This is a genomic window from Paenibacillus turpanensis, assembly GCF_011421635.1.
Classification (GTDB): domain Bacteria; phylum Bacillota; class Bacilli; order Paenibacillales; family YIM-B00363; genus Paenibacillus_AK; species Paenibacillus_AK turpanensis.
The window spans coordinates 1-170,673 of record NZ_WTLI01000012.1; the positions used below are offsets into that span (position 1 = coordinate 1).

Consider the following 170,673-nt stretch of genomic DNA (forward strand, 5'->3'; position numbering starts at 1 on the left):
AAGGCGCAGCCGCAGCGCTGGCAGGCGCGGGCGCGGAAGGCGCAGCCCCGGCGGTGGCAGGCACGAGCGCGGAAGGCGCAGCCGCGGCGCTGGCAGGCGCGGGCGCGGAGAGCGCAGCCCCGGCGGTGGCGCGCGCGGGCGCGGAAGGCGCAGCCGCAGCGGTGGCAGGCGCGAGCGCGGAGTGCGCAGCCGCAGAGGCGTCGCGACGAGCGCAATTCATCCAATCGCTCGACCCGCGGGCGCAGTGGATCTTTTACATGCTCTTCTCAGCAGGCATACTTATCCAAAATGACTGGCTGGGCCTTGCAGCCGGTGCGGTGGCTACGGCGTTACTCGGCTTCGCTGTTCATATTCCAGTTCACCCGCGGATTCCTTTTGTCATTCCGTTTAGTGTGCTCATCGTGATTTCCTGTCTCTTGTCTGGACTTCATATCGGAGCAAAGGGAAGTCTTAGCTTTGATGATGTGCCAGCGCTGGAAACCTTGTTTCGTCTGCTCCCGATTTTGCTAGTAATGGCAGTCGGGGGGTGGTACGCCGCAGCTTCCAGCTTTACCAAAGTAAATAAAGCGCTGCAGCAAACACTCGCTTTCTTTTCGCGGTTCAAGCTGCCTGTCGAAGCAATCTCCTTGTCCGCCTCACTCCTGCTTCGATTCTTACCGCTTATCATAAAAGAAACCAAACGCTTTGTACGGATAGCTAAAGCAAGAGGGAAGGACGCATTTACCGGCAAAAGAATCCGGCTCCGCCATCTCCCGGCGATGCTGATCCCGATGATAATTTCGCTCCTCCAGCTAGCTTCAGAAATATCACTTGCCCTTCAGGCGAGAGGCTACAATCAGGTCACGAGTGTTCCCCTCGTTCGCAGCAAGCTTCGAATGTCACGAAACGATTGGCTGGTCGCGGCTGCTGGGATCACAGTGTTCGCTGCATTTTACGCGATAAGGATGCTCTAGCAGCAACACTCTATCCAGTCATGCTCCAACGCTTAATCAATACAAAAGGTCTGTTTCAAGTACAGTTCGTACCGAAACAGACCTTTTTCCCATATCAATACGCTGGCTCTTACATTTACCGGATAAGATGCTGGAGCTCGGCCGACTGCTGCATGGTTAACTTTTTTAACAGGTGGGATTGCGAAATATAGAGCTCGGCAAAACCATTCGTAAACCAAACCTCGATCTCATTGTAAATGGATTGTTGCGCTCCGTTCGTTGGGTCGACGACAAGCCTGTAATCAGGAAATGTGCCCGTTTCTCGTTTTACCTTTTCCCAGCTGTCCATTATCATTAACCTTTGCAGCTCATCAAGAGCGGCTTTGTCGGTAATGATTCTTCGCTGCTCGTACTTATTCTCATTGCCTACACGTTGAAAAACGGTCAACTGAATCCAAGCTGGATCTGTTGTGATTTCCGCAGTGGAAAGAGCAGCAAACCCTTCTGGGGCTGGGTTCCCTTCCCTAGGCGGAGCCTGACAAGCAGTGTGCAGCATCAGTAAAAGAACTAGAAAAACGAGTACCATCCATCGGCAGCGCATAATATCCTCCCAACAAGAGATTGGCGTCAAAAAAGAAGACTGAACTGACTGTGACTCATAGAAAAATGCCACGAGATAAGTCCAACAGATAACACAAGATTGAAAACGCGCTATGGGGGAGAGCGATCTTTTTAAATACTGGATAAAAAAGTAAAATAACTATCTTAACTATACGACAACCTTTTGTTTTAAACAAATCAGACGATCTGCGTTCTCAGAAACAAAATCAAATGCAATCCCATATTCACAAACAACCGTTAACATCTGCCGAGGAACTCTCTATTAACCAGTGAAAAATACATATTAGCCGGACAGCACACTTCAAGCCCAGAAGTACAAATCAGCAAATAACAACCACCCAAGCAGAAACCTCTCCTCCTAAGCAGAAACCCAGTCACATACGCAGAATACCTAACCTCTTAAGTAGAAACCGAGTCACTTAAGCAGAATACCCGCCCTCCTAAGTAGAACACTCTCCACCTTAGCAGAATACCCGCCTCCTAAGTAGAACACTCTCCACCTTAGCAGGATACCTAGCCACCTAAGCAGAATAACCAGTATCCTAAGCAGAATACCCTTCTTCTTAAGTAGAACACCCAGTCTTTTAGCAGATCCACCCAGTCACCTAAGCAGAAAACCTGTCTCCTAAGCAGAACACTCATCCTCTTAAGCAGAATAACCTTCTTCTTAAGCAGAATAACCTTCTTCTTAAGCAGAATACCCTTCTTCTTAAGCAAGATACCCTAGTAATACAAATTATTTGTATTGTTTTCTCAATGCATCCATTTGGCAGCCGAAATAATCACAATTATTTGTATTGTTTTCGATAAAAAGCAAGTAGAGGGCCGAATCGTCCAAACTAATACAAATCATTTGTATTATTGTCGATAAAAATGGCGCCGCTCGACGATTAATCACAATTATTTGTATTAGTGGTGGTGGCATTGGTTGTTTGCCAGGCGGGCTGAGTGAGTTGCGAGAAGGTGGGCCGCTCCGCCCCTCAAGCGGGGTATCCGGTCCCTAGGCCTCCCCCACCGGTCCTTGCCTCGCCTCGAGCGCTGACAAAGAGCCGGCCCCGGGGCCTCCAGCCCCTGTCCCTGGTCTCGCCTAGAGTGCCGGCAAACAGCCAGCCCAGGGGCCTCGGCCCCCTAGGTGTGGCCACCGGCCCCGGCACGCCCCAAGCGCTGCCGCGCATGCGGGGTCACGCCCCTTCGGAAGGCGGCGGAGCCCCCAAAAAAGCGGGACCACTCCGCCCGAACGGGTGCTCCGCATCGAACAAACAAATAATTTGTCGTTGATTGTTGCGGGGGCATATGTTATCATTTTGAAAATTTATTTCGTAGAATAGATTACTAGGAGGGGATTGAAACGTGGCTTATTATTATATGGAACCGTCACGCACATTCAGCGAGTTTTTGCTGCTGCCGAACTTGACGACGAAGGAATGCACACCGTCAAACGTTTCGCTGAAGACGCCGATCGTCAAGTATAAACGGGGGGAAGAACCGGCAATTTCGCTCAATATTCCGTTTTCATCGGCGGTCATGCAGTCGGTTTCCGACGACAAAATGGCAGTCGCTTTGGCGCGCTGCGGCGGTATTTCGTTTATTTTCGGCTCGCAGTCGGTGGAAGATCAAGCGGAAATGGTTCGTAAAGCGAAGGGTTACAAGGCGGGCTTTGTCGTCAGCCGTTCCAACCTGACGCCGGAACATACGCTTAGCGACGTGCTGGACCTGAAGGAGAAAACCGGCCACTCGACGGTGGCGATTACGGATAACGGCACGCCGAACGGTAAGCTGCTCGGTATTGTAACCAGCAGGGATTATCGTCTTAGCCGCGACCCCCTTACAAAGAAGGTCAGCGAATTCATGACTCCGTTCGCGTCGCTGATTTACGGCAAATCCGGGATTAATCTTTCGGAAGCGAACGACTTGATTTGGGAGCACAAGCTGAACTGCCTGCCGATCGTGGACGAGCAGCAGTGCCTGGAATATCTCGTATTTCGTAAAGATTACGATGCGCATAAGGAAAACCCTCTCGAGCTGCTCGACGCAAACAAAAGCTACATCGTCGGCGCGGGCATCAATACGAAGGACTACATGGAACGGGTGCCTGCTTTGGTGGAAGCGGGAGTAGATGTCCTTGTTATTGACTCCTCGGACGGTTATACCGAGTACCAGCGTGAAACGATTGAGTACGTGAAGGCGAATTTTAATGTCAAAATCGGCGCCGGCAACGTAGTCGACCGTGAGGGCTTCATGTATCTCGTGGAATCGGGCGCAGACTTCGTAAAGGTGGGTATCGGCGGCGGCTCTATCTGCATTACACGCGAGCAGAAAGGGATTGGTCGCGGACAAGCCTCGGCGATCATGGAAGTCGCTGCGGAAAGAGACCGCTACTACCAGGAAACCGGTATTTACGTGCCGATCTGCTCTGACGGCGGTATCGTTCATGATTACCACATTACGCTTGCGCTGGCGATGGGCGCGGACTTCGTAATGATGGGCCGTTACTTTGCACGCTTCGACGAAAGCCCGACCCGCAAGCTGAAGGTGGGCAATAACTTCGTGAAGGAGTTCTGGGGCGAAGGCTCGAATCGCGCACGCAACTGGCAGCGGTATGACACCGGCGGTAAGCAGGGACTCGTATTCGAAGAAGGCGTAGACTCGTATGTTCCTTATGCGGGCAGCCTGCGTGAAAACCTGGATAAGACGCTGAGCAAAATCCGCTCGACGATGTGCAACTGCGGTGCGATCAGCATTCCGGAGCTGCAAAGTAAAGCGAGAATTACGCTTGTGTCGGCGACCAGCCTTGTTGAAGGCGGCGCACATGACGTGATTTTGAAGGAAAGCAGCCTGTCGGCGGAGTAATTGAAAAGATTAAGCTCATGCAAAAAAGCTTCCCAAGCGACGATTTCGCTTAAGGGAAGCTTTTTTAATTGATCATTTATTAACCGTTAACTTCTGATCTGCCTGTCATTTCTGCAAGGTCTAATTACTTCAGCTGACCTGCGCCGGCTTTCATTTTCACGAGGCCGATCAAGGAATGCGCACGGTCAAGCTTGCCGCGAAGGGTTGGCGTCCAGCCTACATTTTCGTTTAGCTGCAGCTCGTTGTTTGCATTGAACTCTTGAACGAGATCTACATAGCCTTTTCTCGAAGGCGTTACAACGTAGCTGTTATTTTCGTAAATGGAAGTACCTTTATAATCGTTAATGATACGGGATTTATCGGCTTCGAAATCGAAAACAAACATGTTGTTTTCCGCGTAAATTTTCGACTTGTAGCCTACGCCCAGCGCGTAGCTGAAGTCATACTCGGACGCATCGTTAAACTCGTACAGGTTGTTGTAAACATGCACTTCGCCGAAACGAACACGCGGCAGACGCTGGCTTACATTTTTATAGTAGTTGTGGTGCAGGGTAACCTTCAAATGGCCATCGTCCACCTTACTGCTGTCGCTGGAGCCAATGATGGATGTCTTGTCATGGTCTTGGAACACGTTGTAGGAAATCGTAACGTAGTCGGCCGCATTTTTCACATCCAACAATCCGTCATGCTGCTGGAACTCTTTACCGAAGTAGGAGCCCGTCGAGCTGTCCGGCGTATCGCCATCACCGAAGGTGTTGTGGTCTACCCAAACATGGGTGGAGTTCTCAATGGTCAAACCGTCATACTCGGAGTTCCAAGCGCCGGTGTCACCGTCAGTCGGATCCCATTGCGGGAAGTAATCGAGCGGTGCGACAAACTCAATGTTACGGATAATAACGTTATCTACATTCTTCACAAGGAACGCACCGCCAACGATTTTGGCATCGTCACCTTTGCCGATCAGCGTCGTGTTGGAGCCGATGTTGATGACGATATGCTTCTTCTGGTTGCCGGAAGAGCGTTTACGAGCATCCTCAAGCGGTCCCTCGACTTCTTTCTCGTAACCCCAAACCTCAGGAGAATATGCCGCTAAATACTGGTCAAAATCAAATTCCGGGTCCTTGTAATCGTCGCGTCCCAGCGTTTTTCCGCTGTCGTCGGTGTTAATATCGATCGTTCCCTCAACATAAATAATTTTATGGGAATCGTTTTCCCGGTTAGTCGAATTGTCCCCACCCAGTGCTTTAATAAGCTCCGCACGGTTCGTTACCGTGAAAACCTGATTCTCTTCTGCTGCCGAGCCTCCTGTCGTTCCAGTGGAGTAAGCCGCCCAGCCGTCATTTTCCGCAAGTACCTCGCGCCCGAGATCCGCTTTGCCATACACAGGTGTAACCGATAGACCTACAGCACAGCTAAGTAAAACAACAAGTGCTTTCCGTTTCAATTGAAAGACCCCTTTGCAGTAAGATGTAATACAGGACAATGCACACGTTTGCAAAGTCTTCTGTTGTCTTCCTATTAAACGACATTTTGAAAACGCTGTCAAGCACAAAACTTGGTAACTGGTCATTTTCGAAAGAGTATGTTGAAGAGGGAGCGGCATCTTGTAAAATGCACAGCAGCAAGGCGGGAAAAGGTTATGGCTATAAAAAAATGCACCCCATCAATAGAAGGAAATCTACCGATAGGGCGCACATTAGATTAATGGATAGACAGTGCTACAACGCTGCTGCCGCAGTGCCGATTATTTCAGTTCACCCGCGCCGGCCTTTGTCTTGACTTGGCCGATTAATGATTGCGCCGGATCGATTTTGCCGTGGAGCGTCGGCTCCCAGCCTACATTTTCATCCAGCTGCAATTCATTGTTTGCATTAAACTCCGCGATGAGATCGACAAAGCCTCTGGAAGATGGGGTGACAACGTAGTTATTCTCTTCGTAAATGGAAGTGCCTTTGTAATCATTGAGAATGCGGGATTTATCCGCTTCAAAGTCAAACATAAACATGTTGTTTTCCGCATAAATTTTGGATTTGTAGCCGACACCGAGCGCATAGCTGAAATCGTACTCGGAGGACTCATCGAATTCGTACAGGTTGTTGGACACGTGAACCTCGCCGTAACGAACGCGCGGCAGACGCTGGCTGACGTTCTTGTAGTAGTTATGGTGCAGCGTTACCTTCAGATGGCCCTCGTCAGCCTTCCTGCTGTCACTGGAGCCGATGATCGAAGTCTTGTCGTGATCCTGGAATACGTTGTAGGACACGGTCACGTAGTTGGCTTCATTTTTAATGTCGAGGAGCCCGTCATGCTGCTGGAACTCCTTCCCGAAATAGGAGCCAGTCGTGCTGTCTGTTGTGTCCCCGTCGCCAAAGGTGTTGTGGTCCACCCACACATGTGTGGAGTTTTCGATCGTCATGCCGTCGTATTCGGAGTTCCACGCACCGGTGCTGCCGTCTGTCGGATCCCACTGCGGGAAATAGTCGAGCGGAGCGACAAACTCAATGTTGCGGATAATGACGTTGTTCACGTTTTTCACGAGGAAAGCGCCGCCGATAATTTTGGCATCGTCGCCCTTACCGATCAGCGTCGTGTTTGAACCGATGTTAATCACGATATGCTTTTTCTGGTTGTCGGAGGAGCGGTCGCGGGCATCTTCTAGCGGACCTTCTACCTCTCTGTCATAACCCCATACTTCTGGAGAGTACGCCGCTAAATATTGGTCAAAATCGAATGCAGGATCCTTATAATCGTCCGGCCCTAACGGGTTGCCATTGTCATCCGTGTTGATATCGATCGTGCCTTCGATGTAAATAATTTTTGGAGTGTCGTTGTTCCGGTTCGTCGCATTGTCGCCGCCCAGTGCTTGAATAAGCTCCGCACGGTTTCTCGCTGTGAAGACTTGGCTTTCCTGCGCAGCCGATCCTCCTGTCGTTCCGGTGGAATAGGAAGCCCAGCCGTCGTTCTTGGCGAGCACCTCGCGGCCGAGATCTGCCTTACCGTAGGCTGGAGTGACGGAGAGACCAACAAGACAGCTAAGTAAAACAACAAATGCTTTCCGGTTCAAATGAATGTCCCCTTTGCAGTTGGTTTTCAGCAGCCGAAGTCCTGCACACGTTTGCAGGTTCTGGTGCCGTGGTTCCATTAAACATTAAATTTGAAAGCGCTGTCAATAGTGAAGGGTGTCGAAAAAGCATAAGTTTTTCCCCGAATTTCGCAGAGTTTCTGCGGATGGGTGATTCCCAATTGCAGGAAGAAACGTTATGATGGTAGGCAACAGATTAGATAGGAAGCGCTTTCAATGGTGGCGCAGTTTTTTGCTGAAACAGGGGGATTTTTGATGAAAAAAATTTTATTTGTTTATGTAACGCTAGCGGCCTGCTTTCTTTTGTATTTTTTTCAATATCACTTTCGAGATCACAGTGACGATGCGTGGAGCCAACAGGGGCTGCGCGGAGAAATTGAAGAAAAGTATGTTATGGTCACGTTCCAGTCCGGGATCGATTATTGGAAAAGCTGCCTGAAGGGCTTTGAGGATGCGGCCCAGGCGCTCAATGTGTCCATAGAATACCGGGGAGCGACGCAGTATGACGTGCATGAGCAGATTACGGTATTAGAGCAAATCATAGCGAAAAAACCGGCGGGCATTGCGATTTCAGCGATTAATCCCGGTGCCCTGACCGATACGATCGACAAGGCCGTTGAGGCAGGCATACCTGTCGTCCTGTTTGATTCCGGCGCACCCGAAAGCAATGCCTATTCTTTTCTGGCCACCGACAATTATAATGCGGGCGTGAAGGCCGCGCATGAAATGGCCTCTTTATTAGGAGGCAGCGGGAAGACGGCCGTCTTGACGCTTCCAAATCAGCAAAATCATCAGGAGCGGACACGAGGCTATCTCGACACCGTTCGGAAGCATTATCCCGAGCTTAAGGTAGTAGCCGTCAAGGATGGCAAAGGAGATTCGCTGCAGTCCAAGCTGACGGCTATCGAAATCGCATCCGAGCATCCGGATGTAGACGGGATTTTTGCGACAGAAGCAAACGGCGGGGTAGGCGTAGGGGAAGCGGTGCAGCTGCTGCCTGCCGATGAGCGCTATAAAATTATTAGCTTCGATACGGATAAGGGGACGCTTGATTTAGTGAAAAACGGGGTGATTTCCGCGACACTCGCGCAGGGGACATGGAATATGGGGTATTGGTCGCTGCAGTTTTTGTTTCATTTGCATCACGGAATTTCGCAATCCGGCGGAGGCGGCTTTTCCGGCGATACGCCGCTGCCGAGGTACGTGGACACGGGAATTACCGTGGTGACCAGAGCGAATGTCGAGCATTACTATGCCAAATAGTGCGGCAGCAGGCGGGTGGACAAGATGAATGAACGAAGAAGGCTTGAAATGAACAACCTGCCGATCCGGTTTAAGCTGATCATCCATTTTTTGCTGGTCAGCATTCTTCCGTCGATTGTGCTGGCGGTGTTTGTATCCTATACGGTGGATCGGATTATTGAAAAGCAGGTAAACGAACATACCCTTCAACTGATCGGGAAGGTAAATAAATCATTGGAGTTTTACGCAGGCAATATGCAAAACATTTCGTACTTTATTAGCTTTAACCCGGAGGTGGAGCGGTTTTTGGCGGAAGAAAGCCTGCCTGAAGCAGCCGACCCGCAAGCGGACATGCCGAACCGCTATGAGCTGCGCCGGTTTTTGCAGGGCTTTACGACCTTATACCCTGAGGTGGCAGGCATTCTTGTGCTCAATGCTAACGGTGATTATGTTAGCAACGAGCTGTACGCAAGATCGGCCAAAAAGCTGACCGATGAGGACTGGTATCGCGAAGCAGTAGAGAACAAGGGGATTTTCAAAATTTTAGGCCATCCGAACGGGAGAAATATTACCTCGCATGTGAACTACAAGGACGAGGAAGTCATTTCGGTCGTTCGGGCGATCGTAGAGCCGGAAACGCAGCGCGTGAAAGGGGTAGTGCTGATCGATCTGAAGCTTCGCGTCATCGCAGAAACCGCTAAGGATGTTCGGCTCGGCAAAACAGGCTTTTTGATGGTGCTGGATCAAGCGGGAGAGTTCATTTATACCCCGTCGCATTCGGTGGTAAGTAAAATATCGAGCGAGTGGTTTGCGGACGGAAGCTCAGGAACCTTTTCCAAACAGGTTGAAGGAAGAAAGCTGCAGTTCATTTACCGCAAATCTCCATTTACGAATTGGACGACGGTAGGGGTATTTTCTACGGTGGAGTCGGTGCCTGAAGTGCGGGAAATCCGCTTCTACGTCGTCAGCTTTGTGTTTTTCGTCTGCATGATCGGAATTGCGGTTTCCTTCTACTTGTCGTACTCGATCTCGCGGCCGATCGGCCAGTTAATGTCGTTTATGAAAAAGGCGGAATCCGGCGACCTGACCATCCGTTATATCGGCAAGCGCTTTGACGAAATCGGGCAGCTCGGGAGAAGTTTTAACAAAATGCTGGCGCAGATCAACAAGCTGCTGTTCCAGACCGAGCAGCAGGAACGGCAAAAGCGGGAGGCGGAGTTGAAGAGTCTGCAGGCGCATATTAAGCCGCATTTTTTATATAATACGCTGGATACGATTCATTGGATGGCTCGGAAAAAGGGCGCTGATGACGTTGCAGAGGTGGTGGAAGCATTGTCCCGCCTATTCCGTCTGGGGCTCAGCCGAGGGCAGGACCGCATTCCGATCATGGATGAAATCGAGCATATTCGCAGCTACCTGCAAATTCAAAAAACAAGATATAAAGATAAGCTGAATTATTCGCTCGCGGTTGATCCGAAGGTGCAGGATTCGTTTGTTTTGAAGCTGGTGCTGCAGCCGGTTGTGGAAAATGCTATTTATCACGGAATCAAGGAGCGGCGCGGTCCGGGACATATTGATATCGAGGCGTTTACCGAGGGGGACATATTGGTGCTTCGGGTGCAGGACGATGGAGCGGGGATGTCGGAGGAGAAGCTTGCAGGGCTGCGAGCATGCTTGGTCAAGGCCAGCGAGCCTCCGGAAAGGCTGAGGTATGGAGGAGGCTTTGCGGAAGGCTCGGGAGCTTTGGTTTCTTCGGGAGCTTCTGGAGATCCGCGATTGCCGGAAGCGGGGGGTGGCTACGGTCTCGGAAATGTACAGCAGCGGATTCAGCTTGTTCACGGGGAGGCGTATGGCTTGACCGTCGAAAGTGAGGCTGGAAAAGGCACCGTGGTCACCATCACACTTCCCTTATTAAAGGATATTCGGTATGCAAACGGAGAGCGTTGAGACACAGTTGAGCTTTTAAAAAGAGAACTTTGGGACTATGGGAGAGGATATGATGTCTATGCGATGGAAGGTGTTGATTGCCGATGATGAGCCAATCATTCGGGAAGGCATACGCGATGCAGTCGACTGGGATGCCCTTCAGATGGAGGTTGTCGCCGAAGCGGAGGATGGGGAAGAAGCGCTGGAGCTTGCGGTCCGGCATGGCGTCCATGTCCTGCTGGTCGATTTGAACATGCCGATCATGAACGGGATGACATTGATCAAGCATGTGCGCGAGCAAAATGACCAATGCCGCATTGTCATCATCACGGGGCATGATGAGTTTGCTTATGCGCAGGAGGCGATTCGGCTGCATGTGGACGATTATATTTTGAAGCCGGCGAACCCTGCCCAGCTGCAGCAGGTGCTTGGGCAAATCCGCAGGCAGCTGGAGGAGACGATAAGCCAGGAGCAGCACGCGGCGCTGGCCTCCAAGCAGCTGTCGAAGAATATTCCGCTGCTGCGGGAAAGGTTTTGCTTGGAGTGGCTGGAGGGGGCACTGCAAGCGGAGGAAATCGCTGAGCAGCAGCGGTTTTTGCAGCTCCCTTCCGGCGCTCCGTCCGGCATTGCGGTCATTCGCTGGCCGGAGGCAAGGGCGGTGCAGCCGCTATATAGCGAGAAGGACCGGGAGCTGCTGCTGTACGCGATTGAAAATATCGTATCGGAGCTGCTTGCGGGTCAGACGAGTATTATAGTGCGGGACGCCCATCAGCTGGTTGTAGTTATCCTTTGGTCGGAGGTGGCGGAGGAAGTATGGGAGAAGCTGGAGCAGGCGGTTCAAGCCTTCCTCAAGCTTACCGTATTTGTCGGGTTTGAGCGGCTCGCGGGAGAGCGGGATAAGCTTGCGGATGCGTACTGCTCTTGTAAGGCGTCGGTCTACAAGGAGACGCCCTTGTCACCTATGGTTCGCCGGGCCCGGCAGCTGCTGCAGGAAAAATACGCGGACCGCGGGCTAACGCTTGAGTCGCTCGCCGAGGCGCTTCAGGTATCGCCGGTCTATTTAAGCCGGACGATGAAGCAGGAGCTTGGCGTGAGCTTTGTCGCTTTGCTGACGCAGCTGCGCATCCGCAAAGCGATCCAGCTTTTGAACGCCACGGAGCTGCCGATCGTGGAGATTGCGGCGCGTGTCGGTTATGACACGCAGCATTATTTCAGCACCGCCTTCAAGAAGGCGGTGGGGGTTTCGCCAGCGCAATACCGCAAGGGCGCGGCCTTTGCTGGCGGAAGCGGGTTGGATCGAGAGGGCTGAGAGCGAGCCCTCACCCAAGCAGGCCGGCTGAGCCCATCACCCAAGCAGGCCGGCCGGGCCCGTCACGCATACAGGCCGGCTGTGACCGTCACGCATACAGGCCGGCCGAGCCGTCACGCATACAGGCCGGTCGAGCCGCCTCAACCGGAGGGTCGATCTTGTTATGGCGGGGCCCTCAAACAGGGGGGGCGGCCCGATTAATCACAATTATTTGTATTATTTTCTCAGGAGGGTGATTTTCTAGCCGAATAATCACAAAAATTTGTATTATTTACGCTGCGGAAGAGAGAATCGGGCTGATACAGACCTATTAATCACAATTATTTGTATTAATAACCGCGTCAAGGGGGCGGGTGATCAAAATAATACAAATAATTGTGATTATTTCTGTGTGGTAGCGAGGGTTGGCGACCGAGCGAGCAATCTATCGAGCAGGCGGCCGTGCTTCCGACCATAATTTGTCATATCTCTAGAGCACAGTAAGCCCATGGCCCCCCACTAACCCACCAACCGAAGCTAGCCCCTAGGTACCAGCACCGACCCAGCACTTGAACAAACTATGATATTTCCCGATTTTCCCCGTATACGCCACCCCTAAGTTACTTCAAACCATCTTCCAACCCCAGTACCCGCCTCCGAAACCGATGATAGGCACAGTAACCCCGTGGCCCCCCGCTAACCCACCAACCGAAGCTAGCCCCTAGGTACCAGCACCGACCCAGCACTTGAACAAATTATGATTTTGCTCGATTTCCCCATATACGAACACCCTAAGCTACTTCAAACCACCTTCCAACCCCAGCACCCGCCTCCGAAACGATGATTGGCAAAGAAATCCCGTGGCCCCGCTAAACCACCAAACGAATCCAGCCCCTAGGTGCCCCCCGCTAACCCTTCAACCGAAGCCGAGCACAGGTACCAGCACCGACCCAGCACTTGAACAAATTATGATATTGCTCGATTTTCCCCGTATACGCCCCCTCTAAGTTACTTCAACCCATCTTCTAACCCCAGCACCCGCTCCGAAACCAATGATAGGCTTCGTAAATCCCGCCCCCTGCTAACCCACCAATCGAATCCAGCCCCTCCGTACCAGTACCGACCCAGCACTTGAACAAATTATGATCTTTCTCGATTTCCCCGTATACGCCACCCCTTAGTTACTTCAAACCATCTTCCGAACCCTAGCATCCGCCCCCGAAACGAATGAGCACAATCATTCCCGCGGCCCCCACTCCCCGAATGCTTGCACCAATGCTTGCACCAATGCTCCAATCATCCTAGCCAAGAATCCCCCGATCGCGAGACCGCAATCCCAGTACGATCGCCCAGTACCACATCGCCCCCCAAGAGCCCCCTCACCAAGAAGGTTAAAAATTTATAAATTTTGTTCCCTTTTTTAAAAAGACGCCTCCTCAGCCCCTCCGCTATACTAAATCTGCACCAAGGAAATAAAACGCTTACAAATCTAAATGGTGAACAACTCAACGCCAAATGAAACGCCAAATGTAACACCCAAAGAAAAGCCAATACGAGAGGGGTAAAAAAATGAGAAAAACAGCAGCACTCACATTGATGCTCGCACTGTTGGTCGCGCTTGTCGCGGCTTGCGGCGGCGGGTCGGGCAGCGGCGGCAAAAATGGCAAGGTCGGCATCTCCATGCCGACGAAATCGTCGGAGCGCTGGGTGAACGACGGAGCAAACATGGTTAAAGAATTCGAAGCGCTCGGTTACGGAACAGATCTGCAGTATGCAGAGGACGTAGTGGAGAACCAAGTGTCTCAAATCGAGAACATGATTACCAAAGGCGTGAACGTGCTGGTCATTGCGCCGATTGACGGCGAAGCGCTGACCAACGTGCTCGACAAAGCGAAAAAAGCGAAAATCCCGGTCATTTCCTATGACCGTCTAATCAAGAAAAGCGATCATGTAAGCTATTACGCCACATTCGATAACTTTAAAGTCGGCGTACTGCAGGGCTCTTACATCGAAGAGAAGCTTGGCCTGAAGGAAGGCAAAGGCCCGTTCAACATCGAGCTGTTCGCTGGATCGCCTGACGACAACAACGCGTACTTCTTCTTTGACGGCGCCATGTCCGTGCTGAAGCCGTACATCGATTCCAAAAAGCTGGTGGTCCGCAGCGGACAAACGAACTTCGACCAAGCGGCAACGCTTCGTTGGGACGGCGCAGCAGCGCAGGCAAGGATGGATAACCTGCTGAGCGCAAAGTACACCGCTGAAAAGATTGATGCCGTCCTTTCCCCATACGATGGCATCAGCATCGGGATCCTTTCTTCCCTTAAAGGCGTAGGCTACGGCTCGGCCTCCAAGCCGATGCCGGTCGTAACGGGCCAGGACGCGGAGCTTGCCTCCATTAAGTCGATCATTGCCGGGGAGCAAACCCAGACCGTGTTTAAGGATACCCGCGAGCTTGCGAAAAAAGCGGTAGCCATGGCTGACAGCGTGCTGAAAGGCAAGGAAGTTGAAGTCAACGATACCAAAACCTACGACAACGGGGTGAAGGTGGTTCCTTCTTATCTGCTCGAGCCGGTATCTGTAGACGTCAAAAACTACGAGAAGGTGCTGGTCGAGAGCGGTTACTACACGAAGGATCAGCTGGCAAAATAAAACGAACATAGCAGGACGCAGCGGCGGCGCCGGCAGTGCGACGGCCGCCGCTGCGTCTTTGTATTCCATAAAGAGGCGGTGACCCTATGGCTGAAACTGAACCTTTGCTGGAGATGAGGGGAATTACAAAGACCTTTCCGGGCGTCAAGGCGCTGGAAAATGTCAATCTCAAAGTGACCCAAGGCGAAATCCATGCCTTAATGGGGGAGAACGGAGCGGGCAAATCGACCCTTATGAAGGTGCTTAGCGGCGTCTATCCGCACGGTACATATGAGGGCGAAATCCGCTTTGAGGGCCAAGTATGCGAATTCAAGGATATTAAACAGAGCGAAGAGCTCGGTATCGTAATTATTCACCAGGAGCTGGCGCTGATCCCGTATTTATCGATCGCCGAAAACATTTTCCTCGGCAACGAACGGGCACGCAGCGGCGTGATCAATTGGAATGAAACGATCAGCAGGACGAAGGAGCTGCTGCGTAAGGTCGGACTGACCGAGCAGCCCAACACGCTGATCACCAGTCTCGGTGTAGGCAAGCAGCAGCTGGTCGAAATTGCCAAGGCACTGTCCAAACGGGTGAAGCTGCTCATTCTCGATGAGCCGACGGCAGCCCTCAATGAAGAGGACAGCGAGAATTTATTAAGGCTGCTGGTGGAGTTCAAGAAGCAGGGCATCTCCTCGATCCTCATTTCCCATAAGCTGAACGAAATTTCCAAAGTAGCCGATTCGATCACGATTCTGCGCGATGGGAAAACAATCGAAACCCTGCATACAGATCAGGATCCCATCACCGAGGATCGGATTATTAAAGGGATGGTTGGCCGCGATTTAACGCAGCGGTACCCGCCAAGAACACCTAAGATTGGTCAGACGCTGCTTGAGGTGCGGAATTGGACCGTGCATCATCCCGAGCAGAAAGACCGCAAGGTGATCAACAATGTAAGCTTCCACATTCGCAAAGGAGAGGTTGTCGGCATTGCCGGACTGATGGGTTCGGGGCGCACGGAGCTTGCGATGAGCATTTTCGGTAAATCGTACGGTCAAAGCATCAGCGGCCAGCTCATGAAGGATGGCAAGGAGCTGCGCTTAAACAGCATATCCGACGCTATCGAAAACGGGATCGCCTACGTAACCGAGGACCGTAAACACTACGGGCTCATCCTGATGGACGATATTAAGCGCAATATTTCACTGGCCAGCTTAAGCAAGCTTTCAAGACGCGGCGTCGTCAATGACAACCAGGAAATCGTGGAGGCAGAAAGCTTCCGTAAAAAAATGAACATCAAGACCCCAAGCATTTTACAAAAGACGGGCAACCTCAGCGGAGGCAATCAGCAGAAGGTCGTGCTCAGCAAATGGATTTTGTCCGGGCCGGATGTGCTGATTTTGGATGAACCGACGCGCGGCATTGATGTCGGCGCAAAGTACGAGATTTACAGCATCATTAACCAGCTTGCGAACGAGGGAAAAGGAATTTTAATCATTTCCTCGGAGCTTCCGGAAATTCTCGGGATGTGCGACCGCATTTACATTATGAACGAGGGCGAGCTGACCGGGGAGCTGAGCCGGGAGGAAGCTTCACAGGAAAAAATCGCGAAATACATGACGGGAGCAAAGGGGGCCGCACATGGGCACGGTCGTTAATCTGTTTAAAAGCAACATCCGCCAGTACGGCATGATCGTTGCATTAGTACTCATCGTTCTTTTATTCCAGTTTTTAACCGAAGGCATCCTGCTGAAGCCGCTGAACTTAACCAATTTGATTTTGCAAAATAGCTATATTCTTATTCTGGCAATCGGCATGGTTTTAGTTATTATTACCGGGCATATCGACTTGTCGGTCGGTTCGGTTGCCGCGTTTGTCGGCGCCGTTGCCGCAATAATGATTGTGCAGTGGCAGCTGCCTTGGTTTGCAGCGGTCATTTTGGCCCTGCTTCTCGGTGCTTTGATCGGTGCATGGCAGGGGTACTGGGTTGCTTATGTAAAAATTCCTTCTTTCATCGTGACCTTGGCCGGGATGCTGCTGTTTCGGGGCTTGACCATGGTCGTGCTGGAAGGGCAGTCGATCGCTCCGTTTCCGGAAGGCTTCCAGAGCATGGCTTCGGGCTTCATTCCTAACATTGGCAGCTCCGAATTTCATGTGGCCTCACTGCTGATCGGAGCGGTGCTGTCGGCGTTGTTTATTTTTAACGAGCTGAGAACACGCCGGACACAGCTTTCTTACGGCTTCGAGGTGCTTCCTCAAGGCTTGCTGTGGATAAAAATGGTGGCTATTACCGTTGTCATTATGTTATTCACGTACGTGCTGGCTTCGTATGAAGGGATCCCAAACATTTTGGTCATGCTGTTTTTCCTTGTCCTACTGTACTCCTTTGTAACGAACCGTACCGTAGCGGGTCGCCACGTTTATGCGATTGGCGGCAATGAGAAAGCGGCACGATTGTCCGGGGTGAAAACGCCGCGCGTGACCTTTTGGGTGTTCGTGAACATGGGCGTGCTAGCGGCATTGTCCGGGCTTGTGTTTGCGGCTCGTCTGAATGCGGCGACACCGAAGGCCGGCGTGAACTTCGAGCTGGACGCAATTGCGGCCTGCTTTATTGGCGGAGCTTCCGCTTCCGGCGGGATCGGGACCGTCGTTGGGGCAATCATCGGCGGTCTGGTTATGGGCGTCATGAACAACGGGATGTCGCTCATTGGCCTTGGCATTGACTGGCAGCAGGGGATCAAGGGCTTAGTGCTCCTGCTTGCGGTCGGGTTTGACATTTATAATAAGAACAAGTCGTAAAGGCTGAAGTTAAATTCCAATTCATGAGGGTGTTTGGATTCCAGAAATACTGGAGGTTTATGGTATAACGATTCATTAAGGAAAGCTCTGAAGTGAAAAAAGGCGGTAGTCCGAGACTGGGAAAAGGTCATGGACTGCCGCTATTTTCATGGGTACACCAGAGGTTGTTTCATTACTGGATGGGGATCGTGTAGAAAGCCCACTGGTTTTTCCCGCCTTTTTTTGCTTCATACATCGCGATATCTGCGTTCTTTAGCAGCTCGTCGAGTGTGTTTCCATCCTGCGGGTACAGACTAATTCCTATACTAGCCGAAATGCGTACAGGCTGTGATGGAATGGTGTACATTTCGCCGAACTTCGCAATGATGGCGTTGGCTAACGCGATGATATCTGCATGTTGATGATAACGTACAAGAATGACGAATTCGTCGCCGCCGTATCTGGCAGCAAGTCCGTCCACCTTTGCTAGGACAGGTGCCAACCGATTGGCGACAGTTTGCAGCAGAACATCTCCAGCCTCGTGTCCGAGGGTATCGTTAATCCTCTTAAACCCGTCTAGATCGAAAAATAAGAGGGCCAGGGATGAGTGTGCTTCGATCCTTTTCCTAAACTCCTCCTCCAGCAAATACCGGTTGGGAAGCAGCGTTAAGTGATCGTAGTAGGCGAGCTTTGTTACTTCGTTATGCTTCTCCTCCAGAGATTGCAGCATCATGTTGATCGAGTTTTCTAAAGTAGTGAGTTCATCTCGATATTTCGTAGATGTTCGGATTCTTTCACTGACGTTCTTTTCGTTCTGAATCCGATTCAGCTGCAGGGACATCCTGTACACCCTCGAAAGAATGAACCGATCCAATAACAAGAGGATAAACAATATGAAAAAGAGGCCTATGAGCACCAATAAAAACCCGAGCTGCTTGATGCTCTCTTTTTTCTCAAGATAGAAATGTCTTTGTCCAATAAAACTCATTTCGTAGGTGTACTGATTCATATAATCCTTGAGTGTGAGAGATCCTTTTATTTCTGTCTCGCTAACAGGTTCGGCTGCGACAGCCCAAGCATCTGTTGTGGAGTTCGAATCCTTCTCCTGAAAATGGAGGGTAAGCGACAGCTCCTTGGCGGTTGTAGAAAGATATTTAGAATCAATAAACCTTCCCATGATGATCGTCCCTGCGGAAGGGCCTTCGCCAATGCTTGTATATACGGAATGAAGTGAGGCCATGCTCAGCCCGTTACTTGTTTGGACAAGAAGTGCTTCGTTTAATTCCACATAACTTTGAGCTATAGGCAGGAAAGTCTCGTAAAAAGCACGCTCCAGATGTAATTCCTTATGCTGGTGAAGATCATAACCTTGCTGATACACCAGCTCATTTTTTGCATTTAAATAGATGATAAAGCTGACTTGATTATTTTCAAAGGTTTCACTTAGAAGATTAACCTCCACATAATCCGGCTTCGCACCGAGTAAAAAATAATAAGTATCGTCCCAAACCGCCCAGTCCCTATTTGTTCTGCTGAGCCCTTGCAGATCGGACTCCATATTATTTTTGATAAGTTCTGCATCCTTAAGAGTATTGTTGTCGTCCAAAAGCTTGGATTCTCTCAGAAGAATTGGACCGGCAGTCCCAAAAAGTAGAAGTAAAAATAAAATCATAGTGATAGAGACAACTAGAAATGCTTTCATTCTCAGCTTCATGATCTATCTTGCCTCTCTTAAGAAGATATGTTGTTGATAGCTGTATTCTCCCCATCATAGCATGAATAGTATTTCAAATCTTTAGAGAATTGGACTCTTTGTATATATAAAATGTGTGTTTTGGAAGCGGGTGGAAAGGGAGGGGATTATCATTCGAGAGGGAATCTATTATATATATCGCTCGAAGTGAAAAGAATTCATGGAGGGTAAACTGCACGTGGAAATTAAATAGAATGGAGGAGGATGTACAATGAAGGTCTGGAAATGGGACTATGAATCCGATAAATATGATTCGTTCACTATTCCCGACACTGGTAAAGTTATGGATCAATATTTTGACCCTTATTTTAACGGAACATGGATTGGGGACAAATGGGGAGAAATACAATTTGAAACCTATCGCTCTCGCAAAGCTTGCGACTGTACGGGGATTGGTAGCAACATACCAATCTTTAGTGGCCGAGCAGTCCAAACGCTAGCACAATTATTGAATCCTAATGTTGAATTGCTGCCTTTGCAACATCCGACTAAACGTTATTTTGCCGTTAACGTTACTCGGATCGTTGATGGGTTGGATTACGAAAAATCAGTTGTGGAGTATGCCGAGGGACTTCCCGGTGTGATTAAGGAAGCTAGTCGGTTTGAGTTTAAAATAGACGCTATAAAGGAGTATCCCATTTTTAAAATTCCAGAATTCAAAAATCGGCGAGTATTTGTGACTGACATTTTTAAAGATGCGGTTGAAGCAAACGGACTAAAAGGATTCGCTTTTGAGCTATTGTGGGATTCCGAGGAAAGCCGGGCAACAGAAGCAGAGCTGGAACGGCAGTATCAAGAACAGTTAGCTGCAATAGAGCGTAACAAAGGAGAGGAATTCACCTTCGAGGTGGCTCGAAAAAAGATGGAAGCCGGGGAAGGGATCGCAAGTGGGGAATGGAGGCTGCAAAAGGCAGATGATGGAACAGTAAGGCTTGGCAGCTTACAGGCAAACGGCAGTTACAACTGGATTCAGCCGATCTATTATCCACCGGTTCTTCTAGATCTGAAGTGGCATGTAGTCAATAAACTGCCTATAGAGTAGAAAGAAGCCAGATGCCGAGGGATGTCGTACTAGTGTGCTGAAATTGCTGCGGGATCTATGATAAAGAAAAACCGACGATCCTTCGTTGAGCTGGAGCCTAAATCGTAGAGAGCATCTACATTGTAAAGGCGGAGCTCAACTGCTGGAAGTCGGTTTTTCCATCTTGAAAGGTATTTTGATTTTGAGGTGCTGGAATTTAGCGTGCTTTCTTTTAGCTCGATTTAAAGTCCATAATTGTTTACGCGTTTTTCAACCCGTCCACGATTTGGCGTAATGCTTCAACGATTGGCGTTGTCGGCCGGCCGAGCAGCTTTTCAAAGTCATTGCTTTCGATTTCCAGTGCGCCTTCGCGAATGCCGCTCTGGATCGCGACCAGAATCGGAACGACAAAGTCGGGTACCCCTGCGCCCTTCATGATTTCGGCATACGCCGCGTCATCGACCTGCTGCACGACAACTTCCTTGCCGAGCACTTGGCCAAGCGCTTGCGCCAGCTCTTCCTGCGTAAGAAGCGGGCCGGAAAGCTCGTAAACGGTGTTGTCGTGTCCTTCTCCCGCCAGTACAGCCGCTGCTGCTTCCGCATAATCCTGCTGCGCGGCCCAGCCCACCTTACCGGAGCCGGCTGATGTCACCCAAGGGGCCCCCGCCATCACACCTTGAATGCTGCCGGTTTCATTTTCCAAGTACCAGTTGTTCCGCAGGAAGGAGTAAGGTATGCCGGTTTTCACAATCGCTTCTTCCGTCGAGCGGTGCACCGGAGCAAGGAATAAGGGGCTCTCGCTTGCATGACCGATGCTCGTATAAGCAATGAATGCAACTCCGGCCTGCTGCGCCGCAGCTACGGCATTCGAGTGCTGGCGAATTCTCGTATCGTTGTCGCCATCCGCAGAGATGATCAGGATGCGGTCGATCCCGGCGAAAGCCGAGCTGAGCGTGTCCGGATGGTCAAAATCCCCCTGCCGAACCTCAATCCCCCGCGCCCGGAACGCTTCCGCTTTCTCCGGATTACGGACGCTGACGACCAGCTGATCCGCAGGCACCGTTGTCAGCAGCTTTTCTACAACCTTCGTGCCCAGCTTCCCTGTTGCTCCTGTAACTAGCATTTTCATCGTATCATCCTCCAATATGTAATGGTCAGTGTTGTAACATATGTGGTTACAACGGTGGTATAAAATAAAAGCTCCGGAAGAGCTCTCATTTATTGAAATTTATCAGTAAGCTCACTTAGCGCTGTTTGCGCGAGCCGCTGCTCCATGGCCGCCTGCGCTTCGTTCATCTCCGATTGAAGCACGGTCTCAATATTGCGCCCGACGAGACAGCGTTCATTAGGCTCCTCGTGCATGCGGAACAATTGATCACCCTCGATCACATTTACCGCCCGGTAAATATCGAGAAGTGTAATTTGCTCCGGGCTCCGCCGTAACGAAGCACCACCGACACCTGGCCGCACCTCGATGAGTCCGGCCTTCTTCAGCATCCCCATAATTCGCCGGATGACAACCGGGTTCGTATTGACGCTGCCCGCGATGTAATCACCGGTGCATTCGGCAGTAGGACTAACGGCAACTAGGGACAGGATGTGGACGGCCATGGAAAAGCGTGTGCTGATCTGCTTCAAGTGTATCACCACCGTTGTAACCATTGTAGTTACTTCCAAAGTGGATGTCAAATGGAATCCATGAGCGATGATTAGCCGTTCGGATGATTCAGCGAATTCATCAATGAAATAAACATCCACAAAAGAAAAAATGGAATAAGACAAGCAACGATTATGCCAATCACAACAGCCTTACTTGAGAATTTTTGTTTCATGGGATGCTCCCTCCACCTGCGGTTTTTTATTTTAGACGGAAATGCGGGGGAAAAGGTTCATAAATAAACCAAAGAAAATAATTCCAAAAGAGCTGTTGACATAGGGGTGGGGGGTATATTAAGATAAGACATGTAAGCGATATACCCCCATGGGGTATTAAGAAGACTGCCGAGAGCAACACCTTGACCCTAACGAAAAAGTGGTCAACGAAAAGCTCGAGCACGGTCAAGGTCAATAGGTTAAATCGCATCGTTGGATAACGAAATAAACCGAAGAAAAAAACGGCTGATTTAACCGGTTCCGATTAACGAAAAACCTGTGGTAAAAATTAGGTTGTATCATTTAGGGAAAAGAGGAATGACGATGGAAGCAGGAGCAAACACAATGACGGCCCCGGTGAAGGGGTTATCCAAACAAATGACGACGGTGACGTTTTTGATGGGGATTTTTATGGGGGCGCTGGATCACGGGATCGTCGGTCCGGCACTAAGCTCTATTATGGCGGCATATGGGATTGAAACCTCCTGGGGGGTATGGAGCTTTACGATTTACACGCTGTTGTTTGCGGTAAGTATTCCGGTAATGGGCAAGCTGTCCGACCGCTTCGGAAGGAAGCAGACGTTCACGACGGGCATTACCTTGTTTGCCGCAGGCTCGGTGCTGGCAGCGTTCGCGCCAAGCTTTCCGCTCTTCCTGCTGGGCAGAGCGATTCAGGCTATTGGTACGGGCGGAATCTTCCCGATCACGGCTGCGCAGATCGCGATGTCGTACCCTCCGGAGAAGAGAGGGCGCATGCTCGGATTGATCGGTGTAGTGTTCGGAGTGGGCACGATCATGGGGCCGATCTTTGGCGGACTCATCATTGCACAAGCCGCCTGGCGCTGGATTTTCCTTATCAATGTGCCAATTTCGATCATCATTCTTGCCTTAATCTCGACGCTTCGCCAAACGCAGCAGCTTATGAAAAAGCCGATTGACGTTGCAGGAATCCTGTTGCTGACGGTTACGATTCTAACGCTTATGCTAGGCATAACGATGAAAAATTCGATGCTGATCCTTGTCAGCCTCGTTCTAGTGCCGGTGCTCGTGCTGGTCGAAAAGAAAGCGAAGGACCCTGTCGTACAAGTCGCCTATTTTCAAAAAGCGAATACACTCGTCCTGCTTCTCACGTCTATGGTTTCCGGCTTTGTTATGGCTTCGGCGACGAATCTTCTGCCGTTTTTTGCAGAGTCGGTGCTGGGAATGGAAAAAGGCGCATCCGGCTTCAGTGTGACTCCACTGGCGATTGCTTCGATGGTCGCTTCTCTGGCGGGAGGCTTCATGGTGGATAAAATCGGAGCGAAGAAGGTGCTGCTTCTTGGGTTCGCAATCAGCGCAGCCGGTGCATTGTCTCTTGCGTTCATGGTTGATTCGCTTGCACTGTTCATGGCCTCTTTGCTGGTGCTTGGTTTTGGGGTCGGTATTATTATCGGTGCTCCGCTCAACGTGATGATGCTCGGTGCGGTTGATCCGAGTCAGACAGGCACGGCGGTCGGTTACCTCAGCCTACTGCGCTCGCTGGGCTCCACCATGGGCCCTGCCCTTGCCGGTTTGCTCATCGTCCTGCTGCCGAACGGCTTCACTGTTTTGTTCGCGATTAGCGCAGTCGCTTCTGCAATAAGCATTATGCTTGTTCTGCTCTTTAGTAAAGCTAAAGCGCAAAGGGCATAATAGGAAATGGCAGGAAAAGAAACTTTCGGTGTTTTCTTGACATACCCTATGGGGGTATAGTAAAGTTGGAGTATGAGGAGGCGATACGCATGAAAGATACGGAGCATGCATCCGCTGCAGCAGATTGCTGCCATACTGGGGACGAGAGAAAAAGTCATCATTCCGATAAGACGAAAGCGGCATTAACGACACGATTGAACCGAATTGAAGGGCAGATTCGCGGGGTCAAAGGCATGATCGAGAAGGACACGTACTGTGACGACGTGCTGAATCAAATTGCTGCGATCCAGTCGGCCTTAAATAGCGTTGGAAGGCTGCTGCTGGAAGGACATATGAAGAGCTGCGTAATTGAACGCATTCAGTCAGGCGAACACGAGGTCATCGACGAGCTGCTCGTTACAGTCAATAAATTAATGAAATAAAAAGGAGAGATTCTCATGCAAAATGTAACATTACAAGTTGAAGGCATGTCCTGCAACCACTGTGTAAATTCGATCGAAGGCGCTTTGAAAGAACTGGGCGCATCCGGCAAGGTTGATCTAGCAAGCAAATCCGTTTCGGTATCGTTCGATGAGAGCAAGGTATCGCTTGCGGCCATTAAAGAAGCGATTGAAGAGCAGGGCTACGACATCGCCTAAAAGGCATTGAACTAAGTGTTGACGAGATAGGTAGAGGGAGCTCGTACACGATGCGGCTCCCTTTCGAATGTAGTTGATTATACCCACTAGGGGTATGGGGTGATCGGAATGACAGAAGCACAAACACAAAACAAACAATCGCAAACGACAATGCAAATTACGGGAATGACCTGCGCTGCCTGCGCGAACCGGATTGAAAAGGGGCTTGGCAAGCTGGAAGGCGTGTCGCAAGCAACCGTGAACTTTGCGCTGGAGCAGGCAAGTGTCACGTTCGATCCGGCTCTCGTGGATCGCGCCAAGCTGGAGCAGAAGGTCGAAGCGCTCGGATACGGCACGGCCAAGGAAGCGGTGGATTTTACGCTGACCGGCATGACCTGCGCGGCTTGCGCGGCGAAGATCGAGAAGGGCCTCGGCAGGCTGCCGGGCGTCTCGAAGGCGACCGTAAACTTCGCTCTGGAAACCGCGCGTGTAGAGTATGATCCAGCCGCGGTTACCGTCCGCGATATGATCCAGAAGGTAGAGAAGCTGGGCTATAAAGCAGCTCTCAAGGAAGAGCAGGCTGACGCGGGCGACCGCCGCGGCAAGGAAATTTCCGCGCAGAAGCGCAAGGTGGCGATTTCCGCGCTGCTATCACTGCCGCTGTTGTGGGCGATGGTTGGGCACTTTTCGTTCACGTCGTTCATCTGGGTGCCGGATCTTTTCATGAACGCGTGGTTTCAGCTGGCGCTGGCGACTCCGGTGCAGTTTTGGATCGGCGCCCCGTTTTATACAGGCGCATTTAAGGCGCTTCGCAATAAGAGCGCGAACATGGATGTGCTTGTGGCTCTCGGAACCTCGGCCGCTTATTTTTACAGCCTGTATGTAACGGTGGAATGGAGCCAAGCCGGCGGACATCATATGCCGGAATTGTATTATGAAACAAGTGCAATCTTAATTACGCTTATTATTTTGGGTAAGCTGTTCGAAATGCTGGCTAAAGGAAGAACGTCCGAAGCGATCAAGACGCTCATGGGCCTTCAGGCGAAAACAGCGCTAGTCATTCGTGACGGAGAAGAGAAGCAGATTCCGGTGGACGAAGTGATCGCCGGCGATATCGTCATTGTAAAGCCGGGGGAAAAGGTTCCGGTCGACGGACAGGTGCTTGAGGGATCATCTTCCGTTGACGAGTCGATGCTGACGGGGGAGAGCATCCCGGTAGAGAAACGTGCGGGCGATCTGGTGATCGGCGCGACGATCAACAAAAACGGCGTGCTGCGCGTACAGGCGACGAAGGTCGGCAAGGAAACGGCGCTTGCGCAAATCATTAAGGTCGTGGAAGAGGCGCAGGGCTCGAAGGCGCCGATCCAGCGGGTGGCTGATGTGATTTCGGGTGTGTTTGTTCCGATTGTAGTCGGTATTGCGATGGTGACGTTCTTGGTGTGGTACTTTGCGGTGGAACCGGGGCAGTTCGCGAACGCGCTGGAAAAGGCGATTGCCGTACTGGTCATCGCGTGCCCTTGCGCACTCGGCTTGGCGACGCCGACCTCGATTATGGCTGGCTCGGGCCGAGCGGCGGAGCTGGGTGTGTTGTTTAAAGGCGGCGAGCACCTGGAGGCGACACACCGCATTGAGGCGATCGTGCTGGACAAAACCGGCACGGTGACCAAAGGCAAGCCGGAGCTGACCGATGTGCGGGTGCAGCCGGAGTTTGCGCAGGAGGACTTCCTGCGCTGGGTCGGCGGTGCGGAGCGCAGCTCGGAGCACCCGCTGGCAGAAGCGATTGTGGCGGGCATTAAGGAGCGCGGTGTTGCGCTGCCTGAGGCGGAGCAGTTTGAAGCGATCCCGGGCTATGGCATTCGCGCCGTGGTTGAGGGCAAGGAGCTGCTCATTGGTACGCGCAAGCTGATGGCGAAGTATAACGTCGACGCGTCGGGTGCGTTCGATGAGATGAGCCGTCTCGAGGAAGGCGGCAAGACAGCGATGCTGGCGGCCGTGGATGGACGTTATGCCGGTATGGTCGCGGTAGCGGACACGATTAAGGAAACGTCGAAGGACGCGGTGGCGCGGCTAAAGGCGCTCGGCCTTGAGGTGATTATGATCACCGGGGACAACGAGCGGACGGCGAAGGCGATTGCTGCGGAAACCGGCATCGACCGGGTGCTGGCCGAGGTACTGCCGGAAGGCAAAGCCGACGAGGTGAAGAAGCTGCAGGCGGCGGGCCGCAAGGTGGCGATGGTTGGCGACGGCATCAACGACGCCCCGGCGCTGGCGACAGCGGACATCGGCATGGCGATCGGCACGGGCACGGACGTTGCGATGGAAGCGGCCGATGTGACGCTGATGCGCGGCGACTTGAACAGCATCCCGGATGCGATCTTTATGAGCAAGAAGACGATGCAGAACATCCGGCAGAACCTGTTCTGGGCGCTTGCCTACAACGTCATCGGTATTCCGATTGCGGCAGCGGGCTTCCTGGCGCCGTGGCTCGCAGGAGCGGCGATGGCTCTCAGCTCGGTGAGCGTGGTGCTGAACGCGCTTCGTCTGCAGCGGGTGAAAATGTAACGCGCCAGTTTCATATAGGAAAACGAAAGGAGACAATCCCTAGATGCATGGGGATGGTCTCCTTTTTTGTGGGTTCCTTCGCTCTTTATTGCTCAATCGATGCGGTTCTGGTTTTCTGCTCCCAGGTGACCGTCGCTCCCAGCGCCTGGGAAACAAAGCGCATCCTATCTTCACGATTTTACGAATGAAAAAGGGTCTGAAGCCGAAGCTCAAACCCTTTTTGCATATGAATTTTCGTGAAATTAGAATTTATAAATAGCAATGTCTATTCGTTACTTAATTGTGACTGGGATGCTGTTGCCTGTCCAAAGTCGTATCATATACTCTCCCGGTGCAAGACCAGCTGTTGAAATATTGATATCGACATCGATTTGAGTTTCATCGGCAGTAACTTTCACGCCGCGTTTAGCAACAACTTCATTTTCCAAGTCGTAAAGAATGTTCGGGCTGAGGCTGGCAAGCACAAGATAGATCGTTTCCGCTTGATTTACCCGGACGGCAATTTCTTCACCTGCTGTGAAAGAAGAAGCGTAGGACATCTTTGTCACTAGGGCTCCTGCTTCAATGGGGTCAGAAACGACTTCTTGGGAGAACACATTGCCCTGCTCATCTTTGAGTGCATTTGCAGCAAGCTTTAATGTGTTCAGCTTACCGGTATAAGGTGTCGCGAAATCGACTTCAATGCTGTTCGAACGGATGGTTACCGTATCTCCCGCAGCAAGCGGCTGGAAGTTTACTCCGTCTGCTGCAAAGCTGATGGCTGCTTTCAAAGCAGCTGTGTCCGCAAGATTGTTTACAAGCTTTTTATTAAACTTAAAAGCAATCATTTGATTGTCTTGAGGCGTATACGCGCTGTGAATATACTGCATTGGGTCAGCGGCGCCTGCCAGGAGAATGAGATATTCCGGGTTTGAAGCCTGGTAACCATTGCTTACAGCAACGATAATGTATTCAAGTGCTGTTTTGCTTAAGCCTGTTGTGTTTACATTAGTACCGTAGACGTTGTCCACAACGGAAAGCTGCTGCTTCACCGCCTTGCCGCCTCTGACGGCTTCTTCGAGAACCGGATAAGTTCTTGTTGTTCCGCTTTCAGCGATATAGATCCATCCACCCATGTTAGAGGAAACATATACGCTGTCGCCAACCGTCGCCGTATGGTACGTGACATGGAGAATCGACGGCACTTCACCGGTTGGCAGCGGATAGACGTTCACCGGATCGCTGGAATCGTCGGAATCATCGGATCCGCCGGAGGAGCCACTGCTCGTGCCGCCGCTCGTTGTTCCGCCGCCGCCTGCTGCCGGAGTTGTCGTTACATTTGTTTCCTTGTCGCCGATCGTTACCGTCGTATCACTGGATACATCCGCTCCAAGCGTTGTTTTTTCAGGAGCTTTTTCCATTTTAATGCCTGCAGCGTTAACCGTCGCATTTCCGATTTTACCTTGACCAAGGATATCAGCCGCTGCATTGACAATTAACGAAATGATGGCCGCTTCGCTTCCGACGTTGATTTTGGAGCCGGCGGATTTTTTGTCGACCTTCATATCTTTAACAGAGCCCTTAGGAATTTCTACAACAACGCTTTGCGCAACGACATTTACCGTTTCGAATGAGCCGACCAGCTCAACCTTCGAATTTTCCGGCAGCGCTTCAGACATGGTCACGTTGTTAATCACGGAGCCTGTTTCGGCTTCAATCTTCGCGTTCGATTCCACTGTAACATCGGCGATTTGCGTTGCGCCATTCGCTACGATCCGCACTTTTCCGGTAGCTTTGTTGACGATGACGGTAACCATAATCGAATCCTCGAAATGGATACTGTTTTCGCCGCCGCCTTTTACCGTAGTCGTACCGTGTACCTTGACGTTTTTCAGCGTAACGTCGCCTTCGCCGATCCCTTCGCCAAGAAGCAGGTCTCCATGAATTTCCACGTTTTGCAAAGTGATGTCGGCAGCGTTAACTTCAACATTGCCATAAATCTGCTCAACGCCGGATTCCGGTCCGTATTGGCCTGCCGTATCATATGTAACAGTAGCTGCGTCCAGCGCGCGCTGTAAAATCGTTACAGCCTCCGCTCTAGTCACGTTTGCTTCCGGTCTAAAAACATTTCCTTCGTAGCCGGTAATGATGCTTGCATCGATCACGGCGCCAATCGCATCCGTGCTCCAAGCGGGGCTGTTGGCGGTGTCGTTATACGCAGCGGCTGTATTGGAAGCTGGAAGCGAAAGAAGCTTATCCATCAAAACAGCGGTTTCTTGGCGAGTGATGAGATGGTTGGCACGGAAGCTGCCGTCCTCATAGCCGGAAATGTATCCGATGCTGCTTGCCTTTCCAATCTCTTTATAAAACCAATCTGTAGGTTGAACGTCGCTAAAAGCAAATTCTGCAGCTTGATCATAGCCGAAAACGTTATTGATCGTAGTTACCAGCTCTGCCCTTGTCATTGCCTGATCCGGTTTGAAGGTTCCGTCGGAGTAGCCTTTGACTTTCTTGCCGGCGGCAAACTCCTGAATTGCTTTCTCCGCCCAATGCCCGTTTGTGTCTTGGAAGGATGATTGCTGCACACTGCCGGATGTGGAGTTGACTGCCCCGGCCTCCGCCGCTAGCCCTGTTCCGGGTACAATCGTACCAAAAGCAACCACGGCGGCGGTCAAGCGGGTGAACCACTTGTTCGTCATATTCTGTAACCTCCTGAGGTGTAATAGGGACTAATACCCTTTGTAGGAAAATAGTCGCAGGTATAAGGTTAGCACGAAGGACAATTCTCGACAAAGAGAAAAATTTAACAGTTTGAAATGAGAGAAACAGGACTGGACACATATGAATATGTATAACCAGGGAAATGCTGTATATAAAGGGAGGGGATAAGATGGACGGATTAATCCTTCTTTTTGGAGGCGTACTGCTGTCGCTGCTTGTTATTTCCTTTGCGATAAGGAAGTGGCTGCCGGGTAGGAAGGCGCTGCTTTATGCTCCGTCAACGCTGGTTCTGCTTGCCGGGGGTGGAATGCTCGGAATCAGCTTTTTTAAAGGCGGATTTGAGGGGCTGGGGATGGCGATTTTCGGCGCTGCGATAGGGGCGGCCGGCTTATTGGCTTTGCTGGTTTTTGCTATTTGGGAGTATTTCTCCGATTCGGATGATCAAAAGGTAAGGTAACATTTTTTTGGTGAGAAAACGAAAGGGTGCTGCGTGCAGGCTTGGCTGGTCCGGAAGCTGGTTTCCGGGTCGCCAAGCCTGTATTTATGAATGGGCGGGCTACAGCCAGCGCAGCGGGTAGCTCTTGCCCTGCCGTGAGAAGCGGTGGTAAGCTGCCGCGAGCAGGACAAGCGTGACGGAGCCGATCAGCACGGGCGTAAATACAAAGCTCCAGGTCACACCGGAAGCAATCACGACTAACGGATCAGCTCCGGCGGGCGGGTGCGTGGTCTTGGTCAGCTGCATAAGCAGAATAGCGAGACCTACGCCGAGGGCCAAGCTCCACGGATGGCTGCCGAATAAGCCCAGCACCGTAAGGCCTGCCAAGGTGCTGACCACGTGTCCGCCGATAACGCTGCGCGGCTGGGCAAGCGTGCTCTCCGGCAGCACATATAAAATTACGCAACTTGCGCCGAACGGCGCCATCAGCAGCAGCATTTCGCTCCACTGTCCGACGAAGCTGAGCGCAAAGATCGAGATAAAGCCTCCGAGTGCGGAGAATAATGCCGTTTTCCAATTCATAACGAATCCCTCCTCTTTGTGCCACTAATCGTATCACGCTGATGAGGGATCTGAGAAACGAATGATTACGATGAAATCCATCGGATTTTCCGATTTCTCGGCGAGTCCATCGGATGACGCTTGTTGTTTGGGTCTGCTGCTATCGATAGACTTCGGACGGAAAGAAGGCTATGATCACAGGAGAATACATGCTGCGGATGCGGAGTCCGCGAAAGGGGCCGGAGGATGAATCGATATTTTGCTGTGCTGCTGCCAATGCTGGACGAGGAGAAGAGCCGTGTGCACCGGCCGGAGCATTTAGCGTATTTGGACCGCATGCGGGAGGAAGGGCGCATTTTTGCTAATGGCCGTTTTGCCGATGGCTGGGGTGGAATGGTGATCTATATCGCGGAAAATGTAGACGAGGCAGAGGCCTTAGCGAAAAATGATCCGTTTGTCCTTCATGGCGCGCGCCGCTGCGAGATTCATGAGTGGGAGCTTGTAAAAGGACGGCTGGAATAAGAGCAGAAGAAAGCAAGGAGGAATTCCAATGGTTGAGGTGAGGACAGAGCTGGTGGTGCATGCTTCGATCGAGCGCTGCTTTGACTTGGCGAGAGACATCACCGTCCATACGCAAACGGTGTGGCCGCATACCAAGGAACGAGCCGTAGATGGGGTTACAGCAGGTGTGATTGGGGCGGGGGAGCTCGTTACCTTTGAGGCGGTACATTTTGGAGTGCGGCAGCGGCTGACCTCTAAAATCACGGAGTATGAGCGCCCGCACCTATTTGTTGACCAGATGCAGCGCGGCGCCTTCAAAAGTCTGCGCCATGTCCATGAGTTTGAAGCGCTGGATCATGGCCGTACCCTTATGAGGGATGTGCTGATCTTTGAAGCGCCTTTCGGTCCGATTGGCTGGCTGGTGGAGCGAATCGTGCTGAAATCGTATATGCGGCGATTTCTCGAATATCGCAACGAACGCTTGAAGCAGCTTGCGGAGCGGGAATCTTACATTAGTTAAAAAAAACACATATTCACTTTAGTTGGGAATGTATATAATTACCTAAGACTTTAGTGCTATTCATTATGCAAGTATGCCCGGAAATATCCGGTTGTTATATACATGCTATCATTGTTAATCATCTGGGAGGTTATTATGAACCGCAAACGAAAAATCATGATTCCTGCAGTTACGATCTTAGTCACTACTTTATTATTTGGCTGCGGACAGGAGAACAGCATTCCCAAACTAAGTGAGGAAAACAGCCGGAATTCCAATGGAACAGCAGTTATACCAGAGGATAAAAACCAAGATAAAATACAAGAAAAAACCGAAATACAAGCTGTTCAGGCCATGCCCTCTCTAGCAGAGCAAGGATATAAAATAGAGCTGATGCAGACTCTTAAAGACGGGACAACGATTCTAACTTTAAGAAAGCAGAGCGATTATGCCTTAGCGATGCTTGATGAAAATCTAAATTGGATCTTAAAGCCCACTCCGAATCTAAAGGTTCTACGTGAAGAATTAGGATCCAATGATGGTTTGTTAGAAGTAGCCCTTCTTAATACCGATCCTCTTACGAAAAGTGGTTATAAATGGGTATGGGGTTTCATGAATACAAAAGGGGAATGGGTTGCCGAACCTCAATATGGTAAAGTGTGGGGGTACAGTGACGGTAAGGCAGTTGTTCAGACGATTGAAACCGACCGAGATGATCGAAGTAATGCAAGAATTATTGCGATTGATGAATCCGGAAAAGAAGTCATTCAACTTATTGGAAAGACAGAGCGAAGTAAAGTTCTTGATGAGTTACATGAAGGTGGTCTTCAATACCAGTATGGATATCTTGGAATTATACAAGGCGAGTTTAAGGGAAATAGAAATAAAGAATTCGTGATCACTAAGTCAGGGGTATATGATACGAAAGGGACGTTCCATGATTTAACCCCTCTGTCTATCAGTTGGGTTTCACCGGATGGTTTGTTTGCAGTAGAAAATAGAAAACCTAACGGAGACCTCATTAATACGGAGTTTTACGATTTAACGGGGAAGGTCGTTAAAACAATTGAGGGTGAACTCACTATTCTTACTGATGAAAGGTATATACTGCACCCTCTCAATTCTAAACGATTCCAATTAACAGATCGTAACGGAACCGTGCTGCTAGAAGGTGACAAGTACTCTGTAGTAAGCGAAGATAATATGCTTGTTCAGGACGGAGAAGCGATCGCTCTATTTGATTTTAATGGAAGCAAGATAGCTGACTCGACATTAACTACACTGTGGGATGGATTAAAGGAATTTAGTAATGGAGTAGCCTTTAAAGAAGGGAATGAATACTTTACATTAATTAACGCAGAAGGAAAAGTCCTTATGGACGAGTCCTATAAGCTGACGGATAACAGTAAAGTTCTTAGTCAATCAGTCGGTCCTCTTAAGGCAATGCGTCAGAGAGTCATTACGGATACTAGCAACGAATTCATTGATGTTCTAGTAAACACCAAAACACAAAAAATTATTCCTTTTGAAGAAATTATGAATATGAAAATACAATAATAAGACAAAAATAACCTCCTCTACTTTTGTAAAGGAGGTTATTTTTTATGACCGTTAAACCGCACACCGCTCATTCCCTCGCATGCTGATGATACCATTCATTGGCTTCCTGCAGCACCTGGGCTCCGCCAGCCGCCATAAATTGCTCCACAAAATCGTTAAAATGCTCCAAGGGCTTTTCGCCGGTTATGATGGAAAAATACGCTGCGTTTTTTAGCTTGGTCAATTCGGTGCGATTTTTGATCAAGGATGGAGTGGCAATTTCCAGCGCGTTGTAGATGCCGTCCTGTTCTAATCCCAATGTCGAGGCCCACTGCTCTCTGCGAGCCGTAGGTTTCGAAGGCACAACCATGCCTATATTGGCCCCGATCTTATTTTGATAGCTGAACATATTTTCGTAGGGAGGCAGCACAATGAAATCCTTCTTCGTATCATCCGCCCACTTCCAATGCTTGCCTTGAACTCCTTGTATCATCGACGTACGTATATCCGGATCAGGGTTCGCGCTGACGTAGTCTAAGATACTCAGGATCATTTCCATTTTGCCCGGTTCTTTAACAGCATTAGCGCCGATCGCTGTAAAGCTCATTAGCATATCATAAGCTTTAGAGCCCCGCTTTCCGTCCGGTCCGCTAAAAGGCTGACCAAACTGAATCCGGGCCTGCGGATGCTTAGCGGTGAGCTCCTTTACATTAAATGTGGCCTCTACAGGGCTTTCTTCCCCGCTCGTATTCCACTGCATATAATCCCCGTTTTGAGTCCAGTGATAGTAATTGCCCATGGACGTCATCCCGATTCTGCCGTTGATAAAGGCATGAGACAGATGCTTGTAGCCGCCCTTATTCTCACCGGTAATAAACTCGGGATCGATGACGCCGTCCTGATACCATTTGCGAAGATATTGCAGAGCCTCCATCATCTCCGGCTGTAGAGCTCCGATGACCAGGTTCCCGTCCTTCACATTGAAGTAAAGCTGGTCCGCGAATACGATTTGACCGAACGCGCCAAACACAACATTCATTCCTTCGATGGATAAGCCGTACGTATCCTTTCGGCCGTTGCCGTCCGGATCTTCATTTGCGAAAGCATAGATCACCTTTTCAAATTCAGCAAGGGTCTGGGGGACCGGCAAGCCCAACCGATCCAGCCAATCCTTACGGTACACCACAGGGATCCGATAAATGTTCGTTGCATTAATGACAGGAATGCCGTAATACTTGCCGTCAATTTTTCCGTAATCCTGATAGGCAGGTGCGAATTCCCGAATAGCCTTCATAATGTTTGGAGCGTATTTTTCCAGCATCTCCTTGGGGATTTCGGCCAGCATCCCTTGCCGTTGATACTTCAGCAGGTCCTGTGTCTGCCGAATCCGGAACAGGTCGGGGATGGCGCCCTGCGCCAGCTTCATATCGATGAGCGCTTCGTATCGATTGTTTTCCAGATTCCACATATCCAAATCGACATGAAAACGGTCCTCCAAGTAACGAATCATATCTGCATTTTCCGGGACGGGAAGATTTTGATGCATGGTCCAAGAAATTTGGTACGGCGGAGGAACTGACGCTAAATGCTCTTGGTCAATGGGAGACATGAGCCTGGACTTCATTTCGCAGCCGCTGACAAAACCCATAACAAGCACCAGCGTAAGGGCTGTTACACGTCGTAATTCCTTCCTCTCCATCATGCAACCTTCCTTCATTATCATCATCGTGCTGTCGCAGGGACGGTCAAAGTGCTATACCTGGTTCACTGTATTGCGTAAGTAATCCCTCGGTGTACAGCCGTGCATTTCTTTGAATTTTTTAATAAAATACGCCGCAGTCCCATAACCGACTGAAATGGCGATTTGCTCGATCGTCAGCTTATTGTTCGAAATTAACGCTTTGGCCTTTGCCATCCGCTGATTCGTGACATATTCGGTATAGGTGATGCCGAGCTCTTCCTTAAAGAGCTTGCTCAAGTATTTGGGACTGATAAACACCTGTTCAGCCACGATATTAAGAGAAAGATCCTCCGACAAGTGGTCATCAATATATTGCTTGGCCGCCTCAATCGTGGTGGAGGCTCTGTCGCTTTGGCGTTTGTCCATTTGATCAATGAAAGTGGTGAGCGAATCAATCAGCCAATCGCGAAAACGGGAGATATGTGTAATCTTGATATATTGATTATAGAGATCCAAATGATCTTGAGTCGGATGCTTATAGCGGACGCTTTTCAAATAATCCGAATAGACGAATACCGTATTGGACAGTACAAAATGGCAGTAATCGGCAGGATACATGCCCTCCCGGATCTCCATGACCAACTGATCGACCGCCATTACAATTTCCTGCAGCTGGCGTGACGGCAGTTTTTCCCGAAACCTTGCAAGAACCGCTTGAGGGATTTCGTCAAGGCTGTTCTCCCGGTCCAAGAGACGCCGATCGTTCAAAATCGTCAGCTCCGGCAGGAAGTAACTATATTTCATTAAAATTTGAGCCTCGCTGTAGCTTCGATGGGCATGGAGCATGTCCTGTACCCAAGACCCCCAGGAAATTTGAAAATCGAGGTTAAATTGACGCCTGCCCTCCGACAGCACATAGCGGGAGAGCTCGTCCAAAATGGCATCACCCGCATGCTTTGCACAAACAATAATGACAATGTTCTTGTCCGGAAGCTCTTCAGCTAATAGATGGACGTCCGGCATGGATGCTGCCTCAAGATGGCTGATGACCCCATACACCGCGGCCTGCATATCCCAGGAGTTTAAGCGATCTAAAGCTTCGCTCGTATTTAGAAGCATGCAGCAGGAATGCTTGTATTCCCGAGGCACCCCTAATAAAGGAAGCTCTTCAGCCAGCTCCTCGCTGCTGTACTGGTTGCGAAGCATATTCAGCACGATATTTTGCCGAATGACCGTGCTGTTGGCCTGCAGGGTTTCTTCAAGATTGTTGACCTTATCGTTTAGCTTTACGAAGGCCGTGTCGATGAGCCGGTATTCATTCGTTACATGGCTAAGCGAAGGGTCGGACAAATCCTTAATTTTTCCGACCAGTCGTTTGACCGGACTATAGTTGGCTCTAGCCCATATCCGAGATAAAACAATGCCGATCAGGATGGCTAATAGACAGATGCCCAGAATCAGCTTTTGCACAAATATCGATTTTTCATAAAAGGATATGGAAGGCGTATAGCTGTAAATCTTCCATCCGGTCGAAGGCAGTGTTCGATAGGAAATAACATAGGATTCACGATCGATCGTATCGCTGATGCTGCCAAATGCAGTCTCCGACATGAGCGCTTGCGTAATACTGGAGCCGTAATTGCTGCGCTCTCCTAATGTATTTTTATCCGAATCGCTAACCTTGCTTCCGAATGAATCCAATATAAACGTGCTCGAATACTGCGAAGGCATCATGTTATGAATGATGCTGCTAATGGCACTTTCCTTTACGTCGATGGCGATAACCAAGTCATGGTTCACGCCTCCCACCTGGAAGGGGTAGCTGTGCGTATAGGTAATTAAGGCATTGCCGCTGCCGCTGTCTCCTGACAGGCCGGAGAAAATATCCTGCGGGACGGTACGTGTTGGTGTCCAATGGCTGCTGCTGTAGCTGCTGCTCCGCATTTGACTGACCCAGTTCGCAAGAAAGTCGGAGCCGCTGCCTTGATCGGCCTGCAGGATAAGTCCGTATAATGACGATAAAAGCATATTTTGTCCGGGATCATAAAGGTGTACTGCATGCACGATATCCGAGTTGCTGGTTACCTTGGATGTAAGCAATTCCTGCAAGTCGATAACCCTGCTAGGGTGACTGGGCAAGGAAGAATCGGCCATCCAACGGACATCTACGGTTTTATCAAGAGAGAGATCCAGATAGATTTGCTGCACTCTTTGCAGTACAGTAGCTTCAATTGTTTGGACGGTATGCTCGAGGATCAACTGATTTTCGCTGCGCAGATCTTCTTTATAGTTACTCGAAAAATAGATATAGAAGATAGAGCAAAGCATGAGTACGATGACGAGCACGATCGATACATAGGAAATCGCTAGGTTAGCAAAAACCGAATTCCACTTTTTTCCCAAGAGTGTCCTACCTCCTACTGTGGGACTCTATCCATCGCGGTAAGCTTCTATTTCATCAAACCATAATAATGTAATGTGAATATTAAAATTAGCAATTTGAAGCAGAATCATTCCAAACTTTAATAGAAAAGAGAAATTGTTATACTGCCTCGTTACATTCCTCGTGCGGTATCGACCCCGAAACTAGTTATATATTAACCGTAGGTAAAAAATGGATTGGCGACCGTTTGGACGTCTGCTACAATGGGAAAAGTCATTTTTTCTATTGTGGAGGTTCTGCTTATGGATTCCTTTCAGCAATCCTTTCGTAAAGGCGTCAAATCCGGGCTTGTCATCGCCCTTGGATATATACCGATTGCCATCGCCTTCGGTCTGCTGGCCAAATCATCCGGTGTTCCTTGGTGGACGGCCTGCTTCATGTCGTTTGCCGTATTCGCCGGGGCGAGCCAATTCGTCGGCGCGGGCATGCTTGCGGCCGGTGCAGCCGGCTGGGAAATCGTCATGACGACATTCGTGCTCAACGTTCGCCATTTTCTTATGTCTACCTCGCTTTCCCAACGCCTCGAGAAGTCGATCAGCCGGAAAATGCTCAGCTTCATCTCCTTCGGGGTGACAGACGAAACCTTTTCCGTCGCTTCGCTGAGGCAAGACCTGCCGCTCAAGGCAGGCTTTGTGCTGGGCCTCAACCTCGTCGCCTACGCCGCTTGGAATGGGGGCACCTGGCTCGGGCTTGCCGCAGGCTCATTGCTGCCGGAGGCGGTTCAGTCCAGCATGGGAATTTCGCTGTACGCGATGTTCATCGGGCTGCTGATTCCTGCCCTGACCAGCTCGAAGCCTGCGGTCGTCGTAACGCTGATTTCCGTTGCCGCAGCTGCCGCACTGCATTGGCTGCCGGCATTCGCCGCCTTGTCCGGCGGGTGGAAGGTCATGCTTTCCGCGCTGGTCGCAGCCGCAGCGGGAGCGTATTATTTTCCGGAAAAGGAGAGGGAACAACATGAGCGCACTTGAGCTTACGCTAGTCGTATTAGGGATGGCGATTGTCACCTATCTTCCGCGCATGCTGCCCCTTGTGCTGCTGACGGAGTTGAACATGCCGCCGTTTTTGCGCCGTTTTCTGCAGTTTATTCCTTACGCAGTGCTCGGTTCATTGATTTTTCCAGGGGTACTGTATTCTACGTCAAGCATAACTGCTTCTGCGATTGGAGCGGTGGCTGCCGTTGTGCTGGCGCTGCTTCGGACGCATTTGCTAGTGGTTGTTATGGGAAGCATTGCAGCAGTTTACGTTAGTGAGCTGCTGCTGTAGTCCCCATCGTTAAACGCCCGGAAGCCTTTCACGTATAAAAGCTGCCGACAAACCCTCCCAGTAAAATCCTTGAATACATTTACATTTATTGTAAATGATAAAGAGGTCGCGAAATCTGTGTCGAGGGGCGAATGTCGTGCATGTCGTTGTTGTAATCGTGCTGATTGGATTGTGCTACAAATTTAAAGCGTTTTCGAAATGGAGACAATTCCACGCAACGCTGCTTTATATTATTGCTTGCGATCTGCTTTACCATTATTTTTGCGGGGGTTATCCACTCTGGGTTTACCACCCGGATTCGCTGATGCCTATGCAATATGGTACGGATTTAATTTACACCTTCTTTTTCCTCCCGTTGACTGCTCTTCTGTTCTTGGTTCGTTTTCCGCCTCACGAAAATACGTTTACAAAAAAACTGCTTTACGTTTTGATTTGGATGGGGATCTACTACGCTTGGGAATGGACCTTTTTTACCTTCAAACGAATTACCTATGACAATGGGTGGGTTCTGCCGTGGTCGATCGCATTTTACGCCATGATGTTTCCGATGCTGATTATTCATCACAAGAAACCGCTGCTGGCCTATCCGCTCAGCGCGGCGGCCATCGTTTTTTGGATCGTGCTGTTTAAGGTCCCCGTCCAATAAGGCGTCAAGGGGTCAAGGCGTCAAGATCGTGAATCCGCCGTCGTTCCAAGCAAAAGAGACCATTTTTCGTTATAATAATAAGAAAAATGTGCTTGGAGACGATTCATGATTCGAACATTGGCTGTAACCCATGACCATACGATCCTTCAAAATATTCCTTTGGAAGCGCTAACCCAAGAAAATGTGCTGTGGTATTGGGTTGACTTTCATATGCCTGACGAGCGGGAAGGGCTGGAGCTGGACCGGCATTTCAAGTTTCACCCCTTGGCGATCGATGATTGCTTTCACCTGCTGCAGCGTCCGAAGCTTGACCACTACGACGGGTACCATTTTTTCGTCTTTCATTCCGTGAATCCGGCAACGCTTGCCGCGCGGGAGGTGGACCTATTTCTTGGATCGAACTATGTCGTTACGTTTCACCAAGAGGAGGTTGCCGAGCTGGATGAGGTCTGGAAGCGCTTCTCGGAAAATGATCGGATGCGCGGGGAAGGGGCGATCACGTGCATGTACATGATATTGGACAAGCTGGTCGACTACTACTTTCCCTGCGTTCAGCGGCTGGAGGATGAGCTGGCCGAGGTGGGGGAGCATGGCCGGCGGCATCCGGTGCATCTGATTATGGACCGACTCTATGAAATTCGTATCAATGTGCTGAAGCTGCGGAAAACGATTATCCCGATGCGGGACTTGCTGTACCGGATTGTGAACTCTCAGAAAATCGAAGGAATGGAGCATCATGTCGCGTATTTTAAGGACATTCACGATCATCTGCTCAAGCTTTCGGAAATGCTGGAGTCAAACCGGGAAATGTCTTCCGATATACGTGACAGCTACTTGTCGTTAAACTCGTATCGCATGAACTCGATTATGAAAACCTTGACGGTCATTACCACGATTTTTATGCCGTTGACGTTCATTGCCGGCGTGTACGGGATGAACTTTCAATATATGCCGGAGCTGGAGTGGGAAAATGGCTATTATATCGTTTTATCGGGGATGCTGGTGATCGGCATCGGCATGTATTGGTGGTTTAAGCGAAAGGGCTGGTTCTAGGCTTTCGCCACGACCACCTTACCGACCAGGTCCCGGAGCTTGTCCAGCATTTGCGGCGCGATGCCGTCATCCGTGACCAGCACGTCGATACGCTTCGTTTCGATGCCGAAGAAAAAGGCGCTGCGGTTCATTTTGGAGGAATCGGCGAGCAGCACGAGCTCTTCCGCTTGTTCGGCCAGCGCCTGTGCGGTGCGCAGCGGCTCCGATTTGGAGAAAAACAAGCCTTGTGGGGTGATGCCCATGCACGAAAACATCGCCTTGTCAAAACGGTATTGGCGCAGCTCCTGATACAGCTTGTGTCCGGTTGTCATGCCGTCCTCGGCGACTTCCCCGCCAACGAGGAACACTTTGGTGCGTCCGCCCCGCTGCACGATATTAAGAGCAATCATCGTGGAGTTGGTTACCACGAGCAGCTCCTTCTGCGTGGGCAGGTAGCGGGAAACGACGAGACCGGTGGTATTTCCGTCGAGAAACAGACTGTCGCCGTCTTCGAGGAGAAGCACGGCTTCTTTGGCGATCGCTTCCTTCTGCTCATAGTGGAAGTTCATGCGCTGGTGGTAGGGCATGTCCCATGTCGTCTGCTCTTTCTTCACAGCGCCGCCGTACGTTCGGCGCAGCAGACCTTTCTCGTCGAGCAGGCGCAGGTCGCGGCGGACCGTCTCGACCGATACGTTGTAGCGGGTTACCAGCTGCTCTACGGTAACGCTGCCTGTGTTTTTCACAATGGATACGATATCATTTCTCCGTTTTGCGGTGCTCATGCTATTCCCTCCATCGTTGGGGCTTGGGACGGGTCGTTTCTTTGATTATAGCGAGCCAATGTTAATGGAGCGTAAATGCGGATTTTGTTTCATGTAAAATGAATGCAAAAAGGCTCCGTTCGCCGCTTTTATGCGGGAACGGAGCTTTTTCATGCAGGGAGGCTTTACTGCGGGGGGGTCTTTTTGGTGAGGATGCGAGCTTGTTATTTATACTGCGCAAACGCTTTGGATGCGTCGGCTTGCGCCTTCTTGAAGGCGTCCTCCGGTGTCGCTTTGCCTGCAAAGACGGATTGCACGGCAACGTTGACGGCATCGTTCACCACGCGGGATGCCGCTGTCGGCACGCTGATTGTCGCGTGCGGGAATACTTCGGCAAACGCCTGCTGCTTTTGAACGTTCGTGGTGTAGTCCTTTTTCAGCAGCTCCGTTTCAATAGAAGACTTCGTAGCCGGGAAGTAGCCGGTTTTTTCGGCGTAAATCGCCTGCGCTTTCGGTCCTGCAAAGTATTTGAGGAACAGCCAGCCCGCGAGCTCCTTCTCCGGAGTGGTCTTGAACAGCACTTGGTTGCCGCCGTACAGCTCGGTTACCGGCTCCTTAGCGCCGCCCTGCGGGATCAGGGTAATTCCCCATTTGAATTTGTCTTTAATCAGGTCCAGCTTTGTGCTTGTGCGCGCAGTCGTGCCGAATTCCATCGCCGCGCGGCCGTTCGTGAATTCCTGCTCCGTGTCTTGGGCGAGCACGATCGCTTTTTTGTCGACAAGGTTTTTCAGGATCGTTGCAAGCTCAACCGCTTCCTTGTTATCCAGGTCTACGCCGGACAGGTCTTCTTTAATCGACTCGATGCCGTATGTGCGCAGCCAAGTGCGGAAGGAGCCGCCATAGGTGCCGTAGCCGGTGCCGTTGCCGAGAACAAGGGCCGGAACGCCGGTTTTTTCGTAAATGTCGATTGCCTGCTTTTCAAACTCTTTCCATGTTTTCGCCGGCTTGTCGTAGCCTGCTTTTTGCAGCAGCTCGGCATTATAATAAGCGCCCAGGGAGCTGTTGCCGTGCGGCCAGCTCATCGTTTTGCCGTTGTATGCCGCGATCCGCTGGCGGGCAAGTACGCCGGGCATAATGTCGTTCAGCTCCGCCTTGCTGAGGCCGTACTTCGGATCCTCGATAAACGAGTCCAAAGCGACGATTTTGTCGGCTTTCATATATTCGAGGGTATCGCTCTCGTAAGCCATCGCAACAGCGGGAAGGCCGCCGCCCTGCAGCGCAGCGCGGATTTTTTTATTCAAATCATCGTAGGAGCCTTGGAACACTTCTTTTACAACGACCTTGCCTTCGTATTCCTTGTTGAATTCCGCCACGATCTCTTTGATCGCATCGCCGTAAATCGTCGCTTGAATGTGCCAGAAGTCGATTTCGACCGGGCCGTTTGCACCCAGCTCAACGCCTGTTTCCTTCGCTGCAGGCTCGCTGCCCGTAGTGGGAGAGCTCGCTTCCTTCACGCCGCTGCAGCCAGTTACGGCCGCGATGACCAGAGTCAGCAGCATTAGACTCCAACGTTTCATTTTCATCGGTTCTCTTCTCCTCCAAAAATGGTTTGTTTATCGCAGGCGGGCGCAAGCGGCTTGGTTGGGGTTGCGTTGGTGCTTGCGCCTGCCGGGACGAATGAGTGAGCATGGAACATTTGGTACGTTGTGCGGTCGGACGATTATCGGATGCTGCCGGTGGCTGCGGACGGCCTTGCGCCGATCAGCTGGTCTAGGACGACCGTTTCGCCGTATACCGGGAAGTAGCGGGCGATGCCGGCGCTGTCGCACAGCGACGGGTGCACGCTGTGGAGCGGAATGACTTGGCGCGGAGCCGCAGCCTGAATGAGCGCGGTGATGTCCTGCGGCGCGGCATGTCCGCCCGTCGCGCAGTAGTGATACTGCACGCCGAACTCGGTGAGCCAGCGGTGCAGCGTTTCATCGGACGGCGTAAGCGGGCCGCCGTCGGCGTGAACGTAATGGGACCGTGTGCTCCGGTCCCCGAAGCATTCCAGCTCCGCCATGAGCGGGAGCTGGTAGTATGGGAGGTAAACGGTGTATGCCCGTTTATCCGAGGTGATTTGCTCCAGCGTGACCGTGGCGAACGGCAGCTCCACGGCCGGGTCCACCGGCAGCGTCGTAGCCGTCGGCAGCACGCGGACGACCTCGCGCGCCGCTTCGAGCGCCGGGTGGTCTTCGAGGGCGCGGATGCCCTCGGTGACGGCGACATGCCAGACGGCAGCCGTGCTCTCGTCCATGACGAGCGTACGGCCGCAGGCCATCGCCGCCATGATGATATCGGCGACGCGCTCGACGTTGCGGGCGAGGATGTTCAAGTAGACGAGGCCCGGCGCGTCGTTCATCACATTGGCGTAGACGGCGGCGACGTCGGTTTCCAGGCGCTGCGCCGGCCGGCGGAAGACGGTGTCCGCGCGGAGCGTCGTGCCTTCGGTGATCAGCAGATCGACCTGCTGATCCCGGCACATTTGCGCGAAGCGGTCCATGCGGTAGGCGTGGCGGCCGTGGCGGCGCCAGTCGGCGGTGAAGCCGATGCTGCGGCCGTCGGCGGTATGGAGCAGGAAGCCGGAGCAGCCCGGGCTGTCATGGTCGACCTCGACGATTTGGAAGCGGTCGCCTTCCGGGAAGCCGGGAAGCGCAATCGTTTCGAGGTCGTCCAGCGCGATGATGTCGGCCTTTGTGCCAGGCACCTCGCCCGCCGCGATAATAGCTTTATAGACAGAGTAAGCGTCGCGGCTCATGTATACCTTGATGCCCTCGCGAAGGTAGGGGAGCAGCGCCATATGGTCTTGGTGAATGTGGCTGACAAACACGGATACGGTCTCGTATTGCGGTAGCTCCGGCTGGTTCCACACCTGCTTTAGGGTGTCGAGCGTAATGCCTTCCATCGCTTCTTCCTCATACAGGTTAAGAAGAGGGGGGGCGGATCGGGTCAGCAGATGATGACGGATGCCGTGGGGCGGGTTGGTCTTTACCTGTTCGGTAAAAAATCCGCGCATCGCCAGACCGAAGTCGAATACGAAACCGGCGTCTCCGCTTCCGTACACGATGTGAACCCCGCCAATCGTGTTGAGACCGCTGTAAAACGACAGCATTTCCTGTGCTTGAGTGGACATTCCTCGATACACTCCTTTTACCGCCTTTCGGCAGTGCGATATTGTTTCAACAAAGTTAGAAACTGGGTAAGATCCTCCAAGCTTCGCAGACGGGCATCCCATGGCGTTTCGTCCGCGCTTTCGTAAGGCGAAACCCAGACGCAGCGTCCGCCGAGCTGTTTGATTGGATACAGATCATTCCAAGAATGATCGCCGATCGTCAATATTCGCTGCGGCGAAATGCCAGCCGCAGCGGACAGCGCAGCCGCATATTGGTCCGCGCCGTGAGGCTTGCCGCCGCCGTACACGACTTGGTCGAAAGCGTCCGCCAAGCCGAGCCGCTCGACAAAAGGAATGGCGGTGGGACCGGGAGAATTCGTCATCAGCGTCAAATGAACATGCCCTCGCAGGCTGCGGACCGCTTCCGCGGCATCCCGGCAGCGGGCGAATGTTTCCTGATCCGTCGCCATATCCTCGCGGATCCGGTAAAACGCATCGCGCCTGCGGGGCTCCGGCACGCCGATGTGGGAGGCGATGGCGCCGACCACACTCCACGCATCGCCGAGATACTGCACCTCGTCGAGCGAGTGCTCGGCCATGTGCCTGAGGCGGCTTTGCCCCGGATCGCCTTCCCAAGAGAAGGCGTCCTGCACCGCGCCTTGGCTGTGGCGAAGGCCGAGCCGCTCCGCTCTGCTGTAGAAATGCCCGATGCGCAGCGGATGCGCGCCGCTTAAGATTCGTTCGGCTTCGTCCTGCCAATGGGAGGCCTCGCCTGCCCACTCCGTGCCTTCCAGCAAATATTCAATATATTTGCGGTAAAACTGCTCGTCCTGATACAGCGTTCCGTCAAGGTCGAACAGCACCGCTTCGATCTCCTGCAGCCAATCCCATGTCTTGTCAGTTGTTTGCTTCACTTGCTCCGTCAAAACCTCACTCCGTTCCCTTATCCTTTAATCCCTGTTGCGGCGACTCCCGTATGGAACCAGCGCTGCGCTGCAAAGTACAGCCCGATAATCGGCAGCACCGTAAAGGTCGCAGCAGCCATCAGGTGATGGTAATTCGGGCCTTCCTCACTGACAAAATACAGCAGTCCGACCTGCAGCGGTCGCAGCGATTCGCTGGATGTGATCAGCAGCGGCCACAGCACGCCGTTCCACTTGCCGATAAACCCGAGCAGCGCCGCCGTAATAATACCAGGAGCCGATAGCGGCAGCAATACGCTCCACAGGTAACGGAAGTGACCCATGCCGTCAACTTGAGCAGCCTCCCAGTACTCTTTTGGCACCGAAAGGAACGATTGGCGCAGTAAAAAGATCGAGAAGGCGTCCGCCAGAAAAGGCAGCATCATGCCCATATAGCTGTCGTAAAAGCCTTGCCCGCCTTCGCCAAGCCAGTCGTTTCCGCCTGCGAACGGAATGTGGCGCAGCGTGACGAAATTCGGGACCAGCGTAATATCGTAAGGAATCATCATCGTCGACAGCACCAGCAGGAAAATGAGCTGACGCCCGCGATAGGCGAAATGCGAGATCGAGTATGCAATCGGAATGCAAATCGCAAGCTGAAGCAGCGTCCCGAGCCCGGCAATAATGATCGTATTGTAAAAATAGCGCCCGAACGTCGATTCCGGCTTCATCCAGGCATGCGCGTAATTTTCAAGCAGCCAGGATTCCGGAATAATGACCGGAGGGAGCCGGTTGATTTCCTCCGCCGACTTAAACGAGGTGAGCAGCATCCAAATAAAGGGGAACAGCGAGGCCGCCGCAAAAGCAAGCACGAGTAAGGTCGCGATGGTCCACCATACGCGGGAGCTTGCGGATGTTCTAGTCATGACTTCCCTCCTGCTAATTGGTTTCCGTTACCAAGGTGATGAATATCGAGCGAATCACAAGCCGTGCTATCGAACTGCAATTAATGCTGGTAGTGCACCTTTTTCTCGCCAAAACGGTACTGGATCCAGGTCAGCGTCAGCACAATCGTAAACAGCACCATCGAAACAGCGGCGGCGTAACCCACCTGACCGTATACATAGAAGCTGCGGAAAATGTACAGCGGCAGCGACATCGTCGTACCGAGCGGGCCGCCTTCGCCCCCGGAGAATACATAAAACGTGTTAAACGACTCGAACGCGCCGATCACCGACACGATCGTCAGCAAGAAAAGCATCGGCGACAGCAGCGGCAGCGTCACGTGGCGCATAAGGTGAACCGTGCGCGCACCGTCGATCTTCGCCGCTTCATACAGGTCGGCCGGCACATTGCCGAGCCCGGCCAAAAAGATCACGATGTTAAAGCCGATGCTGTTCCAAATCGTGAAAATCATAATGACAATGAGCGCATAGGTCGGCCCGCCAAGCTGCGCCGGAAGCCATTCCGGCCAAGTGCCGCCGAACGCCGTAACGAGCTTCATCCCCACCGGATCGGGATCGCCGAGCCATTCCTGCTTCGGCAGCCCGAAGCGTTCCAAGGCTCCGTTAGCCACGCCGACGCTCGGGTGGAAAATCCATTTAAACACCAGTGCCGCAGCCACCTGAGAGGTGATGTACGGGAGGAAGAAGATCGTGCGCAGCGCGCCCATGCCTTTTCGCTGTTGAAATAGGTAATAAGCGATGAAGAATGAAATCATGATCGCCGGAGGAATAGTGCCGATGGCATAATATAATGTAACGAGCAGGCTTTGCCCGATCGGGCCGAGCTGCCAGCCGAAGGTAGGGTCCTTATAGATCAGGTCCTCTGTAAAAATCCGGACATAATTGCCGAGGCCGATAAACTGCTCCGGCACGAAGCCCCATTTCCAAAGCGAGATCCATGTGCCGAATAAGAGCGGCCAATAGCGGAAGAGCACGAGCAGCAGCAGAGCGGGCAGGGCGTAAGCGATCCCGATTAACGCCTGCCTGCGTTTCAGCTTGGAGGTACGCAGCCGTTTTTTAGGCTCGGTCTTCCGTTTGGCGGGGTTCAGCTCCAGCGCGATGTTGCGGAAAAGCATGTCCGTTCTCCTCTCTATCTTGGGAATTACTTATAGAATAGAGTTGAAATGTTAATAGGAAATTAGGATAATATGTAGGTTTTGTAGAGAGAGTGTTGTGTTTTTTACGTCGTTTTACATTTGTTTCGATGAAACGGGCATGTTTTGCCCGGAAACGGTCAATTTAGTGAAGAAAATGTGGATGTCGATGGAAAAATAGAAACATTTGTTCTTAAAAGCGGTTTGTATTATAGTAAGTAGTAAGAGGAAAAAATGTATAGAACGATTGGACAGGACATTAGGAGGCGGAGGCAAGGTGGAAACTATCTATTGGTCGGACGCGGTTTTCGGGGAATGGGAGCTTCAGGCGGCCGCGACGGAGCACGGCTTATGCTGGATCGAATTTGACCGCTCCTCTCTGGATTCGCTTCAGCGTTGGGCGGCAAGCGCCGTGCCCGGTGCAGTGCTGGTTCGCGACGAAGAGAAGCTGGCGCCTTATCTTGCGGAGCTGCGGGAATATATCGCAGGGGAGCGCATCTCGTTTACCGCGCCGCTCGACCTTCGAGGCACCGCGTTTCAGCGGAAGGTATGGGAGCAGCTTCGCGAAATTCCGTACGGCGCAACCTGCAGCTATGCGGATATTGCGCTGGCCATCGGTTCGCCCAAGGCGGTTCGTGCCGTCGGTGGGGCCAATGGGAGGAATCCGGTGCCGATTATCGTTCCCTGCCACCGCGTCATCGGCAAGAACGGCACTCTCACCGGTTATTCCGGCGGGCTGCATTTTAAGGAAAGGCTGTTGAAGCTGGAGCGGGAAGGTGCAGGAGGTGCACGGGCGGGTCTATGATGAAGGTGCAGGGCTTTAACCATATTACTCTTACGGTGAGCAGCTTGGAGCGATCGTTATCTTTTTATGTAGATATTCTCGGAATGCAGCTCGTTCATCGGGGGGCAAAGGATGTGTATCTGGAATGGGGCAGCGCATGGGTATGCCTGCTGGAGAGGCCGGATTTGGGGCGGGCAGCTGAGCAGCAGCTTGGAGTGGACCATGCGGCGTTCACGATTGCAGAGGAGCATTTTGACGAGGCGGTTCAGGTGCTGCAGGACAAGGGAGTAACGATTGTTCGCGGGCCGATTAATCGCGGGACAGGGATGGCCGTTAATTTCCTTGATCCTGATGGGATCCAGCTGGAGCTGCATACGTCGACGCTGGCGGATCGGATGAAGGTTTGGTCTTGATAGGAAGTGTCTTTGAAGCACGCGGGCGATGACCTGCGTGTTTTTTCTTATTGCCAAAAAGGTGCCGGAGCATGGATACTGTATGGTAAGATTTTTTAAAAGAAGCTGAGATTGGATTTCGTGATTTGCTGTGTTGGACATTAATTGTGGATAACTTCGGTTCGCGAAAACGGGGAGAGCAGAAACGTGAATCAATGGACAAAACGGTTCTTTTGGATAGATCGAAAAGGTGTGCTTGCAATGGGAGTTATGGCAGCTGTGCTGCCTTCTCTATTGGCTATTGCAGGTGCGGTGACGTTGGCGTGCGGGGGGAAGCTGAACATACTGACTACGCTGCTCGCCATGGCGGGTACGGCTGCTGCGGGTTGGAGGTTTGCGGGAAAGGAGCAACGGAAACGAGCTTTGGCCTGCTTCGGTTTGCTGCTTTTGTTTGTGGGGCTCGCGTCCTGGTGCGTGTATGATTTGTCGTATGACGGACAGGCGTACCATCAAGAGGCGGTTATTCAGCTTGCGGGAGGCTGGAATCCCTATGGGGACGCCCCTCTGCAAGAGGATACGAAAAATCCGCCGTGGGTATGGATTAATCATTACGCCAAGGGGCCATGGCTGGCTGCCGCTGCTATTTACGCTGCAACGGGATTCATTGAGATGGGGAAAGCGATTAACCTTCTGGCGCTTGCGGCATCCGGGCTGCTTTCCTATATTGTGCTTCGCGAAAAGCTTTCCGCAAGAGTTTCTGGTATTGGCGCTGCGTTGATCGCCTTCAATCCGGTGAGCTTGAATCAAGTGTTCACGTATGGAAACGATGGGCTCATTTCTTCGCTTATGATTGTTTTGGCAGCTCTCTTGGCTCTTGCTTACTGGAAAAGCCGCGCGATGCTGATCCCTGCGACCTTGGTCGTCCTGTTGCTAGTAAACATCAAGTTTACGGCGGTTGGTTACGCGGGACTAATTTGCGCTCTTTATGTCATTACGCTGATGCTTGGCCGAAAAAAGCGGGTTGTCCCCGTTGTTGTGCTGGCATTGGCCGGAGGTGTGGGGCTTGGGGTGCTGGGGTATAACCCCTACGTGACGAATTGGCTGGATCACGGCCATCCGTTTCACCCGCTGGCGGGGAGCGAAAAGGTCGATATTATCCGCTCAAATATGCTGCCGGCCTATGTAGATTTACCGGTTTGGGAGAAAACGGCGCTGTCTTGGTTTGGGGAATCGAGCAACCGGTTTGGCGAGTATCCGAGGCTGAAGGTTCCGTTCGCGGTGCTTCCTTCGGAGCTTGCGGCCATGGCCGGCGGAGACACGCGGATCGGCGGTTTTGGTCCGTGGTTTGGCGGGACGTTATTGCTTTCTGCCGTGCTGCTGGCCGCCGGGTGGCGAGGGATGAACCGCAGCGCAAAAAGAGCGTTCCTTCTATTTATGGCGGGATTACTTGCCTTAATCTTTGTAAATCCGGAGCCGTGGTGGGCCCGTTATGTACCGCACGCTTGGCTGCTTCCGCTAGCTGTTTGGCTCTGGATGATGGCGGGAGAACGCTTGGGTTCGTTTGGGATGAGGCTTAGAAGCATGCTCATCCTTGCGATCACGGTTAATGCGCTGCTGGCGACGCTGCCGACCGTCGGCTACACGGCATATCAGAATACGGCGTTGCGCTCGGAGCTTGGAGCATTGCGGCAGCAGGTGCAGGTGTCAGGCGAACATGCTGCGATTGAAGTGATGTATCGAAATATGGCATCGAATCGGGTGAGGCTTGAGGAAGCGGGAATAAGAACAAAGGTAACGACGCTTGACGGCTGCGCGTCGCAGGTAGTGCTGACCTCATCGGATACGGTTTATTGTAAGCCGTAACCTTTCAAATAAATTACGTTTCGGAGGAAGGTGCAGGATGGCGGCCATCGGTCGAATGAAACAGTGGGCACGGACAGTAAAGAAACAGCTGTACGTGCTGTATTTTGCATATCGTGACGAACGGACAGGCTGGTTTGCCAAGCTTTTCACTGCATTGGTCGTTGCTTACGCGTTCAGCCCGATCGACTTGATTCCGGATTCTATCCCTATTTTAGGCTATCTAGACGACGTCATCCTTGTGCCGCTAGGGGTCATGCTTGCCCTTAAGCTTATTCCGAAAGGAATACTGATCGAGTGCAGAGTAAAAGCCGACGAGCTGATGCAGCAAGGCAAACCTAAAAATTGGCTTGCCGCCGGGGTCATTGTTTTGATTTGGGTGCTTTTGTTTGTTGGGGTTGTGATTTGGGGGTACCAATATGTTGGGATGTGATGATTGTATGATCGAACTATTTGAATTGAACGACAAGAAAAAAAGCTTAGATGAGCTGACAGCATACGTATGGAGTAAGTGGGGGACGACGAGTAATTTTTCATTTTATCAGGACTGTATGCTGCACTCCCTTACCAAGAGCTCCGATGTGCCAAAGTTTTATTTTGCCGCAGATGGGGAAAAGGTCGTAGGATGCTTTGCCTTATTAAGAAGTGAATTAGTTTCCCGCCAAGATTTAACCCCTTGGTTCGCTTGTTTATTTGTTGAAGAAGAGTATAGAGGCCATAGCCTTGGGGCGAAGTTTTTACAATATGCAGCAGAAGAAGCTAAGAAGTTCGGATACGAAAAGCTTTATTTAAGTACCTCGTTAGAAAACTATTATGAGAAATATAACTGGGAGTACATGGCGGATTGTAATTACTTCAACGGGGAGAAGACGAAGGTATATGGTAAGGAGCTGTAATAAGAGAGGTGGACACTCATGCACATTCTTTTTCTTTGCACCGACAATTTTACAAGAAGCATTATTGCGGAATACTGCCTTAAACATTATATCGAGAAGCATTCACTAGACCAGATTGCTGTTTCATCGGCCGGTATAAGAGCCACTAGCGATGTAAGTAAATACTCGAAAGTACATTTTGAAATCTTAAAGGACATGGGGATTGACGCATCAAGCTGGGGGCGGACTCCGTTTCAAGATTCATTTTTTGAAAAATATGATTTCATCATCGGGATGAGCGAATTACATAGGGAATATATTCGTGAACATTATCAGAAGGACATCTATTTGTTTAATGAGCTGTATAAGAGGCAGACAGCTCCTGTAAATATCGGCTCGCCGGACAGTGAGGATTTTGAGGAGCAGATGAAGCTGCTGGTGAATTACATCCATGATGCAATGCCGGAGCTTGTAAACAACATTTTGGAAAAGAAGCATCGTGGCTCATGATATGTAATTGACGATTCCTTCGGCTATCAGTATCCGTCCAACAGGTGCGGGGACATGCCCCCGCAGCCTATGGATGGTGGGACGGGTAGGCTATTTCCAGTTTTCTTGAATAAACTGATCGCGACCCGACTTGTCCCGGTCTTCCTTATAATGCTTCGGGTTCTTTTTATGATAGTCTTGATGATACTCTTCGGCAGCATAAAACGTCTCGGCCGGCATAATCTCCGTCACAATAGGCTTCGTGAATAGGCCGCTTGCCTCCACTTCCTTCTTGGATTGCAGTGCCAGCTCACGCTGCTGTTCGTTATGATAGAAAATTCCCGTTCGGTATTGCGTACCACGATCATGGAATTGTCCGAATGCATCCGTCGGATCGATTTGCTGCCAATAAAGCTCCAGCAATTTCTCGTAAGGAAAAAGAGCGGGATCAAACGTGATTTGTACTGCTTCCGCATGCCCTGTTGTCCCCGATTTTACCTCTTCGTAGGTAGGATTCTCCTTCGTTCCTCCGGTATACCCTGATACAATGCTGTGGATCCCCGGTAACTCTTCAAACGGCGTGACCATGCACCAAAAGCATCCGCCTGCAAAAGTAGCTTTTTCCATAACGTGTAATCCTCTTCCTTATATGTAGTTCACTAATGTCGTTACAAATTGCTCCAGGCCTTCCTGGTCGTTCTCGTCGAATCTGTTTTTGATGGGGCTGTCGATATCCAATACGCCAATGAGCTGGCCGTCTTTGAGAATCGGAACGACGATTTCCGACTGGGAGGCTGCGTCGCAGGCGATATGACCCGGAAAAAGATGGACATCGTCCACTCGAATGGTTTCCTTCTTTTGCGCAGCGGTACCGCATACGCCCTTACCGATCGGAATCCTTACACAAGCAGGCAATCCTTGAAAAGGACCAAGGACAAGCTCCTCCGACTTCAAGAGATAAAAGCCGACCCAATTCACATCGGCTAAAAATTGGTTCAGCAGCGCCGAAGCATTGGACAAATTCGCGACCGAGTCGCTTTCGCCTTCCAGCAGCGCTGAAAGCTGCTTGATTACCATTTGATAATTTTCCTGCTTACTTCCTGCATAGTCTTCTTTATGAAACATGCTCATTCCCGCCTTATTTTTAAGATAACCTTATTAGAATATCATAGAAATCGCTTAAATAATTGACCGTTGGAGTTTTTTATCTTAAAAGCTCGTTTAGTGTATCCCGTTTCGATTTATAGTAGGAATATCAAACTATGAAAACCAGTATATGGAATCATGTATATTCATATGCGTTCATGTAATATTTGCCTTGTACACAAACGAATCCCAATTTACTCACAGGAGGTTAACATGAAGAAATACAGTCTTGTTCTATTATCTGCGGGAATATTGACACTTTCAATCCCCTTTTCCGCATCCGGCAGTACCGCTGCTGCCATTCCATTAGGGAAACAAGTTCTAGCCCCGGGTGACGGCTGGGCTTCGGAAGGTCGTGGGACGACCGGCGGCTCTGCTGCATCGGTTGTTCAGACGGTGACAACCCGCAAACAGCTAGTCGATGCCTTGACTGCTGGCGGTTCAACGCCCAAAATCATCGAGGTGTCGGGTGCCATTGATTTTAATGTAGATGATCACAATCGTCCGTTAACCTTCGAGGATTATATCGAGGGAACTCCATATATAAGCTATGAAAAATATTTTGAAGACCTCAAGAATGCTTCAACCAAAGAAAAGGCGGAGGGAGACCGCACCGCTGCCCATAAAAAGCAGGAGGCCCGTGTGCAGGTAAATATTCCTTCGAATACGACGATTGTCGGTAAACCGGGTACGAATGCTGCGATTATCGGAGGTAATCTGATTATAGGAAAAGGCAGTGACAATGTGATTATCCGTAATATCGAGTTCAAGGATGCGTATGACTATTTCCCGAAATTCGAAGCTAATGATGGGAAAAACGGTGCGTGGAACGCATATTACGATAATATTTCCATACGTGGTGGCACGCATGTGTGGATTGATCACTGCACCTTCAGCGACGGTGACCGCATCGATTTGGAGAATCATACTATTGAAAACCGGAGATTGCAGCATCATGATGGGCTCGTCGATATAGGGGGCGGATCCGATTTTATCACGTTATCGTACAACCACTTTTACAACCATGATAAGACGATGATGATTGATGGCACCAAGCCAAAAGAAGACAAGCACATTACAACTCCCATTCGTGTAACACTACATCACAACTATTTCGAAAACTTTGGTCAACGAGCACCTAGGGTTAACGATGGTCAGGTAGATATTTATAATAATTTCTACAAGGCTTCTAAAAGCAGCTCCAATGGTTATAACTATAAGCATTCCTGGGGTTATGACGAAGGGGCCTTGATGTATGCAGAGAACAATGCATTTGAAATATCCGGAGAAACCAAGATCGCAAGTAATCAATCAGGTATTCGCCAGCCTATAGTTTTATTTGACAAAGGAACCTTACTCAATGGAAAAAGAGTGGAGGTCGATAAAAATGAGGATTGGGCTTCCAATGTAGGCTGGCAGCCGACGCTGCGCCTAAATGTACAGCCGACAGCAGAGGTGAAGTCTACTGTAACCGCAGAAGCGGGAGCGGGTAAGCTGTAGTTCGCCGAGCTTTTTTACCTTTTTACGAGAATCAATAATTCATCCAAATCAGCGTCAGTGGGACATTATTCACGTCCAGCCAGACGCTTTTTCTATTGCATAATCAGGCCAATGTAAAAACGTTGGGGAATTTAAACTTCCCCTAGATTTACAGTACCATTTCACCCGGAATTTGGTAGTATGGAATTATAAATCTTGTTAAGAAGGTGGTCCAATCGCAGCGGTCTACGGATCGATTTTGCCTGAGCATGAAGCATTTATTCAGGAACAGCAGTTATTCTAAGAATTAATATAAATCATGAAAAGTAAGGTGCCTTCGAATGAGCGAATTTAGCAGCAGCTTTCATTTAAGAACAGAACGTCCGCAAGACGCCATTGACCTATTACAAAATGCCGGTAGCACAGGCTTTGTGTTCCCAGAAACGAATGGATGGGTAACCTTTTTGGCGGATGGCCCGGCGTTTCATATGGAGGATTCGATCATCTCCTACAATCCTGGAATTCTCATTCATTATACGTATATGGAAGATCACGGTTGGAGTCTGCAGATTTATAGCAAGGATGACCTTGTTTTTGATTATAAATGCGACTGGACAGATGAGCTTGTGATTGAAAAAGGTGAGTTTGATCTTGATCTCTTGAGAGAGCTAATCATCCGGCAAGGAAATTCTGCTGAGGGCTTGGAAGCGATTTTCGAATTGGACGAAAGCAGCTATCATTTTGAGGCCCCACCCGCCTATGTAATTGCTCAGAAGCTTGGACTCGGTTACTACGAATGGTTGTCCTCAGATAATATCGGAAATGGGGAACATTACGATAATATTGTTGCGGTGAAATAGAACAGATAGTTATTTGTAATTGAAATTTCTAGTAAAGGCAAGTTCTTTAATGGAGCTTGTATTTTATATCCAATAAGAAAACTGGTGGCATAATCAGGCAAAATGTCACCGAATCGGGGGAGAACAAGTGAATTGTTTTCATCATCAAGAGCAGGCATCAGAATTTGAATGCTCGCAATGTAAACAACATTATTGTAATGAGTGCCGGGATCATTTTTTTTCCGAATACTGCACGGTTTGCAGCGAAGAAAAAACGAAATTGTATTTACGTTCGCATCATAAGGCAGAACAAAACAAGCAGTTATGGCGGAATGGGCTTGGATGGTATCAGATCATCAGCGGTTTAATCGGAGCTGCTATGATGATTATTGTGTTCTTGTTTTCAATAAAAATATCCAGTTTTTTGTCTGCCGTAATCTTGATTCTTCTGTTTGGAATCTTTTTTGGACTATATTTGTTGGTCGCCGCTGCCGGTTATTTTATTCTAAAGGATAAGAGACATGGTAGAAAATTAACGGTATGGGTACAAGCCCTGCAAATTCCTAGCTTCAGTATTCTTGGACTCTCTTATAAGTTTATAGCGGGTTTGTCAGTGTCACTTGGCTTGCAGCTCGTTCCTAATCTAAATATGGGGTTGAATTTTTATATTTTAAATCAATTTAATTTATCCTTTTCAAACGGCCATCATCAATTATTTTTATCCATTAATATCGTGCCGATTTTGATCTTATATTTTTTATATAAAAATAGAACCGAATACCGGTAAATCAATTTAGAAAAGAAAGGATGAGGAAGTAGGTGAAAGTAGAAAGCTTGGATCATTTGGTGCTGACCGTTGCTGATTTGGAGAAGACGATCCGTTTTTATACGACGATGCTCGGTATGGAGGAAATTACATTCGGCGAGAACCGGAAGGCGTTGGCATTCGGGAATCAGAAAGTCAATTTGCACGAACGAGGAAAAGAGTTTGAACCGAAAGCGAAAACGCCCTGCCCGGGATCGGCGGATTTATGCTTCCTTACGTCAATTCCTATTGAGGAAGTTCATGCGTTTCTGACCGAGTACGGTGTGTCTATCGAGGAAGGTCCGGTCATGCGGACGGGGGCGGTCGCCAAGCTTCGTTCCATTTATGTTCGGGATCCAGATGAGAATCTAATTGAAATTTCGAACCAGCTTTAGATGAAGGAATGATCTGAATAGGGGGAGCGATACATGTACACTCATCGGCCGGTGAATTGTAGTGACTTTGAAGAGATCGCTCTTTTTCCTCAAGATGCGAGAGAGTTATTTTTCATGTACCCGAAAGGGATCTATCCGTTAACCCCGGGCCAATTAGAGGAAGCGGCGAAAAGCCGAGTAAACGCTACGGTGATCCTGAGTGATAAATACATCGTAGGATACAGCAATCTGTATGATGTAACGGAGGAAGAGTGTTGGCTGGGGAATGTCATTATTCACCCTAACTATCGGAGTAAGGGAGCAGGTCGGTACTTAGTTGAGACGATGATTCATATCGCAAGAATGGAGCTGAAAATAAAGCATTTTCGGCTGGTTTGCCATAACATCAACACAAAAGCGCTGTTGTTTTACACGAAGCTGGGCTTCAAGCCGTTTGACTTGAAGATTATGCAGGATCAGTATGGCAATGAATTGGTGGGGATTAAGCTGGAAGCGGGGACATCGGTTGATGAGTGACTCATTTGATCAAAAGCTGGGACTAGACCAGACGAAACGGTATCTGGATCGGCTTGGTCTAGAGATCAGCGCGCCAACAAAGCATTTTTTATTTGCGCTTCATCGGGAGCATGTTTCGAGAATCCCATGGCAGACGGTCGATATTTTTGCAGGAAAGCCGACCTCGATCGATCCCAAGCACTCCGTTCCGCATATTGCGAGCGGTGGGAGCGGGTACTGCTTTCATTTGAACGGCGCTTTTAGCTCCCTTCTGCAGACACTGGGATATCGAGTTTTCCTGCATCGGGCGGGAGTACAAGCACGCGGGACGGAGCCGAGGGTAGACTCCTTTCATTTGGGGCTGTCGGTCATGCTGCCCGATAAGGAAGGCAAAGATCAGCGCTGGCTGGTCGATGTGGGCTTGGGCGATATGCCGTACGAGCCGCTTCCGATTGCCGCCGGGCATTACCATCAGTCTCCCCACACGTATAAAATCAGCGATTCTAAGGTTGTTGAGCAGGGGTGGAGGCTGGATCACGATCCATATGCCTCCTTTCCGGGTGTAGATGTTGAGGAGGCGGAAGTGCAGGGTATTGACTATTTTATACCCAAGCATGAGTATTTGAGCACTTCCCCGGATTCGGTGTGGGTAAACCTGCTTCTGGTACGAAATCGTCAAGAGCAAGGCAGTAGGGAGCTGCGGGGCTGTATTTTCAGTCAACGTGATCCTTTAGGAATTGAAAAAAGAGAGGTTACGAGCCGAACTGAATGGTTTGATTTGTTGGCTGAGGTTTTTGGGGTGAAGCTGGAGCAGTATGATCGGACTGAGAAGGATGAGCTGTGGTCGAAGGTGATCAAAAAGCATGCCGAATGGAAAAGGAGCGTGCGGGTGTGATGCAATCGCAGCGTTTTCCCATCGGTGAATTTAAAGCGGGTGATATGGTGTCGGAACAGGATCGTGCACGTTACGCCGTTGAGATCAGTCGTTTGGTTCCCAATCTTCGAGCACTTGTCCACAATTATACCGTGGAACAAATCGAGAGCTCTTATCGGCTGGGAGGCTGGACAGTAAAGCAAGTGATTCACCACATGGCAGATAACGATACGAATGCCTACATACGGATGAAGCGGGCTTTGACTGAGGAGGAGCCGCAAGCCCACTCATATCGGGAGGAGCTTTGGGCCGAGTTGAATGATTATCACGATACTCCGATCGAAACATCGCTTGTTCTGTTGGAGGCGCTCCACCAACGGCTCATTAACGTAATTCAAGGTATGGAACCGGCGGATTTTCAAAAAAGACTGCATACGAACGCATTAGGGTGGATTTCCATAGATACCGCAATACAACGGTTTATTTGGCATAATAGGCATCACACTGCACATATTCGTCTTGTTCAGGAAAGTCAGGAAGGGGATATGTAAAATAATGTATGAGTATATTTTCGTAGAAACCTCGTTGGGCGGATTTTTTACCGAAGCGACGTATCAGGAGACGATTACCGAATATGCAAAGCAAGGCTGGCGTTTAGTTCAGGTGCTACCGACAAATTACAACGGGCACGGGAAGCCGACGGGCTATGAAATAATTTTTGAAAAGCCTGTTCAAGCGTAATCGTCTCAACACAAATGATGAAACCAATTCTAGACGCCCATATTCATTTTGACCTCTACCCCTCAGACGAACGTGAACGGATGATCGCCTCCTTTGCAGACGAGGGCATTCAGGGGGTCATCACTGTTTCGAACCATCTGCCCTCCTGTAAAGAAAACTTGAGGCTGCAGCAGCACGCGCCGAGCATGATCTTTCCGGCTTACGGCTACCATCCGGAGCAGGAGCTCCCCAGTCCGCAGGATGAAAGGGAGCTGTTTCAGTGGATTCGTGAGCATCATACCGGTATGGCGGCCATTGGCGAGGTGGGGCTTCCCTATTACATGCGGAAGGAGCATGAAAGTGAGGGCCGTCCCTTTGAGCTGCAGCCTTATATCGATCTGCTTGAAAGGTTTGTGAGCCTGGCAGCAGAGCTCAATAAACCGATTGTGCTGCATGCGGTGTACGAGGATGCTGAGACGGTCTGCGATCTATTGGAAAAGCACCGCATCCAAAAGGCGCATTTTCACTGGTTCAAAGGGAGTTCGGATACGCTGAAGCGCCTTGAGGCGAACGGCTTTAGCATCTCAGTTACTCCGGAAGTGGTGTACCGGGACAAAATCCGCGAGATCGTGCGTCAATACCCGCTTGAGCTGCTCATGGTAGAAACTGACGGACCATGGCCGTTTGATGGTCCATACGCAGGCAAGCGGACGTATCCGTGCATGATTCGCGACGCCATTTCAGCCATCGCTGCGATTCAAGAGCGCTCGCTGGAGGAAACGACGACGATTCTTTATGATAATACCTGTAAATTTTATAACCTGTCGTTTTAACCGGTCCAGTCATTTTCAGTGGAAATTATTATTTTTTGAATTAGATATTCAAAAGCATTCACAAAATCCGACCCTTCATTGTCTTAAGTAGTGAAGCCACTACGAATGGGGGAAGGAACATGGAAATGAGAATGAATTACCGCAAGGTGCATCCCGAAGCGTTTGAAACGATGCTGAAGCTCGAGCACTATATGCACACGAGCGGCATTGAGAAGACCATGTACGAGCTGATCAAAATACGGGCATCGCAGATCAATGGCTGTGCGTTTTGCCTCGACATGCATACGAAAGAGCTTTTGGGAATGGGCGAAGCTCCTGAGCGGGTATATTTGCTCTCGGTTTGGAAGGAAGCGCCATGCTACAGTGAGAAGGAAAAAGCGGCTTTGGAGCTGACCGAATCGCTCACACTTGTGGCCAGCGGCGGATTGCCGCAGCAGGTATACGACCGGGTGAGGGAGCATTGGTCCGAGCAGGAATTCGTTGTGCTGATTATGGCGATCAATACCATTAACAGCTGGAACCGGATCGCGATATCGACGGGGATGTACCCGGGATGCTTTTCGTAGGGGGAATTGCTTTTGGCTGAGGCTGGATGGATGGATGAGAGGACAATTGCCGCCGCGTATGCTGAATACCGGCCGCTGCTGTTTTCAATCGCTTACCGGATGCTAGGAGTCGCTGCTGATGCTGAAGATATTGTCCAGGACGTCTTCAGCGCGATTCATTCGTATGGCGTCAGCAGTGTGCGAGAGATGAAGCCGTACCTATGTAAAATGACGATGAACCGCTGCCTTAATGAATTGAAGTCGGCTCGAAAACGCAGGGAAACGTACGTTGGCCCGTGGCTGCCGGAGCCATTGATCGGCTCAGCCAATGAGCCGCTGGAAGCTGTGGAACAGAAGGAAACGTTATCGTACGCGTTTCAAGTCATGCTTGACCGCCTAACTCCTTTGGAGCGGGCGGTTTTTGTGCTTCGGACCGCCTACGAGCTGGAGTATGCGGAGATCGCCGCAATCATGGAGCGGGCGGAAGCGTACTGCCGTAAGCTGGTGAGCAATGCGCGCCGCAAGCTTGAAGCCAAGCCGGAGGCACAAGTCAAAGCACAATTGATTGTACAAGCGAAGGGGGCAAACCCTGAGCCTGCCTCTGCCGGTTTTTATGCTGCAGGAAGTGGGGAATATATAGGAAGACAAGGCCTTGAGCGTTTCTTAGAAGCATTCTCGCAGCGGGATATTCCGCAGCTGGTCGCTCTTCTTTCGGAGGACGCAGTACTGCTGACCGATGGAGGCGGACGGGTGCGTGCTGCGTTAAAGCCGATTATAACCCGAGACAGAGTCATCGCTTTGCTGGATGTCATCGCCTCACGGTCATTATTCGGAGTTTCGGCGGATATACTGCAGGTTAATGGACAGGAGGCAGTCGTTTTTTACGAAGGGGCGCAGCGCGTGAAAGCCGTTATTTGCTTGGAATGGTCGCCTATGCTGAATACCGTTCAAACCATTTATCATATTTGCAATCCGGATAAGCTGCTGCGGGTAAAAATGTAAGGGTATGACATCGATTGAATCCTTTTGGAAGGAAACAGCGTATGAACCAGAGCGTGATTTTGGGCCTGGATGCCGGATGAATGGGGGAAAACGTATGGGTTATGGCTTCGGATTTGATTTTTTTGGTATCATGTCGGTTTTGTTTCCGATCGTTTTTATTGTTGTCCTTGGGATGATCGTATTGCGCGCATTCAGCGGGGTTAGGGAATGGCAGTCGAACAACAAGCAGCCCGTGCTTTCGGTGGATGCGGAGGTCGTTTCCAAGCGTACGCATGTTTCGAACCACGCCCACAACCATAATGGGCACGTGCATAACCAATCGAGTACGAGATATTTTGCAACGTTTCAGGTGAGGAGCGGCGACCGGATGGAGTTCACGGTTTCCGGGCAGGAATACGGTATGCTGGCGGAAGGCGATCAGGGTGAACTGACGTTCCAAGGCACCCGGTATCATTCGTTTTTGCGAAAATAAACACTGCACGGTTTTTGTGCACTACCTCCTCCTTACGAAATAATACAGGTGTGATGAATGTTACACTTGCCGCCCCTCTTTTCCGATATACTGAGAATAGTTTCTTTCTAGCTGATTCGGTGCAATTTGCGTAAAACATTTCGGAAGGAGGGCGGATAATGGACCCGGGGAATGATGTCATCGTGCTGCTCAGCGGCTTGAAAACGGCGACGAACAGCGATTTTGCCGGTATAGCATGGCGTAAGGATGAAGAAGGCGATATTGTTTGGAAATATGTCCTTGGCAACCGGAATGACCGTTACAAACGGATGGTGAAGCGGCATGGTCAGGGCGTTGTCGGACTTACGATGCGGCACGGACGGCCTATGGTCGTTACCGATCCCGGCACAAGCGAAGCCGAGCTGAAAAACTCCCCGATCCTGTTGGCCGAAGGCCTGTTGTCCGCCGTAACCGCACCTATCATGCGGGAAGGCAGAGTGGTTGGGGTTTTGCTGCTCGGGCGCCGAACCGCACTGCAGTATGAGCAGGAGCAAACACTTCTTATAGAAGAGGCGGCTGGGCACCTACATCCCTTGGCCGATCCCGCGGAAACACTTACAGATATAAGCTAGCCGCTTGGGGGAGCCTGAGCCGCTAGCTTCTGTTATTTTCCGGGAAGTCTTGTGCATCGGAGGTATGAAAGCTAAGATTACAAGTATAAACGCAAAGAAACGGAGGCTTTCAGGTGATTTCGATCCTTATCGTAGACGACCACGCTGTGGTACGCTCGGGCTTAAAGATGCTTCTTGGCGCGAGGCAGGATTTTCGTGTCGTGGGGGAAGCGGCGGAAGGGAATGAAGGCATACGGAAAGCTCAGGAGCTGGGTCCGGATGTCGTACTGATGGACTTAAGCATGCCTCAGGGGAAGGACGGATTAACCGCTACCTCAGAGCTCAAAAAGGTGATGCCCGGCGTTGCCGTGCTTATGCTGACGATGCATGACGATGAACAATATTTGTTTCAGGCGATCCATGCGGGAGCTTCCGGTTATGTGCTCAAGAGTGCGCCTCACGAGGAGCTTCAGGCGGCGATCGAGTCCGTAGCGAGAGGGGAAGCGTATTTGACACCAGGGGCGACAAAGCGGCTGATGGGAGAATATTTGGACAAGATGAAACAGGGAGAAAATTTGGATGTGTATGAAACATTAAGCGATCGGGAAAAAGAAATTTTAGCGCTTGTTGCCAAGGGCTATGCCAATAAAGAAATCGCCGAGCAGCTCGTCATTAGTGTAAAGACAGTTGAGACGCATAAAAGCAATGTGATGGAAAAGCTGAATTTACGGACGCGTCCCGAGCTTGTGAAATATGCGGTGAAGAAAGGACTGCTTCAGTTTGAATAACCACAACGAAAAAAATCCAAGTGAATGGTTAGATGGAGCAGATGGAATCGGGCAGGTCGGAGAAAATACCCTGAAGCTGTTCAGCCAATTAAATGAAGCGATGCAGACGATGCGCAACGATTTGGAAAAGTCGGTCAAGCAGCTGGTCGATCTTAAGCTGGCGCTCGATGAATCGTCCATTGTGGCGGTGACGGACCATCGGGGAGTAATTCAGTATGTGAACGATAAATTTTGCGAAATATCGAAGTATAGCCGGGAGGAATTGATTGGAAAGGACCACCGTCTGATCAATTCGGGCTACCACTCCAAGGATTTTATGCGCCAGCTGTGGGGGACGATTTCCCAAGGCAAGGTATGGAAAGGTGAAGTCAAGAACCGGGCCAAGGACGGCACGTTTTATTGGGTGAACACCACCATTGTCCCGATTCAGCAGGAGGACGGGTCTCCGTATCAGTACTTGGCGATCCGTAATGAAGTAACAAAGCTAAAGCACGTCGAAGAAGAGCTGCAGCTCATGATGACGCAGATGCTGCGCGTACAGGAAGAAGAGCGGAAGCGGATCTCCCGTGAGCTTCATGACGGCATCGGACAAACCTTATTTTCCTTATTAATTCAGGTTGATAAAATTAAGACGGAAGTGGAGCATGAAGGCCTGGGGCTGCTGCGTAAGGACATTACCCATTTAATAGAAGACATCCGCAGCATTTCATGGGAGCTCCGTCCATCGGTGCTGGACGATCTGGGTGTGGTTCCGGCGATCCGCACATATATTCAAAATTTTGAAAGGCACTACGGTATCTCTGTAGGGCTGGACTGCAATCTTGGCAAACGGCTTGAGGTTCATACAGAAACGACCATTTACCGGATTATACAAGAGGCGCTGACGAATATTGCAAAATACGCTGACGTCTCGGAAGCGAAGGTATCGATCAGTGAGTCCGTTGGTGCTGTAAATGTACAAATTGAGGACCGCGGGGTAGGGTTTCGGCCGGATACGGCGGCGAAGGGTGTAGGCTTGTTCAGTATGGAGGAGCGGGCACGCTCGGTCGGCGGCAGTTTAAGAGTACAGTCTGAAGTTGGACATGGAACGACAGTAACCCTGAGCATACCTAACTTACAATGAAAACAACATAGGAATGATGTACGTCTTCAATAAAGAAACATGCGATACCGCATTGCAGGCCGGGGGAGGCTATAGTGCAAGCGGGTACCGCATGTTTTTATTTTGTCTATAAAGCTTCTTGTTTCTTTTCAATTGGGCCGGCTGAATCAAAGGTTAGCTCCGGTCCGTTGAGGCCCGGCGGCTCCTGCTTCGTCCATTTAATCTTATCCAGGAAATGATCCCAGGTTGCCATATCCTTTGTAACCAAGTCATACAGCGTATCATGGCATCGTTTGCGGTAGATTGCGTGATGGAGCAGCGGTAAGCCGTGAATCACCGGAAAAGCGGCATGCTCGTTGCCCCGGACGATCTGCTCCAACAATTGATGCGCAAACGTTGGTGAAAGAAACGGAGAATCCACGTCAACAGCCCAGACAAAAGGGTTACGGCTAAGCGACAGAGCGGCGTACAGCCCTCCCAGCGGCCAATCCATTCCGTTATACCCCGAAAGGACGCGGGTAGAGGATGGGACATGCGCTAAAAGTGCACGAGGTTGGTTGGTTACAAGAATAACCTCATTGCAGGTGGCTTCCATTTGCGAAATGACAGATCCGAGGGAACGGGGAACATGTCCGCTCGGCTTAATATAAGTAAGCAGGGCGCCGGTTAGCATCGGCATGGCCTCCTTCGTTCGTTTGACCTTAGTCTAAAAGAACGGGAGGTTTCTCACTATGATTTTAGTCACGGATTTTTCACAATCCGCTGTTTAAATACGGCACACTTCCTTCGGGCAAGCTGGGAAGGAAGGGCATCCTGCAATGCACTTGAGCTGCGTAAGGTTGCAGATGACGATATGGTTTTTGTCGTAATCGATGACGCCTTCATCCTTTAATCCGCTTAGCAGCCGGTTGACACTTTCACGAGTTGTGCCGATAAATTGGGCAAGCTCTGTGTTTGTCAGCTTCACATTGATTTTTACGCCGTTTTTATGCGGCTGGCCGTACGAATTGCTCATCCGTACCAACGTGGAAGCAAGGGCGCCCGGTTTTCCGTACAGCAGCAAATCGCGGAACTTGGACTGGGTTGTGCGATGGGTAAGTCCCATCCACTTCATAAAATCTACGGCGAATTCGCCATTTTGATAAATGAGTACTTCAAGATCGGCGGTTTGCACGACCCCGATATCCGCATCTTTGGTTACCACTGCGTTGAAGCTGTAGTGCAGGTGGCTTAGACCGCCAAGCTCTCCGAACAAATCACCTTTTTGCAAGATGTACAAAATTAATTCTTTCCCATCTTCGGTTGTTTTATAGATTTTTACCTGACCGCTTTTTACATAGAACAGCTTGTCGGCAGGGTCGCCTTCCCAGAACAGCGTTGTGTTCGCTTGAAACTTCCTTGCATACATCACGGACTCAAGACGCTGAAACTGCTCGGCAGTTAGAAAATCGGAAATTTGATATTTCGAGCTGTTCGCTTCATTTGTATTCATTGTGTTTGTTGTTGTCATTGTTATAACCTCCCCCAATTCGTTACCTTAAGGATAGCGCAAAGTGATTTCGATCACTATCGGGGGATTCACTGAACTTTTCGGGGAAAAAACCCCTAGTTAATTTCAGGGGACAGTGATTTTTGTAGCTTCCGGCGGAAAAAGCGAGTAATTGTGACAGCTTTGCAACGGTTGTGTAACAAGGGCGAAAATAAGGGATAGTATGTGATTATTTTCACATTAAGAATGAGGAGCAGCAGGTACACTGAAAACATAAGAAATCAAATCAAACACGACCCGGGAGGTATCCAAAATGCAAGGATCATGCACTGCTTATGAACACAGCGCCCACCCGACCGAATTGGCATATGCTTTAGAACGTCTTAAAGAAGAACATCACGTCCTGCGCCAAGGCTTGCAGGCACTGAAAACTTTTGCTAAACAAACCGGCGCGGCGGTTACTCCTGTTGAAGGCTTCCGCAAGCTGATGGAGCTTATGCAGCAGACTGGAGCATTTATGCTTAAGCTGGAGCGTCATGCGGAATGGGAAGAGAATGAGCTGTTCCCGCTTATCTCTGAATATTATCATCGCCACAGCGGCCCAAGCATTGCGCCATCTATCTGGATGATGGAGAAGGATCATGAGCTTGCTTCCCAATTTGTTCGTTCCTTTACGGAAGAGGCCAACAAAATTACTTTGCCTGCCGATCAGAGAGCAGTGAAAAGAGCAACAGATCATCTCATTCAGGCTTGTTACATCTTTGGCGAGCATTTTGATTTGGAAGAAGAAGTGATCTTTGCGCCGGCGGAACAAATTTTAATGGATATTGATTATTTGTTTTCGTAAGCTGCCCTTGGGAATTATTTAAAGGCATATAATGAAGCGGTTTTTACCAAGCTTGGCCGGTCAAAAATGGGCGTTTGCCTAAATTTAATCAAAGTGAGGTTTATCACAATGATGAGGCTGGCCTGCAGATAAGATAGAGACCATATAAAACGTTTGGAGGCGGTTCGGATGGCCGTGAGAGAAAAGCGTATGGAAGATCGGATGTCGGCGCAGGATGAAGTGAATCAGCTGGCAGCTAGAGCCCGGCAGTCACTCGAGGAGTTCATGCAGTACGATCAAGAGCAGATTGACAAAATCGTTCAGGCGATGGCGCTTGCCGGTCTCGACAAGCACATGATGCTGGCGAAGATGGCGGTAGAGGAAACAGGGCGCGGGGTTTACGAGGACAAAATCACAAAGAACATCTTTGCGACGGAGTACATTTATCACAGCATTAAGAATGTGCGCACGGTCGGTGTGATCGAAGATAACCCGCATGAGAGCTATCGCGCAGTTGCGGAGCCTGTCGGCGTAATCGCCGGTGTTACTCCGGTAACGAACCCGACTTCTACGACCATGTTCAAAGCATTGATCGCCATTAAGGCCCGCAATCCAATCGTTTTCGCGTTCCATCCGTCCGCACAGCGCAGCAGCGTAGCGGCAGCACGTACTTTGCTCGAAGCAGCTGTTAAAGCAGGCGCTCCGGAGCACTGCATCCAGTGGATTGAGAATCCGTCCGTAGAAGCTACACAGCTGCTGATGAATCACCAGGATGTGGCTTTGATTTTAGCGACCGGAGGTTCCTCCATGGTAAAAGCGGCATACAGCACCGGTAAGCCGGCGCTTGGCGTAGGTCCGGGCAATGTTCCTTGTCTGATCGACAAAACTGCAGATTTGCAGCAATCGGTAACCGATTTAATCCTGTCGAAGTCGTTCGACAACGGCATGATCTGCGCATCCGAGCAAGCAGTCATTATTGAAAAGGCTATTTATGAACAGACCAAGAAGCTGATGACCGATTCCGGCTGCTACTTCCTTACGGCAGAAGAGACAGAAGCCGTCTCCAGACTGGTTATCAACCCGGAAAAATGCGCAGTAAACGCTGTAATCGTGGGCCAGCCGGCAGTGAAAATTGCTGAGATGGCAGGACTCAAGGTGCCGGAGGATACGAAAATCCTCGTTGCCGAGCTGAAGGGTGTAGGCGAGCAATACCCGCTATCCGCTGAAAAGCTGAGCCCTGTGCTTGCTTGCTATAAGGTGAATACGGCGGAAGAGGGCATCGAGCTTGCGGCCAAGGTTGTCGCTTTTGGCGGCATGGGCCACTCCTCGGTTATCCATTCCAAGGATCAAAAAACAATCGACGCATTCGCAGCGCGCCTGCAAACCGGCCGTGTTATTGTGAACGCACCGTCGACGCATGGCGCAATCGGCGATATTTATAATACGAACCTTCCGTCGCTCACACTCGGCTGCGGCTCCTACGGCCATAACTCAACGACGAGCAATGTGACGACGGTGAACTTGATCAATATTAAGCGTGTTGCTTACCGGACGGTGAATATGCAGTGGTTTAAAATCCCGCCGAAGGTTTACTTCGAGAAGGGCTCCACGCAGTACCTTGAAAAAATGCCGGATATTTCGCGGGTGCTGATCGTTACTGACCCGATGATGGTTCAGCTTGGCTATGTAGAGAAAGTGGAGTACTATCTCCGGAAGCGCAGAACGCCGGTTGCGATCGAAGTGTTCAGCGATGTAGAGCCGGATCCTTCGGTAGACACCGTGGACCGTGGTACTGCCATGATGGCTGCCTTTAAGCCGGACTGCATCATTGCTCTTGGCGGCGGTTCCCCAATGGACGCTGCGAAGGCAATGTGGCTGTTCTATGAATACCCGGATACGGACTTCCAATCCTTGAAGCAAAAGTTCATGGATATCCGTAAGCGTGTCTATAAATATCCGCGTCTCGGCAATAAAGCGAAGTTTGTTGCGATTCCAACAACTTCGGGCACTGGCTCGGAAGTTACGTCCTTTGCCGTTATTACCGACAAGCGCCAAGGCAACACGAAGTATCCGTTGGCTGACTATGAGCTGACGCCGGATGTGGCGATTATCGATCCGGAATACGTGTACACCCTGCCGAAAACAGCGGTTGCCGATACCGGTATGGACGTGTTGACGCACGCCATCGAAGCTTACGTTTCGGTTATGGCGAATGACTACACGGACGGCCTTGCGATTAAGGCTATCCAGCTCGTCTTTGAGAACCTGGAAAAATCGTACGCAACGGCTGACCCGGTTGCCCGCGAGAAAATGCACAATGCATCGACGATCGCAGGCATGGCCTTCGCCAACGCGTTCCTCGGCATCAACCACAGCTTGGCGCATAAGTGGGGCGGAGAATTCCACACCGCACACGGACGCACCAACGCGATCCTGATGCCGCATGTTATCCGTTATAATGCACAGAAACCGACGAAATTTGCGTCGTTCCCGAAATACGGCCACTTTGTTGCCGATAAGCGCTACGCGGAAATTGCCCGCATTCTAGGTCTTCCGGCGCGTACGACAGAGGAAGGCGTAAACAGCCTCATCGAAGCGGTACGCAAGCTGAACAAGGCGCTCGGCATTCAGGAAAAGTTCCAGGATCTTGGTTTTGAACCGGCTGTATTCGAAGCAAAAGTCGAAGAGCTGGCGGATCGCGCATTTGAGGATCAATGTACTACAGCGAACCCTCGCATGCCGTTGGTTAAGGAACTGGCTGAAGTGTACCGTAAAGCTTTCTATGGAAAATTCGAATAAATAACTGAAAAATATTTGGAGGTGCTTTCGCCATGGTGATGAAAGAAAAAGATGTTCAAGGAGCAGCAGGCGTACCTGCCCCTTGGCGGGGATTCCGTCCTGGCAAATGGCAGACTGCGACGAATGTAAAAGACTTTATCGATAAAAACATCACTCCGTACACTGGAGATGAAGCGTTCTTGGCTTCGCCGACAGACGCGACCCTGGCCCTTTGGGATCAGGTTCGCGAGCTGATGAAAAAGGAACGGGATAACGGAGGCGTGCTGGACGTCGATGTCAATACGGTATCGACGATCGTATCGCACGGTCCCGGCTACATTGACAAGACCAAAGAAACTGTTGTCGGTCTGCAGACTGATGAGCCGTTCAAGCGTTCCCTGCAGCCGTTCGGCGGAATTCGGATGGCGATCGACGCTTGTGAGGCTTACGGCTTCAAGGTTCCGGATGAGATCATCAAGCTGTTCACCGATATTCGCAAGACGCATAACCAGGGCGTGTTTGACGCTTATACGAATGATATGCGCGCAGCGCGCAAAGCCGGCATCATTACCGGTTTACCGGATGCATACGGCCGCGGCCGGATTATCGGCGACTATCGCAGAGTGGCGCTGTACGGTGTCGATCAGCTGGTGAAAGAGAAAAAGAATGATCTGCTCCAGCTGGAAGTCGGCTACATGTCTGAGGACGTCATTCGTGCTCGCGAGGAAATTTCCGAGCAAATTCGCGCTCTTGCCGAGCTGAAACAGATGGCGAAATCGTACGGCTTTGATATTTCCAAGCCGGCGAACAATGCCCGCGAAGCGGTGCAGTGGGTATACTTCGCGTACCTCGCAGCGATTAAAGAACAGAATGGGGCAGCGATGAGCCTTGGCCGCGTCTCCTCGTTCCTCGATATTTATATTGAACGCGATCTTATGGAAGGCACGCTGACAGAAGCACAGGCGCAAGAGCTGATGGACCACTTCGTCATGAAGCTCCGTATTGTGAAATTCCTGCGTACGCCGGAATATAACGAGCTGTTCAGCGGCGACCCGACATGGGTAACCGAGTGCGTAGGCGGTATGGGGCTTAACGGTGTAACGCGTGTAACGCGCAACTCGTTCCGCATCCTGCACACGCTGTATAACCTCGGCCCAGCGCCGGAACCGAACCTGACCGTGCTGTGGTCGGTTGACTTGCCGGAAGGCTTCAAGCAGTACTGCGCGAAGGTGTCGATCGAAACGAGCTCGATCCAGTATGAGAGCGATGATCTCATGCGTCCGTACTATGGCGACGATTACGGCATTGCCTGCTGCGTATCCGCAATGCGGATCGGTAAGCAAATGCAGTTTTTCGGGGCAAGAGCAAATCTTGCGAAGGCGCTGCTGTATGCGATTAACGGCGGTGTTGATGAGCAGCTGGGCGCGCAAATCGGGCCGGTGCTTCCGCCGATCACCTCGGAGGTTCTCGACTACAACGAAGTCATGGAGCGTTATGACCTAGTGATGGATTGGCTGGCTGGGCTGTATATGAACACCCTGAACGTCATCCACTACATGCACGATAAATACAGCTATGAGCGGATTGAAATGGCGCTTCACGATCGTGAAATTATCCGTACGATGGCATGCGGCATCGCCGGCCTGTCCGTCGTAGCCGATAGCTTGAGCGCGATCCGGTATGCAAAAGTACGCCCGATCCGCAATGAAAAGGGCATCGCCGTAGATTTCGAAATCGAAGGCGAATATCCGCAGTACGGCAACAATGACGAGCGCGTCGATTCCATGGCAACGGCCTTGGCGGAGACATTCATGAATAAGCTTCGCAAGCACAAAACGTATCGCGACGCGATCCCGACCTTGTCGGTTCTAACGATCACATCGAACGTCGTATACGGCAAGAAAACCGGCAGCACGCCGGACGGCCGCAAATCCGGCGAGCCGTTCGCACCGGGCGCCAACCCGATGCACGGCCGCGACCGCAACGGAGCGCTGGCATCGCTCGCATCGGTAGCGAAGCTGCCTTACGAGCACTGCCTTGACGGCATCTCGAACACGTTCTCGATCGTGCCGAAGGCGCTTGGCCGAGAGATCGATGTGCGTGTAAACAACCTCGTATCTCTGCTTGACGGTTATGCGGCAAGCGGCGGTCATCACTTGAACATTAACGTATTTGATCGGGCGCAGCTGCTCGATGCGATGGAACGGCCGGAAGAATATCCGCAACTTACGATCCGCGTATCGGGATACGCCGTAAACTTCATCAAGCTGACCCGTGAACAGCAGTTGGACGTTATCAATCGTACGTTCCACGGTGCCATCTAACACATCTTAGACTACTACACCAATGGAAAGGGGCGCGGTCACCATGAAAGGCCGGATTCACTCTATAGAAACGTTCGGGACGGTTGACGGGCCCGGAATCCGCTTCGTTCTCTTCATGCAGGGCTGCGCCCTTCAATGTGCGTACTGCCATAACCCGGATACCTGGGATACGACCATCGGAACCCAGGTGACGGTTGAAGAGGTACTGGCGAAGATCGAGCCGTATCTCGAATATTACCGCCGGTCTGGCGGTGGAATTACGGTTACAGGCGGAGAGCCGACCCTGCAGGCGCCGTTTGTAGCGGAGCTGTTCCGGGAATGCAAGAAACGCTGGAATTTGCATACGGCGCTCGATTCCTCGGGCTTTTGCGATCCTCAGCATGCGAAGGAGCTGCTCGAGGTGACGGATCTCGTGCTGCTCGATCTAAAAATGATGGACCGTGAAGGCCACATTAAGCTGACGAGCCAGCCGAATGACCGCATCCTACGCTTTACGGCGTATTTGGCCGAGCGGCAAAACCAAATCTGGGTGCGCCACGTTTTGATTCCGGGCATTACGGACAGTCCTACTGACCTGTATGAAATGGGCAGGCTGATCGGTACGATGCCGAATGTGCAAAAGGTCGAGCTGCTTCCCTACCACCGGATGGGTGTTTATAAGTGGCAGCAGCTTGGCAAAGAATATCCGCTAGAGGGTGTACGCGAACCTGAAAAGCAAGAGGTAGACCGAGCGAATGCCATGGTCCAAGCGGGGATCAAGGCGGGTAAAGAAGAGAAGAAGAACAAGGTGGGGAAGCCTGCTAGCTAGTAAAACCTAAAGGCGCGGTGCTTAGGCATCGCGCCCTTTTGTATTGGAAAAGAAGTCATGTTGGGACACTTCCTTGCCAAATGATTGATTTCGGGAACGAATGTATAGGCCGATGATTCCTTCATCTCAAGCGTTTTTTACATGAAAAATATGAATTTGTATGTATCCTTGGTATAGCTGCCAGGCTGCCCTGAATATGGATTAGAAAATGGTGTCGTTTGACGAATGTTTTTGGCAGTCTGTATAATTACAGGTAGAGCAATTTAATTCGAGGTGCTTTATTAAAGGAGGAAGATTTTTTTGGACAGTGACCCCTTATCATGGACGATTAATTTGGTTGCGGTTTTGCTGCTGGTACTTCTAAATGGCTTTTTCGTCGCTGCGGAATTTGCTTTGGTGAAGGTGAGAGGCAGTAGAATTGACACTCTGGCAGAGGAAGGAAACTTCAAGGCGAAGATCGCTCGACGTATTCTTTCCAATTTAAACGCATATTTGTCGGCCTGCCAGCTGGGGATTACGTTGGCGTCGCTTGCGTTAGGTTGGATTGGAGAGCCGGCTGTCGCCGATCTGCTCGAATTCGTTCTAGGGACATGGGTACCTGATTTTATTCTTCATACCCTATCTTTTATTATTGCATTTAGCATTATTACCGCGTTTCATATTACGATCGGCGAACAAGTACCGAAAACGTACGCCATCCGCAATGCGGAACCGGTTACGCTTTGGTGCGCTCCGCCGCTTCTGCTGTTTTATCGTATCATGTATCCCTTCATTTGGGCGCTGAACGGTTCCTCTAACTGGATGCTGCGCAGAGCCGGTGTTGAGCCGGAGGGCGAGCATGAATCCGTGCATACGGAGGAAGAAATCCGTGTACTTATGCAGCAAAGTCATCAAAGCGGGCTGATTGACAAAACGGAAATGACATTGATGGATAACATTTTCGAATTTGCGGAAACGAATGCACGGGAAATTATGATTCCTCGTACCGAAATGATCTGCTTGTATGCGGATGATTCGCTTGAAGAAAACAAGCGGATTGTGATGGGTGAAAAGCATACGCGTTATCCGGTTTGCGATCCGGATAAAGACAATGTGATTGGATATGTGCATATCCGTGACCTGATGGAGAACGACACGAAGAAATCGTTAAAGCAGCTCGTACGGCCGCTGTTAACAGTGCCCGATTCGATTCCGATTTCGACGCTGCTGAAGATGATGCAGAAGAAACGGACAGAGATGGCGCTGTTAATCGATGAATACGGCGGTACATCAGGGATCGTGACGACGGAGGATATTCTCGAGGAGATCGTCGGTGAAATTCACGACGAATTCGATGAAGGGCGTCCGCAAATCGAAGAGCGGGGCGAATCGGCCTATTCCTTCGACGGGCTTTTATTAATCGAAGAAGTTAACGATCTGTTAGGTTTGGAAATCGAAACAGACGATTACGATACGATCGGCGGCTGGATGTATTCGCAGGTAGAATTACCGCCGCGCAAGCAGCAGTGTGTTCGGCTGGAAGGCTTCGAGTTTATTGTTGATGAGGTAGACCATATGCGGGTTTCCCGTTTATCCGTGCGTAAGCTTGAAGACGTGAACGAGGATACGCTGAAGGGCGTCTCGTGATATTCATAGAGTGAACTGGCGGCCCTTGCAGGTGCAAGGGTCGTTTTGCGTGTTAAGGCATGGTTGGGAAGGGCTCGCTCTTATGGGGCGGGCTAGCAAGTAATGTGCGCAGCAGAATGGGGACTACTGAATATGAAAAAAACATATGCATTGTTGGCGCTGGCTACGATCTCATGGGGCGGCGCCTTTCTTGGCGGGAAAATTTCAACGCAAACATTAACCCCAGAGGCGGTGGCGTTTTTCCGGTTTTTGGTTGCGGCGCTGCTGCTGTTTCCAATGCTATGGCTGGACAGGCGCAGGCAGGGAAGAAAGCAGGCTACGGCTGGTGGGGATGCGGGGTCTACCATGTCCCTCGCTCGCAGCAAAACCTTTGGCGATTGGCTGCTCCTGTTTGCACTTGGCGCGACGGGGATGTGTCTTTATAACCTGTGCTTTTTCTTTGCGACGAAGCATGCGGCGATCGTGAAAAGCTCGCTTGTCATTGCAGTGAACGCTCCGATGATTACGGTGCTGTCAGCACTCTTCTTGAAGGAGCGCCTGAATGCGAGCTCGCTTGCTGGACTCATCGTAGCGCTGACGGGCTCCGTCTATGTTATCGTCGGCGGCGACCTTGGAAAGCTGTCGGCGCTGCGCTTCGAGCCGGTTGATCTTGTGCTGCTGGGCGCCTGTGTGTCGTGGGCCGTGTACTCCGTGTTGAGCAAGGTGGCCATGCGTAAGTTCAGCCCGCTGGAGGCCACTGCCTATGGCGCAGGCTTCGGCGCTTTGCTGCTGCTGCCGTTCGCGTGGACAACGACGACCTGGCAGCATATTGTCACGACCGGCTGGGATGGTTGGGCAGGAGTACTGTATGTCGGGGTGATCGTGTCGGTCGTTAGCTTCCTGTGGTGGAACAGCGGGATTAAAGAGGCCGGTGCGTCCAAGGCGGCAATCTTCGTCAATTTGATGCCGTTGTCGGCGATCGCGATGGCAGCCGTGTTTTTGGGCGAGACGTTCACATCGGCTCATTTGATCGGCGGTATGCTTATTTTTAGCGGGATTTATTTGAATATCCGGAAGAAACGTACACAGACCCGAACCAAGTCGTTGGCGGGATAGGTGGTAATCGAGAAGGTCGGCAGAAGGAGGGGGAGAGCCCGGATTTCTGCCCGACCTTTTTTATATATTCTGGAGGCGGAGTTATCCTTTTGGTGATATGTTTATGTATCCAGAAGCCTCAGCCAAATCGGCAACAGCCGTAAAGAGATTCGCCGGATGCTCCGCGAGGCGGTGGCATAAATATAAGAACCACTCCGTTCCGTAAGTGACATAAACTCGAGCGGAGATTCCTTGATCGCGGTATATTTTGATCAAATCCGGCCTGACGCCGTACAGCATTTCTACCTCGACAAAAGGCTGCTCCAAATATCCGCGCCGCTCCGCCTCATTCAAAATCACTTCATCATGCGTTGCAATCGAAAGCGGCTGCTGCCGCTGGACGCAGTGGTCCACCAGCGAAAGGTATCGTTCGTTCAAGGCTTCCGAACGAGGCAGCGCGATCTCCGGCGCTTCCAGAAAGGCGCCTTTCACGAGACGAATTTTACCGGGCAGCCGGACAAGCTCCTTAATGTCAGCCTCCGAGCGATGGAGATGGGCCTGGATGGTGATACCGATATTCGAAGCCTGCTGTACCGCATCTTTATAAAGGTGAACAATATTCTCGCATTTGGCATGCTCCTCCATGCTCACCATAAGCTCAAGGCCGTGCTTCCTGCCCTCATCGGCAAGCTCCAGCAGCTGGCTTAGGGCCAAATCGTAGTCAACAAAAAGCCCGATGTGTGATAAATCGAGACAAATGGAAGCGGGGACCTTCTCCTGTCGCAGACCGTTCATAAGTGCGAGAAACTCCTGCTTTGCAGCGATACATTCCTTTACGGTAGCCGTGTTCTCGCCCATAAATTCGGCAGATACGCGGTATCCCAGAGCATGAAGCTGCGCTGCGGCACGTATCCCGTCCTCGCGCCGGTCCCCGGCTATGAATCGTTTGGCTGCGCGCAGCAGGGTTTGATATAGCTCGGGCGAATGCAGCAGCGAGGCCTTCAAGGATGGATCCCGGGCTATACGCCGCAGTGCTTCCGCCGCCATTATTGCATGGTCCCTTACGGGTATTACCTCTCCCCCGAAGCTACCGTACGTCCCCTCAAGCGAGGTGTTGTTCAAGCAAAGGTTCATCGTATTGTCCATATTGGATACCGTCCTTTCCGCCAAAAAATATTCAACTTACGGTTGCTATTTTTAAATTCCATTGTTACCTTATCATGGTAAACTGGTTATGAAGAGAACCGCTTGATGGCATTTTGGATAGTACCGGTTTGAAAAGAGGGATCCGCTGTGGTTTGGTTTACGATTGATCGACAATCGTCGGTACCGTTAATTCATCAGATTTATATCGAACTGAGCGAACGGATTTTGCGAGGGGAGTTAAAGGCAGGAGCTGCTATCCCTTCCTCCCGGCAGCTGGCCGCCGAGCTGCACGTATCCCGCAATGTTGTCCTGCAGGCGTATGATCAGCTGCAGGCGGAAGGGTACATCGAGAGCCAATACGGCTCGGGTACGTTCGTATCGGAGGGAGCAAGCTTCCCGGAAAGCGGAGAACGGATGGTAGAGCCGTTCATCCCCGAGATGGAAGTCTTGGAAATGAAACAGCGTTCCGGCGACAGCAGTTATATCAGCTTCCGTTCCGGAACTCCTGCCTTGGATTTATTCCCCCGCAGCAAATGGGCTCGTCTCGCTCAGCGCATCATTCTCGAATCTCCGGAGTCGGCGTTCGGCTACGGCCAACCGGAAGGCCGCGAAGAGCTTCGAAAGGCTCTTACAGCCTATTTACTGCGCTCAAGAGGCGTTCGCTGCCATCCGTCGCAGCTGGTCATTACCTCAGGGGCCACGCAGGCGATTTCACTCATTGGAAGACTGCTTGGCGGTGAGGGTCGGACGGCCATCCTTGAGGATCCGATCACAAGGGATATCCAAACCATATTTGCCTCCTTGGGAGCACAATTGCACCCTATACCCGTTGATGAGCAGGGGATGCTGACGCAGCAGCTGCCTTCGGATTACAGACCCAGTTTTATTTATCTGACCCCCTCGCATCAATTCCCGACAGGCGGAACCCTGCCGATTCAGCGCAGAATCCAATTGATCGAGTACGCTCGCACAACAGGCTGCTACCTTGTCGAGGACGATTATGACAGCGAGTTTCGTTACGAAGGAGCGCCGGTGAGCGCCCTTCAGGGGCTCGAACCGGATAAGGTCATTTATATCGGTACGCTGAGCAAAATTTTATCTCCCGCCCTGCGCATGGGCTATATCATTTTTCCACATCCATTAATCGAGAAGGGACGCAGGCTAAAGTGGTTCAGTGATTTGCATACCCCGTCGCTTGAACAGCTGACGCTGGCTCATTTTATCGAAGAAGGGCATTTGGAGCGCCATGTGTTAAAAATGAAACGGGTATACCGAAAAAGGCGCGATATGTTGATTCGGCTGTTGAAGGAGACGTTTGGGGAGCAGGTGACGATTAGGGGCCAGGGGACGGGGCTTCATTTGATAGCCGATTTTCAAGGAATTCAGTTCACAGAGGAGCTGCTTGCAGAGCTGGATCATGAAGGTGTTGGGCTTCAGGCGGTAGAAAAACATGCGATGGAAAAGGGAAAGCGCGAGGGGCAAGTCATACTGGGGTTTGGACATTTAACCGAGCTGGAGATGGCCTTGGGATTGCGAATCTTAAAAAAAGTTATGCTACAATATGAATGAGGAGGGATAATCTACCATGGTTGAAGTTGTTTATCACGGACATTCTTGTGTACAGATTAACACTGGAGAGGTATCGATTGTGATCGACCCGTTTTTCACGGGGAATCCGCAAGCCGTATCCAAGCCGGAGGATATTAAAGCGGACTATGTGCTATTGACGCATGCGCATAAGGATCATACGGGCGATGCGCTTGCCGTTGCACAGGCAAATGATGCGACGATTGTCGCGATTCATGAGCTTGCTGTCTACATGGGCTGGAAGGGCGCGAAGGCCATCGGCATGAACGTAGGGGGCACCATTGACATCGGACCGGCCAAGGTACAGATGGTACCTGCCATTCACAGCTCGGCCTTCATAATTGAAGAGGAGCAGAAAATCATTTATGCCGGTACAGCGGCAGGGCTGATTGTTCGCGTGGACGGCTTTACGATTCTGCATGCCGGGGATACGTGCTTGTTCAGCGATATGAAGCTGATTGGTGAACGCAACGACATTGATTTGGCGTTTATCCCGATCGGTGATGTATTTACGATGGGGCCGGAGGATGCTCTTACTGCAGCAGAATGGTACAAGGCCCGCTGCGTTGTTCCGGTGCATCACAGCACTTGGGATCCAATTGCGCAGGATGCCGAGCGGTTCGTTCAAAGCTTGAAGGAGAAGTTCATCGACGGTCGTTCCATGAAGCCTGGCGAATCGATGACTTTGTCGGCGAAGTAGCAAGAGCTTTTATGAGCAGCTGACTTGAATACACGTACATAAGAAATCCTAGCATCTTAAAGGGTCCTGGTAAGCGGCACAAGCTGCGGCAGGATCTTTTTTAGCATAGATCGGGTACAGGTAAGAAAATATGGAGGTGCAAAAAGATGGAGTATACATTGACGAGTGTAACGTTCGTAGCAGTCATTTATTTGCTTCTTACCGTAATTAGGCTGGAAAGCCGAATCAAAAGAATGAGCTATAAGCTGGAACAGGTGGCGCAAAAGGTAGGGGTTCCCGAAGCTCCGATCGATGACGATTTGCGCACGCTTGTAAGAGAAGGAAAGAGGATTGAGGCGGTAAAGAAAGCAAGGGAGGTCCTGGGGCTTTCCTTAACGGAAGCCAAACAATATGTAGATTCGTTAGATCAGGACAAGTAATAGCCGGATTGTGAGAGGACTGCAGGAGGGAAAGCCTGCAGTCTTCCGTGTTTACTGACGAATAACTATGGTCCGTTTAGCGAACCCATTTTCTAGCGATCAAAAGTAGAAAATAGGCTGTAACCGGAATAGGAAAATAGGCGAAATAGGATAATCGATCATGCAGAATAGGCTGAGTAATGACGAGATACAATCCAGTGAAGAAAACCCCAACCACGATCGCATAGGGGATGCTGAGGGAAGCGCGTACAAAGCGCTTTTTAATCCAAGCCACTGTTATATAGAAAATAAGCAGTCCCAGAAAAATGAAAGGGGAATAGAGTAATAATAAAGTAAAAAACTCGGATGCCGACAATGTCATGGGTTCCATGGGAGGGCGAATCAAGCCGTACGTAACCGTTTCGACGATAATGATATACAAGGTTAGTGCTGCATGAAGTAATAAAAATGGCCCGATTTGAATTTCTCTACTGGCGTTATTGTTCAAAGTAGTGGCCTCCTTGCAATTCGGCGGTTGTGTGTTTGGCGGCACAAGAGCGATCATACTGGATGGTTCTGACCCAACCCTGAGTCGCTTAAATTAGGGCGAAGTAAAATACAAGCTATCACGGGGAGGACCGCTATCTATTCAACATTATACGCCTCATAATAGACATGTGAAATAGCCAAATCTAGTAACAATTGGGTCGTTATGAGACTCTATCTTCGCAGCTCTATTAACCAATGGTGAAACGTTTGTTTGATGTGGTAAGATAGTTGTTATCGCAAGTAAGGGATGTGTTCTTCATTGTCTAATCATACGATCAACCGTGATATAGAACGTTTTACCGCAGATTGTGAGCAGTGCTTCGGGTTATGCTGCGTTGCGCTGCCTTATGCAAAATCGGCGGATTTTGCTTTCGATAAAGAGGGAGGAATTCCTTGCCGAAACCTGGAAGGAGATTATCGATGCGGAATTCACAGTAAGCTGCGGAACAGCGGTCTGAAGGGTTGCACCGTTTACGAATGCTTCGGGGCAGGCCAGAAGGTATCGCAGCATACGTATGGGGGAAAAAGCTGGCGGGATCACCCGGAAACGGCCCAAGAAATGTTTCGAGTATTTCCCGTGATGCAGCAGCTTCATGAAATGCTCAGTTATTTGAATGAAGCAGTGCACAGAGAAGAAACGGCTCCTCTTCACGAAGAACTGCAGCAGGCCATTGAAGAGACAGAAAAGCTAGTCAGCCTTGATCCGAAATCGATTTTGAAGATTGACGTACCGATGCATCGTGCTGTTATAAACGGACTGCTTCTGCAAGCGAGCGAGAGGGTTCGGGCGAAATCGAAGAAGGCGGCCGAGAACAAGAAGCTGGATAAGCAGATCAAAGGAAGAGACTTATTTGGGGCGCAGCTTAAAGGTGTCGACCTGAGAGGCGCCAACTTAAGAGGGGTATATCTCATAGCCGCAAACCTCCGCGGAGCAGATCTGCGAGGTGCTGATTTGATTGGTGCGGACCTGCGGGATGCGGATTTGCGAGGCGCGGATTTGACCGGGACCCTATTCCTCACGCAGGCACAGGTAAACGCGGCAGTGGGCGATCGCACTACGAAGCTTCCGGATTCACTAAATAGACCTGCACACTGGAAATAATAGAAATCATTTGGTGAAACCACTCTAAATATTTGGAGTGGTTTTGTCTGTATTATGTACTTTTTTCGACATATGGGACCAATTATTGACACTCTATTATCTATCAAATATAATACAATTAAAGCGCTTACATAGAGTGAGTGAAAGGAGTGATAGAGCTTATATTTATGACTTTTAGCTTATAAGTCTTTAAAAAAACAAAGAGAGAAGGTTATTGTGATGAATCGAACGAAAACGAAAATGGTTTCTGTATGTTTGGCTGTAGCATTGGTGACGGGGGGTGCAGCTTCATTTACATTACTTCCTTCAACAGCTGTTTATGCAGCAGATGCCAGCGGTACGACGGCAAGCATCTCGGATATTGTGAAAAACCAGCGCTCGGATGGCGGCTGGAAAAAGGATTACTCGGTAACAAGCGGGGAATGGGCCAAGTCGACGATCGATAATAAAGCGACTTATACAGAGATCCGGAGACTCGCGGCAGAATATACGAAGACGAAAAACAGTACGTACTCGGCTGCTGCGGTTAAAGGAATCAACTTTTTAATTAATATGCAGTACAGCAACGGCGGCTGGCCTCAAATCTATCAAGCGTCCAGCTCCACATATCATAGACATATTACCTTCAATGACGATGCCATGGTCAATGTGATGATCCTGCTTGACGAAATTGCCAATAGAAAAGGTGATTTCTCCTTTGTCGACAGTGCGTTAGCTGACAAATGTAAAACTGCGGTTGCCAAAGGGGTGACCAACATGCTGCAAACTCAAGTTGTAGCCAACGGAAAGCTCACGGCCTGGGGGCAGCAGCATGACTCCGTTACCCTGAAGCCGGCGGGCGCAAGAGCGTACGAGGTTCCGTCTCTTTCCGCGAAAGAAAGCGTCGGCATTGTAAAATTCCTGAAAACTAGACCGGCTACCTCGCAAATCACGGCTGCGATCAATGCAGCGGAGCAGTGGTTACATGCAGTGAAAATAATTGGGATCAAGGTTGTAAAAACGAGCGACGATGTTGTGGTGGTGAATGATCCTAGCGTAACGACTCCGATCTGGGCGCGTTTTTACGAGATTGGAACAAATAAGCCGATCTTCGTAGGACGTGACGGTGTCGTTAAATATGCACTGAGTGAGATTGAGAAGGAAAGAAGAACGGGGTATTCCTGGTACGGAACTTGGCCATCTTCGATTATTAAGTAAACAAGAAAAAGCCGCTGAACTACCAAAAAAGGTAGCCTGCGGCTTTTTTGCTCTTCATTAATTGCGAATCAAGTAATCAAATGCGCCGAGAGCGGCATTTGCACCGGATCCCATGGAAATGATGATTTGCTTATAAGGACTGTTAGTGCAGTCGCCTGCAGCAAACACACCCGGTACGTTGGTAGCGCCGTGGCTGTTCACAACGATCTCTCCGAAGCGAGTGCGCTCCACGGTATCGCCTAACCAATCGGTATTCGGTACGAGACCGATTTGGACAAATACACCCTGTAATTCAACATGGTGCTCTGCACCGCTCTCACGATCGATGTAGGTAATGCCGTTTACTTTATCGGTACCGGTAATTTCTTTCGTTTGCGCATTTTTAACGACGGTTACGTTCGGCAGGCTGTACAGACGCTTCTGAAGAACTGCGTCGGCTTTCAGCTCCGGATTAAACTCGATCACAGTGACGTGTTTTACGATCCCGGCAAGATCAATCGCTGCCTCGACGCCGGAGTTTCCGCCGCCGATGACGGCAACGTCTTTCCCTGTAAACAGGGGACCGTCGCAGTGCGGGCAGTACGCAACGCCCTTGTTCTTGAATTCGGCTTCGCCTGGTACCCCGACATTGCGCCAACGCGCGCCGGTGGACAGGATCACGGACTTACTTTTCAGAACCGCGCCGCTTTCGAGCTCGATTTCGATGAAATCCTTCTTCTCCAAACGCTTTGCGCGCTGAAGCTTCATCACATCGATGCCGTACTCCTTCACGTGCTCCTCAAGGCTAGCTACGAGCTTCGGACCTTCGGTGTATTTCACGCTGATGAAGTTCTCGATGCCCACGGTATCCATGACTTGACCGCCGAACCGCTCTGCAACGATGCCGGTGCGGATCCCTTTACGCGCGGCATAAATAGCCGCACTAGCACCTGCAGGACCGCCGCCGACAACGAGTACATCATACGGCTCCTTGTTGGAAAGCTCCGATGCGTCAGGTCCGTTGCCCATTTTGGCAAGAATTTCCTCAATGGTCATACGGCCGCTGCTGAAAAACTCACCATTCAGGAATACGGATGGCACAGCCATAACGTCTTTGCTTTCAACCTCTGCTTTGAACACAGCGCCGTCAATCATGACATGGCTGATGCCCGGATTCAGAATGCTCATCAGGTTCAGAGCTTGAACAACATCCGGACAGTTGTGGCAGCTGAGGCTGACGTAAGATTCAAAATGGAATTCGCCGCGGATGCTCTTGATTTGATCGATTACGCTTTGATCAACCTTCGGGGCTCTTCCGCTAACCTGCAGAAGAGCAAGCACCAAGGAGGTAAATTCATGGCCGAGCGGAATACCGGCAAATGTTACTCCGGTATCTTCGCCTACACGATTTACACTAAAGCTTGGCGTTCTCTGCAATTCCGCTGTTTCTACACTGATTCTGGAGGACATGCTGGCAAGCTCATTCACAAGCTCCAGCATTTCGTTGGATACCTTATCGGATCCCAAGCTGACTTTAAGTATGATGTCGCCCTCCAAGAGCTGGAGGTACTGGCCTAGTTGAGCTTTTATGTCTGCTTCTAGCACGATGGATCGCCCCTTAAATCTTTCCTACAAGATCAAGGCTAGGCTTCAGAGTTGCTTCGCCTTCCTGCCATTTTGCAGGGCAAACTTCGCCTTCATGGCTGCGAACGTATTGTGCAGCTTTGATCTTGTTGATCAATGTGCTTGCGTCACGGCCGATGCCGCCAGCGTTGATTTCGATCGCTTGAATGACGCCGTCCGGATCGATGATGAATGTACCGCGGTCAGCAAGTCCGTCTTCTTCGATCAGTACGTCGAAGTTGCGGGAGATCGTGTGGGAAGGGTCGCCGATCATGATGTATGTAATTTTGCCGATAGCTTCGGAGCTGTCATGCCATGCTTTATGTGTAAAGTGAGTGTCGGTCGAAACGGAGTAAACCTCTACGCCAAGGTTTTTAAGCGTTTCGTACTGGTTTTGCAGGTCTTCGAGTTCTGTAGGGCAAACGAAAGTGAAGTCTGCCGGATAGAAGCAAACAATGCTCCATTTTCCTTTGAAGTCAGCCTCGCTAACTTCGATAAACTTTCCGTTGTGGTAAGCAGATGCTTTGAATGGTAATACTTCTTTTCCGATAAGAGACATTGATTTTTCTCTCCTTCACAGTATGGGTTTTTTCGGAATTATACAGCTTGTCCAGTATTTCCAACATATGAAAATGTTATGCTGTAATTATTCCAAAGTAGTTATAATTATCGTATAGTGATTTGTTCTTGTCAAGGAAAAACACTGAAAATGAGAAAAATTATCATTTGCATGCACTTTTATTATATACAAAATTTTCAAATAAATATCAAAATTCACGAGAATACCCCACTCAAACAATAGAGTGGGGTATTTCTGCTTCGAATAAGCGTTATTCGGCTGCTGCGGCAACCGGGGCTGGTTGTACCTCGGCCTGAACCGTCCGCTTAGGCGCGGTCTGAAGCCTTCGGATGAGCGTATATTGTGCGATTCCGGCAGCGACAAGGAATAGGGCGATAATGGCGAAAGCGGTTTGTCCGTTAGATATTTCGTAGATCGAGCCGAACAGCACCGGACCGAGTCCTCTTGACACCTGCCAATTCATGCTGTAAATCGAGAAGTACCGGCCGCGCATATCTGCGGGGGCGATCATGGAAACCGCTTTTTGCATATGCGGTCCGATCAGCATTTCGCCGATGGAAAACAACACCTCGCTGACAATTAGCAGCGCCAAGGTTGGGGCGAAGCCATAGCCGAGAGCAGTGCATACCATGAGGGAGAAGGAGAGCAGGACGATCCGGTAGGTTGCGTAATGCTCGGTTCGATTGGCGATAAACACTTGGAACAAGGTAACGACGGCGCCGTTAAGAGAAAGCATTGCAGCCAGCATCCACTTGTAGTCGTCGCTGAAACGGTCGCGCAAATGCAGCGGCAGCGTCGTTTCGACTTGGGCGTACAGCATACCGACCGGCACCATGAACAAGGTCATCCACAGCAGCGTCCGGTGCTCGCGCCAGTTCATCTGCAGGAGTGGCTGCTTTGCAGGCTTTCCGGAAGTCTGAGCACCGCGCGCCTCTTTCGGCAGCGTCTCAGGCAGCTTCAACAGCACCAGCAGCAGGAAGAGCGCGAAGCCGAGCGCAGATAACGCAAACACCAGCTGCGGCTCGCGGTTGAAGACATAGAGACCGAGCAGCGGGCCGACTGCGGCCCCGACGTTGAACGCCGTGTGCAGCGCGGCAAATACTTCCGCGCGCCGGTCTTCCGGCACCACGTCGGCGATTTGCGCATTGGCCGCCGGGCCGAACATGCTGTGCCCGATGCCGTTGAGGATCGCCATGGCGGCGAACATCCACACGGACTCGGCAAAAGCGAAGCCGGTCATGGCAAGCATATTCAACGCCAGCGAGGCGATCATAACCGGCTTGCGTCCGTATTTATCGGCGAGCTCTCCGCCCCACAGCCCCATCACGAGCCCTGTGAGAGGCTGTAGTCCTACGATCAGCATCGGCAGCAGGATCGAGCCGTCCATTTTATCGTATAAGTAAAACACAAGAAATGGCCGGATCATAAAGTTCGTTACCGTAACCATTAACGAACCGGCAATGCGAATCCAGATGGCGGTGTCATACCGCTGAAACAGCTGCATCATTCGTTGACTCATCGTTCTCACTCCGTACTCTTGGATTGGATGAAGTTAATTATAGATTGATAAGGGGAATTTAAAAGTGTATATTTATCCGCATAAATTTCCTCTTTTATTTTTGAGGAGAGCGGAGGCGGAGCCATTGCATTTATCAGATTATTACCTTGAGCTGCGCAGGCGATATGAACAGGTCGGAGAGGCGGAGCCGGCGGCGGTCACCTTGGAGGAGCTCTCCGGCTTGTTAAACTGCACGCCGAGGAACGTGAAGCTGCTCTTGAAGCGGATGAAAGAAAGCGGCTGGATTTCGTGGCTGCCGGGACGGGGACGTGGAAATACGTCGAAAATCATTTTTCATGTGCCGCTGGATCAGCTGCTGCTGGATCAAGCCAAGCAGCTCGTGGAAAAAGGCGATTTAACGAGAGGCTTGGAACTGATCGGAGGACTGGAGGACGCGCAGGCAAGGGTCGTCTTTTTTGATTGGCTGGGCGAGAGGTTTGGGTATCGGGAGGAGCGTAAGGCGGAGCGGCTTTGTGAAACGCTGCGCATCCCATTTTATAAGAAGGTCATGACACTGGATCCGGCCTATACGGTGTATGGGCTGGATTCGCATTTTTCCCGGCATATCTTTGATACGTTAGTAAAATACATTCCAGAGACAGGACAGTTTGTGCCGCATTTGGCCTACGCATGGGAAACGGATGAGGAGCGGCTGGAATGGACGTTTCATTTGCGCAAGCAGGTGTTGTTCCACCACGGCAGAGAGCTGAAGGCCTCCGATGTGGTGTATACGGTGGAGCGGATGCGCAGCCCGAGCTGGAATTCGCCGTTTAGCTGGATGGTGGAAGAGATTGAGGGTGTCCGGGCGGTTCGGGAGCACACCGTTGTGTTCCGCTTACATCGGCCAAACCGGATGTTTCTGAATTATATTAGCTCGGATCGCATGTCGATCGTACCCGAAGAGGTGTGCAGCAGGGAGAGGGAGGCTTTTGCGTCGGCTCCCGTCGGAACCGGGCCGTTTCGGGTCGTCCAAAATGACGACTCCAAGCTGGTGATGGACGCATTCCCGCTGTATTTCAAGGAAAGAGCCCTGCTCGACCGGATCGAGCTGTGGGTCATCCCGGATTTCAATCAAACAGAAGGCTGGACATCCGGAGTTGATGAAGCGATGACCTATTTGCCGTTTATCGACCGTGATGACGAAATGCCCTCCGGCTGGGGGCAGGTATATGATGCGGGAGTCCATACCAAATACGTTGTGTTCAATCTGCGCAAGGATGGGCCGCATAAGGATGAACGCTTCCGGCAATCGGTGCTTTCCTTTATCCGTGAAACGGGGTTTTGGCGCGGAGAGGGCGCGAGTCGTCTAACGCAAGCGGAAAGCTTCTATTATACGGAGGGCGAAGCAAGCGGATCGGTTATGCGTACGGGGGTGTCTGAAAGCAAAGGAGCGGTAGGCGATACGTCTGCAGCTCTTCCAAGGCCGGGCTCCTTCGGCATTCCATCGCTTAAGCTGGGGTATACGTCAATCCGACCGGAGGAGGAGGCGCGTCTGCGCGAAGCCTTTGCGTCTGAAGGGATTGAGCTCTCGATGGAACGGATGCCGCGAAGCCGTGTAGAAATCGGTGACGAGTTTGGAGACACCAAGGAAGGACTGCAGTTTGATGCAGTGATCTCGGGTGTCATTATAGACGGCGACGATCCGCAGCTTTCCCTCATTGAAACCTATGAAACGAGAGCCTCCTGCTTGGCGGGGTATATGGATGATGCGGCTTATCAAGAAATTAAGATGAAGCTCCATGCGATTCGTGCCGAATCGGACAGTCGAAAACGTGGTGAATTGTTCGCAAAATTAGATCGTTGGATGGAAAAATCGGGCTATTTGACGTTTTTGTATCATAAACATATGAAAACGACACATCATCCTTCCATGAAGGGCGTGCATGTGAACGGGCTAGGATGGGCGGATTTCCGTAATATATGGTTTGAGAAATCCGTATGACAAAAGAAAACGACCTGGAATAAAAATCCTTGCCAATAGGTTGGGACCTGTGTAAAATAACTTTTATGTTATATTTCTTAACGCAAACTGTTACATAAGTAGCGAGAAAGAGGGGTGAGTATTTTGATCCGGTTTCAAGAGGTCGATAAGTACTACGGCCAGTTCCATGTACTTAAAAAAATCGATTTAGAGATTCAACAAGGGGAAGTCGTTGTTGTTATTGGGCCATCCGGTTCCGGGAAAAGTACACTGCTCCGCTGCATCAACCGTTTGGAGACCATTTCAAGCGGTACGCTTGCGGTCGATGGAGTTGCTGTTAATGACAAAAAAACTGACATTAATAAGCTCCGTCGTGACATTGGCATGGTATTTCAGCATTTTAATTTGTACCCGCATATGAAAGTGATCGACAATATTACGCTCGCTCCCGTTAAGGTGCTCGGTGTGTCCAAGGAGGAAGCGAAAAAAACCGCAATGTACTACCTGGAAAAGGTAGGGATTCCGGATAAGGCGGATTCGTATCCGTCGCAGTTATCTGGAGGCCAGCAGCAGCGGGTTGCGATCGCGAGAGGACTTGCCATGAAGCCAAAGATCATGCTGTTCGATGAGCCGACCTCGGCGCTCGACCCGGAGATGATCGGCGAGGTGCTTGATGTAATGAAGACACTGGCCCGTGAAGGTATGACAATGGTGGTCGTCACGCATGAAATGGGATTTGCCCGAGAGGTGGCCGACCGTGTCGTCTTTATGGATCAGGGACAAATTGTGGAGGTAGCTCAGCCTGCCGACTTTTTTGCGAATCCGAAAGAAGAGCGGGCGAAAGCGTTTTTGGGGCGTTTGTTGAACCATTAATTATAGGGGAATGAGAAAGGGGTCTATTCAAATGAAAAAACCGTTGAAGTGGCTGAATGTGAGCTTGGTTGTTTTACTTTTTGCAATGGTGCTTGCGGCATGCGGCGGCAAGGAAGAGCCGGCGCCGGCTAACAATGCCGGAAGCGGCGGTTCTGCCGGAGGCGGTGCTGCAGCTGAGGTGGACAGCGAAACGCTTAAGGCCATTCAAAAACGCGGCAAGCTTGTTGCCGGCGTGAAGTACGACACGAAGCTGTTCGGTCTTAAGGATCCTGCTTCGGGGAATGTAGAAGGCTTCGATATCGATATCGCGAAGGCGCTGGCGAAGGAAATTCTCGGCGACGAAACGAAGGTGGAGCTGAAGGAAGTAACGTCCAAGACACGCATCCCGATGCTGCAGAACGGCGAAATCGATCTGATCATTGCGACGATGACGATTACGGAAGAGCGTAAACAGCAGGTGGACTTCTCCGATGTTTACTTTGCTGCAGGGCAATCGTTGCTGGTGAAGAAGGGCAGCCCGATCCAAGGCATCGACGACGTGAAGAAGGACACGAAGGTGCTTGGCGTGAAAGGCTCAACATCGGTGAAAAACATCCGTGAAAAAGCGCCGGAAGCAACAGTTCTTGAGTTTGAAAACTATCAGGACGCATTCACTGCGCTGAAAGCAGGCCAGGGCGATGCGCTGACAACAGACAACGCAATCCTGTACGGCATGATGAAGCAGGACCCGAACTTTATTGTCGTCGGCAAGCCGTTCACGGATGAGCCTTACGGCATTGCGATTAAGAAGGGTGACGCAGGCTTTGTGAAGACCGTCAACGAGTTCTTGGCCGAGCTGAAGAAGAGCGGCGAGTACGATAAAATTTATGAAAAGTGGATCGGCGAAACGCCGGCTAAATAAGACCGATCGTATTGACGGGATAGGCGGCTGCCGCCTGTCCCGTTATTCATTTGCTGGAGAGAGGAGGCCGATGGGAAGATGAAAGTATCCGATTTCTCGGTGCTGTTTGACTACTGGGACCGGTTTGCGGAAGGGTTTATGAATACGCTGCAGGCTAGCATCCTGGCACTGATTGGAAGCTTCCTGCTGGGGACTCTGATTGCTGTGATGCGAATTGCGCCGGTGAAGCCGCTCAATTGGCTCGGAACCGCTTATGTTGAATTTATTCGTAACATCCCTTTATTGCTGGTCGTGTTTTTCTTTTTCCTGGGGCTGCCGTCGCTTGGTGTACCGCTGGACGGGTTTTCTGCGGGAACGCTTGGTCTGACCGTATATACGGCATCCTTTATCGCGGAAGCGATTCGTGCGGGTATCCAGTCCGTGCCGAAAGGCCAAAGCGAGGCGGCACGTTCGACGGGCCTTACTTATGGGCAGACGATGCGATTCGTTATCCTGCCGCAGGCGGTAAAAATCGTCATTCCGCCGCTCGGGAATCAGTTTTTGAATTTGGTTAAAAACTCCTCGATTCTCGGAGTGGTCGCAGGTCTGGATCTCATGTATTACGCCGATTCCGTGAATTCCGATACGTTCAAGACGTTTGCCGTGTACCTCCTGGCGGCCGGATTTTATCTTATTATAACGATTCCGCTCAGCATTGCCGTTCATTATGCCGAACGGCGGCTGGCGAAAAGCTCGTAGAGGGGGGACCGACGATGGATTTTCTCGGTGCCTATTCGCCGGATAATTTAAGCTTTATTATGGAGGGCTTCGGCGTCACGCTGAGGGTGGCATTTTTATCGATATTATTCAGCTTTATTCTCGGGACAATTATTGGAGTTGTAAGGTATGCAAAACTGCCGGTGCTCTCCCCCGTGCTTGCCCTTTTTGTCGAGATCATCCGGAACCTGCCGTTGCTGCTTATTATCTTTTTTACTAAATTTGCGCTCCCGCAGGTTGGCATTAAGCTCAGTATCGAGTGGGCGGCGATCATGGCCTTGACGGTATTCGAAGGGGCAATGATTGCAGAGATTGTGCGCGGCGGGCTCAATTCGATCGAAAAAGGACAAATCGAAGCTTCGCGCTCGTCGGGTATGACCTATACACAAACGCTGTGGAATATCTTGCTGCCGCAGGCGCTTCGCCGCATGTCGCCGCCGATGGTCAGCCAGTTTATTTCGCTTCTGAAGGATACGTCGTTGGCGATCGTGATCTCACTGCCGGAACTAATGCACCATGTGCAAATTGTCGGAGGCCAGCAGTTCAGCTTCGTAGTGCCGCTCCTGCTGCTTGCAGCTTTGCTGTATTTTACAGTGAACTACATTCTCTCCATCATCGCTCGGCGCTTGGAAGCACGAAGAGTGTAGCAATCCGCTCCGTGTGAGCTCCCAGCGCGCGGTGTTTTGTTTAACAAGCGGTATAAGGATAGAGTGAATATTTAGGATCGGAATTGAAAAATCAGGAAAAAATACGAGAGAGTTGTCTTTCTAGACAGCTCTCTTTGTTTTTGTAAAAATGAAATAAAGACTGACCGAATTCAGAGTGGATTACTGGGTATTAGCGGAGAAACAGGGTGTTATCTAACCATTTTTGCTCAACTTTATTCCAAAATGAAAAAAACTAAGGTATACTAAGTGTAACCGAAAGTAATCGGGAGGAATTGCGAACCAAAGAAAGGGGGCGACAGCGATGGCAGCAGCAGGGGAAGGCAAAACCGTGTCCAAACCGGCAGCCTGGAGAACGCTGGTACAGCTGTTTTGGTCGTTTTTCAAGCTTGGTCCTGCGACCTTTGGCGGAGGTTATGCGATGATTCCGCTTATCGAGCGCGAGGTGGTGGAGCGGAGGCGCTGGGTAGAGCAAGAGGAAGTGACCGACATGTTTGCGGTGTCCGGTTCCATTCCGGGAGCGATTGCGATCAACTCGGCGACATTCGTCGGCTTTAAGATTGCCGGAGTTCGCGGAGCTGTCGCGGCGACCATCGGTGTGGTATTGCCCACCTTCCTTATCGTTCTTGGCCTATGCTTTGCGTATTTGCAGGTGCAGACGCACCCGATTGTTGAAGCGGCATTTAAAGGCATTCGCGCCGCTATTGTTGCTCTTATCGTTTATGCGGGAATCAAAATCGGCCGGACGGCCGTTATCGATAAAACAACGCTGGCTGCAGCGGCGGCGGCGGTACTGCTTCTTCTATATTTTAAGCTTCACCCGATCGTCATCATTGCATGCGGGGCGCTGACCGGAGTAGTTGCGGTGCTTTTAAAGGAAAAGATGGGATACCGGATCCGCCATATTTCCAAGGAAGAAGAGAAAGAACAGGATAAAGAAAAGGACAAATACGTCTATCAGGACTATTTCGTCGGGGATGGGATATAACCATGATCCTAATGGAGCTGTTTTGGACGTTTTTAAAAATCGGGTTTGTTTCCTTCGGCGGCGGTTATGCCATGATCCCCGTCATTGAGCGGGAGGTGACGGCGCACGGCTGGTTGACCATGGAGCAGTTCATGAATTCGATCGCGCTGGCCGGGATGTCGCCCGGACCGATCGCTACGAACAGCGCGGTGTTCGTCGGGTATCAGACGGCGGGGCTGCCTGGCGCGGCTGCGGCGCTGGCCGGGATTGTGCTGCCTTCGCTGGTGCTGGTTATCGGGGCGGCGGCATTTTTCTATAAGGTGCACCATAACAAATGGGTGAAATCGGCGTTTTACGGCCTGCGTCCGATTGTAACCGGCTTGATCTTGTACGGAGCGATCCGCTTCGGTTTGGGAAGCTGGAGCGGGGGCTTCGGCGCCATTGAGTTTGGCAAGCTGCTGCTGCCGGCGCTCATCTTTGCAGGAGCGTTGTATGCACTGGTAAAGGTCAAAATGCATCCGTTCTACGTGATTGTTCTAGCCGGTGCGGCCGGTATCGCAATTTTTTCATAAGCGCTTCTCTTGATCGAAGAGAGCGCTTTTTTTGTTGTTCTGCGGGGTGGGAAATTGTGATAGAATCGAACCGGGAGGGACCTCCAATGATGCCGATAGAGGAACGGATTACGAACCGCAAGATGAAGGATTTATATGAGCTGATCCGCAGGCAGGATACGGTGTCGAAGCAGGAGCTGCTGGAGCGCAGCGGCTTGAAAGGCGGTACGCTGACGCGGCTGCTGGAGGAAATGGCCGGGCAGGGCTTGATCGTGGAGGTAGGCTTCGGCGAGTCGACCGGCGGACGAAGGCCGATCTTGTATCGAACGAACCCCGGCTACGGTTATGTGTTCGGTTTAGAAATATCGCGGATTCATACCCGCTTGATTTTGTTTGATATGCAGCTGGAGAAGAAAGACCATAAAACATGGCTGATGGGCGAAAATATGACTCCCGGCGTGTTCGTGGAAGAAGTGTCGGCGGAAATGGAGCGGATGCTGCAGCGTCACGGCTTGCCGGTCACGCTTGTGCTCGGCATGGGGATCGGCGCGGTCGGGCCGCTTGATCGGGAGGCCGGCGTGATCGTTGATCCGCTGTATTTCCCGGCGAAGGGCTGGCGCGACGTGCCGATCTGCGCGATGTTCGAGCAGCGCTTCCGCTTCCCGGTGCAGCTTGATAACGGCGCCAACACAGCGATTCTTGGCGAGTATTGGGCGGACCGGCCGCATGAATACAAGCATCTGCTGTATGTGCATGGGGGCGTGGGCCTGCGGTCGGCGATGATGACCGGAGGCAAGGTGGTGTACGGCGCCGTTGATATGGAAGGCGCGGTCGGGCAAATGATCATTCAGGCGGACGGTGTAGCCCCCCGCCAGGAGGAAGGTAATTTCGGGGCGCTGGAATCATACGCCTCGATTTATGCCATTGAGCAGCACGTGCAGGCCATTCTGAAGACGGGCCGGCCGTCGCTGATTTTGGAGCTGGCGGGGCACCCGGAGCGGGCCGTATTCGGCCATGTGGTGGAAGCGGCGCGGCTGCAGGACCGCCTAGCGGTCGAGGTGCTGACGCAGGCGGCGGTGTTTTTTGGTATCGGGCTCGCCAATCTGCTCAACGTGCTGCATCCCGAGAAGGTCATTCTCGGGGGACCGTTGATCACGAGCCATGATCTCGTGTTTCAGACGGCGACGCAGGTTGCGATTCGCAAGACGTATTATTTCCCGCAGTACCAGGTCGTGTTCAGCCGCGGCAAGCTTGGCGACGACGCCCTCGCCGCGGGCGCCGGCGTCATGATGCTGAACAGGCTTACGGAATAGCGGCAGTAAGAAAACATAGAGCGTGAACACGTATTTACACGGACCGGCCCAGGAAGGCCGGCCGGTCGTGCGGTGTTACGCTCTTTTATCGTTTTGCGGGCGCAGCCACAGCTCCTTGAACGAGACCCATCCGGCTGTGCGGTCGTCGATACCGCCGATCGAGGGGTGGAACGCGACGTGCAACCGGCGCCGGTACAGTACGTGCAGGACGCCCGCTGTCGTGAGCTCCCGCTCGATCGCACGGAGCAGCTCGAGCCGTACTGCGGCGTCCTCTGCTCCGGCGAGTTCCGTCAGTAGGCTGTGCGCTGCCTCGGCGACTCCCGGCTCCATATGCCCGCGCATCGTGTGATACAAGTCGGCGAGCCGGAGCTCGGCATCGTTGTCGAGCATGATGCCGAACAGCAGCAGATCGGCCTCCAGACGCTGCGGGCCGCGGAACTGCTCCGGCGTCAGCAGCTCAACGGTAAGCGACAGGCCGGCTTGCTCGGCCGCCGCTTGGACAGCGGCTGCGTCATGGGCGTAGCTTGGAATGGTGATGAGGCGCAGCGGGCGCTCCTGCAGCTCCGGGGAGGGCGCTAGAGGCGGCTGCTTCTGCGCTTGGGACGAGACGTGGTTCGAATCCTCCAGCACACCGGATTCGATTTTTTCCGCCGCTGAGTCCTCGGTCAAGAAGCTGCCGCCGGCCAGCAGCTCCCCTGTTGCCGGGCCTTGGGCTGCGGCAAGGCCGCGTACGACGGCTTCTGGCGCTAGAAGACGAAGCAGGGCAAGCCGGGTATCGCCGCATTGCAGCGGACCCGGCTTTTTCGTATTTACGGTAATGAACTTGCAGGATGTGCCGACATGAACGGTATGCCGCTGTGAAGCTTTTCCGCCGGCGCCTGCATCGGTGGCTGCTAAATGATGGAGCACGGGGAATGATTCCAGCTCCGCGTCCTTTTCCTCGGGGGTAATCCCGTTGGCGAACCACCCTGAAACATTCCACAGCTCGATCCGGTCCAGATGTGCCCGGCCGGCATAATGCCGCGCGAATGCCTCAAGCACGTACACCTCGCTGTGATCCGCGTTGAAGCGATAGGCGCCAGTGCCGACAGGGTGGAGCCGGAGCCGTTCCGGGTCGGAGCTGACCAGATCCATGGGTACAATGGAGGCCCGGCTCGTCCCTAAGAACGGCAGAAAGAAGCCGTTTTTCTCCTTAAGGCGTATCTTGACGGTAAACGGATCGGCGGCCTCCACGTGAACCATCTGCCGGTATACCCACTGGTGCAGACCGGCCCCGCCGGAGGCAAGCAAGCGCTGCAGCGAAAAGACGACATCCTCGGCATCCATTTCTTTTCCGTGATGAAAAAGCACGCCTTTCCGCAAATAAAACGTCCACACCGTCCCGTCCGGACTGCATTCCCAGGCGTGGGCCAAAGCCGGCGCGTCCAAGCCGGTCATACGGTTATAGGTGACAAGCCCGTCGTACAGCTGACGGACAATATGCGATTCCACGGCAAAGGTCGTATGAATCGGATCCAGCGAATAGAGCGGCTGCCGCAGCGGAAAACGCATCGTATCGACGCGGCGCGTTTGCTCGTAGGCGATGCTTTCGCCAAAGAGGTTGTCTACGAGCGCCGGAAGAGCGTCGATGGCCCCGGGACGCTGGCGCTTCATCAGCTCGTCCCAGCCGCTGCCGCGCAGCACATCCTCGAGCCGCTGCCGTCTTTGCAGCGCGGCTCTGGCGGCTCTGGCAAACCACGCCTGCAGCGAGCATTTCAGCACGAGCCGGGAGCGTTTGCCGCGGCCGCGTTGGGCCTCCCACTGCACCCAGTCCTCTTCTTCAAGCCTTCGCAGGATGAGGGCGACGTTGCGTCGCGTGCAATCCAGCACTTCGGCAAGCTGATCGGTTGTGACGAGCACGCTGGGCTTTCCGCCCTGTGCTTCCTCCGTCCCGAAGGCGTGCAGCAGACGCAAATAATGCCGTTCGATGATCATGCGAATGAACCTCCCGTACGTTTCGAGAAAATAGGAACTTTTTCATGCGTAATGTTTCACTTTTATTTCTTATTTTAGCAGGTAAAATAAGAAAGGAAAGTAAAATGATGAAAGGAAGAGTGAACATGAGTTCCGAAAGCAACAGCCACTCTGTCCCTTACAGCCGCTATGACCTGACGCTTCTCGCCGTGACGGCGGGGTTCGGTATAGGTTTTGATGTCCTGTTCGTCCAGCAAGGCCTTGGAATTTCCGTTCCGCTTTTTGCGGCGGCCTTATACATAATGAGCATCCGCGTGCTGCGGCTGGAGCGAAAGGAATGGCTTCGCGACGCCTCGGACATCGTACTGCTCGCCTGTATTACACTGCTATGTCTTACCTACGCGCTCACCGATCAGCCGCTGTTCCAGGTGCTGAACGTGGTGGCGCTGCCGCTGTTGATTACTGCGCATTTGCAGCGTGCGGCAGGGGGCGTCGTGCTCCTGTGGCATGATTGGCGCCGCGGATTTAAAGCATTAGGAGGAGTGGCAGGTCCCAAAACGATCGTAAGAATGGCCATTCCGTTCCGCATGGCGGGGGCCATGTTCTCTCCCCGTTTCCGAAAAGAGCGTTCGCGCCAGCTGCTGCTTGTGCTGCTGGGGCTAATCATTTCGTATCCGCTGCTTATCGTTGTACTCACCCTGCTCTCTTCTGCAGACCGTTTATTCGGCAGTCTTCTGGAGGTGCTGCCGGAGTTTCTCGGACAATTGAACATACAGACATGGCTTCCCCATCTGATCTGGATTGTACTGGTAGCGATCTATTTGTTCGGCTACATGAGCCGATTGATCGAGGCGCGCAAGCAAAGCGTATTGAATGATTGGGCAGGAGGCCCGGCTTCGCCCTCCACTTATGTTTCGATCGGCCTAGACCCGATCATATCGGGCACCGTGCTGACCGTCGTCAATCTCGTATACGTCCTGTTTGCGGTGATCCAAATTATTTCGGCATTCGGCGGTCTGCGCGGGATGCTGCCCGAAGATACGACTTATGCGGAATATGCGCGGGAAGGCTTCTTCGAGCTGTTGGCCGTGTCGATCATCAACTATGTGCTGTTCCTAGGTATGCATCTCGTTTGTCAGCGGAAGGACAGCAAGCTGCCTCGCGGGATTAAAATTTTGCTTGGTATACTTACGCTTTGTACATTAGTTATCGTGGTCTCCGCCTATATTCGTTTATCGTTGTACGAAGAGGCGTACGGCTTCAGCTATTTGCGTATTCTTGTGCATGCGTTCTTGATTTACCTTGCGGTGATGTTCGGGCTTGCCATCTACAAGCTTTGGAAAAGCAAATTTAATCTGGTCGGCTGGACGCTGGCGGCAAGTGTCATTGCTTACACAATCGTCAATGCTATGGGGATTGATGCGATGATCGCACGCGGCAACATCGACCGGTACCGGGAAACCGGAAAAATTGACGTGGAATATTTGGGAGATCTATCGGCGGATGCCGTTCCTACGCTTGTAAGGTGGTATGAAGCGGATGGGCGGGAGGTTCCCGGATTGGAAGTGCAGCTGGCAGATAAGCTTCGACGCTTAAAGGAGGATGCTGCGGAAAGCTCTTGGACGGAGTGGAATCTACCGAAGCAGCGGGCGTTGAATTTGCTGGATGAAGCGCTGAATAAGAAGGATCGCGAATTGTAAAATACGAATTTCAGGCTGTCGGTTATCTATCGTGACCGGCGGCTTTTTTGCTATCAGGTACTAAAGAAAGATAGTCCTTACGAGAAGCAGCATCATTTTAATACACTAAGGTTACCAAACGAGAAGGGTGGTAGCTCAAAAATGGATCTACGTAAAATTTGCGCTTGGCTCTCTTTCATCTTGTTTCTGTCGGGTGTAATAAGTTTTTTGCGTGATTCTACGATAATTTTTCATTCCGAGTATTTTGTGTTCTATGGACTGGCTGTGGCTGGGTTTATTGTCAATCTAATTGGCCGTCGTTTGGAAGGAAACTCAAATTTCTTTTATAGATGGATAGACAAGATCGGGTTTTACGGGAATGTAGCTATTACGGCTGCATTTTTCCCTCCGTTTTTCTTTTTATGGGGAACGGTGATATTCGGTCCTTAAGGATTATTAAAAACCGCTAGGTAAAGAATCCCGCCCCGAAAAGGAAAGTGGAGAACGCAAATCGAATAGTTTCTAGAAGCCGTTTAGAGGGAAGTGCACTGTTAATTTTGTCTGGAATTTTGCTGAAAAAGGGATGAGGCGAATGAGCGATTCACTGCACATTTTGGGCACGGGAGATTCGATGGGTGTTCCGCGTGTGTACTGCGATTGCATCGTATGCGAGGAAGCGCGAACGACCGGCGTGAACCGCAGGCTGCGCTCTTCCGCGATGCTGCGCACGGGGCAGGGCGATGTGCTGATCGATTGCGGACCGGATTTTACGCTGCAGATGGAGACGGCGCGCTGGAGAATGGTGACGGATATGCTCATTACACATGCGCATTTTGACCATATTGGCGGTCTTCCCGCTTGGGCCGATGCATGCCGCTGGACGCAAACCAAGGGACGGCTGTATGCGCCCGCTGAAGTGCTGGCCACGCTGCGCGTGCAGTTTCCTTGGCTGGAGCGGCAGATCACCTTTTTCCCGAACGATCATGGGGTTCAGCTTGCGGGCTGGACGGTTCGTCCTTGGAAGGTGAACCATGGAAAAAACGGCTTCGCTTACGCATACCGTTTTGAAAAGCCAGGCTTTACCTGGGTGTACGCTTCTGACTGTATAAATTTATCGGATGAGCAGCGTGCTCCGATGTACGGCCTCGACCTGCTAATTATAGGCACGAGCTTTGTGAAAGAGCCGTTCCCGATGGAAACACGGTCGCTGTACGACATGACCGAAGCTCTGGAGCTGGTCCAGGTGCTGCAGCCGAAGCAAACAGTCCTAACACACATGTCGCATGGAGTAGATCTTAACCATCTTGGGCTGGAGCTGCCTGAACATGTCAAACCGGCCTCCGCAGGCGATATCCTCGGGCTTGAATAAGAGAACGAACGCTTTTTCGAGAGAATTGCGCCGATTTGCAAGATGGAACCGCTTTTTTGAGCAAGAATCCATCTTTACAGCCGAAGCTTATTCGCAGTATATTCTTGAGGTGATGCAAAACAACCAATTCGTACGATCGCTGAATTTCCGTATCCGGAGAACGGGGGACCCAACAGGCCGTGTGCCAGGGGTGAATCGCGGATGCCTGCCAAGGCAAACGCGTAGGGCGACTCTCACGCCCGAATCCGCCAGCTAACCTCGTAAGCGTCGAATAATGTGGAGGGAAGAACGGTTGGAATTTGTTCTCATCTTTGTGAACACGTTTATTTTGATTTTCGGATTGCTGCATGTATTCGGATATACAGGCGGAAAATCCGGTCCGTTTTGCAAAAAAGGGTTCCGTAGAAAACTAATGGTTTCCGCATCGCAGGCACTTGTCGTGTCTCTAGTTGTGAAGCTGATGATTTTTTAAAAAACGTTATTGGCAAAAAGAAAAAGCCTGCCGGGGTTCGTTATGACAACGAGCCTTCGGCAGGCTTTTGGCGTTGCTGCTGCGCTAAAAACATCCCTGACAAGGAAGCGAGCATTTGCTGAAACAGCATGCCGAGAATAACCGGCACGGCAACGGCCGCAGGGAAAAAGGTGGTCGCCAGCACGGCGCCTGCGCTAATGTTGCGCATCCCGCTGTTGAACGTCAGCGTCACGGTCGAGTCCCGATTCCATCGAAGGATGCGGGCGGCGAAGTAACCGAGGGCATAGCCGACGATAGCGATGACGAATACGACGGCGGCAAGAAAGACGAGGTCGCGGTCTGGCTGCTTCAAGTATGGTGCCACGACAGCGCCGTTCATCGCGACAACGACAGCCAGGAACATTTTCGTAAACGGGGCGAGCTTCGGTGCAAGCTCAGTTTTGGACCGGCCCTTGCTGAGATGGAACAGCAGCATTCCGACAAGGGAAGGCAGAACGACCATAAAGAAAAGCCCCTTCATTAGCGAAAAGGAATCGACATGAATGCTGGTACCCGAGAACAGTGCGATGCCCGCAGGCACCAAAAAAGGGGACAGCAAAGTATCGACCAAAATAATCGTAAGGGTAAGCGGCACATTGCCTTTGTGGATCGATACCCAAATTAAGCTGGTTACTCCGGTTGGAATCGTCATCCCGAGCACCAGGCCGGTAATCGTATTGGTATCGCCGGGATACAGCATGCTGCCGAGCGCCCAGGCGAAGAGCGGCATAATCGCGTGAAGCACAATAAGGACGGTAAGCAGCGGCTTCGGCTGCAGCACCGCCTGGCCCAACTGCCCGAGTCCAAAGCCAAGACTTCCGCTGAAGGTCATAAAAGCAAAAAGCCATGGAATCAGGAACGTTACCGGTGCAAGCTGATCCGCATAAATAACACCAAGCACAAGGCCGATTGGAGTCATAAACGGCATCGCTTTTTCCAGAATGCGATTTACAGAAGCTAACATATTAAGGCCCCTTTTGGTTAAACTAGTACAATCGAAAAAGCCGATGGGGGAGTTTGCAATGCTGCGCTTTATTCAGACGCTTTCCGTCCTATTGATTTTGCTGCTGTTAGCCGTATTTACAGGCTGTTCAGCTCATCAAGAGGACGATTCGCAGAAACTGGAACAAGCGCCGGCGCCGATCGTCAAAGACGCCGGAAAACGTCAAACGATCATTCAAGGAATACCTTCCGGTCCGCCGATCATCGTAGAAGCTCCGAAAGCGGAGCCGGTTCCGGAGCCAGCTCCAAAGCCGGCGGAGACCGCTAAGCAGACTGCGGCCGATCAAACGACCAAGGCCAAAACGAAAACGAAGGAGCAGGCCAAGAAAAAAGCGGCTTCCTCCGATTCCTCGGATCAAACGAAGCAAAAGGATCAGAGCAAAGCAGAACAAAGATCAACCAAAGCTTCCTCGAAAAAAATGAGTCCGAGCGCATTGTCGCGAAAGTTTCCGAACGGATTTTTTATGTCCGGTTCGAAAAAAGAAAAGCAGGTGGCGCTCACATTTGACGACGCTCCCGACGATAAATTTACGCCGCAGGTGCTCGACATTTTAAAGGAGAACGGTGTAAAAGCTACTTTCTTTGTCGTTGGCTGGCGGGCGGATAAATACCCCGACATCGTCAAACGGATGGTGAAGGAAGGCCACATTATCGGGAACCATTCCTATGGCCATGCGAATTTGAGCAAGCTGAACGATACGGAATATCAGAAGGAGCTAGACAAGACGCAGGCCAGTATCCGCAAAACTGCCGGGTACGAGCCGCGCCTGCTGCGCCCGCCATACGGCGAAATTACCGAGTCCGAGGCCGAATGGGCAATCAATCAGGGCTTTACCATCGTCCACTGGAACGTGGATTCCGAGGATTGGAGACAAATCGCATCGGACAAAGTGATTCATAACGTATTTAAAGACGTACGAGCAGGCTCGATTATTCTCCAGCATTCCGGCGGCGGAGTCGGTCAAGATTTGTCGGGCACGGTACAAGCACTACCGAAAATCATTGAACGGCTCAAGTCCGAAGGCTACAAGCTTGTAACGCTACCGGAGCTACTCGGCGTTACGAAGAGCAAATGACGGCTCGAACCATAACGTCGAAAAATCAAACCAGCCGAGTTCGTTCAGACGCACTCCCTGCAGGGAGGAATGAAACTGGGAGACCTGCTTCAGATGCGCCAAAAACAGCACCGAGTAATCCTTGTAAAGAAGCTCTTCGATTTGAAGCAGCTTCTTTACGCATTTTTCCGGATCGCTGCGCGATAGCGCATCGGACAGCGCCTCATCGACAAGCCGCTGCGCTTCCACATCCAGGTGGGTGCTGATGACGCTGTTGTCCGAAAGAAACAAATCCATCAGCTCCAGCTCCGCCGGTCCGGAAAATACGACACCGCTGAGCAGTACATCGGCTTCTGCGATCCGTTCCTTGCGAAACAACTCCTCGGCAGGAAGAGCGGTCACGATCGTGTTCACGCCAAGCTTCGCCCACTCTTCTTGAATCCAAGCGCAGTCTTCGTGATTCACTGCCATTTCATAAGTATACATATGAATCGCTTGTCCATCGTAGCCTGATTTTTCCAGATGTTTCTTGGCCTTGACCGGATCGTATTCCGGTTTGTAGCGTTTTTTGGTTGCATCGGGAAAAAAGCTGGCTGCTGGCGTAATGCGAAAGCCGCCGAGCTCTTCGACGAATCTCTCCCGGTCGATGGCGTGGTGCAGCGCCTTACGGAAGGAGCGATTCTGCATCGGTCCTTCCTTGGACCGGTTAAAGCAAATATAGGTGCTGCCGGTCTCAGGCTGCTCCAGCAGGGTGAAGGGCCCGCTTTCGGACAGCTGTTTGCCGAACGGGGAAAGATGCGCATCGTTCGCCGGAAGGCTGTCCGGAACGATCCACATTTCCACCGCGTCCAGCAGCGGCCGTTCTTTAAAATAGGCCTCATTCGCCTCGAAGACGACCATGGATGAATCATTGCGCGTCAGCTTGTAAGGTCCGGTGCCGATCGGGAGGCGGGCAAATTCCGGATCGTTCGGAGGCGCTTTATCGCTCGGAACGACCCCGAGGCGTGACGAGCTTAACAGAACCGGGAGCATCCGGTTCGGCCGGTGAAGCGTCAGCTTCAGGCAGGTTTCACTTAATACGGATACTTCCTTAATGTCACGGCACAACCAGCGGTAGGGCGCGGAGTTCGCCGGATCCATAACTCTTTCCAGCGTATAGGCGGCATCCTCTGCAGTCATCACCTTGCCATGATGAAACCGGACGCCTTTACGTAAGTATAAATGCCACTCGGTTAAATCCGGGCTGCATTCCCAATGATGAGCGAGGTGTGGAAGCACTTCCTTAGACGACGGATCGTAGCGCAGCAGCGTATCGAAAAGCTGTGCTGACATATGCGCCTCGGTCCTGCGGTGCAAATAGGCCGGATCCAGATTGCCGAGCGGGCGGTAAAATGGAAAACGCAGTACATCCTTTCGTTTTCCCGGCCGCGGCTCGGAAAAGAAGCCGAATTCTTCAAGGAACCGGGAGATGAAGGCATCCATCCCCGGGCCTTCTTTGGCAGGGCCGCCGAGCAGCGCCAATGCGCCTTCGACATCGCCGGTGCTCACGTAGCGGACGGCAGCTTCTTGAAGAAGCGCTCTCGCATCGGCAATAAAGGTAAGGGACGAGGAGTTGCCCCTCCCGCGTCCCGGGGTCCACCGCACCCAGTTTTGCGCCTCCATATTTTTGATAATAAAGTTGACGTTCCTTCGGGTACAGCAGAGCATACCGGCCAGCTCATCGAGGGTGACGCGCACCGTTTCCCCCGGTACGGCATCCTTGAAATGCTGCTGCAGCCTTATAAAATGCTCAAGCGCCTGCATCAGATCTCCTCCGTTCAGTTAAATTGTTCAATTGGCTAAATGGATGCAAAAAGACGAAGTTATTAGGTTCATTTTACAGCAACACTTCGCCTTATACTATATACTGGAAGTGAAAAAATGTTTATCCGACATAAAGCTTCTGTTTATCGGTTAAAATAGGGGTTGAAAAATGACGCTCGGCATAGGCCGGCAGGAGGTAGACGAGGTATGGCGGATCAAGAGGAACAATTTGAGGGGACGGAGCTGGAGCGGCGCATGTCCGAGGTGCTGACCGAGGGTGAGATGGAAAAAGCCGATCCTAGCGAAGCGGCTCGGAGAAAGCTCCCGCACCCGCCTGAAATTCGCATTCAGGCGAAGTTTGATCCGGTCGCGGAGGAGACGAAGCGGTTCCGTGAAATCGCAGAAGAAGTGGACGGGCGCTACGATAAATATGTAAATCGCCAGCCGCAGGGAGGCGGCGGGGAGCAATCCCGTTGAGCGGAACGTTCTGGCCGACGAAGCAGTGGCGAATCGGAGCGCCGGAGGAGCATGGAATTGACCGCGAGGCAATACGCGCTCTTTCGGCTCATATTGGAGAGAAGCTGCCGAAGCTTTATTCGGTGCTGGTGATTCGCCATGGGGTGCTTGTGCATGAGCAGTATTATAACGGCACGAATGAGAACTCGCTGATGAATGTGCGTTCCGTAACTAAAAGCTTTACCTCTACGCTGATCGGCGCCGCCATCGGCGACGGATATGTCGAGAGCGTCGATGTTCCGGCGGCGGCCTTTTTTGCGTCGGACGAGCTGCCCAAGGACTTGGGAGAGCAGAAGCTTGCGACGACGCTGCGCCATTTGCTCACGATGAGCAGCGGATTTTTTTGGCTGACGGGCAGCAAGCTGGGGGAGAAGCATTTGTCGCGCTTCCACGAAAGCAAGGATTGGCTGCGGTTTATATGGCGGCTTCCCGTGGTGGAAGACATGCGCGGAAGGTTTCAGTACCGCAGCACGGATTCGCATTTGTTGTCATGTGTGCTGACAAGAGCGACAGGGCGCTGTGCGGGAGACTATGCGGCGGAGCGGCTGTTTGCGCCGCTTGGCATCCGCGATGTGATCTGGCCGCCGGACCCGCAGGGAAATACGGCGGGGCATGTGTTTCTGCAGCTTCGCGCAAGAGACATGGCGAAGCTGGGGCTGTTGTATTTGCATCGCGGGGAATGGGACGGCAGGCAGCTGGTTCCCCGTGAATATATCGATGCCGCGGCTTCCGCGCAAATCGAAGGTCATCCGAGCTACGGCGAGTACGGCTTCAAATGGTGGGTGTCCCGGTTTGCGGGGCAGCCTTATTATTTTGCGCAGGGCCACGGAGGGCAGTATATTTTTGTTGTCCCGGGCTTAGAGCTGGTGTGTGTGTTTACCGCGGATCCGGCGGTAAGCCGATGGAAGAGTGTACGGCCCGCGTTTGAAAATATTCTTATTAAAGGGACTGTTCCCGACCGGTAGCAGCTGCGGCTGATGCGCCCGGGATGGGGGTGTGGTGATCATCATCACAGCAGTCTCTTTCTTTTCAAGTTATGATGTGAACAAATTCACATATATCGGAGGAGCCAACATGACCGATAAAAATAACTTGAATCAACCTGCTGACATGAACAATACGACAAACGTAAACCATACATTGAACCTCAACAATACAACGGACGCAATCCATACAACGGATACAGCAAACGGAAACGATGCTATGCAAGGGATAGGCAAATCCGCTGCAAAACGCAAGCTGGTCCTCGTCGGTAACGGCATGGCCGGCATGCAGACGATCGAGCATATTCTCAAGCTGGGCGGCGCGTTTGATATTACCGTCATCGGCAGCGAGCCGTATCCGAACTATAACCGGATTATGCTCTCCTATGTTCTTGAGGGCTCGCAAACCCCGGCGGACATTATTCTTAACGATCGCGAATGGTACGCGCAGAACGGTATTACCCTTCACACGGGTACAATGGTTACCAAAGTAGACACCGCCCGGCAGGTCGTGGAAACCGATCAAGGGCTGGAATTTGATTACGATGAGCTGATTGTTGCTACCGGCTCAAAGCCTTTCGTGCTTCCGGTACCCGGAGCTGATCTGGAGGGCGTAGTCGGCTTCCGTGATATCGCGGATTGTGAGGCGATGATCGATGCCGCATCGCGTTACCGCAAAGCGGCCGTCATCGGCGGCGGGCTGCTGGGCTTGGAGGCGGCTAAAGGGCTGAGCAGCCTCGGAATGGAGGTTACGGTCGTTCACTTGGTGGACCGGCTGATGGAGCGTCAGCTGGATGCTGCTGCGGCGGAAATGCTGCGGGATGAGCTGGAGCGGCACGGAATATCGTTCCTTATGGGCAAGAAGACAGAGCGCATCCTCGGCAGCGGCCGAGTGTCCGGTTTGCATTTCGCGGACGGAACGAGCCTCGATGCGGATCTGGTTGTAATGGCGGCGGGAATCGTTCCGAACATCAAGGCTGCCGCAGCCAGCGGTCTGGACGTTCATCGCGGAATCGTCGTCGACGACTATATGCGCACAAGTGCGCCTCATGTGTCGGCGGTCGGCGAGTGCAGCGAGCATCGCGGCATTTGCTACGGCTTGGTGGCGCCGCTTTTCGAGCAGGCGTTAGTGCTTGCGAAGCGGCTTTGCGGCGTAGAAACAAAGCCGTACGAAGGCACGGTAACGGCAACGAAGCTGAAAATTTCCGGCGTAGACGTATTCTCGGCCGGAACCTTCATCGAAACACCGCAGCATCAGGTGCTGCAAATGAAGGATGCGTGGAAGCGGACGTACAAGAAGCTGCTGCTTGAGGATGACCGTATTGTAGGAGCGGTGCTGTTCGGTGACACGAGCGAATCGGCCCGTCTTGCGAAATGGGTGGCGGCCCGTGAACCGATGACCGACGAAATTTACGCGGCGCTGTTCGGCGGCGGAGGCTGCTGCGGGGGCAGAGGCGAAGCTGGTGGCGACGCCGGTGTAGCGGCAATGAGCGACGAAGATATTGTGTGCGGCTGCAATGGGGTAACAAAAGGGGATATTCTCGTAGCGATCCGTGATGGCGGTCTGACGACCGTAGATGAGATCAAAGCTTGCACAGGGGCGACTCGGTCTTGCGGAGGCTGTAAGCCAATGGTAGAGCAGCTGCTGAAGGCTGCGCTGGGCGATTCGTTCCAGGCAAATGCCGCTCCTGCCGGCATTTGCGGCTGCACTCCGCTGGGCCGCGACGAGATTGTAGCTGCCATTAGAGAAAAAAAGCTGACCCATGTGCGCGAAGTGATGCATGTTCTCGGCTGGAAGGATCAAGAGGGCTGCTCGAAATGCCGCCCGGCACTGAATTACTATCTCGGGATGGTGTGGCCGGAAGAGCATGAGGATGAGCGCGACTCGCGCTTTGTCAACGAACGGCTGCATGCGAACATCCAAAAGGATGGCTCGTTCGGGGTGATTCCGCGGATGTACGGCGGTGTTACGACCCCTGCCGAGCTTCGTAAAATTGCCAACGTCGCCGAAAAATACGGCGTCGAAATGGTTAAGGTTACCGGCGGACAGCGGATCGACCTGCTCGGTGTGAGCAAGGAACAGCTGCCGGCCATTTGGGCGGATCTCGGAATGCCTTCGGGCTTTGGATACGCCAAGTCGCTGCGTACGGTCAAAACCTGTGTCGGCTCGCAATTTTGCCGCTTCGGTACCCAGGATTCGATTGCTATGGGGATCCTGCTGGAAAAGCGTTACGAGCAAATCAATATGCCGGCAAAGTTCAAAATGGCCGTCAACGGCTGTCCGCGCAACTGCGCCGAGTCGGGGACAAAGGACATCGGTATTGTTGGCAATGACGGCGGCTGGGAAATCTACGTCGGCGGCAACGGCGGGATTAAGCTGCGCGCGGCGGATCTGCTCTGCAAGGTGAAAACAGATGAAGAATTAATCGCAATATGCGACGCCTTTATGCAGTATTACCGGGAGCAGGCCAAGTACGGCGAGCGCACCTCGGACTTTGTGGAGCGCGTGGGACTGGAGACTGTTCGTGCGGCCATCCTCGACGATGCGACAGAGTTTGCCGCATTGGGCGAGCGGCTCGCGGAGGCATTGGCGGGACGTAAAGACCCGTGGGCTGAGGTGCTGGAGGATGCAAACCTTCGCACGATGTACTATGAACCGATTCGGATTCGATAAGAAGGGGGATGGATGGAATGCTGCAAATGACTCCATTCGAGCAGCTTCAATATATTGAGGTAGGAGCTTCCGAACAGTTTCCGCCGAGAGCCGGCCGGCAGGTCATCATTGGCGACTATAATTTAGCAATGTTCCGTACAACTGACGGAGCGCTGTACGCCTTGGAAAACCGCACGCCGCATAAAAAAGGCGGGCCATTAACCGAAGGCATTGTGAGCGGCGGTTATGTGTACTGTCCGTTAAGGGATTTGAAGATTGAACTCTCAACCGGTCTCGTGCAGGCCCCCGATACAGGGGAGGTTCGGACCTATCCGGTGATCGAGGAAGCGGGCATTGTGAAGGTCGGAATCCCATTCTAAAAGAAAAGAGAAAAAGCCGCCCCCAGTCTTGGCGGACCCTAAAGGGTTCGATCCATCCGACTTGGAAGGGCGGCTTTCTTGCTGTAAACGTTATTCCTTCTTTAATGGGTAGAAAATGAGATCCACTGGGAAAGCAGAGCCGGCCGGCGGAGAAAACTCGATATTCAGCGTCTTCTCGTTGCCTGTCGTTCTCCACATGAGATGTACGCCGTCCATCGGCGTCATAACGCCGCCATGATTCGGCACCATCAAATACTCTCCGTTAATTTTAAACGGCCCTTTGTAAACACCGCCGCGTGCCAGCAGCATGATCGCCATCGGCGGCGGGTTATCCATCTCTACATGGTACATGACGCCATAGTTGCCGAAGTTGGTCGCCGCGCGTTCTTCAATGGCGTCGTAGCCGGTCACATAACGGTCAATTTCTCCGTCGCCGATCGTAATGAGCGCTGGCTCCGATAATTGGGCAGGATCGATTTTCCATTTAATATCCGCCGCATCAAAGGTTCCCCTCACATTTTGATCATAAGGAAGCTTGCGCATGCTTTGGAAGTTTTCGATCTTATCCCCGCGTCCGAAGGCGATGAAGGAAATCGTTGTTTCCCCTGAGGTTTCCAGATCGTAGAACAGGTTAATGCCCTGCTCAGGCAAAATTTCCGGGAACAACGCATACACTTGCGACTCGCCGGGAGGAACGATAACGTCAGCTTTTTCCGAATAATTGGCCATAAAATCCACTGTAGCCTCGTGACCAATCAAGTTTGCGTAAATCGAAGGGTAAACTTCTCCCTGCTTGGTCGTCTTGATCGTGACCGGCTCCGTGCCATTGTTTGTTGCCATAATTGCGATGTAAAGGCGCTCATCGGTTCCGTTCATATGGTCCGCATACAGGCGGGTCTTCCCGTTTACTTTATCTTGATATAGAATTCCCTTTTCAACAACCGTTTCCGGGCTGTCGCTTACGAGCAGCTTCCGTTCTTTCAATTGGGTAACGGTTTTCGGCAGCTCTCGCATTTTGAAAAAGCGTCCCGCGACTTCACCGTAAGACAAATCGATATACGTAGAGGTCGGGTTGTAATGCATTTTGTAGCCGAATTCATCTAAATACACTTCATCGACGATTTCAATTTTCCGCTCGTACCAATCGCTTTTGTTGCCGCTCACATCCGTCACCTGAAGCGAAATGCTGTAGGTGCCCGGCTTAAAATAAACATCTTGGCGGCCTCTCCAATCCTTATGGCCGATGCCTTCCAAATCCACATCATAGCTTAAATCGATGATCTTCACCGGCTCTCCAATCCGATACGTCGGCTTCTCAAATAAGAATTTCGCGACCGGACGGGAGTTGTTCTGCGTGCTGGTCAGCAGGCTTTTCGGCTTCTTCGTGTAGACGATTTCCACTCGGTTTAATTCACTGTTATATTTGTATTTAGCACCCACGTAATCCATAATCCAAGTGAGGCGGAACAAGAGCCGATCCTCTGAGATGAGCACATGCTCGTCGTATTCCAGCGGTAAACCGTCGGCGAGAACGGTTTTTGCAGCGTTATCAATAATAAGAGAGGATTCTTCGGTAGGCTCCATATGTATGGTGTTCGTTTCCGCTTCCCAGCGGATCGGCAGTCCGAAGGTTTCGGCTAAAAACCGTGCGGGAACATACATTTTACCGTTATGGATTTTGGCGGCGGCATCAAGGGTAACCTGCTGGTTCCCGATGAACGCTTCCTTTTGACCGCTGTAAAGAATGACAAATACGGACGAGGTGGCGACGGTTTTGGCGGATGCCGTACCGGACAGTGCGGTAAGGGCGACAACCCCTGCAAGCAGGTAATGAAGTAAGGTTCTTGCTCGTGTCATGAAGCGAATCTCCTCTTTCTTTTGTAGTGTTAATATAGACGCAGGCGAAAGGTAAAAAGTTCCGTAAGTAGAAAAAATACATAATTTGTGTAGGAGTGTTTGGGCGTATGGATAAGGACCAGCTGCATCAAAAAATCGAACAAATGTCAGACCGGGAGCGTGCCGTCATTGCGCGTACCGCTGAGGCGTTGGAAACGATGAAGGAGAACGGCTATCCGTTTCTCGGCAATTTTATGAATATTGTTGAAGAAGCGTCCGATCAGGACGGTGTTTTCGTGTGCTCCATGCCTGTTGAGCGGCACTGGTGGAACCCGTACCGGATTGTCTACGGAGGGGTCACCGCGACCTTGGCGGATATGGCGATGGCTTGGATGCTGGAGCTGCGGGTGTCGCAGGACGACAAGTTTGTGACGCTCGATATGAATGTGAATTATCATAAGCCGGGGACAGGAAAAAAGCTGATTGCCAGGGCAGTCATTCAGCATCAAGCGGGTGATGTGTACCAGATGGGCTGTGAAATCCGCAACGATAAGGACGACCTGGTTGTGACGGCAACCGGATCGTTTTTACGCTTGCGGCGCGGGCGGCGCGAGGAATAGCGGATGCAAAGCAGGCTGGACGCTGCGGGAATGCAGGCCAGCCGACTGTTGGAGTTTACGGTCTGGAATAAGTCGGCGGGTATTCCTTACTTTGCCCGTCTGCGGCGGATGAGATACACGATGAGGAACACGGCGGCGCAAAATACGATGAAGGCAACGGCATACTCCGCGACAAGATGGAATAGTTTTTCCCAAGCAGGGCCAAACCAAAGGCCGATTCCGACAAAGGTTATTACCCAAAAAAGCGCGCCGGTATAGGCATAAAGAGCGAACGTTCGGAAGGGAAGGCGGATAACACCTGAGAAGTACCCGGTCACATGGCGGACGCCGGGGATAAAATAGGCGACGAAAATTAAGGCGTTGCCGTAGCGCTCGAACCACTTCTCGGTCTTTTTTACTTTGTCGGGTCCGAGCCCGAACCGTCGGCCGTAGCGTTCAAAAAAAGGCATTCCAAGGCGGTAGCCGATCCAATAGGTGATCGAAATGCTCGTAGTTGTGGCAATAAAGGAGAGCACCATGCAGAGAAACCAATTGAGGCGTCCTTCGTATGCAAGATAACCGGCGTAAGCCATGGAGGTTTCCCCTGGAAACGGTAAAGCGATATACTCTAGAAAAAGACCGATAAACAATACGGCATAACCGTACTGCTCAAACCACATTTGTATGGTTTCCCACATTAGTTAGTAACCTGCCTTACGTATAAGTTTGGTTTTTCATCCTACTAAAAATATCAAAAAATCCGGGACGTATTCAACAAGCCCGGGCAAGGGAGAGGGAACAGATGAAGAAGATTGCGATTGTAGCGGGAAGTAACCGGAGCGGCGCGACCAGCACGCTGCTTTCAAATTACATAGGCAGGCTGTTGAAGGAAAAGGGATTTGCGGCGGAGGTACATGATTTGTTCGAACGGCCGCTTCCGTTTTATTCGCCGGATCAAGGCGAAATGACGGATGACAACCTGCAGCGCTTTAAGCAGCTGCTTGGCGAGGCGGAGGGCATCGTGCTGGCGACGCCGGAGTATCACGGAAGCATTTCGGGCGTATTGAAAAATGCGTTGGATCATGTCAGCTCAGCGGAATTCAGCGACAAGCCGGTGCTCGCTGTCAGCTCGGCGGGCGGACCGGTTGGCGTAAGCTCCTTGAACCACATTCAGACGATTGTGCGCAACATGCACGGGATAAATTGCCCGGAATGGATTTCAGTCGGCGGGGATCAGCGCAGCTTCGACAGTGACGGCACGCCTTCGCATGAACCGACCCGGGAGCGCGTCGAACGGGTTGTGTACTATTTTGCTGGTATGACGGAGCTGCTTGCGAAACGGTAAGTTACGCGGGGAGTCTCTGGTAGCTCAGCCGGAGCCTCAAGCCTCGTGCTTCGAGCCTTGTGTTTCGAGCTTCACTAGGCTTGGAATTGGAAGTTTCTATTGAGGGAACGCTACCCGGGTACAACTTAACGGGAGGAATGTTTCCTTGAACACACAAATAGCGGATCGCAAAGTAGATGCTTATAAAATCGGTGTCGGCCACCTGAAGGCGATGGCTCCGAATCAGATCGAGGGCTATCATCGTTTTACCGGAGAGTGTTTCCGCGAGGGGGCGCTGTCTGCGAGAGAAAAGCAGCTCATTGCGTTAGGGATCGCGCTCTTTGCGAATAACGAGGTGTGCACCTTCTATCACGTGGATGAGGCACTTTCCGAAGGGGCGACCCCGGAGCAAGTGGCAGAAGCCGCGGCGGTCGCGGCTGCAGCCAGCAGCGGTCACATTATGTCGCAGAGTGTGACCAGAGTGCAGCAGGTGCTGGAGCAACGACATCCGCTGCAGTAAAACAGCAGCAAATGAGCCGCCTCCATCTGGAGAGCGGCTCTTCGCTTATCGGAAGGGATGGCTGCACAATATCCAATCCGCCAACAAACCTATTTCGAATGGTCTTTCTCTGTGGAGGGTTTTTCTTCCGGCTGAGCTGCCGATGCAGGTGCCGCCTCTTGGGCTGATTTGCCAGCCAAGTGCGAGGTAGCGGCTTGAATGCCTTCCTTTACGGAGCGAAGCTCGGTTTCCTTCTCGGCGAGCGACGCTTCGAGCGTGCGGATCTTCCGGGACATCCGGTACTGGCGGATGATTCCGAATAAACCGACTACGATTCCGCCGAACAGAGCAGAGCCAAGGATGACGAGAATAAGAGGAACCATCGATTCGCCGAAGACGAAGCGGACGGGCACCGGATCAACGTTAACAACGGCAAATATGCCGATGAGCAGGGCAAACACTAAAGCAAAAAGCATCGTCCATTGAATTTTCATGCGAATCACTCCATTTACGCAAGTAGTTCTTAGTATACCATAAGAAGCATTTTTCTTGCGGCGAAATGGCGCAGAAATGCTGAGCATAAGGAGAAGAGGGAGTGGGGCAATGTTCCGCGTTGTACATTTTGAGCTGCAGACAGACAAGCCGGAAGAGCTGGCGCAGTTTTATTCCAAGGTGTTTGGCTGGAAGGTAAGGCAGGTAGAAGGGGATATTCCGTATTGGCATCTGCAAACCGGAACGGGGGAGCAGCACACGAAAGGCATCAACGGCGGGGCCGCGCTTATTCGTGCAGAGGAGCGCCAGGGCAGGGCTGCTGCCGTGAATACGGTCGAGGTGCCGTCGGTGATAGAGATGATTACTTCCATTGAAGCAAACGGCGGGCGGCAGGCATCGCCGGTCATGGAGCTGCCAGGGGGAGAGAAATTCGTATACTGCGAGGACCCGCATGGCATCGTTTTTGGTCTTATTGAACGGCAGGCGTGAAGCGGCCTGCATAAAGAATGCCCCAAGGAATTGCAAGTTCCCTGGGGCATTGTTATTCACTCTACGTATCGCGGCGGGCCATCTGCTGCCACACCGTGCCGGCCGCGCTTTCGCCGCGCTCGATCCGCTCAACGGCCATGCGCGCCTGCAGGCTCACCTCGAACTCGGGGTCGCTAACCGCCTCGCGCAGCGCCTCCAAGGCGCTGTCTTCGCCGACCTCGTACAGGAAGCGCGCCGCGCGCCAGCGCACGATCTTGCTCGGGTCGCGCAGGGCGGCCGCCATCTCCGGCGTAGCCGCCGGGTCGCCGATGTCGGAAAGCGCGTCGCCGGCCGTCCGCCGCACGGCAGCGGACGAATCCCGCATCGCCTCGTACAGCAGCTTCAGCACCTCGCCGGAATCGGCGTCCTTCAGGCCGCCGATATAGACGACCGCCAGCCGCCGCACCGAATAATGCTCGTCGCGCAGCGCCTTCACGAGCAGCGGCAGGTCGTCCGCCTCCGGCTTCATGCGCTCCAGCGCGGCGTAGCGCACCTTCCAATCGGCATCGTCCAGCTTCGCGCGGAGCTCCTCCGGAGAAAGCGGCTTCGGCGGCTCCGGCGCCTGCACGCTTTTCTCGAGGATCTGCTGCACCATCGAACGCAGCCGATCCTCATCATACGACGCCTCGAGCTCCTTGCAGACGTCCTCGGCGATTTCCTTCAGTTCGCCGTAACGCACGCCGAACTCGACGAGCTGGCGCTCCTTGATCAGGTTCGGCGATGCCGCCCCTGCCTCCGTCGCAGCATTCACAAACCGCTCCGGCATTGCAATGCGCGCTTCCTCGCCGCCGGCCTTCACGCGGATTTGCATCGGTATGCCGCGGAACATCTGCACAAACACATTCGCCTCGCCGAACGCCCCGGCTTCGCCGGTCACCTTCAGCAGCTCGGCCGCGCCTTCCGCGTTCTCAAACAAGCGGCTCGCATCCGCCAAAATCGACTCCCACTTGCCGCTTCCCGCGCGCTCCAGCGCAATGAAATCGGCGGTGTGGAACACGCCCTTTACTCCTTCTATGTCCAGCATCCGGCGAATAAAGGCCGGAGCTTTGTCCGCCTCTTCGGACGTATAGTTACGCTGTACCCCCTGCGGCAGCGATTCGCTCACCGTCAGCTTCATTACATTTGGGCTCGGCGTCGGTTCAACTGAAAGTAATCTCATGATTTTTTACCTCCGCTTTCCATTCTCTGCATTATCATATCATAAGGAGGGCCGAAAGGCTTTTTCACAGCCAGTACTTAGGCTTTTTTCGTGAAATGTTTGAACCGAGGCGTTATATTCAGTATGATGGTAGAGATGGTTTCCGGCAGGAATAAGCGGAACACTTAATTTGGCATACTGCGCATTTGGCGTTTAGCGCCAGAATGTGTGCGTTTAGATGTACTATTTTTGAAAGTGAGGAATTATTCGATATGATCGCAACGAACGGAATTTCTTTGCGCTTCGGCAAAAGGGCGTTGTTCGAGGAAGTAAACGTCAAGTTTACGCCGGGCAACTGCTATGGCTTGATTGGAGCGAACGGAGCGGGGAAGTCGACGTTTCTGAAAATTTTGTCCGGCGAGGTGGAGCCTTCGACGGGTGAAGTCATTATCTCGCAGGGAGACCGGATGGCGGTGCTGAAGCAGAACCACTTCGAATTCGATGAGGTTCAGGTGCTGAAAACCGTTATTATGGGGCATAAGAAGCTATTCGATATTATGGAAGAAAAGGATGCGCTTTATGCGAAGCCGGACTTCAGCGACGAGGACGGTATGCGCGCGGCGGAGCTTGAGGGCGAGTTTCAAGAGCTCAACGGCTGGGATGCAGAGCCTCAGGGGGCTGAATTGCTGATCGGTCTTGGCATTCCGCGCGAGCTTCACGACAAGCTGATGAAGGAGCTGGACGGCAACCAGAAGGTACGCGTGCTATTGGCACAGGCCCTGTTCGGCAATCCACAAATCCTGCTTCTCGACGAGCCTACCAACCACTTGGATATGGATTCGGTGCGCTGGTTAGAAAACTTCTTGATGGATTATGAAGGCACCGTTATTGTTGTATCCCATGACCGTTACTTCTTAAATAAAGTATGTACACATATTGCTGACCTCGATTACGGAAAAATTCAGCTTTATGTCGGCAACTACGATTTCTGGTACCAATCCAGCCAGCTTGCCCTGCAGCTGACTAGAGATGCGAATAAGAAGAAGGAAGAAAAGATCAAGCAGCTTCAGGAGTTTATCGCCCGCTTTAGTGCGAATGCTTCCAAGTCGAAGCAGGCGACAAGCCGGAAGAAAATGCTCGATAAAATCCAGCTCGATGACATCCGTCCTTCTTCCCGCAAATATCCGTTTATTAACTTCAAGCCGGAGCGAGAGGCAGGCAAGCAGCTTCTGACGATCGAGAACCTAACGGTCCGCACGGAAGCGGGGCAGGATGTGAACGGCCTTAATCTTGTAGTGAACAAGGGTGATAAAATTGCTTTTGTCGGGCCTTGGGAGCATGTGAAGACGGCATTGTTCCAGGTGCTGATGGGCGAGAAGGAGCCGGCGGATGGAACCTACACCTGGGGGGTTACGACAAGCCAGGCCTACTTCCCGAAAGACAATTCGGAATACTTCGAAGGCGTTGAAATGAACCTTGTCGATTGGCTGCGCCAGTATTCCAAAAACCAAGAAGAGCAGTATATCCGCGGCTTCCTTGGCCGGATGCTCTTCGCTGGGGAAGAGGCGTTGAAGAAAGCAAGTGTGCTTTCCGGAGGCGAAAAGGTTCGCTGCATGCTCTCACGCATGATGATGACCGGCGCGAATGTGCTGATTCTCGATGAACCGACGAACCACCTTGACCTTGAATCGATTACGGCGTTGAACAATGGCCTGGTTGATTTCGACGGTACCGTGCTCTTCGTGTCACAGGACCATGAGTTCGTTAACACGATTGCCAACCGGATTATCGAAATTACGCCGAAGGGCATTATCGATAAGCAAATGACCTATGATGAATACTTGGAAAATGAAGACGTAAAACGCCAGCGTGAAGAATTGTGGGCTTAAAGCATCGCAATCCAATGTGGGCATAAGGCATGGCAATCAAATGTAAGGCTAAAAAGAAAGGCCGCTCTTGTAGGCGGCCTTCTTAATGGCGTTTTGCTGAAGGAGCATGGATCTGGCATGGAACTCGGGGATTGCGGGATCGCGCAGTCTCTTCAATTACAGTGGATTACTCCCGGCCGGCGAACACGCTTTTTACTAATCCGTTAAAGTCCTCGAGATGAGGCTGAAGGTCACGGCCAAGCCAAGTCTCTTGGGCGTAAGTATTCATTGTGTTCAAAAATGTGCGGTTGGCGGAAATATGAACCGTGCGGACATAAGGGTACAGCGTGCGAAGACGAACCGCGATTTTTTGCTTCAGCTTATCGTTCATGTCGTCTTCATTTAAAGTAGGAAACGTATAATAAGAATTGGTGTCCGTAACCACGTCTCGCCAGCTGGCTTGCGGATTATGTGTAAAGGGATCGTATTCGCCTTCGGATTGTCCGGTGTTGTTTGTATCGATGCGGCCGCCGTGTCCAACGGTACCGTGCGCAGTATCATCCAGGGCGACAGCTACATAAGCGTTTTTGTCGGTAAGTGCTACATAAGCTCCGAAAATACCGTCCATCTGCGCTACGGCATTGGCGGCATCCTGATTCATTTCAAAGCGAGTGTTGTTGTGATCGGTAGGCGTACCGATATCGCCATAAGCTTTGGTTTGGGGCGTCATATCATCGCGGCTGGAAAGGTCGGCGTCCGAGCCTTCGTAGTCTCCTTCATATGCACATCCGCCGGTAAGGAGTACGATTCCGAGGAAAGAAATGCGAATCCATGCAAGACCATTCCGTTTTTGGGTAATCATAGGAATATAAGCCTCCTTTTTGAGCGATCCTGATATGGTTAGGATAACTTTGCGGGGACGAAATATTCGCAGCGCTGAAAGCCGAAATATGCCAATGCGTCAAGGGTTTCAGCGTATTAAGAACAATTTGTGACGCTTTTGCCACCGGATTGACAAACTACAAGGGCGACTTTATAGTTATAGAAGTGATTTCGTTCATAGAAAAACGCTAAAAATTGTGTACCAGGAAAGCCTTTTTTGCGGGATTGCGCACTGCGCCCGGCGGGGGCTTTCTTGTTTCTGATTAGGTTATGTCGGAATATGTAGGTTTTAATAAAAAGACTGGGGTTGATAACTAGATGAAGCGGTGGAAACTAACTAAGCGTCTGCTGCCCCTATTTGCGGCGTTTGCCCTTCTGCTTGCGGGCTGCAGCACGGCTCTGAGCGAACCGAACCCGTTAAATCCGGACGGGCCGATCGCGAAGGAACAGCTAAGCTTGATGAAGTTGTCCTTGGGCATCATGATTTTAGTCGTTGTGGTAGTATTCGTACTTACTTTGTACGTCCTTATCCGGTTCCGTAAGCGTCCGGGTCAGAACGACATTCCGAAGCAAGTAGAGGGCAGCCATAAGCTGGAAATCATCTGGACGGTTGTTCCGCTGATTTTGCTCCTCGTACTGGCTGTACCGACAGTCCAGTCAACCTTTGGTTTGGCAAAAGATTACTCGCAGGATGACTCAAAGATTCAAGTTAAGGTCACTGCTCACCAATATTGGTGGGAGTTTGAATACCCGCAGCTCGGCATTATTACAGCACAAGATTTAGTGCTTCCGGCCAACGCGCGGATTTCATTTGAACTGACCTCTGCGGATGTAAAGCACTCGTTCTGGATTCCAGGTCTTGCAGGCAAGATGGATACCAACGCTGGACTGAAGAACAAGATGTTTATCGACACTCCGGAATTAACTGAAAATAAAGTGTATAAAGGAAAATGCGCGGAGCTTTGCGGAGCATCCCACGCATTGATGGACTTTAAAGCGGTTGTAATGCCTGAAGATCAATTTAATGCTTGGGCAGAAAACCTCAAGAAGACAGCTGCCGTTTCTGCAACAGCGCAGCAGGGTGAAGAAGTATTTAAAGCGAAGTGCTTGCAGTGTCACGCTGTGAATGCGGGCGACCGCGGCTTCGGACCAAACCTTGACGGCTTTGCAAACCGTGAAGTTCTTGCGGGCTTCGTTGAAATGAATGAAGAAAACTTAAAAGAATGGCTTGATAATCCTCAAGCGATTAAGCCGGGCAACAACATGCCGGAAGTAGAATTGAATGCGCAGGAGCTTGATGCGCTTGCTAAATACTTGCTCGAACTTAAATAAGAGACGGTGGTAAAGGAGGTAAAACGCTACAATGGCAACTACGGCACATGCGCATGCTGCGCACGCACCAAAGAGATACAGTGGTATCATGGATTGGCTGACCACCGTTGACCACAAAAAAATCGGTATTCTGTATTTGTTCTCGGGCTTTTTCTTCTTTGTTGTCGGAGGACTTGAAGCGATTCTGATCCGGATTCAGCTGATGAAGCCGATGAACGATTTCGTATCCGCGCAGACGTATAACGAGCTCTTGACCATGCACGGAACAACAATGATTTTCTTGGCGGCCATGCCGATCATATTCGGATTTATGAACGCGATTGTACCGCTCCAAATCGGAGCGCGCGACGTTGCGTTCCCGTTTGTAAACGCAATCGGCTTTTGGACGTTTTTCTTCGGAGCGCTCTTAACGAACCTCGGATGGTTCATGGGTGGAGCACCGGATGCAGGCTGGACCTCGTATCCGCCACTGGCCGGACCTGCTTATAGTAAAAGTATGGATTTTTATGCCATCGGCCTTCAGATTGCCGGTTTAGGTACGCTGGTCGGGGGTATTAACTTCCTCGTTACGATTATCAACATGCGTGCACCTGGAATGTCCTTTATGAGAATGCCGCTCTTTACTTGGGCATCCTTCATTACTTCCGGTTTGATTTTGTTCGCATTCCCTGCTCTTGCAGTAGGTCTTGTTATGTTGTCCTTTGACCGTATGTTTGAAGGGAACTTCTTTAATACGGCAGCGGGCGGTAACTCCGTACTTTGGGAGCATATTTTCTGGATCTTCGGTCACCCGGAAGTATACATTCTCGTGCTTCCAGGCTTCGGGATCATCTCTGAAATTGTTGCGACGTTCTCCCGTAAGCGTCTGTTCGGATACAGCACAATGGTATTCGCGACAGCGCTGATCGGTTTCCTTGGCTTCATGGTTTGGGTTCACCACATGTTTACGGTTGGTATGGGCCCAATTGCAAACGCATTGTTCTCGATCGCTACGATGCTTATTGCGGTTCCGACCGGGGTTAAGATCTTTAACTGGATCTTCACTATGTGGGGTGGACAAATTCGTTTCACTGCAGCAAACCTGTTCGCCATCGGCTTTATTCCGATGTTCGTAATGGGCGGCGTTACCGGGGTTATGCTTTCGGTTCCGCCGGCGGACTACCAGTACCATGATACGTATTTCGTAGTCGCTCACTTCCACTACGTTATCGTAGGCGGTTTGGTGCTAGCACTCTTTGCAGGCTTGTTCTACTGGTGGCCAAAAATGTTCGGCCGTACGCTGAACGAGGGTATGGGTAAGCTTACCTTCTGGCTCTGGTTTATCGGCTTCCATCTCACGTTCTTCATTCAGCATTTCCTCGGCTTGCTCGGCATGCCGCGCCGTGTATTTACGTACCTTGACGGCCAAGGCTGGAATGAAATGAACTATATTTCAACCGTTGGCGCAATGTTTATGGGCGTTTCCACGATCCTGCTTGTTGCCAACATGGTTGGTTCCTTCTTTAAGAAGGCGAACGCACCGGCTGACCCTTGGGATGGCCGTACGCTGGAGTGGTCGATTCCATCTCCTCCGCCCGAATATAACTTTAAGCAGACTCCGCTCGTTCGCGGGCTGGATGCACTTTGGGTAGAAAAAATGGCAGGCAACAAAGAAATGACGCCTGCTGAGCCAATCGGTCCAATTCATATGCCGTCTCCATCGATCCTGCCGTTCTTTATGTCGCTCGGCATGTTTATCGGCGGTCTGGGACTTATGTACGAAGATTTGGAAGGCAGCCCGCTTACACCGATTTTGTCCGATTATAAGTTGGCGATTATCGGTATTGCGATTACGTTCCTTTGCATGCTGCTCCGCTCCGTATACGATGACCACGGCTTCCATATTGAGCCGGAGGAACTGAACGACAAGGGGGTAAAAGCATGAGCCAAGTAGCTGATCATCATGGACACGGCGTAACCGGAGTACTTCCGGATGAGCCGGAACGCGCTACGTTAGAAGGACGCAATAAGGTCCTCGGGTTCTGGCTGTTCCTCGGCGGGGAAACCGTGTTGTTCGGTACCTTATTCGCAGCCTACATTTCGCTCCGCCAGCAAATTAACGGCGGTCCGTCAGGCGCGGAATTGTTCGACTTGCGGCTTGTTGCCATTGCAACACTGCTTCTCTTAACAAGCTCGTTAACGAGCGTATTCGCTATTCAAGCTATGCACATTCAGAAGAGTGCAGCTAAGATTCAACTTTGGCTGGGTGTTACGGTTCTTCTCGGTCTTGCATTCTTGGGTCTTGAAATTTACGAATTCATGCACTACGTGCATGAAGGACATAAATTTAATACAAGTGCTTTTAGTACTTCGTTTTACTCGCTTGTTGGTTTCCACGGAGCCCACGTTGCATTCGGTATCCTGTGGATTACGCTGATCATTTTGCAGCTCAGCAAAAAGGGTCTTACTGTCGTAACTGCACCGAAGGTGTATGTGGCATCCCTGTACTGGCACTTTATCGACGTTGTGTGGGTTTTCATCTTCACTGTCGTATACCTGATGGGAAAGGTAGGTTAAAGCCATGCAGCATTCTCATGAGCAAGCAGGGCAATCCGGCCGTAAGCACCGTCACGAAGGGCCTCGCAACCATATCTTGTCGTTCGTGCTGTCCATCGTATTAACTGCACTCGCCTTCCTGGCAGCTGCGAATACTGAGTTCAGCAAAGGGTTCATTTACTTGTTCATTATGATTTTGGCGATTGTTCAGGTCGTCATCCAGCTTTACTTCTGGATGCACATGAAGGATCGTGGTCACCAGTTTCCGCAGCTCTTTTTATGGGCAGGCGCATTTGTCGCACTTACTGTCGTTGCAGCAGGCGTATTCTGGTTATGGTGGTAATATCAGATAGGCCGGCGAAAGCCGGCCTTCTTTTTCCGCAAAGGAGGAGTTAACGATGCCGAATATGGACGCTTTCGGCTTTGCCGCGAAATGGAGTCCGTTCCTCATGCTGTTCACTGTCGCGCTTATCGCTCTTTACCTTATTGCGGTTGGTAATAAACGCGAGGCATGGTTTCCGGGGATGAAGCCGGTTACCGGTACTCAAAAAGGGTTTTTTATCAGCGCAATGCTGTTGATGTATATTGCCTTGGGCAGCCCGATCGACTTGGCGGGTCATTTGATGTTTACTTGGCATATGGCCAGCATGTCTATCGCTTTTATGATTGCACCGTCGCTGTTACTGATGGGTATTCCGAAGGAAATGTTCATCGCTTTCGGTAAAATCCCAGGAATGAGGAAGTTACGCTTCTTCATCAAGCCGATGGTAACGCTGCTGCTGTTTAACACATTGTTTTCTCTTTACCATATGCCTGTTGTTCACGATTTTGTCATGACTAACTACGTGATCCACACTATTGTATATACAGCGCTGTTTTTGACGGCAACGATCATGTGGTGGCCGGTATTGTGCCCGATTCCGGAGTTGAATAAGCTGACCGATGTGCGTAAAATGGGATATATATTCGCAAACGGTGTTTTATTAACGCCGGCCTGCGCGCTGATCATATTCGCGAGAGAGCCGATGTACGCTACGTACACCGATCCGCAAGTCTGGGCGATCGCCATGGGCTTTTGTATGCCGGGGGATCCGGCTATGATTTTAGAGGCGCTGAAAGGGCCGAATACATTCGCTATTATGCCGGCGATCGAGGACCAGCAGCTTGGCGGCGTAATTATGAAGCTCGTTCAAGAGGTCGTGTATGGAGCTACACTGGCTTATGTTTTCTACCATTGGTACCGCCGCGAAAATCCGGCTAACAATGAAATCGATCCTCTTCCGGCGAATGCAGCGCCTGCTGCGGAAGGCTTGAAATAATCTAGGACTGGCTGTAGGAAGGTGCGGTGCAACGATGCATACGTTTTATCCGTTTATGACGACGTCTTTAATCGTAATTAGCGCGATTTTCGTCGCGATTGGCTGGCGGCAAATTATCGCGGGAAAACGAGAAGCACATCAACGAACGATGCTGTGGGGAGCTTTTTTCGCCCTTGCATTTTTCATTCTGTATTTAATCCGTACCTTGTTCTTCGGAAGCAAGCCTTTTGGGGGACCGGACGAGCTGCGGATCGTATACTTTGTGTTTCTTGTTTTTCATATTTTGCTTGCCACGACTTCGGGGGTTTTCGGGCTGATTACGCTGAGTCACGCCTTTAACAAGCGTTGGGCGAAGCATAAGCGGATTGCCAGACCTACTTCTGTGATGTGGTTTGCAACGGCGATTACAGGCGTTACCGTTTATTTATTGCTGTATATCATTTACCCGAGCGATGAAGTGCAATCGTTGTTTGATGCCATTTTCCACTTCTAAAACTCACAACCTTGTCTCCGTGCGCTTTTCGTGCGGAGACTTTTTTCTGTGATCGGAGGTTTGTTACGATGAAGCCGAATACGATTAAATGGTTAATCCTGATCATTCCGACGGTGACGATCGGGGTTTGGGAATATGTACGGCATACCCCTGCGCTGCTGCCGTACATTTCGATGGAGACCGGTAATTTATTGGCTCCGGTTATCGTGCTGGCAGTTACACTAACGCTGGTGTTGAAGCTGTTTTCGTTGTGGGAGGATATTCAGGAGCAGCTGCAGGAAGAAAGATCATTAAAAGTGAGCCTGATGGAACGCGAGAGAATGGCAAGGGAGCTGCATGACGGGGTTGCTCAGTCGCTGTTTTTGCTTTCGGTAAAGACGAATAAGCTTGAGCGGCAGCTGCATGAAGGCGAACGGGAAAAGCAGGCTGAAACGATTGCGGAATTGAAAAAAACCGTTCATCAGACCAATGAATATGTACGCCAAGCCATCGCAAGCCTAAAGCAAAAGCCGCAGCCAGACACAAAACCATGGTTTGATTCCTTGATTCGTCTCATTTACGACTATCAAGAGGAGACAAGCGTAAAGGTACATTTTTCATGGGAAGTGGATCAGCAGCTGCTTTCGGATAAGGAAAAGGTGGAGCTGTATTCTTCCATTCGTGAAGCGCTTATCAATGTGCAAAAGCATTCGGATGCGAAGCAGGTATGGATTGAGATGAATCCGGATGGGAAAGGCTGGGTTTGCCGTATTTCGGATGATGGCTCCGGCGCGAAGCCTTGGGATGCTCAATTGGCGAAGCACCCGACCTATGGCTTGCAAATTATGAAGGAGCGCTCCGAGGAGCTGGGCTGGAGCTTTCAGTTTTACCGTTCGGAAGACCCGGTAAGAACCGTCGTAGAATTTGCAGCGAAAAGGGGATGAATGATGAGATCGGCTTGTAGAATGGTTGTGATTGATGACCACCAGCATGCGCGGGAAGCCGTAAGTGATATTATATCCGCAGAGCCGGCCTTTGAGCTTGTTGCTGAAGGACGAAGCGGCTACGATGCGCTGGAGCTGGCGGAGAAGCATCTGCCTGATTTGATGCTGATGGATATTCAGATGCCGGGCATGAGCGGCCTTGAAGCGACGAAGCACTTAAAAGAGCGCTACCCGGCGATGAAAATTGTAATTATGACGGTGTCGGATGATGTGGCCGACTTATTTGAAGCAATTAAGCGGGGTGCGCAGGGTTATTTAGTGAAAAGCGTCCATTCCGAATCATGGCTTGACTACCTTCGGGCCGTTGCGGTAGATGATACTCCGATGTCGACAGAGCTTGCGATGAAGCTGCTGGCGGAGTTTACAGGAAAAGCTCGCCGGAATTCCAGAGCTGTGCCGGAAACAGCTCTTACGGAAAGAGAGATGGAGATCCTGCAGCATGTAGCAGAAGGCTTATCCAACAAAGAAACGGCGCAGGCATTATACATTACGGAGAATACGGTTAAAAACCACTTGAAAAACATATTGCAAAAGCTGCATTTGGAAAACAGGGTGCAGCTTGCCCGGTATGCGTATGAGCAAGGGCTGTTAAAGTCAAACGAAAACTAAATACAAGATTGATTTTTATGGGGGAGAACTTGGAAAGCGGGTTCTTCCTTTTTTTATGTAAAAAATGCATTGACAGTGAATCAAACTGTTTATATACTGTGTATATATAATATACAGAGTAATCACAGAGATCATAGTAAGAAAATATGGGTTGTACAATTCATCAGGAGGATGATAGTTATGCATTGGGAATCGGTTTGGCGGTTAACAAAGAAGGATTTGAAAGCAGGAGGATTGCTTGCTTTAGGGGTTATGGTATTTCTACTGATCTATGGATTGTTTAGCACGCAGAATGCCCTTGAATTTTTATCCCTGGAAGATGGAAATAGCGGCTGGAGAAAGCATTCGTCCTCCGTGATTATGGATTTTACCTTTTTATGCTTTGTCTCGGTGCTTGGAGCAGCCTTTTACAAAGATCATTTCTCTTCTTATTGGAGAACCGACATCTTTACGAAGCAGCTGCAGTTTATAAGAAGGCTTCCGATTGATCCGAAGCACATCGTACAGAGCAGGGTGCTGCAAATCTTAATCTCTACGGTTTTATGCGCTGCCTGCTTTCTGCTGCCATTTGGAGTTATAGTGGCTTTCTTTTCCGAAACACCGGTTTATGCAACGGACTTCATATTGTTCACCATATTTTGGATGAGCTACAGTATTTTTTTTGGGATGATTTACTTAATGCTAGAGCTCAGCATGTCTGGAAAAAAGTACGCAATCTTCGGTAGTCTTCTCTATGTCCCGGTTTTTATTACTGATATTGTGATGATTTTCGGGTTTAAGAAATCATTTGTGATAGAAACCTTGTTCTTCGGGCGTTCGGTTCCGGGAACGATCATGGGTAGTGGACTAGTGATCCTTGCATTAGCTTGCGCTGCAGCTGCTTATAAAAAAACGATTACCATCGTGAAAAATAGAGATTTAAGCGCATGAACAGTGCCGATAGAAAGCAGGTGACGAAGAGATGAAGATTCCGATTCAGGTATCGGCAGACAGCTCGGCGCCCATGTATCTGCAAATCGAAGAACAGCTGAGGGCACTTATCTTAAGCGGCGAATTAAAAGAAGGGACGATGCTCCCCTCGATTCGAGAGTTTGCACAAGGGGCAGGCTGCAGCGTCATTACGATTCGCAGAGTCTATCAGGATTTAGAAAACGAAGGCATTCTGCTTACCCGTCAGGGAACCGGAACGTTCGTCGCTAAGGTTGGCGATACGAACCGGGAACGATACCGCCGTGATGCTGTGATCGCAGCTTTAGTCGAAGCGATTGAAACGGGTAGAAGCCTGCAAAGCGGCATTCAAGAAATGAGAGATTGGTTTGAGGAAGCATTGAAAAAAGTGTATACGCTGGATGATGGGGAATAAGGAGGCTGGAAATATGGAAGCAATAAGTATGAGCGGGTTGGTGAAAAAGACCGGGCGTTTTCAATGGGGGCCGAGTGATTGGCATGTGCCGGAAGGGTACATTGTTACCGTTGTCGGACCAAACGGAGCGGGGAAAAGTACATTATTTCGAATGCTGATGGGGCTAACGCGTCCGGATGGCGGTAATGTTCAGCTGCTGGGTAAACGCATGGATGCGGATGAAGTAGAGCTAAAGCAGCGTATTGGCTATGTTCCGGAGGAATTCGATTATCCGAACGAGCATGAAACGGGGGAGCAGTATGCTGCTATGGTTTCGCCGTGGTATCCCAATTGGGATCACGCTTATTTTCTTCATTTGTGTGAAGAGCTCGATGTAGATCTGCAGTTAAAAGTAAAGCAAATGTCCAAAGGGACCAAACGCAAGCTGGCTTTCGCTCATGCATTGGCTCAGCTGCCCGATTTGCTGCTGCTCGACGAGCCGTCTTCAGGACTGGATCCCTTTTCGTGGCGAAAAATGATGCGGGAAATTACGCGCTTTATGGAAGGCGGAATGAACCGGACGGTTGTCATGGCTACACATATTATGGAAGAAGTTAGAAACCATGGCGATTATGTCACGTTAATAAATAATGGAAAAATTATTGGGATGCTGGAAAAGGATGAGCTTCTGGACGGCTGGAAGTCAATCTGGGTCAGCGGACCGGTTGATTCCGCCGCATTGGCTAGGCTGCCGGGTGTGGTGAATGCGGAGGAGCAGGGGAGCGGTGCGTTTTGCCTAACGAGCAGCTTTACAGAGACGGAAGCGGCGCTTCACGGAGCCGGATATACGATTACTCGTACGCAGGCTGCGGAGCTGGATCAAATTTTATGGTATCTCATGGAACGAAAGAAGGGATGTGTAAACGATGAGCGTACTTGAGGTGAACAACGTCAGTAAACGCTTCGGAGAGAAAACAGCAGTGGATCAGGTACATTTTACAGTCGGTAAAGGGGAAATTTTCGGTTTGCTCGGCGCCAATGGGGCAGGCAAAACAACTACCATGCGGATGTCGCTCGGATTAATTGCACCTGACGAGGGAGAGATCCGTTGGATGGGGAAGCCGTATCGTGAGGAGCTGCGGCGTACCATGGGGTATTTGCCGGAGGAGCGGGGCTTATATCCAAAGATTACGGTCAAGGATCAGCTGTTATATTTGGCAAAGCTGAGAGGGATGTCCGTTAAAGCAGCGGATCAAGCCCTAAAGGAATGGCTCGAGCGCTTTCAGGTTCCCGATTATTATGGGAAGAAGGTAGAGGAGCTTTCCAAGGGGAATCAGCAGAAGATTCAATTTATTGCAGCTGTCATTCATAACCCCGACATTATTATTATGGACGAAACCTTCAGCGGCCTGGACCCGGTGAACGTAGAGCTGTTGAAAGAAACGGTCAAGGAGCTGCGGGAGCAGGGGAAAACGATGCTGTTTTCCAGCCATCGGATGGATCATGTTGAGGAGCTGTGCGAAAATATTTGCATCCTGCATCGGTCTCGCATGGTACTCAAGGGCAGCTTGAAAGAAATTAAGCGTTCCTATCCGAGGGAGCGGGTTAAGCTGGTGACAGAAACGGATGTAAACGGCTTGGAGCAGGTTCCGGGCGTGCTTGAGGTGAAAAAGCATCTAAACGGGTATGAGCTTCGTATTCAGAGTGAGCAGGCTGCACAAGAGGTGCTTGCGACGGCGATGAAGATGAGCTCGATAACGAAATTTGAATTGCTGGAGCCTACACTCAACGAAATCTTTATTAAAGCGGTGGGGGGGCAGAACCATGAATAGTATGGGTACGGTCATTTGGTTTACCTTTTATCAGCGGGTGAAGACAAAATCATTCTGGATTTCGTCGATTATATTTGCACTCCTTATCGTGCTATTTTCTCATTTGCCGACAATGATTCAAAAGTTTAGCGGCGATGTTCCTCACAGGGTCGGAATCGTAGCGACGGAGTCCGTTTCTCCCCAGACGCTGCAGCGGCTCGTCGAACAGGGCAAGCAGCTTCCCGGGAAAAAGCTGGAGCTGACCCTGCTGCCCTCTCAAGGGAGCTTGGAAGCCAATGAGAAGGCTGCCGCGGATCAGATGCTCGAAAAGAAAATTGACGGTTATGTCGTGTTCGAGAAGGCTGCGCCGGAGGAAGTACTGCCGGGTATCGTATACAAATCAAAGGATTCACAGGATAATGCAGTCCGGGAGGCGCTTGTACAAACCTTCCAATCCGTACAGCAGCAGCTTGTTGCGGAAAAGCTGGGTTTGTCGGAGGGGCAGCTTGGACAGCTGTTTGCCCCTTATCGAATCGATACGGTGCAAATCGCCGAAACCGGGGGTGAGGGTAAATCGGAGTCTCAGCTGGAGATGGCCTTTATCCTTGTGTATGTGCTGTTGTTCTTGCTTTACGTAGGCGTCATTGGTTATGGAAATATTGTTGCGACCGAAATTACCGCGGAGAAAAACTCGCGTGTAATGGAGGTTCTCATTTCTACGGTTTCGCCGGTGAAGCAAATGTTCGGAAAGATTATCGGCGTCTGTCTTGTCGGACTGCTGCAGGTGCTGCTCTTTGTCGGCTTTGCGATCGCTAATGTGTACGTGAGCGGCAACAGCGATTTACTGAGCATGCTGCGGTTTGGGGAAGGTGGCTTGGAGCCATTCTTGCTGGTGGCCTTCGTCGTTTTCTATGTGTTAGGCTACTTGATCTACGCGACGATTTTTGCCGCTGTAGGCTCCTTAGTAAGCAGAACCGAAGAGGTTGGCCAGGCTATTATGCCGGTGACAATGCTGATTGTAGCTGCCTTTGTCATTGCCATGATAGGGCTTAACAAGCCGACGGCACCGTTTGTGGTGATTTTATCCTTTGTGCCGTTTTTCTCTCCACTGCTTATGTTTGAAAGAATCGGGATGAGCAGCCCAGCTGCATGGGAAATTGCTTTGTCTATTGGGATCTTGATTGTTTCGATTATTTTGCTGGGCTGGCTGGCAGCGAAAATTTACCGCGCCGGCGTGTTGATGTACGGGAAGCGTCCGTCCTGGAAAGAGCTGTGGAAGGCAATGCGTTCGTATAGTTAGGATTCGGTAAGGTACCCTTGATGCTCGCCCTGAAAGGTTGGCGAATCAAGGGTTTTCTTTTTGCTGGGTAAATCAAGGCTTTTCTTATCCGAAACGCTTCATGTTTTACCAGCTTTTTAATACCTTATAAATAACATAAAGTAGTAAATAAATATTTTAATCTATTAATAATAGTGATACACTATGATAAGGTTAAATTGAAAACGTAAGGTATAAGGACGGTAAAAATGAGCATTAGACAAACGAAAACAGACGTTATCTTAATTGGTGCCGGAATCATGAGCGCAACTTTGGGGTCACTGCTGAAAGAATTAGTACCGGACTGGGAAATCAAAGTGTTTGAGAGACGCGCCACTGCTGGAGAAGAAAGCTCTAACGAATGGAATAACGCCGGGACGGGGCATGCTTCACTGTGCGAGCTTAACTACACTGTTGAGAAGTCGGACGGTTCTATAGATATTAGCAAAGCGATCAAAGTGAATGAAGAGTATCAGGTTTCGAAGCAGTTTTGGTCTTATCTTGTCAAAAGCAAACTGATCCGAAATCCGCAGGATTTTATCATGCCGGTGCCTCACATGAGTTTTGTGCAAGGGGAACAGGATGTAACATTTTTAAGAAAACGCTTTGAAGCGATGTCCAAAAATCCTCTGTTTCAAGGGATGGAATTTTCCGATAACCCCGAAACACTGAAGGAATGGATCCCGCTAATGATGAAGGACCGGACATTCGATAAACCGATCGCGGCGACAAGAATCGAATCGGGTACGGATGTCAATTTCGGGTCGTTAACCCGTTTATTGTTTAACCACTTAAAGACAAAGAATGTTGATATCCAGTTCAACCGTAACGTTGACGATATTAAACGTACGAGCGACGGTTTGTGGGATTTGAAGATTCGAAACGTCGATAGCGGAACCGTTGAACGCCATACCGCAAAATTTGTGTTTATCGGCGGCGGCGGCGGAAGCTTGCATCTCTTGCAAAAGTCCGGTATCTCCGAAGGCAAAGGAATCGGAGGATTTCCGGTAAGCGGGCTGTTCATGGTGTGTCAAAACCCGGAGGTTGTGGCGCAGCATCATGCCAAAGTATACGGCAAGGCATCAGTTGGCGCTCCGCCTATGTCCGTTCCGCATCTTGATACACGCTTCATCGATAACAAGCAATCGCTGCTGTTCGGACCGTTTGCCGGCTTCACACCGAAATTCTTGAAATTCGGCTCCATGTTTGATTTGATCACGTCCGTAAAGCCGCACAATCTAATTACGATGCTGGCGGCAGGCGTGAAGAACATGTCGTTGACAACGTACTTGATTAAGCAAGTGATGTTATCAAAAGAACAGCGCATGGAAGAACTGCGGCAATTTGTTCCGAACGCGAAAAGTGAGGACTGGGATCTTCTGGTCGCTGGCCAGCGTGTACAGATTATTAAAGATACTGCGGCCGGTAAAGGAACGCTGCAATTTGGTACGGAGGTTATTAGTGCAGCGGATGGCTCGATCGCTGCTTTGCTTGGTGCTTCTCCGGGTGCTTCGACGGCCGTATCCGTTATGCTTGAGGTAATCAACAGATGCTTCCCGCAGCACATTAAAGCGTGGGAGCCGAAAATTAAAGAAATGATTCCTTCGTATGGCATTTCCTTAATGAAAAACCCGGATTTGGTCCAAGATCTTCATACGTCGACTTCAGAGACGCTTGGGTTAATCGACTCGGACATTACGAACCGTAACAACCAAATTATTTGATTAGTTATTATCACCTATTTTCTAATTTGTACGCAATTGAAAGAAAGCGATGGAGCCGATCCATCGCTTTTTTTTATGAACAAGACCCTTGACTCCCCTGTGGCGAGTGAGGGTCATTTTTATTGTGTGGATTATCTTCGTTTAAGGCGCTTTCGCATACCCCTATACCGTATTTAAAGTTCCTTGTTTACAAACTTTTATAACTGGATAAAAAGGGATGTGGAGGTGAAAGGAGGAATTAATCTCGTTAATAAAGTATAATATGGATGATGCTGTAAAAATAGTAAGAGAAATAGATGTAGGTTTGGGAGGTTATGATGACGAGACTGAAACGAAACCAGATTGAACTCATTGCCGTTTGTTTGTTTGCGACCATCGTTCTCTATACTTTGTTTGTCCGTTCGCTTGGGATGGCGGACAATGGGGATTTCGGAAGGCTGATGGCTGAAATTCACCTTTCCTACCCGTCCCATGTGGCGGATCAGCATAAGTTTTTCGGATATTTTCTTCAATCGTACCCCTATGAGCACAACAAAGCGTATTGGGGAGAGGAAAAGGAAACCTACCTTTCTACGCAGCTTGTTTTTCTGAAAATAGCTTCCGTGTTAAATAAGCTATTCATTTCGGAAAGCTATTTCTATGTACCGGCGCTCGGTATGATTCATGCTGTGCTGTTAACCGCAGCGATCCTGCTGCTTCTGCTTGCTGCGAAAACGGAGAGCATTCCGCAGCGGATCGGCTATGCCTGTCTAATCATCCTGCTTTTCTCCGATACGGCGTATATTACATTTCTCAACTCCTTATATAGTGAAGCCTCGCTCTATATTAGTTACTTCTTTCTGCTGGCGGCGAGCCTGTACTGTCTGCGGCAAAACAATCCTAGCCCGATCAGCATGGTCTTATTTACGCTGGCGGCATTTCTGTTTATGTTTGCAAAGGTGCAGAACTGCTTTGCCGGCGTGCTGATCGGTTTGTTTTTCGCCACGTTTTTATTTCGCACAAGGCCATCCTGGAAAAAGGGTCTCGTTGTTTTCCTAAGTGTTTCACTGCTCGCCGGCTCGCTGCTGCTTTATATCAGTCACCCGAAGGGGCTGAACGATGTTACTACGTACGACAGCTTTTTTTACGGGATACTCAAGGATTCCCCGCATCCGGACAAGGATATGGCTTTTTTCGATATTGATCCTTCTTATCGCGCTCTAGCCGGAACAACTTACTATATGGATAAAAATGTCGATATCCGTTCGGACAAGTTCCGTGCAGACGTATACGACCGGATCAGCCATATGAAGATTGTTCACTATTACGTGCTGCATCCGCAGCGTCTGCTGCAAAAGCTGGATGCGGCGGCCGTTCAGGCGAATGTGGTACGCGAACCGGCTATCGGCAACTACACGAGAGCGAGTCTCATGCCCGAGCAGTCCAAAAGCGAGCTGTTTACGGCTTGGTCTCGATTAAAGCCGATGCTTCTACCGGACCGGTTTGCTGGTATAATGGTTTATTTTATTCTCTACAGTATTTTGCTGGCGCTGATATTCTTTACCTCGAAGGAACGGAGCACGAAATATGTAATGGGTTGGTTTTTTGTGCTTGGCTTAATTGCCTTGGCATCGTTCGGCATTACTGTCGTAGCAGAGGGAGAAAATGATTTAATTAAGCATTTGTTCGGCTTCCATATTGTTTGGGATAGCACTTTGCTTATTTTCATATACTGCTTGATCCGCATAACGGTTCATTGGACGCAGGTTTTACGACTGAAGAGAACGGCTGCAGCAGGCCAATGAGAATGATGAGGGCTTGAAGTGGAGTAAATGCCGATTAGGGGGAACGTTGATGGCCATTTATTTTGACGAGAACGCGCAGCGGTTTCATCTTCAATCCAAACAGACGAGCTACATGCTCCAGATCATAAAAGGGTTTGTCACTCATCTGTATTGGGGGCGGCGGCTTGCCGAAAATACGTGTCGCTTTCCGCGCCCGATTCGCTTCGGGGACCGGGCCTTCTCGCCGAACCCGGCTGGAGAGGGAAACGAATTTTCGCTGGACACGCTTCCGCAAGAATATCCGGCATACGGGACAACGGATTTCCGCGTGCCCGCGTATGAGCTCCAAGCGGAAAACGGATCGACGATCACGAAGTTTATCTATACTTCACATCGGATCGTCCAAGGAAAGCCGAAGCTCGATGAGCTGCCGGCGACTTATGTGGAAAGCGACGGGGAAGCGTCGACGCTGGAGCTTACGCTGGTGGATCAGCTGCTTCATGTGAAGCTGATCCTCACGTATACGGTGTTCGAGGAGCTCGATGCGATTACGCGCTCCGTACGCTTTATTAATGAGGGGCCGCAGCAGGTAAGGCTTCTGCGGGCGCTAAGTATGAGCGTCGACTTCGCCGACGCTCAGTTCGAGCTGCTGCAGCTGTCCGGCTCTTGGGCCAATGAACGGAATGTAATTCGCCGGCCACTCGTTCAAGGGCTGCAAGCAGTGGAAAGTCGCAGGGGAGCGAGCAGCCATCAGCATAATCCGTTTATCGCTCTGCTGCGTAAGGGTGCGGATGAGGACAACGGGGAGGTGTACGGGCTAAGTCTCGTATACAGCGGAAATTTTCTTGCACAGGTCGAGGTGGATCAATACTGCTCAGCACGGGTTTCGCTTGGAATTAATCCGTTTGACTTTTCATGGCTGCTTCTGCCCGGTGAAGCATTCCAAGCGCCGGAGAGCGTGATGGTGTTTAGCTCCCAAGGGCTGGGCGGGATGTCGAGGATTTATCACAGGCTGTATCGAACCCGGCTGTGCCGCGGCGTGTTTCGGGATCAGCCCCGGCCGGTGCTGATTAACAACTGGGAAGCGACGTATTTTCATTTTAACGCCGAGAAAATCGTGCAAATCGCCCGGAAGGGGGAGGAGCTCGGCATCGAGCTGTTTGTATTGGATGACGGTTGGTTTGGCCGGCGGGATCATGACCGCTCTTCGCTCGGCGATTGGTTCGTTGACCGGAAGAAGCTGCCGAACGGCTTAGCGGATGTAGTGAATCGGGTTACGGCGAGCGGAATGCAGTTCGGGCTGTGGTTTGAGCCGGAGATGGTATCGCCGGACAGCGAGCTGTACCGCAAGCATCCGGATTGGTGCCTGCATGTCCCGGGGAGGGAACGGTCAACGGGCCGCAACCAGCTTGTGCTCGATTTTTCGCGCCCGGAGGTAGGAGATGCAGTCGTGCAGATGGTATCCGATATTTTATCGAGTGCGCCGATTACCTATGTCAAATGGGATATGAACCGCCATATGACGGAAATCGGTTCGGCGGCGCTCCCTCCGGAGCGTCAGCGTGAAACCGCGCATCGTTATATGCTGGGACTGTACCGGGTGCTGGAGCAAATGACGAGCCGCTTTCCGCATATTTTGTTCGAAAGCTGCTCCGGCGGAGGAGGGCGGTTTGACCCCGGAATGCTGTATTACATGCCGCAAACGTGGACCAGCGATAACACCGATGCGGTCAGCCGTTTGAAAATCCAATACGGCACAAGCCTGGTATACCCGATCAGCACGATGGGCGCGCATGTGTCGGCGGTGCCGAACCACCAGGTGCACCGCAGCACCTCGTTAACGATGCGCGGCAGCGTAGCGCTGTCCGGCAATTTCGGCTTCGAGCTCGATCCTGCTGCGTTCACCGAGGAAGAGGAGAAGCTGGTGCGAGCCCAGGTTGCGTTTTATAAAGAAGTGAGGGGGCTGGTTCAGTTCGGCACCTTCTACAGGCTGCTGAGCCCGTTTGAAGGCAATGAGACCGCGTGGATGTTTGTTTCCGACGATCAAAGCGAAGCGATGGTCGCGTATTTTCGGGTGCTTGCGCAGCCGAATCCGCCGTTTACATCGCTGCGGCTGAAAGGCCTACATGCGGAATACGCGTATAGCGTCAAGGAGGCTGACGGGGCCGAAGAGGTATACAGCGGCGATGCGCTGCTGTATGCGGGGCTGAATGTACCCGTACTAAAAGGTGATTTTCAAAGCGTGGTCTGGAGGCTCAAGCTAGTCGAAAAGGGCTAAGAGTCGTGTCGATGCGATTAGGAGGATGTTCCTGTAATTTTAGGATGAACGTACCTTTTATTCCATGAGGTAATCATTAACAATAGAAAATGTTGCTTATTACTGACACGGGAGGTAGTTTACATGAAAAAGCGCATGATCTTATTGTTCGGTCTTATCGTTTGTTTATTGGTTCCAACAACGGTCTGGGCAGCGGCTAGCTCGCAAATTACAGCGCTGCTGGCACCGCATTTTAAGCTGGTCCTCAACGGAAGGGTCTTGGATACTTCTACGGATACGCCAATCGTATATAACGATAAATCTTATGTGCCGCTGCGGCTGGTGAGTGAGGCGCTGGGCTATGAGGTCAAGTGGGATGGCGAGAACAGCGCGATTCATTTCTCAGTGCCGGAGGAGGATTACCCTCTGATCAAGAATGATGCGGTGCAAGTTCATTCCATGGAGCCGAATTATGATCTGACTAGTTCGTTGACCAAAGACAGTTATTTGGGCGGCATTAATTTGGATATTGCCTACACCATTACTGAGGATCAAGAACGTCGTCCAGTTATAGTCATGGAGGTAGTGAATAAGGATCGTACAGTGTTAAGCTCCGAAACGGAGCTCCTCAATGCGAAGGCGGGGACGTATAGCGGCTTTATTCATGCAGATAAATTCCGGCTGCCATACGATGTAGAGACGGAGCGGGAAGAGATTATCAAGATGATGACGGAAGATTATTATTATCGGATTACCGTGAAGTAAATGGTTGGCCCCTAATCGTAAAAGATTGGGGGCATTTTTTTGTGCAAACGCTGGCTGAACGGGGGTAAATATGGTACTTTAAAATTATACGAAAAATGTCGAAATATGTCTGATAGAGGTTGATATAATGAAGAAAATCGTCCGTTGGTTCAGCATTGCTCCTGCTGCGGCTATGCTGCTGGTCGGCGCGGCTTCTGCGGGTCCGTCCGTTGGGGCAATGCTGCCCTCCGAGAGTCTATATTTCTACGCGATAGAAGGCAGTGCCGATGGCGGGCCGATTGCGGCCGAGCTGAAGGGGGCGGATCGGTTCGAGGCGGCATGGCAGCTGCATGTGGAAGACCCGACGCAGCTTTATTTTTCATCCGACAGTACGGCTTACTACCGTTCGGAGGGAATGTGGCATGCCGTGCTGCCTTCAGGGGACCGAATTTCTGCTGTGGATCGCTCCAATGGTACGGCCTACGAGGGAAGCTTAAAGCAGCGCCTGCTTGCGGAGGATTCAGCAGTGAGCTTAAGCAGCAGCGGCGGCAGCGAATTGTTGTGGACGTACCGGCTGCCTGAGCCCAAACGCATCGACAAGGCAACGCTGCAGTCGGACGAGCTGGGCAATACCTATTTTCAGGATGAACAGGGCTATTGGTATTCCCTGAATGCGGAGGGAAGAGAGCGTTACATCCTGGAGTGGCGGCAGAAAGGTGTTAAGGCGCTGTGTAAGGCAGCGCCGTCGGGTGACTCGGTGTGCGCTTCCAGTTCGTTCGGTATCCTTGGTATACGGGAACAAAATAACGCTCCCCGCATCATGGTTGATGGCAGAGAGCGCTTTTTTCCACAGAAGGCGCAGATTCAGGATGGCTCAACGTTTGTCCCTATGCGGGCGTTATTCGAGGCATTGGGGGCCAAGGTGGAATGGGATGCTGCAACCCGCACAGTAGAAGCGGAAAAGCAGGGAAGAAGCGTACGCTTGACGATCGACAGCCTGGAAGCGGAAATAGATGGCGAGAGCACAGCCTTACGGCAAGCGCCGTACTTGAGTGAAGGAGTAACCTACATACCGCTTCGTTTGGCCGGTGAGGCGCTCGGGGCCGCTGTCGTTTGGGAGCAGCATACCCGTACGATCCAGATTGCTTTACCGTAACACGCAGCGCTTGCCCTGAGGCCTCATCTCATCGATTCCCCGTTTACTGTGCATAATCCCCTGTGTAATTAATCAAGGAAACATCCTCGACGCCTTCGATTTGCGACAGCTCCGTTACAAAAGCGGTGTTGTCGTCTCGGAGGCGCATTTCCAAGGTGAGCTCGGTATAGTTTTTACGTACTGTTTTCGATTTCAACGTGTACTTGAGCTTATTTAAGCTCGTTTTTACCGGGATCAACGCTTCCTCCGTGTGGCGGATGATCAGCAAATACGGCTGCTCGCGCACCTTTTTTCGGGAAAGCCAAAGCAGGGTTAACCCGATGGCGAGGGAGCCGATGAGGGCTACGGGATACAGCTTGGCGCCGGTTGCAATGCCGGCTGCTACCGCCCAAAACATATGAATGATATCAAGAGGGTCCTTCACGGCAGTTCGGAAGCGCACAATACTTAACGCTCCAACCATGCCTAAGGAAAGTACGATGTTAGTACTGATTGTCATGATGATCATTGAAGTAATGATGGTCATTAGAACGAAGGTCACATTGTAATTGTAGCTGTATACGACACCGCGAAACGTATGGCGGTAAATATAAAAGATAAACATGCCGATCGCAAACGAAGCGATTAGAGCGAAAAACAAGTCCACATAAGAGACGCTGCGAAACGCTTCCAGATTGAGGATGCTTTTTTTGAACATGTCTTGAAATCTAAGCGTATCGCTCATATCCTTGATTCCTCCTCCAATAGTTTAAGCTTTAAAATGACGAATGCAGACTTCGCGGCAAATCACATATTTAGATATCGCGGAACGGTTAGCTGCGGTGGGAAGTGCTAACTTCCGGATTACATCCGGCAAAAATTCGTTGAATTTAATCTCTAGAATCATCCGGGGCTGATCCAAAGCTTCGATGAGCACTAAAGCCGGATCAAAGAGATCAAACGTATTAACACCCGCCGAAAGCTTTTTATCGAACGTAATTCGGACATCGCCAGGCTCGTACACGTAAGCCTCCCGTACGTAATCGACAATCGCTGCCGGGCGATAGCCGCGCTGCAGGGCGCGATAGAAGTCCTGAAGGAGCGGGATGCCCGCTTCCTTCAGGCAGCCGCTGTCGCCTTGCAGCAGGCGATCGTACGTTTCGCGGGTTAAGGAAGCGGCTTCTTTGCTTACGTAATCGCCGTATTTGCTTTTCCGCTCCAGCTTAATGACTCGGTCGCTCCCGTTGTAGATTCGAATCCGGTATTTTTCCCTTGAAAAAATACCGTTCGTTTTATCGTAAAGGGCATGATCATGCGGCCCGTCAAAATAGAGGCTGCGAATCCCGTATCCTTCCCGGTTCTGCGAATTTCCGTCCAGCCGGAGCAGCAGCGAAAGCTGCTGACGAAGCGTAATATACTCGTGCGGATGGATGTAGTATTTTTGCTCATGCCTTAATTTTCGGCCTAAGAATTTCATTCCACCCTCACTTCCCGAACCCCGTAATAAGGTGTTCCTTCCGTATCCTCAAACATATCAAACGAGATTTGCGTATTTTGCTTGGAATCCTTCGCGATGACCTTCCAATAATACGTTCCCTTTGGCAGATCGGAAATCGTCATCCGCGTTTCCTTCAACTCTGCTTGCTTAACGATTCTCGTAAAGGCTGGGTCGTAGGCCAGGACCCACTGGTACGTTAAGTCGTCTCCCTGCAGATCGAAGGAAGGATCCCATGTGAATTGAACCGCTCCTTGCTGCTCCAAATTAAGGTCATCCAAATAAAAAGGCTTTGGCTTCTCCAGGTCTTCGTTAAACCGCTGAATCGAGCGGAAGGGGACTCCCGCAATCTTTTCGTATTCCTGCTGAAGCTGATCCTTACGGATCGTTAGGAAATTCAAATCCGGCGTCTTATTCAGAAACGGCTCAACGACTGGCCGGTATAACGTGGTTAATCGGTTTTCGACAGCCTGGTTATTAATGACCGTGTACAGCTCGTCGATTTTGTTTTTGAGCAGCTCTACATGTTCCGTTTTACGGAAAAATCGGTTATGAAGCTTATTGCCCCAATAGTTGCTGATTCCGCTGGCATAATCGCTGATCGAACGAAGCCCCCGCTGCAGCTCCCATCCACCGTCATAATCCCATGGAAGGAAGTACCATTTATCGGAATTGAGCGGCGAATAGAGGATATAGTTTTGGGCGTCGGTGTCCATGTTGTCCATTAAGATATTAACAGCCAGCCAGGTTAAATAATTGTCCAAGTCAAAATGCTTTTCAAACACTTCTTCAATAGGCATGGCCATATTGTTGACATCGTTAAGCATCGCAATCAGCTTGCTGTGATCGTCACTGCCCTGGATTTCCAGGCGCTCCTCGAATTTCACTTTACTGTATTCCGGGTCGGAAGCAAGCTTGATCGATTCCGGATAAGTGAAAAATTCAAACATGATCGCTTTATACAGCTGTCCGTTCGGATCGAGCCAATGATTTTTCAAGAACATTTCATTCGGGTTTTCGATATGCGTGTACAAGCCGTAATCTTCATAAGGCGCATTGTTGCCTCCTCCGGAGGACAAATCCTTCACGTACAGGTGGACAAACTGTGTCCGCAGACTCGCCATATTCGGCAGAGTCTCCATAATATCGAAGCTCAGCTTGTTGCGAAGCCGGCTCGGGTCATACGGATGCTTGTTTAGGTTCAGCACACGCTGGTCCCTCCACAGACCTGCCTGATTGTTCAAGCGGATCTTATAGGAGCGCTGCGAAGCATAGCGTGCCGTGTTGCCGCGAAGGCTGATCTTCGCGTTGGCTTCCGTGGTTCCGTAGCCGAATGAACCCGAGGCAGGGCCGGAGCCGTCAGAGCCGCCTTCTTGCACCAGCGCCTTTAAATTGCCTTCTTCCATCCGGCTGGAGATCCGGTTAAGCTCATACCAAGTGAGCGGCTTGCCCTGTTCCGGCTGGTCAGGGAAGATAGTTATATATAAAGGAATAACCGAGCTATCATCATCCCGCTCGTATAGTCTTTTATCTTCAACTAGGCCGTTCGCCGGTGTTTGAACGACAATCGAGTCGGCCTTCACTGTATCTTGTCCGGCTGAAGGAGCTTCGCTGGCCGAATCAGCTGTGCAGCCGGTGAGCATAAGACTTGTGGAAATCAACAGGGTCAGCGTCAGTGTTGCGGTGCGCTTCCCATACTTCCAGATCTTCCAGCGTTCCCAGAGCGGCTTTCTTGGTTTCATGGCAATCGGCTGGTTGCAGAAGGTGTAATAGTCAATCTTATTAATGTAAATAAACAGACGTGTTAGAGAGGCGACTAGCACGAGGAACGAGGCGATAAACATGCCTAACCCGTGGAAGCCGATCTCCATCGTCCAATAGCTGAACGCTGCATTCAAAAGCACGAACAGGCCGCTAATCGCAAGAACCCCCTTCCGATCGTCGAAGTAAAGCATAATAAGCATCAGCACGAATGCGATAATAAACAAATAATAGCCGAGCACCAAAATCGTAAAGGTATCGAGTTGCTGCATGGAAAACCCGAGGATCGGAAGAAGCTTGAATCCAAGGGCGATAGAGAGAACCGTAAACAGCAGCTGCACCTCCATCATGTAGCTCACCTCATGAACAAGGGAACGCTGCATCGCTTTTCGAGCCGTCGCGATATCGATCCAGGTGCCTCCATTGTTTATCAGGGAGTAATAATCCCGGTACTTCTCATAGAACGACGTTTCCACCGATACGACAAAAGTTACTAATGTCGGAATGACGGTTAAATAAGCGTAGAACACCGGCGTATCATAAAACGGTGAGATCGCAAATTTATCTGCAACACGAATCCCTTCGCTTCCCATCCAATACACAAAACTGTGAATGTATACGCCGGAGTAGAAAAACGTGCCGATGAAAAATAACGCAGGGTATTTTTTGAAATACGATAAAAATTGAAACGAAATCCGGCTGTCTCTGGACGGAAAGACCGTTTCAAAATAACGGGCGCTCAACAGCAGCACGACAAAAAAGCCAAGATCGATCATCGCTAGTGCCGCCGTTACCTCCTCCATGTCGGTGTATTGAATCATAAACCATGCCCCGATCAGAGCGATAGATACCCCGATGAAGAACCCGCGAACAATCCGTGTGTAATCCTTCAGAGCGGATAAATATACCGATTGAACCCAAAGGATTGTCAGCTCCGAGAAAAAAATATATGCGGTTACTTTATAACCGAAGGAGGCGGGGAGATCACGTAAAAATAACCACGCCCCTATAGAGCCGACCGGAAGTGCAACCGCTATGGCTCCATACAGTGAAGAGAGCAGATGCTCATATTTTTTGAGAAACAGCATGTCCGCGAGAAACCGGTTGAGCAGCATGGACAGTCCGCCGGTCAGCAGCACGGAGAAGATGAAGCAGTAGACCGTAGTGGCCAAGAATAGCTCCCGCTGCAAAAAAGGTGTGTCGGAGATCTGCATCATCCACTGCATCGTGAGCATCATGAGTACACAGAGGATCATGGGCCCGACGGTCGTAATGGAGGAAAAGGCGTAGGCTTTCACAAGGCTTAGGAGTCCTTGCTCCCGGAACAGCTTCTTCAGTTCAAATCCGACGCCGGCCATTAGTTCACCTCCTGGTACGATGCATATAGGCTTCGATAGCTCTCGATAAACTTCTCGCGGGTATACCACTGGCGGGCGCGCTGCAGGGCGTTGCGGCCCATGTCTTCCCGCTGCCTGCGGTTTTTGGCAAGACTCACAATCGCGGCTGCCATTTGATCGTAATGCATGACAGGCACGGTCATGCCCGCGGGCCCGATGCCGTCGTCATTTCCGTAAAGAAGCTCGCGGCAGCTTCCGACGTCGGTCGTAATACACGGCTTGGCGCAGGCCATCGCCTCCAGGACGGCAAGCGGCATCCCTTCGCTGACGCTGGACAGCAAAATCATATCCATCCGGGCCAAATATTCTTTGATTTTTACCTCTCCGGTAAAAATAACGTCTCGTACCTGCAGGGTTTCGACCAGCTGTGTGCATTCTTGGTAGTATTCTTCGTCTTCGCCCGTAGGGCCCATAATATACAGCTCCGCCTCGGGAACCTCGTGTTTTACCAAGGCAAAGCTTTGGATCATCGTTTTGATATCCTTAATCGGCACTACACGTACAATCGCGCCAATTTGCAGCTTGGCATCCTCGCTTTTTGCAGGAGCCTCGGAGATTTCCCGATAATCGTCCACGCTTACCCCATTCGGGATGATGTCGATTTTCTCAGGCGGGCAGCCGAGTTCAATTTCGATTTCCTTGTTTCGGTTAAATAACGTAATGACCTGGTCTGCGTAATCGTAAGCACATTCGGAAAGCCGGTAAAAGTACTCAATCCAAAGATCCTTATAATACCCTTTGACCCATTCCGCTTTAATAATTTCTTCTTCTCTCTCCCGGGAGTAGATGCCATGCTCTGTCAAAAGGAATGGCTTGTTGTACAAATATTTCGCGTGAGCGGCAATGACTCCGGCGTAACCCGTAGATACGCTGTGATAAAGGTCGGCCTGCGGGATTTCGGTACGGATAATCATTAAGAGCGGCAAAATCATCGAACGAACGGTCCAAAACATTTCGGTAAAAGGGACGTGGGAATAGTTCGTTTCCGTCAAATCCGTTAAGATGTCGAAATAGTCCTTGCTCATCAGGAAATCGGCGGCCGTTCGGAATTTATCGGAACGAAGCAGCTGAAAGATTTTATCCCAGTGCACGTTGGATTTACCGCCTAGCAGAGACCGGAACGCATTTTGCTGCTCCTCGCTTAACCGGAACCGGATTCCCGGAGAACCGTTTTCCTGCAGGTAGGCGTCCAGAAACGTTTCCTTTACCTCAACGACATTGGAAGGGAGCGTATACTTAAATTTTCCGCGCTGCTTTTCCTGCGCGCCGATCGCGAAAATTACAAATTCATGTTCCGGCATTTGGGTAATTAACGTATGGATCCAGCTGGATACCCCGCCGGTAATATAAGGGTAGGAGCCTTCCGCGACAATGCAGATTCTCATCTTATTCACTCAATTCAATCAAGAAATTCGGCTCCAGGGCTTCGACAAGTAAGACGCCATCGTCGATCTTTTGCACCTGACAGCCGGTCAAATGGGTTATGGTTCGATTTGTCCGCATAATGAATTGCGGTTTTCCCTCAAATGGACTGATCGTCCCTCGAATGGTCTTGTTCTGTTTCTCGAGGCGAACCTCGCTGGTCAACGTCTGCATGACATCGATACCGGCTTCGACCGAAGTTCGGGCACGCAGCCAGGGGTATGTTTGATTCAGCTCGGCCATCATCTCATCGTACTCCTTGTAGAGCTTTTCCCAAGGCAAGCCCTTACTGCGTACCGGGTCGAGCATATCGTCCGGGTGAATAAAATGGGAGAACGCTCCAAGCGAGGTAATCGCATTGGTGACCTCCCAGTTTGTGAACGCAGATTTGGTATATCCGTCCGTAAACCGCGGCATTTCCAAGATGTTGTCCGGCGCAATTTCAAATTCCTGTGAATAGGAAAGACCGGATGCATCCTCTTCATACAAGGAGGAGATTATTTTCAAAGACGGCCACGCCAGCTTGAGCGCTTCCCGGCCCTCCGGGCTTAACACGTTGGAAGGAGGGACGTAGGAATAGAGCTTATAGCTTGGAAAGCTGCGATCGGCAAAGCGGAGCGATTCCTTTACCGACTCCGCCATTGCCTCGATGCTCGGCCATGCGTTGTAGCCAAATTCATCCGCGACCTCTTGGCTCAGCTGCAGGGACTGGTGGTTGTAGCCATGCAGGCCGATTTCGCCGCCGCTTTTAATGACTTCTCTCCCGTAGGAGATGAGTCCCTTCGTGTCCTCGTCAACCGGGCTCGTGAAAGGCGGCTCGACCTTGTTGTTATACGTCTGGATGAGGACAGCCGTAAACTTCAAGTTGTGTTTCTTCGCTGCCTTTAACATATCGGGCCACCATACATCCTTAAAAAATGCCGGGGTATCCCGATTAAATTGGCGAAATATATCTCTGCGCACTCCTTTGGCGATAGGAGCGGGGAAATCGTCAATATACATAACCTTCACGTTGAAAATCGGATAAATGAAATCCGGCTCCATCATGCTAATCGTACCGGCAAGAAGTCCTCTATTAATCTTCTCCTCCAGCATCCTGCCATTAAAAACGAAAAATTTTCCGGACCCATAAGGAGTGCTCCAAAGCAGCGGCACGCCCTCGGAGGTTTTGGCCAAAATCGTACTTTCTTTGTCGAGCTCTACGGGCATGGAATCATTCTCCAAAAAACCTTCCTCGATACGCAGACCCTTCGAACCAATCAGCACATTTGAGGTAAGCTCGATGCCTTTCGTAAGGACCATTTCGGATGCGGATACCACACCGAGCTTCCGGTAGATCCGATAAAAAGCATCGTTTAGGTTAGGGGCCGTAGCGAGAAAAACGGATCCTCCGTTTTCAACGTATGTGGAAAGCCGGTCGAGATCGTTCAGTTGGTTGAGTTCCTCAATGGATACGATAACAGCTTTGCAGCTGTCGGGTGAGAAGGACGATTGACGCACATCTGTCGATGCCGCCGGTTTTTTCATATAATGAAGGACTTTTTCGGCGTTCTTCTGAATTTTGATGCTTTTCTCGTCCTCGCTGTCATAGACTAGGCAGTAGGACAAGCCGTCTGATGCGGCCGACTGCACGGCGCGTCTCGCGGTCAGCTCTTCTAGTTGATCGGAGACGGAGCCGTTACGAATAAATTGCAGAATAAATTTCGAATGGGTAATTTGATCGGCTGCGGCAAGCAAAAGAATGCCCAATAAGATAAAGTATACGCTGCGTTTAAGCTTGATCTTGGACCTCATGGCGTACCTCCTCTGACCAGAAACGAACGGCATTAATTCCTCGATTGGAGAGCCGGACAGGCGATTGCTTCAGATCGGCCAAAACCGCATTAAGCTGGCTGAATGAACGAATAGAATAATAGACCTTTAATAAAGCCAAGTAAGCTTCCTCGAGAATGGGGAACTGCTCTAGAAAACGTTTGGCGGTACGTTCCGCCGATGCAAATTCGCCAAGCTCAAGATCGATTTCGATTTTTTCCGTATACGCGTCGATCCCGTTCGGAAGGACTTCAATAAGTCTTTCCAGCACGAGGGAATAAGTGTATTGGTGCTTAGTTACCGTGCGTTTGTCCAAAAAACCGCTGCGGATATAGTTTTTAAGCACATCGGCATAGGAGCGGAGCACATGCGGATTGTTCTTGTCCTCCTCGTATTGGACCGCCAACTCCTGCAGCGATATGCTGAGCTTCCGCTTGACCTCCATAATGGCGCTGACGGCATAGTGAGAGGTTTCCGTATCGTCGTTGCTGACCGCCATTTTCAGCACTTCCAAGTATTCCAAAGAGTCCTGCTTGAGAAGATCGATCATCATCCGTCTGCGTGTCGTTAAATCGTTGACAAGCAGCGACTCCTGCAGCGGAACCACATTGATTTCCTTCTCAGCCTCCGGCTTTCGGATTATGTCCGAAATATCTTCACCCTGAATAATGGTGTCCAGATACTTCTGCAGCTCTGCTGCCCGGGTTTCGCTGTCTCGCCGTTTCCCGCGGCGAAACGGCGGAAGAAGGAAGCCGAGACCCGGCAAGGAGGCGACGATCGCGAAACGAATCATAAATTCCTTCCGGTCCTTACGGTGCCTAATGCCCAGAATAACGGCGCACAGAATCCAGTAAAGGAATAAAACAAGCTCAAACATAATACTCATCCTCTGCAACGACACGTAAAGAAATGCCATTTTTCGAGAAGCGGTCCAGCACAAACTGCGCTTCAGTCAAGCTGGAGTTGGACAATAGGACGTAGAGCTCTCCGTCGCTGCCAAGGCCCGTGTAATCTGTTTCACGAAGCAGGCTTGGAATACGGCTTTTGGATTCCTCGGACAGGGAGGAGGACGTACCGGCCGAGAGAAGAATAAATTCGATGCCGTATCGATTTTTGGCTGCCTGCTTGCTTTCCACAATGCCGGCAAATACCTCATCCTTCAAAATGCTTGTGCCCTCGATAAAACGTGTGCCGCTGGTCGCTTCCACATATGAATGAGCACGCGTGAGGGTCGAGGAGATCAAATCGGCTACGATTTTCAACAGATTTTGATAATACATCGTGAAATGCTCGAATTCGATATCATGAAGCTCGATTACCGCGATCACTTCCCCTTTGCTTAGGACGGGCGCGGCCATCAACGGGATGCCGGCTTCCAGCTTCCGGTTCATAAATACGGTCTGGCTTTTCATGAGACCACGCAAATAGTCATGATCCTCCACCTTAAGGGATTTATCAATTGGCAGATCGGTGTTGGACCGCGCTACGAGACGAAGGTAGCTCTGGTATTTGTTCACACTATAAATCGATACCGTTTTTGCCTTCATAATCGATTCCACGACATGAATGGTAGATGTAAAAATATGTTCTGGCTCTAGGCTTTCCAGCTCTTTAATGACGGAGTAGATTTTACCGAAGCTGTCTCCGTTATTCATAATTTGCTGCTGGAGCTCGGCCTTGACCATTCTTGTATCCTCGTAAACCTCAGATAAGAAGCTGTACTTATCCTCAAGTACCGTAACTTGATCGGTTTTGGCTTCGAGAAGGCGGTTCTTTCGCTCAGTAGAATAGCCGACAACAAGCCCGATAAAAATATACACCGCGAGTTGGAAAAAGAAATCCGTGTCATACAGCAATGAGACGAGTTCGCGGCCATTAATAATGGACTGGTAAGCGGACAGCGCGGTCGACATTATCACGGCAATAATGGATTGCTTGCTTCCGTATAAAGCTCCCATGACAATAATGTAAAGCAAACCGAAATCAATAAAATTGTACAGATCATCGTTGAAGATACTAGTCAGCCACACTGCTAATAGAAAGGCGATACCATTTTCAAGGTAAGGCTTAAGAGCCGTCATCCATTTGCTCTGCGTTCGAACCGGCTTTGCCGCTGCGATTCGTTCAGCTGCGGCCGCCTGTTGGCTTTGAAGCATGAACCATTCATAGGTCTTGCGGAGTCCTTCCGTTAAGGAATATTTCGGGACCCAATCCAGCTCGTGGATAATACGTGAATTGTCCAGAACAGAGCGGTGAATGTCACCTTGACGGCGTTCTGCAAAGGTCGTTTCTACAGGGGAATGAAGCTCTTGAATTTCATGGATTAGCTCATTTAGGCTCGTTTCGGAATTGGTCGATAAATTGTACACCCCAGATAAGCTGGAATACGAAGCGCGGTAAATCGCTTCCGCTATATCCTCGACAAAAATAAAGTCTCTGCTCTGGCTTCCGTCTCCGTGGATAGTCAGCTTTTGGCCAGAGATGGCCTTTTGCAGGAAGATTGAAATGACACCGCCCTCGCCGCCGTTTCCTTGTCTTGGCCCGTAGACGTTGGAAAACCGGAAGCAAAGCGTATTAAGTCCGTACATTTCGTTCCACTTGGAGCAGTACGTCTCGCCGACCCACTTATTAATTCCATAAGGGGAGTAAGGATTGCATACCGCGCTCTCGGGCAGTGGAATTTGCTGCGGTTCGCCGTATACGGCTGCTGAGGATGCAAAAATAAATTTACCCGCACCGTGTTTTTTCGAAAGGCTCAGCATGTTGGCGAGTCCGAGCACGTTGGACTGCGCATCCAGCCGGGGATTTTCGATCGATGTATGTACATTGGGCTGGGCAGCAAGGTGTATTACCGCATCAAAACGGTTGTTCCGAAACACTTCCTCGCACTTCGGATCTTCTACTGACAGAAGATACGACTTATGCTTAAAAGGAACGTTTTCCTTGGCTCCGGAGCTCAGGTTATCGATGATCGTGACCTCATAACCTTCTTTATAAAAACGTTCTGATACAAAAGACCCAATAAATCCGTACCCACCGGTAATTAAAACTTTCATCCCTTGCCTCATTTCTTTACGAACTATAATTCGACATTTTGTATTATAATATCATAAACAAGGCTGAATTTGATAAGAAATTGTGTCAAAAATTACAGAAATCATGCGGTATTATGGAAATATATAATCTATTATACTTGAAAATTGATTTCTGAGTTCACGCTAGATAATGGAAGCGCAGCCAAAAGGGGATCATGGATATGAGGAAAAAGATAGGTGCTATAGCACTATTTATTGTTTTATGCATTGCTGGATTTTCACTTCATGAAGTGCTGCTGGCCGACCAAATGGGCAAACGTGTCCATTATTATCCTGCGGAGACCGATGAGGTGCTGAATAACCCCTATATGGGCTTTTCCGTTGATGCGAAGGAAAAGAATGCTGCTTCACAGCCCTTCCGTCTTGCCCATGCAAATGTAACCTGGCGGCTGCTTGAACCGGAAAAGGGGGAGTACGACTTCGCCCAATTCGAGGAAATGATCAATTTACAGTATTGGAAGGAGCGGGACGTTTCCATTGTGTTGCGGCTCCTTCTTGACTATCCACGTGATTATTCCCATATGGATATCCCGGATTGGCTTTACGAGGAAATTGGCGAGAGCGGGACGTGGTATGAGCTGGAATATGGAAAAGGCTTCAGTCCGGATTATGCCCATCCCCTGTTGATTCAGTATCACGAGCGTCTTGTTAAAGCGCTGGGAGAGCGTTATAACAATAACCCGCAGATTGCTTTTATCCAGCTGGGCAGCATCGGGCATTGGGGAGAATGGCATACCTGGGATGAGGATGACGGGAACAAAATCAAATTTCCGGATGAGGAGATTACCGACCAATATGCCTTGCATTATGTCCGGTATTTAAATAACAAATTTTTGCTTATGCGCCGTCCGCATGAGGTTGCATTAAACCATAACATGGGTTTATTTAATGACGCATTCGGCAAAACAGAGTCGACGATAGAAGGTTTCCTCGACTGGTACACGAACGGTTATACCTCTTGGCTTACTGGGGAAGAGGAGCCGGCCATGCCGGATTTTTGGGTTCGGTCGCCGAGCGCGGGCGAATTTTCTCATGAGACCAAATACGTAGAGGATGCAAATATCGAGGAAACGATCCGCCAGGCGAAGCTTACGCACGTAAGCTGGATGGGACCGTACGCTCCGTCACGGGAAAAGGCAGGGAGCAGGCTGCAGCATAACATCGACCGTTTTTTGAAAACCGTTGGATACCGTTTCGTGGTGGCGAAGGAGTCGCATGAGCCAAGTATAAAGGCAGGACAAACGCTGCATATCGAGATGAAGCTGGTGAACCGAGGAGTGGCGCCATTTTATTTTGCCTGGCCGTTGGAGCTTTCTTTGGTGGATTCAACAGGGAGAATTGCAGCTGCCGGTTTGGGGAAGACGGATGTGCGAAAATGGCTCCCGGGTGAGAATACGGCGAAAGAGACGCTGCAAATTCCTCATGATCTGGTACCAGGGGTGTATACGGTCCATGTAGCGATTCTCGATCCGGAAACGGGAAAGCCGGGTATTCGATTTGCGACTGCCGGGGGCCGGAAGGATCTGCGGTATCCTCTTGGTCAGGTTACGGTCAAATAAGAGTTACACTGCCCAAATTCGCCTGTTGAAGAAATGGTGAAGCGCGGGTTTTGACAGACAATGTCGATGCTTAGGAAATTAAAGTAAAAACGGTATTACTGAGTTGAACCCTTCTGGAAAATTGGATATGCTCATGTTCTAACGTGTGAGAAAGGGTGAGCAGTGAGCACATCTATGGAAACAGTTTCTTTGCTTTTAGTCGATGATCTTGCGGAAAACTTATTGGCTTTGGAAGAAGTGCTCGCCGACCCGGGGTACAGGCTGATATGTGTCCGGTCAGGGCGCGAGGCGTTAAAGCAGGTGCTGCTGCACGATTTTGCTGTCATCATATTAGATGTCCATATGCCGGAAATGGACGGGTTTGAAACGGCCAAGCTGATCACGAGCCGGAAAAAATCCAAGGATATCCCGATCATTTTTTTAACGGCTAGCGAATATGAAACGGAATACGTTACGAAGGGCTACGATGTCGGGGCGTTTGATTATATTACGAAGCCTTTTCATCCGGAACAGCTGCGCAAGAAGGTAGAGCGTCTATCGAACCTATACCGTGAAAAAATGGCGGTGGAACAAAGGCTGGAGACTGCTCATAGGGAGCAAATAGCGGAAGAACGCTTGCGGGTAGCGGGAGAAATTGCTGTCGGTGTGGCTCACGAAATTCGCAATCCGATCACAACGATTCAAGGCTACTTACAGCTGGCGAAACAAACAGGGCGTCAGATTGACGACGATAAAATTGCACTTATGATGGAAGAACTGAAACAGACCAATTCGTTCTTAGCGAACTTTATCCAGCTTGCTCCGAACAAACGGTTGAATAAACAGCCCCTGACCCTGAATGGGCTGGTTGAACAAAAGTTTCCGGAAATCTTGCGGAAGGCGCTCGATATGGGATTGAATGCAAAATTTCTTCCCGGGAATTGCGGAAGCTTGGAGGCGGACGAGCAGGAGCTGTCCATGCTGCTGGAGCAGCTGACGAGCAACGCGATGGAAGCCATGTCGGAGGGAACCGTGACGATTCGCACCTATATGGCCGGATTGGATCATGTGCTTGCCGTCAGGGATGAAGGCTGCGGACTATCCGGGGATGCCGTAGAGAAGCTGGGTACGCCTTTTTACACGACTAAGGAAGATCGAAGAGGGCTGGGTATGGCGATTTGTTTCGGTATCGTCGATCGGCATGGCGGGCGAATCCACGTAAGTTCGAGTGAGAAAGGAACGGAATTTCTCGTGTTCCTAAGGTAATAAAGCATACCCAAAGAGAAGAATGCGGAAGTTAGGGAGAATGGAATGGGTCAATCACTGATGTGGTTGGCCCTTCTTGCTGTATACGGAACTCTCAAGCATATTTAATACTAGGCGAAATGAACGGCTGAGTTGTAAAATAAAGGGACTAAAACGTAGGAGGCTTTCCGATGAAAGCGATTGTAGTTACTGCCTTTGGCGGGTCGGAGCATATGCATTATACAGAAATGGAGATTCCCGCGATTGCGCCGACACAGGTTCTCATTCGTGTGGAAGCGACAAGTGTGAATTTTGCAGACATCAAGACCAGGTATGGGAAAAAAGGGGCGGGCCCGCTGCCATATATCCCCGGGCTGGATGCCGCGGGGGTAATAGTGCAGGTTGGCGAGCAGGTGAAGGGGCTTCGCGTCGGGCAGCGGGTTGCCGCATTCCCAGTAGGGGGTTCTTACGCTGAATATGCCGCTGCGGAAGAGGTGCTGACGTTTGCGCTGCCGGACGGCATTGATTTTGAAACAGCCGCGGCGTGTCCGACGGTATCGTTTACCGCCTACAAGCTGCTGGCCGATGTGGGACGGCTTCAAGGCGGAGAAACGGTGCTGATCCACGCTGCAGCCGGCGGAGTTGGAACGACAGCGATTCAGCTGGCGAAAAGGCTTGGCGCCGGTAAAGTCATCGGAACGGTAGGCAGCCAAAGTAAGGCCGCGGCGGCGATCGAGGCGGGAGCCGATCACGTCATTTGTTATGAGGACGGCCAGTTTTCCGAGCAGGTGAATGAGCTGACCGGCGGTCGCGGCGCCGATGTGATTTTGGACTCCATCTCGGGCTGGGTATCCGAGCAGAGCATGCTGTGTCTTGCGCCGTACGGCAGACTGGTTCATTTCGGCAACGCGGGCGGTAGAGCGGGAACGATTCTTACCCAGGATCTGCACGCAAGCTGCCGGTCCGTTCTAGGCTTCAGCCTCGGAACGACTCGAAGCCAAAGGCCGCAGCTACTTCAGGAGACGGCGGAGAAGGTGTTCGGTTTTCTACAGGAGGGCAGCCTCAAAATGCAAATCGGCGGACGCTTTGCTTTGAAGGATGCTGCACAGGCGCATGATTGGGTGGAGAGCCGGCAGAGTACGGGGAAGACGCTGCTGGTTCCGTAGATTGGAAAGGTTCTCCTATATAAGAGAAGCAGCCTCCCTTTAGGGGCTGCTTCTTTTTATTGTAGGATAGGGCGGATTGCATGCGAATACAGGTGCCTATCTCGGCGACAGCCATACGGAACGCAGCGTCAGCAAATCCTTCAGCTCGGTCGTTGTAAGCTCCGTAAGCCACTGCTCGCCGGAGCCGACCACCTTTAAGGATAAGTGCTGCTTTCGCTGGATCATTTCATCGATTCGCTCCTCCAGTGTGCCAAGCGTCACAAATTTGTGCACCTGCACATCCCGCTGCTGCCCGATGCGGTAGGCTCGATCCGTCGCCTGATTTTCCACCGCTGGGTTCCACCAGCGATCATAATGGAATACATGGTTGGCCGCTGTCAGGTTAAGGCCGGTGCCGCCCGCTTTCAGTGACAGTACGAAAATAGAAGCGCCTTGCCCGCTTTGGAAGTCGGCAATCATTTGGTCCCTGGCTGTTTTGGAAAGTCCTCCATGTAAAAAAGCGACATTTTCCTGAAGAGCTTCCTCCAAGGTATGTTGAATGAGATGTCCCATCTGAATATATTGTGTAAAAATAAGTGCGCGTTCCTTCTGATCCCGAGCTTCCTGCACCATTTCCATTAAGCGCAGCAATTTATCCGACCGTTCGGGCAGCGGTGCTTCCGGATCCGCGTCGCCGAGAAACAGGGAGGGATGCCCGCAAATTTGCTTCAGCTTCGTAAGGGAAGACAAGATGAGGCCGCGCCGTTCCATTGGAGGGAGCGTGTCGATTTTAGTGAAAATGGTATCGAGAACTCCCTCGTATAAAGCCGCTTGCTCGGGGGTAAGGCGGACATAAACATTGTTTTCCTGCTTTTCGGGCAGATCAAGCTGGATGGCCGGGTCCTGCTTCACCCGGCGCAGCAGGAACGGACGAATGAGCTGCTGCAGCTCTAAGGTTCTCTCATCATCTCCGGTCCTCTCGACTTGGCTCGTGTACCGGCTGTGAAAATCGGAGAGAGTGCCGAGATAGCCTGGATTGATAAAGTCAAAGATCGACCACAGCTCGGCCAAACGATTTTCTACAGGTGTTCCGGTTAAGGCAATCCGATGTCGCGCGGGAATCCGTTTGATCGCAGCCGTTTGCTTGGCATGCGGGTTTTTGATGTTCTGCGCTTCATCCAAACAGACGGACGTCCATTCGATGGAGCAAAGCTCCTCTTCGTCAAGCTGGGCAAGCGTGTAGGAGGTTAAAATGACGTCAGCTTCGTTGGCCGCCCGGCTAAAGGCTGCGCCTTTGGGTCGATTTGCTCCGTAATGTAAAGCTACGCGTAAGGAAGGGGCGAAGCGCTCAAATTCTTTTTGCCAGTTACCGAGGACAGACGTAGGGCAAATAAGCAGTGCGGGAGCGTCCCAGAGATCGCCGCGTTCCTTACGGTGCAGCAGGTACGTAATCAATTGAATGCTTTTCCCTAGCCCCATATCATCGGCAAGAATACCGCCTAATCCGCTGGTGCTCAAATACAGCAGCCATGATGAGCCGTGCATCTGATAAGGACGAAGAGTGGCCTGCAGGGTAAAAGGCGGCTCCACAAGCGGCATCGATTGCTGCTCCAGCCGTCCGATCCGATGCTGCAGCTCCTCGGTCAAATCAACATGCATTTGCGGAGCATCGGTTGCGGACACGGGATGAACGCCGTATTTTTGCCTCGCCTGCAGGGCGAGCGCTTCGCCTAGTCTCATACCGCTGCGGAACCGTTTGATCTGCCGCTTGAGCTGCGTAAGCATGGCGGGAGGCAGGGCAAGCCATTTGCCGTCCACTTGAATCAGATTCCGTTTTTGATCCAGCAGCTGTTGAAACTGGTCGGCGGACAGCTCGGTTTCGCCAAGAGATACCCTCCAGTCGAAGCGGATGAGCTGCTCAGCGGAAAACATCGATGGACCTGATCCGGCAAGCATCGTTGCGCGAACGGCTGTTTTCGTTTGGAATGCTTCTTCCCACCAAGGAGGAAGCACAATCGACGCCCCAGCCGCGAGCAGAGCTTCTACGCCTTCTGTCAGCAGCTGAAAGGCTTCTTGATCGGTAAGCTCAGAACGGAATCGTGGAGCATGCTCAGCTTCGGTAATGCTCGAATGCTCGGTATGAAACGGCAGAAGCTCCTCCTCGGAGGCTGCAAGCCATGGAAGACAGCGGAGCCATTTCGTTTTTTCGCGGGAGAGCCTGCTTTCGAGATGAGGCTCCCATTTCGGAGGCAAATGCACCCTCTTGTGATCTTCCGCTGCGGCGGGGAGCGGGAAGCCGTCCCAATCGCATAATAGCTGCAGCTTCGGTTCGTCTATGGATTCAAGCTGAATCGCCAGCTTCCAAGGGGCTTCCGGCCGGTCGGGCTCCAATAAATATAACGCTGGACGGAAGGGGGCGGCATCGGTAATCCAGCCGATCGCTTCCAGCCATTCCTCCTCTGTAGGGAGAATGGCTGCCGCAGCGTCGACGCCGGCGTAGCCCGCGTCCACGGCGCCGCCACCGCGCGCCTGCGCGCCCGCAGCGGCCCCGCCCGGGATAGCGCCGAGCCGCCGCGCCGCGCCCGGGCCCGCGCCGCCGCCGCGCTCCGGCGCTGCTGCGCCTGCGCCCGCGCTGCGCGCGGCCGCCACTTCGCGCGCCCCGGCAGCCGCCTGCGGCACCGCCAAAACCGCGGCTAAGCGCCGCCACTCCGCAGGCCCGTCAGGCCCGGGCCCGCTGCGCACTGCACGGTCGAGCCAGCGCTCGACCGTCGCTACCGCTTGCGGCGCATAACGCGCCTGCAGCGAAGCCCACTGCGGCTCCGCTTCCGCGGGGAGCCGCAGACCCGCGCGCAGGCCGCGCCCGGCCAGCCATGCGCCGTAGTCCGGCGCGGCCCAGCCGTTCGCAAGCGCGCGGCAAAGCAGCGGCGCCGCCTCCAGCGCAGGCGCAAGCTCCGCACTCCAGCGGAGCTTGCTGTGCAGCAGCGGCGATGGCGCCGCCAAATACTCGAGTGCCGCAGCAGCCGGCACCAGCAGTCCCTGCGCCCGCCCGGCATCGGGCCGAGCCGCCGCGGCTTCGCGCACCTCAAGCAGCGCCCCGTAAAACAGCGGAGCGTGCCAGCCGAACAAAAGCACGCGCAGCTCTTCCACGTCAACCGGCTTTCCGCCGCCGTTGACACCCCAGAGCAAAAATCCGCCATCGCCGTCCAGCCACTCTCCGTGAACCGTAATCTCCGCATGAAGGATCATGAGATGAGCTTTCCTTTCCTTAGTTCTTCCATTAAAGCGCGCAGCTTTCCGAACCTCGCGCTGAACTGGGTCATGAACAGCTGCCATTGCTTCATCTGCCCAAGCAGCATATACATGCTGCGCAGGCGAAGCAGATAACGAACCGCCAGCCGGTATGCCTCCCGCTGCTTTTGCCGGATGCATTGAGTGACGGCTTGATGGTACAAGGGAAGCAGCAAGGAGGGGTCCGAGCGCTCTACCTGCGCAAGCAGCTCCGCCTCTACATCAGCCGGAGTTAGACCCAGTGTCAGCAAAATGTCGACAAACTCGCGGAATCGTTTTTGCTCGATCAGTAATTCCGAATATAAATAAAAGCTGCGGGGCAGCAGACTGCGCATCGCCTTCAGCTCTTCCTCCACCGTTCCGCAGGGCTCTCTAAGCTCGTTCCAGAAGCTGAAATAGCTGTACACATCCTCCTGCTCCGCATCGTCCATCGATGGAAGAAGCCACCCAAGCCACAGCCGCAGACGATCCCACTGCCCGCGTTCCCGAAAGGAATGCAAATACGGCAGCAGAAAAGCATAAATCGGTTCGTCGTTTGCTTCCTGCAGCATTTGCTTCGCAGAGGCGTCTTGTCCCCCCATAATCTCGAAATGGGCAAGCGCCGAGCGGATCGCTGTTAACGCGGCAGCTTTACTGCGTGCGGGGCCATTCTGAAGAGACTGAAGCAAGTACTGCTGCTCCTCTTCCTTCCATGCCCCGGTGTACAGCAGGCTCCACCAAAAATACCGATACACAAAGCCCCAATGAATATGAGGCTTCGCATTTTGAAAAGCGAGCTCCCGCAAAATCGGGATAAACGCTTGCAGCTGGGCACCGTTTTCCTTTTGGGCCCGCGCGATATCCATTTGGCTCACAGTATCCATTAGCCGGTGCATCAGCTCCAGGACCGATTGCTGATAGCCTTGTCCGTATATTTGCCGGTAAAGTCCGGTGGATGGCGAAGCAATCGCTTGTTCCCCTCGCTGCAGCAAATATAAGTACAGATGAAGCTTTGCGATCAATTTAAGATTTCGGGAAAAGCCGGCGGTACGCTGTTCATGCTCCTTTTCGGCCCGTTGAATGAACTGTTCAAAGCTATATGCGGTATCGATCGTGACGGAACGGTAGCTGGAGTGAAAAAACTGTGGCCATTGTTCATCAGCCGGAGTAGGAGAGGGGACACTGAGTACAGGAGAAGATTTTGGTGCGCCTTCGTCATACCATTGAAGCCAGCTTTCCGGCTCGATGCCGAACTGCTGCAGCAAATAAAAGCATAATGCGGCTGTATGCTCGCAGGAAAACCCTTTTGCACATTCGCATTCACTTAACGTTATGAAATCGGCGTTGAGCGACACAGAATACGTTGTTTTCCGTCCTAAAACAGAACCGACGCACAGCTGTCCGTCTTTGCTGACACAGGAAAGTACGGCCCCGTTTTGCAAATGAGCTATTCCCTTGCGCAGTACCGAGCGGGGAAAAAGGTCTGCCATCGCTTCACTAATATAAGTAAGCTGCTCTTCGGTGATCGTGAAGCCAGTTGAACGCATCCGGACTCCCTCCCATTCTCTCCAATCTTTCATTTATCTCTATGTTTTAATTGCGGCTTGCTGAACTAGATTCCGAATAAAATAACAACACTTCTATCAATAAACAGTTATTGCATTTTTCATGTCAGCTTTCTTAGCATCGTCTTATATTAAAAATTATCTTACGGTATAGCGGGATAGGGGTCAATGCTTCATTTTTAATAAATTTGAAAATAAATGACCGGACTGAAGATTGATTGATATTAATATTTGCCCGTTTGCTCAGCGCGGCGCAACGTGGGCAAATGCACAATAGCACATCTACATAGCTAGACGTGCTGTTGAATGCCTGTTCTTGTTAAATGATGGTTAGTGGTGGGAACATTATTACTGACGGACAGGTGGTGCGAAGACTGGAGCTAATCTAGACGGGTGTACCTTTTCCCCGATACCATAAAACTCACAAAAATTCATGATCAGCGGATTCCACTTATCTGGATCGATATAATTCACCTCTCCATCCATCAATATCTGCTCGCTTATGTGCGACTTCACAATTTTCACCTCGATAGCAGCTAATGTACTCGGATCCTCTCCAAAATCATGAACACGTTTGACGATTGCTTCAAGTTGAACGGGGCACTCCTTAACACATGATGGTTTTACGATATCTGCTGGTGTTTGAGTCAATTGGGCTGTGCCAAATTTGTCTGGTTCATACTTATACCCCTGTTGTACTTTGTAATCAGGAACAGGATTACGTCCGGTGAGAAGAGCCAATCGATCTACAGCATGAACAAGATCTACGGAAGGCAGGTTTAAGACACACTCGCGTTCACGCAGAAGATTTTGTACGGTTTGAGATCGGTTACTTATTCCAAGCATAAACGATTGATGCAGCGACCATGCAGATGAAATAGGGGCTAAATTTACCGAATTATCCTCGTTTAGAGTGCTGATTAGTACGACTGGAGTTCCGAAATAGAAAATTTTAGGTTCCACAATTTTATGCATAGATAAGCTCCTTCACATTTGATTTTTCTCCATGATTTTAACAAGGGAATGAGATGGTGATCTTTCGAAATCTTGTTGTCTCATTCAGAAATCTATAGGATAGGAGAGATTGTGAACTATAATAAACATGTGAGGAGGGATCTACTTATCATGCTAGAAGAACACTGGCAAGCAATTGCCCAATGCGATCGTTCATACGATGGGAAGTTTTTTTATGCGGTAAAGACTACAAGGATATTTTGTAGACCATCATGTAAATCACGAGTTCCAAACCGTGGTAATGTTGATATATTTATGTCTGTAGATGAAGCTATTCATGGGGGTTACAGAGTCTGTAAGAGATGTAGACCAGACCAGATTTTGTGTCCAGCAGAAGAATTGGTCTTCCAAATTACTGAGTTTTTAAATAAAAACTATAAAGAACACTTAACACTCAGCTTAATAGCAGAAAATTTTCACATCAATATGTATTACCTTCACCACACATTTAAACAGGTCTCAGGCATAACGATAATGGAGTATCTCATGAAAAAACGGATTGAAAAAGCAAAACAATTATTGGAAAACTCAAATTACACTATAACGCGTATTGCTGTCATTATTGGATTTTCTAGCGCTGCGCATTTTTCGACTACATTTCGTAAACGGCTTGGAATGTCACCTTCGGAGTATCGTACAAGTTACTGCATATAACGTTTGCGGAGGAGCATTAATGTAGAGGCATATTCATAAAGGCCGTATGCCTGGGCTGAGGTAACGGTACCTTCAGTTTTTCAAACTCGGAAACCGCGTCAGATCAACAACTGTAGTCAACACTTTATTTTCTTCGGACACAAAAAAGGACCCGGGAGATATCACTCCCATGATCCTTTCATCCTTAGCCTCTAAGCCATGCGTCGATGGAAAAGTCGCCCGCGCCAACAAGTGCAACGCCAATGACAGCGGCAATCAGCACCAAATGGTACTCATACCCATTCGAGGTTGCCCATAGGCCGTTCGCACCGTGAACCTTCACGATCGCGATCAGCATCGTCGCCACAATCAGCGCCGCTCCAAGACCGGTCAGCCATCCCGCGGCAAAAAGCAGTCCGCCGACAAGCTCGGAAGCTCCTGCGGCAAAGGCCATCGCCACGCCGGGCTTCATGCCAATCGACTCCATCCATCCGCCGGTGCCTTTGAGGCCGTAGCCGCCAAACCAACCAAACAGCTTTTGAACGCCGTGCCCGATAAATAACAAACCGATAATGACCCGAATAATCAATATACCTGCTGCTGCTGTAACCATGAATACCATCTCCTTGAGTTTGTAATAGTAACTTACGTTTTGTAAGTTTAAGTCGATGAACTGATCATAACTCCTCTCGCTTACTTTTGTCAAGCGGATAATTTTTAGTGGGGTTTTATTCGTTTTAAGATTGACTACAACTGTTTAAAATACTGTGCAGTTCATGAATTGTTTGCCGTTCGGGCAAGCTATTCGTGTAATTCATTTCAACGATTTTTACAAACGAATTTTTGAAAAAAATTTAGAAAACGAAACTGTTCTGAAAGGAAGAATTACGATGAGAGAAAATGCGATTTCTTTTCAATTTCCGGATCGTCATTCTGCCTATGCCGCTTTCGATACATTGGAAGAGCTCGGTTACGAGCCGAAAATAAGGGAAGAAAGCGGAAACTGCTGCGTTGATTTTGAAGTGGAACGCAACGACATAACCTCAGCACTGCAAATTGCCCAGTCGCATGGCGGCAAGCTGCTGGAGACGAAGGACTATCCTACGGAGCTAAGCGCCTATAACAGCGCTTATGGGATGGATGAGATTCGGATTCCCGCCCACACCGTGAACGAAGATTGGCCGGAGCATTATGCGACTGCGGGAAGCGATGCGGATGAGAACGGGGTTTTTGACCCGGGAGGAGATTCTTACGATCATTTTGAGCCGGGGATCCGTCTGTAGCAACCATTTTTGACTTTCATACGCGGTTCAAACCCATGCAAAAGCCTCGGAAGCGAATTCCGGGGCTTTTCGTATAGAAACGAAAATTATTTTATAAGACCCTATTTACGAACCTGAAATAATTCCTTATAATACAATAAAACATAGTGGTTTACTCGGGATTATGGAGAGGGGATAAAAAAGATGAAACGATTGCTCATCTTCGCGTTAATCGGTTTTGCAGCTCAGCTTGTGGACGGCTCCTTAGGGATGGCATACGGCGCAACTTCTTCGTCTTTATTGTTGATGTTTGGTGTGGCACCGGCCGTGGCATCGGGCTCCATTCACATGGCGGAAATTGCAACAACTGCAGCGTCGGGAGCATCGCATCTTTACTACAAGAACGTAGACAAGACGATTCTGATGCGGCTTACGATTCCTGGAGCAATCAGCGCCTTTATTGGAGCGGCGTTTTTGTCCAGCATACCGGGAGATATGATCAAGCCGTTTGTTTCAGGGTTCCTGCTTGTGCTCGGAGTGTACATTCTGCTTCGTTTCATGCTGGTCCGCCAAGCTTCCAAGCCGGGCAAGAAAATATCCAGCAAGTTTTTATTGCCGCTTGGCCTAGCGGGAGGCTTTTTCGACGCCGTTGGCGGAGGCGGCTGGGGTCCGATCACAACACCGATGCTGCTCGCACGAAAAATGGAGCCGCGTAAAGTAATTGGCACCGTCGATGCCAGCGAGTTTGCCATTGCGGTATCCGCAACACTTGGTTTTGTCTTGTTTATGGGCTGGGATCAGTTCCACTGGCCGTGGGTGTTCGCCTTCATGATCAGCGGCGTGCTTGCGGCACCGATCGCGGCATACCTTGTACGAATCATTCCTGCCTATATGCTGGGTGTTCTAGTGGGCGGTTTTATTATTTTGACCAACCTGCGGACGATGCTGCAATCGATCGGCGTGGAGGATGGACAGCTGCTGGCTTTGATTTACGCAGTCACGATTACATTATGGATTGCGGTGATTGTGTGGCAGGTTGTGAATCGTAAAAAGTTTGTGGAGGCCGTATCGGTCGAGCACTAGATGAAACAAGAAAGAGCGGGGACGTGGTGTCCTCGCTCTTTCTTGGCTTGAAAGCTGTGCCGTTCCTTCCGGTCGATGCTTTGAATTGATGACGCTCTCTAGCTTCATCGCGCTAATATGCGGCTGTTTCCTCCGCCTCCAGAGCGAATTCCGCTGCGCTTTTCCCAGCCGTAAAGCCGGTCGTAAAGGCTGCCGTAATATTGTAGCCCCCGGTGTAACCGTGGACATCAAGCACCTCTCCGCAAAAATACAAGCCCGGCATCATTTTCGACCCCATCGTTCTCGGATCGACTTCCTTCAAGTGTATGCCGCCTCCAGTCACAAACGCTTCCTCTATCGATAGTGTGCCGTGAATATGAACAGGGAACGCCTGAATCAGTCGGCACAGCTCCGTCCATTCCTGCTTCGGAATATTGTCGTACGTGATATCGCCGGACAGTCTTGCCTTGAGCAGCAAAATCGGGATGATTCGGTCGGGCAGCAGCTGCTTGAGCACATTTTTCACAGCCTTTTTTGAATCGTCCCGTGCCGCAGCCATCGTCGTTTCATATACATCGGCGGCAGACCTGCCCGGCATAAGGTTAATCGTAAGCGTGACGTAAGGCAGCTCAAACTGCTTTAATAGCTTAACCACAAAGCTGCTGCAGCGGAGCGCGGCGGGCCCGGAAAGGCCGAAATGGGTAAAAATCATATCTCCCGGATGGGTGACCACTGCTTTGCCCTTCGGGTTCCATACCGTAAGGGAGACGTCGCGCAGCGAAAGGCCCTGCAGCTCCTTGCTTTGAATGAACGCATCGCGGGAGAGAAGAGGGACTTCAGTTGGAAAAAGCTCGGTAATCGTGTGACCGGCCTTTTCCGCCCAAGCGTAGCCGTCGCCTGTAGAGCCAGTGTGCGGGACGGACTTGCCTCCGGAAGCGATAATAATACAAGGGGCTTCGAGCCGTTCCCCCGTTTTGAGGCGCACACCGGAGGTGCGGTTATTTTCATACAAGACCTCTGCAACCGGGGTGTTTACACGGATCTCCACACCGAGGGTTCTCACCTTGGACACAAGGGCGTCTACGACGCTTTTTGCTTTATCGGTTACAGGAAACATGCGCCCGTTATCTTCTTCCTTCAGACGAATCCCCATGCCTTCAAAAAACTCGATAATGTCGCGGTTGCTGAAGTTGGCGAAGGCACTGTACAAGAAACGCCCATTGCCTGGAATGTGCTTAATCAGCTCTTCAATTTCTTTGGCATTCGTTACATTGCAGCGTCCGCCGCCGGAAATGCCCAGCTTTCGTCCCAGCTTATCGCCTTTATCAAGGAGCAGTACCCTAGCTCCGCCTTGTGCTGCCGCGATGCAGGCCATTAGCCCGGAAGGGCCGCCGCCGATCACAATTACGTCGTGCTTCACAACTACATTCATCCTTTCAGCATGCGGGAAAATGTTCCGTATTTTGTCTGTTCTTATTGTAACCGGATTCGCGCTGATATGTACAATGGCAAGCTGAAAAGCCCGCCGGACGAACCGGCAGGCTGGTGTGACTGTGATCCCTTTACATGCAATTTCCCGAGTAGTTTACATAAATGAGTTTATATGAAAATGAAGTTCGATTTTCGAGTGCTGCTTATAATGTGATGGTGCGGGAGATGATAACTAACAGGATGAAAAGGACCAGAATCGCCCCCGTCGATGTGAATGCGCCTGCGCCTGTTACTGCTGCCATTGAAAATCACTCCTTCCTGTGTAGTTAATGTATCCTATGCCTTTGGGGCGTTGGCGGTATGGACTCGTGCCCGGGTTGTCGATTTTTCTCATAAATACACTCGTATTGACGAATCCTCCTGGCAATGGCCAATTAACTGCTTCGATTCTCGGACAGTTTCATTACGCGTAGGAAGCCACGGATCAACGACTGACGTCGGGGCGTTATATCGATAAGGTGTGTTAAACCGGGTGGTGAGAAGGATAAAGTCGCACGGTTTGCACATACTAGCCAAAACAGAAAGGAGTGTGTTCTCATGGCGAACAAAGGATCGCAGGATTCCAAGCTTCAGCAGATCCAGGAGAAGGAAAACCGCAAGTTTTCCAATGGAAACGACGAGCCGATTATCGATAAGAAGCTCGACGGACCGAACCGGCCGTCCACCTAAAACGCTGCCGCGGGAGGGATTTGTATGGCAAACGAGTTTGATCCGAAAAAGGAGAAGGAGCGGCTGGGCGACCCCGCTTTGGATCCTTTTGAAATAGAGTTTTTGCCGGAATTTCAGCAGGGCCGAGGGCCGCGCGAGGCTTTTATTAATGAACACGGCGTATTGATCGGCGACCATGATTATGAATCGCCGAACAGCCCGCTGAACAGCTGGTCGAAGGATACCGATCCTGCCGTAATGGCGGGTGACGAGTGGGTGCATCCGTATAAGGATGTCGGTTTTCAGACGGCGGAGAACCGCAATTATTTTGAAAAGGGCATCCAGCCGCAGGGTGGTATTTTCATGCACCCTACTCATGACGTAGCCTTTGAAGGCGACAACGATCCGAGTCAGGAAAAGGAAAAAAAGCAGGACAAGTAAGCAGTATTTGGCAAGGGGCAATGACGGCCTTCGTTTATGTTGACTCTATAGCCGGAACCGGTAGCTTTAAAAAAGGTTTTTCGCTCACCAAGTTTTGGGGTTTCAATGCAGCGCTGGATCTACGTTAGCTCTATTTGCTGGCTGCCCATTTGTCTCTTATCATGAAGACCAATTTTCAGAGGAATTCGATGATTGCCTAGCGAATTTCCATGCAGAGCAGTCGCTAAAAAGGCAAAAGTCATACAGTTTAAGCAAGCTGCAGCGGCAGGCCGGACATTATCGAGGTCTGCCTTGCTTGCGTTTTTCTAGATGGGAACCGTATAATAGCACATAAGAAAAGATAGCGTCTAAATATTCAGCTGTTTTCTTAAAATGCACTTATAAGGAGTGAAGCGTCATGTCGATGTCGTTTCAAATGTATATGGACGATTTCGTCCAGCCAATGCGCGATGAGCTGACTCGGTTGGGAATTACCGAGCTGCGCACGCCTGAAGAAGTAGAAGAGGCGTTCAACAACATGAAGGGCACAGCTCTTGTAGTCGTGAACTCCGTTTGCGGCTGTGCGGCAGGCCAATGCCGTCCGGGCGTAGGAAAGGCGCTGCAAAATGAAGTGAAGCCGGACCGCCTGTACACTGTATTCGCGGGGCAAGACCGCGAAGCAACGGCGAAAGCACGCGAATACTTCGCGCCGTATCCGCCGTCGTCGCCTTCGATCGCTGTGATGAAGGATGGCGAGCTCGTTCACTTCATCGAGCGCCACATGATCGAGGACCGTTCTGCCGAGCAAATCTCCGCAGAACTGGTAGAAGCATTCGAAAAGCACTGCAAGTAAGCCTTAAATTATAAGGCAGGAAAAGATCGTTTCTTCCGCAGGCCGCGGAGGGGGCGATCTTTTTTATGCGGCTATGCACACGAATCCACGCCGCCGACCGCCGACGCTGAGTATGCGTAAACCATGACAACAAGAGCTGCCGCTCGAGTATACTCGGGTGCGCCAACAAACCAACTTGTCGCTCGAGCATCCTCGAATGCGCCACCAAACCAACCTGGACGCTCGATTATACTTGGATGCGCCACCAAACCCATCGCCGCTCGAGCATCCTCGGATGCGCCGACACACCAGCCCGCCGCTCGAGCATACACGGATGCGCCACCAAACCCATCGCCGCTCGAGTACACTCGAATGCGCCACCAACCATCGGCTGCCCAACATACTTGATCAGCCACACCACAACATCGGACGGTAATACAAATAATTTGTATAAGTGATCGCAGGATCAGCGAATCCTCCGGAAATAATACAAATAATTTGTATTGTTTCTGAGATTGGTCCCCAAAACGAGCACGTCCGAGCGGATAATACAAATTATTTGGTTTATTTGATGTGTTTTTTGTGAGTTTCAACTAAACAATACAAATTACTTGTATTAGCATCCTGAAGCATAAAAATACAAAAAAATTCCTGCGATTCTGCAGGAATTTTTTTACTCATTTTTTACTCATATTACTGAAAGTCTCGAGGAAGAGGGGATTCTAGGTTAGTTCTCGACTGTTTTATCGGGCTAGTTTTAGAAGTGTCTTGGAATCGTTTTAAGTTATTATAGTTAGCTTTAGATTAGTTTCAAGTCTTAAGTTGATTTTAAGTTTTGGTAAGTTTGCAAGTTTTTATATTGTTTGAGCTTCCAGTTCGTTGAAATTAGTTTCGAGCTTGAGCGGTTCAGAACGGGTCGAGCACGCATCACATACGATCCACCATCTAAGTGTGCGGCAAATCATAAGTTACTGGCTTCAATGCGCTGCGGCTACGATCGGGTTTCCACCTTGGCGCCGATCATGGGCGATTGGGGCTCGACGTGGATATGCACATGAGAGATTTGGTGCGCCTGCAGCATTCGCTTCTCGATTTCGTCACTGATCTGATGTCCTTCCACGATCGTTAATCTCGGATCGACGAGGATCGTAACGTCGAGCAAAATTTGATTGCCGTGCGTTCTAGCCTTAAGATCGGCAACCCGTTTCACACCGGCCGTCGCTTCGATCGTTTGTTTATACTCCTTAAGCTGCTTGTCGTCGAAGCCGTCGGTCAACGCATGCGTGGCATCGTGGAAAATCCGATAAGCCGTTTTACAAATGAGCAGGCCGACGATAAACGCGGCCGCAGGGTCCAGCCACGGCATTCCGAACTGCGCTCCGACGATGCCGGCAAAAGCGCCGATGCTGACCAGCGCATCGGAACGGTTGTCTTCAGCGGCGGCGGCTAACGCGCCGCTGTTAATTTTGGCCGCCAGGCGGCTGTTGTACGCGTAGACGGCAAACATTACGGCGGAGCACGCCAGCGCCGTCCAGGCCGCGGTCATATCCGGCGTTTCGTGCACGCCGGTAATCGATTTGCTGACGGCCAAATAAATGACCTGCAGGCCGACCGCTGCAATAATGAACGAAGCGACGAGCGAGGCTACCGTTTCCGCACGGAAATGGCCGTACCGGTGGTTGTGGTCGGGCGGCTTCTGGGAAATCTTTAGTCCGACGAGGACAGCCAGCGAAACGAAAATATCCGTGGCGTTATTCAAGCCGTCTGCCGTTAACGCCTCTGATAAATAAGCATATCCGATATATAATTTTAGAATGGTTAAAAGGATGTATGCAGCGAGGCTGAGCCAGGCGCCTTTTTCACCTTGCTTCATCTCCGTGTATTGATCCATCAGGCATTTTCCCCCAATCTCTTAGGTCCTTTGTTATCATAAACGTCAACCATCGAGTGGGTCTAGAGAAACATAGTTGGTACTTTTAAATAGAGTAAGACCGGCAAAACACTATTGGGAGGACAAAAATGTTTTGCCCATTTCCAATTCCCGCTCGTTTGCTGCAAGCGCGTCAGCCAGGCGTAATCTATAAGCAGGAGAAGCTGCACGCCTCCCGCCAAAATAAAACAGGACAGCGCCTCAACGCTGTCCTGCTTCTTTTTCAAAATCATTATATCGAGCCTTACTTCGCCGGAATCATCGCGTTCATCCGATCACGGATGACTTGTGCCGCCGCCGTGCCTGCATGGCGCTCGACAATGCGGAAGCCTTCGGAGAGATTCGGCCTGCGCAGCTCATTATGCGCATCCGTAGCAAGCGTGTGGCAGAAGCCGCGATCGATCAGCGAGTAGGCGAAAAACCGTACGTCCTCGCCATTTTTACCGACAAGGCTGTCTACCGAAACCTGCGTCCACGCGCCGGCATGGATCAGATCCTCCAACAGCTCCGGCTTCTCGCGGAAAAACAAATGGCGCTCCGGATGCGGGATAATCGGCTGTGTACCGCGTTCACGGAACCATTTTACCCCTTTCACCGCGTCCTGAGGATAGCCTGTAAACGTCATTTCAAACAGAACATAGGCAGGATTTTCGGCAAGATAGCAAAACCGGCCATTTTCGGCGCTGCTTTGCACAAAGTCCCAGCTTTCGAGACGGACCTCGTTGCCCGGATAAATTGTAATGCCGATGCCATTCGTGTCAAGGGCAGCTTGAAGCTCCTTTACCTTCGCGCGAACGGTTTCCGCTTCAACGAGAAAATGATTATTAAAATGAGGAGTCGCAATAATGTGGCGAATGCCGTCCTCATACGCAAGCCGCGCCATTTCAAGCGCATCCTTCATCTCTTTGGCGCCGTCGTCGACACCGGGCAAAATGTGGCAGTGAATATCAATCACGGTCGTAACCTTCTCTCCATGGGCGCAAGCCTTTATTTTTATACCTGTTATCGTATCAAAGACCTTCTCCGTTGAAAAGGGTGTCTTGCAGCGGTATAATGCGGTCATACTAGGAAAAACCGGGAGGGATTGGCGATGTCGTTGCAGCAGGAAATCATAGCAAAGCTAGGTGTAAAGCCGCAAATTGACCCAGAGGCGGAAGTTCGCCGCAGAGTGGATTTTTTAAAGGATTATGTGCGGAAATCAGGGACGGCGGGCCTCTTGATCGCGATTAGCGGCGGCATTGACAGTGCGGTGGCGGCGGCCCTCTGCAAAAAGGCGACGGATGAGCTGACAGCCGAAGAAGGCAAGGCATATATGACGCTGGGCGTGTTCCAGCCGTATGGAGAGCAGGCGGACATTGAGGATTCGTATTCGGTGGCGCAGGCAATCGGGCTGAAAACGACGGTGGAAACGAACATCGAGGAAGCTGTGAATGAGATTGCGCTCGAATCCGAGTATGCGCTGAAGGCGATGGGAATACATAAGCATTTGAGCCGCGGGGGCAAAGGTAACGTAAAGGCGCGTACGCGGATGGTGGTTCAATATGCGCTGGCTTTTGAGCTGAACCTGCTGGTGGTCGGCACGGATCATGCATCGGAGGCGATCACCGGATTCTTCACGAAGTATGGGGACGGAGCGGTCGATATCACGCCTCTGTCAACGCTGAATAAGCGCCAGGTGCGCCAGCTTGGGGCGGTGCTTGGCGTGCCGGAGCGAGTCATCACCAAGGCGCCGACGGCAGGGCTTTGGGAAGGGCAGACGGATGAGACCGAGCTTGGCATTACGTACGACGATAACAGCGATTACCTCGAAGGCAAAGATATCGGCACGGAGGCCCGCGAAAAGCTCGAGAAGCAGTACCTGCGTACCGAGCACAAGCGCGTACCGATTCCGGGAATTTAAGGGTAGGGCAGGCACTTCTTGATGCCCTTGAATAAAAGAAAGACACATGCCCTTACCATGCGGCATGTGTCTTTTTTTGCTTGCAGGTGCTCTGTTTGCCGCCCCTGCTAACCTTGCTAATCGTCTTGGAGTATCCGAAGAGCGGCGGCTTCCAGCACTAGCGGCTGGCAATCGGCTACAGCCCTAGCCGATCGAGCACGCGCTCCGTGCGGTCCGCGATATCGCGGACCTGCTCAGGCTCCACGCACAGCGGGAGCCAAAAATACAGCGTGTCGCCGAGCGGGCGCAGCAGCAGTCCTTCCCGCAGGCCTTCCAGGTACACCTGGAAGCCGGTGCGGCGGGCGGAATCGAAGCGGACGCCGGCTGCCGCGTCTGCGAACAGCTCAAACGCCGCGACATGGCCCAGCGTGCGCAGGCGCCCGGTATGCGGCCGGGCGGCAAAGCGCTGCGCTTCGGCGGCGAGCGCTTCGGCTCCCGCGGCCATGCGCGCCTGCGTTTCCGGCTCGTCCAGCATGCGCAGGCTCTCGAGAGCGATGGCGCATGCCACCGGGTTGCCGGTGAAGCTGTGGCCGTGGAAAAATTGCTTGAAGCGTTCGTAGTCGTCGTAGAACGCTTCAAACACCTCCGCCGTCGCCAAGGTGGCCGACAGCGGGACAATGCCTGCCGTCAGTCCCTTCGACAGGCACATAAAATCCGGCGTAACGCCGGCATGCTCGCACGCGAACAGCCTGCCCGTGCGCCCGAAGCCGACGGCGACCTCGTCGGCAATCATGTGCACCCCGTAGCGGGTGCACAATTCCCGCACCCCGGCGACATAGTCCGCCGGGTGCATCAGCATGCCGCCGGCAGCTTGAATCATCGGCTCCACGATGATTCCCGCGATGCGGTCCGCCTCGGCGGCAAACAGCTCCCGCAGCGCGTCCAGCGCGCGTTCCGGGCCAACGCCCCCTTCCGCCTGCGGGGAAGGGGAAGGCACGCGGTAGGCGTGGAACAGCATCGGCTTAAAGATCGAATGGTACAGATCCACGCCGCCTACGCTGACCGCTCCAATTGTATCGCCGTGATAGCTGCCGTCGAGAAATACAAACTTCGTTTTGTCCGGCTTGCCGCTTTGCCGCCAATATTGGAACGACATCTTCAGCGCCACTTCCACCGCTGTCGAGCCGTTATCGGAATAAAACACCTTATCAAGTCCAGCCGGAGACCTCCGCACCAGCTGCTCGGCAAGCTCAATGCCGGGGCGGTGCGTCATACCGCTGAACATCGTGTGGTCAATCTGTTCCATTTGCCGGGCTGCCGCTTCACGCAGACGAGGATGCCCGTGCCCATGCACGTTGACCCACCACGAGGAATTCGTATCATAATAGCGATTGCCTTCCGCATCGTACACAAAAACACCTTCGGCGCGCTCCACAAGCAGATGATCGCGCTCCGCGTAGTCCTTCATCTGAGTAAACGGGTGCCATACATAGGTCCGGTCCTTGTCCAGCAGCTCCCGGCGTTCTTTTTCCAGCATGTCCTCATTACCTCCGATCCGTATGCTCCTACTGCGCTTCATATTGTACTGGAGTGTCCGGCCTGTGTCCATTTTCGATGAAGACGCATGCAGGTGAATCGTGAATCAGCCGGATGACGGCAACGGCAGCCTTTTCCAAAACCAAGCACAAAAGGATCGGGTAATGAAAAAGGTGAGGTAAAGCGAAACCCAAGTCCATGCCGCATTCCATTGAATGTAACGTATTAGATTGGTATGGTTCTCCAGAAAAATTTCCGTTACGGTCAATGCTGAGCAGAAGCTCGCATAATAGCCCAGCTTCACCCACCATTTATGCTTCTCCGGGAAATGTGCATTAAAGAAGGCGCAAAGAATCGGGTACGCCCAAAATTCAAACGTAAGGCTAGCCCGGTTAATTTCAGGAAGCAGCCGGACCGGATAAGCGAGCAGGTCATACTCAACAACAAGGAGTCCGAGCGGGTACGTAATCATTTGCTTAAATAAAAAGGCGGTGACAGCGAGTCTCCGTTTGGCCCGCGGTATTAAAAACCATAGGAGAAGGGAGAGTCCCCAAACATAGGCGATGATTGCATATTCCGTGTTCAATCGTCCCCCCTCCTTTTTAGGAACAGGACGGGTTCGCGAAAAAACCAGCGGACAAGGCCGTTCGTCGTTACAAATACAGTTATAAAATACAACCATGCAGTCAAGGCATTATATCGGACAAACTCCATCAAATCGGTGAAAAACGCAAGGGCGGTATGAAGGAAGGTAAGCGGTACCGTGAAGAGCAAAAGATGCAGTACTCGTCGCAACCAACTTCCCTGAGGTTCTGAGATAATATATAAACTGCAAATCAGCGGGTACAGCATGTATTGAGGGGTAAAACCAAAGTTGGTGGCATTTGGAAATTCGCGGACAGGAAAAATGACCATATTGAAATAAACATGGTGCGCCACTTTAATCCACACAAGGGATCCGCACATCATGTATGCGAGGATAAAGCGATGAGGCTTTGGACGTGTCACGAAAAAGGCGATGGTAGCAAGGCCAATCACCCAAGCGAATAGCAAAATGGTACGTTCCAATGTCATAGGTCAATGTCCTTAGTATAAAGGGCTGATAAACATCACTTAGTATGAGGTGTTTGTAAAAATTACATACGCTAAAATTGTGAAGAAGTGATGGCGTTGGCTGAGTGGGAACTCTTTTTGTATACTATGAAAAAGGATTGGTGTGTTTGGTATATCGGAGGTAAAAGGATGATCATTGGCATCGGAATGGATCTTGTGGAAATCGCCCGTATTCGTAAGGCCGTTGATAGCGCTGCGGGTGAACGGTTTATCATGCGGGTGCTGACGGAAGGGGAGCAGCAGGCCGCGCGCGGAAAAGCGGGCAGGCTGGCGGAATTTGTGGCGGGGCGTTTTGCCGCGAAGGAAGCGGTGGTGAAGGCGCTTGGCTGCGGAATCGGCTCCAAGGCGGGCTTTCAAGATATAGAGATTTGCCCGGACGAGCTTGGAAAGCCGGTATGCCGCTTGTCGGAATCGGCAGTGCGCCGGCTTGGACTTCATCCGGATGTACGCATACATGTCACGATTACGCACACATCGGAGCTGGCCGGCGCCTATGCGGTCGTTGAGCAGGCGGGCTGTGCAGAATGATTACGCTGAATGCGGGAGATAACGTGTGAAGCGGGTTTGTTTTGTTTACACGAACTTATTTCTTCCCGCCTGATGCAACGCGGTGCCGATTCGCATACTCGCGCGGGGGAACGCCGACGATTTTCTTAAAGATACGGCTAAAATAAAATTCGTCGGTATAGCCCACGCTGCCTGCGATCGCCTTGAGCCGATAATCGGAAAGCACGAGCAGCTCTTTTGCGCGGTCCATGCGCAGGTGATTTAAATAGTCGATCGGGCTGTAGCCGATGCATTTTTTGAATAACCGGGAATAGTGGCTGACGCTCAGGCCGGCCATTTGTGCCATTTGCTCCAACGTCAGCGGGTCCCGGTAATGGTTGATCATGTAATCCTGCGTCATTTCGATCGCTGCGGTTGTATCCCCGGCGATTTTTTGCGCGCGAAAATCGGTCAGCAGGGCAAGGAAAAATTCGTACAGCGCGATTTTGCGGCGCAGGGCGTTCATATGGCCGCGCCGCTTCCATAGGGTATCGAGATGTTCAATGAGAGAGATGAGCTGCGGGACATTGTGGACAGAGTACATGCCGTGAAAGGGGAACTCGGCGCCTCCCGGCTGGCCGATGACCCATTGCTCTTTTTCCTCGTAAGCCTCGGTGCAGTGGAAGCGCACAAAATAGTATTCTAGCGGATTCCCTTCGTCGCTGTCGCGAGATACCTGCATGCCCGGGTTAAAGAAGAACAGTTTGCCCGGCTCTGCGGGAAACCGCGTTCCGTTAATGGTAAAGTGGCCACGGCCTTTCACAATGAGCCAAAAGGAATGGTGCTTGATCGTTCGGAGCGTATGGCGCCAGCCCGGTTCGCAGCGTTGGTGCCCGACTAGTAAAATAGACAGTACGAGACGGTTTAATCTTGCGGCTAGCTCTCCTGGTGTTAGCATGACAGCCACCTCCAATAGCTGGTAAGATTTTACGGTCCTATTATTATATATGGTTTGCATAGTTTCAAATAGCACAAATATGGCAAAAAACGAGCGATGCCGGCGGTTGGCCGCATTTGTTTCCGGTTTGGGTGAGTGAGGCGCAGCGCATGATCTAGTGGCAACGCAACTAGCTGCGCTTTTCGAGCAACGCTATAATACAAATTATTTGTATTAATTTTAGTTGGAATGATAAATTGATACCAATAATACAAATTATTTGTATTAATTCGGACGAATTGCCCCGATTGCTCGATACAGGGGGAAGATAATACAAAATATTTGGATTATACCGGGCTCCGAGAGGCGCCTCGAGGTAAACAACGGTTAGGCCCCCTAATTCCGGAGTCATGCC

Annotated in this window: 156 protein-coding genes and 1 riboswitch; of the genes, 104 read left to right on the forward strand and 52 right to left on the reverse strand. The window is 51.1% G+C overall.

Annotated features, from left to right (window positions below):
• A partial coding sequence (locus GQS10_RS12360) for an energy-coupling factor transporter transmembrane component T family protein (RefSeq protein ID WP_166242554.1) occupies positions 1-953 on the forward strand: 953 nt, incomplete at its 5' end.
• A gap of 115 nt (positions 954-1,068) precedes the next feature.
• On the opposite strand, the gene GQS10_RS12365 is transcribed toward GQS10_RS12360, so the two are convergent.
• Positions 1,069-1,533, reverse strand: coding sequence for a hypothetical protein (locus GQS10_RS12365; RefSeq protein ID WP_166242556.1), 465 nt, complete (start codon positions 1,531-1,533; stop codon positions 1,069-1,071).
• A 1,370-nt stretch (positions 1,534-2,903) separates the two neighbouring features.
• Between GQS10_RS12365 and GQS10_RS12370 the strand changes: the two genes are divergently transcribed.
• Complete coding sequence (locus tag GQS10_RS12370; RefSeq protein WP_166242557.1) at positions 2,904-4,403, forward strand: IMP dehydrogenase; 1,500 nt, start codon at positions 2,904-2,906, stop codon at positions 4,401-4,403.
• Positions 4,404-4,527: 124 nt separating this feature from the next.
• Here the strand turns inward: GQS10_RS12370 and GQS10_RS12375 are convergent, their stop codons facing one another.
• Together GQS10_RS12375 and GQS10_RS12380 are read right to left on the reverse strand one after the other, a co-directional pair.
• Complete coding sequence (locus GQS10_RS12375; RefSeq protein WP_243735134.1) at positions 4,528-5,847, reverse strand: pectate lyase family protein; 1,320 nt, start codon at positions 5,845-5,847, stop codon at positions 4,528-4,530.
• 300 nt (positions 5,848-6,147) lie between these two features.
• On the reverse strand, positions 6,148-7,467 hold the full coding sequence (locus GQS10_RS12380) for a pectate lyase family protein (RefSeq protein WP_243735135.1): 1,320 nt from the start codon (positions 7,465-7,467) through the stop codon (positions 6,148-6,150).
• A 273-nt stretch (positions 7,468-7,740) separates the two neighbouring features.
• Here GQS10_RS12380 and GQS10_RS12385 point away from each other — a divergent pair, with 273 nt between their 5' ends.
• The 6 genes from GQS10_RS12385 to mmsB all read left to right on the forward strand — a co-directional run bounded on the left by GQS10_RS12385 (position 7,741) and on the right by mmsB (position 17,374).
• Entirely contained in the window at positions 7,741-8,748 is a 1,008-nt protein-coding gene (locus GQS10_RS12385) for a substrate-binding domain-containing protein (RefSeq protein ID WP_166242580.1), read from the forward strand.
• A 24-nt stretch (positions 8,749-8,772) separates the two neighbouring features.
• Positions 8,773-10,674 (forward strand): cache domain-containing sensor histidine kinase, encoded by a 1,902-nt coding sequence (locus GQS10_RS12390; RefSeq protein ID WP_243735136.1) that lies wholly within the window; start codon positions 8,773-8,775, stop codon positions 10,672-10,674.
• Between the two features lie 52 nt (positions 10,675-10,726).
• A complete protein-coding gene (locus GQS10_RS12395; protein ID WP_166242582.1) occupies positions 10,727-11,962 on the forward strand; it encodes a response regulator in 1,236 nt (411 codons plus the stop codon).
• 1,548 nt (positions 11,963-13,510) lie between these two features.
• Positions 13,511-14,590: a multiple monosaccharide ABC transporter substrate-binding protein gene (gene chvE, locus GQS10_RS12400; protein WP_166242584.1), complete on the forward strand. Its 1,080-nt coding sequence runs from the start codon at positions 13,511-13,513 to the stop codon at positions 14,588-14,590.
• Between the two features lie 86 nt (positions 14,591-14,676).
• Positions 14,677-16,233: a multiple monosaccharide ABC transporter ATP-binding protein gene (gene mmsA / locus GQS10_RS12405; protein ID WP_166242586.1), complete on the forward strand. Its 1,557-nt coding sequence runs from the start codon at positions 14,677-14,679 to the stop codon at positions 16,231-16,233.
• Positions 16,217-17,374 (forward strand): multiple monosaccharide ABC transporter permease, encoded by a 1,158-nt coding sequence (gene mmsB, locus GQS10_RS12410; RefSeq protein ID WP_166242588.1) that lies wholly within the window; start codon positions 16,217-16,219, stop codon positions 17,372-17,374. The genes mmsA and mmsB overlap by 17 nt, the downstream gene beginning before the upstream one ends.
• 172 nt (positions 17,375-17,546) lie before the next feature.
• Here the strand turns inward: mmsB and GQS10_RS12415 are convergent, their stop codons facing one another.
• Positions 17,547-19,067: a sensor domain-containing diguanylate cyclase gene (locus tag GQS10_RS12415; RefSeq protein WP_166242597.1), complete on the reverse strand. Its 1,521-nt coding sequence runs from the start codon at positions 19,065-19,067 to the stop codon at positions 17,547-17,549.
• Positions 19,068-19,317: 250 nt separating this feature from the next.
• Here GQS10_RS12415 and GQS10_RS12420 point away from each other — a divergent pair, with 250 nt between their 5' ends.
• The gene (locus tag GQS10_RS12420; RefSeq protein ID WP_166242599.1) at positions 19,318-20,148 is read left to right on the forward strand and encodes an imm11 family protein; all 831 of its coding nucleotides are present in this window, start codon (positions 19,318-19,320) and stop codon (positions 20,146-20,148) included.
• 238 nt (positions 20,149-20,386) lie between these two features.
• Here the strand turns inward: GQS10_RS12420 and GQS10_RS12425 are convergent, their stop codons facing one another.
• Positions 20,387-21,256, reverse strand: coding sequence for an SDR family oxidoreductase (locus GQS10_RS12425; RefSeq protein WP_166242601.1), 870 nt, complete (start codon positions 21,254-21,256; stop codon positions 20,387-20,389).
• Between the two features lie 89 nt (positions 21,257-21,345).
• Positions 21,346-21,789 (reverse strand): Rrf2 family transcriptional regulator, encoded by a 444-nt coding sequence (locus tag GQS10_RS12430; protein ID WP_166242861.1) that lies wholly within the window; start codon positions 21,787-21,789, stop codon positions 21,346-21,348.
• A 534-nt stretch (positions 21,790-22,323) separates the two neighbouring features.
• Between GQS10_RS12430 and GQS10_RS12435 the strand changes: the two genes are divergently transcribed.
• The 4 genes from GQS10_RS12435 to GQS10_RS12450 all read left to right on the forward strand — a co-directional run bounded on the left by GQS10_RS12435 (position 22,324) and on the right by GQS10_RS12450 (position 26,849).
• Positions 22,324-23,670 carry an MFS transporter gene (locus GQS10_RS12435; protein ID WP_166242603.1) on the forward strand — a complete coding sequence of 449 codons (1,347 nt, stop codon included), beginning with the start codon at positions 22,324-22,326 and terminating at the stop codon, positions 23,668-23,670.
• Positions 23,671-23,759: 89 nt separating this feature from the next.
• Positions 23,760-24,092, forward strand: a complete 333-nt coding sequence (locus GQS10_RS12440; RefSeq protein ID WP_166242605.1) for a metal-sensitive transcriptional regulator — start codon at positions 23,760-23,762, stop codon at positions 24,090-24,092.
• A 15-nt stretch (positions 24,093-24,107) separates the two neighbouring features.
• A complete protein-coding gene (gene copZ, locus GQS10_RS12445) occupies positions 24,108-24,308 on the forward strand; it encodes a copper chaperone CopZ (protein WP_166242607.1) in 201 nt (66 codons plus the stop codon).
• Between the two features lie 108 nt (positions 24,309-24,416).
• A complete protein-coding gene (locus GQS10_RS12450) occupies positions 24,417-26,849 on the forward strand; it encodes a heavy metal translocating P-type ATPase (protein WP_166242609.1) in 2,433 nt (810 codons plus the stop codon).
• Positions 26,850-27,121: 272 nt separating this feature from the next.
• Here the strand turns inward: GQS10_RS12450 and GQS10_RS12460 are convergent, their stop codons facing one another.
• Complete coding sequence (locus tag GQS10_RS12460; protein WP_166242611.1) at positions 27,122-29,527, reverse strand: S-layer homology domain-containing protein; 2,406 nt, start codon at positions 29,525-29,527, stop codon at positions 27,122-27,124.
• 191 nt (positions 29,528-29,718) lie between these two features.
• On the opposite strand from GQS10_RS12460, the gene GQS10_RS12465 reads away from it, so the two are divergent.
• Complete coding sequence (locus GQS10_RS12465; protein WP_166242613.1) at positions 29,719-30,006, forward strand: hypothetical protein; 288 nt, start codon at positions 29,719-29,721, stop codon at positions 30,004-30,006.
• Between the two features lie 99 nt (positions 30,007-30,105).
• On the opposite strand, the gene GQS10_RS12470 is transcribed toward GQS10_RS12465, so the two are convergent.
• Entirely contained in the window at positions 30,106-30,567 is a 462-nt protein-coding gene (locus tag GQS10_RS12470) for an HPP family protein (protein ID WP_166242615.1), read from the reverse strand.
• Between the two features lie 61 nt (positions 30,568-30,628).
• Between GQS10_RS12470 and GQS10_RS12475 the strand changes: the two genes are divergently transcribed.
• The 4 genes from GQS10_RS12475 (at position 30,629) to GQS10_RS12490 (ending at position 33,103) form a co-directional block, all read left to right on the forward strand.
• Positions 30,629-30,796 carry a hypothetical protein gene (locus tag GQS10_RS12475; RefSeq protein WP_166242617.1) on the forward strand — a complete coding sequence of 56 codons (168 nt, stop codon included), beginning with the start codon at positions 30,629-30,631 and terminating at the stop codon, positions 30,794-30,796.
• Positions 30,793-31,068, forward strand: a complete 276-nt coding sequence (locus tag GQS10_RS12480; protein ID WP_166242619.1) for a YciI family protein — start codon at positions 30,793-30,795, stop codon at positions 31,066-31,068. The genes GQS10_RS12475 and GQS10_RS12480 overlap by 4 nt, the downstream gene beginning before the upstream one ends.
• Positions 31,069-31,096: 28 nt before the next feature.
• On the forward strand, positions 31,097-31,567 hold the full coding sequence (locus GQS10_RS12485; protein WP_166242621.1) for an SRPBCC family protein: 471 nt from the start codon (positions 31,097-31,099) through the stop codon (positions 31,565-31,567).
• Positions 31,568-31,702: 135 nt separating this feature from the next.
• Positions 31,703-33,103, forward strand: a complete 1,401-nt coding sequence (locus GQS10_RS12490) for a WG repeat-containing protein (protein WP_166242623.1) — start codon at positions 31,703-31,705, stop codon at positions 33,101-33,103.
• A 70-nt stretch (positions 33,104-33,173) separates the two neighbouring features.
• On the opposite strand, the gene GQS10_RS12495 is transcribed toward GQS10_RS12490, so the two are convergent.
• Together GQS10_RS12495 and GQS10_RS12500 are read right to left on the reverse strand one after the other, a co-directional pair.
• The gene (locus GQS10_RS12495) at positions 33,174-34,784 is read right to left on the reverse strand and encodes an extracellular solute-binding protein (RefSeq protein ID WP_166242625.1); all 1,611 of its coding nucleotides are present in this window, start codon (positions 34,782-34,784) and stop codon (positions 33,174-33,176) included.
• A 54-nt stretch (positions 34,785-34,838) separates the two neighbouring features.
• Positions 34,839-37,169, reverse strand: a complete 2,331-nt coding sequence (locus GQS10_RS12500) for a helix-turn-helix domain-containing protein (RefSeq protein ID WP_243735137.1) — start codon at positions 37,167-37,169, stop codon at positions 34,839-34,841.
• A 282-nt stretch (positions 37,170-37,451) separates the two neighbouring features.
• Between GQS10_RS12500 and GQS10_RS12505 the strand changes: the two genes are divergently transcribed.
• The 4 genes from GQS10_RS12505 (at position 37,452) to corA (ending at position 40,171) form a co-directional block, all read left to right on the forward strand.
• Positions 37,452-38,177 (forward strand): AzlC family ABC transporter permease, encoded by a 726-nt coding sequence (locus tag GQS10_RS12505; RefSeq protein ID WP_207952253.1) that lies wholly within the window; start codon positions 37,452-37,454, stop codon positions 38,175-38,177.
• Positions 38,164-38,472, forward strand: coding sequence for an AzlD domain-containing protein (locus GQS10_RS12510; protein ID WP_166242627.1), 309 nt, complete (start codon positions 38,164-38,166; stop codon positions 38,470-38,472). Before GQS10_RS12505 ends, GQS10_RS12510 begins: the two co-directional genes overlap by 14 nt.
• A gap of 136 nt (positions 38,473-38,608) precedes the next feature.
• On the forward strand, positions 38,609-39,118 hold the full coding sequence (locus tag GQS10_RS12515; RefSeq protein WP_166242629.1) for a CBO0543 family protein: 510 nt from the start codon (positions 38,609-38,611) through the stop codon (positions 39,116-39,118).
• A gap of 105 nt (positions 39,119-39,223) precedes the next feature.
• Entirely contained in the window at positions 39,224-40,171 is a 948-nt protein-coding gene (corA, locus tag GQS10_RS12520) for a magnesium/cobalt transporter CorA (RefSeq protein WP_166242631.1), read from the forward strand.
• On the opposite strand, the gene GQS10_RS12525 is transcribed toward corA, so the two are convergent.
• The 6 genes from GQS10_RS12525 to GQS10_RS12550 all read right to left on the reverse strand — a co-directional run bounded on the left by GQS10_RS12525 (position 40,168) and on the right by GQS10_RS12550 (position 47,044).
• Positions 40,168-40,932, reverse strand: a complete 765-nt coding sequence (locus tag GQS10_RS12525) for a DeoR/GlpR family DNA-binding transcription regulator (RefSeq protein WP_166242632.1) — start codon at positions 40,930-40,932, stop codon at positions 40,168-40,170. The two genes, corA and GQS10_RS12525, sit on opposite strands and share 4 nt — an antisense overlap.
• 203 nt (positions 40,933-41,135) lie before the next feature.
• On the reverse strand, positions 41,136-42,494 hold the full coding sequence (locus GQS10_RS12530) for an extracellular solute-binding protein (RefSeq protein ID WP_166242634.1): 1,359 nt from the start codon (positions 42,492-42,494) through the stop codon (positions 41,136-41,138).
• 137 nt (positions 42,495-42,631) lie between these two features.
• Positions 42,632-44,083, reverse strand: a complete 1,452-nt coding sequence (locus GQS10_RS12535; RefSeq protein ID WP_166242636.1) for an MBL fold metallo-hydrolase — start codon at positions 44,081-44,083, stop codon at positions 42,632-42,634.
• A 17-nt stretch (positions 44,084-44,100) separates the two neighbouring features.
• Positions 44,101-44,988, reverse strand: coding sequence for an HAD family hydrolase (locus tag GQS10_RS12540; protein ID WP_166242638.1), 888 nt, complete (start codon positions 44,986-44,988; stop codon positions 44,101-44,103).
• A 17-nt stretch (positions 44,989-45,005) separates the two neighbouring features.
• Complete coding sequence (locus GQS10_RS12545; RefSeq protein ID WP_166242640.1) at positions 45,006-45,890, reverse strand: carbohydrate ABC transporter permease; 885 nt, start codon at positions 45,888-45,890, stop codon at positions 45,006-45,008.
• Between the two features lie 80 nt (positions 45,891-45,970).
• Positions 45,971-47,044, reverse strand: coding sequence for a carbohydrate ABC transporter permease (locus GQS10_RS12550; RefSeq protein WP_166242642.1), 1,074 nt, complete (start codon positions 47,042-47,044; stop codon positions 45,971-45,973).
• A 295-nt stretch (positions 47,045-47,339) separates the two neighbouring features.
• Here GQS10_RS12550 and GQS10_RS12555 point away from each other — a divergent pair, with 295 nt between their 5' ends.
• From GQS10_RS12555 to GQS10_RS12580, 6 genes are all read left to right on the forward strand, one after another.
• Complete coding sequence (locus GQS10_RS12555; protein ID WP_166242645.1) at positions 47,340-47,867, forward strand: methylated-DNA--[protein]-cysteine S-methyltransferase; 528 nt, start codon at positions 47,340-47,342, stop codon at positions 47,865-47,867.
• A complete protein-coding gene (locus tag GQS10_RS12560) occupies positions 47,867-48,259 on the forward strand; it encodes a VOC family protein (RefSeq protein ID WP_166242647.1) in 393 nt (130 codons plus the stop codon). The genes GQS10_RS12555 and GQS10_RS12560 overlap by 1 nt, the downstream gene beginning before the upstream one ends.
• Before the next feature lie 186 nt (positions 48,260-48,445).
• On the forward strand, positions 48,446-50,101 hold the full coding sequence (locus GQS10_RS12565) for a hypothetical protein (protein WP_166242649.1): 1,656 nt from the start codon (positions 48,446-48,448) through the stop codon (positions 50,099-50,101).
• Positions 50,102-50,138: 37 nt separating this feature from the next.
• Entirely contained in the window at positions 50,139-50,531 is a 393-nt protein-coding gene (locus GQS10_RS12570; RefSeq protein WP_166242651.1) for a YkvA family protein, read from the forward strand.
• A 7-nt stretch (positions 50,532-50,538) separates the two neighbouring features.
• Positions 50,539-50,994 carry a GNAT family N-acetyltransferase gene (locus tag GQS10_RS12575; protein WP_166242653.1) on the forward strand — a complete coding sequence of 152 codons (456 nt, stop codon included), beginning with the start codon at positions 50,539-50,541 and terminating at the stop codon, positions 50,992-50,994.
• Positions 50,995-51,012: 18 nt separating this feature from the next.
• Complete coding sequence (locus tag GQS10_RS12580; RefSeq protein ID WP_166242655.1) at positions 51,013-51,483, forward strand: arsenate reductase/protein-tyrosine-phosphatase family protein; 471 nt, start codon at positions 51,013-51,015, stop codon at positions 51,481-51,483.
• Between the two features lie 90 nt (positions 51,484-51,573).
• Here the strand turns inward: GQS10_RS12580 and msrA are convergent, their stop codons facing one another.
• Positions 51,574-52,089 carry a peptide-methionine (S)-S-oxide reductase MsrA gene (gene msrA / locus GQS10_RS12585; RefSeq protein WP_166242657.1) on the reverse strand — a complete coding sequence of 172 codons (516 nt, stop codon included), beginning with the start codon at positions 52,087-52,089 and terminating at the stop codon, positions 51,574-51,576.
• Positions 52,090-52,107: 18 nt separating this feature from the next.
• A complete protein-coding gene (locus GQS10_RS12590; protein ID WP_166242659.1) occupies positions 52,108-52,587 on the reverse strand; it encodes a GAF domain-containing protein in 480 nt (159 codons plus the stop codon).
• A gap of 234 nt (positions 52,588-52,821) precedes the next feature.
• Here GQS10_RS12590 and GQS10_RS12595 point away from each other — a divergent pair, with 234 nt between their 5' ends.
• The 15 genes from GQS10_RS12595 (at position 52,822) to GQS10_RS12665 (ending at position 63,568) form a co-directional block, all read left to right on the forward strand.
• On the forward strand, positions 52,822-54,108 hold the full coding sequence (locus GQS10_RS12595) for a pectate lyase family protein (protein WP_166242661.1): 1,287 nt from the start codon (positions 52,822-52,824) through the stop codon (positions 54,106-54,108).
• A 320-nt stretch (positions 54,109-54,428) separates the two neighbouring features.
• The gene (locus GQS10_RS12600; protein WP_166242663.1) at positions 54,429-54,947 is read left to right on the forward strand and encodes a hypothetical protein; all 519 of its coding nucleotides are present in this window, start codon (positions 54,429-54,431) and stop codon (positions 54,945-54,947) included.
• Between the two features lie 127 nt (positions 54,948-55,074).
• Complete coding sequence (locus GQS10_RS12605) at positions 55,075-55,713, forward strand: sulfite exporter TauE/SafE family protein (RefSeq protein WP_166242665.1); 639 nt, start codon at positions 55,075-55,077, stop codon at positions 55,711-55,713.
• Between the two features lie 32 nt (positions 55,714-55,745).
• A complete protein-coding gene (locus GQS10_RS12610) occupies positions 55,746-56,126 on the forward strand; it encodes a VOC family protein (RefSeq protein WP_166242667.1) in 381 nt (126 codons plus the stop codon).
• Between the two features lie 33 nt (positions 56,127-56,159).
• Positions 56,160-56,642, forward strand: coding sequence for a GNAT family N-acetyltransferase (locus GQS10_RS12615; protein ID WP_166242669.1), 483 nt, complete (start codon positions 56,160-56,162; stop codon positions 56,640-56,642).
• Positions 56,635-57,516 (forward strand): arylamine N-acetyltransferase family protein, encoded by an 882-nt coding sequence (locus GQS10_RS12620; RefSeq protein WP_166242671.1) that lies wholly within the window; start codon positions 56,635-56,637, stop codon positions 57,514-57,516. Before GQS10_RS12615 ends, GQS10_RS12620 begins: the two co-directional genes overlap by 8 nt.
• On the forward strand, positions 57,516-58,046 hold the full coding sequence (locus GQS10_RS12625) for a YfiT family bacillithiol transferase (RefSeq protein ID WP_166242869.1): 531 nt from the start codon (positions 57,516-57,518) through the stop codon (positions 58,044-58,046). The genes GQS10_RS12620 and GQS10_RS12625 overlap by 1 nt, the downstream gene beginning before the upstream one ends.
• 4 nt (positions 58,047-58,050) lie before the next feature.
• Positions 58,051-58,236 carry a DUF4177 domain-containing protein gene (locus tag GQS10_RS12630; protein ID WP_166242672.1) on the forward strand — a complete coding sequence of 62 codons (186 nt, stop codon included), beginning with the start codon at positions 58,051-58,053 and terminating at the stop codon, positions 58,234-58,236.
• Between the two features lie 14 nt (positions 58,237-58,250).
• Positions 58,251-59,048: a TatD family hydrolase gene (locus GQS10_RS12635; protein ID WP_166242674.1), complete on the forward strand. Its 798-nt coding sequence runs from the start codon at positions 58,251-58,253 to the stop codon at positions 59,046-59,048.
• A gap of 119 nt (positions 59,049-59,167) precedes the next feature.
• Complete coding sequence (locus GQS10_RS12640; RefSeq protein ID WP_166242676.1) at positions 59,168-59,614, forward strand: carboxymuconolactone decarboxylase family protein; 447 nt, start codon at positions 59,168-59,170, stop codon at positions 59,612-59,614.
• A gap of 12 nt (positions 59,615-59,626) precedes the next feature.
• Positions 59,627-60,595: a sigma-70 family RNA polymerase sigma factor gene (locus GQS10_RS12645; protein ID WP_166242678.1), complete on the forward strand. Its 969-nt coding sequence runs from the start codon at positions 59,627-59,629 to the stop codon at positions 60,593-60,595.
• Positions 60,596-60,725: 130 nt separating this feature from the next.
• Entirely contained in the window at positions 60,726-61,067 is a 342-nt protein-coding gene (locus GQS10_RS12650) for a DUF2500 domain-containing protein (protein ID WP_243735138.1), read from the forward strand.
• A 158-nt stretch (positions 61,068-61,225) separates the two neighbouring features.
• A complete protein-coding gene (locus GQS10_RS12655; protein WP_166242682.1) occupies positions 61,226-61,678 on the forward strand; it encodes a GAF domain-containing protein in 453 nt (150 codons plus the stop codon).
• A gap of 113 nt (positions 61,679-61,791) precedes the next feature.
• On the forward strand, positions 61,792-62,445 hold the full coding sequence (locus GQS10_RS12660; RefSeq protein WP_166242684.1) for a response regulator: 654 nt from the start codon (positions 61,792-61,794) through the stop codon (positions 62,443-62,445).
• A 100-nt stretch (positions 62,446-62,545) separates the two neighbouring features.
• Positions 62,546-63,568 (forward strand): sensor histidine kinase, encoded by a 1,023-nt coding sequence (locus tag GQS10_RS12665; RefSeq protein WP_166242871.1) that lies wholly within the window; start codon positions 62,546-62,548, stop codon positions 63,566-63,568.
• 106 nt (positions 63,569-63,674) lie between these two features.
• Here GQS10_RS12665 and GQS10_RS12670 read toward each other — a convergent pair whose 3' ends face one another.
• Together GQS10_RS12670 and GQS10_RS12675 are read right to left on the reverse strand one after the other, a co-directional pair.
• Positions 63,675-64,220, reverse strand: coding sequence for an NTP transferase domain-containing protein (locus tag GQS10_RS12670; RefSeq protein WP_166242686.1), 546 nt, complete (start codon positions 64,218-64,220; stop codon positions 63,675-63,677).
• Between the two features lie 93 nt (positions 64,221-64,313).
• Positions 64,314-65,057, reverse strand: a complete 744-nt coding sequence (locus tag GQS10_RS12675) for a Crp/Fnr family transcriptional regulator (protein ID WP_243735139.1) — start codon at positions 65,055-65,057, stop codon at positions 64,314-64,316.
• Positions 65,058-65,349: 292 nt separating this feature from the next.
• Between GQS10_RS12675 and GQS10_RS12680 the strand changes: the two genes are divergently transcribed.
• The 6 genes from GQS10_RS12680 (at position 65,350) to GQS10_RS12705 (ending at position 74,493) form a co-directional block, all read left to right on the forward strand.
• On the forward strand, positions 65,350-65,883 hold the full coding sequence (locus tag GQS10_RS12680; RefSeq protein WP_166242688.1) for a hemerythrin domain-containing protein: 534 nt from the start codon (positions 65,350-65,352) through the stop codon (positions 65,881-65,883).
• A 168-nt stretch (positions 65,884-66,051) separates the two neighbouring features.
• Positions 66,052-68,661 (forward strand): bifunctional acetaldehyde-CoA/alcohol dehydrogenase, encoded by a 2,610-nt coding sequence (gene adhE / locus GQS10_RS12685; RefSeq protein ID WP_166242690.1) that lies wholly within the window; start codon positions 66,052-66,054, stop codon positions 68,659-68,661.
• 32 nt (positions 68,662-68,693) lie between these two features.
• Positions 68,694-70,964: a formate C-acetyltransferase gene (gene pflB, locus GQS10_RS12690; protein WP_166242692.1), complete on the forward strand. Its 2,271-nt coding sequence runs from the start codon at positions 68,694-68,696 to the stop codon at positions 70,962-70,964.
• A 43-nt stretch (positions 70,965-71,007) separates the two neighbouring features.
• Entirely contained in the window at positions 71,008-71,772 is a 765-nt protein-coding gene (gene pflA / locus GQS10_RS12695) for a pyruvate formate-lyase-activating protein (protein ID WP_166242694.1), read from the forward strand.
• A gap of 300 nt (positions 71,773-72,072) precedes the next feature.
• Positions 72,073-73,398: a hemolysin family protein gene (locus GQS10_RS12700; protein WP_166242696.1), complete on the forward strand. Its 1,326-nt coding sequence runs from the start codon at positions 72,073-72,075 to the stop codon at positions 73,396-73,398.
• Between the two features lie 132 nt (positions 73,399-73,530).
• Positions 73,531-74,493: a DMT family transporter gene (locus GQS10_RS12705; protein WP_166242698.1), complete on the forward strand. Its 963-nt coding sequence runs from the start codon at positions 73,531-73,533 to the stop codon at positions 74,491-74,493.
• 81 nt (positions 74,494-74,574) lie between these two features.
• Here the strand turns inward: GQS10_RS12705 and GQS10_RS12710 are convergent, their stop codons facing one another.
• Positions 74,575-75,618, reverse strand: coding sequence for a proline dehydrogenase family protein (locus GQS10_RS12710; protein ID WP_243735140.1), 1,044 nt, complete (start codon positions 75,616-75,618; stop codon positions 74,575-74,577).
• Positions 75,619-75,765: 147 nt separating this feature from the next.
• Between GQS10_RS12710 and pdxR the strand changes: the two genes are divergently transcribed.
• The 3 genes from pdxR to GQS10_RS12725 all read left to right on the forward strand — a co-directional run bounded on the left by pdxR (position 75,766) and on the right by GQS10_RS12725 (position 78,324).
• Positions 75,766-77,187, forward strand: coding sequence for a MocR-like pyridoxine biosynthesis transcription factor PdxR (gene pdxR, locus GQS10_RS12715; protein ID WP_166242700.1), 1,422 nt, complete (start codon positions 75,766-75,768; stop codon positions 77,185-77,187).
• 16 nt (positions 77,188-77,203) lie between these two features.
• Positions 77,204-77,905 (forward strand): metal-dependent hydrolase, encoded by a 702-nt coding sequence (locus GQS10_RS12720; protein WP_166242702.1) that lies wholly within the window; start codon positions 77,204-77,206, stop codon positions 77,903-77,905.
• Between the two features lie 146 nt (positions 77,906-78,051).
• Positions 78,052-78,324 carry a hypothetical protein gene (locus GQS10_RS12725; protein ID WP_166242704.1) on the forward strand — a complete coding sequence of 91 codons (273 nt, stop codon included), beginning with the start codon at positions 78,052-78,054 and terminating at the stop codon, positions 78,322-78,324.
• 76 nt (positions 78,325-78,400) lie between these two features.
• On the opposite strand, the gene GQS10_RS12730 is transcribed toward GQS10_RS12725, so the two are convergent.
• On the reverse strand, positions 78,401-78,811 hold the full coding sequence (locus tag GQS10_RS12730; protein ID WP_166242706.1) for a hypothetical protein: 411 nt from the start codon (positions 78,809-78,811) through the stop codon (positions 78,401-78,403).
• Positions 78,812-79,111: 300 nt separating this feature from the next.
• On the opposite strand from GQS10_RS12730, the gene GQS10_RS12735 reads away from it, so the two are divergent.
• Together GQS10_RS12735 and pelA are read left to right on the forward strand one after the other, a co-directional pair.
• Complete coding sequence (locus GQS10_RS12735) at positions 79,112-79,954, forward strand: pentapeptide repeat-containing protein (RefSeq protein WP_243735141.1); 843 nt, start codon at positions 79,112-79,114, stop codon at positions 79,952-79,954.
• Between the two features lie 219 nt (positions 79,955-80,173).
• Positions 80,174-81,151 (forward strand): pectate lyase, encoded by a 978-nt coding sequence (gene pelA / locus GQS10_RS12740; RefSeq protein WP_166242710.1) that lies wholly within the window; start codon positions 80,174-80,176, stop codon positions 81,149-81,151.
• Positions 81,152-81,208: 57 nt separating this feature from the next.
• Here the strand turns inward: pelA and ahpF are convergent, their stop codons facing one another.
• The 3 genes from ahpF to GQS10_RS12755 form a co-directional block, all read right to left on the reverse strand.
• Positions 81,209-82,738, reverse strand: a complete 1,530-nt coding sequence (gene ahpF, locus GQS10_RS12745; RefSeq protein ID WP_166242877.1) for an alkyl hydroperoxide reductase subunit F — start codon at positions 82,736-82,738, stop codon at positions 81,209-81,211.
• A gap of 10 nt (positions 82,739-82,748) precedes the next feature.
• Positions 82,749-83,312: an alkyl hydroperoxide reductase subunit C gene (gene ahpC, locus GQS10_RS12750; protein WP_166242712.1), complete on the reverse strand. Its 564-nt coding sequence runs from the start codon at positions 83,310-83,312 to the stop codon at positions 82,749-82,751.
• A gap of 271 nt (positions 83,313-83,583) precedes the next feature.
• A complete protein-coding gene (locus GQS10_RS12755) occupies positions 83,584-84,780 on the reverse strand; it encodes an MDR family MFS transporter (RefSeq protein WP_424991789.1) in 1,197 nt (398 codons plus the stop codon).
• Between the two features lie 196 nt (positions 84,781-84,976).
• Here GQS10_RS12755 and GQS10_RS12760 point away from each other — a divergent pair, with 196 nt between their 5' ends.
• From GQS10_RS12760 to GQS10_RS12795, 8 genes are all read left to right on the forward strand, one after another.
• The gene (locus tag GQS10_RS12760) at positions 84,977-86,833 is read left to right on the forward strand and encodes an ABC transporter substrate-binding protein (RefSeq protein ID WP_166242716.1); all 1,857 of its coding nucleotides are present in this window, start codon (positions 84,977-84,979) and stop codon (positions 86,831-86,833) included.
• A gap of 123 nt (positions 86,834-86,956) precedes the next feature.
• Complete coding sequence (locus GQS10_RS12765) at positions 86,957-87,685, forward strand: amino acid ABC transporter ATP-binding protein (protein ID WP_166242718.1); 729 nt, start codon at positions 86,957-86,959, stop codon at positions 87,683-87,685.
• 31 nt (positions 87,686-87,716) lie between these two features.
• The gene (locus GQS10_RS12770) at positions 87,717-88,586 is read left to right on the forward strand and encodes an ABC transporter substrate-binding protein (protein WP_166242720.1); all 870 of its coding nucleotides are present in this window, start codon (positions 87,717-87,719) and stop codon (positions 88,584-88,586) included.
• Positions 88,587-88,664: 78 nt separating this feature from the next.
• Positions 88,665-89,324: an amino acid ABC transporter permease gene (locus GQS10_RS12775; RefSeq protein WP_166242722.1), complete on the forward strand. Its 660-nt coding sequence runs from the start codon at positions 88,665-88,667 to the stop codon at positions 89,322-89,324.
• A gap of 14 nt (positions 89,325-89,338) precedes the next feature.
• A complete protein-coding gene (locus GQS10_RS12780) occupies positions 89,339-89,989 on the forward strand; it encodes an amino acid ABC transporter permease (RefSeq protein WP_166242724.1) in 651 nt (216 codons plus the stop codon).
• Between the two features lie 322 nt (positions 89,990-90,311).
• Positions 90,312-90,995 carry a chromate transporter gene (locus tag GQS10_RS12785; RefSeq protein WP_166242726.1) on the forward strand — a complete coding sequence of 228 codons (684 nt, stop codon included), beginning with the start codon at positions 90,312-90,314 and terminating at the stop codon, positions 90,993-90,995.
• Positions 90,996-90,997: 2 nt separating this feature from the next.
• Positions 90,998-91,546: a chromate transporter gene (locus GQS10_RS12790; protein WP_166242728.1), complete on the forward strand. Its 549-nt coding sequence runs from the start codon at positions 90,998-91,000 to the stop codon at positions 91,544-91,546.
• Between the two features lie 86 nt (positions 91,547-91,632).
• Positions 91,633-92,838, forward strand: coding sequence for an ROK family protein (locus GQS10_RS12795; protein WP_166242730.1), 1,206 nt, complete (start codon positions 91,633-91,635; stop codon positions 92,836-92,838).
• Between the two features lie 75 nt (positions 92,839-92,913).
• Here GQS10_RS12795 and GQS10_RS12800 read toward each other — a convergent pair whose 3' ends face one another.
• The gene (locus tag GQS10_RS12800) at positions 92,914-94,812 is read right to left on the reverse strand and encodes an ABC transporter substrate-binding protein (protein ID WP_166242732.1); all 1,899 of its coding nucleotides are present in this window, start codon (positions 94,810-94,812) and stop codon (positions 92,914-92,916) included.
• 125 nt (positions 94,813-94,937) lie between these two features.
• Between GQS10_RS12800 and GQS10_RS12805 the strand changes: the two genes are divergently transcribed.
• The 3 genes from GQS10_RS12805 to GQS10_RS12815 all read left to right on the forward strand — a co-directional run bounded on the left by GQS10_RS12805 (position 94,938) and on the right by GQS10_RS12815 (position 98,311).
• Positions 94,938-96,491, forward strand: a complete 1,554-nt coding sequence (locus GQS10_RS12805) for a DUF4153 domain-containing protein (protein ID WP_166242734.1) — start codon at positions 94,938-94,940, stop codon at positions 96,489-96,491.
• Positions 96,492-97,062: 571 nt separating this feature from the next.
• Complete coding sequence (locus GQS10_RS12810; RefSeq protein WP_166242736.1) at positions 97,063-97,839, forward strand: MBL fold metallo-hydrolase; 777 nt, start codon at positions 97,063-97,065, stop codon at positions 97,837-97,839.
• A 127-nt stretch (positions 97,840-97,966) separates the two neighbouring features.
• Positions 97,967-98,121, forward strand: a riboswitch (cyclic di-AMP (ydaO/yuaA leader).
• Positions 98,122-98,131: 10 nt separating this feature from the next.
• Entirely contained in the window at positions 98,132-98,311 is a 180-nt protein-coding gene (locus GQS10_RS12815) for a hypothetical protein (RefSeq protein WP_166242738.1), read from the forward strand.
• Positions 98,312-98,351: 40 nt separating this feature from the next.
• Here the strand turns inward: GQS10_RS12815 and GQS10_RS12820 are convergent, their stop codons facing one another.
• On the reverse strand, positions 98,352-99,314 hold the full coding sequence (locus GQS10_RS12820) for a bile acid:sodium symporter family protein (protein ID WP_166242740.1): 963 nt from the start codon (positions 99,312-99,314) through the stop codon (positions 98,352-98,354).
• A 58-nt stretch (positions 99,315-99,372) separates the two neighbouring features.
• Between GQS10_RS12820 and GQS10_RS12825 the strand changes: the two genes are divergently transcribed.
• Positions 99,373-100,428 carry a polysaccharide deacetylase family protein gene (locus tag GQS10_RS12825; protein WP_166242742.1) on the forward strand — a complete coding sequence of 352 codons (1,056 nt, stop codon included), beginning with the start codon at positions 99,373-99,375 and terminating at the stop codon, positions 100,426-100,428.
• Here GQS10_RS12825 and GQS10_RS12830 read toward each other — a convergent pair.
• The gene (locus GQS10_RS12830; protein WP_166242744.1) at positions 100,402-102,210 is read right to left on the reverse strand and encodes an SgrR family transcriptional regulator; all 1,809 of its coding nucleotides are present in this window, start codon (positions 102,208-102,210) and stop codon (positions 100,402-100,404) included. The genes GQS10_RS12825 and GQS10_RS12830 overlap by 27 nt on opposite strands.
• 207 nt (positions 102,211-102,417) lie before the next feature.
• Here GQS10_RS12830 and GQS10_RS12835 point away from each other — a divergent pair, with 207 nt between their 5' ends.
• From GQS10_RS12835 to nirD, 4 genes are all read left to right on the forward strand, one after another.
• On the forward strand, positions 102,418-102,687 hold the full coding sequence (locus tag GQS10_RS12835; protein ID WP_166242746.1) for a hypothetical protein: 270 nt from the start codon (positions 102,418-102,420) through the stop codon (positions 102,685-102,687).
• The gene (locus GQS10_RS12840) at positions 102,684-103,691 is read left to right on the forward strand and encodes a serine hydrolase domain-containing protein (protein ID WP_166242748.1); all 1,008 of its coding nucleotides are present in this window, start codon (positions 102,684-102,686) and stop codon (positions 103,689-103,691) included. Before GQS10_RS12835 ends, GQS10_RS12840 begins: the two co-directional genes overlap by 4 nt.
• 238 nt (positions 103,692-103,929) lie before the next feature.
• A complete protein-coding gene (gene nirB, locus GQS10_RS12845; RefSeq protein WP_166242879.1) occupies positions 103,930-106,383 on the forward strand; it encodes a nitrite reductase large subunit NirB in 2,454 nt (817 codons plus the stop codon).
• A gap of 17 nt (positions 106,384-106,400) precedes the next feature.
• Positions 106,401-106,742, forward strand: coding sequence for a nitrite reductase small subunit NirD (gene nirD / locus GQS10_RS12850; RefSeq protein WP_243735142.1), 342 nt, complete (start codon positions 106,401-106,403; stop codon positions 106,740-106,742).
• Between the two features lie 90 nt (positions 106,743-106,832).
• Here nirD and GQS10_RS12855 read toward each other — a convergent pair whose 3' ends face one another.
• Positions 106,833-108,599, reverse strand: coding sequence for a stalk domain-containing protein (locus GQS10_RS12855; RefSeq protein WP_166242750.1), 1,767 nt, complete (start codon positions 108,597-108,599; stop codon positions 106,833-106,835).
• A 107-nt stretch (positions 108,600-108,706) separates the two neighbouring features.
• On the opposite strand from GQS10_RS12855, the gene GQS10_RS12860 reads away from it, so the two are divergent.
• Positions 108,707-109,198, forward strand: a complete 492-nt coding sequence (locus GQS10_RS12860; RefSeq protein ID WP_166242752.1) for a PaaI family thioesterase — start codon at positions 108,707-108,709, stop codon at positions 109,196-109,198.
• An 86-nt stretch (positions 109,199-109,284) separates the two neighbouring features.
• On the opposite strand, the gene GQS10_RS12865 is transcribed toward GQS10_RS12860, so the two are convergent.
• Positions 109,285-109,875 (reverse strand): DedA family protein, encoded by a 591-nt coding sequence (locus GQS10_RS12865; RefSeq protein ID WP_166242754.1) that lies wholly within the window; start codon positions 109,873-109,875, stop codon positions 109,285-109,287.
• 104 nt (positions 109,876-109,979) lie between these two features.
• On the opposite strand from GQS10_RS12865, the gene GQS10_RS12870 reads away from it, so the two are divergent.
• Positions 109,980-110,522 (forward strand): NADPH-dependent FMN reductase, encoded by a 543-nt coding sequence (locus tag GQS10_RS12870; protein ID WP_166242756.1) that lies wholly within the window; start codon positions 109,980-109,982, stop codon positions 110,520-110,522.
• A 211-nt stretch (positions 110,523-110,733) separates the two neighbouring features.
• Positions 110,734-111,021 carry a carboxymuconolactone decarboxylase family protein gene (locus GQS10_RS12875; RefSeq protein WP_166242883.1) on the forward strand — a complete coding sequence of 96 codons (288 nt, stop codon included), beginning with the start codon at positions 110,734-110,736 and terminating at the stop codon, positions 111,019-111,021.
• 89 nt (positions 111,022-111,110) lie between these two features.
• Here GQS10_RS12875 and GQS10_RS12880 read toward each other — a convergent pair whose 3' ends face one another.
• Positions 111,111-111,494, reverse strand: coding sequence for a LapA family protein (locus GQS10_RS12880; protein ID WP_166242758.1), 384 nt, complete (start codon positions 111,492-111,494; stop codon positions 111,111-111,113).
• A gap of 109 nt (positions 111,495-111,603) precedes the next feature.
• On the opposite strand from GQS10_RS12880, the gene GQS10_RS12885 reads away from it, so the two are divergent.
• Positions 111,604-111,981, forward strand: a complete 378-nt coding sequence (locus tag GQS10_RS12885) for a VOC family protein (protein ID WP_166242760.1) — start codon at positions 111,604-111,606, stop codon at positions 111,979-111,981.
• 61 nt (positions 111,982-112,042) lie between these two features.
• Here GQS10_RS12885 and GQS10_RS12890 read toward each other — a convergent pair whose 3' ends face one another.
• Positions 112,043-113,179: a virulence factor gene (locus tag GQS10_RS12890; protein ID WP_166242762.1), complete on the reverse strand. Its 1,137-nt coding sequence runs from the start codon at positions 113,177-113,179 to the stop codon at positions 112,043-112,045.
• Between the two features lie 251 nt (positions 113,180-113,430).
• Between GQS10_RS12890 and GQS10_RS12895 the strand changes: the two genes are divergently transcribed.
• Complete coding sequence (locus GQS10_RS12895; RefSeq protein ID WP_166242764.1) at positions 113,431-115,047, forward strand: ABC-F family ATP-binding cassette domain-containing protein; 1,617 nt, start codon at positions 113,431-113,433, stop codon at positions 115,045-115,047.
• 166 nt (positions 115,048-115,213) lie between these two features.
• Here the strand turns inward: GQS10_RS12895 and GQS10_RS12900 are convergent, their stop codons facing one another.
• Complete coding sequence (locus GQS10_RS12900) at positions 115,214-115,888, reverse strand: YhcN/YlaJ family sporulation lipoprotein (RefSeq protein WP_166242766.1); 675 nt, start codon at positions 115,886-115,888, stop codon at positions 115,214-115,216.
• A 338-nt stretch (positions 115,889-116,226) separates the two neighbouring features.
• On the opposite strand from GQS10_RS12900, the gene coxB reads away from it, so the two are divergent.
• The 18 genes from coxB to GQS10_RS12990 all read left to right on the forward strand — a co-directional run bounded on the left by coxB (position 116,227) and on the right by GQS10_RS12990 (position 135,294).
• Positions 116,227-117,240 (forward strand): cytochrome c oxidase subunit II, encoded by a 1,014-nt coding sequence (coxB, locus tag GQS10_RS12905; protein ID WP_166242768.1) that lies wholly within the window; start codon positions 116,227-116,229, stop codon positions 117,238-117,240.
• 31 nt (positions 117,241-117,271) lie between these two features.
• Positions 117,272-119,164 carry a cytochrome c oxidase subunit I gene (ctaD, locus tag GQS10_RS12910; protein WP_166242770.1) on the forward strand — a complete coding sequence of 631 codons (1,893 nt, stop codon included), beginning with the start codon at positions 117,272-117,274 and terminating at the stop codon, positions 119,162-119,164.
• Positions 119,161-119,796: a cytochrome c oxidase subunit 3 gene (locus GQS10_RS12915; RefSeq protein WP_166242772.1), complete on the forward strand. Its 636-nt coding sequence runs from the start codon at positions 119,161-119,163 to the stop codon at positions 119,794-119,796. The genes ctaD and GQS10_RS12915 overlap by 4 nt, the downstream gene beginning before the upstream one ends.
• Before the next feature lie 4 nt (positions 119,797-119,800).
• Positions 119,801-120,118: a cytochrome C oxidase subunit IV family protein gene (locus tag GQS10_RS12920; RefSeq protein ID WP_166242774.1), complete on the forward strand. Its 318-nt coding sequence runs from the start codon at positions 119,801-119,803 to the stop codon at positions 120,116-120,118.
• Positions 120,119-120,173: 55 nt separating this feature from the next.
• The gene (gene ctaG, locus GQS10_RS12925) at positions 120,174-121,094 is read left to right on the forward strand and encodes a cytochrome c oxidase assembly factor CtaG (protein WP_166242776.1); all 921 of its coding nucleotides are present in this window, start codon (positions 120,174-120,176) and stop codon (positions 121,092-121,094) included.
• A 34-nt stretch (positions 121,095-121,128) separates the two neighbouring features.
• Positions 121,129-121,587 carry a DUF420 domain-containing protein gene (locus GQS10_RS12930; protein ID WP_166242778.1) on the forward strand — a complete coding sequence of 153 codons (459 nt, stop codon included), beginning with the start codon at positions 121,129-121,131 and terminating at the stop codon, positions 121,585-121,587.
• 68 nt (positions 121,588-121,655) lie between these two features.
• Positions 121,656-122,510, forward strand: a complete 855-nt coding sequence (locus tag GQS10_RS12935; protein ID WP_166242780.1) for a sensor histidine kinase — start codon at positions 121,656-121,658, stop codon at positions 122,508-122,510.
• Positions 122,511-123,179 carry a response regulator gene (locus GQS10_RS12940; RefSeq protein ID WP_424991788.1) on the forward strand — a complete coding sequence of 223 codons (669 nt, stop codon included), beginning with the start codon at positions 122,511-122,513 and terminating at the stop codon, positions 123,177-123,179.
• A gap of 180 nt (positions 123,180-123,359) precedes the next feature.
• Positions 123,360-124,109 (forward strand): hypothetical protein, encoded by a 750-nt coding sequence (locus tag GQS10_RS12945; RefSeq protein WP_166242784.1) that lies wholly within the window; start codon positions 123,360-123,362, stop codon positions 124,107-124,109.
• A 31-nt stretch (positions 124,110-124,140) separates the two neighbouring features.
• Complete coding sequence (locus GQS10_RS12950) at positions 124,141-124,542, forward strand: GntR family transcriptional regulator (RefSeq protein ID WP_166242786.1); 402 nt, start codon at positions 124,141-124,143, stop codon at positions 124,540-124,542.
• A gap of 13 nt (positions 124,543-124,555) precedes the next feature.
• A complete protein-coding gene (locus tag GQS10_RS12955) occupies positions 124,556-125,461 on the forward strand; it encodes an ATP-binding cassette domain-containing protein (RefSeq protein WP_166242788.1) in 906 nt (301 codons plus the stop codon).
• Positions 125,448-126,353 carry an ABC transporter ATP-binding protein gene (locus GQS10_RS12960; protein ID WP_166242790.1) on the forward strand — a complete coding sequence of 302 codons (906 nt, stop codon included), beginning with the start codon at positions 125,448-125,450 and terminating at the stop codon, positions 126,351-126,353. Before GQS10_RS12955 ends, GQS10_RS12960 begins: the two co-directional genes overlap by 14 nt.
• Positions 126,346-127,632, forward strand: coding sequence for an ABC transporter permease (locus GQS10_RS12965; protein WP_166242792.1), 1,287 nt, complete (start codon positions 126,346-126,348; stop codon positions 127,630-127,632). Before GQS10_RS12960 ends, GQS10_RS12965 begins: the two co-directional genes overlap by 8 nt.
• Before the next feature lie 227 nt (positions 127,633-127,859).
• Complete coding sequence (locus tag GQS10_RS12970; RefSeq protein WP_166242794.1) at positions 127,860-129,374, forward strand: malate:quinone oxidoreductase; 1,515 nt, start codon at positions 127,860-127,862, stop codon at positions 129,372-129,374.
• A gap of 317 nt (positions 129,375-129,691) precedes the next feature.
• Positions 129,692-131,158, forward strand: a complete 1,467-nt coding sequence (gene wsfD, locus GQS10_RS12975) for a glycan biosynthesis hexose transferase WsfD (protein ID WP_166242796.1) — start codon at positions 129,692-129,694, stop codon at positions 131,156-131,158.
• A gap of 49 nt (positions 131,159-131,207) precedes the next feature.
• Positions 131,208-133,415, forward strand: a complete 2,208-nt coding sequence (locus tag GQS10_RS12980; RefSeq protein WP_166242798.1) for an alpha-galactosidase — start codon at positions 131,208-131,210, stop codon at positions 133,413-133,415.
• A 123-nt stretch (positions 133,416-133,538) separates the two neighbouring features.
• The gene (locus GQS10_RS12985) at positions 133,539-134,159 is read left to right on the forward strand and encodes a stalk domain-containing protein (protein ID WP_166242800.1); all 621 of its coding nucleotides are present in this window, start codon (positions 133,539-133,541) and stop codon (positions 134,157-134,159) included.
• 127 nt (positions 134,160-134,286) lie between these two features.
• Entirely contained in the window at positions 134,287-135,294 is a 1,008-nt protein-coding gene (locus GQS10_RS12990) for a copper amine oxidase N-terminal domain-containing protein (protein WP_166242802.1), read from the forward strand.
• 43 nt (positions 135,295-135,337) lie between these two features.
• On the opposite strand, the gene GQS10_RS12995 is transcribed toward GQS10_RS12990, so the two are convergent.
• From GQS10_RS12995 to GQS10_RS13025, 7 genes are read right to left on the reverse strand one after another with little or no spacing between them, the layout of a single operon-like run.
• Positions 135,338-136,018 (reverse strand): DUF4956 domain-containing protein, encoded by a 681-nt coding sequence (locus tag GQS10_RS12995; RefSeq protein ID WP_166242804.1) that lies wholly within the window; start codon positions 136,016-136,018, stop codon positions 135,338-135,340.
• A 24-nt stretch (positions 136,019-136,042) separates the two neighbouring features.
• Entirely contained in the window at positions 136,043-136,750 is a 708-nt protein-coding gene (locus GQS10_RS13000; RefSeq protein ID WP_166242806.1) for a polyphosphate polymerase domain-containing protein, read from the reverse strand.
• The gene (gene pelG, locus GQS10_RS13005) at positions 136,747-139,887 is read right to left on the reverse strand and encodes an exopolysaccharide Pel transporter PelG (protein ID WP_166242808.1); all 3,141 of its coding nucleotides are present in this window, start codon (positions 139,885-139,887) and stop codon (positions 136,747-136,749) included. Before pelG ends, GQS10_RS13000 begins: the two co-directional genes overlap by 4 nt.
• Entirely contained in the window at positions 139,887-141,311 is a 1,425-nt protein-coding gene (gene pelF, locus GQS10_RS13010; RefSeq protein WP_166242810.1) for a GT4 family glycosyltransferase PelF, read from the reverse strand. The genes pelG and pelF overlap by 1 nt, the downstream gene beginning before the upstream one ends.
• Before the next feature lies 1 nt (position 141,312).
• Positions 141,313-143,142, reverse strand: coding sequence for a DUF2194 domain-containing protein (locus GQS10_RS13015; protein ID WP_166242812.1), 1,830 nt, complete (start codon positions 143,140-143,142; stop codon positions 141,313-141,315).
• Positions 143,120-144,037 (reverse strand): tetratricopeptide repeat protein, encoded by a 918-nt coding sequence (locus GQS10_RS13020; protein WP_166242814.1) that lies wholly within the window; start codon positions 144,035-144,037, stop codon positions 143,120-143,122. Before GQS10_RS13020 ends, GQS10_RS13015 begins: the two co-directional genes overlap by 23 nt.
• Positions 144,030-146,216, reverse strand: a complete 2,187-nt coding sequence (locus GQS10_RS13025; protein ID WP_166242816.1) for an NAD-dependent epimerase/dehydratase family protein — start codon at positions 146,214-146,216, stop codon at positions 144,030-144,032. Before GQS10_RS13025 ends, GQS10_RS13020 begins: the two co-directional genes overlap by 8 nt.
• A gap of 200 nt (positions 146,217-146,416) precedes the next feature.
• Here GQS10_RS13025 and GQS10_RS13030 point away from each other — a divergent pair, with 200 nt between their 5' ends.
• The 3 genes from GQS10_RS13030 (at position 146,417) to GQS10_RS13040 (ending at position 150,204) form a co-directional block, all read left to right on the forward strand.
• Positions 146,417-147,814: a DUF4832 domain-containing protein gene (locus GQS10_RS13030; protein WP_166242818.1), complete on the forward strand. Its 1,398-nt coding sequence runs from the start codon at positions 146,417-146,419 to the stop codon at positions 147,812-147,814.
• Positions 147,815-147,988: 174 nt separating this feature from the next.
• Positions 147,989-149,059 (forward strand): response regulator, encoded by a 1,071-nt coding sequence (locus GQS10_RS13035; protein WP_166242820.1) that lies wholly within the window; start codon positions 147,989-147,991, stop codon positions 149,057-149,059.
• A 170-nt stretch (positions 149,060-149,229) separates the two neighbouring features.
• On the forward strand, positions 149,230-150,204 hold the full coding sequence (locus tag GQS10_RS13040; RefSeq protein WP_166242822.1) for a quinone oxidoreductase family protein: 975 nt from the start codon (positions 149,230-149,232) through the stop codon (positions 150,202-150,204).
• A gap of 96 nt (positions 150,205-150,300) precedes the next feature.
• On the opposite strand, the gene GQS10_RS13045 is transcribed toward GQS10_RS13040, so the two are convergent.
• The gene (locus tag GQS10_RS13045) at positions 150,301-153,612 is read right to left on the reverse strand and encodes a DEAD/DEAH box helicase (protein ID WP_166242824.1); all 3,312 of its coding nucleotides are present in this window, start codon (positions 153,610-153,612) and stop codon (positions 150,301-150,303) included.
• Positions 153,613-155,363: 1,751 nt separating this feature from the next.
• Positions 155,364-155,990 carry a flavin reductase family protein gene (locus tag GQS10_RS13050; RefSeq protein ID WP_166242826.1) on the reverse strand — a complete coding sequence of 209 codons (627 nt, stop codon included), beginning with the start codon at positions 155,988-155,990 and terminating at the stop codon, positions 155,364-155,366.
• Between the two features lie 150 nt (positions 155,991-156,140).
• Between GQS10_RS13050 and GQS10_RS13055 the strand changes: the two genes are divergently transcribed.
• The gene (locus tag GQS10_RS13055; RefSeq protein ID WP_166242828.1) at positions 156,141-156,683 is read left to right on the forward strand and encodes a bifunctional transcriptional activator/DNA repair enzyme AdaA; all 543 of its coding nucleotides are present in this window, start codon (positions 156,141-156,143) and stop codon (positions 156,681-156,683) included.
• Positions 156,684-156,867: 184 nt separating this feature from the next.
• Here GQS10_RS13055 and GQS10_RS13060 read toward each other — a convergent pair whose 3' ends face one another.
• Positions 156,868-157,275 (reverse strand): DoxX family protein, encoded by a 408-nt coding sequence (locus tag GQS10_RS13060; RefSeq protein ID WP_166242830.1) that lies wholly within the window; start codon positions 157,273-157,275, stop codon positions 156,868-156,870.
• A gap of 277 nt (positions 157,276-157,552) precedes the next feature.
• Here GQS10_RS13060 and GQS10_RS13065 point away from each other — a divergent pair, with 277 nt between their 5' ends.
• Positions 157,553-157,945: a hypothetical protein gene (locus GQS10_RS13065; RefSeq protein WP_166242832.1), complete on the forward strand. Its 393-nt coding sequence runs from the start codon at positions 157,553-157,555 to the stop codon at positions 157,943-157,945.
• 183 nt (positions 157,946-158,128) lie between these two features.
• The gene (locus GQS10_RS13070; RefSeq protein WP_166242834.1) at positions 158,129-159,007 is read left to right on the forward strand and encodes a sulfite exporter TauE/SafE family protein; all 879 of its coding nucleotides are present in this window, start codon (positions 158,129-158,131) and stop codon (positions 159,005-159,007) included.
• A 112-nt stretch (positions 159,008-159,119) separates the two neighbouring features.
• Here GQS10_RS13070 and GQS10_RS13075 read toward each other — a convergent pair whose 3' ends face one another.
• A complete protein-coding gene (locus GQS10_RS13075; protein WP_166242836.1) occupies positions 159,120-160,406 on the reverse strand; it encodes an aminoacetone oxidase family FAD-binding enzyme in 1,287 nt (428 codons plus the stop codon).
• Positions 160,407-160,620: 214 nt separating this feature from the next.
• Complete coding sequence (locus GQS10_RS22930; protein WP_207952257.1) at positions 160,621-160,719, reverse strand: YjcZ family sporulation protein; 99 nt, start codon at positions 160,717-160,719, stop codon at positions 160,621-160,623.
• A 295-nt stretch (positions 160,720-161,014) separates the two neighbouring features.
• Between GQS10_RS22930 and GQS10_RS23495 the strand changes: the two genes are divergently transcribed.
• The 3 genes from GQS10_RS23495 (at position 161,015) to GQS10_RS13085 (ending at position 162,398) form a co-directional block, all read left to right on the forward strand.
• Positions 161,015-161,146, forward strand: a complete 132-nt coding sequence (locus GQS10_RS23495) for a hypothetical protein (protein ID WP_279538000.1) — start codon at positions 161,015-161,017, stop codon at positions 161,144-161,146.
• Between the two features lie 24 nt (positions 161,147-161,170).
• Entirely contained in the window at positions 161,171-161,566 is a 396-nt protein-coding gene (locus GQS10_RS13080; protein ID WP_166242838.1) for a DUF3905 domain-containing protein, read from the forward strand.
• 397 nt (positions 161,567-161,963) lie between these two features.
• Positions 161,964-162,398: a BrxA/BrxB family bacilliredoxin gene (locus GQS10_RS13085; RefSeq protein ID WP_166242840.1), complete on the forward strand. Its 435-nt coding sequence runs from the start codon at positions 161,964-161,966 to the stop codon at positions 162,396-162,398.
• A 71-nt stretch (positions 162,399-162,469) separates the two neighbouring features.
• On the opposite strand, the gene GQS10_RS13090 is transcribed toward GQS10_RS13085, so the two are convergent.
• From GQS10_RS13090 to GQS10_RS13100, 3 genes are all read right to left on the reverse strand, one after another.
• Positions 162,470-162,793, reverse strand: a complete 324-nt coding sequence (locus tag GQS10_RS13090; RefSeq protein WP_166242842.1) for a hypothetical protein — start codon at positions 162,791-162,793, stop codon at positions 162,470-162,472.
• 575 nt (positions 162,794-163,368) lie between these two features.
• Positions 163,369-164,268 carry a cation diffusion facilitator family transporter gene (locus GQS10_RS13095; RefSeq protein WP_166242844.1) on the reverse strand — a complete coding sequence of 300 codons (900 nt, stop codon included), beginning with the start codon at positions 164,266-164,268 and terminating at the stop codon, positions 163,369-163,371.
• 283 nt (positions 164,269-164,551) lie between these two features.
• Positions 164,552-165,262: a CpsB/CapC family capsule biosynthesis tyrosine phosphatase gene (locus GQS10_RS13100; RefSeq protein WP_166242846.1), complete on the reverse strand. Its 711-nt coding sequence runs from the start codon at positions 165,260-165,262 to the stop codon at positions 164,552-164,554.
• A gap of 135 nt (positions 165,263-165,397) precedes the next feature.
• Here GQS10_RS13100 and nadE point away from each other — a divergent pair, with 135 nt between their 5' ends.
• The gene (gene nadE / locus GQS10_RS13105) at positions 165,398-166,207 is read left to right on the forward strand and encodes an ammonia-dependent NAD(+) synthetase (RefSeq protein ID WP_166242847.1); all 810 of its coding nucleotides are present in this window, start codon (positions 165,398-165,400) and stop codon (positions 166,205-166,207) included.
• Positions 166,208-166,382: 175 nt separating this feature from the next.
• Here nadE and bioA read toward each other — a convergent pair whose 3' ends face one another.
• The 3 genes from bioA to GQS10_RS13120 all read right to left on the reverse strand — a co-directional run bounded on the left by bioA (position 166,383) and on the right by GQS10_RS13120 (position 168,796).
• Positions 166,383-167,723 (reverse strand): adenosylmethionine--8-amino-7-oxononanoate transaminase, encoded by a 1,341-nt coding sequence (bioA, locus tag GQS10_RS13110; RefSeq protein ID WP_166242850.1) that lies wholly within the window; start codon positions 167,721-167,723, stop codon positions 166,383-166,385.
• A gap of 105 nt (positions 167,724-167,828) precedes the next feature.
• Complete coding sequence (locus GQS10_RS13115; RefSeq protein ID WP_166242852.1) at positions 167,829-168,308, reverse strand: CBO0543 family protein; 480 nt, start codon at positions 168,306-168,308, stop codon at positions 167,829-167,831.
• On the reverse strand, positions 168,305-168,796 hold the full coding sequence (locus GQS10_RS13120; RefSeq protein WP_166242854.1) for a CBO0543 family protein: 492 nt from the start codon (positions 168,794-168,796) through the stop codon (positions 168,305-168,307). Before GQS10_RS13120 ends, GQS10_RS13115 begins: the two co-directional genes overlap by 4 nt.
• Positions 168,797-168,964: 168 nt before the next feature.
• Between GQS10_RS13120 and acpS the strand changes: the two genes are divergently transcribed.
• Entirely contained in the window at positions 168,965-169,363 is a 399-nt protein-coding gene (gene acpS, locus GQS10_RS13125; protein WP_166242856.1) for a holo-ACP synthase, read from the forward strand.
• 55 nt (positions 169,364-169,418) lie between these two features.
• On the opposite strand, the gene GQS10_RS13130 is transcribed toward acpS, so the two are convergent.
• Positions 169,419-170,279, reverse strand: a complete 861-nt coding sequence (locus tag GQS10_RS13130) for an AraC family transcriptional regulator (protein ID WP_166242858.1) — start codon at positions 170,277-170,279, stop codon at positions 169,419-169,421.
• Positions 170,280-170,673 lie beyond the last annotated feature (394 nt).

What these genes read in the sequence shown, in the direction of transcription:
- GQS10_RS12485 (WP_166242621.1), top strand. Translation starts at nt 31,097, where the DNA reads ATGGTTGAGGTGAGGACAGAGCTGGTGGTGCATGCTTCGATCGAGCGC.
- GQS10_RS12990 (WP_166242802.1), top strand. Translation starts at nt 134,287, where the DNA reads ATGAAGAAAATCGTCCGTTGGTTCAGCATTGCTCCTGCTGCGGCTATG.
- GQS10_RS12465 (WP_166242613.1), top strand. Translation starts at nt 29,719, where the DNA reads ATGGACGGATTAATCCTTCTTTTTGGAGGCGTACTGCTGTCGCTGCTT.
- GQS10_RS12365 (WP_166242556.1), bottom strand. Translation starts at nt 1,533, where the DNA reads ATGCGCTGCCGATGGATGGTACTCGTTTTTCTAGTTCTTTTACTGATG.
- GQS10_RS12895 (WP_166242764.1), top strand. Translation starts at nt 113,431, where the DNA reads ATGATCGCAACGAACGGAATTTCTTTGCGCTTCGGCAAAAGGGCGTTG.
- GQS10_RS12960 (WP_166242790.1), top strand. Translation starts at nt 125,448, where the DNA reads ATGAGCGTACTTGAGGTGAACAACGTCAGTAAACGCTTCGGAGAGAAA.
- GQS10_RS12880 (WP_166242758.1), bottom strand. Translation starts at nt 111,494, where the DNA reads ATGAAAATTCAATGGACGATGCTTTTTGCTTTAGTGTTTGCCCTGCTC.
- GQS10_RS12530 (WP_166242634.1), bottom strand. Translation starts at nt 42,494, where the DNA reads ATGAAAATGAAACGTTGGAGTCTAATGCTGCTGACTCTGGTCATCGCG.
- GQS10_RS12995 (WP_166242804.1), bottom strand. Translation starts at nt 136,018, where the DNA reads ATGAGCGATACGCTTAGATTTCAAGACATGTTCAAAAAAAGCATCCTC.
- GQS10_RS12785 (WP_166242726.1), top strand. Translation starts at nt 90,312, where the DNA reads ATGGCAGCAGCAGGGGAAGGCAAAACCGTGTCCAAACCGGCAGCCTGG.
- GQS10_RS12545 (WP_166242640.1), bottom strand. Translation starts at nt 45,890, where the DNA reads ATGACTAGAACATCCGCAAGCTCCCGCGTATGGTGGACCATCGCGACC.
- GQS10_RS12415 (WP_166242597.1), bottom strand. Translation starts at nt 19,067, where the DNA reads ATGAAGCTGAGAATGAAAGCATTTCTAGTTGTCTCTATCACTATGATT.
- GQS10_RS12710 (WP_243735140.1), bottom strand. Translation starts at nt 75,618, where the DNA reads ATGGACAATACGATGAACCTTTGCTTGAACAACACCTCGCTTGAGGGG.
- GQS10_RS12775 (WP_166242722.1), top strand. Translation starts at nt 88,665, where the DNA reads ATGAAAGTATCCGATTTCTCGGTGCTGTTTGACTACTGGGACCGGTTT.
- GQS10_RS12535 (WP_166242636.1), bottom strand. Translation starts at nt 44,083, where the DNA reads ATGTCCACTCAAGCACAGGAAATGCTGTCGTTTTACAGCGGTCTCAAC.
- GQS10_RS13000 (WP_166242806.1), bottom strand. Translation starts at nt 136,750, where the DNA reads ATGAAATTCTTAGGCCGAAAATTAAGGCATGAGCAAAAATACTACATC.
- GQS10_RS12440 (WP_166242605.1), top strand. Translation starts at nt 23,760, where the DNA reads ATGAAAGATACGGAGCATGCATCCGCTGCAGCAGATTGCTGCCATACT.
- GQS10_RS12770 (WP_166242720.1), top strand. Translation starts at nt 87,717, where the DNA reads ATGAAAAAACCGTTGAAGTGGCTGAATGTGAGCTTGGTTGTTTTACTT.
- pflA (WP_166242694.1), top strand. Translation starts at nt 71,008, where the DNA reads ATGAAAGGCCGGATTCACTCTATAGAAACGTTCGGGACGGTTGACGGG.
- GQS10_RS12790 (WP_166242728.1), top strand. Translation starts at nt 90,998, where the DNA reads ATGATCCTAATGGAGCTGTTTTGGACGTTTTTAAAAATCGGGTTTGTT.
- nirD (WP_243735142.1), top strand. Translation starts at nt 106,401, where the DNA reads ATGCTGCAAATGACTCCATTCGAGCAGCTTCAATATATTGAGGTAGGA.
- GQS10_RS13025 (WP_166242816.1), bottom strand. Translation starts at nt 146,216, where the DNA reads ATGAAAGTTTTAATTACCGGTGGGTACGGATTTATTGGGTCTTTTGTA.
- GQS10_RS12525 (WP_166242632.1), bottom strand. Translation starts at nt 40,932, where the DNA reads ATGAGCACCGCAAAACGGAGAAATGATATCGTATCCATTGTGAAAAAC.
- GQS10_RS12395 (WP_166242582.1), top strand. Translation starts at nt 10,727, where the DNA reads ATGTCTATGCGATGGAAGGTGTTGATTGCCGATGATGAGCCAATCATT.
- GQS10_RS12550 (WP_166242642.1), bottom strand. Translation starts at nt 47,044, where the DNA reads ATGCTTTTCCGCAACATCGCGCTGGAGCTGAACCCCGCCAAACGGAAG.
- GQS10_RS12570 (WP_166242651.1), top strand. Translation starts at nt 50,139, where the DNA reads ATGGCGGCCATCGGTCGAATGAAACAGTGGGCACGGACAGTAAAGAAA.
- GQS10_RS12680 (WP_166242688.1), top strand. Translation starts at nt 65,350, where the DNA reads ATGCAAGGATCATGCACTGCTTATGAACACAGCGCCCACCCGACCGAA.
- GQS10_RS12920 (WP_166242774.1), top strand. Translation starts at nt 119,801, where the DNA reads ATGCAGCATTCTCATGAGCAAGCAGGGCAATCCGGCCGTAAGCACCGT.
- bioA (WP_166242850.1), bottom strand. Translation starts at nt 167,723, where the DNA reads ATGCTGGAAAAAGAACGCCGGGAGCTGCTGGACAAGGACCGGACCTAT.
- GQS10_RS12510 (WP_166242627.1), top strand. Translation starts at nt 38,164, where the DNA reads ATGAGCGCACTTGAGCTTACGCTAGTCGTATTAGGGATGGCGATTGTC.
- GQS10_RS13040 (WP_166242822.1), top strand. Translation starts at nt 149,230, where the DNA reads ATGAAAGCGATTGTAGTTACTGCCTTTGGCGGGTCGGAGCATATGCAT.
- msrA (WP_166242657.1), bottom strand. Translation starts at nt 52,089, where the DNA reads ATGGAAAAAGCTACTTTTGCAGGCGGATGCTTTTGGTGCATGGTCACG.
- ahpC (WP_166242712.1), bottom strand. Translation starts at nt 83,312, where the DNA reads ATGTCTCTTATCGGAAAAGAAGTATTACCATTCAAAGCATCTGCTTAC.
- GQS10_RS12615 (WP_166242669.1), top strand. Translation starts at nt 56,160, where the DNA reads ATGTACACTCATCGGCCGGTGAATTGTAGTGACTTTGAAGAGATCGCT.
- GQS10_RS12495 (WP_166242625.1), bottom strand. Translation starts at nt 34,784, where the DNA reads ATGGAGAGGAAGGAATTACGACGTGTAACAGCCCTTACGCTGGTGCTT.
- GQS10_RS12420 (WP_166242599.1), top strand. Translation starts at nt 19,318, where the DNA reads ATGAAGGTCTGGAAATGGGACTATGAATCCGATAAATATGATTCGTTC.
- GQS10_RS12805 (WP_166242734.1), top strand. Translation starts at nt 94,938, where the DNA reads ATGAGTTCCGAAAGCAACAGCCACTCTGTCCCTTACAGCCGCTATGAC.
- GQS10_RS12705 (WP_166242698.1), top strand. Translation starts at nt 73,531, where the DNA reads ATGAAAAAAACATATGCATTGTTGGCGCTGGCTACGATCTCATGGGGC.
- GQS10_RS12450 (WP_166242609.1), top strand. Translation starts at nt 24,417, where the DNA reads ATGACAGAAGCACAAACACAAAACAAACAATCGCAAACGACAATGCAA.
- GQS10_RS13085 (WP_166242840.1), top strand. Translation starts at nt 161,964, where the DNA reads ATGTCGATGTCGTTTCAAATGTATATGGACGATTTCGTCCAGCCAATG.
- GQS10_RS12930 (WP_166242778.1), top strand. Translation starts at nt 121,129, where the DNA reads ATGCATACGTTTTATCCGTTTATGACGACGTCTTTAATCGTAATTAGC.
- ctaG (WP_166242776.1), top strand. Translation starts at nt 120,174, where the DNA reads ATGCCGAATATGGACGCTTTCGGCTTTGCCGCGAAATGGAGTCCGTTC.
- GQS10_RS12650 (WP_243735138.1), top strand. Translation starts at nt 60,726, where the DNA reads ATGTCGGTTTTGTTTCCGATCGTTTTTATTGTTGTCCTTGGGATGATC.
- mmsB (WP_166242588.1), top strand. Translation starts at nt 16,217, where the DNA reads ATGGGCACGGTCGTTAATCTGTTTAAAAGCAACATCCGCCAGTACGGC.
- GQS10_RS13050 (WP_166242826.1), bottom strand. Translation starts at nt 155,990, where the DNA reads ATGCATAAAATTGTGGAACCTAAAATTTTCTATTTCGGAACTCCAGTC.
- acpS (WP_166242856.1), top strand. Translation starts at nt 168,965, where the DNA reads ATGATCATTGGCATCGGAATGGATCTTGTGGAAATCGCCCGTATTCGT.
- GQS10_RS12580 (WP_166242655.1), top strand. Translation starts at nt 51,013, where the DNA reads ATGCACATTCTTTTTCTTTGCACCGACAATTTTACAAGAAGCATTATT.
- GQS10_RS12940 (WP_424991788.1), top strand. Translation starts at nt 122,511, where the DNA reads ATGATGAGATCGGCTTGTAGAATGGTTGTGATTGATGACCACCAGCAT.
- GQS10_RS12875 (WP_166242883.1), top strand. Translation starts at nt 110,734, where the DNA reads ATGGCTCCGAATCAGATCGAGGGCTATCATCGTTTTACCGGAGAGTGT.
- GQS10_RS12590 (WP_166242659.1), bottom strand. Translation starts at nt 52,587, where the DNA reads ATGTTTCATAAAGAAGACTATGCAGGAAGTAAGCAGGAAAATTATCAA.
- GQS10_RS12665 (WP_166242871.1), top strand. Translation starts at nt 62,546, where the DNA reads ATGCAGACGATGCGCAACGATTTGGAAAAGTCGGTCAAGCAGCTGGTC.
- GQS10_RS12965 (WP_166242792.1), top strand. Translation starts at nt 126,346, where the DNA reads ATGAATAGTATGGGTACGGTCATTTGGTTTACCTTTTATCAGCGGGTG.
- GQS10_RS12490 (WP_166242623.1), top strand. Translation starts at nt 31,703, where the DNA reads ATGAACCGCAAACGAAAAATCATGATTCCTGCAGTTACGATCTTAGTC.
- GQS10_RS12620 (WP_166242671.1), top strand. Translation starts at nt 56,635, where the DNA reads ATGAGTGACTCATTTGATCAAAAGCTGGGACTAGACCAGACGAAACGG.
- copZ (WP_166242607.1), top strand. Translation starts at nt 24,108, where the DNA reads ATGCAAAATGTAACATTACAAGTTGAAGGCATGTCCTGCAACCACTGT.
- GQS10_RS12870 (WP_166242756.1), top strand. Translation starts at nt 109,980, where the DNA reads ATGAAGAAGATTGCGATTGTAGCGGGAAGTAACCGGAGCGGCGCGACC.
- coxB (WP_166242768.1), top strand. Translation starts at nt 116,227, where the DNA reads ATGAAGCGGTGGAAACTAACTAAGCGTCTGCTGCCCCTATTTGCGGCG.
- GQS10_RS12955 (WP_166242788.1), top strand. Translation starts at nt 124,556, where the DNA reads ATGGAAGCAATAAGTATGAGCGGGTTGGTGAAAAAGACCGGGCGTTTT.
- GQS10_RS13030 (WP_166242818.1), top strand. Translation starts at nt 146,417, where the DNA reads ATGAGGAAAAAGATAGGTGCTATAGCACTATTTATTGTTTTATGCATT.
- GQS10_RS12435 (WP_166242603.1), top strand. Translation starts at nt 22,324, where the DNA reads ATGGAAGCAGGAGCAAACACAATGACGGCCCCGGTGAAGGGGTTATCC.
- GQS10_RS12505 (WP_207952253.1), top strand. Translation starts at nt 37,452, where the DNA reads ATGGATTCCTTTCAGCAATCCTTTCGTAAAGGCGTCAAATCCGGGCTT.
- adhE (WP_166242690.1), top strand. Translation starts at nt 66,052, where the DNA reads ATGGCCGTGAGAGAAAAGCGTATGGAAGATCGGATGTCGGCGCAGGAT.
- GQS10_RS12430 (WP_166242861.1), bottom strand. Translation starts at nt 21,789, where the DNA reads ATGGTTACAACGGTGGTGATACACTTGAAGCAGATCAGCACACGCTTT.
- GQS10_RS12675 (WP_243735139.1), bottom strand. Translation starts at nt 65,057, where the DNA reads ATGACAACAACAAACACAATGAATACAAATGAAGCGAACAGCTCGAAA.
- GQS10_RS12865 (WP_166242754.1), bottom strand. Translation starts at nt 109,875, where the DNA reads ATGTGGGAAACCATACAAATGTGGTTTGAGCAGTACGGTTATGCCGTA.
- GQS10_RS12970 (WP_166242794.1), top strand. Translation starts at nt 127,860, where the DNA reads ATGAGCATTAGACAAACGAAAACAGACGTTATCTTAATTGGTGCCGGA.
- GQS10_RS12885 (WP_166242760.1), top strand. Translation starts at nt 111,604, where the DNA reads ATGTTCCGCGTTGTACATTTTGAGCTGCAGACAGACAAGCCGGAAGAG.
- GQS10_RS12800 (WP_166242732.1), bottom strand. Translation starts at nt 94,812, where the DNA reads ATGATCATCGAACGGCATTATTTGCGTCTGCTGCACGCCTTCGGGACG.
- GQS10_RS12795 (WP_166242730.1), top strand. Translation starts at nt 91,633, where the DNA reads ATGATGCCGATAGAGGAACGGATTACGAACCGCAAGATGAAGGATTTA.
- ctaD (WP_166242770.1), top strand. Translation starts at nt 117,272, where the DNA reads ATGGCAACTACGGCACATGCGCATGCTGCGCACGCACCAAAGAGATAC.
- GQS10_RS13070 (WP_166242834.1), top strand. Translation starts at nt 158,129, where the DNA reads ATGAAACGATTGCTCATCTTCGCGTTAATCGGTTTTGCAGCTCAGCTT.
- GQS10_RS13015 (WP_166242812.1), bottom strand. Translation starts at nt 143,142, where the DNA reads ATGAGGTCCAAGATCAAGCTTAAACGCAGCGTATACTTTATCTTATTG.
- GQS10_RS12475 (WP_166242617.1), top strand. Translation starts at nt 30,629, where the DNA reads ATGATTACGATGAAATCCATCGGATTTTCCGATTTCTCGGCGAGTCCA.
- GQS10_RS13045 (WP_166242824.1), bottom strand. Translation starts at nt 153,612, where the DNA reads ATGCATCCGGCAAAAGCAGCGGGAGGCATACCGGCTGGCGGTTCGTTA.
- GQS10_RS13035 (WP_166242820.1), top strand. Translation starts at nt 147,989, where the DNA reads ATGGAAACAGTTTCTTTGCTTTTAGTCGATGATCTTGCGGAAAACTTA.
- GQS10_RS12725 (WP_166242704.1), top strand. Translation starts at nt 78,052, where the DNA reads ATGGAGTATACATTGACGAGTGTAACGTTCGTAGCAGTCATTTATTTG.
- GQS10_RS12720 (WP_166242702.1), top strand. Translation starts at nt 77,204, where the DNA reads ATGGTTGAAGTTGTTTATCACGGACATTCTTGTGTACAGATTAACACT.
- GQS10_RS12460 (WP_166242611.1), bottom strand. Translation starts at nt 29,527, where the DNA reads ATGACGAACAAGTGGTTCACCCGCTTGACCGCCGCCGTGGTTGCTTTT.
- GQS10_RS12560 (WP_166242647.1), top strand. Translation starts at nt 47,867, where the DNA reads ATGAAGGTGCAGGGCTTTAACCATATTACTCTTACGGTGAGCAGCTTG.
- GQS10_RS12655 (WP_166242682.1), top strand. Translation starts at nt 61,226, where the DNA reads ATGGACCCGGGGAATGATGTCATCGTGCTGCTCAGCGGCTTGAAAACG.
- GQS10_RS12985 (WP_166242800.1), top strand. Translation starts at nt 133,539, where the DNA reads ATGAAAAAGCGCATGATCTTATTGTTCGGTCTTATCGTTTGTTTATTG.
- GQS10_RS12425 (WP_166242601.1), bottom strand. Translation starts at nt 21,256, where the DNA reads ATGAAAATGCTAGTTACAGGAGCAACAGGGAAGCTGGGCACGAAGGTT.
- GQS10_RS12825 (WP_166242742.1), top strand. Translation starts at nt 99,373, where the DNA reads ATGCTGCGCTTTATTCAGACGCTTTCCGTCCTATTGATTTTGCTGCTG.
- nadE (WP_166242847.1), top strand. Translation starts at nt 165,398, where the DNA reads ATGTCGTTGCAGCAGGAAATCATAGCAAAGCTAGGTGTAAAGCCGCAA.
- GQS10_RS12820 (WP_166242740.1), bottom strand. Translation starts at nt 99,314, where the DNA reads ATGTTAGCTTCTGTAAATCGCATTCTGGAAAAAGCGATGCCGTTTATG.
- GQS10_RS12780 (WP_166242724.1), top strand. Translation starts at nt 89,339, where the DNA reads ATGGATTTTCTCGGTGCCTATTCGCCGGATAATTTAAGCTTTATTATG.
- GQS10_RS12480 (WP_166242619.1), top strand. Translation starts at nt 30,793, where the DNA reads ATGAATCGATATTTTGCTGTGCTGCTGCCAATGCTGGACGAGGAGAAG.
- GQS10_RS12830 (WP_166242744.1), bottom strand. Translation starts at nt 102,210, where the DNA reads ATGCAGGCGCTTGAGCATTTTATAAGGCTGCAGCAGCATTTCAAGGAT.
- GQS10_RS12950 (WP_166242786.1), top strand. Translation starts at nt 124,141, where the DNA reads ATGAAGATTCCGATTCAGGTATCGGCAGACAGCTCGGCGCCCATGTAT.
- GQS10_RS12945 (WP_166242784.1), top strand. Translation starts at nt 123,360, where the DNA reads ATGCATTGGGAATCGGTTTGGCGGTTAACAAAGAAGGATTTGAAAGCA.
- GQS10_RS12390 (WP_243735136.1), top strand. Translation starts at nt 8,773, where the DNA reads ATGAATGAACGAAGAAGGCTTGAAATGAACAACCTGCCGATCCGGTTT.
- nirB (WP_166242879.1), top strand. Translation starts at nt 103,930, where the DNA reads ATGCAAGGGATAGGCAAATCCGCTGCAAAACGCAAGCTGGTCCTCGTC.
- GQS10_RS13130 (WP_166242858.1), bottom strand. Translation starts at nt 170,279, where the DNA reads ATGCTAACACCAGGAGAGCTAGCCGCAAGATTAAACCGTCTCGTACTG.
- GQS10_RS12915 (WP_166242772.1), top strand. Translation starts at nt 119,161, where the DNA reads ATGAGCCAAGTAGCTGATCATCATGGACACGGCGTAACCGGAGTACTT.
- GQS10_RS13060 (WP_166242830.1), bottom strand. Translation starts at nt 157,275, where the DNA reads ATGGTTACAGCAGCAGCAGGTATATTGATTATTCGGGTCATTATCGGT.
- GQS10_RS23495 (WP_279538000.1), top strand. Translation starts at nt 161,015, where the DNA reads ATGGCGAACAAAGGATCGCAGGATTCCAAGCTTCAGCAGATCCAGGAG.
- GQS10_RS12595 (WP_166242661.1), top strand. Translation starts at nt 52,822, where the DNA reads ATGAAGAAATACAGTCTTGTTCTATTATCTGCGGGAATATTGACACTT.
- GQS10_RS12470 (WP_166242615.1), bottom strand. Translation starts at nt 30,567, where the DNA reads ATGAATTGGAAAACGGCATTATTCTCCGCACTCGGAGGCTTTATCTCG.
- pflB (WP_166242692.1), top strand. Translation starts at nt 68,694, where the DNA reads ATGGTGATGAAAGAAAAAGATGTTCAAGGAGCAGCAGGCGTACCTGCC.
- GQS10_RS12600 (WP_166242663.1), top strand. Translation starts at nt 54,429, where the DNA reads ATGAGCGAATTTAGCAGCAGCTTTCATTTAAGAACAGAACGTCCGCAA.
- GQS10_RS13120 (WP_166242854.1), bottom strand. Translation starts at nt 168,796, where the DNA reads ATGACATTGGAACGTACCATTTTGCTATTCGCTTGGGTGATTGGCCTT.
- chvE (WP_166242584.1), top strand. Translation starts at nt 13,511, where the DNA reads ATGAGAAAAACAGCAGCACTCACATTGATGCTCGCACTGTTGGTCGCG.
- GQS10_RS13055 (WP_166242828.1), top strand. Translation starts at nt 156,141, where the DNA reads ATGCTAGAAGAACACTGGCAAGCAATTGCCCAATGCGATCGTTCATAC.
- GQS10_RS12810 (WP_166242736.1), top strand. Translation starts at nt 97,063, where the DNA reads ATGAGCGATTCACTGCACATTTTGGGCACGGGAGATTCGATGGGTGTT.
- GQS10_RS12635 (WP_166242674.1), top strand. Translation starts at nt 58,251, where the DNA reads ATGATGAAACCAATTCTAGACGCCCATATTCATTTTGACCTCTACCCC.
- GQS10_RS12640 (WP_166242676.1), top strand. Translation starts at nt 59,168, where the DNA reads ATGGAAATGAGAATGAATTACCGCAAGGTGCATCCCGAAGCGTTTGAA.
- GQS10_RS12625 (WP_166242869.1), top strand. Translation starts at nt 57,516, where the DNA reads ATGCAATCGCAGCGTTTTCCCATCGGTGAATTTAAAGCGGGTGATATG.
- GQS10_RS12575 (WP_166242653.1), top strand. Translation starts at nt 50,539, where the DNA reads ATGATCGAACTATTTGAATTGAACGACAAGAAAAAAAGCTTAGATGAG.
- GQS10_RS12630 (WP_166242672.1), top strand. Translation starts at nt 58,051, where the DNA reads ATGTATGAGTATATTTTCGTAGAAACCTCGTTGGGCGGATTTTTTACC.
- wsfD (WP_166242796.1), top strand. Translation starts at nt 129,692, where the DNA reads ATGACGAGACTGAAACGAAACCAGATTGAACTCATTGCCGTTTGTTTG.
- GQS10_RS12855 (WP_166242750.1), bottom strand. Translation starts at nt 108,599, where the DNA reads ATGACACGAGCAAGAACCTTACTTCATTACCTGCTTGCAGGGGTTGTC.
- GQS10_RS12670 (WP_166242686.1), bottom strand. Translation starts at nt 64,220, where the DNA reads ATGCTAACCGGCGCCCTGCTTACTTATATTAAGCCGAGCGGACATGTT.
- pelA (WP_166242710.1), top strand. Translation starts at nt 80,174, where the DNA reads ATGAATCGAACGAAAACGAAAATGGTTTCTGTATGTTTGGCTGTAGCA.
- corA (WP_166242631.1), top strand. Translation starts at nt 39,224, where the DNA reads ATGATTCGAACATTGGCTGTAACCCATGACCATACGATCCTTCAAAAT.
- mmsA (WP_166242586.1), top strand. Translation starts at nt 14,677, where the DNA reads ATGGCTGAAACTGAACCTTTGCTGGAGATGAGGGGAATTACAAAGACC.
- GQS10_RS12980 (WP_166242798.1), top strand. Translation starts at nt 131,208, where the DNA reads ATGGCCATTTATTTTGACGAGAACGCGCAGCGGTTTCATCTTCAATCC.
- GQS10_RS12385 (WP_166242580.1), top strand. Translation starts at nt 7,741, where the DNA reads ATGAAAAAAATTTTATTTGTTTATGTAACGCTAGCGGCCTGCTTTCTT.
- GQS10_RS13080 (WP_166242838.1), top strand. Translation starts at nt 161,171, where the DNA reads ATGGCAAACGAGTTTGATCCGAAAAAGGAGAAGGAGCGGCTGGGCGAC.
- GQS10_RS13020 (WP_166242814.1), bottom strand. Translation starts at nt 144,037, where the DNA reads ATGTTTGAGCTTGTTTTATTCCTTTACTGGATTCTGTGCGCCGTTATT.
- GQS10_RS12890 (WP_166242762.1), bottom strand. Translation starts at nt 113,179, where the DNA reads ATGAGATTACTTTCAGTTGAACCGACGCCGAGCCCAAATGTAATGAAG.
- GQS10_RS12835 (WP_166242746.1), top strand. Translation starts at nt 102,418, where the DNA reads ATGGCGGATCAAGAGGAACAATTTGAGGGGACGGAGCTGGAGCGGCGC.
- pelF (WP_166242810.1), bottom strand. Translation starts at nt 141,311, where the DNA reads ATGAGAATCTGCATTGTCGCGGAAGGCTCCTACCCTTATATTACCGGC.
- GQS10_RS13095 (WP_166242844.1), bottom strand. Translation starts at nt 164,268, where the DNA reads ATGGATCAATACACGGAGATGAAGCAAGGTGAAAAAGGCGCCTGGCTC.
- GQS10_RS22930 (WP_207952257.1), bottom strand. Translation starts at nt 160,719, where the DNA reads ATGGCAGCAGTAACAGGCGCAGGCGCATTCACATCGACGGGGGCGATT.
- GQS10_RS12860 (WP_166242752.1), top strand. Translation starts at nt 108,707, where the DNA reads ATGGATAAGGACCAGCTGCATCAAAAAATCGAACAAATGTCAGACCGG.
- GQS10_RS12900 (WP_166242766.1), bottom strand. Translation starts at nt 115,888, where the DNA reads ATGATTACCCAAAAACGGAATGGTCTTGCATGGATTCGCATTTCTTTC.
- GQS10_RS12755 (WP_424991789.1), bottom strand. Translation starts at nt 84,780, where the DNA reads ATGGTTACGGTAACGAACTTTATGATCCGGCCATTTCTTGTGTTTTAC.
- pelG (WP_166242808.1), bottom strand. Translation starts at nt 139,887, where the DNA reads ATGGCCGGCGTCGGATTTGAACTGAAGAAGCTGTTCCGGGAGCAAGGA.
- GQS10_RS12935 (WP_166242780.1), top strand. Translation starts at nt 121,656, where the DNA reads ATGAAGCCGAATACGATTAAATGGTTAATCCTGATCATTCCGACGGTG.
- GQS10_RS13065 (WP_166242832.1), top strand. Translation starts at nt 157,553, where the DNA reads ATGAGAGAAAATGCGATTTCTTTTCAATTTCCGGATCGTCATTCTGCC.